At 73.8% G+C, this 220,665-nt stretch carries 253 protein-coding genes and 1 tRNA gene (2 of these 254 cut by a window edge); 133 read left to right on the plus strand and 121 right to left on the minus strand.

Going from position 1 to position 220,665, the window contains the following annotated elements; translation table 11 throughout:
• Positions 1–9, minus strand: partial view of a UTRA domain-containing protein gene (locus DMP17_RS22235; RefSeq protein WP_337830482.1) — the start only. Its footprint begins 768 nt before the window's first position; only the first 9 of its 777 coding nucleotides appear in the window; its start codon is at positions 7–9; the stop codon falls past the left edge of the window.
• 90 nt (positions 10–99) lie between these two features.
• Here DMP17_RS22235 and DMP17_RS22240 point away from each other — a divergent pair, with 90 nt between their 5' ends.
• Positions 100–1,545: a GuaB1 family IMP dehydrogenase-related protein gene (locus DMP17_RS22240; protein ID WP_337830483.1), complete on the plus strand. Its 1,446-nt coding sequence runs from the start codon at positions 100–102 to the stop codon at positions 1,543–1,545.
• A 43-nt stretch (positions 1,546–1,588) separates the two neighbouring features.
• Entirely contained in the window at positions 1,589–2,413 is an 825-nt protein-coding gene (locus DMP17_RS22245; protein ID WP_226355242.1) for a class II aldolase/adducin family protein, read from the plus strand.
• A 48-nt stretch (positions 2,414–2,461) separates the two neighbouring features.
• On the opposite strand, the gene DMP17_RS22250 is transcribed toward DMP17_RS22245, so the two are convergent.
• Both DMP17_RS22250 and DMP17_RS22255 read right to left on the minus strand, forming a co-directional pair.
• Positions 2,462–3,742, minus strand: coding sequence for a PhoH family protein (locus DMP17_RS22250; protein WP_062400360.1), 1,281 nt, complete (start codon positions 3,740–3,742; stop codon positions 2,462–2,464).
• Between the two features lie 454 nt (positions 3,743–4,196).
• Entirely contained in the window at positions 4,197–5,450 is a 1,254-nt protein-coding gene (locus tag DMP17_RS22255; protein WP_337830484.1) for a DUF885 domain-containing protein, read from the minus strand.
• Positions 5,451–5,760: 310 nt separating this feature from the next.
• Between DMP17_RS22255 and DMP17_RS22260 the strand changes: the two genes are divergently transcribed.
• On the plus strand, positions 5,761–6,150 hold the full coding sequence (locus DMP17_RS22260; protein WP_208818823.1) for a hypothetical protein: 390 nt from the start codon (positions 5,761–5,763) through the stop codon (positions 6,148–6,150).
• A 1,135-nt stretch (positions 6,151–7,285) separates the two neighbouring features.
• Complete coding sequence (locus DMP17_RS22265) at positions 7,286–7,717, plus strand: hypothetical protein (RefSeq protein WP_226355240.1); 432 nt, start codon at positions 7,286–7,288, stop codon at positions 7,715–7,717.
• 134 nt (positions 7,718–7,851) lie between these two features.
• Here the strand turns inward: DMP17_RS22265 and DMP17_RS22270 are convergent, their stop codons facing one another.
• Positions 7,852–8,622 (minus strand): isoprenyl transferase, encoded by a 771-nt coding sequence (locus tag DMP17_RS22270; RefSeq protein ID WP_208818822.1) that lies wholly within the window; start codon positions 8,620–8,622, stop codon positions 7,852–7,854.
• A gap of 116 nt (positions 8,623–8,738) precedes the next feature.
• Between DMP17_RS22270 and trhA the strand changes: the two genes are divergently transcribed.
• A complete protein-coding gene (gene trhA / locus DMP17_RS22275; RefSeq protein ID WP_337832711.1) occupies positions 8,739–9,365 on the plus strand; it encodes a PAQR family membrane homeostasis protein TrhA in 627 nt (208 codons plus the stop codon).
• 25 nt (positions 9,366–9,390) lie between these two features.
• On the opposite strand, the gene DMP17_RS22280 is transcribed toward trhA, so the two are convergent.
• Together DMP17_RS22280 and mca are read right to left on the minus strand one after the other, a co-directional pair.
• Positions 9,391–9,702, minus strand: a complete 312-nt coding sequence (locus tag DMP17_RS22280; protein WP_083658998.1) for a hypothetical protein — start codon at positions 9,700–9,702, stop codon at positions 9,391–9,393.
• Between the two features lie 92 nt (positions 9,703–9,794).
• Positions 9,795–10,745 (minus strand): mycothiol conjugate amidase Mca, encoded by a 951-nt coding sequence (gene mca, locus DMP17_RS22285; protein WP_373324079.1) that lies wholly within the window; start codon positions 10,743–10,745, stop codon positions 9,795–9,797.
• A 473-nt stretch (positions 10,746–11,218) separates the two neighbouring features.
• Here mca and greA point away from each other — a divergent pair, with 473 nt between their 5' ends.
• Positions 11,219–11,707 carry a transcription elongation factor GreA gene (gene greA, locus DMP17_RS22290; protein WP_174525543.1) on the plus strand — a complete coding sequence of 163 codons (489 nt, stop codon included), beginning with the start codon at positions 11,219–11,221 and terminating at the stop codon, positions 11,705–11,707.
• A gap of 114 nt (positions 11,708–11,821) precedes the next feature.
• On the opposite strand, the gene ilvA is transcribed toward greA, so the two are convergent.
• Positions 11,822–13,045 carry a threonine ammonia-lyase gene (gene ilvA, locus DMP17_RS22295; protein WP_337830485.1) on the minus strand — a complete coding sequence of 408 codons (1,224 nt, stop codon included), beginning with the start codon at positions 13,043–13,045 and terminating at the stop codon, positions 11,822–11,824.
• Positions 13,046–13,136: 91 nt separating this feature from the next.
• Here ilvA and DMP17_RS22300 point away from each other — a divergent pair, with 91 nt between their 5' ends.
• Positions 13,137–13,364, plus strand: a complete 228-nt coding sequence (locus DMP17_RS22300) for a hypothetical protein (protein WP_073577681.1) — start codon at positions 13,137–13,139, stop codon at positions 13,362–13,364.
• A gap of 15 nt (positions 13,365–13,379) precedes the next feature.
• Here DMP17_RS22300 and DMP17_RS22305 read toward each other — a convergent pair whose 3' ends face one another.
• The 3 genes from DMP17_RS22305 to DMP17_RS22315 are packed head-to-tail and all read right to left on the minus strand — an operon-like array spanning position 13,380 to position 16,415.
• Positions 13,380–14,525, minus strand: coding sequence for a cystathionine gamma-synthase (locus tag DMP17_RS22305; RefSeq protein WP_226355238.1), 1,146 nt, complete (start codon positions 14,523–14,525; stop codon positions 13,380–13,382).
• A gap of 38 nt (positions 14,526–14,563) precedes the next feature.
• Positions 14,564–15,934 carry a cystathionine beta-synthase gene (locus DMP17_RS22310; RefSeq protein WP_226355237.1) on the minus strand — a complete coding sequence of 457 codons (1,371 nt, stop codon included), beginning with the start codon at positions 15,932–15,934 and terminating at the stop codon, positions 14,564–14,566.
• Between the two features lie 19 nt (positions 15,935–15,953).
• Positions 15,954–16,415 carry a pyridoxamine 5'-phosphate oxidase family protein gene (locus DMP17_RS22315; protein ID WP_337830486.1) on the minus strand — a complete coding sequence of 154 codons (462 nt, stop codon included), beginning with the start codon at positions 16,413–16,415 and terminating at the stop codon, positions 15,954–15,956.
• Between the two features lie 112 nt (positions 16,416–16,527).
• Here DMP17_RS22315 and DMP17_RS22320 point away from each other — a divergent pair, with 112 nt between their 5' ends.
• Entirely contained in the window at positions 16,528–17,748 is a 1,221-nt protein-coding gene (locus DMP17_RS22320) for an acetyl-CoA C-acetyltransferase (protein ID WP_337830487.1), read from the plus strand.
• 63 nt (positions 17,749–17,811) lie between these two features.
• Here the strand turns inward: DMP17_RS22320 and DMP17_RS22325 are convergent, their stop codons facing one another.
• The 3 genes from DMP17_RS22325 to DMP17_RS22335 all read right to left on the minus strand — a co-directional run bounded on the left by DMP17_RS22325 (position 17,812) and on the right by DMP17_RS22335 (position 19,670).
• The gene (locus DMP17_RS22325) at positions 17,812–18,255 is read right to left on the minus strand and encodes a hypothetical protein (protein WP_226355234.1); all 444 of its coding nucleotides are present in this window, start codon (positions 18,253–18,255) and stop codon (positions 17,812–17,814) included.
• A gap of 146 nt (positions 18,256–18,401) precedes the next feature.
• On the minus strand, positions 18,402–19,223 hold the full coding sequence (locus DMP17_RS22330) for a Bax inhibitor-1/YccA family protein (protein WP_226355233.1): 822 nt from the start codon (positions 19,221–19,223) through the stop codon (positions 18,402–18,404).
• A gap of 156 nt (positions 19,224–19,379) precedes the next feature.
• Positions 19,380–19,670, minus strand: coding sequence for a hypothetical protein (locus DMP17_RS22335; protein WP_226355232.1), 291 nt, complete (start codon positions 19,668–19,670; stop codon positions 19,380–19,382).
• 190 nt (positions 19,671–19,860) lie between these two features.
• Here DMP17_RS22335 and DMP17_RS22340 point away from each other — a divergent pair, with 190 nt between their 5' ends.
• Positions 19,861–20,085, plus strand: a complete 225-nt coding sequence (locus DMP17_RS22340; protein ID WP_062400338.1) for a hypothetical protein — start codon at positions 19,861–19,863, stop codon at positions 20,083–20,085.
• 26 nt (positions 20,086–20,111) lie between these two features.
• On the opposite strand, the gene DMP17_RS22345 is transcribed toward DMP17_RS22340, so the two are convergent.
• The gene (locus DMP17_RS22345; protein ID WP_208818814.1) at positions 20,112–20,327 is read right to left on the minus strand and encodes a hypothetical protein; all 216 of its coding nucleotides are present in this window, start codon (positions 20,325–20,327) and stop codon (positions 20,112–20,114) included.
• A 254-nt stretch (positions 20,328–20,581) separates the two neighbouring features.
• Here DMP17_RS22345 and DMP17_RS22350 point away from each other — a divergent pair, with 254 nt between their 5' ends.
• Positions 20,582–20,827, plus strand: a complete 246-nt coding sequence (locus tag DMP17_RS22350; RefSeq protein ID WP_062400334.1) for a DUF397 domain-containing protein — start codon at positions 20,582–20,584, stop codon at positions 20,825–20,827.
• A 7-nt stretch (positions 20,828–20,834) separates the two neighbouring features.
• Here the strand turns inward: DMP17_RS22350 and DMP17_RS22355 are convergent, their stop codons facing one another.
• Positions 20,835–21,884 (minus strand): NAD(P)H-dependent flavin oxidoreductase, encoded by a 1,050-nt coding sequence (locus DMP17_RS22355; RefSeq protein ID WP_337830488.1) that lies wholly within the window; start codon positions 21,882–21,884, stop codon positions 20,835–20,837.
• A 102-nt stretch (positions 21,885–21,986) separates the two neighbouring features.
• Here DMP17_RS22355 and prcB point away from each other — a divergent pair, with 102 nt between their 5' ends.
• Positions 21,987–22,778 carry a proteasome subunit beta gene (gene prcB, locus DMP17_RS22360; protein ID WP_337830489.1) on the plus strand — a complete coding sequence of 264 codons (792 nt, stop codon included), beginning with the start codon at positions 21,987–21,989 and terminating at the stop codon, positions 22,776–22,778.
• A gap of 9 nt (positions 22,779–22,787) precedes the next feature.
• Here prcB and DMP17_RS22365 read toward each other — a convergent pair whose 3' ends face one another.
• The gene (locus DMP17_RS22365; protein ID WP_226355227.1) at positions 22,788–23,345 is read right to left on the minus strand and encodes a GrpB family protein; all 558 of its coding nucleotides are present in this window, start codon (positions 23,343–23,345) and stop codon (positions 22,788–22,790) included.
• 29 nt (positions 23,346–23,374) lie between these two features.
• Between DMP17_RS22365 and DMP17_RS22370 the strand changes: the two genes are divergently transcribed.
• Together DMP17_RS22370 and DMP17_RS22375 are read left to right on the plus strand one after the other, a co-directional pair.
• A complete protein-coding gene (locus DMP17_RS22370; protein ID WP_226355226.1) occupies positions 23,375–23,728 on the plus strand; it encodes a bleomycin resistance protein in 354 nt (117 codons plus the stop codon).
• Positions 23,729–23,785: 57 nt separating this feature from the next.
• Entirely contained in the window at positions 23,786–24,280 is a 495-nt protein-coding gene (locus tag DMP17_RS22375; RefSeq protein WP_337830490.1) for a hypothetical protein, read from the plus strand.
• A 67-nt stretch (positions 24,281–24,347) separates the two neighbouring features.
• On the opposite strand, the gene DMP17_RS22380 is transcribed toward DMP17_RS22375, so the two are convergent.
• Positions 24,348–24,965 (minus strand): GyrI-like domain-containing protein, encoded by a 618-nt coding sequence (locus DMP17_RS22380; protein WP_226355224.1) that lies wholly within the window; start codon positions 24,963–24,965, stop codon positions 24,348–24,350.
• A 45-nt stretch (positions 24,966–25,010) separates the two neighbouring features.
• On the opposite strand from DMP17_RS22380, the gene DMP17_RS22385 reads away from it, so the two are divergent.
• Positions 25,011–25,544, plus strand: a complete 534-nt coding sequence (locus DMP17_RS22385; protein ID WP_337830491.1) for a putative immunity protein — start codon at positions 25,011–25,013, stop codon at positions 25,542–25,544.
• 29 nt (positions 25,545–25,573) lie between these two features.
• Positions 25,574–25,858 (plus strand): putative quinol monooxygenase, encoded by a 285-nt coding sequence (locus DMP17_RS22390; protein ID WP_208818807.1) that lies wholly within the window; start codon positions 25,574–25,576, stop codon positions 25,856–25,858.
• 62 nt (positions 25,859–25,920) lie between these two features.
• Here the strand turns inward: DMP17_RS22390 and DMP17_RS22395 are convergent, their stop codons facing one another.
• The gene (locus DMP17_RS22395; protein WP_337830492.1) at positions 25,921–26,385 is read right to left on the minus strand and encodes a MarR family winged helix-turn-helix transcriptional regulator; all 465 of its coding nucleotides are present in this window, start codon (positions 26,383–26,385) and stop codon (positions 25,921–25,923) included.
• A gap of 82 nt (positions 26,386–26,467) precedes the next feature.
• On the opposite strand from DMP17_RS22395, the gene DMP17_RS22400 reads away from it, so the two are divergent.
• On the plus strand, positions 26,468–27,667 hold the full coding sequence (locus DMP17_RS22400) for an FAD-dependent monooxygenase (RefSeq protein WP_337830493.1): 1,200 nt from the start codon (positions 26,468–26,470) through the stop codon (positions 27,665–27,667).
• Positions 27,668–27,673: 6 nt separating this feature from the next.
• On the opposite strand, the gene DMP17_RS22405 is transcribed toward DMP17_RS22400, so the two are convergent.
• The 3 genes from DMP17_RS22405 to DMP17_RS22415 form a co-directional block, all read right to left on the minus strand.
• Entirely contained in the window at positions 27,674–28,258 is a 585-nt protein-coding gene (locus DMP17_RS22405; protein ID WP_337830494.1) for a cadmium resistance transporter, read from the minus strand.
• Positions 28,259–28,341: 83 nt separating this feature from the next.
• The gene (locus DMP17_RS22410) at positions 28,342–28,896 is read right to left on the minus strand and encodes a dihydrofolate reductase family protein (RefSeq protein WP_337830495.1); all 555 of its coding nucleotides are present in this window, start codon (positions 28,894–28,896) and stop codon (positions 28,342–28,344) included.
• A gap of 5 nt (positions 28,897–28,901) precedes the next feature.
• The gene (locus tag DMP17_RS22415) at positions 28,902–29,540 is read right to left on the minus strand and encodes a dihydrofolate reductase family protein (RefSeq protein ID WP_337830496.1); all 639 of its coding nucleotides are present in this window, start codon (positions 29,538–29,540) and stop codon (positions 28,902–28,904) included.
• A 179-nt stretch (positions 29,541–29,719) separates the two neighbouring features.
• Between DMP17_RS22415 and DMP17_RS22420 the strand changes: the two genes are divergently transcribed.
• Positions 29,720–30,487, plus strand: a complete 768-nt coding sequence (locus tag DMP17_RS22420; RefSeq protein ID WP_337830497.1) for a maleylpyruvate isomerase family mycothiol-dependent enzyme — start codon at positions 29,720–29,722, stop codon at positions 30,485–30,487.
• A 79-nt stretch (positions 30,488–30,566) separates the two neighbouring features.
• A complete protein-coding gene (locus DMP17_RS22425) occupies positions 30,567–31,322 on the plus strand; it encodes a class I SAM-dependent methyltransferase (protein WP_337830498.1) in 756 nt (251 codons plus the stop codon).
• A 238-nt stretch (positions 31,323–31,560) separates the two neighbouring features.
• Here DMP17_RS22425 and DMP17_RS22430 read toward each other — a convergent pair whose 3' ends face one another.
• Genes DMP17_RS22430 through DMP17_RS22440 form a run of 3 tightly spaced genes read right to left on the minus strand, consistent with a single transcriptional unit; the run spans position 31,561 to position 33,157 of the window.
• Complete coding sequence (locus DMP17_RS22430) at positions 31,561–32,361, minus strand: methylenetetrahydrofolate reductase (protein ID WP_226367236.1); 801 nt, start codon at positions 32,359–32,361, stop codon at positions 31,561–31,563.
• A gap of 59 nt (positions 32,362–32,420) precedes the next feature.
• Entirely contained in the window at positions 32,421–32,810 is a 390-nt protein-coding gene (locus DMP17_RS22435) for a pyridoxamine 5'-phosphate oxidase family protein (RefSeq protein WP_337830499.1), read from the minus strand.
• 47 nt (positions 32,811–32,857) lie between these two features.
• On the minus strand, positions 32,858–33,157 hold the full coding sequence (locus DMP17_RS22440; RefSeq protein ID WP_226355213.1) for a DUF1905 domain-containing protein: 300 nt from the start codon (positions 33,155–33,157) through the stop codon (positions 32,858–32,860).
• A 218-nt stretch (positions 33,158–33,375) separates the two neighbouring features.
• Between DMP17_RS22440 and DMP17_RS22445 the strand changes: the two genes are divergently transcribed.
• Complete coding sequence (locus DMP17_RS22445; protein ID WP_226367291.1) at positions 33,376–33,762, plus strand: DUF4345 domain-containing protein; 387 nt, start codon at positions 33,376–33,378, stop codon at positions 33,760–33,762.
• Positions 33,763–34,018: 256 nt separating this feature from the next.
• Positions 34,019–34,426 (plus strand): VOC family protein, encoded by a 408-nt coding sequence (locus tag DMP17_RS22450; RefSeq protein WP_226355211.1) that lies wholly within the window; start codon positions 34,019–34,021, stop codon positions 34,424–34,426.
• Positions 34,427–34,725: 299 nt separating this feature from the next.
• On the opposite strand, the gene DMP17_RS22455 is transcribed toward DMP17_RS22450, so the two are convergent.
• Positions 34,726–35,211, minus strand: a complete 486-nt coding sequence (locus DMP17_RS22455; protein WP_337830500.1) for a DUF3291 domain-containing protein — start codon at positions 35,209–35,211, stop codon at positions 34,726–34,728.
• Positions 35,212–35,726: 515 nt separating this feature from the next.
• Between DMP17_RS22455 and DMP17_RS22460 the strand changes: the two genes are divergently transcribed.
• From DMP17_RS22460 to DMP17_RS22485, 6 genes are all read left to right on the plus strand, one after another.
• The gene (locus DMP17_RS22460; protein WP_337830501.1) at positions 35,727–36,077 is read left to right on the plus strand and encodes an ArsR/SmtB family transcription factor; all 351 of its coding nucleotides are present in this window, start codon (positions 35,727–35,729) and stop codon (positions 36,075–36,077) included.
• Positions 36,074–36,556, plus strand: a complete 483-nt coding sequence (locus DMP17_RS22465) for an SRPBCC family protein (RefSeq protein ID WP_337830502.1) — start codon at positions 36,074–36,076, stop codon at positions 36,554–36,556. The genes DMP17_RS22460 and DMP17_RS22465 overlap by 4 nt, the downstream gene beginning before the upstream one ends.
• On the plus strand, positions 36,553–37,188 hold the full coding sequence (locus DMP17_RS22470; protein WP_337830503.1) for a maleylpyruvate isomerase family mycothiol-dependent enzyme: 636 nt from the start codon (positions 36,553–36,555) through the stop codon (positions 37,186–37,188). Before DMP17_RS22465 ends, DMP17_RS22470 begins: the two co-directional genes overlap by 4 nt.
• A 317-nt stretch (positions 37,189–37,505) precedes the next feature.
• Positions 37,506–37,910, plus strand: a complete 405-nt coding sequence (locus DMP17_RS22475) for an anti-sigma factor antagonist (RefSeq protein ID WP_337830504.1) — start codon at positions 37,506–37,508, stop codon at positions 37,908–37,910.
• 18 nt (positions 37,911–37,928) lie between these two features.
• Entirely contained in the window at positions 37,929–38,075 is a 147-nt protein-coding gene (locus DMP17_RS22480; protein ID WP_226353880.1) for a hypothetical protein, read from the plus strand.
• Positions 38,076–39,110: 1,035 nt separating this feature from the next.
• Positions 39,111–40,265 (plus strand): hypothetical protein, encoded by a 1,155-nt coding sequence (locus DMP17_RS22485; RefSeq protein ID WP_337830505.1) that lies wholly within the window; start codon positions 39,111–39,113, stop codon positions 40,263–40,265.
• An 81-nt stretch (positions 40,266–40,346) separates the two neighbouring features.
• Here the strand turns inward: DMP17_RS22485 and DMP17_RS22490 are convergent, their stop codons facing one another.
• Positions 40,347–40,766 (minus strand): GNAT family N-acetyltransferase, encoded by a 420-nt coding sequence (locus tag DMP17_RS22490; protein ID WP_337830506.1) that lies wholly within the window; start codon positions 40,764–40,766, stop codon positions 40,347–40,349.
• A gap of 95 nt (positions 40,767–40,861) precedes the next feature.
• Positions 40,862–41,647, minus strand: a complete 786-nt coding sequence (locus DMP17_RS22495; RefSeq protein WP_337830507.1) for a GntR family transcriptional regulator — start codon at positions 41,645–41,647, stop codon at positions 40,862–40,864.
• 107 nt (positions 41,648–41,754) lie between these two features.
• On the opposite strand from DMP17_RS22495, the gene DMP17_RS22500 reads away from it, so the two are divergent.
• The 7 genes from DMP17_RS22500 (at position 41,755) to DMP17_RS22530 (ending at position 48,126) form a co-directional block, all read left to right on the plus strand.
• Positions 41,755–42,177, plus strand: a complete 423-nt coding sequence (locus DMP17_RS22500) for a plasmid replication, integration and excision activator (protein ID WP_337830508.1) — start codon at positions 41,755–41,757, stop codon at positions 42,175–42,177.
• 108 nt (positions 42,178–42,285) lie between these two features.
• Positions 42,286–42,726, plus strand: coding sequence for a hypothetical protein (locus DMP17_RS22505; protein ID WP_337830509.1), 441 nt, complete (start codon positions 42,286–42,288; stop codon positions 42,724–42,726).
• Positions 42,723–43,064, plus strand: coding sequence for a WhiB family transcriptional regulator (locus DMP17_RS22510; RefSeq protein ID WP_337830510.1), 342 nt, complete (start codon positions 42,723–42,725; stop codon positions 43,062–43,064). The genes DMP17_RS22505 and DMP17_RS22510 overlap by 4 nt, the downstream gene beginning before the upstream one ends.
• 160 nt (positions 43,065–43,224) lie before the next feature.
• Positions 43,225–44,853: an FtsK/SpoIIIE domain-containing protein gene (locus tag DMP17_RS22515; RefSeq protein WP_337830511.1), complete on the plus strand. Its 1,629-nt coding sequence runs from the start codon at positions 43,225–43,227 to the stop codon at positions 44,851–44,853.
• Positions 44,850–46,526 carry a replication initiator gene (locus DMP17_RS22520; protein WP_337830512.1) on the plus strand — a complete coding sequence of 559 codons (1,677 nt, stop codon included), beginning with the start codon at positions 44,850–44,852 and terminating at the stop codon, positions 46,524–46,526. The genes DMP17_RS22515 and DMP17_RS22520 overlap by 4 nt, the downstream gene beginning before the upstream one ends.
• Positions 46,523–46,732 (plus strand): helix-turn-helix transcriptional regulator, encoded by a 210-nt coding sequence (locus DMP17_RS22525; RefSeq protein ID WP_337830513.1) that lies wholly within the window; start codon positions 46,523–46,525, stop codon positions 46,730–46,732. The genes DMP17_RS22520 and DMP17_RS22525 overlap by 4 nt, the downstream gene beginning before the upstream one ends.
• Positions 46,729–48,126 (plus strand): tyrosine-type recombinase/integrase, encoded by a 1,398-nt coding sequence (locus tag DMP17_RS22530; protein WP_337830514.1) that lies wholly within the window; start codon positions 46,729–46,731, stop codon positions 48,124–48,126. Before DMP17_RS22525 ends, DMP17_RS22530 begins: the two co-directional genes overlap by 4 nt.
• 99 nt (positions 48,127–48,225) lie before the next feature.
• Here DMP17_RS22530 and DMP17_RS22535 read toward each other — a convergent pair.
• A tRNA-Tyr gene (locus DMP17_RS22535) sits at positions 48,226–48,307 on the minus strand.
• A gap of 97 nt (positions 48,308–48,404) precedes the next feature.
• Between DMP17_RS22535 and DMP17_RS22540 the strand changes: the two genes are divergently transcribed.
• On the plus strand, positions 48,405–48,896 hold the full coding sequence (locus tag DMP17_RS22540; RefSeq protein ID WP_226353882.1) for a YajQ family cyclic di-GMP-binding protein: 492 nt from the start codon (positions 48,405–48,407) through the stop codon (positions 48,894–48,896).
• A 172-nt stretch (positions 48,897–49,068) separates the two neighbouring features.
• On the opposite strand, the gene DMP17_RS22545 is transcribed toward DMP17_RS22540, so the two are convergent.
• The gene (locus DMP17_RS22545) at positions 49,069–49,815 is read right to left on the minus strand and encodes a CPBP family intramembrane glutamic endopeptidase (RefSeq protein WP_337830515.1); all 747 of its coding nucleotides are present in this window, start codon (positions 49,813–49,815) and stop codon (positions 49,069–49,071) included.
• Between the two features lie 69 nt (positions 49,816–49,884).
• Here DMP17_RS22545 and DMP17_RS22550 point away from each other — a divergent pair, with 69 nt between their 5' ends.
• The gene (locus DMP17_RS22550) at positions 49,885–50,454 is read left to right on the plus strand and encodes a TetR/AcrR family transcriptional regulator (protein ID WP_337830516.1); all 570 of its coding nucleotides are present in this window, start codon (positions 49,885–49,887) and stop codon (positions 50,452–50,454) included.
• On the opposite strand, the gene DMP17_RS22555 is transcribed toward DMP17_RS22550, so the two are convergent.
• The 4 genes from DMP17_RS22555 to DMP17_RS22570 all read right to left on the minus strand — a co-directional run bounded on the left by DMP17_RS22555 (position 50,451) and on the right by DMP17_RS22570 (position 54,354).
• Positions 50,451–51,929, minus strand: a complete 1,479-nt coding sequence (locus DMP17_RS22555) for an amidase (RefSeq protein WP_337832712.1) — start codon at positions 51,927–51,929, stop codon at positions 50,451–50,453. The two genes, DMP17_RS22550 and DMP17_RS22555, sit on opposite strands and share 4 nt — an antisense overlap.
• 28 nt (positions 51,930–51,957) lie before the next feature.
• The gene (locus DMP17_RS22560) at positions 51,958–52,782 is read right to left on the minus strand and encodes a hypothetical protein (RefSeq protein ID WP_337830517.1); all 825 of its coding nucleotides are present in this window, start codon (positions 52,780–52,782) and stop codon (positions 51,958–51,960) included.
• Positions 52,783–52,892: 110 nt separating this feature from the next.
• Complete coding sequence (gene htpX / locus DMP17_RS22565) at positions 52,893–53,753, minus strand: zinc metalloprotease HtpX (protein ID WP_226353886.1); 861 nt, start codon at positions 53,751–53,753, stop codon at positions 52,893–52,895.
• A 97-nt stretch (positions 53,754–53,850) separates the two neighbouring features.
• Positions 53,851–54,354, minus strand: coding sequence for a PaaI family thioesterase (locus DMP17_RS22570; RefSeq protein ID WP_337830518.1), 504 nt, complete (start codon positions 54,352–54,354; stop codon positions 53,851–53,853).
• Positions 54,355–54,391: 37 nt separating this feature from the next.
• On the opposite strand from DMP17_RS22570, the gene DMP17_RS22575 reads away from it, so the two are divergent.
• From DMP17_RS22575 to DMP17_RS22585, 3 genes are all read left to right on the plus strand, one after another.
• The gene (locus tag DMP17_RS22575) at positions 54,392–55,165 is read left to right on the plus strand and encodes an enoyl-CoA hydratase (RefSeq protein WP_226367670.1); all 774 of its coding nucleotides are present in this window, start codon (positions 54,392–54,394) and stop codon (positions 55,163–55,165) included.
• A gap of 125 nt (positions 55,166–55,290) precedes the next feature.
• The gene (locus tag DMP17_RS22580; protein WP_226367671.1) at positions 55,291–57,222 is read left to right on the plus strand and encodes a 2-oxoacid:acceptor oxidoreductase subunit alpha; all 1,932 of its coding nucleotides are present in this window, start codon (positions 55,291–55,293) and stop codon (positions 57,220–57,222) included.
• Complete coding sequence (locus DMP17_RS22585; RefSeq protein WP_337830519.1) at positions 57,219–58,289, plus strand: 2-oxoacid:ferredoxin oxidoreductase subunit beta; 1,071 nt, start codon at positions 57,219–57,221, stop codon at positions 58,287–58,289. Before DMP17_RS22580 ends, DMP17_RS22585 begins: the two co-directional genes overlap by 4 nt.
• A 75-nt stretch (positions 58,290–58,364) precedes the next feature.
• Here DMP17_RS22585 and DMP17_RS22590 read toward each other — a convergent pair whose 3' ends face one another.
• The gene (locus tag DMP17_RS22590) at positions 58,365–59,717 is read right to left on the minus strand and encodes a sunset domain-containing protein (RefSeq protein ID WP_337830520.1); all 1,353 of its coding nucleotides are present in this window, start codon (positions 59,715–59,717) and stop codon (positions 58,365–58,367) included.
• A 143-nt stretch (positions 59,718–59,860) separates the two neighbouring features.
• On the opposite strand from DMP17_RS22590, the gene rarD reads away from it, so the two are divergent.
• The gene (gene rarD / locus DMP17_RS22595; protein ID WP_337830521.1) at positions 59,861–60,802 is read left to right on the plus strand and encodes an EamA family transporter RarD; all 942 of its coding nucleotides are present in this window, start codon (positions 59,861–59,863) and stop codon (positions 60,800–60,802) included.
• On the opposite strand, the gene DMP17_RS22600 is transcribed toward rarD, so the two are convergent.
• The 18 genes from DMP17_RS22600 to DMP17_RS22685 form a co-directional block, all read right to left on the minus strand.
• Positions 60,778–61,755: a polyprenyl synthetase family protein gene (locus DMP17_RS22600; RefSeq protein ID WP_062403804.1), complete on the minus strand. Its 978-nt coding sequence runs from the start codon at positions 61,753–61,755 to the stop codon at positions 60,778–60,780. The genes rarD and DMP17_RS22600 overlap by 25 nt on opposite strands.
• Before the next feature lie 48 nt (positions 61,756–61,803).
• Positions 61,804–63,417 (minus strand): NADH-quinone oxidoreductase subunit NuoN, encoded by a 1,614-nt coding sequence (nuoN, locus tag DMP17_RS22605; protein ID WP_226353893.1) that lies wholly within the window; start codon positions 63,415–63,417, stop codon positions 61,804–61,806.
• A complete protein-coding gene (locus tag DMP17_RS22610; RefSeq protein ID WP_226353894.1) occupies positions 63,414–65,069 on the minus strand; it encodes an NADH-quinone oxidoreductase subunit M in 1,656 nt (551 codons plus the stop codon). Before DMP17_RS22610 ends, nuoN begins: the two co-directional genes overlap by 4 nt.
• Positions 65,066–67,018, minus strand: coding sequence for an NADH-quinone oxidoreductase subunit L (gene nuoL / locus DMP17_RS22615; protein WP_443217967.1), 1,953 nt, complete (start codon positions 67,016–67,018; stop codon positions 65,066–65,068). The genes DMP17_RS22610 and nuoL overlap by 4 nt, the downstream gene beginning before the upstream one ends.
• Before the next feature lie 7 nt (positions 67,019–67,025).
• Positions 67,026–67,325 carry an NADH-quinone oxidoreductase subunit NuoK gene (gene nuoK / locus DMP17_RS22620; protein WP_060710483.1) on the minus strand — a complete coding sequence of 100 codons (300 nt, stop codon included), beginning with the start codon at positions 67,323–67,325 and terminating at the stop codon, positions 67,026–67,028.
• Positions 67,322–68,173 carry an NADH-quinone oxidoreductase subunit J gene (locus tag DMP17_RS22625; protein ID WP_226353896.1) on the minus strand — a complete coding sequence of 284 codons (852 nt, stop codon included), beginning with the start codon at positions 68,171–68,173 and terminating at the stop codon, positions 67,322–67,324. Before DMP17_RS22625 ends, nuoK begins: the two co-directional genes overlap by 4 nt.
• Positions 68,170–68,709 (minus strand): NADH-quinone oxidoreductase subunit NuoI, encoded by a 540-nt coding sequence (gene nuoI, locus DMP17_RS22630; RefSeq protein ID WP_020623091.1) that lies wholly within the window; start codon positions 68,707–68,709, stop codon positions 68,170–68,172. The genes DMP17_RS22625 and nuoI overlap by 4 nt, the downstream gene beginning before the upstream one ends.
• Positions 68,710–69,954, minus strand: a complete 1,245-nt coding sequence (nuoH, locus tag DMP17_RS22635; RefSeq protein WP_226353903.1) for an NADH-quinone oxidoreductase subunit NuoH — start codon at positions 69,952–69,954, stop codon at positions 68,710–68,712.
• Positions 69,955–69,989: 35 nt separating this feature from the next.
• The gene (locus DMP17_RS22640) at positions 69,990–72,431 is read right to left on the minus strand and encodes an NADH-quinone oxidoreductase subunit G (protein WP_337830523.1); all 2,442 of its coding nucleotides are present in this window, start codon (positions 72,429–72,431) and stop codon (positions 69,990–69,992) included.
• Entirely contained in the window at positions 72,428–73,777 is a 1,350-nt protein-coding gene (gene nuoF, locus DMP17_RS22645; RefSeq protein WP_226353905.1) for an NADH-quinone oxidoreductase subunit NuoF, read from the minus strand. Before nuoF ends, DMP17_RS22640 begins: the two co-directional genes overlap by 4 nt.
• 4 nt (positions 73,778–73,781) lie before the next feature.
• A complete protein-coding gene (gene nuoE, locus DMP17_RS22650) occupies positions 73,782–74,549 on the minus strand; it encodes an NADH-quinone oxidoreductase subunit NuoE (RefSeq protein WP_178375939.1) in 768 nt (255 codons plus the stop codon).
• Positions 74,546–75,901, minus strand: a complete 1,356-nt coding sequence (locus DMP17_RS22655) for an NADH-quinone oxidoreductase subunit D (RefSeq protein WP_226353906.1) — start codon at positions 75,899–75,901, stop codon at positions 74,546–74,548. The genes nuoE and DMP17_RS22655 overlap by 4 nt, the downstream gene beginning before the upstream one ends.
• The gene (locus tag DMP17_RS22660; RefSeq protein ID WP_374203807.1) at positions 75,898–76,632 is read right to left on the minus strand and encodes an NADH-quinone oxidoreductase subunit C; all 735 of its coding nucleotides are present in this window, start codon (positions 76,630–76,632) and stop codon (positions 75,898–75,900) included. Before DMP17_RS22660 ends, DMP17_RS22655 begins: the two co-directional genes overlap by 4 nt.
• Before the next feature lie 122 nt (positions 76,633–76,754).
• Positions 76,755–77,462: a NuoB/complex I 20 kDa subunit family protein gene (locus DMP17_RS22665; RefSeq protein WP_308016847.1), complete on the minus strand. Its 708-nt coding sequence runs from the start codon at positions 77,460–77,462 to the stop codon at positions 76,755–76,757.
• Positions 77,463–77,469: 7 nt separating this feature from the next.
• The gene (locus DMP17_RS22670) at positions 77,470–77,835 is read right to left on the minus strand and encodes an NADH-quinone oxidoreductase subunit A (protein ID WP_062397987.1); all 366 of its coding nucleotides are present in this window, start codon (positions 77,833–77,835) and stop codon (positions 77,470–77,472) included.
• A gap of 691 nt (positions 77,836–78,526) precedes the next feature.
• Complete coding sequence (locus DMP17_RS22675) at positions 78,527–79,219, minus strand: demethylmenaquinone methyltransferase (RefSeq protein ID WP_337830524.1); 693 nt, start codon at positions 79,217–79,219, stop codon at positions 78,527–78,529.
• A gap of 29 nt (positions 79,220–79,248) precedes the next feature.
• Positions 79,249–79,836, minus strand: a complete 588-nt coding sequence (locus DMP17_RS22680) for a hypothetical protein (RefSeq protein WP_226353907.1) — start codon at positions 79,834–79,836, stop codon at positions 79,249–79,251.
• A 67-nt stretch (positions 79,837–79,903) separates the two neighbouring features.
• The gene (locus DMP17_RS22685; protein WP_337830525.1) at positions 79,904–81,064 is read right to left on the minus strand and encodes a glycosyltransferase family 4 protein; all 1,161 of its coding nucleotides are present in this window, start codon (positions 81,062–81,064) and stop codon (positions 79,904–79,906) included.
• 167 nt (positions 81,065–81,231) lie between these two features.
• Here DMP17_RS22685 and DMP17_RS22690 point away from each other — a divergent pair, with 167 nt between their 5' ends.
• Positions 81,232–82,074: an inositol monophosphatase family protein gene (locus DMP17_RS22690; RefSeq protein ID WP_226353909.1), complete on the plus strand. Its 843-nt coding sequence runs from the start codon at positions 81,232–81,234 to the stop codon at positions 82,072–82,074.
• A 17-nt stretch (positions 82,075–82,091) separates the two neighbouring features.
• Here the strand turns inward: DMP17_RS22690 and DMP17_RS22695 are convergent, their stop codons facing one another.
• Positions 82,092–82,586 carry a DUF3592 domain-containing protein gene (locus DMP17_RS22695; RefSeq protein WP_208818959.1) on the minus strand — a complete coding sequence of 165 codons (495 nt, stop codon included), beginning with the start codon at positions 82,584–82,586 and terminating at the stop codon, positions 82,092–82,094.
• A 96-nt stretch (positions 82,587–82,682) separates the two neighbouring features.
• Between DMP17_RS22695 and DMP17_RS22700 the strand changes: the two genes are divergently transcribed.
• Positions 82,683–83,939, plus strand: a complete 1,257-nt coding sequence (locus tag DMP17_RS22700) for an isochorismate synthase (RefSeq protein WP_337830526.1) — start codon at positions 82,683–82,685, stop codon at positions 83,937–83,939.
• Between the two features lie 68 nt (positions 83,940–84,007).
• Here the strand turns inward: DMP17_RS22700 and menD are convergent, their stop codons facing one another.
• Together menD and DMP17_RS22710 are read right to left on the minus strand one after the other, a co-directional pair.
• A complete protein-coding gene (gene menD / locus DMP17_RS22705; RefSeq protein ID WP_337830527.1) occupies positions 84,008–85,696 on the minus strand; it encodes a 2-succinyl-5-enolpyruvyl-6-hydroxy-3-cyclohexene-1-carboxylic-acid synthase in 1,689 nt (562 codons plus the stop codon).
• A gap of 95 nt (positions 85,697–85,791) precedes the next feature.
• Positions 85,792–86,511: a PIG-L deacetylase family protein gene (locus DMP17_RS22710; RefSeq protein ID WP_226367681.1), complete on the minus strand. Its 720-nt coding sequence runs from the start codon at positions 86,509–86,511 to the stop codon at positions 85,792–85,794.
• Between the two features lie 243 nt (positions 86,512–86,754).
• Here DMP17_RS22710 and DMP17_RS22715 point away from each other — a divergent pair, with 243 nt between their 5' ends.
• The 3 genes from DMP17_RS22715 (at position 86,755) to DMP17_RS22725 (ending at position 90,534) form a co-directional block, all read left to right on the plus strand.
• Complete coding sequence (locus DMP17_RS22715) at positions 86,755–88,032, plus strand: MFS transporter (RefSeq protein WP_337832713.1); 1,278 nt, start codon at positions 86,755–86,757, stop codon at positions 88,030–88,032.
• Between the two features lie 100 nt (positions 88,033–88,132).
• A complete protein-coding gene (locus DMP17_RS22720; RefSeq protein WP_337830528.1) occupies positions 88,133–88,867 on the plus strand; it encodes a dienelactone hydrolase family protein in 735 nt (244 codons plus the stop codon).
• 20 nt (positions 88,868–88,887) lie between these two features.
• Positions 88,888–90,534, plus strand: coding sequence for an ABC-F family ATP-binding cassette domain-containing protein (locus tag DMP17_RS22725; protein ID WP_226353918.1), 1,647 nt, complete (start codon positions 88,888–88,890; stop codon positions 90,532–90,534).
• A 58-nt stretch (positions 90,535–90,592) separates the two neighbouring features.
• Here DMP17_RS22725 and DMP17_RS22730 read toward each other — a convergent pair whose 3' ends face one another.
• From DMP17_RS22730 to DMP17_RS22755, 6 genes are all read right to left on the minus strand, one after another.
• Positions 90,593–90,895, minus strand: a complete 303-nt coding sequence (locus DMP17_RS22730; RefSeq protein WP_226367684.1) for an adhesin — start codon at positions 90,893–90,895, stop codon at positions 90,593–90,595.
• Between the two features lie 127 nt (positions 90,896–91,022).
• Positions 91,023–91,847 carry an aldo/keto reductase gene (locus DMP17_RS22735; RefSeq protein WP_226353920.1) on the minus strand — a complete coding sequence of 275 codons (825 nt, stop codon included), beginning with the start codon at positions 91,845–91,847 and terminating at the stop codon, positions 91,023–91,025.
• Positions 91,848–91,876: 29 nt separating this feature from the next.
• Positions 91,877–93,085 (minus strand): Bcr/CflA family efflux MFS transporter, encoded by a 1,209-nt coding sequence (locus DMP17_RS22740; protein WP_337830529.1) that lies wholly within the window; start codon positions 93,083–93,085, stop codon positions 91,877–91,879.
• Between the two features lie 116 nt (positions 93,086–93,201).
• A complete protein-coding gene (locus DMP17_RS22745) occupies positions 93,202–93,786 on the minus strand; it encodes a TetR/AcrR family transcriptional regulator (protein ID WP_226367686.1) in 585 nt (194 codons plus the stop codon).
• A 7-nt stretch (positions 93,787–93,793) separates the two neighbouring features.
• Positions 93,794–94,639 carry a patatin-like phospholipase family protein gene (locus tag DMP17_RS22750; RefSeq protein ID WP_226353923.1) on the minus strand — a complete coding sequence of 282 codons (846 nt, stop codon included), beginning with the start codon at positions 94,637–94,639 and terminating at the stop codon, positions 93,794–93,796.
• A 43-nt stretch (positions 94,640–94,682) separates the two neighbouring features.
• Complete coding sequence (locus DMP17_RS22755; RefSeq protein ID WP_374203853.1) at positions 94,683–97,595, minus strand: FAD-binding and (Fe-S)-binding domain-containing protein; 2,913 nt, start codon at positions 97,593–97,595, stop codon at positions 94,683–94,685.
• A gap of 120 nt (positions 97,596–97,715) precedes the next feature.
• Between DMP17_RS22755 and DMP17_RS22760 the strand changes: the two genes are divergently transcribed.
• Together DMP17_RS22760 and DMP17_RS22765 are read left to right on the plus strand one after the other, a co-directional pair.
• Positions 97,716–98,609, plus strand: a complete 894-nt coding sequence (locus DMP17_RS22760; protein ID WP_226353925.1) for an aminoglycoside phosphotransferase family protein — start codon at positions 97,716–97,718, stop codon at positions 98,607–98,609.
• Positions 98,610–98,626: 17 nt separating this feature from the next.
• Entirely contained in the window at positions 98,627–99,529 is a 903-nt protein-coding gene (locus DMP17_RS22765) for a 1,4-dihydroxy-2-naphthoyl-CoA synthase (RefSeq protein ID WP_226353926.1), read from the plus strand.
• A gap of 4 nt (positions 99,530–99,533) precedes the next feature.
• Here DMP17_RS22765 and DMP17_RS22770 read toward each other — a convergent pair whose 3' ends face one another.
• A complete protein-coding gene (locus DMP17_RS22770; RefSeq protein ID WP_226353927.1) occupies positions 99,534–99,791 on the minus strand; it encodes a hypothetical protein in 258 nt (85 codons plus the stop codon).
• A gap of 175 nt (positions 99,792–99,966) precedes the next feature.
• Between DMP17_RS22770 and menE the strand changes: the two genes are divergently transcribed.
• The 3 genes from menE to DMP17_RS22785 all read left to right on the plus strand — a co-directional run bounded on the left by menE (position 99,967) and on the right by DMP17_RS22785 (position 104,118).
• A complete protein-coding gene (menE, locus tag DMP17_RS22775) occupies positions 99,967–101,190 on the plus strand; it encodes an o-succinylbenzoate--CoA ligase (RefSeq protein ID WP_337830530.1) in 1,224 nt (407 codons plus the stop codon).
• A gap of 226 nt (positions 101,191–101,416) precedes the next feature.
• Positions 101,417–103,111, plus strand: coding sequence for a hypothetical protein (locus tag DMP17_RS22780; RefSeq protein WP_337830531.1), 1,695 nt, complete (start codon positions 101,417–101,419; stop codon positions 103,109–103,111).
• A 134-nt stretch (positions 103,112–103,245) separates the two neighbouring features.
• Positions 103,246–104,118, plus strand: coding sequence for a 1,4-dihydroxy-2-naphthoate polyprenyltransferase (locus tag DMP17_RS22785; RefSeq protein WP_226353929.1), 873 nt, complete (start codon positions 103,246–103,248; stop codon positions 104,116–104,118).
• Positions 104,119–104,130: 12 nt separating this feature from the next.
• Here the strand turns inward: DMP17_RS22785 and DMP17_RS22790 are convergent, their stop codons facing one another.
• Entirely contained in the window at positions 104,131–104,592 is a 462-nt protein-coding gene (locus tag DMP17_RS22790) for a DUF4229 domain-containing protein (protein ID WP_337830532.1), read from the minus strand.
• A gap of 300 nt (positions 104,593–104,892) precedes the next feature.
• On the opposite strand from DMP17_RS22790, the gene DMP17_RS22795 reads away from it, so the two are divergent.
• Both DMP17_RS22795 and DMP17_RS22800 read left to right on the plus strand, forming a co-directional pair.
• Complete coding sequence (locus tag DMP17_RS22795; RefSeq protein WP_073576557.1) at positions 104,893–105,105, plus strand: BldC family transcriptional regulator; 213 nt, start codon at positions 104,893–104,895, stop codon at positions 105,103–105,105.
• An 85-nt stretch (positions 105,106–105,190) separates the two neighbouring features.
• A complete protein-coding gene (locus DMP17_RS22800) occupies positions 105,191–105,424 on the plus strand; it encodes a hypothetical protein (protein ID WP_062398018.1) in 234 nt (77 codons plus the stop codon).
• Positions 105,425–105,552: 128 nt separating this feature from the next.
• On the opposite strand, the gene DMP17_RS46435 is transcribed toward DMP17_RS22800, so the two are convergent.
• From DMP17_RS46435 to DMP17_RS22880, 16 genes are all read right to left on the minus strand, one after another.
• Positions 105,553–106,920, minus strand: coding sequence for a nucleotide-binding protein (locus DMP17_RS46435; protein WP_443217968.1), 1,368 nt, complete (start codon positions 106,918–106,920; stop codon positions 105,553–105,555).
• Positions 106,921–107,902: 982 nt separating this feature from the next.
• Complete coding sequence (gene ccsB, locus DMP17_RS22810) at positions 107,903–108,859, minus strand: c-type cytochrome biogenesis protein CcsB (protein WP_226353931.1); 957 nt, start codon at positions 108,857–108,859, stop codon at positions 107,903–107,905.
• A 6-nt stretch (positions 108,860–108,865) separates the two neighbouring features.
• On the minus strand, positions 108,866–110,512 hold the full coding sequence (gene resB / locus DMP17_RS22815) for a cytochrome c biogenesis protein ResB (protein WP_226353932.1): 1,647 nt from the start codon (positions 110,510–110,512) through the stop codon (positions 108,866–108,868).
• Positions 110,512–111,384 (minus strand): cytochrome c biogenesis CcdA family protein, encoded by an 873-nt coding sequence (locus tag DMP17_RS22820; protein ID WP_337830533.1) that lies wholly within the window; start codon positions 111,382–111,384, stop codon positions 110,512–110,514. Before DMP17_RS22820 ends, resB begins: the two co-directional genes overlap by 1 nt.
• 96 nt (positions 111,385–111,480) lie before the next feature.
• Positions 111,481–112,077: a TlpA family protein disulfide reductase gene (locus DMP17_RS22825; RefSeq protein WP_337830534.1), complete on the minus strand. Its 597-nt coding sequence runs from the start codon at positions 112,075–112,077 to the stop codon at positions 111,481–111,483.
• A complete protein-coding gene (locus DMP17_RS22830) occupies positions 112,074–112,733 on the minus strand; it encodes a histidine phosphatase family protein (protein ID WP_337830535.1) in 660 nt (219 codons plus the stop codon). Before DMP17_RS22830 ends, DMP17_RS22825 begins: the two co-directional genes overlap by 4 nt.
• A gap of 2 nt (positions 112,734–112,735) precedes the next feature.
• Positions 112,736–114,049 carry a glutamate-1-semialdehyde 2,1-aminomutase gene (hemL, locus tag DMP17_RS22835; RefSeq protein WP_226353935.1) on the minus strand — a complete coding sequence of 438 codons (1,314 nt, stop codon included), beginning with the start codon at positions 114,047–114,049 and terminating at the stop codon, positions 112,736–112,738.
• A 49-nt stretch (positions 114,050–114,098) separates the two neighbouring features.
• Complete coding sequence (locus DMP17_RS22840; RefSeq protein ID WP_226353936.1) at positions 114,099–114,866, minus strand: hypothetical protein; 768 nt, start codon at positions 114,864–114,866, stop codon at positions 114,099–114,101.
• Between the two features lie 340 nt (positions 114,867–115,206).
• Positions 115,207–116,187 (minus strand): porphobilinogen synthase, encoded by a 981-nt coding sequence (hemB, locus tag DMP17_RS22845; protein WP_226353937.1) that lies wholly within the window; start codon positions 116,185–116,187, stop codon positions 115,207–115,209.
• An 83-nt stretch (positions 116,188–116,270) separates the two neighbouring features.
• Complete coding sequence (locus DMP17_RS22850) at positions 116,271–117,812, minus strand: uroporphyrinogen-III synthase (protein ID WP_226353938.1); 1,542 nt, start codon at positions 117,810–117,812, stop codon at positions 116,271–116,273.
• A gap of 16 nt (positions 117,813–117,828) precedes the next feature.
• Positions 117,829–118,785 (minus strand): hydroxymethylbilane synthase, encoded by a 957-nt coding sequence (gene hemC / locus DMP17_RS22855; RefSeq protein WP_178375913.1) that lies wholly within the window; start codon positions 118,783–118,785, stop codon positions 117,829–117,831.
• Positions 118,782–120,218 carry a glutamyl-tRNA reductase gene (locus DMP17_RS22860; protein ID WP_337830536.1) on the minus strand — a complete coding sequence of 479 codons (1,437 nt, stop codon included), beginning with the start codon at positions 120,216–120,218 and terminating at the stop codon, positions 118,782–118,784. Before DMP17_RS22860 ends, hemC begins: the two co-directional genes overlap by 4 nt.
• Positions 120,219–120,222: 4 nt before the next feature.
• On the minus strand, positions 120,223–120,951 hold the full coding sequence (locus DMP17_RS22865; RefSeq protein WP_062403813.1) for a redox-sensing transcriptional repressor Rex: 729 nt from the start codon (positions 120,949–120,951) through the stop codon (positions 120,223–120,225).
• A 481-nt stretch (positions 120,952–121,432) separates the two neighbouring features.
• Positions 121,433–123,097 (minus strand): molybdopterin-dependent oxidoreductase, encoded by a 1,665-nt coding sequence (locus DMP17_RS22870; RefSeq protein ID WP_337830537.1) that lies wholly within the window; start codon positions 123,095–123,097, stop codon positions 121,433–121,435.
• A complete protein-coding gene (locus DMP17_RS22875; RefSeq protein ID WP_073576570.1) occupies positions 123,094–123,330 on the minus strand; it encodes a glutaredoxin family protein in 237 nt (78 codons plus the stop codon). Before DMP17_RS22875 ends, DMP17_RS22870 begins: the two co-directional genes overlap by 4 nt.
• Before the next feature lies 1 nt (position 123,331).
• On the minus strand, positions 123,332–124,936 hold the full coding sequence (locus DMP17_RS22880) for a class I adenylate-forming enzyme family protein (protein ID WP_337830538.1): 1,605 nt from the start codon (positions 124,934–124,936) through the stop codon (positions 123,332–123,334).
• 728 nt (positions 124,937–125,664) lie between these two features.
• Between DMP17_RS22880 and DMP17_RS22885 the strand changes: the two genes are divergently transcribed.
• From DMP17_RS22885 to DMP17_RS22895, 3 genes are all read left to right on the plus strand, one after another.
• Entirely contained in the window at positions 125,665–126,303 is a 639-nt protein-coding gene (locus DMP17_RS22885; protein ID WP_062398051.1) for a sigma-70 family RNA polymerase sigma factor, read from the plus strand.
• A 190-nt stretch (positions 126,304–126,493) separates the two neighbouring features.
• Positions 126,494–127,918, plus strand: coding sequence for a DUF5667 domain-containing protein (locus DMP17_RS22890; RefSeq protein ID WP_208818936.1), 1,425 nt, complete (start codon positions 126,494–126,496; stop codon positions 127,916–127,918).
• 251 nt (positions 127,919–128,169) lie between these two features.
• Positions 128,170–129,060, plus strand: coding sequence for an HAD family hydrolase (locus DMP17_RS22895; protein WP_062398055.1), 891 nt, complete (start codon positions 128,170–128,172; stop codon positions 129,058–129,060).
• A gap of 13 nt (positions 129,061–129,073) precedes the next feature.
• Here the strand turns inward: DMP17_RS22895 and DMP17_RS22900 are convergent, their stop codons facing one another.
• From DMP17_RS22900 to DMP17_RS22950, 11 genes are all read right to left on the minus strand, one after another.
• Positions 129,074–129,472: a DUF5313 family protein gene (locus tag DMP17_RS22900; protein WP_226367697.1), complete on the minus strand. Its 399-nt coding sequence runs from the start codon at positions 129,470–129,472 to the stop codon at positions 129,074–129,076.
• Positions 129,469–130,434 carry a lysophospholipid acyltransferase family protein gene (locus tag DMP17_RS22905; RefSeq protein WP_443217969.1) on the minus strand — a complete coding sequence of 322 codons (966 nt, stop codon included), beginning with the start codon at positions 130,432–130,434 and terminating at the stop codon, positions 129,469–129,471. The genes DMP17_RS22900 and DMP17_RS22905 overlap by 4 nt, the downstream gene beginning before the upstream one ends.
• Before the next feature lie 77 nt (positions 130,435–130,511).
• Complete coding sequence (locus DMP17_RS22910) at positions 130,512–131,558, minus strand: NAD-dependent epimerase/dehydratase family protein (protein ID WP_337830540.1); 1,047 nt, start codon at positions 131,556–131,558, stop codon at positions 130,512–130,514.
• 175 nt (positions 131,559–131,733) lie between these two features.
• Positions 131,734–131,835 (minus strand): 30S ribosomal protein bS22, encoded by a 102-nt coding sequence (locus DMP17_RS22915; RefSeq protein WP_010241351.1) that lies wholly within the window; start codon positions 131,833–131,835, stop codon positions 131,734–131,736.
• Positions 131,836–132,046: 211 nt separating this feature from the next.
• Positions 132,047–132,259, minus strand: a complete 213-nt coding sequence (locus DMP17_RS22920) for a helix-turn-helix domain-containing protein (protein ID WP_062398062.1) — start codon at positions 132,257–132,259, stop codon at positions 132,047–132,049.
• A 185-nt stretch (positions 132,260–132,444) separates the two neighbouring features.
• The gene (gene proC / locus DMP17_RS22925; protein ID WP_337830541.1) at positions 132,445–133,245 is read right to left on the minus strand and encodes a pyrroline-5-carboxylate reductase; all 801 of its coding nucleotides are present in this window, start codon (positions 133,243–133,245) and stop codon (positions 132,445–132,447) included.
• Between the two features lie 20 nt (positions 133,246–133,265).
• Positions 133,266–134,111, minus strand: coding sequence for a thioesterase family protein (locus DMP17_RS22930; protein ID WP_337830542.1), 846 nt, complete (start codon positions 134,109–134,111; stop codon positions 133,266–133,268).
• A 9-nt stretch (positions 134,112–134,120) separates the two neighbouring features.
• Entirely contained in the window at positions 134,121–134,945 is an 825-nt protein-coding gene (locus DMP17_RS22935; protein ID WP_443217970.1) for a sugar phosphate isomerase/epimerase family protein, read from the minus strand.
• A gap of 62 nt (positions 134,946–135,007) precedes the next feature.
• Positions 135,008–136,498 (minus strand): hypothetical protein, encoded by a 1,491-nt coding sequence (locus DMP17_RS22940; RefSeq protein ID WP_337830543.1) that lies wholly within the window; start codon positions 136,496–136,498, stop codon positions 135,008–135,010.
• Positions 136,498–137,505, minus strand: coding sequence for a Ppx/GppA phosphatase family protein (locus DMP17_RS22945; protein ID WP_226353948.1), 1,008 nt, complete (start codon positions 137,503–137,505; stop codon positions 136,498–136,500). The genes DMP17_RS22940 and DMP17_RS22945 overlap by 1 nt, the downstream gene beginning before the upstream one ends.
• 9 nt (positions 137,506–137,514) lie before the next feature.
• Positions 137,515–137,811 carry a helix-turn-helix domain-containing protein gene (locus DMP17_RS22950; protein ID WP_337830544.1) on the minus strand — a complete coding sequence of 99 codons (297 nt, stop codon included), beginning with the start codon at positions 137,809–137,811 and terminating at the stop codon, positions 137,515–137,517.
• Positions 137,812–137,936: 125 nt separating this feature from the next.
• Here DMP17_RS22950 and DMP17_RS22955 point away from each other — a divergent pair, with 125 nt between their 5' ends.
• From DMP17_RS22955 to DMP17_RS23295, 69 genes are all read left to right on the plus strand, one after another.
• Positions 137,937–138,173, plus strand: a complete 237-nt coding sequence (locus DMP17_RS22955; RefSeq protein ID WP_337830545.1) for a helix-turn-helix domain-containing protein — start codon at positions 137,937–137,939, stop codon at positions 138,171–138,173.
• Between the two features lie 64 nt (positions 138,174–138,237).
• The gene (locus DMP17_RS22960; protein ID WP_337830546.1) at positions 138,238–138,726 is read left to right on the plus strand and encodes a hypothetical protein; all 489 of its coding nucleotides are present in this window, start codon (positions 138,238–138,240) and stop codon (positions 138,724–138,726) included.
• Positions 138,723–139,421, plus strand: coding sequence for a hypothetical protein (locus DMP17_RS22965; RefSeq protein ID WP_337830547.1), 699 nt, complete (start codon positions 138,723–138,725; stop codon positions 139,419–139,421). Before DMP17_RS22960 ends, DMP17_RS22965 begins: the two co-directional genes overlap by 4 nt.
• 45 nt (positions 139,422–139,466) lie before the next feature.
• On the plus strand, positions 139,467–139,799 hold the full coding sequence (locus DMP17_RS22970; RefSeq protein WP_337830548.1) for a hypothetical protein: 333 nt from the start codon (positions 139,467–139,469) through the stop codon (positions 139,797–139,799).
• Entirely contained in the window at positions 139,796–140,197 is a 402-nt protein-coding gene (locus DMP17_RS22975) for a hypothetical protein (protein ID WP_337830549.1), read from the plus strand. The genes DMP17_RS22970 and DMP17_RS22975 overlap by 4 nt, the downstream gene beginning before the upstream one ends.
• Positions 140,194–140,484 (plus strand): hypothetical protein, encoded by a 291-nt coding sequence (locus DMP17_RS22980; protein ID WP_337830550.1) that lies wholly within the window; start codon positions 140,194–140,196, stop codon positions 140,482–140,484. Before DMP17_RS22975 ends, DMP17_RS22980 begins: the two co-directional genes overlap by 4 nt.
• Positions 140,485–140,564: 80 nt before the next feature.
• Positions 140,565–141,326, plus strand: coding sequence for a hypothetical protein (locus DMP17_RS22985; protein WP_337830551.1), 762 nt, complete (start codon positions 140,565–140,567; stop codon positions 141,324–141,326).
• A complete protein-coding gene (locus DMP17_RS22990; RefSeq protein WP_337830552.1) occupies positions 141,323–141,769 on the plus strand; it encodes a hypothetical protein in 447 nt (148 codons plus the stop codon). Before DMP17_RS22985 ends, DMP17_RS22990 begins: the two co-directional genes overlap by 4 nt.
• Positions 141,766–142,272, plus strand: coding sequence for a hypothetical protein (locus DMP17_RS22995; RefSeq protein WP_337830553.1), 507 nt, complete (start codon positions 141,766–141,768; stop codon positions 142,270–142,272). The genes DMP17_RS22990 and DMP17_RS22995 overlap by 4 nt, the downstream gene beginning before the upstream one ends.
• Positions 142,272–142,568: a response regulator transcription factor gene (locus DMP17_RS23000; protein ID WP_337830554.1), complete on the plus strand. Its 297-nt coding sequence runs from the start codon at positions 142,272–142,274 to the stop codon at positions 142,566–142,568. The genes DMP17_RS22995 and DMP17_RS23000 overlap by 1 nt, the downstream gene beginning before the upstream one ends.
• Positions 142,565–143,497: a helix-turn-helix domain-containing protein gene (locus DMP17_RS23005; protein WP_337830555.1), complete on the plus strand. Its 933-nt coding sequence runs from the start codon at positions 142,565–142,567 to the stop codon at positions 143,495–143,497. The genes DMP17_RS23000 and DMP17_RS23005 overlap by 4 nt, the downstream gene beginning before the upstream one ends.
• A gap of 2 nt (positions 143,498–143,499) precedes the next feature.
• Complete coding sequence (locus DMP17_RS23010) at positions 143,500–144,141, plus strand: hypothetical protein (RefSeq protein ID WP_337830556.1); 642 nt, start codon at positions 143,500–143,502, stop codon at positions 144,139–144,141.
• 87 nt (positions 144,142–144,228) lie between these two features.
• Positions 144,229–144,504, plus strand: a complete 276-nt coding sequence (locus DMP17_RS23015; RefSeq protein WP_337830557.1) for a hypothetical protein — start codon at positions 144,229–144,231, stop codon at positions 144,502–144,504.
• A gap of 20 nt (positions 144,505–144,524) precedes the next feature.
• The gene (locus tag DMP17_RS23020; protein ID WP_337830558.1) at positions 144,525–144,887 is read left to right on the plus strand and encodes a hypothetical protein; all 363 of its coding nucleotides are present in this window, start codon (positions 144,525–144,527) and stop codon (positions 144,885–144,887) included.
• Positions 144,884–145,096 carry a hypothetical protein gene (locus tag DMP17_RS23025; RefSeq protein ID WP_337830559.1) on the plus strand — a complete coding sequence of 71 codons (213 nt, stop codon included), beginning with the start codon at positions 144,884–144,886 and terminating at the stop codon, positions 145,094–145,096. Before DMP17_RS23020 ends, DMP17_RS23025 begins: the two co-directional genes overlap by 4 nt.
• Positions 145,093–146,547: a hypothetical protein gene (locus DMP17_RS23030; RefSeq protein WP_337830560.1), complete on the plus strand. Its 1,455-nt coding sequence runs from the start codon at positions 145,093–145,095 to the stop codon at positions 146,545–146,547. The genes DMP17_RS23025 and DMP17_RS23030 overlap by 4 nt, the downstream gene beginning before the upstream one ends.
• The gene (locus tag DMP17_RS23035) at positions 146,544–146,702 is read left to right on the plus strand and encodes a hypothetical protein (RefSeq protein WP_337830561.1); all 159 of its coding nucleotides are present in this window, start codon (positions 146,544–146,546) and stop codon (positions 146,700–146,702) included. The genes DMP17_RS23030 and DMP17_RS23035 overlap by 4 nt, the downstream gene beginning before the upstream one ends.
• Complete coding sequence (locus tag DMP17_RS23040; protein ID WP_337830562.1) at positions 146,695–147,009, plus strand: hypothetical protein; 315 nt, start codon at positions 146,695–146,697, stop codon at positions 147,007–147,009. The genes DMP17_RS23035 and DMP17_RS23040 overlap by 8 nt, the downstream gene beginning before the upstream one ends.
• Complete coding sequence (locus tag DMP17_RS23045; RefSeq protein ID WP_337830563.1) at positions 147,002–147,172, plus strand: hypothetical protein; 171 nt, start codon at positions 147,002–147,004, stop codon at positions 147,170–147,172. Before DMP17_RS23040 ends, DMP17_RS23045 begins: the two co-directional genes overlap by 8 nt.
• Positions 147,169–147,813: a hypothetical protein gene (locus tag DMP17_RS23050; protein ID WP_337830564.1), complete on the plus strand. Its 645-nt coding sequence runs from the start codon at positions 147,169–147,171 to the stop codon at positions 147,811–147,813. Before DMP17_RS23045 ends, DMP17_RS23050 begins: the two co-directional genes overlap by 4 nt.
• A complete protein-coding gene (locus DMP17_RS23055) occupies positions 147,810–148,154 on the plus strand; it encodes a hypothetical protein (RefSeq protein WP_337830565.1) in 345 nt (114 codons plus the stop codon). The genes DMP17_RS23050 and DMP17_RS23055 overlap by 4 nt, the downstream gene beginning before the upstream one ends.
• Before the next feature lie 13 nt (positions 148,155–148,167).
• Positions 148,168–148,470, plus strand: a complete 303-nt coding sequence (locus DMP17_RS23060) for a hypothetical protein (protein WP_337830566.1) — start codon at positions 148,168–148,170, stop codon at positions 148,468–148,470.
• A gap of 14 nt (positions 148,471–148,484) precedes the next feature.
• Positions 148,485–148,844, plus strand: coding sequence for a hypothetical protein (locus DMP17_RS23065; RefSeq protein WP_337830567.1), 360 nt, complete (start codon positions 148,485–148,487; stop codon positions 148,842–148,844).
• Positions 148,837–149,301, plus strand: coding sequence for a hypothetical protein (locus DMP17_RS23070; RefSeq protein WP_337830568.1), 465 nt, complete (start codon positions 148,837–148,839; stop codon positions 149,299–149,301). Before DMP17_RS23065 ends, DMP17_RS23070 begins: the two co-directional genes overlap by 8 nt.
• Positions 149,298–149,606: a hypothetical protein gene (locus DMP17_RS23075; protein WP_337830569.1), complete on the plus strand. Its 309-nt coding sequence runs from the start codon at positions 149,298–149,300 to the stop codon at positions 149,604–149,606. Before DMP17_RS23070 ends, DMP17_RS23075 begins: the two co-directional genes overlap by 4 nt.
• 130 nt (positions 149,607–149,736) lie before the next feature.
• Positions 149,737–150,033 carry a hypothetical protein gene (locus DMP17_RS23080; RefSeq protein ID WP_337830570.1) on the plus strand — a complete coding sequence of 99 codons (297 nt, stop codon included), beginning with the start codon at positions 149,737–149,739 and terminating at the stop codon, positions 150,031–150,033.
• The gene (locus DMP17_RS23085; RefSeq protein ID WP_337830571.1) at positions 150,030–150,422 is read left to right on the plus strand and encodes a hypothetical protein; all 393 of its coding nucleotides are present in this window, start codon (positions 150,030–150,032) and stop codon (positions 150,420–150,422) included. The genes DMP17_RS23080 and DMP17_RS23085 overlap by 4 nt, the downstream gene beginning before the upstream one ends.
• Positions 150,419–150,817, plus strand: coding sequence for a hypothetical protein (locus tag DMP17_RS23090; protein ID WP_337830572.1), 399 nt, complete (start codon positions 150,419–150,421; stop codon positions 150,815–150,817). Before DMP17_RS23085 ends, DMP17_RS23090 begins: the two co-directional genes overlap by 4 nt.
• Positions 150,814–151,185, plus strand: a complete 372-nt coding sequence (locus tag DMP17_RS23095; RefSeq protein WP_337830573.1) for a hypothetical protein — start codon at positions 150,814–150,816, stop codon at positions 151,183–151,185. The genes DMP17_RS23090 and DMP17_RS23095 overlap by 4 nt, the downstream gene beginning before the upstream one ends.
• A gap of 50 nt (positions 151,186–151,235) precedes the next feature.
• Positions 151,236–152,237 carry a DUF7341 domain-containing protein gene (locus tag DMP17_RS23100; protein WP_337830574.1) on the plus strand — a complete coding sequence of 334 codons (1,002 nt, stop codon included), beginning with the start codon at positions 151,236–151,238 and terminating at the stop codon, positions 152,235–152,237.
• A 150-nt stretch (positions 152,238–152,387) separates the two neighbouring features.
• A complete protein-coding gene (locus DMP17_RS23105; protein ID WP_337830575.1) occupies positions 152,388–152,840 on the plus strand; it encodes an HNH endonuclease in 453 nt (150 codons plus the stop codon).
• Positions 152,841–152,998: 158 nt separating this feature from the next.
• Positions 152,999–153,166 (plus strand): hypothetical protein, encoded by a 168-nt coding sequence (locus tag DMP17_RS23110; protein ID WP_337830576.1) that lies wholly within the window; start codon positions 152,999–153,001, stop codon positions 153,164–153,166.
• 257 nt (positions 153,167–153,423) lie between these two features.
• Complete coding sequence (locus tag DMP17_RS23115; protein WP_337830577.1) at positions 153,424–154,026, plus strand: hypothetical protein; 603 nt, start codon at positions 153,424–153,426, stop codon at positions 154,024–154,026.
• Positions 153,977–155,608: a hypothetical protein gene (locus DMP17_RS23120; RefSeq protein ID WP_337830578.1), complete on the plus strand. Its 1,632-nt coding sequence runs from the start codon at positions 153,977–153,979 to the stop codon at positions 155,606–155,608. The genes DMP17_RS23115 and DMP17_RS23120 overlap by 50 nt, the downstream gene beginning before the upstream one ends.
• 14 nt (positions 155,609–155,622) lie before the next feature.
• Entirely contained in the window at positions 155,623–156,987 is a 1,365-nt protein-coding gene (locus tag DMP17_RS23125) for a phage portal protein family protein (RefSeq protein ID WP_337830579.1), read from the plus strand.
• Entirely contained in the window at positions 156,978–157,511 is a 534-nt protein-coding gene (locus DMP17_RS23130; RefSeq protein WP_337830580.1) for a hypothetical protein, read from the plus strand. The genes DMP17_RS23125 and DMP17_RS23130 overlap by 10 nt, the downstream gene beginning before the upstream one ends.
• Positions 157,508–158,710 carry a head maturation protease, ClpP-related gene (locus tag DMP17_RS23135; protein ID WP_337830581.1) on the plus strand — a complete coding sequence of 401 codons (1,203 nt, stop codon included), beginning with the start codon at positions 157,508–157,510 and terminating at the stop codon, positions 158,708–158,710. The genes DMP17_RS23130 and DMP17_RS23135 overlap by 4 nt, the downstream gene beginning before the upstream one ends.
• Positions 158,711–158,713: 3 nt before the next feature.
• Positions 158,714–159,088: a capsid cement protein gene (locus DMP17_RS23140; protein WP_337830582.1), complete on the plus strand. Its 375-nt coding sequence runs from the start codon at positions 158,714–158,716 to the stop codon at positions 159,086–159,088.
• Between the two features lie 13 nt (positions 159,089–159,101).
• A complete protein-coding gene (locus DMP17_RS23145) occupies positions 159,102–160,010 on the plus strand; it encodes a major capsid protein (protein ID WP_337830583.1) in 909 nt (302 codons plus the stop codon).
• Entirely contained in the window at positions 160,003–160,398 is a 396-nt protein-coding gene (locus tag DMP17_RS23150; RefSeq protein ID WP_337830584.1) for a hypothetical protein, read from the plus strand. Before DMP17_RS23145 ends, DMP17_RS23150 begins: the two co-directional genes overlap by 8 nt.
• Positions 160,399–160,401: 3 nt before the next feature.
• Positions 160,402–160,818: a head-tail connector protein gene (locus DMP17_RS23155; protein WP_337830585.1), complete on the plus strand. Its 417-nt coding sequence runs from the start codon at positions 160,402–160,404 to the stop codon at positions 160,816–160,818.
• Complete coding sequence (locus tag DMP17_RS23160; RefSeq protein WP_337830586.1) at positions 160,815–161,321, plus strand: hypothetical protein; 507 nt, start codon at positions 160,815–160,817, stop codon at positions 161,319–161,321. Before DMP17_RS23155 ends, DMP17_RS23160 begins: the two co-directional genes overlap by 4 nt.
• A 12-nt stretch (positions 161,322–161,333) precedes the next feature.
• Positions 161,334–161,687: a hypothetical protein gene (locus DMP17_RS23165; RefSeq protein ID WP_337830587.1), complete on the plus strand. Its 354-nt coding sequence runs from the start codon at positions 161,334–161,336 to the stop codon at positions 161,685–161,687.
• Positions 161,684–162,199: a phage tail tube protein gene (locus tag DMP17_RS23170; RefSeq protein ID WP_337830588.1), complete on the plus strand. Its 516-nt coding sequence runs from the start codon at positions 161,684–161,686 to the stop codon at positions 162,197–162,199. The genes DMP17_RS23165 and DMP17_RS23170 overlap by 4 nt, the downstream gene beginning before the upstream one ends.
• Positions 162,196–162,723: a hypothetical protein gene (locus tag DMP17_RS23175; RefSeq protein ID WP_337830589.1), complete on the plus strand. Its 528-nt coding sequence runs from the start codon at positions 162,196–162,198 to the stop codon at positions 162,721–162,723. The genes DMP17_RS23170 and DMP17_RS23175 overlap by 4 nt, the downstream gene beginning before the upstream one ends.
• Positions 162,724–162,737: 14 nt before the next feature.
• Positions 162,738–163,088 (plus strand): hypothetical protein, encoded by a 351-nt coding sequence (locus tag DMP17_RS23180; protein WP_337830590.1) that lies wholly within the window; start codon positions 162,738–162,740, stop codon positions 163,086–163,088.
• Positions 163,085–163,435 (plus strand): hypothetical protein, encoded by a 351-nt coding sequence (locus DMP17_RS23185; protein WP_337830591.1) that lies wholly within the window; start codon positions 163,085–163,087, stop codon positions 163,433–163,435. Before DMP17_RS23180 ends, DMP17_RS23185 begins: the two co-directional genes overlap by 4 nt.
• Before the next feature lie 9 nt (positions 163,436–163,444).
• Positions 163,445–163,939 carry a hypothetical protein gene (locus tag DMP17_RS23190; protein ID WP_337830592.1) on the plus strand — a complete coding sequence of 165 codons (495 nt, stop codon included), beginning with the start codon at positions 163,445–163,447 and terminating at the stop codon, positions 163,937–163,939.
• 137 nt (positions 163,940–164,076) lie between these two features.
• A complete protein-coding gene (locus tag DMP17_RS23195; RefSeq protein ID WP_337830593.1) occupies positions 164,077–170,004 on the plus strand; it encodes a hypothetical protein in 5,928 nt (1,975 codons plus the stop codon).
• Complete coding sequence (locus DMP17_RS23200; protein ID WP_337830594.1) at positions 170,001–170,849, plus strand: hypothetical protein; 849 nt, start codon at positions 170,001–170,003, stop codon at positions 170,847–170,849. Before DMP17_RS23195 ends, DMP17_RS23200 begins: the two co-directional genes overlap by 4 nt.
• Positions 170,850–170,865: 16 nt before the next feature.
• Positions 170,866–171,423, plus strand: a complete 558-nt coding sequence (locus DMP17_RS23205; protein WP_337830595.1) for a hypothetical protein — start codon at positions 170,866–170,868, stop codon at positions 171,421–171,423.
• A 41-nt stretch (positions 171,424–171,464) separates the two neighbouring features.
• Positions 171,465–175,904: a hypothetical protein gene (locus DMP17_RS23210; protein WP_337830596.1), complete on the plus strand. Its 4,440-nt coding sequence runs from the start codon at positions 171,465–171,467 to the stop codon at positions 175,902–175,904.
• Positions 175,905–175,930: 26 nt separating this feature from the next.
• Positions 175,931–176,353 (plus strand): hypothetical protein, encoded by a 423-nt coding sequence (locus DMP17_RS23215; protein WP_337830597.1) that lies wholly within the window; start codon positions 175,931–175,933, stop codon positions 176,351–176,353.
• Positions 176,350–176,697, plus strand: a complete 348-nt coding sequence (locus tag DMP17_RS23220; protein ID WP_337830598.1) for a hypothetical protein — start codon at positions 176,350–176,352, stop codon at positions 176,695–176,697. The genes DMP17_RS23215 and DMP17_RS23220 overlap by 4 nt, the downstream gene beginning before the upstream one ends.
• Positions 176,697–177,002 carry a hypothetical protein gene (locus tag DMP17_RS23225; RefSeq protein ID WP_337830599.1) on the plus strand — a complete coding sequence of 102 codons (306 nt, stop codon included), beginning with the start codon at positions 176,697–176,699 and terminating at the stop codon, positions 177,000–177,002. Before DMP17_RS23220 ends, DMP17_RS23225 begins: the two co-directional genes overlap by 1 nt.
• Complete coding sequence (locus DMP17_RS23230; protein ID WP_337830600.1) at positions 176,983–177,522, plus strand: hypothetical protein; 540 nt, start codon at positions 176,983–176,985, stop codon at positions 177,520–177,522. The genes DMP17_RS23225 and DMP17_RS23230 overlap by 20 nt, the downstream gene beginning before the upstream one ends.
• 26 nt (positions 177,523–177,548) lie before the next feature.
• On the plus strand, positions 177,549–177,983 hold the full coding sequence (locus tag DMP17_RS23235) for a cell division protein ZapB (RefSeq protein WP_337830601.1): 435 nt from the start codon (positions 177,549–177,551) through the stop codon (positions 177,981–177,983).
• A complete protein-coding gene (locus tag DMP17_RS23240; RefSeq protein WP_337830602.1) occupies positions 177,980–178,852 on the plus strand; it encodes a hypothetical protein in 873 nt (290 codons plus the stop codon). Before DMP17_RS23235 ends, DMP17_RS23240 begins: the two co-directional genes overlap by 4 nt.
• Positions 178,849–179,295, plus strand: a complete 447-nt coding sequence (locus DMP17_RS23245) for a hypothetical protein (protein WP_337830603.1) — start codon at positions 178,849–178,851, stop codon at positions 179,293–179,295. The genes DMP17_RS23240 and DMP17_RS23245 overlap by 4 nt, the downstream gene beginning before the upstream one ends.
• 12 nt (positions 179,296–179,307) lie before the next feature.
• Positions 179,308–179,793, plus strand: a complete 486-nt coding sequence (locus tag DMP17_RS23250; RefSeq protein WP_337830604.1) for a hypothetical protein — start codon at positions 179,308–179,310, stop codon at positions 179,791–179,793.
• On the plus strand, positions 179,790–180,014 hold the full coding sequence (locus DMP17_RS23255) for a hypothetical protein (protein WP_337830605.1): 225 nt from the start codon (positions 179,790–179,792) through the stop codon (positions 180,012–180,014). The genes DMP17_RS23250 and DMP17_RS23255 overlap by 4 nt, the downstream gene beginning before the upstream one ends.
• Positions 180,015–180,016: 2 nt before the next feature.
• Complete coding sequence (locus DMP17_RS23260; RefSeq protein WP_337830606.1) at positions 180,017–180,661, plus strand: sortase domain-containing protein; 645 nt, start codon at positions 180,017–180,019, stop codon at positions 180,659–180,661.
• A complete protein-coding gene (locus DMP17_RS23265; protein ID WP_337830607.1) occupies positions 180,658–180,906 on the plus strand; it encodes a hypothetical protein in 249 nt (82 codons plus the stop codon). The genes DMP17_RS23260 and DMP17_RS23265 overlap by 4 nt, the downstream gene beginning before the upstream one ends.
• Positions 180,903–181,196 carry a hypothetical protein gene (locus DMP17_RS23270; RefSeq protein ID WP_337830608.1) on the plus strand — a complete coding sequence of 98 codons (294 nt, stop codon included), beginning with the start codon at positions 180,903–180,905 and terminating at the stop codon, positions 181,194–181,196. Before DMP17_RS23265 ends, DMP17_RS23270 begins: the two co-directional genes overlap by 4 nt.
• Complete coding sequence (locus DMP17_RS23275; RefSeq protein WP_337830609.1) at positions 181,193–181,468, plus strand: hypothetical protein; 276 nt, start codon at positions 181,193–181,195, stop codon at positions 181,466–181,468. The genes DMP17_RS23270 and DMP17_RS23275 overlap by 4 nt, the downstream gene beginning before the upstream one ends.
• Complete coding sequence (locus DMP17_RS23280; RefSeq protein WP_337830610.1) at positions 181,468–182,154, plus strand: peptidoglycan-binding protein; 687 nt, start codon at positions 181,468–181,470, stop codon at positions 182,152–182,154. Before DMP17_RS23275 ends, DMP17_RS23280 begins: the two co-directional genes overlap by 1 nt.
• Complete coding sequence (locus tag DMP17_RS23285; RefSeq protein WP_337830611.1) at positions 182,154–182,339, plus strand: hypothetical protein; 186 nt, start codon at positions 182,154–182,156, stop codon at positions 182,337–182,339. Before DMP17_RS23280 ends, DMP17_RS23285 begins: the two co-directional genes overlap by 1 nt.
• Before the next feature lie 16 nt (positions 182,340–182,355).
• Entirely contained in the window at positions 182,356–182,607 is a 252-nt protein-coding gene (locus DMP17_RS23290) for a holin (protein WP_337830612.1), read from the plus strand.
• Positions 182,608–182,785: 178 nt separating this feature from the next.
• Positions 182,786–183,025 carry a hypothetical protein gene (locus DMP17_RS23295; protein WP_337830613.1) on the plus strand — a complete coding sequence of 80 codons (240 nt, stop codon included), beginning with the start codon at positions 182,786–182,788 and terminating at the stop codon, positions 183,023–183,025.
• On the opposite strand, the gene DMP17_RS23300 is transcribed toward DMP17_RS23295, so the two are convergent.
• The 7 genes from DMP17_RS23300 to DMP17_RS23330 form a co-directional block, all read right to left on the minus strand.
• Entirely contained in the window at positions 182,985–183,368 is a 384-nt protein-coding gene (locus DMP17_RS23300; RefSeq protein ID WP_337830614.1) for a DUF732 domain-containing protein, read from the minus strand. The two genes, DMP17_RS23295 and DMP17_RS23300, sit on opposite strands and share 41 nt — an antisense overlap.
• A 121-nt stretch (positions 183,369–183,489) precedes the next feature.
• Complete coding sequence (locus DMP17_RS23305) at positions 183,490–185,616, minus strand: hypothetical protein (RefSeq protein WP_337830615.1); 2,127 nt, start codon at positions 185,614–185,616, stop codon at positions 183,490–183,492.
• A 187-nt stretch (positions 185,617–185,803) separates the two neighbouring features.
• Entirely contained in the window at positions 185,804–186,442 is a 639-nt protein-coding gene (locus DMP17_RS23310) for a DUF2637 domain-containing protein (RefSeq protein ID WP_337830616.1), read from the minus strand.
• Positions 186,439–186,633 carry a DUF4236 domain-containing protein gene (locus DMP17_RS23315; protein WP_443217899.1) on the minus strand — a complete coding sequence of 65 codons (195 nt, stop codon included), beginning with the start codon at positions 186,631–186,633 and terminating at the stop codon, positions 186,439–186,441. Before DMP17_RS23315 ends, DMP17_RS23310 begins: the two co-directional genes overlap by 4 nt.
• Positions 186,624–186,815, minus strand: coding sequence for a hypothetical protein (locus tag DMP17_RS23320; RefSeq protein ID WP_337830617.1), 192 nt, complete (start codon positions 186,813–186,815; stop codon positions 186,624–186,626). Before DMP17_RS23320 ends, DMP17_RS23315 begins: the two co-directional genes overlap by 10 nt.
• Positions 186,815–187,072 carry a hypothetical protein gene (locus tag DMP17_RS23325; protein WP_337830618.1) on the minus strand — a complete coding sequence of 86 codons (258 nt, stop codon included), beginning with the start codon at positions 187,070–187,072 and terminating at the stop codon, positions 186,815–186,817. The genes DMP17_RS23320 and DMP17_RS23325 overlap by 1 nt, the downstream gene beginning before the upstream one ends.
• Positions 187,073–187,145: 73 nt before the next feature.
• Entirely contained in the window at positions 187,146–187,361 is a 216-nt protein-coding gene (locus tag DMP17_RS23330; RefSeq protein ID WP_337830619.1) for a hypothetical protein, read from the minus strand.
• A 108-nt stretch (positions 187,362–187,469) separates the two neighbouring features.
• On the opposite strand from DMP17_RS23330, the gene DMP17_RS23335 reads away from it, so the two are divergent.
• Positions 187,470–187,670 carry a hypothetical protein gene (locus tag DMP17_RS23335; RefSeq protein WP_337830620.1) on the plus strand — a complete coding sequence of 67 codons (201 nt, stop codon included), beginning with the start codon at positions 187,470–187,472 and terminating at the stop codon, positions 187,668–187,670.
• A gap of 1 nt (position 187,671) precedes the next feature.
• Here the strand turns inward: DMP17_RS23335 and DMP17_RS23340 are convergent, their stop codons facing one another.
• From DMP17_RS23340 to ddaH, 7 genes are all read right to left on the minus strand, one after another.
• Positions 187,672–187,884: a hypothetical protein gene (locus DMP17_RS23340; RefSeq protein ID WP_337830621.1), complete on the minus strand. Its 213-nt coding sequence runs from the start codon at positions 187,882–187,884 to the stop codon at positions 187,672–187,674.
• A gap of 66 nt (positions 187,885–187,950) precedes the next feature.
• Entirely contained in the window at positions 187,951–188,835 is an 885-nt protein-coding gene (locus DMP17_RS23345) for a tyrosine-type recombinase/integrase (RefSeq protein ID WP_337830622.1), read from the minus strand.
• A gap of 263 nt (positions 188,836–189,098) precedes the next feature.
• On the minus strand, positions 189,099–189,788 hold the full coding sequence (locus DMP17_RS23350; protein WP_062398072.1) for a response regulator transcription factor: 690 nt from the start codon (positions 189,786–189,788) through the stop codon (positions 189,099–189,101).
• 1 nt (position 189,789) lies between these two features.
• Complete coding sequence (locus tag DMP17_RS23355; protein ID WP_226353949.1) at positions 189,790–191,052, minus strand: sensor histidine kinase; 1,263 nt, start codon at positions 191,050–191,052, stop codon at positions 189,790–189,792.
• 166 nt (positions 191,053–191,218) lie between these two features.
• Positions 191,219–191,953 carry a phosphoglyceromutase gene (locus DMP17_RS23360; protein WP_226367702.1) on the minus strand — a complete coding sequence of 245 codons (735 nt, stop codon included), beginning with the start codon at positions 191,951–191,953 and terminating at the stop codon, positions 191,219–191,221.
• Between the two features lie 17 nt (positions 191,954–191,970).
• Positions 191,971–193,191, minus strand: coding sequence for an ornithine--oxo-acid transaminase (gene rocD / locus DMP17_RS23365; RefSeq protein WP_443217900.1), 1,221 nt, complete (start codon positions 193,189–193,191; stop codon positions 191,971–191,973).
• Positions 193,188–193,988: a dimethylargininase gene (gene ddaH, locus DMP17_RS23370; protein WP_178375901.1), complete on the minus strand. Its 801-nt coding sequence runs from the start codon at positions 193,986–193,988 to the stop codon at positions 193,188–193,190. The genes rocD and ddaH overlap by 4 nt, the downstream gene beginning before the upstream one ends.
• Positions 193,989–194,110: 122 nt before the next feature.
• On the opposite strand from ddaH, the gene DMP17_RS23375 reads away from it, so the two are divergent.
• Both DMP17_RS23375 and DMP17_RS23380 read left to right on the plus strand, forming a co-directional pair.
• Positions 194,111–194,542: an Lrp/AsnC family transcriptional regulator gene (locus tag DMP17_RS23375; protein ID WP_226368258.1), complete on the plus strand. Its 432-nt coding sequence runs from the start codon at positions 194,111–194,113 to the stop codon at positions 194,540–194,542.
• A gap of 57 nt (positions 194,543–194,599) precedes the next feature.
• On the plus strand, positions 194,600–195,109 hold the full coding sequence (locus tag DMP17_RS23380) for a VOC family protein (protein ID WP_337830624.1): 510 nt from the start codon (positions 194,600–194,602) through the stop codon (positions 195,107–195,109).
• 8 nt (positions 195,110–195,117) lie between these two features.
• Here DMP17_RS23380 and DMP17_RS23385 read toward each other — a convergent pair whose 3' ends face one another.
• Both DMP17_RS23385 and gabP read right to left on the minus strand, forming a co-directional pair.
• Positions 195,118–195,882: a GntR family transcriptional regulator gene (locus tag DMP17_RS23385; protein WP_208818916.1), complete on the minus strand. Its 765-nt coding sequence runs from the start codon at positions 195,880–195,882 to the stop codon at positions 195,118–195,120.
• A gap of 46 nt (positions 195,883–195,928) precedes the next feature.
• Positions 195,929–197,332 carry a GABA permease gene (gene gabP, locus DMP17_RS23390; RefSeq protein WP_226353952.1) on the minus strand — a complete coding sequence of 468 codons (1,404 nt, stop codon included), beginning with the start codon at positions 197,330–197,332 and terminating at the stop codon, positions 195,929–195,931.
• A 122-nt stretch (positions 197,333–197,454) separates the two neighbouring features.
• Between gabP and DMP17_RS23395 the strand changes: the two genes are divergently transcribed.
• The gene (locus DMP17_RS23395) at positions 197,455–198,087 is read left to right on the plus strand and encodes a TenA family protein (protein ID WP_337830625.1); all 633 of its coding nucleotides are present in this window, start codon (positions 197,455–197,457) and stop codon (positions 198,085–198,087) included.
• On the opposite strand, the gene DMP17_RS23400 is transcribed toward DMP17_RS23395, so the two are convergent.
• Entirely contained in the window at positions 198,075–198,509 is a 435-nt protein-coding gene (locus tag DMP17_RS23400) for a thioesterase, FlK family (RefSeq protein WP_226353954.1), read from the minus strand. The genes DMP17_RS23395 and DMP17_RS23400 overlap by 13 nt on opposite strands.
• Before the next feature lie 83 nt (positions 198,510–198,592).
• On the opposite strand from DMP17_RS23400, the gene DMP17_RS23405 reads away from it, so the two are divergent.
• A complete protein-coding gene (locus tag DMP17_RS23405; protein ID WP_337830626.1) occupies positions 198,593–199,552 on the plus strand; it encodes an FAD-dependent oxidoreductase in 960 nt (319 codons plus the stop codon).
• Positions 199,553–199,557: 5 nt separating this feature from the next.
• Here the strand turns inward: DMP17_RS23405 and DMP17_RS23410 are convergent, their stop codons facing one another.
• Both DMP17_RS23410 and DMP17_RS23415 read right to left on the minus strand, forming a co-directional pair.
• A complete protein-coding gene (locus DMP17_RS23410; protein WP_226367706.1) occupies positions 199,558–200,331 on the minus strand; it encodes an SDR family NAD(P)-dependent oxidoreductase in 774 nt (257 codons plus the stop codon).
• Positions 200,332–200,355: 24 nt separating this feature from the next.
• A complete protein-coding gene (locus DMP17_RS23415; protein ID WP_337830627.1) occupies positions 200,356–200,799 on the minus strand; it encodes a VOC family protein in 444 nt (147 codons plus the stop codon).
• 113 nt (positions 200,800–200,912) lie between these two features.
• Here DMP17_RS23415 and DMP17_RS23420 point away from each other — a divergent pair, with 113 nt between their 5' ends.
• Positions 200,913–201,899, plus strand: a complete 987-nt coding sequence (locus DMP17_RS23420; RefSeq protein ID WP_337830628.1) for an AraC family transcriptional regulator — start codon at positions 200,913–200,915, stop codon at positions 201,897–201,899.
• Between the two features lie 10 nt (positions 201,900–201,909).
• Here the strand turns inward: DMP17_RS23420 and DMP17_RS23425 are convergent, their stop codons facing one another.
• The 6 genes from DMP17_RS23425 to DMP17_RS23450 all read right to left on the minus strand — a co-directional run bounded on the left by DMP17_RS23425 (position 201,910) and on the right by DMP17_RS23450 (position 209,797).
• Positions 201,910–202,401 carry a GNAT family N-acetyltransferase gene (locus DMP17_RS23425; RefSeq protein WP_226353958.1) on the minus strand — a complete coding sequence of 164 codons (492 nt, stop codon included), beginning with the start codon at positions 202,399–202,401 and terminating at the stop codon, positions 201,910–201,912.
• A 308-nt stretch (positions 202,402–202,709) separates the two neighbouring features.
• A complete protein-coding gene (locus DMP17_RS23430; RefSeq protein ID WP_337830629.1) occupies positions 202,710–204,353 on the minus strand; it encodes an AMP-binding protein in 1,644 nt (547 codons plus the stop codon).
• Between the two features lie 56 nt (positions 204,354–204,409).
• The gene (locus tag DMP17_RS23435; protein WP_226353960.1) at positions 204,410–204,889 is read right to left on the minus strand and encodes a YbjN domain-containing protein; all 480 of its coding nucleotides are present in this window, start codon (positions 204,887–204,889) and stop codon (positions 204,410–204,412) included.
• The gene (mshA, locus tag DMP17_RS23440; RefSeq protein ID WP_226353961.1) at positions 204,886–206,160 is read right to left on the minus strand and encodes a D-inositol-3-phosphate glycosyltransferase; all 1,275 of its coding nucleotides are present in this window, start codon (positions 206,158–206,160) and stop codon (positions 204,886–204,888) included. The genes DMP17_RS23435 and mshA overlap by 4 nt, the downstream gene beginning before the upstream one ends.
• Positions 206,157–208,967, minus strand: a complete 2,811-nt coding sequence (locus tag DMP17_RS23445) for a sacsin N-terminal ATP-binding-like domain-containing protein (protein ID WP_443217971.1) — start codon at positions 208,965–208,967, stop codon at positions 206,157–206,159. Before DMP17_RS23445 ends, mshA begins: the two co-directional genes overlap by 4 nt.
• Positions 208,964–209,797 carry a DUF3027 domain-containing protein gene (locus DMP17_RS23450; RefSeq protein WP_308253049.1) on the minus strand — a complete coding sequence of 278 codons (834 nt, stop codon included), beginning with the start codon at positions 209,795–209,797 and terminating at the stop codon, positions 208,964–208,966. The genes DMP17_RS23445 and DMP17_RS23450 overlap by 4 nt, the downstream gene beginning before the upstream one ends.
• A 39-nt stretch (positions 209,798–209,836) precedes the next feature.
• Between DMP17_RS23450 and DMP17_RS23455 the strand changes: the two genes are divergently transcribed.
• The 3 genes from DMP17_RS23455 (at position 209,837) to DMP17_RS23465 (ending at position 212,793) form a co-directional block, all read left to right on the plus strand.
• On the plus strand, positions 209,837–210,661 hold the full coding sequence (locus tag DMP17_RS23455; protein WP_226353963.1) for a glutaminyl-peptide cyclotransferase: 825 nt from the start codon (positions 209,837–209,839) through the stop codon (positions 210,659–210,661).
• Between the two features lie 76 nt (positions 210,662–210,737).
• A complete protein-coding gene (locus tag DMP17_RS23460; RefSeq protein ID WP_226353964.1) occupies positions 210,738–212,240 on the plus strand; it encodes an MFS transporter in 1,503 nt (500 codons plus the stop codon).
• A 43-nt stretch (positions 212,241–212,283) separates the two neighbouring features.
• Positions 212,284–212,793 (plus strand): DUF2771 family protein, encoded by a 510-nt coding sequence (locus tag DMP17_RS23465; protein ID WP_337830631.1) that lies wholly within the window; start codon positions 212,284–212,286, stop codon positions 212,791–212,793.
• A gap of 16 nt (positions 212,794–212,809) precedes the next feature.
• Here DMP17_RS23465 and DMP17_RS23470 read toward each other — a convergent pair whose 3' ends face one another.
• The 4 genes from DMP17_RS23470 to DMP17_RS23485 form a co-directional block, all read right to left on the minus strand.
• Positions 212,810–213,745 (minus strand): MsnO8 family LLM class oxidoreductase, encoded by a 936-nt coding sequence (locus DMP17_RS23470; protein ID WP_337830632.1) that lies wholly within the window; start codon positions 213,743–213,745, stop codon positions 212,810–212,812.
• A 152-nt stretch (positions 213,746–213,897) separates the two neighbouring features.
• The gene (locus tag DMP17_RS23475) at positions 213,898–214,284 is read right to left on the minus strand and encodes a cold-shock protein (RefSeq protein WP_062398128.1); all 387 of its coding nucleotides are present in this window, start codon (positions 214,282–214,284) and stop codon (positions 213,898–213,900) included.
• A gap of 105 nt (positions 214,285–214,389) precedes the next feature.
• A complete protein-coding gene (locus DMP17_RS23480) occupies positions 214,390–216,054 on the minus strand; it encodes an AMP-binding protein (RefSeq protein ID WP_337832717.1) in 1,665 nt (554 codons plus the stop codon).
• 79 nt (positions 216,055–216,133) lie between these two features.
• Positions 216,134–217,765, minus strand: a complete 1,632-nt coding sequence (locus tag DMP17_RS23485; RefSeq protein ID WP_226367714.1) for a phospholipase D-like domain-containing protein — start codon at positions 217,763–217,765, stop codon at positions 216,134–216,136.
• 48 nt (positions 217,766–217,813) lie between these two features.
• Between DMP17_RS23485 and DMP17_RS23490 the strand changes: the two genes are divergently transcribed.
• On the plus strand, positions 217,814–218,677 hold the full coding sequence (locus tag DMP17_RS23490) for a hypothetical protein (protein WP_337830633.1): 864 nt from the start codon (positions 217,814–217,816) through the stop codon (positions 218,675–218,677).
• Here the strand turns inward: DMP17_RS23490 and DMP17_RS23495 are convergent.
• A complete protein-coding gene (locus DMP17_RS23495) occupies positions 218,674–219,855 on the minus strand; it encodes a S8 family peptidase (protein WP_337832718.1) in 1,182 nt (393 codons plus the stop codon). The two genes, DMP17_RS23490 and DMP17_RS23495, sit on opposite strands and share 4 nt — an antisense overlap.
• A gap of 184 nt (positions 219,856–220,039) precedes the next feature.
• A protein-coding gene (locus DMP17_RS23500) for a sulfate/molybdate ABC transporter ATP-binding protein (RefSeq protein WP_337830634.1) crosses the window boundary here: on the minus strand, positions 220,040–220,665 show its 3' portion. Its footprint extends 466 nt past the window's final position; 626 of the gene's 1,092 nt are visible here — the last part of the coding sequence; its start codon lies off the right edge, out of view; its stop codon occupies positions 220,040–220,042.

Raw genomic sequence — 220,665 nt, forward strand, 5'->3', positions numbered from 1 at the left:
CACCGGCATGTACCCGACGGTAGGCACACGGGGTTGCCCGGCGGTTCCCCTCACATGACGGACGCGTGACAACGCCCCGGGGCGTAGCATCCCGACATCGTGCGCTTCCTCGACGACCGCCGGCCCGAGCACGACCTGACCTACGACGACGTCTTCCTCGTCCCGCGCCGTTCCACGGTGACGTCCCGGTTCGACGTGGACCTCACCGCCCCGGACCGCTCCGGGGCCACGGTGCCGGTCGTCGCGGCGAACATGACCGCCGTCGCCGGCCGCCGGATGGCCGAGACCCTCGCCCGCCGCGGCGCCCTGACGGTGCTGCCGCAGGACGTGGCGACCGACGCCGTCGCGGAGATCGTGACCTGGATCAAGTCCCGGCACCCGGTGTGGGACACCCCGCTGGTGCTGCGCACCTCCGACGCGGTGGCCGACGCGCTGAACCTGCTGCCCAAGCGGGCCCACGACGCCGTCGTGGTCGTCGACGACGGCGGCCGCCCGGTCGGGACCGTGTCCGAGGCGCACTGCGCGGGGGTGGACCGCTTCACCCGGCTCGCCGACGTCCTCGACCCCGACCCGCTGGCGCTGCCGCTGGGCACCGAGCCGCGGGAGGTGTTCGAGCAGCTCGACGCCGGTCGGAAGGCGGTGGCGCTCGGCCTCGACGGCGACGGCCGTCTCGCGGGCCTGCTCACCCCGCTCGGCGCGATCCGGGCCGGGATCTACTCCCCCGCCCTCGACGGCGCGGGCCGGCTGCGCACCGCGGCCGCGATCGGCATCAACGGCGACGTCGCGGTGAAGGCGAAGGCCCTGCTCGACGCCGGTGTGGACGTGCTCGTCGTCGACACCGCGCACGGCCACCAGGAGAAGATGTTCGAGGCGCTCGGCGCGGTCCGCCGTGTGGTCGACCAGGCCGGGGCCGCGGTCCCGGTCGCCGCCGGCAACGTGGTCACCGCCGAGGGCGTCGCCGATCTGGTCGACGCGGGCGCCGACATCGTCAAGGTCGGCGTCGGCCCCGGCGCCATGTGCACGACCCGGATGATGACCGGCGTCGGGCGCCCGCAGTTCTCCGCGGTCGCCGAGTGCGCCGCCGCGGCCCGCGAGCGCGGCGCCGTCGTCTGGGCCGACGGCGGGGTGCGCCACCCGCGCGACGTCGCACTCGCCCTCGCCGCGGGCGCGGCCTCGGTGATGATCGGCTCCTGGCTGGCGGGCACCTACGAGTCCCCCGGCGACCTGCTGCGCGACGAGCACGGCCGCGCGTACAAGGAGTCGTTCGGGATGGCCTCCAAGCGCGCGGTCAGCGCCCGCACCCGCGGGGACAACGCGTTCGACCGGGCCCGCAAGTCGCTGTTCGAGGAGGGCATCTCGTCCTCGCGCCAGCGGCTGGACCCGGACCGGCCGGGCGTGGAGGACGTGCTCGACGAGATCTGCTCGGGCGTCCGCTCCGCGTGCACCTACGCGGGCGCGCGCTCGGTCGACGAGCTGCACGAGCGCTCCGTCGTCGGGGTGCAGACCACCGCCGGGTTCACCGAGGGCACCCCGCACGGCCGCTGAGCCACCGCTTGACCCGGGGCGTGATCCGGCGCACGGTCGGGTCATGGCCGCCCCCACGCAGGACACCACCACCAGCAGCTCCGGTACCGCCGCCCTCGGCGGCGGTGGTACCGGCGGTCTGCCCACGCCGCCGACGTTCGCCACCTCCGCCGAGGAGCGGCTGCACCGCAAGCAGCAGCTCGCCGGCGCGTTCCGGATCTTCGGCCGGTTCGGCTTCGGCGAGGGCATCGCCGGGCACATCACCGTGCGCGACCCGGAGGACCCGGAGATGTTCTGGGTCAACCCGTTCGGCATGAGCTTCCGGCACATCCGGGTCTCGGACCTGATCATGGTCGACCACCACGGCACGGTCCGGCACGGGAACCGCCCGGTGAACCAGGCCGGGTTCGTCATCCACTCGGCCGTGCACGCCGAGCACCCGCACGTCGTCGCGGCCGCCCACGCCCACTCGGTGTACGGCAAGGCGTGGTCGTCGCTGGGCCGCCCGCTGGACCCCATCACCCAGGACGCCTGCGCCCTCTACGAGAACCACGGCGTCGTCCACGAGGGCGCGGGCGCGGTCGTGCTCGACCCGGAGGCGGGCCGGGCGCTGGCCCGCGGCCTGACCGACCGGAAGATGGTGTTCCACCAGAACCACGGGATCTTCTCCGTCGGTGAGACCGTCGCCGAGGCCGCCTGGTGGTTCATCTCGACCGAGCGCAACTGCCAGGCGCAGCTGCTCGCCGAGGCCGCGGGGACGCCGACGCTCGTCGACCACGCCAACGCGCGGTTCACCGCCGAGCAGACCGGTACCCCCTACGCCGGCTGGTTCTCCTACCAGCCGCTGTGGGACGAGGTCGTCCGTACCGACCCGGACCTGTTCGACTGAGCACACGGCCCCCGTCCGCGGCTGCGGACGGGGGCCGGGCCCGGCACCTCAGGAGTTGGGTCCCTCCAGCATCTCCGTGACCAGCGCGGCGATCGGCGAGCGCTCGCTGCGGGTCAGCGTGACGTGCGCGAACAGCGGGTGGCCCTTGAGCTTCTCGATGACGGCGTTGACGCCGTCGTGCCGTCCGACGCGCAGGTTGTCGCGCTGCGCGACGTCGTGGGTGAGCACGACGCGCGACGCCGTCCCGAGCCGGGACAGCACCGTGAGCAGCACGTTGCGCTCCAGCGACTGCGCCTCGTCGACGATCACGAAGGTGTCGTGCAACGACCGGCCGCGGATGTGGGTCAGCGGCAGGACCTCCAGCAGCCCGCGGGCGATGACCTCGTCGATGACGTCCTGGCTGACCATCGCGCCCAGGGTGTCGAAGACGGCCTGCGCCCAGGGCTGCATCTTCTCGACCTCGCTGCCGGGCAGGTAGCCGAGGTCCTGCCCGCCGACGGCGTAGAGCGGCCGGAAGACGACGATCTTGCGGTGCTGGCGTCGTTCCAGCACCGCCTCCAGACCGGCGCACAGCGCGAGCGCCGACTTGCCCGTCCCGGCGCGGCCGCCGAGGGAGACGATCCCGACCTCGTTGTCCAGCAGGAGGTCCAGCGCGATCCGCTGCTCGGCCGAACGGCCGTGCAGCCCGAACGCCTCCCGGTCCCCGCGCACCAGCTTGACCCGCTTGTCCGCGGTGACCCGCCCGAGCGCGTTCGACGCCCCGACCAGCCGCAACCCCGTGTTGCAGGGCAGGTCGCGGGCCTCGTCGTGGTCGATGACGCCGTCGCGGAACAACGCGTCGACGTCCTCGGGGGTCACCTCCAGGTCGGTCATCCCGGTCCAGCCGGAGAACAGCACGTCCTGGCCGTGGTACTCGTCGGCGTCCAGACCGACCGCGGCGGCCTTGACCCGCAACGGCATGTCCTTGGTGACCAGCGTGACGTCCGCCGGTGCGGCCGGGTCCGCCTTGAGGTTCAGCGCACAGGCCAGGATCCGCGAGTCGTTCGAGTCGGTGCGGAACCCGGCCGGCAGGACCGTGGGGTCGGAGTGGTTCAGCTCGACGTGCAACGTGCCGCCGGACTCGCCGATCGGCACGGGTGCGTCGAGACGGCCGTGCTTGACGCGCAGCTCGTCGAGCTGGCGCAGCGCGGTCCGGGCGAACCAGCCCAGTTCGGGGTGGTGACGCTTGGCCTCCAGCTCACTGATGACGACGAGCGGCAGGACGACCTGGTGCTCGTCGAAGCGCTGCAGCGACCAGGGGTCGGACAGCAGCACGGACGTGTCGAGCACGTAGCAGCGGGTGGTACCTGCCGGTGCGTCCCCGACGGACCCCTGGGGTGCGGAGGTCGGGTCGGTGAGGGCGGGACGACGATCGGTCACGGGTGCTCCCTCGCAGGCGCGGCACCGCGCCTGCTCTGCGTCGGGCCGGCCGGCCCCGGTGCGGGCCGCGACGACGCGGAGGGACCATGGCGGTCCTCCGGCCGGCACGCCCGCAAGGGCCGGGTGCCGGCCCTCTCGGGTGCGTGTGACACCACTCCAGGGCCTCCCGAACGGGCCGCATCGGGTACAGCCCGTCGTCATGGACGCTACTAGTGGTCACCCTCGTGCGGTCAATAGCAACTCTGCGTCGGATCCCTACGTTGACCCCTGATGGAACAGTCGTAACGTGCCGTTCATCGTGTGATCGGTACCGTCCGACGTCGGATCGGGTATCAGCGCCTCGTTCGGTGGCGAGCCGTTCGGCTCAGCCGAGGCGCGGCGGACGGAGTACTCCAACCGCGGCGGGGGGCGGTCCACCGCGTTCCGGACCGGGCGCGGCGCCACCGTCGGTGACCAGATCCGACGGCAGGACCGGGGTGTCGAGCAGCGTCGCCAGTGCGGCGGCGGGGCCCTCGGGGTCGGTGGCGAGCCGGGCGCGCACGAGCGGGCCGCCCTCGGCGTAGGTGACCGGGTAGGTGCGCCACTGGGGGTGGTCGAGGAAGTCGAGCATGCGCCGCGCCCGGTCGTCGTCGACCAGCAGCCAGCGTGAGAGGTGGGCGAGCACCGCGTCGGGGCCGGCGCCGTCGACGTGACGCATGAGGGCGGCGTCGAGCCGGACCCGGCCGAGCAGGTCCAGCTCCAGTTCGATCCGCTCGGCCGCCGGGCCGTCGAGGTGCACGCCCGCGCCCGCGAGGACGCGTTCGGCGACCGCGCCCCAGCCGGGGCCGGGCACCACGGCGACGGCGGCCTCCGCCGCTCCCTCCGCGACCAGCCCCTGCGGGCTGTGGACCAGCCGCAGTGCCAGCTCCGGGTACCGCGCCGATGCGACCTCGGCCCGGCAGTACTGCAGGTGGTGGCCGGGATAGGCCTCGTGGGCGAGCAGCGGCAGCAGCGACCCGGCCCGCACCCGGCCCGTCGTCGCGACCGAGATCCGGCTGCGCAGGCCCCCGCGGTAGCGGGTGAACGCCGTCCAGGGGCGGGCGCCGACGAGGTCGACGTCGGCGTGCTCGCCGTCCGGGAGCCCCAGCGTGTCGCGGGTGCGGCGACGCAGCTCGGCGACGACGGCGGTGACCGCACCGGCCAGCCGTTCCGCCGGGACGACGTCGGCGGCCCGGTGGTCCCGCATCCGGGCGGCCAGTGGGCCGCGCCCGGGCAGCACCGTCGCCAGCCTGCGGTGCGCCTCGTGCAGCTCGTCCGGCTCGCTGCGGCGCGGGAGCACCCCGAACAGGTCGCGGACCTGCTCGACGTAGCCGACGTCCTCGCCGGCGAGCAGCCGGGCCCGGCACCGCAGCGCGACCAGGAGCGCGTCCAGGTACCGGCGACGACCGTCCGGGAGCCCCGCCGCCGCGACCTCCGCACGCAGCCGCCCGGCCGTGACGACCAGCGCCGCCGGGTCCTGGACCGGCTCCGCGGCCACCCGCCGGGCGATCGACGGGTACGGCGGCGGCCCGTCCAGCACACCCGGCCGCAGCCGGTCCACCCGCGACGCGAGCTCCGCCGTCGCGTGCAGCAGGTCCATCCCCGGAGCGTAGGCGGGCCCGGAGCGGAACGACGGCGAGGGCCGCCGGTGACGCGTCCGTTCGGACGTACCCGACCACGCAGGGTACACGATCCGTGTCGGCGACAGCTCGGTCGCACGGAACCGGAACAACCTATTTGGGGAGTATCGGAACCGTCAGTGAAAGTGTACCTCGATAGGGTCACGAGATTTGTTTCGCAGGAATAACAGCGGTAGCTTTTCTCGCAGTCGGTACGGGCTCCCCCTCGTCAGCGTGCCGGCACGCGTGAGACCGGCTTCGGGCGGACTCGAGACTCAACAGGAGAAAACTGTGCTGAAGAAGGCTGGAATCGTGGTTGCGGCCTCCGCCGCGTCCCTGCTCGCCCTGTCCCCGCTCGCCTTCGCCGGCGACAAGGACGGCGACCACGGCCACAAGGGCGGCCACCACCACGGTGCCGAGAACGTCATCGACAAGGACGCCAAGGGCCTCATCGCCGGCCTGAACGGCAACAACGTCAACGTGCCGATCCAGGCCTGCAACAACAACGTCCCGGTCAACGTGCTGGGCGTGCAGGTCCCGGTCGAGGACGCCTCCGCCCTCAACGGCGTCACCGGCGCCCTGGGCATCCTGGGCAAGGCCCAGGCGAAGTCGGGCGACTCGACGACCGACCAGTCGGACAACTGCGGCCAGGAGGCCGGCGCCGGCGACTCGATCGGCTGATCTCCTCGCAGATCTGAGAATGCCCCGGAGCTTCTGCTCCGGGGCATTTTCGCGTTCCGCCCCGAGTCCACTCCCGGGTGGCCGGGATTCCGTCGGGTCACCGTTTTCCGACCCCCGGCGGACGTGCTCACCCCGTCGTGTCGAGACCTGCGGGCGCTACTCCGATTCCTCGGCTGCGCGACCACGCTCCGTGCACGAAGCCCGTCTCCCCTCGTGCCCGGCTGTCCTCGCCCCCCGGCCGCGCTACCACCCGGCGACACCCGCGCCCGGCGGCGCTCCTGCCGCCCGACCTCCTTCACGCCGGCGGCCGTGAGGCCGTCCGACGTCCCAGCACCCCCGCACGCGACTGCCGCTCAGCCGCCCAGCGGCCCTCGGTCGCGACAGATCGGGTCGCCCGCCGTCCCAGCGGCCCCGCGCCCGGCCACCTCCGGCGCCCCGGCTGCCCCGGCCGCCCGACGGCCCTCGCGGCCGACCGCCCCCGCGTCGACCGCTGCCGTCCCGGCCCGTCCGCGCTACCTCCGGCGCTCACGACCTCGTACGAGACGCCGGACGTCGGACGCCCCCATGATCGCCGGTTGTGGAGCGGAACGTCCGCGTCGCGGACGCCTGACTCCACAACCGGTGATCATGCGGCCGGACCAGGAGCCGAACCGGGTCGCCCACACCGGTTCGGCACCTGCGGCACCTCGGGTTCGCCCGCCGACCTGCGCCCCGCTCCGGCGCGGCCCACCTCTGAGGCCCACCTCCGAGGCCCACCCCGCTCGACCGTCCCGGCCGGCGCCGAACCCGTGAAGTCGATGCCCACCCGCGCGGCGGGCCGCACAGCCGGATCCCGGTACCGCCGACACCGGCCGCACGCCTCCCCCGAACGGCTCCCACCCCGCTGCCCCGACCGCCGCAGTGCCGACACGCCCGCACGCCACGCCGACCGCGCTGCGATGGCGGTGACGAATCCCCAGGTACACGAATGGTTCGCCGACTCCCTCGAAGAATTACGCAGGGTCAGATTGTCGAGCGCGAAAGCGTCCGTTAGATTGACACGCAGTCGATGCGGGCTCCCCGGTTCGAGCGTCGACAGGTACTGAGAGTTGCGCACCTTGGTCGGGCGCGCTCTCCGACTAACAGGAGACGGACTGTGCTGAAGAAGGCTGGAATCGTTGCCGCGGCCGGCGCCGCGTCGCTCGTCGCGCTGAGCCCGCTCGCGTTCGCGGGTGAGCACGGCGGCGACACCTACATCAAGGACAGCGGTAACACCAAGTCCCACGAGAGCTACTTCAGCGGCAACAAGGCCAAGGCCTCGACCGTCGAGGACTCCGAGGGCGTCGCGCAGAAGAACAGCGCCGGCCTGGTGAACCTGTCCAACAACAACATCAACGTCTCGCCGCAGGCCTGCGGGACCGCCCTCAACGGCAACAGCCTGGTCCAGGGTGCCCTGGGCGGTCTGTTCAGCGAGGCGTACAACAAGTCGGGCGTCAAGTCGGACAACAGCGTCGACTGCACCAACGCCGCCGACAACGGCGACAAGGTCGACATCGACGGTGGCAAGCACCACGGCGGTGGCAAGTAAGACCTCGCGTCACCGACGCGCGGAAGGCCCCGGGAGTCCGCTCCCGGGGTCTTTCCCGTTTCCGGGGATCGCGATCTCCGTTTCCGGGGCTTATATAACGAGCGAGTCGGCCGGAGGTTACGGTCGATCTGAATTCATCCGCCGAAACGTCGGTGCCGTGCGCCGAAGTCGCGCAGTGCCCGCAGGAAATCGACGCGGCGGAACTCGGGCCAGTAGGCCTCGCAGAACCAGAACTCCGAATGGGCCGACTGCCACAGCAGGAACCCCGACAGCCGTTGCTCGCCGCTGGTCCGGATGACGAGGTCCGGGTCGGGCTGTCCGGAGGTGTAGAGGTGCTCCGCGATGTGGTCGACGTCGAGCGACTCCGCGAGCTCCTCGATCGTCCGTCCCGCCTCCGCCTGGGTCAGCAGCATCTTGCGGACGGCGTCGGCGATCTCCTGGCGGCCGCCGTAGCCGACGGCGACGTTCAGCTGGATGCCCCCGCGGTCGCTGGTACGGGCGACCGCCGCGGTCAGCCGGTCGGCCAGGCTGCTCGGCAGCAGCTCCATCGCGCCGACCACCCGCAGCCGCCACGGGGTGTCCGGGCCGGAGAGGTCGTCGACGACCCCGGCGATGATCTCCAGGAGGTCCTTGAGCTCCTCCGGGGAGCGGGTGTCCAGGTTGTCGGTGGACAGCAGGAACACCGTGACGACCTCGACGCCCGCCTCGGAGCACCAGCCGAGCATCTCGGCGATCTTCGCCGCGCCGGCACGGTGCCCCTCCGCGGGGTCGGCCAGACCGGCCTCCCGCGCCCAGCGGCGGTTGCCGTCGAGGATGAGCGCCACGTGCCTGGGCTGCTCGGCCCCCGCGATCTGACGCAGGATCCTGCGCTCGTACACCGTGTAGAGCAGGTCTCGGAGGGCCACGTACAGGGAGCCTAGTCCCGGGTGTGGCGTTCGTCCGCCGGACGGGACCCCCGCCGTCGCGACCCGTAACGTCGGGGTGCGTGAGTATCGCCCCGTCCGCCCCGCTCAAGCCCCGTATGCGGGGCTGGCTGCACCTGTGGAGCCTCGTCGGTTCCGTGTTCGCGTGCGCCGCGCTCATCAGTGTCGCGGGGGCGCTCGTCGGGGCCTCCGCGGCCGCGGCCACGGCCGTCTACACGCTGACCACGTTCGGCCTGTTCGGGATCAGTGCGCTGTACCACCGGCAAACCTGGGTCGACCCGGCCCGGCGACGGCTGATGAAGCGCCTCGACCACTCGATGATCTTCCTGTTCATCGCGGGCACCTACACGCCGGTCTCGGTGCTGGCGCTCCCCGCGGCGACCGCCACCTGGGTGCTCGCCGTCGTCTGGGGCGGGGCGCTCGCCGGGGTCGCGCTCAAGCTCGCGTGGCCGACCGCGCCGGCCTGGGTCGGGGTGCCGATCTACGTCGCGCTCGGCTGGGTCGCGGTGTTCGTGCTGCCCGGGCTGCTGGCCGGCGGTGGCGTGGCCGCGCTCGTGCTGCTGCTCGCCGGCGGGGCCCTCTACACCGTCGGCGCGGTCATGTACGCGCTACGACGGCCCGACCCGTGGCCCGCGACGTTCGGCTACCACGAGTTCTTCCACGCCGCGACGGTGCTGGCCTGGGCCTGCCACCACGTCGCGATCTGGCTGGTGCTGCTGCGCTGACCCGCTGCGTCCGCGGGTCGGCGGCTCAGGAGCGGGCCGGTCCCGGCTCGCCGCGGTCGGTCGCGGTCCCGGATGCGGTGCCGGCCGGGTCGGATCCGCCCTCCGCGGTGTCCTCACCGTCGAAGGACTCCGGGAGCCGGGTGATCCGCTTGCTCATGTTGCGGATGAGGAAGACCGTCGCGAGCAGCAGGAGCAGCACGATCGCCAGCCCGGCGGGAGCCGCGTTGCCGAACTCGGGCAGCTGCCCGGGGGGCGGGGGCCGGTCCTGCATCGGGACGAGCAGGCCCGTCACGACCTGGTTCACCACAGCCGTCACGTTCTCGACCTGCACCGCCACGCGCCTCCGTACTCCGGTTCCCGGATCACCGGCACCACCCCGCAGCTGCGGGAGGGGCCGGTGACCAGGCTACCCGCGGAGCCCGCGCGCCCTCATCCGGCGCGACGGCGCTCCCCGCCGACCTCGACGGGGATGCCGGCGAACAGGTCGTCCTCCGGGACCTCGGTGTCGACCAGGGACTGGACCAGCTCGTAGTCCTCGGTGGGCCACACCCGGGCCTGCACCTCGAGCGGGGTGAAGAAGAACCTGCTGTCCGGGTCGATCTGGGTGGCGTGTGCGCGCAGCGCGTCGTCGCGCCGGCCGAACCAGTCCGAGCACGGGACCTTGGTGGTCACCCGGGTGCCGGGGTCGGGCCGGTCGCTCTTCCAGTTCTCCAGCCACTCCGCGTACGGCGACTCCTGGCCGGACTCGACGATCGCGTTGTGGAAGGCCTCCAGCCGGGCCTTGGAGAAGCCGTGGCCGTAGTAGAGCTTCATCGGCTGCCACGGGGCCCCGGCCTCGGGGAAGCGTGCCGGGTCGCCCGCGGCCTCCCAGGCCGCCATTGAGATGACGTGGGTGCGGATGTGGTCCGGGTGCGGGTACCCGCCGTTCTCGTCGTAGGTGACGATCACGTGCGGGCGGAACTCGCGGATGACCTTCACCAGCGCCGCGGTCTGCTCCTCGACGTCACCCAGGGCGAAGCAGCCCTCGGGCAGCGGGGGCTTCGGGTCGCCCTCGGGCAGGCCGGAGTCGACGAAGCCGAGCCAGACGTGCTGCACGCCGAGGATCTCGGCGGCGCGGGCCATCTCGGCGTTGCGGACCGCGGTCATGTTCTCCAGGACGTCCGGCCGGTCCATCGCGGGGTTCAGGATGCTGCCCCGCTCACCGCCGGTGCAGGTCACGACCATGACCTCGTGACCCTCGTCGACGTACCGGGCGGTGGTCGCCGCGCCCTTCGACGACTCGTCGTCGGGGTGGGCGTGCACCGTCATCAACCGGGGACGCTCGCCGGGCGCAGGCGGCTGGACCGGGCGCGGGGCGGACGGGGTGTACTGCGTAGCCATCGGGGCGGGTTCCTCCACGGTCACCGGACTCGGGTCCCGCACCGGTGGTCTGCCGGCGGCGGGCGGCGAGGTCGTGCTCAGGGACGATCCTGGCAGAGGGGACCGACAGGAACCGCGCCGAGCACGGGCTCCGGCATCGGCAACGCCGTCACCCGCACCATCTGTTCCCGCCGGGGCGCCTGTCTGCGACGGACGGTTGACGCCGACGCGACCGGGGCGGCGGCGTGGGCGTCGACAACCCCGTTACCTGCGAATATTCCTCGACAGGGAACTATCCGGCACGCGCGCCCGTTCACCGAAAGGCTGCGATGAGCGGCACGCTCCGTGGTAAGGTGAGCCCCACACGACCCGCAGGCGGGTCGTGTTTTTCCTTACTCGGGGCGTGCCGCTCGGAGCCGCCACCCCCGTGTGCCCGCCGGGCGCCAGGCGTCCCGGCGGTGACACGTCCTGTTTTCCTGGAGGAGTTGATGACGGTGACGGACACCCAGGCCACCTGGCTGACCCAGGACGCCTACGACCGGCTGAAGGCCGAGCTGGACGGGTTGATCGAGAACCGGCCCGTCATCGCCGCGGAGATCAACGCCCGCCGCGAGGAGGGCGACCTCAAGGAGAACGGCGGCTACCACGCGGCGCGCGAGGAGCAGGGCCAGCAGGAGGCCCGGATCCGTCAGCTGCAGGAGCTGCTGCGCACCGCCCAGGTCGGCACCGCGCCGTCCAGCTCCGACGAGGCCTCCCCCGGGACCGTCCTCGAGATCCGCTACGAGGACGACGACGAGACCGAGAAGGTCCTGCTCGGCTCCCGCGAGGAGGGCAGCCACGGCGACCTGCAGGTCATCTCCCCGAACTCCCCGCTCGGCGCGGCGCTGCTCGGCGCGAAGCCGGGTGACACCCGCGAGTACCAGCTGCCCGACGGCGGAACCATGAAGGTGACGCTGGTGTCGGTGGAGGCCTTCACCGGCTGACCCACGACCACCCGCGGGACGGGCCCGGCCGGTCGGCCGGGCCCGTTCGCGTGTCGGAGCCGGTCGGAGCCGGTCTCCGAACGGGTCAGGGCGGTCGCAGCGGGCCAGGGCGGGTCAGGGCGTGGCGACGGCGTGCCCGGCCTCGCGCAGGTCGGCGACGATCACGTCGCGGTGCTCGGGCCCCCGCGTCTCCACACTGAGCTCGACGTCGACCTCCCCCACCGCGAGCGCGCCGCTGATCCGCGAGTGCGCGACGTCGGTGACGTTGGCCCCGAGCCGACCGACCCGGGCAAGGAGCTCTGCGAGCGCGCCGGGGCGGTCGGGCATCCGCAGGTGCAGGGTGAGGTAGCGGGACGAGGCGACCAGCCCGTGCCGGATGACCTGCAGCAGCACGAGCGGGTCGACGTTGCCGCCGGACAGCACGCACACGACCGGTCCCGGCCAGCGGTCGGGCTGCTCCATCAGTGCGGCGACGGACGCGGCACCGGCCGGCTCGACGAGCATCTTCGCCCGTTCCAGGCAGTGCAGCAGCGCCGCGGACAACGCGTCCTCCGACACCGTGACCATCTCGTCGATCAGGCTGCTGACCTGCGCGAACGTCACGTCGCCCGGGCGTCCGACGGCGATCCCGTCGGCCATCGTGCGCATCCCGCCGACCGGCATCGGCTCACCCGCCGCCAGCGACGACGGCCAGGCCGCGGCACCCGCGGCCTGCACCCCGACGATCCGGATGTCCGGGCGGGCGGCGCGCAGGACCGCCGCGGTCCCGCCGAGCAGCCCACCGCCGCCCGCGGAGATCAGCACGGTGCCGGCGTCGGGGACCTGGTCGAGGATCTCGCAGCCGACGGTGCCCTGACCGGCGATGATGTCGGGGTGGTCGAAGGGGTGCACGAACACCGCACCCGACCGTTCGGCGGCCGCGGTGGCGGCCGTGACGGCCTCGTCGACGGTGCGGCCGGTGAGCACGACCTCGGCGCCGTAGCCGCGGGTCGCGTCGACCTTGGGCAGCGCCGCCCGCTCGGGCATGTACACGGTGGCGCGCACGCCCAGCAGCCGTGCGGCGAGCGCGACGCCCTGGGCGTGGTTGCCCGCCGACGCCGCGACGACGCCGCCTGCGCGCTCGTCGTCGGAGAGGCGGGCGATGCGGGTGTAGGCACCGCGGATCTTGAACGAGCCGGTGCGCTGCAGGTTCTCGCACTTCAGCCGGACCGGGGTACCGGTCAGGTCGGACAGGGCGCGGGCACCGGCGACGGGCGTGGTGCGCACGACGCCGGAGAGCAGTTCGCGGGCGGAGAGCACGTCGTCGGCGGTGACCGGGGGGATGACGGGGGCGGCCATCCCGGCAGTCTCGCACCGCCCCGGGTAACCTCGCCGATGTCTCACCGGGCGTGACGTCTCCTGCGCGCCCGGTGTCGGGAGGGACTCGCGAATGACGCGTCTGCGCACGACAGCACCGCTGCTGCTGGCCGCCGGACTGGCCGCGCTCGCGGTGGCGACCGTGCATGACGCGGGCTGCGCCGACCCGGGCCGCTACGAGGCCCGCGGCGACGGCACGTGGTCGCTGGTCGGCGGCTGCGTGGACCCGGGTGACCTGGTCATCCCGCCGCCGCCGGTGGTCCAGCCCCCCGCGCCGTCGCCGGAGCAGTCGCGCAGCTGAGCCCGCCCGGCGCCGCTACCGGACCGCGTCGAGCGCGGCCCGCAGGTCGTCGAGCAGGTCGTCGGCGTCCTCGATGCCGACCGACAGCCGGACCAGCGAGTCCGGCACCTCGAGCATCGACCCCGCGGTCGAGGCGTGGGTCATCTCGCCCGGGTGCTCGATCAGCGACTCGACCCCGCCGAGCGACTCGGCGAGGGTGAACAGCCGGGTGCCCGCGCAGATCTTCAGCGCCGCGTCGCGCCCGCCCGCGGCGAGGAACGACACCATCCCGCCGAACCGGCGCATCTGCTTGGCCGCGACCTCGTGGCCGGGGTGCCCGGGCAGGCCCGGGTAGAGCACCGAGGCCACCGCGGGGTGCGCGGAGAGCATCTCGGCGACGCGCTCGGCGTTGTCGCAGTGGCGCTCCATGCGCACCGCGAGGGTCTTCGCGCCGCGCAGGGTCAGCCACGCGTCGAACGGGCCGGGCACCGAGCCGGTGGAGTTCTGGACGAACGCGATCTGCTCGGACAGCGCGTCGTCGTCGGTGACCAGTGCACCGCCGACGACGTCGGAGTGGCCGCCGACGTACTTGGTCGTGGAGTGCACGACGACGTCGGCGCCCAGCGCCAGCGGCGTCTGCAGGTACGGCGAGGCGAAGGTGTTGTCGACGACGAGCCGCGCGCCCGCCTCGTGCGCCACCCCGGCCAGCGCCGCGATGTCGGCGATGCCGAGCAGCGGGTTGGTCGGGGTCTCGCACCACACGACCCTGGTCGTGGGCCGCAGCGCCGCGCGCAGGGCGTCGTGGTCGGCGAGGTCGACCGGGGTGTGCTCGACGCCGAACCCGGACAGCACCTTGTCGACCAGCCGGAACGTGCCGCCGTAGGCGTCGTGCGGGATGACCAGGTGGTCACCGGGCTTGAGCAGGATCCGCAGCAGCGTGTCCGTCGCCCCCATCCCCGAGCCGAACGCGTGCGCGTGCCGGCCGCCCTCCAGGGCGGCGAGCTGGTCCTGCAGCACGGTCCGGGTCGGGTTGGCGCTGCGGGAGTACTCGTACCCCCCGCGGGTACCGCCGACGCCGTCCTGGGCGTAGGTCGAGCTGGTGTGGATCGACGTCGTCACCGCGCCGGTCGTCGGGTCCGGGACCTGGCCGGCGTGGATCGCGCGCGTGGAGAAGCCCTGCATGGGCGCCGAGGCTACTCCCGGCGCCCATGCGGGCCGGATCAGGCGTTGCCGCCGAGGAAGGCGATCACGTCGGACCGGGTGACGACGCCCGCGGGCTTGCCGTCCTCCAGCACCAGCGCGGCGTCGGCCTTGGCGAAGGCCTCCATCGCGTCCTGCACCGACTCACCGGCGCCGAGGGTCGGCAGCGGCTCGGACATGTGGTCCTCGAGCCGGTCCGAGAGCTTGGCCCGCCCGGTGAACAGCGCGTCGAGCAGGTCGCGCTCGCTGACAGACCCGGCGACCTCGGCCGCCATGACCGGCGGCTCCGCCTTGACCACCGGCATCTGGGAGACACCGAACTCGCGCAGGTAGAGCGCGGCGTCGGCGACGGTCTCGTTGGGGTGGGCGTGCACCAGCGCGGGCAGCGCGCCGTCCTTGCGCCGCAGCACGTCGCCGATGGTCGCGCCCTGCGACGGCGGGAGGAAGCCGTAGCTGGCCATCCAGCGGTCGTTGAAGACCTTGCCGAGGTAGCCGCGGCCACCGTCGGGCAGCAGCACGACGACCACCGCGTCCGCGGGCAGCGTCGCGGCCACCCGCAGGGCGGCGACGGTCGCCATCCCGCAGGAACCGCCGACGAGCAGCGCCTCCTCGCGGGCGAGGCGGCGGGTCATCTCGAACGAGTCGGCGTCGGAGACGGCGACGATCTCGTCGCAGACGTCGCGGTCGTAGGTGGTCGGCCAGAAGTCCTCGCCGACGCCCTCGACCAGGTAGGGGCGCCCGGTGCCGCCGGAGTAGACCGAGCCCTCCGGGTCGGCGCCGATGATCCGCACGGCGCCGTCCGACTTCTCCTTGAGGTACCGCCCGATGCCCGAGATGGTGCCGCCGGTGCCGATCCCCGCCACGAAGTGGGTGATCCGGCCCTCGGTCTGCTCCCAGATCTCCGGGCCGGTCGAGTGGTAGTGCGACTCGGGGTTGGCCGGGTTCGCGTACTGGTTGGGCTTCCAGGCGCCCTCGATCTCGCGGACCAGCCGGTCGGAGGTCTGGTAGTAGGAGTCGGGGTGGTCGGGCTCGACCGCCGTCGGGCACACCACGACCTCGGCGCCGTAGGCCTTGAGGACGTTGCGCTTGTCCTCCCCGACCTTGTCCGGGCACACGAACACGCACTGGTAGCCCTTGCGCTGGGCGACCATCGCCAGCCCGACCCCGGTGTTGCCCGAGGTCGGCTCGACGATCGTGCCGCCCGGGCGCAGCTCACCGGAGGCCTCGGCGGCCTCGACCATCCGCAGGGCGATGCGGTCCTTCACCGATCCACCGGGGTTCAGGTACTCGACCTTGGCCAGGACCGGCGGGGCGATGCCCGCGGCCGTCGCTCCCAGCCGGACGAGGGGCGTGTTCCCGACCAGGTCGACGACGTGCTCGACGTAGCGCATGCACGCATCCTCGCACCGCTCACTCGCGCGAGACCTCGTGCATCCCGCCACCGGGGGTCCACCAGCGCACCACGAGACGGTTCCGCTCGTCGTTCAGCCCGGTCCAGACGACCTCGGTGAGATCGACGCGGAACGCGTCCCCGGTGACCGGCCCGGACAGCGGGCCCTGCAGCACCGCCCGGCCCGACACCTTCAGGTCGCCGTCCCCGAGGTCCCCGCCGGACTGGTCGGCCGGTGCGGCGTGCAGCGCGAACCGCGGGTCCCGCCGCAGGTCGGAGCCCTTGCGGGCGCCCGGCATCGACCCGAAGGAGAGCTCGGTGTCACCGCTGGCGTCGTCCAGGACCACCTCGATCCCGGAGACGCGCGGTGACCCGTCGGCGCGCAGCGTCGCGATCACGAGCGCGATCCCCCGCCGCAGGATCCGCTCGGACAGGTCGGCGAACGCGGGCTCGGCCCGCCGGAAGTCTCCCCACGACGTCATGGACCAGAGCATGCCGCGGACCCCTGACGGTTTCGTCACGCCGTCTCCCGATCATCGGTTACCGACGAGTAGGGTCGGTTCGAGAGGTACCTGCGATGGAGGAGGACGTCCCATGCCCGAAGCCGTGATCGTCGCCGCGGCCCGGTCCCCGATCGGCCGCGCCAACAAGGGCTCCCTGGCCGGGATGCGCCCGGACGACCTGACCGTACAGATGGTCCGCGCCGCCCTGGGCCAGGTCCCGCAGCTGGACCCGGCCGAGATCGACGACCTGATGCTCGGCTGCGGCCTGCCCGGTGGGGAGCAGGGCAACAACCTGGCCCGGATCGTCGCGATCCAGCTCGGCTACGACTCGCTGCCCGGCACCACCATCACCCGGTACTGCTCGTCGTCGCTGCAGACGACCCGGATGGCGCTGCACGCGATCAAGGCCGGTGAGGGCGACGTGTTCGTCTCCGCCGGTGTCGAGACCGTCTCCCGCTTCTCCCGCGGCACGTCGGACTCCTGGCCGGACACGCACAACCCGCTGTTCGCCGACGCCGAGGCCCGCACCGCCGGGACCGCGGAGAAGGGCGCCGAGAGCTGGACCGACCCGCGTGACCAGAGCCTCCTGCCGGACGCCTACATCTCCATGGGGCAGACCGCGGAGAACCTGGCGCGGTACAAGGACGTGTCCCGCGAGGACATGGACCGCTTCGCGGTGCAGTCGCAGAACCGCGCCGAGAAGGCCATCGCCGACGGCTTCTTCGCGCGCGAGATCACCCCGGTGACGCTGCCCGACGGCACGGTCGTCGACACCGACGACGGCCCCCGCCCCGGCACCACCTACGACAAGATCTCGCAGCTCAAGCCGGTCTTCCGCCCGGACGGCCGGATCACCGCCGGCAACGCGTGCCCGCTCAACGACGGCGCCGCCGCCCTGGTGATCATGTCCGACACGAAGGCCGAGCAGCTCGGCGTCACGCCGCTGGCCCGGGTCGTCTCGACCGGTGTCACGGGGCTGTCGCCGGAGATCATGGGCTACGGCCCGGTCGAGGCCTCCCAGCAGGCGCTGCACCGCGCCGGGCTCACGATCGACGACATCGACCTGGTCGAGATCAACGAGGCCTTCGCCGCGCAGGTGCTGCCCAGCGCCCGCGACCTGGGCATCGACGAGGCCAAGCTGAACGTGCACGGCGGCGCGATCGCGTTGGGCCACCCGTTCGGCATGTCCGGCGCCCGCATCACGACGACCCTGATGAACGGCCTGCGCAGCACCGGCGGCCGCTACGGGCTCGAGACGATGTGCGTCGGCGGCGGCCAGGGCATGGCGCTGGTGATCGAGAACCTCGCCTGACCCACGGCGTCCCACGAACGGGCCGGTCCGCCTCGTGCGGGCCGGCCCGTCGGCGTCACGGGGTCAGGCCGCGTGGCCGGGCGGGTCGATGCGCACGCCGGTGGCCTCGATCTCGGCCTCGGTCCGCAGCCGCGCGAGCTCACGCTCGGCGTCGAGCGCGCCCTGGGTCCCGCCCGCCTCGACGTGGGCGCGCAGCGGCGGGTCCTCGACGCCGACTGCCCGGCAGACGTCGAGCAGGACGTCGTCGTAGGCGGCCAGCAGCGCCAGGCGCCGGACGCGGGTGGCCGGTTGCGGCCCGCGGCGCAGCCGGTCGAGGCGGCGCAGGTCGGCGACGAGCCGTTCCAGAGGCGGCCCGATCGGGCGCGGCGGCGCCGGGCGGCGGTGCCGCGCGGCGACCCAGCGCACCAGACGGGGCAGGCGCACCAGCAGCCCCACCAGCACCGCGGGCCCGAACGCGATCCCCAGGAGGATGGCGATCCCGGTGACGACCGGGTCGTTCCCGGGCACGACACCGACGCTACGACTCCCGGCCCCGCCGGACCACCCCCGGACACGACGACGCCGCGGACACCGGAGGTGTCCGCGGCGCGCGCGACCGGAGGGGGCGATTCCGGCCGCACCCGGCCCTCACGGGCCGGGTCGTGGGTGACCGGTCAGTCCTGGCGCAGGTAGCTCAGCAGGCGCAGGATCTCGATGTAGAGCCAGACGATGGTGGTCATGAGCCCGAACGCGAGGTACCAAGAGTACTTCGCCGGGACACCGGCCTTGACCGCGTTGTCCGCGGCGTCGAAGTCGAGCAGCAGGCTGAACGCCGCCACACCGATCACGACGATGCTGAACAGGATGGCCAGCGGGCCGCCGTCGCGGAGGCCGAAGCCACCCTCCATGAAGAAGCTCGCGACCAGGTTGGCCAGCATGAGGACGACGACGCCGATCAGCGCGCCCATCATCCACTTGGTGAACCGCGGGGTGACCCGGACGGCACCGGTCTTGTAGACGACCAGCATCCCGAAGAACACACCGGCGGTGCCGATCACGGCCTGGACGCCGATGCCCCGGAGGTTCGGGTCCATCTGCATGAACCCGGTGATGCCGCCGAGGGCGACACCCATCGAGCCGGAGTAGAGCAGCGTCAGGACGGCGCTGGGCTTCTGCCTGAAGATGACGATCAGGGACACGACGAACCCGACGATGAACGCGGGCAGCGCCAGGATGTAGAGCCCCGACAGCACGGTCAGGGTGCCCGCGACCAGAGCCAGGGCAGCGCTGATGGCGGTCTTCTGGACGACGTCGTCGACCGTGATCGGCCGGCCCGTGTCCTGGGTGGCCTGGGTCGGGTCGACGTAGGACGACTGGGAGCCGGCCATGGCGGCGCCCCCGCCCATCATGCCGCCACCCGAGCGGTCGAACGTGGCGTAACCGCCCTGCTTCTGTGTGGGCAGGTTGCGGAACGCCGGGTTGCTCGTGGAGCGCACCTGGATCCTCCTCGACGGACGTGTGCGGGGCCCACCTCTGGCAGGCCCTCACACGTGTGCAACGCCGAGGGAGCGCCGGGGGTTCCCGCTGGTAAAAGAAAATTTACCGCGTCCGGGGCGTCCGGCGTCAGTCCCGTCTCCCACAACGGGCGATGATCACCGCCCCGGGTGTCTCACCTGCGGGAACGTCGACGTCGGCGGCAGCGGTTCGGCACGCACCGCCGGCATCTCGGGCGTGGTGTCGAAGCGACGGTCGTCGGCGGTGTCGGCACGCCCGTCGGACAGCGGCGCGTCACCGCGCATCTCGGCGCGGATCAACGCGGGCCAGCGTCCGACCGAGCCGAGCGCGGCCACCGCGGCACGGCGACCTGCGGGGCTGACCAGGGCGGCGACGACGAGCAGCGCGACGGCGACGACCACCACGCTGCCGGAACCCGGAGCGAACACGGGCGAACCTCCTCGCAGAAGCGGGCGCCCGGCCGGGGGCAGCCGGACCCACCCTCACGTCGTACAACGATCCCGTCGCGGGTCGGTCACGGGCCGTCACCTCGCAGCGGGCGCACCCGGGCGGACCACACTACTGTCGGCGCGTCCGGCGACGGCGCCTCCGTCGCCCCAGTGAAAGGACGGTCCGGACATGTGGGCCCTGCTCTCCCGGCACCTGCGCGTATGGCTGCTCCTGGCGGTCGGTGCACCGTTGCTGGCCTGGCTCCTGGGCAAGATCGGCGACGCCGTCGAGCGCCGCCGCGGCCCCAACACCCTCAGCAAGCTGACCCGCTCGGGTCGCCGCTACCTGGAGAGGCGCACCCGGGGACCGCTGCGCCGCCACGAGCAGACCGACCCGGAGCGGCTCGCCCGCTGACAGGTCCCGCTCCGGTACCGGACGACTCAGGCCGGCAGTACCCGGCGCAGGCCCCAGCCGCGCCGGCGGGCGGGGCGCCGCGACGTCTCCTCCGCGGGTGGCGTCGGGTCGAGCTGCACGCAGCGGCCGCACGGGGTCCCGGCGACGTCGATCAGCGGGGCCGGGGACACCAGGTGGCCGCACAGGGCCGCGTACCGGCCGGTCCGCATCGAGTGCGGTGCGCAGAGTTCCGAGTCGGTCACCTTGTGTGCACGACCGTCGAGAACGGACGTCACCGTGAGGACATCGGGCCCGCCGGCCCCGTTCGTCCGTCCGGCGGTCACGACGACATCCACCCGACGGCAGATCCGTGCGTCGACCGGCGCATTCACGGGCCCCCTCAGCGTGTCGGTCGTTCCATCGTCACGGATGACACGTGCGGATGCAAGATCGCTTGCACAGTCTTTCGACACTCTCCGCAGTCAAACGGACGCAGCGGACACATCCGGAGGTCCCCATGTCCCACCCGAACGGCACGCGCGCAGCAGATCTCGGCCCCGTGACGTGGCGCCGCCCGGCCGGCGGGACCGCCGACGGGCAGAACGTGGAGTTCGCCGTCCTGGACGACGGCCAGGTCGCGGTCCGCAACGCCCGCGACCCCGAGGGCCCGGTGCTCGTCTACACCCCGGCCGAGATCTCCGCGTTCGTCGACGGCGCCAAGAAGGGCGAGTTCGACGACATGGTCGACCCCTTCCGCGACTGAGCCGGGCTCAGGGCAGCAGCGGATCCGCCTCGCGCCACAGCCGGGCGACGACCTCGGACGCCGGGTCGGTCGTCGCACGTCCGGCGGCCTGCCCGGCCCAGTGGTTGACCCGGTCGACCGCGCCGGGCTCACCCGCGCGGTAGCGGGCCACCAGGCGTCGCTGGTGGGGGTAGGGCGCCGGGGCCGGGGCGCCCGGCACGGTCCAGGCGCGGACGTAGTCGGTGGCGATGCCGCGGGCCAGCCGGCCGGTGTAGGCGCGGGTGGTCGTCGTGCCGGTGGGGTCCAGGCCGTCGAGCCGGGCGGACCAGCCGTCGTCGATCCCGGCCTCGGGGCTGCGCAGCAGCGCCGTCCCCACCTGCACCGCGCTCGCGCCGAGGGTGAGCGCGGCGGCCAGGGCCCGGCCGTCGCCGATCGCGCCGGCGGCGACCACCGGGACACCGACGGCGTCGGCCACCCACGGGACGAGCGCCAGCAGCCCGACCGAGACGGCCTCGGCGTCGGCGGGGTCGGTGGTCCCGCGGTGCCCGCCGGCCTCCATGCCCTGCACGACGACGGCGTCGGCCCCCGCCCGCTCCGCCGCGAGGGCCTCGGCGCGGGTCGTGACCGTCGCGAACCAGGCGCAGCCCGCACCGTGCACCGCGGCGACCTGCTCGGCCGTGAACAGCCCCATGATCGTCGAGACGGCCGCGGGCCGGGCGGCCAGGACGGCGGCGAGCTGGTCGTCGAACGACGGTCCGGGGCCGCCGGGCGGTGCGGGTGTGCCGCCCAGGGTGTCGAGGTAGGCGGTCTGCAGGCCCACGTCGTCGTCGGCGGGCGGGTCGGGGATCCACAGGTTGAGCTGGAACGGCGCGGTCCCGGCGAGCGCGCGGAAGCGGGCGGCCCAGTCGGCGATCGCCTCCGGGGTGTCGTTCACGACGCCCGCGGCACCCATGCCGCCGGCCGCGGCCACCGCGGCCGCCAGCTCCGGTGGGCAGGCCCCGGCCATCGGGGCCTCCAGGACGGGCACCCGCAGCCCGTGGCGTGTGCAGAAGGACTCGGCCCGGCTCCGTGCGCTCACCGTTGCGAGTGTGCCATTCCACCGCGGGTGGACCGGGGCGCCGCGGACGGGAAGGATCGGCCCCGTCCCCGCCCCGCAGTGCGAAGGAGCCCGCTCCCCCTCATGACCGGACCCTCGTTCCTCGATCAGCTGCGTGCGCACGCCCCCGAGCTGCTGCCCTCGCACCTCCCGCGCGACCCCACCCAGCGGGTCCCCGCCGACCTGGACGTCCCGCACGGCACCACGATCATCGCCCTGACCTGGGCCGACGGCGTGCTGCTCGCCGGTGACCGGCGCGCCACCTCCGGCAACCTGATCGCACAGAAGGACCTGGTGAAGGTCGTCGGCATCGACGACACCTCCGCCGCCGGGTTCGCCGGGTCGGTCGGGCACGCGTTGCAGATGCTGAAAATGTTCGCGGCCGAGGTGGAGCAGTACGAGAAGGTCGAGGGCGCGCCGATCAGCCAGGACGGCAAGGTCCGCAGGCTGTCGAGCATCGTGCGGGAGAACCTGGGCGCGGCGATGCAGGGCTTCGTCGCGCTGCCGCTGTTCGTCGGCTACGACCCGACCGACCCCGACCCGGTCCGCATCGTCACCTACGACCCGACCGGCAGCATCAGGCGCGCCCGGTCCGGCTACGTCGGCATCGGGTCCGGCTCGCAGTTCGCCGAGGCGTCGCTGAAGAAGCGGCACGACCCGGGCGTCGACCGGGCCGGCGCGATCGCGCTCGCGGTCAACGCGCTGTGGGACGCCGCCGACGACGACACCGCCACCGCAGGCCCCGACCTCACCCGGGCGATCTTCCCGAACCTGATCACGGTGACCGCCGACGGCGTCGAGGAGATCGGTGTCGACGAGGTCCGGGCCGCGACCGAGCGGATGCTCGCCGAGCGGGCGGAGCGTCCCGGAGGCTGAGCCGGTGGGTCAGGGCCGGGGCGGGCCGCCGGCCCGGCCGATGATCTCCTCGACGACCGGTCCCTTGGCGTCGGCGTAGAGGTTCATGTCGGCCCACTCCCGTCCGGCGAGGCCGCGCTTGTGCGCCTCGTAGCGCGCCCGCTCCTCGTCGTGGGCGCGGAGCCGGTCCCGGAACACCAGGTAGCGGGTGATCTCCGGGCTGCCCTGCGCGTAGCAGTGCAGGTTCACCGGCAGGTCCCCGACGGCGCCGCGCAGGCAGCGGTGCCCGGGCTCGCAGACCCGCAGGTCGTAGCCGTCGGCGAGCAGGTCGGGCAGGTAGGCCGCCTCGTCGTCGGGATCGTCGAGGGCCACGACGACGTCGATCACCGGCTTCGCCGCGAGCCCCGGCACCGAGGTGGAGCCGATGTGCTCGATCCGGTGGGCCCGCTCCCCCAGCGCCGCCCGCAGCCGGGCCGCCGCCGCGTCGAAGGCCGCGGGCCAGGCCGGGTCGGGCTCGGCGAGCTCGACGACAACCGGACGCATCCCGTGCACGAGTGCCCGGTTCAGCTCGTCGTGGCGTCTGGTCACGGCGGCGAGCATGCGGGCAGACTGCCTCGGTGTCCACGCTGCGCTCGGTCGCCCCGGTCTTCGCCACCACCGATCTCGACCGGTGGCTGGACCACTACCGGGCGCTCGGGTTCACCGTCGAGCGCTACGACGACGGCTACGGCTTCGCCGTCCTCGGCGGCGTCGAGCTGCACGTCTCGGTGCTGCCCGACCACGACCCGGCCCGCACCGCGGGCTGCGCCTACCTGCACGTCGACGACGCCGACGCGCTCCACACCCGCTGGTCCGCCGTGGCCGGCGGCCGCGAGGTGGCGCCGGTCGACACCTCCTACGGGCTGCGCGAGGGCGCGCACCACGACCCGGACAACAACCTGCTGCGCTACGGCTCGCCGCGGCAGGACTGACCGGCTCGCCCCCGCCACGGCGCGCGGGCCGGCCGGCGACCCGGAATGATCCGGGCGGTGCGCCCCTGGTTCCCGCTCCTCGCCGGTTCGGTGTTCTACGCGTTCGCCCTGGTGTGGGCGGCCGGTGAGCTGCCCGAGGACGGGGTGCCGCTGCACTTCGATCCCACGGGCGTGCCGACCGCGTTCGGCAGCCGCGCCTGGTTCCTGACGCTCGGCACGCTGTTCGGGCTGCTCGTCGCCGGGATCGGTGCCGGGCTCTACCGCCTGGTCGCGACGGGCCCGCTGGCGCGGGTGTCGGTGCCGCACCGCGACTACTGGATGCGGCCGCAGCGGGTCGGACGGCTGCGCCACATGCTCGCCGAGGACATGGGCCGGACCTTCGGCGCGACGCTGTTCCTGCTCACCGTGGTCCCGGTGACGGCGGTGTACGCCACCCGCACCGATCCGCCGCGGCTGCCGGTCGGACCGGTCTGGGTGGTGCTGGCGCTGCTCGTCGCCGGGATCGTCGGGTACTGCGTCTACCTGGCGCGCTACCGGTACCGCCCGGCCTGAGCGCCCGTGATCACCGGTTGTGGAGCGCAGCGACCGCCTCGCGAACGCTCCGCTCCACAACCGGTGATCACGCGTCGGCGACGGGCTGGCGCAGGATGGTGCGCAGCTTCTCCGGGGCGGTCCGGCGCGGGTCGCCGAGGTAGATCTCGTGGTGGCGGCCGGTCATGCGCAGCCCGTGCTCCGGGATGAACTCGGTGTGGATGCGGTGCAGGAGCGGGGCCTCGTCGTCGTAGGGGCCGACGTGCAGGGCCTGCACGCAGCGGCCCTCCGACAGCGGCGCGAACCGGACGTCGTCGATCCGTTCCGGCGCCTTCTTCCGCCGGACGGTGGCGACGGCGTCGTCGACCATCGCCTCGGGCACCCAGTCCGGGATCATGATCATCATCGTCCACGACCAGCGGGTCTTGTCCCGGGACAGGGTGAAGGAGTCCATGTCCTCGGCCCACCAGAGCCCCTCCAGGGGCATCACGACGTGGTCGCGCCCGAGCTCGCGCCTGCTGGCGAACTTGCAGGTGTAGGCGACCGGGTACAGCGCCTCGACCGCCGCCGTGTAGACGGGCGTGTTCGGGTCGCCGTGGCCGTCGATCATGAGGAACCGCAGGTCGGGGACGTCGACCAGCTCGGGGGTGTCGCGGCGCGCGGCGTAGCAGGGCAGCTCGCGCTTGAGGTCCACCGTCGTCGGCACGGCCCCATCCTGGCGGAGGTGCGCGCGGTACGGGAAGGTGCTGCGGTGGCACGGATCGGACCGGGGGACGTCACCCTCACCATGGCCGACCTGCGGGTCGTGACCCGGTTCGCCGCGGAGTGCGCCGCCGAGGCCCTCCCCCTGTTCGACGGGCCCGACGACGGCCGCCCCCGCGCGGCGCTCGACGCGGCGTGGGCCTTCGCCGACGGCGCCGAGCGGTCGCGGCTGCAGCGGGTGACCGCCGTCGACGCGGCGCGGGCGGCGAAGGAGGCCCGCACCCCGGCCGGCAGGCACGCCGCTCTGGCCGCCGCCGACGCCGCCGCGTCCGCCTACCTGCACCCGCTGGCGAAGGCCACCCAGGTCGGCCACATCCTGCGGGCGGCCGCGCACGCCGCCCACGCCGTCGAACTGGCCGACGGCGACGCGCCCCGCAGCGGCGACGCGCAGCTCGACCGTGCCCGGCGGCGCGCGACACCGGAGCTGGTCGACGTCCTGGGCCGCTACCCGCGCGCGGCGGCCGGCAGCAGCCGCGTCGCCGCGCTGACCACCGCACTGGACGACGCGCTGCGCGACCGATGAGTCCGGGGCCGCGCGGCGGTCCCTCCTGCATGCTGATCGTCGCGGGCCACCTGCTCACCGACCCTGCCGACCGGGACGCCCTCGTCGCCGAGGGGACGCGGGCGGTCGCGCTCGCGCGCTCGGCCCCGGGCTGCCTGGACTTCGCCCTGACCGCGGACACCCTGGACCCGGCGCGGGTGAACGTCTTCGAGCGCTGGGCGTCGGAGGAGGAGCTGCTCGCGTTCCGCGGCTCCGGGCCGGACGGGGACACCGCGGCCCGGATCCTGGGCGCGGACGTGCGGCGCTACGCCATCTCCTCGGTCGGCGACGCCTGACGCTCACGCGCCGCGGGCGACCCCGGCGGGTGCGGCCTTCGCGATCGCCTCCGGCGTCCGGGTCAGGGCGCGCTCCCGTCGACGGTCGTCGCGAGCCGGCGCAGGAACCGCACGACGACGTCGGCCTCCGCGGGCGACAGGTCCCGGCAGACCTCGTCCATCCGGCGCACGAGCGGGATCCAGGCCTCGAGGTTGGCCCGGCGGGCGGCGTCGGTGGCGGTGATGGCCACCCGTCGCCGGTCGACGCGGTCGCGGACGCGCTCGGCGTGCCCGGCGCGTTCGAGCCGGTCGACCAGCGCCGTCGCGGAGGCCGACCGGATCCCCAGCCGGTTGCCCAGCTCGACCACCCCCATCGGCCCGAACTGGACGAGCAGGCCGACCGCGGTCATGTCGGTGACGTTCTGCCCGGTGGCCTGGGCCGTCCGGCCCGCCAGCTGCTGGGTCGCGGCGACCAGGTCGCGGACCGCGAGGGTCACCTCACCCAGCTCCGAGAGGTCGTCCGGACCCGTCTGCACACGATCGGCCATGCGGGTGAGTACACCACTCGACTTGCCGCCAGTCCATCTAGTCGCTAGTTTCTCTACTTATACGACGACGAGGGAGACCCCGATGAGCCCGCACGCCCTGATCTCCGGAGCCGGTATCGCCGGCCCGGCGCTGGCCCACCAGCTGCACGCCCGCGGCTGGCGCACGACCGTCGTCGAGCGGGCCACCGAGCTCCGCGAGGACGGCCAGAACGTCGACGTCCGCGGCACCGCCCGCGAGGTCGTCCGCCGGATGGGGCTGGAGGAGGAGATCCTCGCCGCCGGCACCCGCGAGGAGGGCACCCGCTTCGTCGACGACGCGGGCCGCCCGGTCGCCGAGTTCGCCGCGGGCCGCGACGACACCCGCGGTCTGACCGCGGAGGCCGAGATCCTGCGCGGCACGCTCGCGCGGCTGCTGCACGACCGCACCCGCACCGGCACGGAGTACCGCTTCGGCGACCGCATCGTCGACGTCCGCCAGGACACCGAGGGGGTCACCGCCACGCTGGAGCGCGGCGGCACGGTCGAGGCCGACGTCCTCGTCGTCGCCGACGGCACCCGGTCCCGCACCCGCGACCTGGTGTTCGACGACGTCGTCCTGGAGGAGCTCGGCCTCTACGCGGCCTACCTGACCATCCCCCGCACGGCCGACGACGACCGCTGGTGGACCGTCCTCAACACCACCGGCTCCCGCGGCGTGAGCCTGCGTCCCGACGACCGCGGCACCACCCGCGCCGCCCTGACCTTCCTCAGCGGGGTGCGCGGGCTGGAGGCGCTCGCCCCGGAGTCCCGGACGGCCGTCCTGCGCCGCACCTTCGCCGACGCGGGCTGGCAGACCTCGCGCGTGCTCGACGCACTCGACGCGCCGTACTACATGGACGCGATCGCCCGGGTGCACGCGCGGAGCTGGAGCGCCGGGCGGGTGGTCCTCCTCGGCGACGCCGCGTGGTCCACCGGGCCGTTCGGCACCGGCACCAGCCTGGCTCTGACCGGCGCCTACGTGCTGGCCGCGGAGCTCGCGGACGGCTCCGACCACCGGTCCGCCCTGGCCCGCTACGAGCAGGTCGTGCGGCCCTTCGCGATGAAGGCCCAGGGTGTCACGGCCACCCAGCTCCGCGCCGCCAACCCGAGCAGCCGACTGGGACTCGCGACCCAGCGGGCGGTGCTGCGGGTGGCCGCGTCGGCGCCGCTGCAGCCGCTGGTGGAGCGGCTGGCCGCACCGCCCGCCGACACGATCACGCTGCCCGCGCGGTACGGGTCGCCGGCGCCGGCCCGCGTGGCCTGACCGGGCTCAGAGCCCGAACGCCCCGCCCTCGACGAGGATCAGCACCCCGACCCCAACGAGGACGACGGGCAGCACCACGTGCCCCCACCGGGCCAGGGCCCGCGCGACCGGCGGCCGTGTCGCGAGGAACCGGCCGAGGGCGCACCACACCCCGACGAGCACGAGGAACACGACGACGTGGGTGACGATCCCGGCCGTCCCCGCGGTGGCGAACAGCGGGACGTAGACGCCGAGGTTGTCGCCGCCGTTCGCGAGGGTCACCAGTGCGACGGTCGCGACGCCGACCCGGCCGCCCCCGGGCCCGGACTCGTCGTCGGGGTCGTGGTGCTCGCGCCACGCCGCCCGGGCGGCGCGCAGGCCGAGCAGCAGCGGCACCAGACCGAGGTAGGGCAGGGCCTGCTCGGGGAGCAGCCCGGCGACCAGCGCACCCGCCACGGAGGCGGCGAGGATCCCGGCGAACCCGAGGTACTGCCCGGCGACGACGGCCGCCACGCCCCGGCGCCCGTCGGCGACCCGGGCGAAGAACAGTGCCAGGACGAGGAGGTCGTCGACGTTGGTGGCCGCGAACACGGCTGCCGCCTGGGCGATCACGGACGGCTCCCGAGTGGCGGCGACGAGGACGGTAGGAGTCTCCGGGACGCCCTGTCCGGTGCCGCGACCGGATCCGGCCCGGGTCAGCGGACGCGCTGGTAGCGCAGGTGCACGGTCCCGCCGTCGAACACGCGCTGCTCGACCAGTCGCAGCCGCAGGTCCGCACCGAGCGGCAGGTACCGCTTCCCGCCGCCGAGGACGACCGGCACCACCCGCGGGCGGAACTCGTCGATCAGGTCCAGCAGCGACGCGGCCAGCCCGGGCCCGCCCACGGCCAGCTCGCCGTCGGTCTCCTCCTTCAGCCGGACCACCTCCGCCCGGGCGTCGGCGCGGCGGACGAGACGGCACCCGGGCGCGACGGAGGTCAGCGAGTCGGAGAACACCACCCGCGGGATCGCGGTGTAGAGCTGCGCGAACTCCGCCTCCACGGGGTGGCCCTCGGCCCGCTCGGGGGCGGTCCAGAAGTCCTCCATGATGTCGTAGAGGTTGCGGCCGAACAGGAACACCGACGTCGCCCGGGTCTGGTCGTTGGACAGCCGGTGCACCTCCTCGTCGGGGTCGCCGAAGGCGATGCTGCCGGTGGGGTCCTCGACGAAGCCGTCGAGGGACATGCTCATGGAGTAGCTGAGGAATCCCACGGGTGTCAGACCTTCCGGTTCCAGAACTGGTGGATGCGCCCGCTCGGCGAGGCGACCGACTCGACGGTGAACCGGTCCTCGACGCCGGTCAGCCCCTCCCACGGCGACACCCCACGCCCCAGCACGATCGGCAGGATCACCACGTGCATGACGTCGACCAGGTCGGCGTCGAGGAACTGCCGGATCGTCGAGGGTCCCCCGCCGAGCCGGACGTCCAGGTCGCCCGCCGCCTCCTGCGCGACCGTCAGCACCTCCTGCGCCGACCCGTCGACGAAGTGGAAGCTCGTCCCGTTCGCGAACTCGATCGGCGGCCGCGGGTGGTGGGTCATGACTAACACCGGGGTGTGGAACGGGGGCTCGTCGTCCCACCAGCCCTGCCAGCCGTCGTCGGTCCAGGGGCCGGTCTGCGGACCGAACTTGCGCCGCCCCATGATCTCGGCGCCGATGCCCTGGGCCCACGTGCTGGTCAGGGCGCGGTCCAGGGTGACGGGGGCGTCCACCCCGCCGATCCCGTGGATGAACCGCCCGTCGAACCCGGCGAAGAGCCGCCCGGCGTCGCCGATCGGGGCGTCGAGGGTCACGTGGTCGCCGGCGGCGTAGCCGTCGAGGGAGATGAACAGGTTGTGCACCCGGGTGCGGGGCATGGGGCCTCCTCGGTGAACGCGCGGACCGCGTCGCGACGGTGGACCGCCGGGGGCGGCGGAACTCATCGGTCGACGCGGGTCCGGCTGCTGGCTAGCGTCGTCCGGGACCGGCTCGTCGTCGAGGGGTGGGGCGCGGTCCGGCACGGGCCGATGCCCGGACGACCGAGAGGGAGCGCATCGTGGACACCGTCGTGGCCGGACTGGCCGAGCAGCACCGCGTCCTCGACGAGCTGATCACCCCGTTGACGCCGGACCGGTGGGACCGGCCGGCCCCGGACTGTCCGGGATGGACGGTCGCCGACGTCGTCCTGCACCTGGCCCAGGCCGACGAGTGGGTGGTGGCCGGACCGACCGAGGGCAACGCGGCCGCGGCGGCCCGGATGGCGGGCGGCCCGCCGGCGCCGGGTGGGACGACCGACGACACGGTGGACCGCATGGTCGCCCACGAGCGCGGGGCCCCGCCGGAGCAGCTGCTGGCCCGCTGGCGCGCGTCGTCCGGCGCGCTCCGGGAGTTCTTCCTCGTCCGGGACCCGCGCGACCGGCTTCCGTGGATCTTCGGCGACCTGCCCGCCCGCACCCTCGCGACGACGCGGATCGTCGAGTGCTGGATCCACACCCGCGACGTCGCGAACGCCCTGGGCACGACCGCGCACGACGGCGACCAGCTCTGGCACGTCGCCCGTCTGGCCTGGCGGACGCTGCCCTTCGTGTCCTCGCAGGCCGGGCGTCCCGCGATCCCGCCCGAGTCGGTACGGCTCGAGCTCACCGCCCCCGACGGCGGCGACACCTGGACCTTCGGTCCCGAGGACGCCCCGACCGCGATCCGCGGGCCCGCACTCGACTTCTGCCTGGTCGCGGCGCGCCGGGTGGAGCCGTCCGCGACGGCGCTGGCCGGGCAGGGGCCGGACGCGGAGGCGGCGCTGTCGGTGGTGCGCACCTGGGGCTGAGGCGCCCCGTCGCCGCGTCCCTTCCGCGTCGACGACACGAGCGCGATGCCGGGCCCGACGGAACGGGAGGTGGTCGACGGTGAGCACGGATCCGTACGCCGTTCTCGGGACCGGCTACGCCCTGCAGCGCCGCACCGACCCGCACATCGACCGCCACATCCGGGAGGCGTTGCGCGGGTGCCGGCGTGTCGTCGACGTCGGTGCGGGCGCCGGTTCCTACGAGCAGCCCGGCACCGTGCTGGCGATCGACCCGTCCGCCACGATGCTCGCCCAGCGACCCGCCGGCGCCGCGCCCGCGGTGCTCGCGTCGGCCGAGGCCCTGCCCGTCCGGGACGACGCGGCCTACGCCGCGCTGGCGGTACTCACCACGCACCACTGGCGGGCCCCGGCGGCGGGCGTCGCCGAGCTCGTGCGCATCGCGCGGCGGCAGGTCGTGCTGACCTGGGACCCGGTCCTGTTCGCACGCACCTTCTGGCTGGTGGCGGACTACCTCCCCGAGATCGGTCACCGTGAACGGCACCTGGCCTGCCTGGACACGGTCACACGGCTTCTCCGGCGGCACGGCGCCACGATCGAGACCGTTCCCGTCCCGGTGCCCGCCGACTGCGTCGACGGCCTGCTCGCGGCGCACTGGAAACGTCCACACGCCTACCTCGACCCCGCCGTCCGAGCCGCGGCCTCGGGACTCGCCGGCCTCCCCCGCGACGTCGTCGGGCCCGCACTGGCCCGACTCTCCGACGACCTCGACACGGGACGGTGGCAGGAACGCCACGCGGACCTCGACGGGCTGGAGCACCTCGACGTGGGCTACCGGCTCATCGTCGCGACGCGGTGAGCGGGCGGCCCGGGGCCCGGCCGACGCTCCCGTGTCACGCGGCGCCCGGGCACGGCGGTTGCCGGCCCTGTCGGCCACCGCATTCCGCCGGGAGGTCGCCGGGTGGCGCACCCTCGTGGGAGACCCGACCGTCGGCACGACGCTCCGGACGCTCGCGGCGGTCGACACCGGCGGCCGGGGGGACACCGACCTGCTCGACCGGGGCCGGCATCGGCGGCCGGGGCCTCGGCCGACGCGGTCACGCGGAAGCCGGGCCGCTCCGGAGCTCGCGTTCGAGCGACGCCGACACCTCACGGAACCGGCTGACGGGGACGAGGTGCACTCCGGCGAACGCTCCCGTGTCACGCAGCGCCCGGATCTGCTCGCACGCCGCGTCGACCCCTGCGGACGGACCGTGCGCGACGCGGTCGACCAGCTCGTCCGGGATCTCGATGTCGGGGATGGACGCCCGCAGCCTCGTCGCCATCCCGGCACTCGCCAGGACCATGACGCCGGCGTAGACGGGCAGGTCGGTCGGGTTGTCCTCGCGCCACCGCAGGAACGCCTCGACCGAGTAGCCGACCTGGACGAACACGAAGTCGGCTCCCTGCTTCCAGGACGCCATCCGGCGACGATGACCGGCGGTCACCCCGAGGCGGAAGGGTGCGATCCCGGCGAACGGCTCCTGGTCGGTGGCCGCACGCGCTTCCTCGATCATGGCCCGCACGGTCAGCTCCCCGGTGCGGGCTCCGACCGACGGCTTGTCACCCTGCACGAACAGGAACTGGTCCACGCCGTAGGCGGCAGCGGTCAGGAGATCGCGGCGGAAGCCGAGCAGGTTGCGGTCGCGGGAGTTCACGCAGGCGATGCTGGTCCCGCCCATGGCCCGGACCTCGTTAGCCACCGCGATGCTCGACACCGTGGCGCGACCGATGTGGTTGTCGGGGATCAGGAACGCATCCGACACCGGGGTCAGGACGCCGATCTGGTGACGGGCGTGCGTCAGGTCGGGCCTGGTCGGCGGCTCGATCTCGCAGATGATGCGGAATCCGTCGGTCACGGTCCGACGATAGGGCCCGGGTCACCGGGAACCGGAGCGAGCGACGCCGCGACACACCGCTACCGGGCCGTCCCCCGGAACAGCCACCGGGTGGCGGCCACCTCGATGAGGGCACGGGGTCCTGAGCCGTCGTCGGCCTCGACGTCCCACCCGTACTTCCGGTCGAACAGGGCGACGACACCGGCCGGGAAGCCGCACGTCAGGACGGTGGCGACGCCCTCCGCCACCACGGGTGCCCGACCACCGTCGAGGGCCAGGGCGACCGCCGGCTGCGTGCGACAGTTCCTGACCTTCACCGACGTCGCGTTGCAGCCGACCCACCAGGTCGAACGATCGACGACGAACCACACGGGCGTGACATGAGGGGTTCCGTCGGGACGCACTGTCGTCAGCCATGCGATCTCGTCGCTCTGCAGTCGACGTCGGACCGTCGCGTCCGGCTCGTCCATCCCCGGAGTATCGCGAGTGCAGGAACCGACGGTGGCCACGACGGAGGTCACCGACGGCCCAGACGCTCGTCGAGGTGGACGGTGACGGTGTCCCCGGCCTGCTTGCCGATCGCCGTCCGCACCGCCGCGGTCACGGGCAGCTTGTGCGTCCCGTCGCCGAGCGCCATGAAGGAGCTCTGGAACGGGTGGCCGTCGATGGTGCCCCGGACCTTGACCAGGCCGCGGGTGGCGAAGAACTCCGCCGACCAGTCGGTGCGCAGGTAGACCCACCCGCCCGGTGCGTCGCTCTTCTCGAGCGTGGCGGTGAACGTGTGGTCGAGGGCGTGGGGGGCGACGGGATCGCTCATCGGGGTCTCCTTGTCGGGATGGCTGTCCGCGGGTCTGCCCGACCTGGACGATGAGGGAGACCGGCACGGGGCCGAGGAATCATCGGAGGCGGCTCCCACCCCGGAAGCCGGCACCTGCACCGTCGGACGACATCATCTCGACATCGGCGGGGTCATCGCTGTCCAGAGGGCCGGATCGATCTTGCGTGCGCGCCGTCAGCTGAGGAAGTGTGCAGCTCGTGAAGGCGTCTACCGCACGTGGGATCGTTCGAGGCCTGCTCGCGGGGTCCGGAAGCGTTGCGATCGGCACCGCTGGAGCCGTTGTCGCCAGGGGCACACGCGCGATCCCGGGCGGCGGTACCGCGACCGCGAGCACGGACAGCGTGTTGCGCTTCTACGCGACATGGTGGGGCGGTTCAGGGATCGCGATGCTCGCCGCGGCGCGGGAACCGAACCCGAGCACGGCCGTCGTCCGCGGCGTCGCCGCTGCGACGTTCGTAGGCGGGCTCGCCCGCCTTGCCGCTGCCCGACGGAGCGGACGACCCCATCCGCTGTTCCAGGCACTGACCGTGATCGAGCTTCTGACTCCGCCGGCGCTTCTCCTCGCACGACAGAAGTCCGAGTAGCCCACTCGCTCCGAGCGCCTGCGGCTGTGGACCCGCGGATCTTGGACCCGTGATCGCATCCGACCGGCGACATGGATGTCGAGACTCGGAGTGCACACCGGCTTCGGAACGCATTCGACACGAAGCTCGACAACACCTGGCTGACCGGCTGTGAGCCAGGGCGGATCGGATAGGGTGCGGCTACAGGCCACTGCGTCGAGGATCCAGGTTGTAACGGGCACCGCCCCGAGTTGCCGCCCCTTGCATGGAGCCGAACATGAAGGAAGCACCCTTCGGTCAATTCGGTCGAATCGCCGCAACCCTCCCCGTCGCAGACGTGGACCGGGCAGTTCGCTTCTACAGCGAGACCCTCGGCATGACCGTGACGTTCACCAACGGCGACCCCACCGGGTTCGTCATCGTGCGGCGCGACGAGGCTGAACTGCACCTGACGCTCGTCACGGGGCATCGGCCCGGTATTCACAACGTCGCGCACATGATGGTCGCGGACGCAGCCGGCTTCTACGAGCATCTGACGAGCAACGGAGTGCGGATCATCAAGCGGCTGCGTGACGCTGACTACGGACTGCGTGGATTCGTCTTCTGCGACCCGGACGGCAACCGCATCGACGTGGGACAACGCGTCGGGTCGCGTCGGCCCTGCTCGTCCGACGACCATGGATGACAGGGACACAGCGCCGTCGCAGCAAGGCCGGACAATCAGGCCTTCTCATTCCTCCGGGTCGGCAGTTCGTCGCGCAGGCCCTACGTGCTGGACCGTGATCGCGCCGCCGACCTGCGCTGATGCTCCTCGACGGGCGCGTCAAGCGGCAGCTGTTCCGTACCGGGTCACGTAGCAGCGGCGCGATCTCGTGATTCGGCCGTTCCTCTCCGATTCCCTCGTCCTGGCCGCATCGCTCCTCGGTGACAGGGACAAGAGTGGCGAACCATCGCGAAGCGACGCTGCAGGCGCCTTCGTGGCCGTCACCGCGGCGTGGATGATCGCGATCGAGGGGATGCAACCGGTGCACCGGAAGCAGTGAACTGGCGCCGTAGGGAGAACGCTCGTGCCGTAGGTCCGTACGTCCGAAGGTGACGGAGTCGATGTGTTGCGTCATCCGCGGTGGGTCGCTCTCCGGTGGTCACCCACCACAGGACCGTGGACGGCTGTCGGGTCGTGTCGAACCAGCGGTCCCGTTGACGCAGGAGGTCTCCATGCCGGCTGCGGTAGACGAACTGGTGCAGCGATCGGTAGTCGCGCCAGACCGAGAGGTTGAGGAAGGCCGGGCCGGTGCCGTCGCGGATCACGCAGAGACCGTGATCGTCGCCTGTCCGGAGGCGCCAGAGGAAACCGTCGCTGTGCTCGGCGAGGTGGTGGATCGGCGCGAGCGCGGTCAGGAATCCGCGCATCCTGGGGTCGTCGAGTGGCGCGCGCAGACTGGCGACGTTGGCCTGTGCGAGTTCAGGCATCCTCGCAGCGTACGACTCACGGAGGCGTGATCGGGTCAGGCGGATTCGCCCTCTGATCGGACGTCTCCCTACTGCTGGGGGCCTGCGTGGTCGGCCCGCGCGCCGCCGGAGGCCGGCCTGAATCGACACCGGCCGCCGTCGTGAGGAACGCGGGTCGAAGCACCGGGCGGTCGGCGAGACCGGCCGTGACTGAAACGTCGACACCTAGTCGAGACGGCCACCCGGTGGGCACCGGTTCCCGCCGGTCACAGCCGGACAGCCAGATCACGACCTCGACGGGCGAACACGCTGGTCAGAGGCGTAAAGTCGCGGTCGGAACGGGTGCCCCCGGTGGGAGTCGAACCCACACCGGTGACCCTTTTAAGGGGAGCTATCGTCCTGCCCGGCGCGGACCGCTGACCTGCGATGACCGCTCCGGCCACGCCTGTTCAAGCCGGACTTCGACACGTATTCGGCACGGCGCCCTCGCGGGGGCCTCTGGTGCGAACCTTTATGTGCGTCTACGCTTACGGTTCGTGGTGGCTTACGGAGATGCGGGACTGGGCCTGCTGGGGGACCCGAACCGTCGCGCGATCTTCGAGATGCTGGCGCGGCGTCCGTGCTCGGTGCAGGAGCTGGCCGATCGCCTCCCGATCAGCCGCCCTGCGGTGTCCCAGCACCTGAAGCTCCTTCGCGACGGCGGCCTGGTGGTGAGCAGCTCGGAGGGCACACGCCGGATCTACCGACTGAACCCGGAGGGTGTGACGGCACTGCGGTCGTGGTTGGACGGCGTGTGGAACGACGCCCTGACCGCGTTTCAGAAGCTCGCCGACGCCGACACCGCCATCCCCGTAGCCGAACCTGACCCTGAGCAGGAGAGATCATGACCAGCGCTGCCCCGATCCCGCCCATCACCGGCACTGTCACCGTGGGGGTCCCGCAGGCCCGTGCGTTCGAGCTCTTCACCGGCAAGGTCAATTCGTGGTGGCCGCACCAGTTCCACATCGGGGCCGCCGACATCGAGGAGGTGATCCTCGAACCACAGGTTGGCGGGCGCTGGTATGAGCGCGGTGTGGACGGCAGCCAGTGTGATTGGGGACGGGTCCTGGTGTGGGAGCCTCCGGATCGGGTGGTGTTCACCTGGCAGATCAACGGCATGTGGCAGTTCGACCCGGACCCCGAGCACGCCAGCGAGATCGAGGCCCGCTTCCGCGCCGACGGCCCGGACGCGACGATCGTCGACGTGGAGCACCGCCACTTCGAGCGCTTGGTCGGCGGGCAGAGCATCCACGAGGGCATCACCGGTGGCGGCGGATGGGCGTTCCTGACCGACGCCTTCGCGAAGATGGTGGCGGACCAGCGATGACGGCCGCCGTGGACACGATGGACCTGGCCCGCCAGGAGCGCACCGACCTGGCCGAATTCCTGGCCACGCTGACGCCGGACCAGTGGGATGCCCCGACCTTGTGTGAGTTGTGGCGGGTCCGGGACGTGATCGCGCACGTGTACAGCTACGAGGATCTCGGGTTCGGCCGGCTCGCCGCCCGGATGCTGCGCGTTGGCCTGAACGGTGACAGAGCCAGCGCCATCGGGGTCGCCGAGCACGCGCAGAAGTCGCCGGAGGAGCTGGTGGCCCTCGCGCGCGACCACATTCAGCCCAAGGGCTTGACCTCAATGATGGGCGGCCGGATCGCGCTGACCGACGGCATGATCCATCACCAGGACATCCGCCGACCGTTCGGCATGCCGCGCGAGATCCCCGCCGACCGGCTCATCGCCGCGCTGGACACGGCGAAGTCGGCGCCCACGATCAAGGCGTCCCCGCGCATCAAGGGACTCACCCTCACAGCCACCGACCTCGACTGGAGCATCGGCGACGGTCCGCGGGTTGAGGGGCCGGCCGAATCCCTGCTCATGGCGATCGCCGGCCGGAAGGGCATCACGCCGGAGCTCTCCGGACCTGGCGTGGCGACTCTCGTCGAGCGGATCGGTACCTGATACCAACGGATTTACAGAGAGCTGCCATACCGGCTCTGACCTGCGGCGCAAGCGCGGACTACCCGTCTGCGTCCGCGTATCGTCCGTGAGCCGTACCGCGGGGGTTGTGCCCGCTCCTCCCCCGGCCCCTCGTACAGGCCGATCTGCTCGTCGTGGGGTCGGGGGCAAGGGTGGCGCAGCCATCGCGGAGCGACGCCGTAGGCGCCCTTGCGGCCGGCCCCGCGGCGTGGACGATGAAGGCCGAGGGGCAACCACGTCAGCTTGGTCTGGTGGGGCCTGCTGCTCATGTCAAGGCGCGTCCGCTCTATTGTGTGACGGTGTTCGACGATGAGCTTGGGTCCGTGCTACACGTGGCGGTACGGGCTACGGGCGTTGAGTTGCTGGTGTCGGTCACCGGTGAGCTGGATGGTTCGACCGAGCATCAGCTGCGATCGGTACTCGACGAAGCGTGGAGCGGTCCTTCTCGGGGGCCTGTGATCGTCGATCTGACTGGGCTGTCGTTCTTCGGTTCCGGTGGCATCTCGGACATGCTGGTGGCAACGGAGCGAGCGGCGAGCCAGACCCGGTTTCTCGGTTATGTGGTGGGCAACAACCGGTCGGTTGTCCGGCCGCTGAGCGTGATCGGGCTCCTGGATCGCCTACCGGTTTATGCGACCGTCCAGCAGGCGAGAGCGGCTGCGGCCCCTGACGACCTCTCAGGCGTCGGAGTCTCGTCCCTGTGACGCAGGCGTCCATTGGGCGTGGCCGAGGTCGTTGACGGTCTGGCATCGGCCGCATCGCAGAAGCACGTCACGATGCTCCTCGCCGGGGCTGAAGCCGTCTACGAGGACGAACCCGCAACCCCCGCAGGCGAACGCCTGGCCGCTCCGGCCGCGCGGCAAAGATGATCTCAATACGCGGTCCGCATCTTCGTCTACGACTGTGCCGGCGTAGTAGCCCCCGGCGTGGCGGTGGTTGCGCACAAGTAAGTAGAGCACCGGCCTGGAGTCGGCGCGCGTCATAGATTCGGCTCGCCGGGTCATCGCGTAGGCATCGGAGACCGCTTGTGCTGGCTCCGGGTCTGGGACAGGCGCTACCCCGGGGGGCGGGGCCGGGTAGACGGTCCACGGCGCCGCGAACGGGCCGGAGGTGTAGCGAGCGAGCGACGGGGGCCGGCGTGGCCGGCCCCGCGCCGCCGGAGGCGGCGCCTTGATCCCAAAGAGCCGGATTCGGCAGCTTCACGGAGCGGAGACCGACCGTAGTGACCCCGTAACGCCGACGGCGTGGCGAGCGACCCTGTAGCTGACGGGGGATGCTCGACGCCCACTTGGGCGAACCTTGCCATCCGAGGCAACGCGGCCGAACCTTACGTAGTGTTCAGCCGTTGAGGGAGCAGGGACGGACAAGCTGGCCGTGGGGCAAGACTGCGAGAAGGTTGGGCCCAGCACCGATGGGATCATGTATCGGTCGTGCGGTGGCACGCCCTACCTGTCGCTCCACTATCACCGATCAGCGACAAGCACCCGGGACGCCAAGAGTCTCTGGGACATCGATCGTAGATCAGAGTGCAGCGTCTTCTGTCATTCGGAGCAGTGGGGCTGGACGTCATCTGACCATGCAAATTGGTCTATTGCGTCTCCCGATGAGCCCAACTACGGAAAAGACGGGGAGCGCCTTGCATACTTCCCCGCCTCGTCAAACGTATCGGACCCACGCCACGGGTACCCTTTCCTGCGGCGAGGAAGCAAGCCGCATAGATGCCCTCCTGACGAGCTTCTTGAACGCTGGGAGAAAGAGGGCCGAATCTCGTACGTCGAGCGTCGCAAGATACTTAAGGCAAGATTCTAATGACTCGGATTAGCCGCCTCAGAATGCGGATACCTGGAGAGTTTCGCGACGTCTGGCTCTACAAGGGACATCTGTACGCCTGGAGTCGAGATGGCGTGCTCTACGAGATCGAACTTGAGCGTGCCTACGACTACATCGAGAGATTGCACGGTCCGGCAACAGCAAATCTCGCGAACGCACTTTTGTTTCGCAATGACTGGAAGCACGGTCAGCAGTTTACCAACCTCATGAAAGCTCCAGAGATGGAGCGTCTTTTCCTTGCGCCATTTAAAGATTTGGACTCCCTCTCTGTAGAGTTGCCTTTCGGTCTACTCACTAAATCTGAGTCGGAAGCGTATGGCGGAACAGTACTCGATACAGCCATCTACGCTGACCACGTCTTCCTTGCCACTGCGGAAGGCCTTCTTCAGTCTTTCATTGACCCAAGGGACGCGGACTACTCAACGCGCCTCTATCAGCATAATGATGTTCGGGCCCAGAATGTGACCGTCCGCTACGGCTCAATCAACGTGTCGGCGGAAGAGAATGGCCTGCTCTTCGGATCTATGAATCCGAAGAGCTTCGAAGAACGCCAGTTCTACCCCACACACTTGCGTCCCGTTGCATCCTTCTCCCGGCACACCAGTTTCGCTGAGCGAGACCTCCTCAACTATTCATCCGCCCCCGCACCAGAGTTGCTCAGGGCCAATGTCACCGAGAGAGAGCTAAGCCCTCGAACGCAGGAAAAGTACCAGGTGACGGGCTATCGCGACGCGGCTGCGCTCGATTCTCTGACTCACACTGCGACCATCACACGGAAGAAAGTGTCAAGTCGTGGGCTGACCGAGAAGCAGGATGGCTCCGATCTCGACGGTGACTTCGAAGTCGTGGGGAACCACAATAATCAGCTGCTCGTCTCATGGAATGGGCGCCTTCGTGTCATCAGCATGACCGTCGAAACCTCGGTAGCAGGTGACACCCCTGACGAGATCCTGGCCAAGCCAGCGTCAGGCTATAAGAAGAACTTGTGGGAACAGGTCGACCCATCGGACATCCTGCAGACTCTTCCAATTCGCAGCGGCTTCGTAGTCGAGTACCCCAACTCTCTCCGCCTGATCACCAAAGACGGTTCATTCTCGCTGTCCGACGAGTCGTTTGCGGAAGTCAGAACGTTTGCCACCTCAAAGCAATTCAAGGACGTAGTCGCTGCAGTTGAAGAGTCTTGCCTGTCACTTACCGGCTACTACCTGACCGAAGATACGTTGTTCTAGCGAAGCATCAATCAAGACGGCCTGATAGCGATTTTGCGCACGTCTTAAGGATCACCCGCAGACCGGTGCCGGCGACGACAGCTAACAGGTACTCCTCGAAAACACAAATACTGCAGCCGATTCGGTCAGGTCATTGCCATGATGGTGGACGATGTCGCCCAGACGTTTGCCGCCGAGTCGTTCATAGAGCCGGATGGCCTTGCGGTCCTTCACCATGACGTCAAGCGCAGCGGAACGCCCTAGTTGGTGCGCGTGGTTGAGAGCTGCGACCATGAGCATCCGACCAGCCCCGACGGTGCGGTGCTCGGGGTCGACAAATAGTCGAACAATGATCGCCAACTTGCTCGCCTCCTCGCCGGTGTGCGCTATCCACACTCGGGCTGCGTCTTCGTCGGGATCCGCCGAAGACATCGTGACCTGCCCGACCGGTGCGTCATCGATGACAGCCGTCCAGCTCGCCAGAGCCCGCGGATGGTCGAGCCATCCGACCGGGTCATCCACACCCTCAACGGGGTAGCCGTCTCGCTGGTGAACCCGAACGAGCATAGCGGCCAGTGCAGGCAGGTCCTCGGCTCGCCGGGGTCGGACTGTGCAGCTCACTGGTCCTCCACTGGCATGTCGTAGTCGAGGGCGGAGTAGTCGGCACGCATGACGAAGCGGGTGACCTCGAACGGTTCTCTGTCGACGTCGATGCCGGTGTGCCACAGCTCGATCACCGGGACCCCATCGGGGATTGTCATCCGCTGGGCTTCGTCGCGAGTCGGCATCCGCGCTGAGATCTCCTCGCGCACATGAGCGATCACGTGTCCGAGTGCGGCGAACTGGCCATAGATGCCCTCCGGGCCCAGGTCGACGGAGTCTCCCAACGGGTTCCCCTCGACCAGACTCCACGCTGCGTAAGTGACGCCGATCTGCAACGGCTCGTCGTCGGCGAAGTACCAGTTCTCCCGCTGCACAACCGAGGCCCCAGGGTCGATCCTGAGCCGTTCGGCGACCTCGGCGGGCGCCTCGACCCGTGTGATCCGGGAATCGACGTGTGGCGTCCGGCCCTGCGCGACAGCCTCGGCACCAAACGGGCCGAGTTCGTTGGAGGAGCGCATCGCAGCGCTGTAGCGGCGCCGGCCGAACCGCATCCACCGCGGCTTACTGCGGACGAACACTCCCCGGCCGTGCTCGGCGCTGACCAGGCCCTCGCGGCGCAGTGCGGCGATCGCCTCGCGGGCGGTGTTGCGAGCGGCTCCGTGCTGCTCGGCCAGTGCGCGCTCTGAAGGGAGCTTGTCGCCGGGCTGGTACTCGCCCGAGGTGATCGCCTCGCGCAGCTCGTGCGCGATGGCTCGGTAATCGCTGTTGGCGCCTCGCGGCGCCCGTGCCGAAGACGTCATGTCTTCACGATAGCGAACTGGCATGAGCCAGTCACTTGACCCACTGGCTCAAGCCTGCTGTACTGGCTCAAGCCAGTAAGGCTGATCACACAACCAGGAGGCCAGTCATGGCGATCACCAACAAGTTCCCGGTCGCGATGGGCGATGTGTTCCCGCACGGCGCGTTCGTCGTCTCGGAGGTCGAGCCGGTGCGCGACTTCGACAAGTCCGCCCCGGGGCGCCCGGTGCAGCAGCTCGACAAGGAGTCCGGTCTCCCGGTCTGGTCGGTGTCGGTCCTCGACGCCGACCCCGCCGCCCGCCGGACGGACAAGACGGTGACGGTGAAGATCGCGGCGCCGCACCAGCCGGTCCCGCCCGAGGCCGCCGCGGGGCTGCCGTTCCGCCCGGTGGAGTTCGACGGGCTGACCGTGACCCCGTACGTGCAGGAGTCCGGGGGCCGGCCTCGGGTGGCCTACAGCTTCCGCGCCGCCGGGATGCGCGCTCCCGGGCATCAGCGCCCCGGTCCGGGCAAGAACCAGGACGCAGCCTGACCTGCGCATACGGGTGGAGGGGGGCCCGCAGCAACGGGCTCCCCCTCCGGATCTCCCTCACCCCACGCCCTAGCCAGGCATCTGAGTTCGGAAGGACACCGACCCTAGATGAACGCCCACCCCGCACCTGCGGCCCCCGCCCCGGACAACACCGCGACCGTCATCCCGGTGGCCCGTCTCGTCGAGGCCGGCCTCCATCGCACCGATCGTGCGATCCGCGACACCGCACGCCCCCCGGCCGGAGACCGGCTCGCCCACGCCGCCCGCGCCCGGCGCCTCGCCGAGCTCCACACCCGTCGCGCCCGCTGGTGGGCCATCCTGCAGCGCGACACCGCCACCAACCGGGTGCCGATCGTCTACGTCCGCGCCGTCGTCACCGCGGTGCTCGACAACGAGCGCCAGGCCCGCTACTGGAACGACACCGCCGACGACTGGCAGGCCCTCGCCGACCGCCGACCCACCTCCGACGTCGCCGGGGCCATGTCCAACTGGGCCGACCTCGGCCTCACCGACCCCACCGCACCCGGGCTCTCGGCGGTGGCCCGATGACCGCCCAGCCGACCGGCCGTCCGCTGCTCCGGCTGATCCCGATCACCGATCCCGCCGCCACGACGACCGGCAACCGGTGGCGCGACGAGGCCGCGTGCGCCGGGCTGGACACCGAGCTGTTCTTCCCCGTCGACGACCGCACCACCTCGATCGAGACACCACGCCGGGTGTGCCGGGGCTGCCCGGTCCGCGCCGCCTGCCTGGCCGACGTCCTGGCCACGGAGGACCCGGCACGGCGCTACGGCATCGCTGGCGGCACCACACCCGGTGAGCGCCGAGTTCTGCACCGCGCCGGACTGACCCTCTCCGTCTCGACCGTCGGCGGTGATGTCGCGTGAGCACCACGCCTACCCCGCGCCCACCTCGCTGCGAGGTGTGCCGAACCCCGCTCCACGAGCGGCCCGACCCGCGACGACGTCGCTGCGCCGATCACGTCGGCCAACTCGCCCTGGTCCCGCTGTCCGCCGTCCGCCCAGCCCGGCCCACGGGAGGCCGCAAATGATCACCGCCGCTGCCCCGTCGGCTGACATGCCGCTGTCGGCGAACCAGATCCTCACCGTCGGCGGCGCCCTGCTCGCGGTCGCCGTCTACCTGCTCTACAAGCTCGGCCACTACCTGGCCCGAGTTCTGGAAGCCCTCGCGACCGCCGCCGTCGTGTTCATCGCGCTCTACCTGGCCGTGAAGGGGCTCGTCCTCGCGATCGTGTGGGCGGCCCGGCACTGGCGCACCACCACGACCGTAACCGTCGTGTCCCTGTGGTGCTGGTGGTGGGGCTGGCTCTCCCTCCTGCTCACCCTCACCACCGTCGCGACTGCACTGGGGGTATGGCGGGTCGCGTCCCTGCCCTCGTTCGACCGATGGGCCGGGCGTCACCTCCGGTCGTGGTGGCAGCGCTGGCTGGTCTACGCCCCGCGAATGCCGCGCTGGCTGCGCTCCTGCGGCCTGACGGTCCCCGACCGCGGCGGGGCCACTGTCATCCAGGTCAACCCGCTCCGACGCACCGCCACCGCGCCCCGGGAACGCCCACGGCGCGACCAGCTCCCCCGCATCCTCTCGGTCCGCTCCGGGCCCTCGTGGGACGAGGTCAAGGTCCGCCTGGTCCCCGGACAGACCCCGGAGGACTTCGACCAGGCCGCCCGCGCCCTCGCCGTGGCCCGCGGGGTGAACCGCTGCCAGGTCCGCGAACTCGCACCCAACGTCGTGTCGATCGACTACCAGCGCCGCAACCTCCTCGACGCCACCGTCACCGCACCCGACCTCAACGCCATGGCCGGCCTCCCCGGGGACGCGATCGACCTTGACCGGGTGCTGTCCGGGGCGACCGAGTACGGCACCGCATGGCGGCAGTCGATCCGCGGTAGCCACACCCTCATCGGCGGCGCCACCGGCGCAGGGAAGGGCTCCCTGATGTGGGCGCCCCTGCTGTCGGTCGCCCCGGCCATCCGCGACGGTCTGGTGCGAGTCAACGGGATCGACCCGAAGGGCATGGAACTCGCCTACGGCCGCGACGTCTTCCACCGCTACGCCGTCACCAGCAAGGACACTCTGGCGCTCCTCGACGACCTGGTCGACCAGATGGAGACCCGCAAGCGCACCCACGCCGGAACCACACGCCTCGTCCCGATCACCCGCGACACCCCGCTGGAGATCGTCGAGTTCGACGAGATCGGCGCCCTGCTCCGCTACGTCGGCGACCGCAAAACCCGCGAGGCCATCACCGAACGCATCGCGCTGCTGACCACCCAGGGCCGCGCCCTCGGGTTCACCGTCCGCGGCTACGTCCAGGAACCCACCAAGGACACAGTCCCCGTGCGGGAGCTGTTCCCGCGCCGCATCTGCCTGCGCGTGGCCTCCAAGTCCCACGTCGGGATGGTGCTGGGCGATCAGGCGTACGACCGGGGTGCGTGGGCGAACCGCATCGGCGAGTCCGAGGCCGGCGTCGGGTATCTGTTCGGCGAGGGGGTCCGCGAACCCCTGCGCGTCCGGGCCGCCTGGGTTCCGGATGAGGCGATCAAGGCTCTGGAGCGGTTCGTCGCCGCGCCCTCGCCGGATCCGGCCCGGAGGCCTGCGCCGGTGTTGCCCTTCCGCCCCGGCACGCCCGCTCTGCCCGCCGGAGGTGCCGCATGAACGCCACCGAGACCGCACCTGAGACCGGCCCCGTCCCGATCGACCAGGACAAGCTCACCCGAGCACAGAAAGCCATGCTCGCGCTCTCGAACGAGGTCGCCACCCAGCTCGCCGAAGACCACGGCGTCTGCGTCCGCCCGCTGGCCATGCGCCGCATCGACCAGAGCAGCGGCCGGGTCGACGTCGTGCCCGTCCCGTGCGGGTCGACGCGGGAGGACCAGTGCCGCCCCTGCGCGGAGAAAGCCCGACGCCTGCGCATGGTCCAGTGCCGCGAGGGCTGGCACCTCGAGAACGAACCCATCGCCAAACCCGCCGACCCGACCGCCGCACAGAAAGAACTCATGACGGTCCGGGCGGACCTGCACGCCGCCTACACCGACGCCCGCGCCAAGAACGACGACGCCGAGTGCGAGGAGATCCGCGAGACCGTCGCCGAGGTGGACCAGGAACTACGCGCCCTCGGCATCCGCGGGCGCCTGGCCCCGCTCGACCCCGCACCGCAGACCGTGCGCCGGACGACCCGCCGTCGGCAGGACGCGCCGAACCTGCCCCGACGCCCGGTGGAGGACCGCACCGTGGGCCGGGTGTTCGGCGGCAAGTACCGACCGTCGACGTTCCTCACCCTGACCCTGGACACCTACGGGCGGGTGGACAAGCACGGCGCCGCCCTCGACCCGGAGTCCTACGACTACCGCCGCGCCGCCCGCGACGCGATCCACTTCCCCAAGCTGCTCGACCGGTTCTGGCAGAACACCCGCCGCTGCGTCGGCTGGGACGTCCAGTACTTCGGCACCGTGGAGCCACAGAAGCGCGGAGCACCGCACTTCCACGCCGCCATCCGCGGCACCATCCCCCGCTCCGAACTCCGGGCGATCACCGCCGCCACATACCACCAGGTCTGGTGGCCGCCCCACGACGAACTCGTCTACAGCGGGGACCGGCTGCCCCGCTGGGACAACCACCACAAGGCGTTCGTCGACCCCGACACCCGCGAGCCGCTGCCCACCTGGGACGAGGCCACCGACCCCGACGCCCTCGCGGCTCCGGCGCACACGGTGGTATTCGGGCCGCAGGTCCACGTCAAGGGCATCCTCGGCGGTTCGGAGGAAGCCGGACGCCACATCGGCTACCTGACCAAGTACCTCACCAAGTCCGTCGGGCAGGCCGCCGGCCTCGACGAGTCCGCCACCACCCGCCAGCGCGAGCACGCACGCCGCCTCGCCGCCGAACTGGCCATCACGCCGTGCTCGCCGCGCTGCCCCATCTGGCTGCTCTACGGCATCGAACCCAAGGGCGCCCGACCCGGCACAACGCCGGGGCATTGCAAGGGCAAAGCGCACAAGCCCGAACACCTCGGCATCGCCGGGCGCCGGGTCCTCGTCTCGCGGAAGTGGTCCAACAAGTCGCTCTCGGACCACCGGGCCGAGCGGACCGCGTTCGTTCGGCAACTCCTCGACCGCGCAGGGGTCCAGCCCGCCTACGCCGTCGACGACGGCCCCTTCACTTGGGAGACCACCAAACCCGGGGACTCGGACGTGCCACCCCGCACGGTCCTGCTACTGCACGCGATCAACCAACGCTCCCGATGGCGCGCGGACTACGACGCCGCCGTCCTGGCGACCAGCGACGCACCACCCGACGACCGTTCGGCAACCGAGGGAGCAGCGGCATGAAGGCCAAGGATCGGACGCCGGTCGCGGGCGTGGAGCAGTTGACGGTGGAGCAGCTGTGCGCGGAGTTGCAGGTGGCTCGCTCGACCTTCTACCAGTGGCGTCAGCTCGGGAGGGGTCCGCGCTGCGTCCGGCTCCCGAACGGTGCGATCCGGGTCCGCCGGGCTGATTTGGATGCCTGGCTCGCTGCTCTGGCGGACGCGGCATGAGCGACGAGGAGCCGACGACGTTCGACGTCCGGGTCTGGTCGGTGACGAAGCGGGTGCGCCGGGACGGGCCCCGGTACCGGGTGCGGTGGATCGTCGCGGGCAAGGAGTGGCACGACACGTTCCCGACCCGGGCTCTCGCCGACAGCTTCCGCTCCGAGCTGGTGAGCACCACCCGTCGTGGGGAGGCGTTCGTCATCGCCACGGGACGACCGGTGTCGTGGCGGCGCCCCGAGGAGCAGGTGACGAGCTGGTACGAGCACGCCCTGGCCTATGTGGACATGAAGTGGCCGCACGCGGCTGGCAAGAGCCGTCAGGGAATCGCCGAGTCCCTCGCGACGGTCACTCCGGCGCTGTTCGCCGACGCCCGGAGCCGACCCGCTGCCGCAACCGTTCGGCAACTCCTCTACGGCTGGTCGTTCAACGCCCGCACACGGGCCGCCGGTCCTCCTCCGGACGAGCTGGTCCGGGTCGAGCGCTGGGTCTCCGCGCACACCGTGCCCGTGACGGCCCTCGCGGACCCGACCGTGCTCCGGCCCGCCCTGGACGCCCTCGCACTGCGCATGGACGGCAAGCCCGCCGCTGCGTCGACGGTGAGCCGCAAGCGGGCGATCTTCTACAACGCCGTGGAGTACGCGGTGGAGCTCGGCCACCTGCCCGGCAACCCGATCACCTCGCTCCGCTGGCGCGCCCCGAAGATCACCGAGGCGGTGAACCCGCGGGTCGTGATCAACCACCGGCAGGCCCGCGCGCTCCTCGACGCTGTCCGTGGCCAGCGGTCCGGGCCGCCACTCGTCGCGTTCTTCGGTGTCATGTACTACGCCGCCCTGCGTCCGGGTGAGGCCGTCGAGCTGCACAAGGAGGCCCTGTCACTGCCCGAGCGCGGGTGGGGTGAGCTGTACCTGAACGCCTCCGCCCCGTCGGCCGGCCGGGCATGGAGCGAGTCCGGAACCCGCCGAGAGCCGCGCCAGCTCAAGCACCGGGGCACGGAGGAGGTCCGGGTGGTCCCGTCCCCTCCCGCGTTGACCGCCCTGCTGCGGCGGCACCTCGACGAGCACGGCACCACCACGGAAGGCCGGCTGTTCCGCGGTGCCCGGGGTGGCCCGCTCTCGGAGAGCCTGTACGGCCGCCTGTGGGCCCTCGCCCGTACCGAGGCACTGACCGCGGAGGAGGCCGCGTCGCCGCTCGCACGGCGCCCCTACGACCTCCGGCACGCAGCGGTGTCCACCTGGCTCAACGGCGGTGTCCCCGCCCCGCAGGTCGCGTCCTGGGCCGGACACAGCGTGGACGTCCTGCTGCGGGTCTACGCCAAGTGCATCGCCGGTCAGGACGACGCGGTCCGCCGTCGCGTGGAGGACGCGCTCCGCGACCAAGATCAGTCCGTGCATGGTCCGTGAACACCCATCACGAGCCGTCCGGAGCCGGACACACCCGGACAACGAAAAAGACCCCCGGTTCCAGCGTTTCCGCTGGTCGGGGGTCTCTTTCACCTGCTGTGGCTGGTCCAGGATTCGAACCTGGGAAGGCTACGCCGACGGATTTACAGTCCGCTCCCTTTGGCCGCTCGGGCAACCAGCCGGGGTGCACGTCGCTCTCGCTGAGTGCGTGAACGAGGATACGACACGACCGACGGCCCCCGACGAGGGGGCCCCGACCGACCCCGAGGGAGTGACCGATGGCCGACCCGTCGTTCGACGTCGTGAGCAAGGTGGAGCGCCAGGAGGTGGACAACGCCCTGAACCAGGCCGCCAAGGAGCTGTCGCAGCGCTTCGACTTCCGCGGCACCAACACGACGGTCGCGTGGGCCGGCGAGGAGGCCGTGGCCTTCGAGTCCGACACCGAGGAGCGGCTGCTCGCCGGGATCGAGGTGTTCAAGGAGAAGCTGATCAAGCGCTCGATCAGCCTGAAGGCCCTCGAGGTGGACGAGCCCCAGCTGTCGGGCAAGGCCTACAAGGCCGGCGGCAAGATCCTGCAGGGCATCGCGCAGGACAAGGCCAAGGAGATCAGCAAGGCCATCCGCGACGAGAAGCTCAAGGGCGTCCAGGCCCAGATCCAGGGCGACCAGCTGCGCGTCTCGGGCAAGAAGAAGGACGACCTGCAGGCCGTCATCGCGCTGCTCAAGTCCAAGGACTTCGGCATCGCGTTGCAGTTCACGAACTACCGGTAGCCGGGCCGGCCCCGGCACTGCCGGACACCTCCCGCCCGCCCCGCCACACGCCCACGATCGACGGACTGTCGCCGATCGTGGTGGTCGGGTCGCGGGCGGGCGGGCGGACGGGCCGGAGCGGGCCTGGTGCGGGATCCTCGGCGCCCGTTGTGTCAGCTGTCACCGGGGCCGTTCACAGCCCCGAGGCGAGGCCCAGGATCACCGTCCCGTGCGTGAGGGTCGCGGCCAGCACTCCGTGCCCGTGGCGCACCCACGCGCACACCAGTCCCTCCGCGGCGGTGAACACCAGGATCGGCCATCCGAGGTCGGTCACGGTCGTGGCGAGTACGACGTGCCCCACCGCGAAGAGCAGCCCCGACGCGACGACGGCGCGCACCGCGCCGAACGCCAGTGGCCCCGCGAGGTGTCCCTGCAGGAGCCCGCGGAAGAGGACCTCCTCCAGGAGGTTGCCCCCGAACGCGAGCACGGCCAGCGCCGGCAGCAGCCCGACCGCCACCGCGCCTCCGCGCTGCTCGACGGGGACCGTCCACAGCACGGCGGTCAGCGGCACCAGCAGAACCGCGGCGCCACCGAGCGCGGCGAGCAGCGACCGCGGCCCGAGCCGGCCCCACACGACCAGCCCGCGCAGGTCGCGGGGGCCGTAGGCGACGGCGAGCGACGCCGCGACCCCCACCGTCCCCATGCCGAGCAGCACCACCGGGTCCGGGGACAGCCGCAGCCACAGGAGGCCGTGGGGCGCCGGGCCGATCGACCACAGGCCGAGCGGTGTCATCGCGTCCCGCACCAGCACGAACCCGGTCACGAGCAGGACGATCCGCAGCAGCGGGGACGACCGTCCGATCAGGACGAAGGTCGCCCCGACCACGATCAGGCCGGGCAGCAGCCGCAGCAGGTAGTCCACGAGGAAGGTGCTGGTCACCGCTCCAGCGTTCGTGCTGCGATGGGCCGCGACAACTCGCGTTCGCGGGCGGCACACAGGGGGGGGGACGTGCGGAGAACACCAGGTCAGGAGCGGTCGCGGGCGACCGTGGAGTTCGTCCTGACCGCCGCTGCTCAGGTTTTCGCGCGGGAGGGGCTCGCCGCGACGACCAACCGCATCGCGGCGCGGGCCGGTGTCGCCGTCGGGTCGCTGTACCAGTACTTCCCGGACAAGCAGGCCCTGCTCGACGAGCTGGTCGCCCGGCACGTCCGGGAGGCCCGGTCCACTCTGGACACGGTCTGCGCCGAGCTGCGGGCGGACCCGCCGGAGCCGCGCACCGCGTTGCTGCGGATCGCCGACACCGCGGTGGCCCTGCACGCCGACCACCCGCGTCTGCACGCACTGTTCGCCGCGTTCGCGACCCGCACCCCGCACGGCGTCGCGGCCGTCGAGGCGCTGCGGGAGGACTGCGTCCGGGAGGTCGCGTTCCACCTGTCACGGCGGCCCGGCACGGCGGACCCGGACGGGCTCGCGCGCACCCTGGTGCACGCCGTCGACGGTCTGCTGCACCACGCCCCGGCCGCGGCCGGGGTGCAGCGGGAACGGGTGCGGGAGCTCGCGCGGCTCGTCGGCCCCTAGACCGCGGGCCGCAGGTGCGCCCACGGCCGCGCCCGCTCCAGCTGCGCCGCCAGGGCGAGCAGCAGCGGCTCGGACCCCGGCCGTCCGACGAACTGCACGCCCAGCGGCAGCCCGGACGCCGTCCGGTACAGCGGCACCGACGACGCGGGCCGCCCGGTCAGGTTCGCCAGCTGGGTGTAGGGCACCGGGGCGAAGTTGTCGTCGACCAGGCTCTCGACCAGGCCGAGCCGTCCGAACAGGCCGGACGCGCCGGCCCGCAGCAGCGCCTGCGCGCCGATCCGGGCCGGGGCGGGCAGCGCCAGCTCCCCGATCGGCCACGGCGGCCGGGCCAGGGTCGGGGTGAGGAGCAGGTCGTAGCGCTCGTGGAACGCGGCCAGCGCTCGGGTGTGGTCCTGGCGGCGGGCGAGCGCGGCGAGGTAGTCCGGCGCGGGGGTGGCGCGGCCGATCGCGGCCATGACCCGGGTCTCGATCTCGAAGGCGTCGTCGCCGCAGCCGGTCAGCGCCCGCGCCGAGGCCACCTGGGCCGAGATCGTGGAGAACCAGGTGGTGAGGAAGTCGGTGGCCAGCGCCCGGCCGTCGAGGGCGGGGGCGGACTCCTCCACGACGTGCCCGAGCGAGGTCAGCAGCTCGGCGGCGTCGGTGGCCGCGGCGACCGCCTCGGGGTCGACGTCGGTGCCCAGCGGCGACGCGGTGGCCAGCCCGATCCGCAGCGGCGCCGGGTCGTCCCGGACGGCGTCGGCGTAGGGGCGCTCCGGCGGGCGCACGACGTAGGGGCCCTCCGGTTCCGGCCCGGCCGTCACGTCGAGCAGGGCCGCCGAGTCCCGCACGGTCCGCGACAGCACGCCCTGCACCGCCGCGCCGTGGAAGCCCTCGGCGACGTCCGGACCGGACGGCGTCACGCCACGGCCGGGCTTGAGTCCGAACAGCCCGCAGGCGGCGGCCGGGATGCGGATGGAGCCGCCGCCGTCGCTCGCACCGGCCGCGGGGACGATCCCGGCGGCGACGGCCGCGGCGGACCCGCCGGAGCTGCCGCCGGGGGTGCGGCCGGGGTCCCACGGGTTGCGGGTCGGGCCGCCGAGCGCGGGCTCGGTGACGGCGCGGGCACCGAACTCGGGGGTGGCGGTCCGTCCGAACACGACGAGACCGGCCTCGGTCCAGCGCCGGACCACTGTCGACGTCTCGGGGCGCGGGTGGTCGGCGAGCGGACGGGAGCCGGACGCCGTCGGGACCCCGGCGATGTGCTGGGCGAGGTCCTTCACCAGGAACGGGACGCCCGCGAACGGCCCGGTCAGCGGGCCGCGTGCGCGGGAGCGGGCGGCGTCGTCGAGCCGCAGCCGGATGGCGTTGAGGCCCGGCTCGACGGCGTCGGCGCGGGCGACGGCGGCCTCCAGCAGGTCGGCCGCGCTCACCTCACCCGCGGCGACGAGTGCGGCCAGCCCGACGGCGTCGTGGCTGCGGTAGTCGTCCCAGGAGATCCCCACGGCGGGGATACAAGCAGATCGGTCAGGGGGTGGACACCGGGGCGGGCGCGGGCGCCGGCGACGCGTCGGACGTACCGGTGACCCCGGCGACGACACCGAGGGCCAGGACGACCGCGGCCGCCGCGCCCAGGACGGCGGGCAGCACCGGTCGGGTGCGGGCCGGGAAGTCGGGCAGCCGGAAGCCACCGGAGGTCCGGGTGCCGGCGCCCTCGGGCAGCGGCGCCGCGCGGAACGGCTCGGGGAGCCGCTGGACGGCCGGGGCCTGTGCCGGGGGGCCCGACGGGAACCTCGCGGGCGGGCGCTGCATCGCCGGGGGCCGGCCCGCCACGGGGTGCCGGGGCGCCGTCGGCCGGGACGGGTGTCGCGGGGCCGCCGCGGCGTACTGCCCGGGGACGTAGGCGCCCGGGGCCTGCCGGGGCGGGACGCCGACCGGCCGCTGCCGGCCGGGACCGGCCGCGTCGCGGGGACGCGGGACGACGGGCAGTGCGGTGGTGGGTGCGTCGTCGGAGGACCCGCCGCCGGGCGCCGTGTCCGGCGCGGCCGCACGGGGGGCACGGGGCTCCGGCGTCTCCGGCTCCGCGTCCGGGGTGGGCGCGGCCGCGGTGTCCGTGTCGGTGTCCGGGGCGGAGGAGGCCGAGACGTCGGCGGCGACCGGCGCGTCGGCGTCCGAGGACGACCGGGCCGACGGCAGCGCGACCTGCTCCCCCGGGCCGGTCCCGGTGACCACGTCGTCCCCCGGGCGAGCCGGTGACGGCACCTCGACCGGGCCGCCCTGGAGCGGCACCGACGGCGTCCCACCGGTGTCGGTGAGCGCGTGGCGGGGCTTCTGGGACGGGGTCTCGCTCATGGGTCCTCTTCCGCAGGGGGAGCTCTGCTCTGAGAGTTCCATCGCTCGCGGTACCCCGAACCGTTACGGAACAGCGACCTGGGGACACGCAACCACCCCGAACGGTCCCGTCAGCGGCGGGCCATCTGCTGGAGCCGCGCGATCCGGTCCTCGATCGGCGGGTGCGTGGAGAACCACTTCGCCATCTTCTCGCCGGGCCGGAACGGGTTGGCGATCATCAGGTGCGACTGCGCGGTGAGACGCGGGTCCGGGGGCAGCGGGGCGGCCGCGGTGCCGTACTTGAGCTTGTGCAGCGCCGAGGCCAGGCCCAGCGGGTCCCCGGTGAGCTCGGCGCCCGACGCGTCGGCCTGGTACTCACGGGACCGGCTGACGGCCATCTGCACGACGCCGGCCGCGATCGGCCCCAGCATCGCGACCAGGATGATCGCGATCGGGTTCGGGCGGTCCTCGTCGCCGCCGCCGAAGATCGAGGCGAACATCGCGAAGTTCGCGAGGAACGACACCGCCGAGGCGAGCGCACCGGCGATCGAGGAGATCAGGATGTCGCGGTTGTAGACGTGGCTGAGCTCGTGGCCGATGACGGCGCGCAGCTCGCGCTCGTCGAGCAGGTGCAGCAGACCGGTGGTCACGCAGACCGCGGCGTGCCGCGGGTTGCGGCCCGTGGCGAACGCGTTCGGCGCGTCGGTCGGGCTGATGTGCAGCGACGGCATGGGCTGGCGGGCCCGCTGGCTCAGCTCGCGGACGATCCGGAACAGCTGCGGGTACTCGGCCTCGGTGATCGGCTGGGCGTGCATCGACCGCAGCGCCGTCTTAGCCGAGTTGAAGTAGGCCCACCCGTTCACCGCGAACGCGATGACGAGCGCGATGACCAGTCCGCCGCGCCCGCCCAGGACCCCGCCGATCGCGAGGATCAGGGCGCTCATCGCGCCGAGGAGGACGGCCGTCTTCAGACCGTTCATGTGGCTGTGCACGCCGGGGTCACCTTTCCGTGCGGTCCTGCGGGGGTCACCCGGGTCAACGGACGAACCGGGCGGTGCGTTCCCGGGTGTGACCCGCCCCGACCGCGGCTCAGCGCGCGTGTCGCTCCCGGAAGCGGGTGCCCTCGGGGGCGTACCGGCGGAAGTGGTCGAGCGTGACGCCGAGGAAGAGTGCCGTCGCCGACACCGCGACGGTGCCGTCCGGGGCGTCGAGCCTGCCCGTACCGCGGACCCGCAGCTTGCGCCCGTCGACCGACTCGATCACCGCGTCGAGGTGCAGCGTCGTGCCGAGCGGCACCGGGGCCCGGTAGCGGGTGGTCAGCTCCGCGGTCACGTAGTAGCCGTCGAGGTGGTGCTGGAGCGCGCCGAACAGCTCGTCCATCGCCGTGGCCAGCACGCCGCCGTGCACCAGGCCGGGCGCGCCCTCGTGCGCGTCGGCGACGACGACCGTCCCGGTCACCCGGGCCCGCCCGTCGGAGTCGGGGCCCGGATCGGTGAAGCGCATCCGCAGCCCGCCGGGACCGTCACCGCAGGCGAAGCAGCCGGGGTGGTGGCGGGGCAGCTCGGCCCGCCCGGTCACCTGTGCACCCGTCACGTGCGGGAGGCTAACCCGGCGTGGAAGAGTCGGGCCCATGAGCGACGGCGATGTCACGACAGAGGTCCGCACCGAGGTCACCGACGGTGTCGCGGTGCTCACCGTGTCCAACCCGGCACGACGCAACGCGCTGAACCTGGACCTCTCGCAGAAGCTCGTCGCCGCCGTCGAGGCCGCGAACGCCGACGACTCGGTCGGCGCGATCGTCGTCACCGGGCAGGCACCCGCCTTCTGCGCGGGCGGTGACCTCGCGGAGCTGCAGGAGGCCGACCCGGCGACGCTCAAGCGCGTCTACTCCGGATTCCTCGCCATCGCCTCGTCCCCGCTGCCGACCCTGGCCGCGGTCAACGGCGCCGCCGTCGGCGCCGGGATCAACCTGGCCCTGGCCTGCGACGTCCGGCTGGCCGGCCCGACCGCGAGGTTCGACGTCCGCTTCATGCAGCTGGGCCTGCACCCCGGCGGCGGCTACACGTGGATGGCCCAGCGCGCCCTCGGCGCCCAGGGCACCGCGGCGATGACCCTGTTCGGCGACGTCCTCGACGCCCGCGAGGCCGAGCGCGTCGGCCTGGCCTGGCGCGCCTACGACAGCGACGAGGACCTGATGGCCGGCGCCCGCGAGCTCGCGGGCCGGGCGGCCGCCGCACCGCGGGACCTGATCGTCAACACCAAGGCGACGATGCGGATCACCTCCCGGCTCGCCGCGCACGCCGACGCCACCGACGTCGAGGTCCGCGCGCAGGCCGAGACGGTGCACTCCGAGGCGTTCGCGGAGCGCGTCGCGGCGCTGCAGAAGAAGATCAGCAAGAAGTGACTGTTGTCACGAACGTAATCCGGGTTATGTGACGTGATCCCGGGTCTCCGGACAGGGGGCCGAACCGGGAGTTAACCTCGATGTATCGAGGGACAATTCGACGCCGAACTGGGGACCATCAGCCCATGACGACCAGCGACACTCCCGTCGAGGCACGCGACTCCGAGGTCGTGCAGCGCGACCGGGTGGTCATCCGGTTCGCCGGCGACTCCGGTGACGGTATGCAGCTGACGGGTGACCGTTTCACCTCCGAGACCGCGAACTTCGGCAACGACCTGTCGACGTTGCCGAACTTCCCCGCTGAGATCCGGGCTCCTGCCGGGACGTTGCCGGGGGTGTCGTCGTTCCAGCTGCATTTCGCGAACTACGACATCCTGACCCCCGGTGACCGTCCGGACGTGCTGGTCGCGATGAACCCGGCCGCGCTCAAGGCGAACATCGCCGACCTGCCCCAGGGCGGGGTGTTGATCGTGAACACCGACGAGTTCACCAAGCGGAACCTGACCAAGGTCGGCTACGCGGCGAACCCCCTCGAGGACGGCTCCCTGGAGCCCTATGCGGTGCACGGGGTCGCGATGGCGACCCTGACCCGCGGTGCCCTGGAGGAGACGGGGCTGTCGAAGAAGGACGCCGAGCGGGCGAAGAACATGTTCGCCCTCGGGCTCCTGTCGTGGATGTACCACCGCCCCTCGGAGTCGACCGAGCGGTTCCTGCGGGAGAAGTTCGCGAAGAAGCCCGACATCGCCGAGGCCAACATCCTGGCCTTCCGCGCCGGGCACGCCTACGGCGAGACGACCGAGGCGTTCGCGGTCACCTACGAGGTCGCCCCCGCCCGCCTCGCCCCGGGGACCTACCGGCAGATCACCGGGAACGTCGCCCTGGCCTACGGATTGATCGCCGCGGGGCGGACGACGAGCCTCCCCGTGTTCCTGGGCACCTACCCGATCACCCCGGCCTCGGACATCCTCCACGAGCTGTCCAAGCACAAGGCCTTCGGCGTGACCACCTTCCAGGCCGAGGACGAGATCTCCGGAGTCGGCGCCGCCCTGGGCGCAGCCTTCGGCGGGGCACTCGGTGTCACCACCACAAGCGGGCCGGGGATCGCGCTCAAGGCCGAGACCGTCGGCCTGGCCGTCGCGCTGGAGCTGCCGCTGCTGGTCATCGACGTCCAGCGCGGTGGGCCCTCGACCGGTCTGCCGACCAAGACCGAGCAGGCCGACCTGCTCCAGGCCCTGCACGGGCGCAACGGGGAGGCGCCGCTGCCGGTGATCGCCCCCTGCACCCCGGGGGACTGCTTCCTCGCCGCGGTCGAGGCCGCCGCGATCGCGGTGAAGTACCGGACCCCGGTCATGCTGCTCTCGGACGGGGCGCTGGCCAACGGTTCCGAGCCGTGGAAGATCCCCGACGTCGAGACCCTGCCGACGGTGGATCCGGGGTTCGCGACCGAACCCAACGCCCCCGACGGGTCGGGCGAGTTCTGGCCCTACCTGCGTGACCCCGAGACCCTGGCGCGGCCGTGGGCGATCCCGGGCACCGCCGGGTTGGAGCACCGGGTCGGTGGGCTGGAGAAGGCCGACGGACGCGGCTCGATCTCCTACGATCCCGACAACCACGACCGCATGGTCCGCCTGCGCCAGGCCAAGATCGACGGCATCACCGTCCCCGACCTGGTCGTCGACGACCCCGACGGCGACGCGGACTTCCTCGTCATCGGCTGGGGCTCGACCTACGGCCCGATCAACGCCGCGGCGCGGCGCGTGCGCAAGCTGGGCCACTCGGTCGCCACGGTGCACCTGCGCAACCTCAACCCGATGCCGGCCAACCTCGGCGAGATCCTGGGCGGCTACCGCACGGTGCTCTGCCCCGAGATGAACCTCGGCCAGCTCGCCATGCTGCTGCGCGCCGAGCACCTGGTCGACGTCAAGAGCTACACCAAGGTCGCCGGGCTCCCCTTCGGCGCCGAGGAGCTCCAGGACGTGTTCCTGGACTACCTCACCGGCAAGCACCCGGAGTCGGCGTCCGACATCGCCAACGAGACCACTGGAGCGCAGGCATGACCGCCACCGACCTGGGCCTGCCGTCCATCGGCGGCCTCGACGGCGTCCCGACGACGGACGCGAAGCAGACCGCGAAGGACTACACCTCCGACCAGGAGGTCCGCTGGTGCCCCGGCTGCGGCGACTACGCCGTCCTCGCCGCCGTCCGCCAGTTCCTCCCCACCCTGGGCATCCGCCGCGAGAACACCGTCTTCGTCTCCGGCATCGGCTGCTCGAGCCGCTTCCCGTACTACCTCAACACCTACGGGATGCACTCCATCCACGGCCGCGCCCCCACCATCGCCACCGGCCTCGCCACCAGCCGCGAGGACCTGTCGGTCTGGGTCGTCACCGGTGACGGCGACGCCCTCTCGATCGGTGGCAACCACCTGATCCACGCGCTGCGCCGCAACGTCAACATCAAGATCCTGCTGTTCAACAACCGCATCTACGGGCTGACCAAGGGCCAGTACTCCCCCACCTCCGAGGTCGGGAAGGTCACCAAGTCCACCCCCATGGGATCACTGGACCACCCGTTCAACCCGATCTCCCTGGCCCTGGGCGCCGAGGCGAGCTTCGTCGGGCGGGCGCTGGACTCCGACCGCAAGAGCCTCACCGCCGTGCTCCAGGCTGCCGCCGAGCACCGCGGCTCGGCCCTGGTCGAGATCTTCCAGGACTGCCCCATCTTCAACGACGGCAGCTTCGACGTCCTGCGTAAGGGCGACACCGAGAACCGGCTGATCCCCATCGTCCACGGCGAGCCGATCACCTTCGGCACCCCGGGCGAGGACGGCCGCGGCTCCCACGCCGTCGTCCAGGACGGGTTCAAGCTCGCGGTCGTCGAGACCGCCTCGGTCGACCCGGGACAGATCGTGGTCCACGACCAGGCCGACCACGAGCTCGCCTTCGCCCTGTCCCGGCTCTCGGACCAGGACCTCACCCACACCGTCACCGGCGTCTTCCGCAACACCGACCGCCCCACCTACGACGACGCCGCCCGCGCCCAGGTCCAGGCCGCCAAGGACGCCAAGCCCGACGCGGACCTGCAGGCCCTGCTCAACGGCCGCGACACCTGGACCATCGTCTAGATCCGGCCCGCGACGGACGACGGCCCCGGTACTCCTCGGAGTACCGGAGCCGTCGTGTGTCCGGGGGTGGCGGCCTCAGCGGGCCCCGGGACGTTCGTGCCACGCGATGAACCCGGCCGCCCGTGCGGCGCCCTCCGCGGTGAAGTACAGGTCCGCGCGGGTGCGGACGTAGTACGGCGACTCCGGCGGGTGGAACCGCCGCGACCCGCTGTGCACCTTCACCCGGTGCGTCTCGGGCGGGTCGCCGCCGTCGGTGGGTGCGAGCACCGAGTCCGGGTACGGGCCGGGACGCACGCCCGGGGGCAGCGGCGCGGACGCCGCGGACGGGCCGATGATCCGGGAGTCGAGCGCCGCCAGCGCCGAGCCACCGGCGCCCTGTCGCGGCCGCGACGGGATCGGCAGCGGTGCGGGCGGACCGTCGTCGGCCGGCGCCGGGCCCGGCTCGGGCAGCGGGGCCGGTTCGACATCGTCGCGCAGGGCGTGGCGACCGGCCGGCTCGCCGTCCTCGGCCGGTCCGTCCTGCGGCGCGGGGTCGCTCTCGGGGCGCGGGAGGGGGACCGCGGGGGCCGTGGCGCCGTCCGCGGTCGCGGCGGCGCCGCCCGGCCCGCCCGGAGCCGGGACGGGGTCGGCCGCGCCCTCATCAGCCGGAGCGTCGTGGGCCGCGCCGACCTGGGCCACGCCGTCGTGGGCCGCGCTGTCGTGGACCGCGCTGTCGTGGACCGCGCTGTCGTGGACCGCACCGTCCGGGGCTGTGCCGTCGTGAGCCGCACCGTCCGGAGCTGTGCCGTCGTGGACCGCACCGTCCGGAGCTGTGCCGTCGTGGACCGCACCGTCCGGGGCCGCGCCGTCGTGGACCGCACCGTCCTGGGACAGGGCGACGGCACCGCCGGTCGTGGGCCTGTCGGCGCCGCCCGGACCGGTCCCGCCCGCGGTGACGCCGTCCCCGTCGGCTCCGTCTCCGTCGGCACCGCGACCCGACACCTCCGGACCGGACCCGTCCGGGGCCGTCGCCGTGGCTCCGGGCGCGACGTCCGCCGGCCGGGTCCCGGGCGCCGGGTCGGCCCCCGTCCCGCCGGCCGGCCCGTGCCCGCCCGGTGCATCGCCGGTCCCGGTGGGCCCGCCCGCGGTCGCCCCGGGGCCGGACCACTCCCCCGCACCGTCCGCCGGGGAGGGCGGCGCTGCGACGTCCGGCGACGGCGTGTGCGCCCCGGCCGCCGCGGCGGAGGGGTCGACCACCCCCGCGGTGTCGAACAGCCCCACGGTCCCGGGGTCGCGCCCCGGGCCCGGCCCGTCGGGCACCTCAGCCGTGTCGGGCGTCCCCGTGGCCTCCGGACCGCCCTCGACGGTCCCCCCGCGGCGACGGGACACCAGTACCCCCGCCGCCACCAGAACCACGAGCACCGCCAGCAGTACCCACATCCAGCCCATGCCGGACCTCCGTCCGCCCGGGACCGTCCCGGACCGCTGTCGCCGTGCTTGGTATCACGGATCGTGCCCGCCCCGCCGTCGTCTCGCGCGGGAGCACACCCGTACCGGATCATCGTGCCCTTGACCGACCACCCGAAGCGACCATGACCACCGCCCGTTCCCCCGAACGAACCACACCCGAACGGAGTGAGCGGAATCCCGCCGGGCTCACCGCGGGCGTCGGCGCGTACGTCCTGTGGGGCCTGTTCCCGGCGTTCTGGCCGCTGCTGGACCCCGCGGCGCCGCTGGAGGTGCTCGCCCACCGCGTGCTGTGGACCGCGGTGCTGATGTCGCTGGTGCTGACCGTGCTGCGCGGCTGGGGCGACGTGCGCGGGCTCGGTGTCCGCGGATGGCTCGCGACGGCCGCCGCCGCAGTGTTCATCGCGGTGAACTGGGGCCTGTTCATCTGGGGCGTGTCGGTGGGGCTGGTCGTCGAGTCCGCGCTCGGCTACTACATGACCCCGCTGGTCGGGGTGCTGTTCGGCGTCCTCGTCCTGCGGGAGCGGCTGCGGCCCGCGCAGTGGGTGGCGCTGGGGCTGGCGGCGACGGCCGTCGTCGTCATCGCCGTCGGGAACGGCACGGTGCCGTGGCTGTCGATGGCACTGGCCTGCTCGTTCGGGATCTACGGGCTGTTCAAGGCGACCGCGCCGCTGCCCGCCGCGGCCGGGCTGACCGCGGAGGGCCTCGTGCTCGTCGTGCCGGCCGCGGTGTTCCTGGTCGTCCTGCAGCTCTCCGGCGGCGGCACGTTCACCGGGCACGGCCCGTGGCACCTGCTGCTCATGCTGTCCGCGGGCCCGGCGACGGCGCTGCCGCTGCTGCTCTACGGCTCCGCGGCGCGACGGCTGCCGCTCACGACCCTCGGGGTGCTGCTCTACATCAACCCCACGCTGCAGTTCCTGTGGGGCGTGCTGGTGGTCGGGCAGACGATGTCCCCGGCCCGCTGGGCCGGGTTCGCCCTCGTCTGGCTGGCGCTGGTGGTGTTCACCGTCGACCTGCTGCGACGGCGACGCCCACCGGCGCCTCAGCCCACCCGCTCCACCGTGTAGTCGGTCAGCGTCCGCAGCGCCTCGATCGCCGGGCACGGCGGCAGCACTGCCAGCTCGGCGCGCGCCCGGTCGGCGTACCCGGCGACGGTCTCCCGGGCCTTGACCAGCGCGTCACCGGAGCGGAGCAGCTCCAGCGCCTCGGCCACCTCGTCGTCGTCGCTGATCGGGGCGGCCAGCAGCTGCCGCAGCCTGCGCGCGTCGGCGGAGTCGTCGCCGTCGCGCAGGGCGTAGAGCATCGGCAGGGTGTGCACGCCCTCGCGCAGGTCGGTGCCGGGCGTCTTGCCCGAGTCGTCCGACGGCGACGCGATGTCGATGATGTCGTCGGAGATCTGGAAGGCCGCCCCGATGACCTCGCCGAAGGTCCGCAGCGCCTCGACGTGCTCGGCCGGTGCGCCGGAGAACATGCCGCCGTAGCGGCCCGAGGTCGCGATGAGCGACCCGGTCTTCTCCGCGACCACCCGCAGGTAGTGCTGCACCGGGTCGTCGGACGCCTTGGGGCCGCGGGTCTCGCGCATCTGACCGGTCACGAGCAGTGCGAACGTCTCGGCGATGATCCGCACCGCGTCCGGGCCCAGGTCGGCGACCAGCCGCGACGCGTGCGCGAACAGGAAGTCCCCGGTCAGGATCGCGATCGAGTTGTCCCAGCGCGAGTTCGCGGACTCCGCGCCCCGCCGCATGGACGCCTCGTCCATCACGTCGTCGTGGTACAGCGTCGCCAGGTGGATCAGCTCCACCACGGCGGCCGCCGTGATCACCTCGTCGCGTTCGGGATGCGGTCCCACCTGCGCCGCGAGCAGCGTGAACAGCGGACGGAACCGCTTGCCCCCCGCGTCGATCAGGTGCAACGAGGTCTCGGTGACGAACTCGTAGTCGCTGTGCACCTCGCGGTGCAGCAGGTCCTCGACCCGCTTGAGCCCGTCAGCGGTGGCCTCGGCCAGGACCGGATCGGCCATCCGGATCCCGGCCACACTCTGTGTCTCCACCCCCACAGCCTACGAACGTCAGCCCGAGAACGCGCCGCTGGCGGCCCATTCGAGGACGGGTGTGGGAAGAATCCCGAGAACGAGGGTCGCCAGCGTGCCCAGAGTGATGGCCACGGTGGTGAACGCCCCGGGCACGACGACGGCCGGACCGTCCTCGGCGGGCTCCCGGAAGTACATGAGCACCACGATGCGCAGGTAGAAGAACGCGGCCACCGCGGACGCGACCAGCGCGATCACCACCAGCGGCACCATGCCGTCCGCCGACGCCGCCGAGAACACCGCGAACTTGGCGGTGAACCCGCTGGTCAGCGGGATGCCGGCGAGCGCGAGCAGCAGGAACGTCATGATCCCGGCGACGAGCGGCGACCGCTTCGCCAGGCCCGCCCAGGCCGCCAGGTCCGAGGCCTCGCCGTCGCCGGTGCGGACCAGCGAGATGATCCCGAAGACCGCGACCGTCGTGAAGCCGTAGGCCAGCAGGTAGAACAGCAGCCCGGACGTGCCCTGCGGGGTCAGCGCCATCGCGCCGAGCAGGATGAACCCGGCGTGGGCGATCGAGGAGTAGGCGATCATGCGCTTCACGTCGGTCTGGGTGAGCCCCAGCACCGCGCCGACGACCATCGAGACGACCGCGACGACCCACAGCACGCCGCGCCACTCCCAGACGGTGCTGCCGAAGCCGACGTAGAGCACCCGGGCGATCGCGCCGAACGCGGCGACCTTCGTGCAGGCCGCCATGAACGCCGTGACCGGCGTCGGGGCGCCCTGGTAGACGTCCGGGGTCCAGGTGTGGAACGGGGCGACCGAGCCCTTGAACAGCAGCCCCACCAGCAGCAACGCCAAGCCCGCGAACAGCAGCGTGTCCGACGCCAGGGTGCCCGCGGCGGCCTGGGAGATCGCCGAGAGCCGCACCGAGCCGGCGTAGCCGTAGAGCAGCGCGATGCCGTAGAGGAAGAACGCCGAGCCGAACGCGCCGAGCAGGAAGTACTTGACCGCGGACTCCTGCGACAGCAGCCGGCGGCGCCGCGCCAGCCCGCACATCAGGTACAGCGGCAGCGACAGGACCTCGAGCGCGATGAACATCGTCAGCAGGTCGTTCGCCGCGACGAACGCCATCATGCCGCCGAGCGCGAACAGCACGAACGGGAACGGCTCGGTCTGCATCGTCGGCGTCTCGTCGGGCGCCCCGTAGGAGCGGTCGACGTGCTCGCCGCCGGCCGGGGTGGCCGGGCCGCCGCCGGAGCGGACCGCGGCCCGCTCGGCGGCCGAGGCGACGAACACCCCGCCCGGCTCCACCGACCGGTCCGCGATCAGCAGCAGGCTGGGGATCGCGAGGACGATCAGCGTGCCCCACAGGAACAGCGAGGGCGCGTCCACCGACAGCGCGGTGCCGAAGGTCAGCACCGCCGCCGGGGACCCGAGCGCGTACCCGGCCAGCGCGACGAGCGCCGCGACCAGGGTCAGCCCGGTCAGCACGACCTGGACGGGCCAGCGCTGGTGCCGCGGGAGGAACGCCTCCAGCAGCACCGACACGCAGGCACCCGCGAACACGATCCACAGCGGCGCGGTGGCCGCCCAGTCGACCGCGGGCATCTCGATCGGAGCCACCTGGGCGGGGAGAACCAACGAGCTCATCGAGCGATCCCTCCAGCGACGACCGGGTCGGGCAGGCCGAGCTCGGTCATCGTCGCCGTCACCGACGGGTTGATCAGGTCGAGCACCGGGCCCGGGTAGAAGCCGAGCACCACGATCGCGACGATCAGCGGCACGAGCACGCCGATCTCACGACCCGTGAGGTCGGGGAAGCCGGAGCCCTTGCGCTGCGCGGCGACCGCCGGGTCGATCATCGACCCCGGGCCGCCCGCGCCACCGCGCTCCAGCGCCGCCATGACCGCGGTGCCGCGCACCGGGCCCTGCATCGTGCGCTGGTAGAACCACAGCACGTAGAGCGCGGCGAAGATGATGCCGATCGTCGCGATCACGGTGAACACCGGCCGGTTCGGGAACGAGCCGACCAGCACCAGGAACTCCGAGACGAACGAGTTCGTGCCGGGCAGCGCCAGCGAGCTCATCCCGGCCAGCAGCAGGCAGCCCGCCATCACCGGGGCGAGCTTCGCGACGCCGCCGTAGTCGGCGATCCGGCGCGAGCCGCCGCGGCTGATCAGCACGCCGACCATGACGAACAGCATGCCGGTCGAGAGACCGTGGTTGACCATGTAGAGCGTCGCGCCGGCGAAGGCCTGCGAGGAGAACGCGAACACCCCGAGCGCGATGAAGCCGAAGTGCGCCACCGAGGTGTAGGCGACGAACCGGCCCATGTCGGTCTGGGCGACCGCGAGCAGCGCGGCGTAGACGATCCCGGCGACGGCGAGCACCAGCACCAGCGGCGCCAGGGTCTGCGACGCCTGCGGGAACAGCGGCAGCAGGTACCGCAGGAAGCCGTAGGTGCCGACCTTGTCCAGCACGCCGACCAGCAGCACCGCGCCGACGATCGGGGCCTCGGCACCGGCGTCGGGCAGCCAGGTGTGGAACGGCACCAGCGGCGCCTTGATCGCGAACGCGACGAAGAAGCCGAGGAACAGCCAGATCTGGGTCGACTCCGGCACGCTCGACGCCATCGCCTGCAGGTCGGCCCAGGTGAACGTGCCCTGGCCCAGCTGCTGCTCGCTGACCACGAACAGCCCGATCAGCGACGCCAGCATGATGAGGCCGCCGAGCAGCGAGTACAGGAAGAACTTGACCGCCGCGTACTGCCGGCGCGGCCCGCCGAAGCGGCCGATCAGGAAGTACATCGGGACCAGCATGGCCTCGAAGAACACGTAGAACAGGAAGACGTCGGTGGCGGCGAAGACGCCGACCAGCGTCGCCTGGGTCGCCAGCAGCAGCGCGAAGTACCCGGCGGCCGAGCGGCCCTCGGGCAGCTTCTCCGCCCACGCGAACAGCATCAGGCCGGGTACCAGGAACGCGGTGAGCCCGATCAGCGCCAGCGCGATGCCGTCGACGCCGAACGCGATGTGCGTGCCGAACGCGGGGATCCAGGACATCGAGAACTCGAGCTGGAACCGGGCGCCGGCCTGCGCCGCGGGGATGGAGTAGAGCGCCCACGCGACGACGACGAGCACCAGCTCCAGCAGCGCCGTCGCCATCGCGACCGCCTTCGCGAGCCCGGTGTTGGCGCGCAGCGGGTACATGACCAGCGCGCCGACGACCGGCACCAGCAGCAGGACGATCAGGAACGGGTTGCCCCCGGAGCCGGGGACGATGGGAGCCGTGTCCAGGGGGGTCATGAGACGAACCTCACCGCCAGCATCGCGGCGACGACGATGACCGCCCCGCCGAGCATCGAGAGTGCGTAGGACCGGACGAAGCCGGTCTGGAGCCGGCGTAGGCGGCTGGAACCGCCGCCGAACGCCGACGCGGTGCCGTTGACGGCCCCGTCGATCCCGCGGTCGTCGAACCAGGCGAGCGCCCGCGTGAGGACGATGCCGGGCCGCTCGATGAACGCCTCGTTGAAGGCGTTCGCGCCGAGGTCGGCACGGGCCGCGGCGACGACCGGCGACACCCGCTGCGGGCGCTCCACCGGCACCGGGGAGCGGCCGACGAACAGGTAGCCCGCCAGCACGCCGAGCAGCGAGACCCCGACCACCAGCCACGGGATCACCGCGTGCGGCAGGGCGCCGCCCTCGAGCTCGAGGCGCTCCCCCACGACCGGGGCGAGCCACTCCGGGATCATCCCGTAGAGCACGCCGCCGCCGAAGACGGAGCCGACCGCCAGCACGATCATCGGGACGGTCATCGTCGCCGGGGACTCGTGCGGGTGGTAGTCGCGGCCGTCGGTGGACTGCACCGTGCGCCAGCGCTCCGCGCCGAAGAACGTCATGATCATCAGGCGGGTCATGTAGAAGGCGGTGAGACCGGCCGCGAGCGTCGCGAGCCCGCCGAACACCCAGCCCTGCCAGCCCTCCTGGGCGAACGCGGCCTCGATGATCGCGTCCTTGGAGAAGTAGCCGGACAGGAACGGGAAGCCGATCAGCGCGAGGTAGCCGAGGCCGAAGGTCACGAAGGTGACCGGCATCTTCCGCCACAGGCCGCCGAAGCGGCGCATGTCGACGTCGTCGTTCATGGCGTGCATGACCGAACCGGCGCCGAGGAAGAGCCCGGCCTTGAAGAAGCCGTGCGTCAGCAGGTGCAGGATGCCCAGCGCGTAGCCGGCCGGCCCGAGCCCGACGGCGAGGATCATGTAGCCGATCTGGCTGACCGTGGAGTAGGCCAGGACCTTCTTGATGTCGTCGTAGGCGCAGCCGATGATCGCGCCGATCATCAGCGTGATGACACCGATGATCGCGACGACCAGCCGTCCGGTCTCGGACAGGTTGTAGATCGGCGAGGCCCGGGCGATGAGGTAGACGCCCGCGGTGACCATCGTGGCCGCGTGGATCAGGGCCGAGACCGGGGTCGGGCCCTCCATCGCGTCCGGGAGCCAGGACTGCAGCGGGAACTGGCCGGACTTGCCGCAGGCACCGAGCAGGAGCAGCAGCGTGATCGCGAGGACCGTGCCGCCGCCGACCTCGCCGATGCGGGCGAAGACCTCGGTGTACTGCAGGGTCCCGAGCTCCAGCCAGAGCAGGAAGATCGCGATCGCCAGGCCGACGTCGCCGACCCGGTTCATCAGGAACGCCTTCTTCGCCGCCGTCGCCGCGGAGGGCCGGTCCTGGTAGAAGCCGATCAGCAGGTACGACGCCAGACCGACGCCCTCCCAGCCGAGGTAGAGCATCACGAAGTTGTTGCCGAGGACCAGCACCAGCATCGCGGCGACGAACAGGTTCAGCTGCGCGAAGAACCGCCGCCGGTTCGGGTCGTGGCTCATGTAGCCCACCGAGTAGAGGTGGATGAGCGCGCCGACCCCGGTGATCAGCAGGACGAACGTCAGCGACAGCGTGTCGATCCGGAGCCCGAAGTCGACCTCCAGCGCACCGGAGGACATCCAGGACCACAGCGACTGCTCGCGCAGCCGCTCGTCGGCGGGCAGGCCGAGGGTCTGCAGGAATATCGTCACACCGACGACGAACGCGCCGACGACGGTCGCGACGCCGAGCCAGTGGCCCCAGGCGTCGGCCCGCCGTCCGGCGAGGAAGAGCACGAGTGCACCGGCCGCGGGGAGCGCGATCAGCAACCAGGCCAGCGAGGCGGCGCCGGTCGCCTGCGGGGCGGCCTGTGCGAGAAGGACGGTCACCAGCGCGCTCCTAGTACTTCAAGAGGTTCGCGTCGTCCACCGACGACGACTGGCGGGTGCGGAAGATGGCCGTGATGATCGCGAGCCCGACGACGACCTCGCAGGCCGCGACGACCATCACGAACAGGGCCATCACCTGGCCGTCGAGGTTGCCGTTGATGCGCGAGAACGTGACCAGGGTCAGGTTCACCGCGTTCAGCATGAGCTCGATGCACATGAACACGACCACGGCGTTGCGCCGCACCAGGACGCCGACGGCGCCGATGGTGAACAGCAGCGCCGAAAGCAGCAGGTAGTACTCGGGCCTCATCGGTGCTCCCCGGTGTCGGCGGCCTCACCGGAGGCGGCGGTCCGGTCGGGTGCGGGGCGGCCGGTCAGCGCGTGCGCGTCCGGCGTCGTCGTGTCCGGCACGTCGACCGCGACCGACTCGATGATCTCCGACAGCGACTCCGGGGCGATCGAGCCGTCGGGCAGGATCGCCGGGACCGCGACCGAGTTCGCCGTCGCGTAGACGCCGGGGCCGGGCAGCGGGGAGATGCGGGCGTGCTCGCCGCGCAGCCGCTTCAGCACCGTCGCGCGCTGGCCGATCTTGGTGTGCTGGCTGCTCTGCGAGCCGGACAGCACCATCGCGCCGAGCGCGGCGACCATCAGCAGGGCCGCGGTCAGCTCGAACGCCAGCAGGTAGTCGGTGAAGATCAGCCGGCCGAGGCCGGGGACGTTGCCGTTCCACCCGAGCCCGCCCTGCGCCAGCCCCGCGGGGGTGACGCTGGTCAGGCCGCGGGCGAGCCCGCCGACCAGCAGCGCGGCCAGCGCGACGCCGAACACCAGCGCCGCGGCCCGCTGCCCGCGCAGCACCTCGATCACCGAGTCCTTGGAGTCCCGTCCGACCAGCATGAGGACGAACAGGAACAGCATCATCACGGCGCCGGTGTAGACGATGATCTGCACGAACCCGAGGAACGGGGCGGACTGCACGATGTACAGCACCGCGATCGAGAACATCGTCAGGACCAGCAGCAGCGCGGCGTGCACCGCGTGCCGGGCGAAGACCAGGCCGAGCGCGCCGGCCAGCGCCACCGGTCCGAGGATCCAGAACGCGACCGCCTCGCCGGTGCTCACCTCGCCCGCGGCCTGGGCGAGCACCGCGGTGGTGCTCATCGCGCCTGCTCCTTGGTCTGGTCCTGCGCGCTGACCTTCGCGAGCGTCGGGCCGGAGACGTAGTAGTCCTGCTCGTCCTCCCCGAGGCGCATCGGGTGCGGCGGCTGCTCCATGCCCGGCAGCAGCGGGGCCATCAGCTGCTCCTTGGTGTAGATGAGGTCCTGCCGGTTGTCGTCGGCCAGCTCGTAGAAGTTCGTCATCGTGAGCGAGCGCGTCGGGCAGGCCTCGATGCACAGGCCGCAGCCGATGCACCGCAGGTAGTTGATCTGGTAGATCGCGCCGTAGCGCTCACCGGGCGAGTACCGCGCCTCCTCGGTGTTGTCCCCGCCCTCGACGTAGATGGCGTCGGCCGGGCAGGCCCAGGCGCACAGCTCGCAGCCGACGCACTTCTCCAGCCCGTCCGGGTGCCGGTTGAGCTGGTGGCGCCCGTGGTAGCGCGGCGCGGCGGGCGGGAAGTCCTCGGGGTACTCCTCGGTGACGACCTTCTTGAACATCGTCGAGAAGGTGACGCCGAATCCCTTGAAGAAGTCGAACATCTAGCGCGCGTCCTTTCCGGCCGTGACGGCCTTCCGACGCTTCGGGGGTGAGTCGGGGACCACCAGGTCCAGCGGCGGGACGGGGTAGTCCGACGCCGGTTCGACCGGTGGCGCCTCGGTCTGCCGGTCGGGCAGCAGGAACGCCACCGCCAGGACGACGGCGAGCGCGAACCCGATCAGCGACAGCAGCAGCACGTAGTTGTCCGAGCCGGTGTTGACGAAGGCCCGGATGCCGAAGATCGCGACGATCCAGACCAGCATGACCGGGACCAGGACCTTCCAGCCCAGCTTCATGAACTGGTCGTAGCGGAACCGCGGCAGCGTCCCGCGCAGCCAGATGAACACGAACAGGAACAGCAGCACCTTGATGATGAAGGCGAGGAACTGCATCCAGCCGTACTCGTTGAGGAAGCTCAGCGGCCACGGCCACATGCCGCCGCCGAGGAACAGCGTCACCGCCATCGCCGAGACGGTGACCATGTTCACGTACTCGGCGAGGAAGAACAGCGCGAACTTCAGCGACGAGTACTCGGTGTGGAACCCGCCGACCAGCTCCGACTCGGCCTCGGGGAGGTCGAACGGGGCCCGGTTGGTCTCGCCGACCATCGCGATCACGAAGACCACGAAGCTCGGCAGCAGGAGCCAGAAGTACCAGCCCGACGCCTGCGCCCCGACGATCGTCGCGGTGGACAGCGAGCCGGAGTAGAGGACGACGCCGACGACGGCCAGACCCAGCGCGATCTCGTAGGAGATGACCTGGGCGGCCGAGCGCAGCGCGCCGAGCAGCGAGTACGGCGAGCCCGAGGCCCAGCCGCCGAGCACGATGCCGTAGACGCCGATCGAGGAGCAGGCCAGCACGACGAGCACGCCGACCGGGACGTCGACGAGCTGGAGCACCGTCTGCTCGCCGAAGATCGTGACCTCGCCGCCGAACGGGATGACGGAGAAGGCGACGAACGCCGGGATCGTCGAGATGACCGGGGCGATGAAGTAGACCTTCTTGTCGGCCATCGCCGGCATGATGTCTTCCTTGAACGCCAGCTTCAGACCGTCGGCGAGGCTCTGGAGCCAGCCGCCGGGGCCGGTCCGGTTCGGGCCCGGACGGTGCTGCATCCGGCCGACGACCTTGCGCTCCCAGTTGATCATGAACAGGGTCAGCACGACGCCGAGCGCGAACAGCCCGACGACCTTGATCAGGATCAGCCAGATCGGGTCGTCGGCGAGCAGCGCCTGGGTGTGCGTCAGCTGGTCCACCGGGGTGGGCGGGACCTGGGACAGGTTCACGACGCGCTTCCGTTCCCGGCCGGACCGACCGTCACGAGGTCACCGTGGCCCACCCCGAGCGTGGGGCGGACGTGCGAGCCGGGCGAGCAGGTCGGCAGCCAGACGACGCCGTCGGGCAGGTCGGTCAGCGCGACCGGCAGGGTGATCGCCCCGCGGTCGGTGCGGACCGTCGCCTCGGCGCCCTCGACCAGCGCGAGCCGCTCCGCGGTGGCCGCGTTGACCTTGACGTAGGGCCGCCGTGCCGTGCCGGCGAGCGCGGGCTCGTCGATCTGGAGGCTGCCGTCGTCGATCATCTGGCGCGAGGTGGCGAGGACCGCCTGGCCGTAGCCGGGACGCCGGGCCTGGCCCGCCGTGTGGTCCGGTGCGACGCCGCCGGCGCGGCGCGAGCCGAGCCGCTCCAGCTCCCCGGCCGCGGCGGCCGGGGTCTGGGTGAACAGGTCCGCGTCCATCTCGACGCCGAGGGTGTCGAGCACCCGGCAGTCCGGGAGCACGCCGGTCGCGTCGAGTGCGACGCCGAACTCGCGGCGGCGGCCCTCCCAGTTGACGTAGGCACCGGAGCGCTGGGCGTCCGGGGCGACCGGGAGGACGACGTCGGCGAGCTCGGTGACCGCCGAGGTGTGGATCTCCAGGCTGACCAGGAAGCCGACCTCGCGCAGCGCGGTGATCGCGGCCGTCGGGTCGGCCATGTCCTGCGGGTCGACCCCGCCGACCACGAGCGCGGCCAGCTCACCGGACGCGGCGGCGGCGAGGATCGCGTCGCCGTCGCGGCCCGGGGCGGACGGGACGGGGGCGCCCCAGACCTGCTCCAGCTCGGCGCGGGCGGCGGCGTCGGTGACGAGCCGGCCGCCGGGCAGCAGGGTGGGCAGCGCGCCCGCCTCGACCGCACCGCGGTCCCCGGCCCGGCGCGGCAGCCAGCCGATCGCCGCACCGGTGCGGGCGGCGAGCGCGGACACCGCCGAGTACAGGCCCGGCGACTCCGCGGCCCGGTCCCCGACCAGGATCACCGCGCCCGGCTGCTCCAGCGCGGCGACGACGTCGGCGCCCGGGTCGGCGACGACCGCGGCCTCCGCGCCGGGCACCGCGTGCAGCACGGTGGCGCCGGTCTTCTCGGCGCCGTAGCTGGTGAACGGGCCGACCTGGAAATGGCGCAGCCCGCGCTTGCGGTACGCCTTGCGCAGGCGCAGGAAGACGATGCCCGACTCCTCCTCGGGGTCGGTGCCGACGGTGAGCACCGCGGGGGCGTTCTCGACCGCCGTGAAGGTCACCGAGTCCTGAGGCGTTCCGCCGGCGACGTGTGCGGCGAGGAACTCCAGCTCCTCGCCCGAGTGCGGGCGGGCGCGGAAGTCGATGTCGTTGGTGCCGGCGACGACGCGGGCGAACTTGGCGTAGGCGTAGGCGTCCTCGACGGTCAGCCGTCCCCCGGGCAGGACGCCGATGCCGCCGGCCGCGCGGGCCGCGAGCAGCCCCTCCGCGGCGACGGCGAGCGCCTCGGTCCAGGAGGCCTCCTCCAGCGTGCCGTCCGCGCGCCGGACCAGCGGCCGGGTGATGCGGCCCTGGCTACCGGTGTAGCGGAAGGCGAACCGGCCCTTGTCGCAGAGCCACTCCTCGTTGACCTCCGGGTCGTTGCCCGCCAGCCGGCGCAGCACGGTCCCGCGACGGGAGTCGGTGCGCGAGGCGCAGCCGGAGCTGCAGTGCTCGCACACGCCCGGGGTCGAGCGCAGGTCGAACGGGCGCGACCGGAACCGGTACGCGGCGCTGGTCAGCGCCCCGACCGGGCAGATCTGGATCGTGTTGCCGGAGAAGTAGGACTGGAACGGCTGGTCCTCGGCGATGCCGATCTGCTGCTTCGCCCCGCGCTCGAGCAGGTCGATGAACGGGTCGCCGGCGATCTCCTCGGAGAACCGGGTGCAGCGCTGGCAGAGGACGCAGCGCTCGCGGTCGAGCAGCACCTGGCTGGAGATCGGCAGCGGCTTCGGGAAGGTCCGCTTGGTCTCGACGAAGCGGGAGTCCGACCGGCCGTGCGCCATCGCCTGGTTCTGCAGCGGGCACTCGCCGCCCTTGTCGCAGATCGGGCAGTCCAGCGGGTGGTTGATGAGCAGCAGCTCCATCACACCCTGCTGCGCCTTGTCGGCCCGCCCGGAGGTGTGCTGGGTCTTCACCACCATCCCGTCGGCGACGGTCATGGTGCAGCTGGCCTGCGGCTTCGGCATCGGCCGGCCGCCCATCTCCACCTCGACCAGGCACTGGCGGCAGGCGCCGGCCGGGTCGAGGAGCGGGTGGTCGCAGAACCGCGGGATCACGATGCCGAGGCGCTCGCAGGTGCGGATCAGCAGCTCGCCCTTGGGGGCGTCGACGACCTGGCCGTCGATGGTGAGGCGGACGTGGCCCTCGGGGACGGGTGTCTCCTCGGTGGCGTTCCGCTCCGGTGTGAGGGTCATGCGCTCGCTCCGGTCAGTGCGGCCAGCTGCTCCGGGCGGTCCACATCGGGCTGTTCCGCGATGAGGTCCAGGAACTCCTGGCGGAAGTACTTGATGGCGCTGGTGATGGGGCTCGTCGCGCCGTCGCCGAGGGCGCAGAAGGAGCGGCCGAGGATGTTGTCGCAGACGTCGATCAGGGTGTCGATGTCGGTCGAGGTGCCCTCGCCGCGCACCATCCGCTGCAGCACCTGGACCAGCCAGTACGTGCCCTCGCGGCACGGGGTGCACTTGCCGCAGCTCTCGTGCTTGTAGAACTCGGTCCACTTCATGACCGCCCACGGCACCGAGACGGTCTCGTTGAAGACCTGCACCGCGGTCGTCCCCAGCATGGAGCCGGCCTCGGCGGCGCCCTCGAAGTCCAGCGGGACGTCGAGGTGCTCGGCGGTGAACAGCGGCGTCGACGAGCCGCCCGGGGTCCAGAACTTCAGCGGGATCCCGTCCTTCATCCCGCCGGCGAGCTCCAGGAGCTCCCGCAGCGTGATGCCCAGCGGGGCCTCGTACTGGCCGGGACGCTCAACGTGCCCGGAGACCGAGTAGATCTTCGGGCCGGGCGACTTCTCGCGCCCCATCGAGCGGAACCAGGCCGCACCGCCGTTGACGATGGCGGGGACGCTGGCGATGGTCTCGACGTTGTTGACGACGGTCGGGCAGGCGTAGAGCCCGGCGGTCGCCGGGAACGGCGGCTTGAGCCGGGGCTGACCGCGACGGCCCTCGAGCGAGTCGAGCAGCGCCGTCTCCTCGCCGCAGATGTAGGCGCCCGCACCGGCGTGCACCACGATCTCCAGGTCGAAACCGGAGCCGAGGATGTCGCGGCCGAGGTAGCCCTTCGCCTTCGCCTCGCGGACGGCGGCGCGCAGCCTGCGGATGCAGTGCAGCGCCTCACCGCGGACGTAGATCGCGCAGAAGTTCGCGCGGATCGCGTAGCTGGTGACGATGCAGCCCTCGATGAGCGAGTGCGGGTCGGCCATCATCGTCGGGATGTCCTTGCAGGTACCCGGCTCGCCCTCGTCGGCGTTGATGACCAGGTACTTCGGCTTCGCGCCGGGGCCCGTGCCGCTGCCGTCGTCCTGCGGGATGAACCCCCACTTCATGCCGGTGGGGAACCCGGCACCGCCGCGGCCGCGCAGCCCGGAGTCCTTCACCAGCTGGATGAGCTGGTCGGGGTGGGCGGCGAACGCGGTGCGCAGGGAGGTGTAGCCCTCCAGCTGCTCGTAGGTGTCGATCGACCAGGACCGCGGCGACAGCCAGCGCTTGGTCAGGACGGGCGTGATCGGGTCCGGCTTGCGCACAGGCTCTGTGGTGCTCATGCGATCACTTCTTCTCCGGTAGCGCGGGCATCGCCGGCGGCTCGTCGGGCAGCGCCGGGGCGGTCCAGCCGTTCTCCTCGGCCATCCGGGCCCCGCGCACCGACTCGATCGCACCGGACGGGCCCTCGACGCGGGCCGTCGTGTCGACGGTCGCGGCGTCGTCGGTGAACCCGGCCAGCTCCAGCTCGACGGTCCGCAGGTCGGTCAGCGGCGCCCCGCGGGTCGGCTGCGGGCGCTCCCCGCGACGCAGGGCGTCGACGAGCTCCACCGCGGACTCGACGGTCTGGTTGTCGAAGTACTCGTAGTTGACCTGCAGCACCGGGGCGAGGTCGCAGGCCGCGAGGCACTCGGCGTGCTCGAGGGTGACCGAGCCGGTGCTGCCGGGCTCCCCCGCCGTCTCCTCGTGGCCCAGCGGACGGTCCTCGGTGCCCAGCTGCGTGCGCAGGCGGGCGTAGATGTCGTCGCCGCCCAACGCCGCGCACAGCGTGTTGGTGCACACGCTGACCAGGTGCTCACCGCACGGGGTGCGCTTGTACATCGTGTAGAACGTCGCGACCGCCGACACCTCGGCGGTGGTCAGCTCCAGCGCCTCCGCGCAGTAGCGGATGCCGTCGGGGCTGACGTACCCCTCGACCGACTGGACCAGGTGCAGCAGCGGCAGCAGCGCCGACCGGGACTCCGGGTAGAGGGAGATGATCTCCGTCGTGCGCTGCCGGGTCAGCTCGTCGAACACCGGCGAGACGGGGCTCTTCTCCTGCGGGGGGACCGTCATCGGTCGCAACCTCCCATCACGGGATCGATCGAGGCGACGGCCGCGATGACGTCGGCGACCTGGCCGCCCTCGCTCATCGCGGGCATCGTCTGCAGGTTCACGAAGCTGGGGTCCCGGACGTGGATGCGGACCGGGCGGGTGCCGCCGTCGGACACGGCGTGCACCGCGAGCTCCCCGCGCGGGGACTCGACGGCCGCGTAGGCCTGCCCCGGCGGGACGTGGAAGCCCTCGGTGACCAGCTTGAAGTGGTGGATCAGCGACTCCATCGACTGACCCATGATCTTGCGGACGTGCTCGAGGGTGTTGCCCATGCCGTCGCTGCCGACCGACAGCTGCGCCGGCCAGGCGACCTTCGGGTCGTCGACCATGACGCGGCCCGGGCCGAGCTCGTCGAGCTTGGTCACCGCCTGCTCCATGATCTTGAGCGACTCGTGGATCTCGGCGACGCGCATCCGGTAGCGGGCGAAGCAGTCGGCCTCGGTGGCCGTCGGGACCTCGAAGTCGTACTGGTCGTAGACCGAGTACGGCATGTGCTTGCGCAGGTCCCAGGCCAGCCCCGCCGAGCGCAGGATCGGGCCGGACGCGCCGAGGGCCAGGCAGCCGTCGACGGGCAGGTAGCCGACGCCCTCCAGGCGCTGCTTCCAGATCGGCTGCCCGGTGAGCAGCCGGTCGTAGTCCGGCAGCCGGGAGTTCATGACCTTGAGGAAGTCGCGGACCTTCTCCTGCCAGCCCTCGGGCATGTCCTGGGCGAGGCCGCCGGGCCGGATGAACGCGTGGTTCATCCGCAGGCCGGTGAGGAACTCCAGCAGGTGGAGCACCTCCTCGCGCTCGCGGAAGCCGGAGGTCATACCGGTCAGCGCGCCCAGCTCCATGCCGCCGGTCGCCAGCGCGACCAGGTGCGAGCCGATCCGGTTCAGCTCCCAGAGCAGCACCCGCAGGTGCTCGGCCCGCTGCGGGACCTCGACGCCCAGCAGCTTCTCGACGGCCATGCAGTAGGCGCCCTCGTTGAACAGCGGGGACAGGTAGTCCGCGCGGGTCACGAAGGTGACACCCTGGGTCCAGGTCCGGTACTCGCAGTTCTTCTCGATACCGGTGTGCAGGTAGCCGATGACCGCGCGGCCCTGGGTGACGGTCTCGCCCTCCAGCTCCAGGACCAGGCGCAGCACCCCGTGCGTCGACGGGTGCTGCGGGCCCATATTGATGACGATGCGGTCGTCGTGCTCGGCCTCGAGCAGGTCGTCCCAGTCGCCGCCGGTGACGGTGTAGACCGTGCCCTCGGTGGTCTCCCGGCCGGGCGCGGCGTACGGGTCGGTGGTGGCGTCGGCGGTGGTGGGGTCGGCGTCAGTCGTCACGAGTAGGCCCTCCGCTCATCGGGCGGGGGGATCTCCGCGCCCTTGTACTCCACGGGGATGCCGCCCAGCGGGTAGCTCTTGCGCTGGGGGTGGCCGTCCCAGTCGTCCGGCATGAGGATCCGGGTCAGCGCCGGGTGGCCGTCGAAGACGACGCCGTACATGTCCCAGGTCTCGCGCTCGTGCCAGTCGGCCGTCGGGTAGACGTCGACGACGCTCATGACGTGCGGGTTCTCGATGTCGAGCGCGACCTCCAGGCGCACCCGGCGCCGGTAGGTCATCGACAGCAGGTGGTAGACGACGTGCAGCGGCCGGTCGACCGGAGCGCCGTCCGGCGCCGAGTAGTCCACACCGGACACGCCGGAGCAGAACTCGAAGCGCAGGCCCGGGTCGTCGCGCAGGGTGCGGGCGACCTCGTGCAGCCGGGCGGGCTCGACGTAGAGGGTCATCTCGTCGCGGTCGATCGTGACCTGCTCGATCGCGGCGCGCGGGACGCCGCGCTCGTCGAGGGCCGCGCCGAGCTCGTCGGCGAACTCGTCGAACCAGCCGCCGAAGGGCCGCTCGGCCGGGGCCGGGGCCCAGCCCTGCAGGCGCAGGCCGCCGTAGCCGGAGGTGTCGCCGGAGCCGCGGACGCCGAACATGCCCGAGCGCGTACGGGTCTCGGTCATCTTCTGCGCGGGGCGGGCGCCGCCCAGCGCGTCGGAGGGGGTGGCCGCGTCCTCGGGAGCGGCCAGGTCGCCGGGGGCCTCGCCGCCCGCCGCCCGCTGCTCCTCGGCCGCGGCGCCGCTCTCCTGCGACGACGAGTGCGCGCCGCCGGTGGGCTCGGCCCCGTCCTTGGAGGTGCCGGTCGGCTCGGTCACTTCGCGTCACCTCCGCGGGCGGCGTCGGCCAGCGACGGCAGCTCCAGGGTCTCCCCCGGCGCGAGCGCGTTCGGGGCCGGCTTGGGCTGCGAGCCCGGCTCCAGGTAGTTCGGGACGTCCGGGGTGTGCGTGGTCTTCAGCGCCCCGAGCTGCTTGTGCTTCGGCGCGTACTTGACCGACGAGGGCACCATCGGCGTCCGGTACCCGGACTCGGCGAGCTCGGCGGCCCGCTTCGGGCCGAGCGGCTCGTCCATGATCTTGGCGTGGATCTTGAGGATCGCGTCGATCAGCATCTCCGGCCGCGGCGGGCAGCCGGGCAGGTACATGTCGACCGGGACGACGTGGTCCACGCCCTGGACGATCGCGTAGTTGTTGAACATGCCGCCGGAGCTGGCGCACACGCCCATGGCGAGCACCCAGCGCGGCTCGGGCATCTGGTCGTAGATCTGGCGCAGGACCGGCGCCATCTTGTTGCTCACGCGGCCCGCGACGATCATCAGGTCCGCCTGGCGCGGCGAGGCCCGGAAGACCTCCATGCCGAACCGGGCGAGGTCGTAGCGCGGGGCGCCGGTGGTCATCATCTCGATGGCGCAGCAGGCCAGGCCGAACGTGGCAGGCCAGAGCGACGACTTCCGGGTCCAGTTGACCAGTTTCTCGACGTTGGTCAGCAGGACGCCGCTGGGCAGGTTCTCCTCGAGTCCCATGACGGCCTCAGCTCCACTCGAGCCCGCCGCGACGCCATTCATAGGCGTACGCGAAGGCGATCGTGGCGATGTAGAGCGTGATGGCCACGAACCCGAAGACGCCGACCGCATCGGCGACGACGGCGTACGGGTACATGAACACCAGCTCGATGTCGAACAGGATGAACAGCATCGCCGTGAGGTAGTAGGCGACCGGCACGCGACCGCCGCCGACGACCGGCTGCGGCGAGGGCTCGATACCGCACTCGTAGGAGTCCAGCTTGGCCCGGTTGAACCGGCGCGGACCGATCAACGGCGCGGAGGCGACCGAGAACACCGCGAAGCCCGCCGCCAACACGAACAGCAGGACGAGCGGGAGATAGGGATCGAGCATTCCTACACCTTCGTTGTCGCGGCGCCACCGTCGTTGGTGGTGATCGACGAGCCGGTCGCGGCGACCCTATGTCCGGTCCCCTGTGACCAAGAACCCAGGCGAGCCTTACCTGTGACGGGGTACGGGTCACATGTGATCCGCATCCGCGCAGGTCGGCGCGCTCCGGGTCGCGCGTCTCCCACCACCCTTGTGAAAAAGTTCACGAACTGCGCGAGCAGTGTAGGACGACACCGCCGTGATCGCGTGGGCGGATCGGGCGATGGCGCGGGACTCCTTGCGGCGCAACGCCCTTCGACGCGGGGTCAGTGGGTGGTGACGGCCGGTGCGCGATCCGCGGGCCGGCGGGGCCGCACCGGGCCGACCGCTGCGCCGCTGATCGCCGCGCGCCTCGCCGCATGGCAGGGGGACGCCATCCCGGGCCCTCCCTGCTCTGAACTCGCTTACCCGGTAAGCGGATTCGCCCGACCGGGGCCCTGACCGCGCGGAGACCCTTCACCGTGTGAAGGGTTCTGCAGCGGAGTGGGCCCGCTGTGGGGGCGCGAGCCGGTGCACGGACAACCGCCCGGCCGCCACCGCGACCACCCGTGCACAGCGCGCCCGGCTCCGTCACGACGTCGGCCCCCTGTGCCGCAGGCCCCTCCGCAGGGCCCGTCCACGAGGAACGGGGCCGGGCAGGGCAGGGCGGCGGGGCTCAGGCCGGCTTGTACGCCCGGTGCAGCGCGACGGCGCCGAAGGTCAGGTTCCGCCAGGCGGGGTGCTCCCAGCCGGCGTCGGCGATCTTCCCGGCGAGTGCGGGCTGGTCGGGCCAGTCCCGGATCGACTCGGCCAGGTACAGGTAGGCCTCGGGGTTCGAGGAGACCGTCCGGGCGATCGCCGGGAGGGCGTGGCCGAGCACCGCGTTCTGGTAGAGCACGCGGAAGGGAGCCCAGGTCGGCGTCGAGAACTCGCAGACGACCAGGCGGCCGCCGGGGCGGGTCACGCGGGCCATCTCGCGCAGGCCGGCGACGGTGTCGTTCACGTTGCGCAGGCCGAAGGAGATGGTGACGGCGTCGAAGCTGCCGTCGGCGAAGGGCAGGTGCAGCGCGTCGGCGGCGGCCTTCGGGACGTCGCGGCGGGCGCCCGCACGCAGCATGCCGAGGGAGAAGTCCGCGGCGACGCACCAGGCGCCGTCCTTCGCCAGCTCGACGGTCGAGACCGCGGTGCCCGCGGCGAGGTCGAGGACCTTCTCGCCGGGGCGCAGGCCGAGGGCCCGGCGGGTCTGGATCCGCCAGTAGCGGTCCTGGCCGCCCGACAGCGCGGTGTTGGTCAGGTCGTAGCGCCGGGCGACGCCGTCGAACATGCGGGCGACGTCGGTCGGGTTCTTGTCGAGCTCGGCGCGGGACACGGGCACAGCCTACCGACCCGGCCGCCGCCTCACCGCTGCCCGAACTGCTGCCCGAACTGCTCGCGCAGCACCTCACGCAGGCCGCTCAGGTAGTCGGCGCGGACCCGGGCGGCGACGCCCGCCCACTCGGCCGACGGCGTGCTGACGCCGTTGCCGTCACCGGTGAAGGCGCCCATGCCGTGCAGGGCGATCCAGCGGTGGTCGTAGTCGTGCGGCGCCGCCCGGTCCCAGGCGACGGCGCGGATCGCGGCCCGGCGGACCCGGGCCGGGTCGGCGAAGGCCCAGCGGTTCACCGGCTCACCGAACCGGTCGCGCAGCACGGCCAGCGCCTGGGCGGCGGTGGTGTCGGTGCAGCGGCAGGCGTCGTAGCGGGCCCGCAGCTGGCCCGCGTAGAACCAGCGGGCGGCCTCGGGCATCGCGCCGTCGGCGACGAGGTTCTCCGACAGCGCGAACAGCACCGGCGGCATCTGCCGGTGCGGGGCGTCGAGGACCTCGGCGCGGGCGGCGGCACGGACCGCGGGCGCGGGGTCGAGCAGCCGGGACATCAGGCGGACGGTGGCGGAGGTGTCGACCGTGGCGAGCTCACCACGGGGCGCGACGACGACGGTGCGACTCATGGGTCCACCGTCGCCGCCGGGCCGCGGTCATGGATCCGCACGACTACGGAGCCCGCCCGGCCTCGGGTCAGGCCGCGACGCGCTCCGGGGCCGCGGCGCGGAGCACGTCGCCGTAGTGGGCGAGCAGCTCGTCGCCGACCGCGGTCCAGGTGCGGCGCAGCACCGACTGGCGGGCGGCCAGGCCGAACTCCCGGTTGCGCTGCGGCTCGCACAGCGCGGCGACCGCCCCGACCAGCTCGCGGTCGGCGGCATCGGTGGCCGGGTCGCCGGGCTCCCCGCCGTCGGGGCGGGGCGCCACGAGGTAGCCGGTGCGGTCGGGCAGCACGAGGTCGCGCGGGCCGCCCGCGTCGGGCGCGACCACCGGGACGCCCGAGGCGAGTGCCTCCTGCACGGCCTGGCAGAACGTCTCGGCCTGCCCGGTGTGGACGAACACGTCGAGGCTGGCGTAGATCTGCGCGAGCTCGTCGCCGCCGCGGTGCCCGAGGAACGCCGCCGAGGGCAGCCGCTCGCGCAGCCCGTCGGCGCTGGGGCCGTCGCCGACGACGACCAGCCGCGTCCCGGGCAGCTCCCCCAGCACGGCGAGCCGCTCGACCTGCTTCTCCGGGGCGAGGCGGCCGACGAAGCCGACGAGCCGCTCGCCGTTCGGGGCGAGCTGTCGTCGCAGTGCGTCGCTGCGCTTGGACGGGGTGAACCGGCGGGTGTCGACGCCGCGCGCCCACTGGTGCACCCGCGGGACGCCGCGCTCGCGCAAGGCCCCGGTCGCCCAGCTCGACGGCGCGAGGGTCCGGTCGGCCATGCCGTGCAGCCGGCAGGTCCAGCGCCACGCGGCCCGTGCGGTCAGCCCGAGCCCGTACGCGGAGGCGAACCCGGCGACGTCGGTCTGGTAGATCGCGACCGTCGGCACGCCGAGGCGCCGCGCCGCCGCCAGCCCCCGCGCCCCGACGACGAACGGCGCCGCCAGGTGCACCACGTCCGGCCGGAACCGGCGCAGTGCGGTCAGGATCCGCCTGCTGGGCACCCCGACCGGCATCGAGTTCACCACCGGCAGCTCGACGGCCGGGATCCGGACGACCGGGATCCCCTCGTGGGAGTCCGGCTCCCCGGTGCCCGGCGCGATCACCACGACGTCGTGACCCCCTGCCCGCAGGTGCTCGCACACCCGCAGCACCGAGTTGGTGACGCCGTTGACCACCGGCAGGAAGCATTCCGAGACGATTGCGACGCGCACGGCCGGAACGGTGACGGGGGCGGGACAGCGGGCCGGGTCCCTGGCGTGATCAACCACCCAACCCTGGGCGAACATCGGGTGGGCGGGTCACGAGTTGGCACGTCCGGCACAAGGTGGACACCCGCGCGTCGTCGCCGGGACATCACCCGCCCGGACACTCGGGTCGCATGACGGCCGTGCCCCACACCCCGCCACACGCGGCGCCGCCCCCGGTGCCGTCCCCCCGGCCGGTGGACCCGGCGCTGCTCTCCCGCGCGCTCGAGACCGCGGGCCGGCTGGCCAACGACGCCGCCGAGGTGATCACCGCGACGCTGGGTCGCGAGCACACCGGATCGCTCGACGCGTCGGCCAAGGCCAACCCGTTCGACTGGGTCACCGACACCGACCGCACCCTGGAGCGGCACACCCGCCGGGTGCTGGCCGCGGAGTTCCCCGGCTGCCCGGTCGTCGGCGAGGAGTTCGGCGCCGACGCCGGTGCCGACACCGCACCGCTGCGCTGGGTCGTCGACCCGGTCGACGGCACCGCGAACTATGTCGCGGGCCTGCCCTGGTGCGCCTACAGCCTGGCCCTGGTCGACGGCGACGGCCCGGCCGTGGGCGTCGTCGCCGACCCGGGCCGCGGGCAGATCTACGCCGCCGCCCGCGGGCGCGGCTTCCGGGCCAACGGCGTGCCGGTGCCGTCGCGGCGCACCGCCCGGGTCGCCGGGTCGCTGATCTGCGCCGAGGACCCCGACCCCGGGTTCGTCGAGCGCGCCCGCGCCGCGCACGTCGGCGTGCGGGTGCTCGGCTCGGCCGCGCTGGCGATCACCCAGGTCGCGCTGGGCAACGCCGTCGCCGCGGTGCTGACCCGCTACCACGAGTGGGACGTCGCCGGGGCGCTCTGCCTGGCCACCGAGGCCGGCGCGCTGGTGCTGGGCCGCGACGGCCGGTCGACGCCGCTGCCCGAGGGCGGGCTGCTCGTCGCCGCACCGCAGGTCGCCGCCGAGGTCGGGGCGCTCTGGCGGGGCTGAGCCCGGTGCGGGCGCCGTCAGACGGTGCCGGTGCGGGCCCGGCGGCGGCGCAGCCACACGTACAGCGGCCCGAGGAGCACCCAGCCGCCCGCGATCAGCCCGGCGACCGGGAGGATCCCGTCGACGGCGGTGCGGCCCGCGACGCGCACGTGCGTCGGGTCGGCCGTGTCGTACTCGACGTAGATGTTCTCGCCCGGGGTGAGCCCGACCGGGTAGGAGATGCCCGCGGCCGGGGTCTGCAGCCGGCCCTCGTCGTCGACGAAGCTGACCAGGGTGCGCCAGTAGTCCGAGCCGTCGAGGACGGTCGCGGCGGTGGTGCCGCGGTTGCCGTCGATCGCCGCGTCCTCCAGGAACGCACCCCCCAGCGCCACCAGCGCGACCAGCGTCCACGCCAGCGCGACGGCCAGGACGATCTCGGGCAAGTGGTACCGCGTCCGGCCGATGAGCCGGGCCGCGACGGCCGAGGTCTCGGTCAGCACATCGCCGGTGGGACGGCCGCTCGGACTGGTCACGGGACCCGATTCTAGGAGCGCTCCGGCACCCGGGTGTGTCCGGTGCCTCCCACCCTGGCGCCCGCCCCCGCGGAGGAAGTTGCCTACTCTCGAAGGGTGACCGTCGCACCGGCCAGCACCGCGTTGCGCGTCCGGACACGCCCGCTGCGACTCGACGGGCGGCTGCTGGACGTGCTGCCCGCCGACGCCGGGGCGCTGTCCTGGGTGCGCGACGGCGAGGGCGTGGTCGCCTGGGGCGAGGTCGCGCGGTTCACCGCGTCGGGACCCGAGCGCTTCGCCGAGGCCGAACGCTGGTGGCGCCGCGTGGTCGACCGGCTCGACGCCGGCGCCGGCTACGACGACGTCCGCCTCCCCGGCACCGGCGCCCTCGCGTTCGCCTCGTTCACCTTCGCCGACGGCTGCCCGGGCTCGGTGCTCGTCGTGCCGCGGGTGATCGTCGGGCGGCGCGGGCACCGCGCCTGGATCACCGAGATCAGCCCCGCCGACGCCCCGGAGACCCCGGGCAGGCTGCCGGTCCCGTCGCCGGTGCGCCCCAGCGGACGGCTGCGCTACGCCGACGGCCAGGTCTCCGCGCACCGGTACCGGGCCGCCGTCGCCGCGGCGGTCGGGCGGATGCGCGACGGGGAGCTGGAGAAGGTGGTGCTCGCGCACGACCTGCTCGCCGTCGCCGACCGCCCGCTGGACCCCCGGTTCCTGCTCCGCGGCCTCGCCCGGCGCTACCCGACGTGCTGGAGCTACGCCGTCGACGGCCTGGTCGGCGCCACCCCCGAGCTGCTGCTGCGGCTGCGCGGGCGGACCGTGGAGTCGCGGGTGCTGGCGGGCACGATGTGGCCCGGCTCCGGACCGGACGCCGACACCGCGGGCGCGCTGATCGGCTCGTCGAAGGACCGCCGCGAGCACGCCTACGCCGTGGACTCCCTCGCCGCGTCGCTGCGCCCGCTGGTGGCCGAGCTGCACGTGCCGGACGCACCGTCGGTGCTGACCCTGCCGAACGTGTCGCACCTGTCCAGCGACGTGCACGCCCGTCTCGACCCGGCCCGGCCCGCGTCGCTGCTGACGCTGATCGGCGCGGTGCACCCGACGGCCGCCGTCGGCGGCACCCCGACCCCGGACGCGACGGCACTGATCTCCGAGATCGAGGGTCTCGACCGCGGCCGCTACGCGGGCCCGGTCGGCTGGGTCGACGCCGAGGGCGCGGGCGAGATGGGCATCGCGCTGCGCTGCGCCGAGCTGCAGGGACGCACGGCGCGGCTGTTCGCCGGGTGCGGGATCGTCGCCGACTCCGAGCCCGACGGCGAGGTGCGCGAGGCCGCCGCCAAGATGCGCGCGGTCCGCGAGTCCCTGGAGGGCTGAGCCCGGCACGGTCCGGTGTCCCGTCCGGCCGGACCCGGCGGCGGGCCCGGGACGCGGGCGGGACCGGCTCAGTCCAGCGCCGCGGCGACCACCCGGCGGAGCTCGGCGTGCGCGTCGCGCAGCCCGGCGCGGTGCGCCGCGACCCGGACCAGCCGCCGTCCCGAGCCGGGGCGGGCCGCGAGCTCGCCCGCGTCGCCGCCCCAGTCGGCCGCCCGCCAGCCCGCCGCCCGGGCCAGGGCGACGAGGTCGACGCCGGTCGGCGTGCCGAAGACGCGCTCGAAGGCGTGGGCGTGCGCCGGGCCGCCCTGTTCGAGCAGGTGGAAGATGCCGCCGCCGTCGTCGTCGAGGACGGTGACGGTCAGGTCCGGGGACGGCTCCCCCGGGCCGACGACCAGCCCGGTGGTGTCGTGCAGCAGCGTGAGGTCGCCGAGCAGCAGCGCCGTCGGGCCCGGGTGGGCGAGCGCGGCGCCGAGGGCGGTCGACACCGTCCCGTCGATGCCCGCGACCCCGCGGTTCGACCGCACGGTGAGCCCGGGGCGGGGCACGGCGGCCAGCGCGACGTCGCGCACCGGGTTCGACGAGCCGAGGACGAGCTGCCCGCCGTCGGGCTGGGCGGCGACGAGGTCGCGGGCCAGCCGCAGGCCGGGTGCGCCGGCGGCGGTGCCGTCGTCGAGCGCGGTGTCGAGGGACTTGGCCGCGGCCCGGTCCGCGTCGCGCCAGGACCGCACCCAGTCCTCGGGCGGGGACAGCGCGGGCAGCGCACCGACGGCCCGGACCGTGCCGGCGACGTCGGTCCACGGGGCGCCGTCCGGACCGGGGTCGGCGAACACCGCCACCGACGGGTCGGCGAGCAGCGCGGCGACGCCCCGGTGCAGGGTGGGCCTGCCGAGCACGACGACCTGGGTGGGACGCAGCTCCGGCCGGTCGAGCAGCCACGGCCCGGTGCGCAGCGCGTGCGCCCACCAGCACGACGACGGCTCCGCGACCACCGGGGCCCCGCCGAGCAGGCCGGGGTCCGCGGCGGGCCCGCCCGCCCCGGCGACGACGAGCGTGCGCGCCCCCGGGTCGAGCTCCAGCGGGGGCAGCGTGCGGACCGGGCGGGTCACCGCGGTCCACGGCGCACCGCCGGGCCGCCCGGCGGGCAGGTCCGCGCCCGGCAGACCGGCGTCGTGGTGCCCGGTGTCCGGCCCGGCCGGGTCGTCGTCGGGCACGAGCGGGTCGGTGTAGGGCAGGTCCAGGTGCACCGGACCGGGCGCGCCCGCACCGGCACCGGTGGCCGCGGCGAGCATCCGCGCGACGACCGCCCGCCAGCGCCGCGCCTCCGGCTCGGTGGTGCCCACGGGCACCGGCAGCGCGCCCGCCCAGCGCACCGCGCCGCCGTACAGACCGGTCTGGTCGACGGTCTGGCTGGCGCCGGTGCCGACCAGCTCCGGCGGCCGGTCCGCGGTCAGGACCAGCAGCGGGACCCCCGAGTGCGACGCCTCCAGCACCGCGGGGTGCAGGTTCGCCGCGGCCGTCCCGGACGTGACGACGACCGGGACCGGGCGGCCCGACGCCAGCGACAGCCCGAGCGCGAGGAAGCCCGCGGCGCGTTCGTCGATGCGCACGTGCAGCCGGACCGTGCCCCGCTCGTCGGCCCGGGCCAGCGCGAACGCGGGTGGCGCGTTGCGGGAGCCGGGGCACAGGACCGCGTCGGTGACACCGGCCCGCGCCAGCTCGTCGACGAGGACGCGCGCCTGCGCGGTCGAGCCGTTCACCCCATCACCCCTCACCACGACGGTACCGGCGTACTGCCCGCGATCCCCACCGAGGCCGGTCGGCTGAGGCGCGGATCATCGGTGTTCCGGCCGGTTCAGGGCCGCAGGTACTCGAACGGGGTGGCCGCGGTGGCCCCGGGCAGCTGCTCCGCCGTCCGCTCGGCGGCCGCGCGCAGGAACGTGCCGGGGTCGGTCATCGGGCCGCCGCCCAGCCCGTCGAGGTAGGCGCGGTGCGCGGACAGCGACGCGACGGCGGCGTCGAGGTGCTCGGAGATGTCGACGGCGTGCCGCGCGGCGGGCGAGGAGGCCGCGGCGAGGCCGGTGACCCCGTCCCAGCGCTCCCCCGCCTCGGGGAACAGCCAGCGGTTCGCCGCGTCCCGGACGGCGTCGACCGTCGCCCGTCCGACCGCGACGTGGTCGGCCTGGTTGAGCGTCTCGCCGGCGTCCCAGAACTCGCGGAAGTTGCCGGTCACCACCAGCTGCGGGCGGTGCCTGCGGATCGCGGCGGCGATGTCGCGGCGCAGCGCCACCGAGTACTCGACGAGCCCGTCGGGGTGGTCGAGGAACTCGCACGTGGTGACGCCGACGGCGGCGCAGGCCGCACGCTGCTCGGCCTCGCGCACGCGTCCGCACTCGGCGGGGTCCATCGTGTCGATGCCCGCCTCGCCACGGGTCACCAGCAGGTAGACGACCTCGCGGCCCTGCGCGGTCCACCGGGCGACGGCGCCGGAGCCGCCGTACTCCATGTCGTCGGGATGGGCGACGACGACCAGCGCCCGGTCGAAGTCCTCCGGCAGGGGCAGCAGGTCGGCCATGTGGCCCAGTCTGCCGCGCAGTCGCGACCGGGTGTGGCCGGGGCACGTCACGGTCGGGGTACCGATGTGGCCGGAACCGGTGAAAACGGCGCACGACGGCCCTACCGTGACGCCACCGCAGAAGTCCGTCGACGGGGAGGGACCGTGTCCGACACGCACGCCGGCGCCACCGCGCCGGGATCACCGACGCCACCGGCGTCCGACCAACCGCACACGCCGATCGCGAAGGTCGTCGCGGGGAGCATGCTGGGTACGACCGTCGAGTGGTACGACTACTTCCTCTACGGCGTCGCCGCCGCCCTGGTGTTCCCGGCGGTGTTCTTCCCCGAGTCCGACGGCGCGACCGGGACCCTGCTGTCGCTCGGCACGTTCGCCGTCGGCTTCGTCGCGCGCCCGGTGGGCGGCCTGGTCTTCGGCCACTACGGCGACAAGATCGGCCGCAAGAAGCTGCTGGTCCTGTCGCTCATGATGATGGGCACCTCGACGTTCGCGATCGGCCTGCTCCCGGCCTACGCCACGATCGGGATCGCCGCGCCGCTGCTGCTCGTCGTGCTGCGGCTGGTCCAGGGCTTCGCGCTGGGCGGTGAGTGGGGCGGCGCGGTCCTCATCGTGTCCGAGCACGGCAGGCCCGAGCACCGTGGATTCTGGGCGAGCTGGCCGCAGGCGGGTGCCCCGGCCGGGCAGCTGCTGGCCAACGGCCTGCTCGCGATCATGGCGCTGGTCCAGTCCGAGGAGGCGTTCCTGGCCTGGGGCTGGCGGATCCCGTTCCTGCTGTCCGCGGTGCTGGTGCTCATCGGCCTCTACGTCCGACTCGCCGTCGAGGAGTCGCCGGTCTTCCGGGAGGCGCAGGCCAGGGCGGCCGCGCGGGCCGCGGCCGGCGAGAAGGACACCATGCCGATCCTGGACGTCCTGCGGCTCTACCCGCGCGAGGTCCTGACCGCGATGGGCGCCCGGTTCGCCGAGAACGTCTCGTACTACATCTTCACGATCGTCATCTCGACGTACGTGAAGGAGCAGTTCGGGCTGCCGTCGTCGTTCGTGCTGGGCGCGGTGCTGATCGGTGCCGCGGTGCACCTGGTGACCACCCCGATGTGGGGTGCGGTCTCCGACCGGGTCGGCCGCAAGCCGGTGTACCTGTTCGGCGCCGCCGGCGTCGGCATCTGGGCGTTCGTGTTCTTCTTCCTGGTGGACACGCAGAGCTTCGCCCTCACCGCCGTCGCGGTGACGGTCGGGCTGGTGCTGCACGGCGCGATGTACGGCCCGCAGGCGGCGTTCCTGTCCGAGCTGTTCGGTACCAAGGTGCGCTACTCGGGCATCTCGATCGGCTACCAGCTGGCGTCGGTGTTCGCGGGCGGCCTGGCCCCGCTGATCGCGGCGTCGCTGCTGGTCGCGACGGGTACCGGCTACTCGATCGCGGTGTACATCGCGATCGCGTCGATGGTCACGATCATCGCCGTGGCGAGCTACTCGGAGACCCGCACCCGGCGTCTCGACGACGACGACGCGCTGACCAGGACCTGATCCGGCACGTACCACCCGAACCGCGCCGCGGTCCGGCGGAACGGCTCCCGGGGGCGTAGAACGGGTGCGACCCGTCGATCACCCCCGGGAGGCCGGACCCGTGCCGCGCACCGACTTCACGATCAGCACCCCCGACGGCGACGCCGCCGCCACCCTGCACACCCCGGACGGCGACGGCCCGTGGCCGGGCGTGCTCCTCTACCCCGACGCCGGCGGTGTCCGGCCGGCCATTCACGACATGGCCGCGCACCTGGCGTCGCTCGGGTACGCGGTGCTGCTGCCCGACGTCTACCACCGGCACGGCGACTGGGCCCCGTTCGACTTCGCCACCGTGTTCTCCGACAAGCCCGAGCGGGCCCGGCTGATGGGCATGGTGGGCTCGCTGACTCCCGAGTTCGTCGCCGTCGACGCCGAGGCGTGGGTGACCGCGCTGCTGGAGCGGCCCGAGGTCGGCGGCAGGGCGGTCGGCACCACCGGCTACTGCATGGGCGGGGTGATGAGCCTGCGCACCGCCGCGACGCAGCCCGAGCGGGTCGCGGCCGCGGCGTCGTTCCACGGGGGCAACCTCGCCACCGACGACCCGGCCAGCGTGCACCGGCTCGCCGACCGCATCCGGGCCGAGGTCTACGTGGCCGGCGCGACCGACGACGACTCCTTCCCCGACGAGCAGAAGCGGCGCCTCGGCGACGCGCTGTCCGCGGCCGCGGTGTCGGCGACCCTGGAGACCTACCCGGCGGCGCACGGCTTCGCGGTGCCGGACGCGCCCACCCACGACGACGACGCCGAGCAGCGGCACTGGGACGCCCTGCACCGGCTCTTCGGGGCGAACCTGTAGGGGTAGCGTCTGCGCTCGACATGAGCGCGACCCTTCACGTGACGGGCCTGGCCGCGGGCCACGGCGACCGACCCCTGTTCTCCGGGCTGGACCTCGTCGTCGCGCCCGGCGACGTCATCGGGCTGGTCGGTGCCAACGGCGCCGGCAAGTCCACCCTGCTGACGGTGCTGGCCGGCTCGCGGCCCCCGGACGACGGGTCGCTGACCCTCGCCCCGCCCGACGCGACCGTCGGGCACCTGCCGCAGGAGCCCGACCGGCGTCCCGGGGAGACGGTCGCCGGGTTCCTGGCGCGCCGGACCGGCGTCGCCGACGCGCAGGCGACGATGGACGCCGAGGCGGAGGGGCTGGCGTCGGGCACCCCCGGCGCCGACGACCGCTACGCCGCCGCGCTGGACCGCTGGCTGGCCCTCGGCGGCGCCGACCTCGACGAGCGCTCCGGTGAGGTGCTGCGCGAGGTCGGGCTGGCGGTCGGCCCGGACGCCCCGATGACCGGGCTGTCCGGCGGGCAGGCGGCGCGGGCGAACCTCGCGGCGCTGTTGCTGTCGCGCTACGACCTGCTGCTGCTCGACGAGCCCACCAACGACCTCGACCTCGACGGCCTGGAACGGCTGGAGCGGTTCGTGGGCGGCCTGGCCCGGCAGGGCACGCCGACGGTGCTGGTCAGCCACGACCGGGAGTTCCTGGCGCGCACGGTGAACCGGATCGTCGAGCTGGACCTGGTCCAGCAGCGGATCGACGTCTACGACGGCGGCTACGAGTCCTACCTCGCCGAGCGCGAGGTGGCCCGCCGGCACGCCCGCGAGGACTACGAGGAGTACGCCGGGAAGCTCGGGACCCTCCAGCAGCGCGCGGTCATGCAGCGCAACTGGATGGCCCAGGGCGTGCGCAACGCCCGGCGCAAGACGAAGGACCCGGACAAGAACGTCCGCGCGCAGCGCCAGGAGTCCAGCGAGAAGCAGGCCGCGAAGGCCCGGCAGACCGAGCGGGCGATCGAGCGGCTGGAGGTCGTGGAGGAGCCCCGCAAGGAGTGGGAGCTGCGGATGGAGATCGCCTCCGCACCCCGGTCCGGGTCGGTCGTCGCGCGGGCCGACGCCGCCGCCGTGCGGCGCGGGGACTTCGCGTTCGGCCCGGCCACGGTGCAGGTGGGCTGGGCGGACCGGGTCGTCGTCACCGGCGCGAACGGGGCGGGCAAGTCGACGTTGCTCGGGCTGCTGCTCGGCCGGATCGCCCCGGACTCGGGCTCGGCGGGGCTCGGCTCGGGGGTGCTGGTCGGCGAGATCGACCAGGCCCGCGGCGCCTTCCTCGGGGACGCGACGCTGCTGCGCGCGTTCGGCGAGCAGGTGCCGGACTGGCCCGAGTCCGAGGTGCGGACGCTGCTCGCGAAGTTCTCCCTGGGCGCGGACCAGGTGCTGCGGACGGCGTCGTCGCTCTCGCCGGGCGAGCGGACCCGCGCCGCGCTGGCGCTGCTGCAGGCGCGCGGGGTGAACCTGCTGGTGCTCGACGAGCCGACCAACCACCTCGACCTGCCCGCCATCGAACAGCTGGAGCAGGCGGTCGAGGACTTCGACGGGACCGTCCTGCTGGTGACCCACGACCGGCGGATGCTCGACACGGTGCGCGCCACCCGCCGCTGGGACGTCCGCGACGGGACCGTCACCGAGCTCTGAGACGGCCGTGGCCCCACCGGGTTCCCGGCGGGGCCACGACGTCGGTGTCGGGGGTGGGTCAGGCGGTCTCGGGCTGCTCGACGATCGCGAAGCGCAGCTCCTGCTCGCCCTGCTCGGTCGCCACGGGCTGGACGTCGAGGACCTTGTCGTCCAGGAGCTCCGCCGCGGCCGGCTCGAGGAAGACGGTGATGCCCTCCCCGCGCAGCACGGTGTCCTGCGTGTCGCCCTCCTGCGCGAGGGCCAGTTCGAGGCCCTGCGCCGGGTCGGGCGCGGAGATGCGCAGGCCGCCGTCGTCGGGCAGCTCCGCGTCGGTGCTCAGGGTCCTGATCGCCTCGGCGGCGTTCTCGGTGATCGCCAACATCGTCCCCACCGTACGGACGCGGGCGCACACGTCCACCGCGCCGGCCCGTCCGCGTCCCCGGTCGGGTGACCCGTGGCGCCGTGCCCTCCGCAGATGCCGGACGGTGACACCCGTCACCCCCACCGGATCAGCCGAAGTCGTCGGGGTCCGGGCCGATGCGCTCGCCGGTGTGGAGCTTCTCGACGGCGGCGATGTCGTCCTCGCTCAGCGCGAAGTCGAAGATCTCGGAGTTCTCCTTGATCCGCTCCGGGTTGTTCGACTTCGGGAAGACGATGTTCCCGAGCTGGATGTGCCAGCGGAGCACGACCTGCGCGGCGGACTTGCCGACCCGCTCGGCGATCTCCTTCAGCTCGGGCGCGTCGAGCAGGCCCTTGCCCTGACCGATCGGGCTCCACGCCTCCAGCGCGATGTCGTGCTGCTGGAGGTACTCGCGCAGCTCGCGCTGCACCAGGTGCGGGTGAAACTCGATCTGGTTGATCGCGGGGACCGTGGAGGTCTCCTCCGCCAGCCGGTCGAGGTGGCCGGGCTGGAAGTTCGAGACGCCGATCGACAGCGCTTTGCCCGCCTTCTGCGCGTCCTCGAGGCCCTGCCAGGTCTCGACGTAGCGGTTCTCCTTCGGGCGCGGCCAGTGGATGAGGTACAGGTCCACGTGGTCGAGGCCGAGCTTGGTGAGGCTCTCGTCGAGCCTGCTCACCGCCGCCTCCCGGCCGTGCCCGTCGTTGTTCAGCTTGGTGGTGATCCACAGCTCGTCGCGCGGGATGCCGGAGTCGGCGATGGCCTTGCCGACGCCCTCCTCGTTGCCGTACATCTGCGCGGTGTCGATGTGGCGGTAGCCGACATCGAGGGCCGCCCTGACCTTCTCCGCGGTGTCACCGGGCTCGATCTGGAAGACGCCGAAGCCGAGCTGGGGGATCTCGCGGCCGTCGTTCAGCTTGATCGTGGGAACAGTCATGGCCCTCGGCTACCCGGGCCGTTGCGCGCTCATGCGACCCCGTGGGATCGGTCTCCGGCAGGAATACGTGCCCGGGGCAGTGCGAGCGTGAGCAGGACGGCGACGACGGCGATGCCGAGCAGCAGACCGGTCCAGACGACGGGCCCTGCGGCGGCCGCGGCACCCGCGGCGGCGGTGCCCACCGCCCCCAGCACGAACTGGCACGCCCCGAGCACCGCGCTCGCCGACCCGAGGCCCTCCGAGCGGGCGTTCATGGCCGCACCCATCAGGACCGGCTCGGTGATCCCGAGCCCGGCCAGGGCGACGGCGAAGGACACGGCGAGCACCCCGATCGGCAGCCCGGCGACGGCGGCGAGGGCGGCGCCGACCGCCCCGGCGACGATCAGCGCCGCGCCGAGCACCGCGTTCGTCCGTCCGGGGAGCCGGTCGGCCAGCACGTGTGCGGCGCCGGCCCCGACGGCGACGGCGACCGCGGTCGCCCCGAACAGCAGCCCGAACTCCGAGGCGCCCAGGCCGTAGGCGCCGCGGTACACGTACGACGCACCTCCGATGTAGGCGAACAGGAAGCCGAAGACGGTGCAGATCGCGGCGGCCGGTACGACGAACGCACGGTCGCGCAGCAGCGAGCCGTACCCGCGCAGCGTCGCCCCCGGCCGGAACGGCGTGCGCGCGCCGACCGGCAGGGACTCGGGCAGGAACCGGGCCGCCGCGGCGAGGGTGAGCGCGCCGAGCACGGCCAGCGCCACGAAGACCGCGCGCCAGCCCGCGGCGTCGTCGAGGGCACCGCCCGCCGCGGGCGCGATGATCGGCGCGACGGCGACCACCACCATCAGCGCGGCGTAGAGCCGGGTCGCGGCGTCGCCCTCGGCGCGGTCGCGCACCGAGCTGTTGGCGACGACGACGGTGACCGCGCCGCCCGCGGCCTGCAGCAGCCGGGCGGCCACGAGGACCGCCATGGACGGGGCGAGCGCGGCGACGACCGAGCCCGCGGTGAACAGCGCGAGCCCGGCCAGCAGCGGTGTGCGGCGGCCGACGGCGTCGGTCAGCGGGCCGGCGAACAGCTGCCCGAGGCCGAGCACCAGCAGGTAGCCGGTCAGCGTCAGCTGGGTGACCCACACCGGGGCACGGAACTCGGCCGCGATGTCGGGCAGCGACGCGAGGTACATGTCGATCGCGAACGGGCCCAGCCCGACGACGACGGCGAGGGTGAGCGTGAAGGAGCGCGGAGGCGCGGTCATGGAGCACCAGGTCCTGGTCGGAGCGCCCGCTCGGCGGGAGACGATCCCAGGGTAGGGAGAATTGATGCACCTGCACCACTTTTTGCGGTGTGGTGTGCTCCGCGACACGACCGCGGCTACTCCCCGTCGAGGGCGGCGGCCAGCTCGTCGGCGACGAACCCGGCCAGGCCGGTGCGGCCCTGCACGGCGGCGGCGAGCAGCGCGCCGTCCATGAGCAGCAGGTAGCGGCGGGCGGAGCGCTCCGGGCGCCCGCAGGCCCGCAGCGTCGCCGCCACGTCGTGCTCGGTGCCCGCCCACTGCTCGGCGAGCTCGCGGGCCAGCCGGGGGCTCTCCCGGGCCGCGTCGGCGAGCGAGCCGACGACGCCGCGCAGGGTGTCGTCGTCGAGCGGGGCCCCGAGGCCGCTGCGGACCAGCCGGTCGACGAGCTCGGCGGTGCCGGGGGCGGCGCCCGCCGGCACCGTGGCGGCCTCCCGCGCGGCGTCGCGCCGGGCCCGGTCGAGATCGGCCAGGACCGCCGAGAGCAGGTCCTCGCGGGTGGAGAAGTAGTAGCGGATCGCCCCGCCGGGGACCCCGGCCCGGGCGGCGACGTTGCGGTGGGTCACCGCGCTCATCCGCTCCCCGACCAGGATCTCGGTGGCCGCGGTGAGGATCGCGCGCTGGCGCTCGTCGCTGCGTTCCTGCCGGGTCCGGCGCGGGGGCACCGCGGGCTCAGCCCCAGACCCGCGCGACCTCGGCGGCGACGTCCGCCGCCTGCGCCCGGCCGGCCCGCGCCGAGCCCGGACGGCGGGCCGGGTCGAGCGGGTTGCGGCCGAACGCGCGGCGCGAACGCCGGTCCGGCTCGACGACCGCGACCCGGGCGAGCGCGCCGAGCGCCTCGGCCTGGACCCGGGGCGGCGCGGCCCCGCCGAGCCCGCCGGACAGCGGCGCCACCACGACAACGCGGCCGTAGCCCGCGGCGAGGTCGGCGTTGGCCATGGAGCGGACCCCGCCGTCGATCCACCGGGTGCCCGCGGCCGTGACCGGCGGCCAGACGCCGGGCACCGCGCAGCTGGCGGCGACCGCGGTGGCGAGCTCGACGCCGTCGTCGCGGCCGAAGACCCGGAACGCGCCGGTGTGCGCGTCGACGGCGGTGACCCGCAGGTCCCGGTCGGCGGGCCAGTCCGCGCCGTCGAGCCGCGACCGGATCACCGCGATCCGCTCGGCCTCGTCGACCGTGTCGGTGTCGAGGGCGAGACGGCCGATCCGGGCCCGGACCCGGGTCGCGTCGCGCGGTCCGGAGAGCGCGGCGACGCCGTAGCGGACCGCCAGCCGCAGCCCGAGGGTCGCGGCGATCTCCCCGGACGGCGGGGCGAGCTGGGTCGCGGCGAGCGCGGCCGGGTCACGCCCGACGGCCAGGTTGGTGCCCACCACCGACCCCGCCGAGGTCCCGACGACGAGGTCGACGTCGCGCAGGTCGACGCCGTCGGCGAGGAGCCCGGCCAGCAGCCCGTACATCCAGGCGATGCCGGTCAGCCCGCCGCCGCCCAGCACCAGCGCCCGTCGGTCGTCGGCCATGGGGTCCTCCCTCGTCGGTCTCCCGCACGATCGCGGGAGGCGATCACCCCCGCAGGGCGCGGGCCGCGATCTGGGCCAGGTGCACCGGCTCCCGCTCGCCGGCCTGACGGACCTGGGTCCGGCAGGAGTAGCCGTCGGCGAGCAGGTCCACGGACTCGTCGGCGGCGCGCAGCGCGGGCAGCAGGGCCCGCTCGGCGCACGCCATCGACACGTCGTAGTGGCCGTCCTCGAACCCGAAGTTGCCGGCCAGGCCGCAGCAGCCGGAGTCGAGCACGGTGGCGTCGACGCCGAGCGCCGCCAGCACCGCGCGGTCGGGCTCCGAGCCCAGCTCGGCGTGCTGGTGGCAGTGGATCTGCACCAGCGCGGCACCGTTCCCGGTCCCCGCGACGGCCGACAGCTCGTCGGCGTGCCGGGCCAGCAGCTCGGCGAAGGTCGACACCTGCCGCGCCAGCAGCGGCACCCGCGGGTCGTCGGGCAGCAGCTCCGCGGCGTCGCTGCGCAGCGCGGCGGTGCAGGACGGCTCCAGCCCGACGACCGGGATGCCGGCGTCGAGCGCCGGGCCGATCGCGCGCAGGCTGCGCGCCAGCACCCGGCGGGCCGCGGTGACCTGGCCGGTGGAGGTCCAGGTCAGGCCGCAGCACACGTTCTTCGGGGGCAGCTCGACCCGGTACCCGAGCCCGGTGAGGACCGCGACGGCGTCGGCCGCGATCTCCGGGTCGAAGTGGTCGGTGAAGGTGTCGGTCCACAGCAGCAGCGGGCCGCGGCTGCCGGGCGCGACGCCGAGGTCCGGCACCGTCGACATCGGCAGCCCGCGGGCGGCCTGCGCCGTGTAGGTCTCCCGGGCGATCGGCGGGATGGCGCGACGGGCGTCGATACCGCCCGCCTTCTTCGCGACCTTCGCCAGGAACGGCACCTGCGCGAGCCGGTTCAGCCCGTCGACGGCCGCGGCCGGCAGCACCCCGACCGCGCGCAGCCAGCGCGGGAGCGCCCCCATCGAGTAGTGCGCGCGCGGGCGCAGCTTCCGGTGGTAGCGGTTCGCGAGGAACTCGGTCTTGTACGAGGCCATGTCGACCCCGACCGGGCAGTCGGACTTGCAGCCCTTGCAGGACAGGCACAGGTCGAGGGACTCGGCGACCTCGTCGGACTGCCAGCCGTCCTTGATGATCTCGCCGTTCGCCATCTCGAACAGCAGGCGGGCGCGGCCGCGGGTGGAGTGCTTCTCCTCCTTGGTCACGTTCCAGCTGGGGCACATGACCCCGGAGCCGGTGTCGACGGCGCACTTGCCGACGCCCAGGCAGCGGCGGGTGGCGCGGTGGAAGGAGCCGCGGTCGTGGCCGAAGGCCAGCTTCGGCTCGTCGGGCATGGTCGGCATGCCGAGCTGGACGCGCAGGTTCTCGTCCATCGTCGCCGGGCGCACGACGCGGCCGGGGTTCATCCGGTCGTCCGGGTCCCAGATCCCCTTGAAGTCCTCGAACGCGGCGATGATCTGCGGCGGGTACATCCGCGGGAGCAGCTCGGCGCGGGCCTGGCCGTCGCCGTGCTCACCGGACAGCGACCCGCCGTGCGCGACGACGAGGTCCGCGGCCGCGGTCATGAAGTCCCGGAAGTTCTGCACGCCCGGCTTGGTGAGCAGGTCGAAGTCGATCCGCACGTGCAGACAGCCGTCGCCGAAGTGGCCGTAGTAGATGCCCTTGCGGCCGTGGGCCTCCAGGACCTTGTCGAACTCGCGCAGGTAGGCGCCGAAGCGCTCCGGCGGGACGGCGGCGTCCTCCCAGCCGGGCCAGGCCTCGCCGCCCTCGGGCGAGCGGGTCAGCAGGCCCGCGCCCTCCTCGCGGATCTTCCACAGCGCGGCCATCCGGGCCGGCTCGCCGACGACGACCGCACCGGTCGTCCAGGCCTTCATCGCGTCGGCGACGGCCTGCGCGGCTGCCTCCGCCTCGGCGCGGGTGGCCCCGCCGGTCTCGACGTAGAGCCAGCCCTTGCCCTCGGGGAGCATCCGGCTCGTCGTCTCGTTCGGGCGCAGGGCGCGCAGCGAGGCGATCAGCCCGGCGTCCATGCCCTCGATCGTCAGCGGCGAGTGCTCGCGGACGATCATCACGTTGTCCGCGGCGTGGTAGGCGTCGGGGAAGCCGAGCACGGCCAGCGCCCGCGCGGGCGGGGACTCGACGAGGTCGACGGTCGCGGACAGGATCGTCGCGCAGGTGCCCTCGGTGCCGACCAGCGCCTTGGCCAGGTTCACGTTGCCCGGGACGAGCTGGTCGAGGTTGTAGCCCGACACCCGCCGGGTCAGCTCGGGCACGTGCTTCTCGACGTCGTCGGCGACCCGCGCGCCCAGCGCACGCAGCGCGTCCGGGATCGTGCCGGTCTCGGTGCCGTCGCCGCCCAGCACGAGCCGCTCGCCGCGGTAGGTGAGGACCTCCAGCGATGCGACGTTGTCGACGGTCTTGCCCCAGGCCACCGAGTGCGAGCCGCAGGCGTTGTTGCCGATCATCCCGCCGATCGAGCAGCGGTTGTGCGTCGACGGGTCCGGGCCGAACGTCAGGCCGTGCGGCTTGCCGGCGTCGCGCACGGCGTCGCAGACGGCACCCGGCTGCACGGTCGCGGTCCGGGCGTCGGGGTCCACGGACAGGATCGCGTCCATGTGCGTGCGGAAGTCCATCGCGACCGCGGTGTTGACGGCCTGGCCCGCGATGGAGGTGCGCGACCCGACCGGCAGCACCGGCACGTCGTGGGTGCGGCACACGGCGACGGCGGCCTCGACGTCGGCGGCGTCGCGCGGGCAGATCACGCCGATCGGGACGCCCCGGTAGTTCGAGGCGTCCGCCGACCACATCGCGCGGCTGCCCGCGTCGAACCGGACCTCACCGCCGATGGCGGCACGCAGGTCGTTCTCCAGGGCGCGGTACGCGGTGCTGCTCGTGGAGCTGCTCGCGGTGGTGGGACGCGCGCTCTCGATGGTCACGGGGCTCCTCTCGGCCGTCCGGGGCACCCGAGACGCTACCCCGCGCCCCCCGGGGCCCCGCCCGTGCCGGGACGGCGGTTGCGGTGATCCGGATCGCCGCACCAGGCTGCCCCGGTGCACCGCGACGAGCTCGCCGACACCGTCGTCCGGGTCTGGGGCGACCGGGGAGCGGCCTGGCTCGCCGGACTCGGCCCGCTGCTGGCCGGGCTGGCCACCGAGCTGGACCTGGAGCCCGGCCCGGCGCTGCCGCAGACCTACCACGCGGTGCGGGCGGTGACCTGCGCCGACGGGACCCCGGCCGTGCTCAAGGCGGGGGTCCCCGACGGGCACCTCGACGCCGAGATCGCCGCGCTGCGCGCCTGGGACGGGGACGGTGCCGTCCGGCTGCTGTGGGCCGACCCGGCCCGCGGGGCGCTGCTGCTCGAACGCGCGTGTCCCGGGACCGAGCTCGCCACCCGGCCCGACGACGACGCCGTCGACGTCGTGGGCGGGCTGCTGGCCCGGCTGCACGCGGCCCCCTTACCGCCCGGGGTCGACCACGTCGCGGCCGAGCGGGCCGCGTTCGACGCGCACCTGGCCCGCCCCGCCGCGGTGCTGCCCCGGCCGCTGGTGGAACGGGCGGCGGCACTGTGGACGCAGCTGTGCGGCTCCGCGGAGCGCGAGGTGCTGCTGCACGGCGACCTGCACCAGCACAACGTCCTCGCCGCGACCCGGGAGCCGTGGCTGGCGATCGACCCGCACGGACGGACCGGCGACCCCGGCTACGACTGCGGCCAGCTGCTGTACAACCCGCTCGACGCCGACCCGGCCGAGCTGGCCCGCCGCGCGCCGGACCGGCTGGAACGGCTCGCCGACGCCGTCGGGATCGGGTGGGACCGCGCCGTCGCGTGGGGGTTCGCGGTGTGCGTGCTGTCCGAGGTGTGGGACGCCGACGGCGACACCGGGTGGGACGGCCCGGGCCCCGCACTGGCCGTGGCCCGACGGCTGGCGCCGCTCGTCGCGGAGTGAGTCCTTAGGGTTCGGCCATGACCGTCTCCGAGACCTTCGACCCGGACGCCTGGACGCCGGTCGACGGGTTCGACTTCCGCGACATCACCTACCACCGCGCCCGCGCCACCGGCGCCGTGCGGATCGCGTTCGACCGTCCCGAGGTCCTCAACGCGTTCCGGCCGGGCACCGTCGACGAGCTCTACCGCGCCCTGGAGCACGCCCGGACCAGCGCCGACGTGGGCGCGGTGCTGCTGACCGGGAACGGCCCCTCCCCGAAGGACGGCAAGCGCGCCTTCTGCTCCGGCGGCGACCAGCGCATCCGTGGCCGCACCGGCTACCAGTACGCCTCCGGGGACACCGCGGAGACCGTCGAGCAGGGCCGGGCCGGGCGGCTGCACATCCTGGAGTGCCAGCGGCTGATCCGGTTCATGCCGAAGGTCGTCATCGCCGTGGTGAACGGCTGGGCCGCCGGTGGCGGGCACTCGCTGCACGCCGTCGCCGACCTCACGATCGCCTCCCGCGAGCACGCCCGCTTCAAGCAGACCGACGCCGACGTCGGCTCGTTCGACGGCGGCTACGGCTCGGCGTACCTGGCCCGCCAGGTGGGGCAGAAGTTCGCCCGGGAGATCTTCTTCCTCGGCCGCACCTACAGCGCCGAGCAGATGCACCACATGGGCGCGGTCAACGCCGTGGTCGACCACGCGGACCTGGAGACCGAGGCCCTGCAGTGGGCGTCGGAGATCAACGGCAAGTCACCGCAGGCCCAGCGGATGCTGAAGTACGCCTTCAACCTCGCCGACGACGGTCTGGTCGGCCAGCAGCTCTTCGCCGGTGAGGCGACCCGGCTGGCCTACATGACCGACGAGGCGGTGGAGGGCCGGGACTCGTTCCTGGAGAAGCGGGACCCGGACTGGTCGCCGTTCCCCTGGCACTACTAGGTCGTCACTCCGCGGCGGGGCGCGGCCGGGGCACGGGGACCGGCCGCGCCGCGACGACGGCCCGCGGGCCGCTCTGCTGCGGGACGGCGACCGCCGGGCGCTGCGGCGCCGCGGCCGGGGGTACCGGGCCGGACGGCACGTCGAAGGCCAGGGCCGCGAGCTCGCCGGCGACCGCACGGTGCCCGGAGCCGGCGGGCCGGCGGCAGCGCAGCGAGCGCGGGCTGCCGGTCGGGGACGCGTCGGCGGTGGCGGTGTACGGCATGGTGAGCTCCTTCGAACCCGTGACCGGCGGGCGGGTGCGCCGCCGCTCTCACCCCCTGAGTCGGGTGGGAGGCCCCCCGCGTTGCACCTCCCCTACACCGTTCCCCGAATCTGATGAAAGACGCCGTTCGGACGCCGCTCCCGGTGCGTGCGTCACGACAGACAGGGTTGACAGCATGACTGTGCGTGCACTTCCGGTGGACGGCTCCGCGGAGTCGGTGACCCGGCTGGCGGCCGCGCTGCGGGCCGCCGTCGACGGCACGGGTCCCGCGGTGCTGCCCGTGCGGGCCGAGCCGGGCCCGGGCCCGGGTGCCGCGGGGCCGGACACCGCCGGGTCGGATGCGCTGCCCGGGCCGGTGGCGCGGGCCGCCGCGGCCGGGGAGCTGCCCGACGGGCTCGCCGCCGTCGTCGCCACCTCGGGGTCGACCGGGGAGCCCAAGTACGTCGCGCTCACCGCGGACGCGCTGCGGGCCTCGGCCGCGGCGACGCACGCCCGCCTCGGCGGCCCGGGGTCGTGGCTGCTCACGCTGCCCGCCGAGCACGTCGCCGGGGTCCAGGTGGTGCTGCGCGCCCTGCTCGCGGACACCGCCTGCGTGGTCCAGGACGTCCGCGGCGGCTTCCGGCCCGACGGCCTGGCCCGCGCCACCGGGCGGATGGCGCACGGCACCCGTCGCTACACCAGCCTCGTCCCGACCCAGCTGGCGCGGATCCTCGACCACGGCGGTGCCCCGCTGTACGCCCTGGCCGGGTACGACGCCGTGCTCGTCGGCGGGGCCGCGCTGGACCCGCGGCTGCGCGGGCGCGCGCTCGCCGAGGGGATCCGGGTGGTCACCACCTACGGGATGAGCGAGACCTGCGGCGGCTGCGTCTACGACGGCGTCCCGCTCGACGGCGTCGAGGTCACCCTCGACCCGGCCGACGGACGGGTGGTGCTCGGCGGACCGGTCGTCGCCGGCGGGTACCTGGGGGCGCCGGAGGCGACCGCGGAGGCCTTCGTGTCCGACGGGGGCGTCCGCCGGTTCCGGACCGGGGACCTCGGCGCGCTCGCGCCGGACGGGACGCTGACCGTCCTGGGCCGGGTCGACGACGTCGTCAACACCGGGGGCGAGAAGGTCGCGCCGGCCGCGGTGGAGCGGGCGCTCCTGGCGGTCGACGGCGTCCGCGCGGCGTGCGTCGTCGGCCTCCCCGACGACGAGTGGGGCCAGATCGTGGCCGCGCTCGTGGTGCCCTCCGAGGCCGCACCGGACGATCACGCTCTGTGTGCCGCGGTCCGCGCGGCGTGCGGCCGGGCCGCCGTGCCGCGGCTGCTGCTGCGGGCCGACACCGTGCCCGAGCGCGGGATCGGCAAGCCCGACCGCACCGCCGTCGCGGAGATCCTGGCGGGGGCGCGCCGCACCTGACCGCTCACCCAGCGGAGTTGTCGGTCACGGTGGGCAGTCGGATCACGGCGTTGCGTCACGGTCTCCACCACCCGATCCGTGTACACACCTTGGAGTTGGTTCACGCAGCGTGCGTTGCGCGCACCCCTCAGATCGAGTGTGCTTCGACCACTGGCGACACAGAGCCCTCACCCATCACAGGGCTCCCCGTCGTCACACGAGTCACAGCGATCAGCGGGGGTTGTCCATGCGCAGCATCACGCGGGCCGGGCTGCGGGCCATCGGTCTGCTCGCCGCGACCGGCGCGCTCTGTGCCGCCGCCACGGTCCCGGCGATGGCCGACGAGCCGGGCACGACGTGGCAGCCGGAGCTGAGCGAGGGCACCGGCAACGGTGTCGTCGTCTCGCCCGACGGGGCCCGGTTCGACCGGTCGACGGCCTTCGGGGCCCCGGCGGACGAGGGGGACACGGAGTCCTCCGCCGACCCGGCCGAGGTGGTCCCGACCGGGCTGCTGACCCTCGCGCCGCGCACCCTGGACGCCCCGACCCGGGAGGTCGACTCCCGGCTCGTCGCGGACACCCCGCCCGGCTCGACGGCGTCGGTCGACGTCCGCGGGAAGCGGACGGGCGGCGGCTGGACCGAGTGGATCCCCGCCCAGGACTCCCGCATCGAGCTGCCGGAGGCCGTCACCGAGGTGCAGGGACGCCTGGTCCTCACCGCCACCGGCGCGGCCGACCCGACCGTCCGGGAGCTCACCCTCACCGCGACGCCCGGCTCCGGCGCCGAGAGCGAGCCGGTCACCGAGGCCGCGCCGCGCAGCTACTCGGTGTTCGCCACCCGCGAGGGGCTCGTCGGCGGCACCACCGCGAACGGCCACAAGATCGTCAACCGGGACCGCTTCGTCGCGCTGCCCTCGCGCCGGGCGCTCTCGGCCAACGGCAAGACCGACTACTCGGTCAAGGTCTGCGCCCCCAACGGGCGCTGCGCGATCGCCCCGGTCTGGGACATCGGCCCGTGGAACACCAAGGACGACTACTGGAACCCGTCGAACCAGCGGGAGATGTGGAAGGACCTGCCCCAGGGCGTGCCGCAGGCCGCGGCCGCGCGCAACGGGCACAACGGCGGCAAGGACCAGTTCGGGCGCCGGGTCGCCAACCCGGCGGGCATCGACCTGGGCGACGGCATCTTCTGGGACGTCCTCGGCCTGAAGGACAACTCGCAGGTCCAGGTCGACTACCTGTGGACCGGGTCGCAGCGGCTGTCCGCGATCCGCACCGAGGGCACCCCGGACATCCAGATCCTCGCCCGGCCCGAGGCCGGCGCGGAGTCGGTCGGGATCGCCGTCGACGCCACCGAGGTGCCGGTGCAGTGCACCTCCGGCGCGTTCGTCCGGATCGGCGACGGCCAGTACCTCCCGGCGACGGCATTCACCGGGCTGCCGGGCGACGTCCCGGCCTGCGACGCGGCGGCCCCGTCCGCACCCTCGCCCGCGGCCCCCGCGGCCCCCGCGGCCCCCGCCGCCCCCGCCGCCCCCACCGCGCCCGACGCCTCCGCTGCTCCGTCGGCGCCCGGCACTCCCGCGGCTCCCGGCACCTCCGCGGCTCCCGCGGGGCCCGACGCCTCCGCCGCGGTGGGCGGTTCGCCGGCTCCGGTCCCAGCTGCCCCCGCCGCACCGTCCGCGGCCACCCCGTCCGCGTCTGCACCGTCCTCATCGACGCCGTCCGCACCGCCCGCGCCGTCCGCACCGCCCGCGCCGTCCGCACCCTCCGCGGCGACGGGGCCGGGAGCCGGGGCACCGGCCGCCGGCGGGTCCACGGCGGGCACCCCCTCACCCGGGTCCTCCACCGCGCCCACGCCCGCGACCGGCGTCCCCACCGGCGACAACCAGGCCGCCCGCGTGACCCCCGGCTCGGCCCAGCGGGCACCCTCCGGCACCTCCTGACCGTCCTGCCCGGCAGCCACACCCCTGCGCCGGTCCGCACACCCGTCGCAGCGGGTGTGGCGACCGGCGCAGGGGTGTGGTCGTGCCGTGGGACGGCCCCGTCGGACGGCGGCGCGGCGGGATAGGTTCCCGGGGTGGCCACCACGGCAGAGTGGGTCGAGGGCGCGCGGCCGCGCACCCTCCCCACCGCGATCTCCCCCGTCCTCGTCGGCACCGGCGCCGCGCTCGGCGCGGGCGCCCTCGCCCCCGGCTCCGCGCTGCTCGCCCTCCTGGTGGCGGTCGCGCTGGTGATCGGGGTGAACTTCGCCAACGACTACTCCGACGGCATCCGCGGCACCGACGACGACCGTGTCGGCCCCCAGCGTCTGGTCGGCTCCCGGGCCGCCGAACCGGCCACGGTGAAGTCCGCGGCGTTCGCCTGCTTCGGGGTCGCCGCCGTCGCCGGGCTGGTGCTCACGGCGGTCTCCGGCCAGTGGTGGCTGCTGCTCGTCGGGGCGCTGTGCATCGTCGGCGCCTGGTACTACACCGGCGGCTCGCGGCCCTACGGCTACGCCGGGCTCGGCGAGGTCGCGGTGTTCGTGTTCTTCGGCCCGGTCGCAGTGCTGGGCACCATGCTGACCCAGGCCGGGCACGTCGACGCCGCCGCCGTCGGGGCCGCGGTCGGTGTCGGGCTGCTGACGTGCGCGGTCCTGGTCGCGAACAACCTGCGGGACATCCCGGGCGACCGGGTCGTCGGCAAGCGGACCCTCGCGGTGCGGCTCGGGGACCACGGCACCCGGATGCTCTACCTCGCGCTGGTGCTGGTGCCGTTCGTCGTCGCGGTCGGTGCCGCGTTCGACCGGCCGGGCCTGCTGGTGGCGCTGTTCGCGCTGCCCGCCGCCGTGCGGCCGGTGCGGATCGTCCTCGGCGGGGCAGAGGGCCCCGCGCTCATCCCGGTCCTCAAGGACACCGGCCTGCTCCTGCTGGCCTGGGGCCTCGCCGTGGCCGTCGGGCTCGCCGTCGGCTGAGGTCGCTCCCGCTCAGCGGGCCGGGCCGTCCCCCGCCGGGGAGGCCGTGTCGGACCCGGTGGACCCCTCGGCGCCGTCCGCAGCGGCGGCGGCCGACGGGGACGCGCCCGCGGACGGAGCGGCCGACGGGGACGCGGGCGCGACGGGCGTGTCCGGGGACGGCGGCGGGCCGACGTCGCCGCGCAGCTGGGCCCGCAGCGACGCCCGCTCGGACGACCGGCGGGCCGTCGACGCGGCGATCGCCCGGTCCAGCCGCTCCCGCAGCCCGCGGAACAGCACCATCGACAGCGGCAGTGCGACGACGAGCGCCACGAGCAGCGCGACGAGCCACGGCACGCCGATCAGCGCGAGGACGACCGTCACCACGGCGAGCAGACCGAGCCGCGCGAGCGTGTAGAGCGCCACCGTGGTGGCCAGCCCGGGCTCACCGGCGCGCTCCCGCGCCGCGGCCTGCGGCGAGGTCGGAGACGTCATGGCCTCCAGGGTACGGGCCGGACCTGCCGGACCGCGGCTGCCCGGTTCCACCCGGCCCCGTCCCGGACGTCCGGATCGCGGCCACCCGCCCGGGCGGCGGTCCCTCCCCGGGCGTCCCCGACTGTCCGGTTCGAGTTGTTCACCGGCTTTGCCCTTTAAGAACCCTTTACTCACACAACACCGTTCGAGTACCCGGGGTCTGAGGTGTCACGATGGCCCGGAAACCGAGAGCGGTACCCGGCCGGATGCCTCCGGCGAGCACCGTGACACATACTCCACGTGCACTTCGGGAGGATCCCCATGGCAGCTCCGACTCAGGCACCCGAGCGTCTCCTCACCCCGGGCGAGGTGGCCACGCTCTTCCGCGTCGACCCCAAGACCGTGACCCGCTGGGCCTCGGCCGGGCGGATCGGCTCGATCCGCACGCCGGGCGGCCACCGCCGGTTCCGCGAGTCCGAGGTCCGCGGCCTGCTGGCCGACCTGACCAGCGAGGCGAACACCGGTCTCCGCTGATCCGGAGCGCACACATGGGGTGAGGGTCTCGACTTCACCCGTACGTCAGGCCACCTTCGCTACGCTGGACAGCGGAGGTGGCCTGATGTTGTTCTTCCTGATCCTTCTTGTCGGCGCGGCCGTGGTCGCGGTGCTGCTCGTGCGGACCCTGCGGTCCGAACAGGTGGTCTCCGACCGCATCCCACGCGCGGAGTTCCCCTGGTCGTCGGGCCAGCGGGCCGAGAAGCCGCGCGCGACCGGCCCCGACGACGATCCCGACTTCCTGCGCGAGCTCGACGAGAAGGTCCGTAACCAGGAGGACCCGCCCGAGCGTCCCTGAGCGGGTCGCGCCGGCCGGCACCTCCCCAAGACGCCTTTACCGAAGGGCGGTCCACCCCACCGGGCGGACCGCCCTTCGGTGTCTCCGGTCACATCCGGGGCGGCGACGGGGACCGTCGCGGCCCGGGATCAGACCGGGAAGCCGTCGGCGACGGCCGCCGCCAGCTCCAGCAACGCCGTCCGGGTCGTCTCCTCCAGGCGCTCCAGGTCGATCTCCGCGCCCTCCTCCAGGTGCGGGTCGAACGGCACCTTGACCACGGCCCGGCACCGCCCCGAGAAGTGCTCGGCGACGCGGTCGAGGTCCACCCCGCCACCGGCCCGCCGGTAGACGGTGTTGATGACGACGACGGCGTTGCGGACCAGCGCCCCGTAGCCGTGGGCGTCGAGCCAGTCCAGGGTCGCCGAGGCGCTGCGGGCGCCGTCGATCGAGCCCGACGACACGACGACGATCTGGTCGGCCATCCCCAGCACGCCGTACATCGCGGAGTGCATCAGGCCGGTACCGCAGTCGGTCAGGACCAGGTTGTAGAAGTGCTCCAGCAGGTCGACCGCGCGCCGGTAGTCGTCCTCGCTGAACGCCTCCGACACCGCCGGGTCCTGCTCGCTGGCGAGCACCTCGAGCCGGGACACGCCCTGCGAGGTGTAGGCGCGGACGTCGCTGTAGCGGCGGACCCGGTCGGCGTCGCGCAACAGGTGGCGGACGGTCGCGGTGGTCTCCAGCGGGATCTTCTGGCTCAGCGTGCCGCGGTCGGGGTTGGCGTCGACGGCCACGACCCGGTCGCCCCGGTGCGACGCGAACGTCGCCCCGAGGGTCGCGGTGACCGTCGTCTTCCCGACCCCGCCCTTGAGGCTCAGCATCGCGATCTTGTGCGAGCTGATCAGCGGCCGGTTCGCGCGGGCCACGAGGTCGCGCCGGTGCAGCTCCGCGGGGCTCTCCCCCGGGTTCACCAGGCCGCCGGTGAGCACGTAGACCCAGCGACGCCACCCGCTCGTCGGCGGACGGCCCGCGCTGCCGTGCCCCGTGCGCGATGGCGCGAGGTCCAGCCCGCCGTGCGGCTCGTCGCCGCGGCGGTGCTGCGCGGCCCGGGCCTCGATCGCCTCGGGGGCCGTCCAGCGGGGCCGCTTCACCCCCGTCTGCGGCCGGCCGCGCGGCGGGGTGAGGGTGCGCTGGGGCCCGGTCTCCGCGGACTCGTCGTCCCAGGCCGCGCGCCAGGGACGGTCCCCCTGGCGGGGGCGCCGGTCGTCGCGGGAACGGTCGTCGCGGGAACGGTCCGTCCGGGGGGTCCCGGTCCGGGCGGGGGCCGCCGGGGCCGCCCCGGTGGACTCCCGTGTCCCCTCGGTGGGCGGCGCGGCGTCGGCACGGGCGCTGCCGTCCGCCCGCGCGGTCGCCGGGTGCCGTGCGGCCTCGGCGGGCCATGCCGGACCCGTGTACCCGGAGCCCTCGCCCGGCGACGGTTCCGGGGCCGGATCGGCGTAGGGCGGGTACCCGTCCCGCACCGCGCGGCCGCCGTGCCCCGCGTGCGCCGGACTCGTGGGCGCCGGAGCGGCGGGGCCGGAGTGCGGCGGATCGGCGGACACGGGCGCGTCGTCGTACCCGGCGGTCGCGGTGCGGCCCGGGGAGTCGTCCCCGGAGGCCGGGGCACGGTCCGGGAGGTCCGGGCCCGCGGCGCCGCCCTCCGGCGGGTGCCCGGTGGTCGCGGCGTCACCGACCGGGGAGTGCCCGGGGGCCGTGGCGTCGCCGTCCGGGAAGTGCCCGGGGGCCGCGTCGCCGTCCGGGGAGTACCCGGGGGTCGTGTCGTGGTCGCCGGTGTCGTCCGCCGTGCGGCCCGCGGACCGGTCGGCGCGCCAGATGAGGTCCGCGTCGGGGTCGTCGTCGGGCACCGCGGAGGCGGGCACGGCCCACCACGGCTCGGGGTCGGTACCCGCGGCGCGGTAGAGACCGGTGTCGTCGGGGCCGTGGTCCTGCACGGCCGGGTCCGGGGCGGCGTCGTCGCGCCGGTGCCGGGGGTCGCCCGCGGAGGCCGGGGCGGGCTCGTCGTCGGGGTCGGCGACGGTCGCGGAGCCGGAGGAGGCCGGGCGCGGGGTCTCGCGCAGGGCGGACAGGTCCATCCCGTGCGGCGGGGTGGACGGGTCGATCTCGTCGACCAGGTCGTCGTCGATCTCGGGCAGCTCGCTGCCCCACGCCGAGCCCGCCGGCGGGGTCTGCGTCCCGATGGCCGCGCGGCCCGGGGCGGGCGCCGACGCGGCGCGTTCGGCGGCCGACGGGGTCCGCGGCGGCGTGGTACCGGCGTCGGGGACCTGCTCCGCAGCGTCGTCACCGCCGGTCCGCCTGCGCCGTCCGAAGGACCGGCCGGGGGACTCCGTCGTGGCCCAGCGCTCCCGCACGTAGCGGCCCACCGACCCGTCGGGCTGCTCGCCGGAACCGTTCTCACTCACGGGAAACGACGGTAGCCGCGCGGAACCCGGTGGTCGAGGCGCCTCACACCCCCGCGTACGAGTGCAGTCCGGCCACCACCATGTTGATGAAGAACAGGTTGAACACGATCGTGGCGAAGCCGGCCGTGTTGATCCAGGCCGCGGCACCGGAGTTCTTCCACCCCGCGGTGGCCCGGGCGTGCAGGTAGGCGGCGTAGAGCACCCACGCGACGAAGGCCACGGTCTCCTTCGGGTCCCAGCCCCAGAACCGGCCCCAGGCCGCCTCGGCCCACACCGCGCCGGTGATGATGCCGAAGGTGTAGAGCGGGAACGCGAGCACCGTCACGCGGTACGCCAGCCGGTCGAGGGACTCCGCCGACGGCAGCTTCGCGGCCCACGACGCCGGCTTCCCGTTCCGCTTGACCAGGAACAGCAGGCTCGCCACACCGGGCACGAGCAGCAGGCCGGAGGCCAGCGTGATCGTCGTGACGTGGATGATGATCCAGTACGACTGCAGGGCCGGGACGACCGGCGCGGCGTCGAGGTAGAGCACGGTGCCGGTGACGAACATGAGCAGCACGACCGGCGTCAGCACGAACACCCCGGCCGGACGCAGACCCGGGTGCCGGCGCACGAGCACCAGCCACGCCCCGACCGCCATCAGGCACAGCGCCGAGGTGAACTCGTACATGTTGCCCAGCGGCCACCGGTAGGCGGCGAAGCCGCGCAGCACGATCGACCCGAGGTGGGTCAGGGCCGCCAGCACCATCAGCGAGATGCCGATCCGGCCGTAGCGGTCGGCACGGGAGCGGCGGCCGTCGTCGGACGGGGGCTCCTCGGGCGCCGCGACCGCCGTGGACCCGGCCCCCACCGGGGCGGGCTCCTCCGCGCGGGCCGCGGCCCGCGCGACGCGCCGGGCCGCGTACTCCAGCGACGCGAACACCAGCGCCAGCAGCAGCACGACGAGCGTCGCCTGGAACAGGCGGTCGCTCCACATCGCGGTGATCGGGTCGACGAGCATCTCGGGTTAACCGTCCTTCTTGTCCGTCGGGTCGAGCAGCTCGGTCGCGAGCCGGTCGAACTCCTCGCCGTAGCCTGCCCGGTCGGTCCGGGCCAGACCACCGAGGGCGATGTGACCGCCCCCGCCGTCGCGCGGGGACACCCGCACCCAGAACCGGCGGCGCGTGACCGACAGCGACAGCGCGAGGCCGCCGACCATCAGCACCGCCGCGGCCAGCACCCAGGACTGGCCGGGGTCGTGGCCCACCTGCAGGTTCACCCACGGGGTGACGCCGTCGAACCGGACGACCGTGCCGTCCGGCAGCCGTGTGGTGTCGCCGATCCCGAGCCGCGCCGTCCTGACGGAGCGCAGCTCGCCGTCGTCGATCTTGCTCTGGTCGACGCTGAAGATCGACTGGCCGCGGCCGTCGTCGATGCCGAGGTCGCCGAGGAGCACGTCGACGTCGGCGGTCGGCGAGCGCAGGTCCGGGTGCACCGACACCAGCTTGCCCTCGGGGTCGACCGCGCCGGTCGGTGCGAAGGTCCCGGTGACGGCGAGCTGCGTGGTGCGCCGCTGCTCCGGGTCGGTGATGCCGGGGCGCTCGAACTTCGTCGCCCCCTCCGACAGCTGGGTGCCGGACTGGTCGACCGGGCGCCACTGCACCTCACCGGTGCGGCTCTGCCCGTCCGGCCAGGTCACCGTGAACTCCGGCGCGTAGCCGTAGCCGGTCAGGTAGACGCGGTCGCCGTCGGTGCGCAGCGGGTGGTTGACCGCGATCTCGTCGGGGCGCCAGGTGCTGACGCCGTCGCGGACGTCCTGCCCGGTCTGGAACCCGACCGAGGCGCCGAAGGTCGACGGCTGGCCGTTCGGCAGCCAGGTGCCGTCGAACCGGTCGACCTTCACGCAGAAGTCGTTGAGGTCGGTGCCGTCGACGCGCAGCCCGGCGCGGAAGCTGTCGTAGCCGAGGATGGAGCTGTTGCAGAACTCGCTGCCGTCGGCGCGGACGATGACGTCGCCCTCGTAGCCGTACATCTTGCCGCCGGCCAGGCCGAGCAGGATGCCGATCAGGCTGAGGTGGAAGACGAGGTTGCCGGTCTCGCGCAGGAACCCCTTCTCCGCCGAGATCGTGCGGGAGCCGTCGTCCTCGGTGCGCTCCACGGTGCGCCAGCCGCGCAGCAGCCGCCGCGCCCTGGCCAGCCCGTCGTCGACGCCCGCGGTCGTGTCGCCCTCGGCGTGGTGCGGCAGCCGTGCCAGGTTGCGCGGCGTCATGACCGGGGGCTGACGGACCGAGCGCAGGTACTCGCCGGTGCGCGGGAACACGCAGCCGACCAGCGAGATCATCAGCAGCAGGTAGATGGCGGCGAACCACGGGCTCGCGAACACCTCGAACCCGCCGACCGCGTCGATCACCGGCGCGATGGCGGGGTTGTCGCGGTAGAAGTCCTCGACGAGGAACGCGTTCAGCGACCGCTGCGGCAGCAGGGCCCCGGGCATCGCGGCCAGCGCGAGGAGGAACAGCAGGACCAGCGCGGTGCGCATGCTGGTCAGCCCGCGCCAGGTGTTGCGCAGGAACGCCAGCACGCGGGCGAGCGGCCCGGGCCGCGGCGACGACGGGGGCACGCCGTCCGGTGTCGACACGGACGGCTGCGGCGGGGCGTCGGGCGGGGAGCTCATCAGATCGGCGGGGTGAATCCGGCGATCGACACCTGCAGCTTGACCAGCCACTGGGACCACAGACCGGAGACCAGCAGCGCCCCGACGAGGACCAGCAGCACTCCCCCGGCGATCTGCACCGCCCGGGTGTGGCGGCGCAGCCAGCCCAGCGCGCGCACCGCACGGGTCGCGCCCAGCGCGATCAGCACGAACGGGATCCCGAGCCCGGCGCAGTAGGCCAGGATCAGCACGATCCCGCGCACCGAGCCGCCCCCGGTACCGGCGGCGACGGCGACGACCCCGGCCAGCGTCGGCCCGATGCAGGGCACCCAGCCCAGGCCGAAGACCGCGCCCAGCAGCGGGGCGCCCGCGAGACCGACCCGCGGCGTCCAGTGCGAGCGGTACTCGCGCTGCAGCGCGGGGATGGCACCGGCGAACGCCAGCCCCATCACGATCATCACGACGCCGCCGATGCGCTGCAGCAGCGCCTCGTTGTCGATGAGGACGTCGGACAGCCACACGACGCCGACCATGATCGCGCCGAACACGACGGTGAACCCGCCGACGAACAGCAGCGCGGCCCCGGCGACCCGCCAGCGGCCGTCGTCCCGGACCGGTGCGGCGGTCACGGCGGCGGCACCCGCGACGCCGTTCTGGACGCCGTCCTCGGGCGCGGTCGCGGTCGGGCCCCGGCGGGCGGCGGCGCGCTCGGTGGCCTCGGCCGGGGTGACCGGCGGGGACTGCGCGCCGACGAGCCCCGCGAGGTAGGCGAGGTAGCCGGGGACCAGCGGGACGACGCACGGCGACGCGAAGCTCACCAGCCCGGCGGCGACCGAGACCAGCACTGCGAGCAGCAGCGGCCCCGAGATCGCCAGCGTCGTCGTCGCGTCCATCGCATCCCAGGGTAGAAGCCCTGCTCGGGGTGCCGCGCGGCGGGTTCTACAGCGTGTAGTTCACCGGGCGGGGCGCGACCGCGCGGTCACCCGGGGTCAGCGGGACGAACCGGACCTCGGCTCGGCGGCGAGCCGGGTGATGAGCGGCAGCAGGTCCGAGCTCCCGACCGGGACCAGGAACACCGCGGCCACCCGGGCGTCGCGGTCGAGCACGATCGTCGAGGGCACGACGTTGCGCGGGTAGCCGTCGAGCCGGGCCAGGGTGCGGCCGGGCGCGTCGTAGATCGAGTCGTAGGTGATGCCGCGGTCGGTCACGAAGTCCAGGGCGGCCTGCCGGTCGTCGCGGACGTCGATCCCGAGGACGACGGCCTTGCCCCGGGCCGCCTCGGCCACGGCCTGCAGCTCGGGGGCCTCGGTCCGGCACGGGCCGCACCAGGAGCCCCAGATGTTGATGACCCGCACCGTGTCGGGGAAGTCGCCGATGCCGACCTGGGTGCCCTCGCGCAGCAGGCTCTCGCCGCGCAGGTCGGTGATCGGCTGACGGCTCTCCGGCGGGTCGTAGGTGATGCGCACCTGGCCGCCCGGGGCGACGAACTGGAAGTCCTGGCCGGGTCCCCCGCCCGCGGCGTCGCGGCCGACGCCGCACCCGGCGACGAGCAGCAGCCCGAGCAGGGCGGGCAGCAGGCGTCTCATGCCCCGGTCACCATCGCGCCGCTCGGGCCGGCCGGCTCGGCGTAGCTCAGCCCGGTCATCCGGGTACCGGTGAACTCGATGCTGGTCAGCGAGGCGAGCGCGCACTGGCGGCGGCGCGGGTCGTGCCAGAGCCGCTGGCCCATCAGGTAGCGGCGCAGCGTCCAGATCGGCAGCTGGTGGGACACGCACACGATCTCGCGGCCGGGTGCGAGCGCCCGCGCGGCGTGCACGGCGCCGAGCATCCGGTGCGCGATCGCGAGGTACTGCTCGCCCCAGGACGGGGTGAACGGGTCGCGCAGCAGCCGCCACACCTGCGGGCGCTTGAGCGCGCCGTCGCCGACGCCGAACCGCTTGCCCTCGAAGAGGTTGCCGGACTCGATCAGGCCCTCGTCGGTGTGGATGTCGACGCCGTGGGCGTCCGCGATCGGGCGTGCGGTCTCCTGGGCGCGCTGCAGCGGCGACGCGACGACGGCGGCGACGTCGTTGCCGTCGAGGTACGCGGCGACGGTCTTGGCCTGGGCCCGGCCGTGGTCGGACAGGTGGTAGCCGGGGATGCGGCCGTAGAGGACGCCCTCGGGGTTGTGCACCTCGCCGTGGCGCAGCACGTGCACCACGGTCACCGGTCCCGAGGCGGGCGGGCTGGTCCGGTCACCCATGCTCAGGCCCCGTCCGGGCGGGTGGCGGAGGCCGCGGCCCGCGCGGCTGCGGCCAGGCCGGTCTCGATCCGCTCGAACGCCTCGTCGTCCAGCGCGGTGGAGACGAACCAGCCCTCGAAGGCGCTCGGGGGCAGGTAGACGCCGTGGTCGAGCATCGCGTGGAAGAACGCCGGGTAGCGCCAGGTCTCGGCGGCCTTGGCCCCGGCGTAGCCGGTGACCGGGGTGTCGGTGAAGAACGGCGAGAACATCGTGCCCGCGTACTGCAGGGTGTGCGCGACGCCCTCCCGCTCCAGCGCCGCGGTGACCAGCGCACCGATCCGGTCGGCGTTGGCCTGCAGGGTGACGTAGGCGGCGTCGTCGGCGTGGCGCAGCGTGGTGAGCCCGGCGGCGACGGCGACGGGGTTCCCGGCCAGCGTGCCCGCCTGGTAGACCGGCCCGGCCGGGGCCAGGTACGACATGTGCTGCGCCGACCCGCCGAACGCGGCCGCGGGCAGCCCGCCGGACATGACCTTGCCGAAGGTGTAGAGGTCGCCCGCGACGCCGTCGCAGCCGAACCAGCCCTGCCGCGACGCGCGGAACCCGGTCATCACCTCGTCGATCACCAGCAGCGCGCCGTGCGCGTGGCACAGGTCGCGCAGCCCGGCGTTGAAGCCCTCGACGGGCGGGACCACGCCCATGTTGCCCGCGGCGGCCTCGGTGATCACGCAGGCGATGTCGGCGCCGCGCTGCTCGAAGACCTGGCGGACGGCGTCGAGGTCGTTGTAGGGCAGGACCACAGTGTCGGCGGCCTGGGCGCCGGTGACGCCCGGGCTCGTCGGCAGGCCGAGGGTGGCGATCCCGGAGCCGGCGTCGGCGAGCAGCGCGTCGACGTGGCCGTGGTAGCAGCCGGAGAACTTCACGATCACCGTGCGACCGGTGATGCCCCGGGCGAGCCGGATGGCGCTCATCGTCGCCTCGGTGCCCGAGTTGACCAGCCGGACCTGCTCGACCGGGGTCCGGTCGACGATCTCGGCGGCGAGGTCGATCTCGCCCGGGGTCGGCGTGCCGAACGACAGCCCCTGCGACGCCGCGGACCGCACCGCCTCGACGACGGCCGGGTGCGCGTGCCCCAGGATCATCGGCCCCCAGGAGGAGACGAGGTCGACGTAGGTGGCGCCGTCGGCGTCGGTGAGGCGGCAGCCCTCACCCGAGACCATGAACCGCGGGGTGCCGCCGACCGAGTTGAACGCCCGTACCGGGGAGTTCACCCCGCCGGGGATCAGCTCGGTCGCCCGCTCGAAGAGGCGGGCGGACTCCTTCGGTTCCGGGTTGCTCACGGCGGTCCCTGCGCTTCCGGTGCTCACGTCCCCAGTCTCGCAGCCGGTGTCAGGACCGGCTCGCGGCCCCGAGCTTGCGGGTGGCGTACCACTCCTTCGCCGGGCGTCCGAACAGCAGCGCGACCCCGGCGACGGACAGCGCCACGACGAGCACCGCGAACAGCGGGATCGTCGGCGCCATGAGCAGCAGGAGCGGGATCCCGTAGACGCCGGCCAGCACGGCCAGCGCGATCCGGGCGCCACCGGCCCCGAGGAACGCGACGACGGCCAGCGCGATCCACACCAGCGCCAGGACGAGGAAGACCCCGCCCATCACCCGCACGAACTGGGTGAGCTGGTCCATCGTCAGACCGGTCTGGGCCAGCGCGGCGTCGATGTCGGCACGCGGGAGCCCGGTGTCGTTGAGGACCGCGTCGTTGATCGTCGCGAACATCGCGCCGATGCCCATGACCACGAACGGCAGTGCCGCCGCGATCAGCGCGACCAGCGCGGTGACCACCTGACGCGGACGGGCCGGACGTCCCTGCGGCCCGCTGCCGAGCCCCGCCGGGGGCGGCCCCCAGCCCGGCGCGGTGTTCCACTGCGGGCCCTGCCCGGCCTGCTGACCGGGCCCCGGCTGCGGCGCGGCGCCCGGCTGCGCGGTGGTGCCCGGCTGCGGCGCGGGCGCGGCGGGTGTCTGCTGCGACGGCGCCGGCGGCGTGGCGCCGCCGTGCCAGCCGTGGGGGTACGGGTTCTGCGGGTACTGCGGGTAGCGCCCCGTCGACGGCCCGGGCCGGTAGTACTGCGGGGCGTCGTGCTGTCCGGGGTTGCTGCTCACGACCTCCACGGTAGCCGTGCCGGTGTCCGGTTTGCCACGTTCGGCGGTACCCGGCGCCGCGATTCACCCCTCACCGAGCGACCGACCGGCACCACACGGCCGGGTCCGGCCGGGCCCCGCGATGCCGTTCCCCTCCGGGACGCGGCGTCGGACCCCGGTCTCGTCGAGGCCCCACAGGGAGTGCGGCGAATTCGCTTACCCGGTAAGCGAATTCACGAGCAGGGGGCCCCGGGGGGTCGCCACCCGGCGCCGCTCTTCTCCGCGGAAACCCGTCACCGCGTGAACGGTCTCCGTGAACACCGTCCCGGATGGGCGTGCCGCCGACCCCGGGTGGGCGGGGTCAGCCCCGGTCGAGCCAGGTCGCGGCCTCGGTGGCCCAGTAGGTCAGGATCACGTCCGCACCCGCGCGGCGGATCGAGGTCAGCGTCTCCATGATGGTCCGCTCGCGCTCGAGCCAGCCCCGGGCGACGGCGGCCTCGACCATCGCGTACTCCCCGGAGATCTGGTACGCCGCGACGGGCACGTCGGCGACGTCGGCCACCCGGGCCAGGATGTCCAGGTAGGCCAGGGCGGGCTTGACCATCACCATGTCGGCACCCTCGTCGAGGTCGAGTGCCAGCTCGCGCAGCGCCTCGCGGGCGTTGCCGCCGTCCTGCTGGTAGGTCTTGCGGTCGCCCTTCAGCTGCGAGTTCACCGCCTCGCGGAAGGGCCCGTAGAACGCCGAGGCGTACTTGGCGGTGTAGGCGAGGATGCCGGTGTCGGTGAACCCGGCCTCGTCGAGCGCGGCGCGGATGACGCCGACCTGGCCGTCCATCATCCCGCTGGGGCCGACGAGGTGGGCGCCCGCGCGGGCCTGCTCCACGCCCATCCGGGCGTAGATCTCCAGCGTCGCGTCGTTGTCGACGCCGCCGTCGGCGTCCAGCACGCCGCAGTGCCCGTGGTCGGTGAACTCGTCGAGGCACAGGTCGGACATGACGACCAGGTCGTCGCCGACCTCGGAGCGCACGTCGCGCAGGCCGACGTTGAGGATCCCGTCCGGGTCGACGGCGCCGGAGCCGGTCGCGTCGTGGTGCTCGGGGACCCCGAACAGCATCACGCCGCCGACGCCCGCGGCCGCCGCCTCCGCGGCCGCCTTGCGCAGCGAGTCGCGGGTGTGCTGGACGACCCCCGGCATCGAGCCGATCGGGACCGGCTCCGTCGCGCCCTCACGGACGAACATCGGCAGCACCAGCTGCCGCGGACGGACCTCGGTCTCGGAGACCAGCCGCCGCATCGCGGGGGTGGTCCGCAACCGTCGGGGACGCTGCGCCGGGAAACCCATGCGGACCAGGCTACGACCGCCCCGGACACACGTCGGCCCCGCACCACCTCGGGAGGCGGTACGGGGCCCGACGGGAGCAGGGCTCAGCGGCGGCGCGCCTTCACCTTCTTCGGCGGCGGCAGGTTGCCCTCGGCGCGCAGCTTCGCGGTGTGGCTGGCCAGCGCGTCGACCAGGGTCGGGACGCGGGCCTCCTCCGGCTGCACGTCGACCCGCAGGCCGAACTCGCGCGCGGTCTCCGCGGTGGCCGGGCCGATGCAGGCGACCAGGGTCCGGGCGTGCGGCTTGCCGGCGATGCCGACCAGGTTCCGCACCGTCGACGACGAGGTGAAACACACCGCATCGAAGCCGCCGGTCTTGATCGCCTCACGGATCGGCGCGGGCGGCGGGGCGGCCCGGACGGTCCGGTAGGCCGTCACGTCGTCGACCTCCCAGCCGCGCTCCTGCAGCCCGGCCGACAGCGTCTCGGTGGCGATGTCGGCGCGCGGGAGCAGCACCCGGTCGACCGGGTCGAGCACGTCGTCGTGCGGCGGGAAGATGTCCAGCAGGCCCTCGGACGTCGAGGACTGGGCCTCGTCGATGTCCGGGACGAGCTCGGGCTCGATGCCGAACTCGCGGACCTTCTCCGCGGTCGAGCGGCCGACGCAGGCGATCTTCACACCGGAGAAGGCGCGGGCGTCGAGGCCGAACTCGTGGAACTTCTCCCAGACGGCCTTGACCGCGTTGGTCGAGGTGAACACGACCCACTGGTAGCGGCCGTCGACGAGGCCCTTGACCGAGCGCTCCATCTGCGCGGGCGACCGGGGCGGCTCGACGGCGATCGTCGGCACCTCCTCCGGGATGGCGCCGTGCATCCGCAGCCGCTCGCTCATCACGCCGGCCTGGTCCTTGGTGCGCGGCACCAGGACCCGCCAGCCGTAGAGCGCGCGCGACTCCCACCAGGACAGCTCGCCGCGACGACCGGCGGCCTCGCCGACGGTCAGGACGAGGGCGCCCTCGAGGTCACCGCCGTCGGCGGCGATCCGCCCGACCGACGACGAGATGGTCCGCTGGGTGGAGGTGGTGCCGCCCGCGGTGATCGCGACCGGCGTCTCGTCCGGGACGCCCTGGGCGGTCAGACCGGCGGCGACGTCGCCGAGCAGCGCGCTCGTCGCGTGCAGCACGACCGGGCCCGGGCTCGCGGCCAGCGCGGCCCAGTCGACGCCCGCGCGGACGTCGGCCTCGACGTGCGCCGACCCGAGCGCGACACCGGCGTAGGCCGGGACCGCGGTCGAGGACGGGACGCCGGGGACGACGTCGAACGGCGTGCCCGAGGCGGACACGGCCATCGCCTCGGCGACGACGGCGTCGTTGGTCAGCGGGTCACCGGAGACCAGCCGGGCCACCGAGCGGCCCTGGCCCGCCTCGGTGAGCAGGTCGCTCGCGATGTCGGCGGGCTGGCCGACGGCCGGGCGCACCTCGGCGCCGTCCGCGGCCAGGGCGAGGATGCCCTCGGGCACGTCCGGGTCGGTGATGACCAGCGGCGAGCCGGCGAGCACGTCCCGGGCGCGCACGGTGAGCAGCGCCGGGTCCCCCGGTCCGCTGCCCACGAAGGCGATCCGCCCCGAGGTGTTGGCAGGTCCTGTCATTGAAGAAACTCCCGAATCAGCGGTTGGCGGGACCACCGGGACCTGCGGGGGGCAGGTCCTCGGCTCCCAGGTCGAGAAGCTCGAGGGCGACCGCGGCCCCGATCTTCTCTGCGTCGTCCATGTCTCCGGTGGCGGAGGCGCGCACCACGTCGCCCCCCGCGATGTCCCCGATCCCCAGCGCACCGCGCAGCGACAGGCGGTCGACCGCCCGGCCGTCGTCGTCGAGGTCGGAGACGACCTCGGCGAGCGCCCCGACGGGGGTCGTGCACTCGGCCTCCAGGCCCGCCAGCACCGCACGCTCGGCGGTGACGGCGAAGCGCACGCCGCTGTCGTCCAGCACCGCGGCCAGCACCGACACCAGGTCGGTGTCGGCGGTGCGGCACTCGATCGCCAGCGCACCCTGGGCGGGGGCGGGCAGCATCTGCAGCGGGTCGATCAGCTCGTCCGCCTCGTCGATGCGGCCCAGCCTGCGCAGCCCGGCGGCGGCCACGACCACCGCGTCCAGCTCACCCGACCGCACCTTCCCGATCCGGGTGTCCACGTTGCCGCGGATCGGCAGCACCTCCAGGCCCTGGCCGAGCGCGTGCAGCTGCACGGTCCGGCGCGGGGACCCCGTCCCGACGCGGGCACCACGGCCCAGCTCGCCGAGCACACGACCGCCGGTGACCAGCGCGTCGCGGACGTCCTCGCGCTCCGGGATCGCCGCGATCGTGAGCCCCTCGGGCTGCGCGCTCGGCAGGTCCTTGTACGAGTGCACCGCGACGTCGATCTCGCCGGCGTAGAGCGCGTCGCGCAGCTGCGAGACGAACACCCCCACCCCGATCTGCGGGATCGGCGCCGACGAGCGGTCACCGCTGGTGGAGATGGTGACCAGCTCGCACGGGTGGCCCGCGGCGACGAGCCGGTCGGCCACGGTGGTGGACTGCGCGACCGCCAGCTTCGACGGCCGGGTGCCGATCTTCAGGACGCTCACGAGATCTGCTCCGGGGGACGGGACCCGATCGACGGGGTGGCGTCGAACGGCGCGGTGGGGTCGCCGAAGCGCAGGGCGGCGGTGACGTCGCCGCCGTCGACGCTGGCGTCGGCGCCCCGGACCGGGGCGGCGACCGCGGCGGCGGCCTGCGGGTCGAGCTCGAACAGGGTGCGCAGCGCCGCGGCGTAGCTGTCCCCGTCCGGGCCCTCGGCCAGGCGCTTCACCTGGACCGTGGGCGTGTGCAGCAGCTTGTCGACGACGCGGCGGACGGTCCGCGAGAGCTCCTCGCGGACGTGGCCGTCCAGGTCGGGCAGCCGGGAGTCCAGGCGCAGCAGCTCGGCGTCGACGACCTCCGAGGCGCGCCGGCGCAGCGCGGTGACCGTCGGCGTGACCTCGGCCGAGCGCTGCCCGGCCAGGTACTGCTGGGCCTCGGCGTCGACCATCGTCTGGGCCGCGGCGACGGAGCCGCCGTCGGCGGTGTCGAGCAGCCGACGCTGCAGGGTGATGAGGTCGACCATGCGCACGCCGGACAGCTCGCCGACGGCCGGGTCGACGTCACGCGGCAGGCCCAGGTCGCACACGACCAAAGGTGAGGTGCGGCCGGTCAGCGCCTCGGCGACCGGGGCCACGTCGACGACGTGCCCGATCGCGCCGGTGCAGGCCAGCATCAGGTCGGCGTCGCGCAGCTCGTCGGCCAGGGACTCCATCGGCGCGTAGCGCGCGGTGGTGCCCTGCTCGGCGTGCTCGAGGACCTTCTCCACGAGCCGCTCGCCGCGCTCGGCCGAGCGGTTCAGCACGACGATCTCGCCCGCCCCGGCACGACGCAGGTGCGCGGCGGCCAGCGCGCCCATCGCCCCGGCGCCGACGATCACGGCGCGGGTCCCGCCCAGGCCGACGCCGCCGAGCTCACGGTCGGCGTCGCGCAGGGCCTCGGACACCACCGAGGCGCCCGCCTCGTCGATGCCGGTCCCGGCGTGCACCCGCTTGCCGACGCGCAGTGCCTGCTGCACCAGCTCGTGCAGGACCTTGCCGACGGCGCCCGCGGCGTCCGCGGCCGCGTAGGCGCCGCGCAGCTGGCCGAGGATCTGCGACTCGCCGACCACCATCGAGTCCAGGCCCGCCGCCAGCGCGAACAGGTGCTGGACCGCGGAGCCCGCGTAGTGCACGAACAGGTGCTCGGACAGCTCGCCGATGGGGAACCCGGCGTGGGTGCCGAGGACGTCGGTGACGTCGCCGAGGCCGCCGTGGAACGCGTCCACGACCGCGCAGATCTCGATCCGGTTGCACGTGGAGAGGACGACCGCCTCCTCGACGTGCGTGCGGTCGAGCATCTCCTCGAGCAGCTTGGGCACGTCACCCGGAGCGACCGCGAGGCGCTCCAGCACCTCGACCGGCGCGCTGCGGTGCGACAGGCCGACCACGAGGACGCTCATGGCTCTACGACACCACCGATTCGTTCGTCTTGTCCGTCACCGCGGCGGCACCGGTGTGCCGTCGCGCCACGTGGAACGCGAGGACCTGCAGCTCGACCGACAGGTCGACCTTGCGGACCTCGACGTCGTCCGGGACCGTCAGCAGCACCGGAGCGAAGTTGAGGATGGACTGCACACCGGCCGCCACGAGCAGGTCGCAGACCTTCTGGGCCGCCGGGCCCGGCGTCGCGATCATCCCGATGGTGACGCCGCCACCGGCGCACACCTCGGGGATCTCGCGCACGTGCCGCACCCGGATGCCGTTGATCTCGCTGCCGACGAGGTCGTCGTCGACGTCGAACAGGGTGCTGACCGGGAAGCCGCGGCCGGCGAAGCCGGTGTAGCCGGCCAGGGCGTGGCCCAGGTTGCCGACGCCGACCAGCGCGACCGACTGCCGGTGGTCCATGCCCAGCTCGCCCTGCAGCCGTCCCTGCAGCGAGGTGACGTCGTAGCCGACGCCGCGCACGCCGTAGGACCCCAGGTAGGACAGGTCCTTGCGGAGCTTGGCCGAGTTGACCCCGGAGGCACCGGCGAGCTCCTCGGACGACACCGTCTCGACGCCGGCCTCGCGCAGCTCGCCGAGCACCCGCAGGTACACCGCGAGCCGGGACACGGTGGCCTCCGGCACCGGGCGCGCGGGGCGCTCGCCGTTGCCGTCGGGCGCGGCGGCACCGGACTCGGGCGGCAGGGTCACGGGCCGTCCTCCTCGGGCGTCGGTCGCGGGCGGCCGGGGTCCCGGTGCCCGCTCCTGCTCGCGGGGGCTTGTCCGCGAGCGGTCGGTCATCGAAACTGGGCGTGCTCCGGTCGGGGGTGTGCAGGTGCCGGTCGTCGGCGCGCTCGTGGCACGCCCGCGAACCGGCCGGACGGGCCGGTCGGGCTGCGGACGGACGAGGCCCGGCGTCCTCGGCGCCGCGGGGGCACCGTGCCACCGGGTCCGGCGACGGGAACCCACGGTAGCCGCTTGTGAAGGCACGCACAAAGTTGCGATCTTGGTCCTCTCCGTGCTCGACCGGGGCCCCTGACCTGGAGCTACCGGTGATCGACGGGCAGGAACCGCTCGTCGTGCGACGAGCGCCACGTCGTCCTCCACGACACCACCGTCACGCATACCTCGCGACCGCCCGTGACACACCTCTCCGCCCGGGACGGCGCGACGAGGCTCAGGTCACGGTCACTCAGGTCACGGTGACGGTGCGGGTCGGCCAGCCGGTCGCCGCGCCCGGCAGCGGGGAGCGGCGCTCGGAGGTCTGGACGACGCCGTCGCCGTCGGTGGCGCGGCACACCAGGGTGTACCCGCCCGGCGGCAGGTCCAGCTCGGCGCGCCACTGACGCCAGGTGGCCCCGCCGGACGGCACCGGCGCGAGCTCCGCGGTGACCCAGGACCCGGCCGCACCCCCGTCCTGCACCCCGACCTCGACCCGGCGGATCCCCCGGGGCACCGCCCAGGCGGAGCCGGTGACCACGACCCGGCCGGCGGGCACGCTCGCGTACGAGGCGGGCGACTCGATCCGCGCGGCGGTCTCCATCGGCCCGGGCGGCGCCCACCCGCGGTCGCGCCAGTAGTCGGTGCGGGCGGCGAACGTCGTGAACTCGATGTCGGTGACCCACTTGGTGGCCGAGACGTAGCCGTAGAGCCCGGGGACGACGATCCGCACCGGGAAGCCGTGCTCGGGCGGCAGCGCGACCGGGCCGTCCGGTCCGGCCATCGCGACCGCGAGCAGCGCGCCGCGGGCGGGGTCGAGCAGCAGCGACGACGGGCTGCCCGCCGTCCAGCCGTCGGTGGAGGTGGACAGTGCCTGGTCCGCCGCCGGGTCGGGCGCGGCGGCCGCGAGCAGCGGCGCGAGCTCCACCCCGGTGAACCGGGTGGTGGACACGAGGTCGCCGCCGACGTCGTTGGAGACGCACGCCATCGTCACCCAGCGTTCGACGAGCGGACGGGCCAGCAGGTCGTCGAGGGTGAGGGTGAGCTCGCGCCCGACCCGCCCGTGCACCCGCAGGCTCCACGACGCCGGGTCGACCGACGGGACCCGCAGCGCGGTGTCGATCCGGTAGAAGTCGTCGACGGCGGTGGTGAACGCGGCCGCGCCCGGCACCTGGGCCCCGGCGGGCAGTGCCGGGGCGGGCGCGATGCGGCCCTGCGCGGCGAGCGCCCGGATCCGGGCGGTCAGCGCGTCGCGTTCGGGCCCGATCCGGCCCGAGGGCAGCAGGGGCGCGGCGACCGCGGCCCCGGTGCCCAGCACGACCCCGCCCGCCCCCGCCAGCGCGGTGGTGCGCAGGAACCGCCGCCGGGTCAGCGACGACCGGACGGGCCGCCCGTCGGGCAGCGTCCCGGCCGCGGTCGGGACGGGGATCCGGGCCGCCAGCGCGTGCAGCTTCCGGAAGACCGTCACCGCGACGACGGCCGCGGCACCCGCCGGGACCATGTCGAGCTGACCGGCTCCCGACGCCGTCGCCGCGGCGACGACACCCAGCAGCCCGAGCGCCGCGAGCCCCCACGCCCCCGGCCACGGCGAGCGGCGCGACAGCGCCCCGAGCCCGGCCGCGGCCAGGGCCAGGACCACGAGCACCCCGGCGACGACGGTGTAGCGGCTGCCGATCCCGGCCCCGACGGTCGCCGCGCCGGCCAGCGCGGGCGGGGTGAGTGCCACGACCTGCTCGGCGACGGCGTTCACCGGCCCCGCGGCCGGGGCGACCAGCAGCGCGAGCGCCTGCCCCGCGCCGACGCCCAGGGCGGCCGCGGCGAGCCCGGCCAGGGCGGTACGGGCGGCCGGTGCGGTGCGGACCGGCGCGGGGTCCGCGTCCGGGGCCCCGCCGGCCGGACCGTCGGGGGCCGGGCTCACGGCCGGGCCAGGTCCGCGCGCAGGCGCTCCTCGTCGACCCGGAACGAGTCGTGCTCACGGCCGTCGAGCAGCACCACCGGCACCTGGTCGCCGTACTCGGCGCGCAGCTCGTCGTCGGAGTCGACGTCGACGGTGTCCCAGCCGGTGCCCGTCTCGGCGCACACCCGGGCCAGCACCTCGGCGGCGTCGTCGCACAGGTGGCAGCCCACCCGGGTCAGCAGTCGTACCCGCATCTCACATCCTCGCCAGTGTCCTTCGGGCGATCTTGCCCGTCGGGGTGCGGGGCAGCTCGTCGGCGAAGGCGACGACCGCGGGCCGCTTGAACCGGGCGAGCCGGGCCGCGCAGTGAGCGGCGACCGTCTCCTCGGTGAGCTCGGCGCCCGCGACCGGCACGACCACCGCCTTGACCGCGGCGCCGGTCCGGTCGTCGGGCACCCCGACGACGGCGACCTCGGCCACCGCGTCCAGCTCGGCGACGACCTGCTCCACCTCGCGCGGGTAGACGTTGAAGCCGTTGACGATGACCAGGTCCGAGGACCGGTCGACGAGGTGCAGGTCGCCGTCGGTGTCGAGGTAGCCGACGTCGGCGGTGACGAACCAGCCGTCCTCGCCGGGGCCGCCGGAGCCGTCGGGCCAGTAGCCGGAGAACAGGTTCGGCCCGCGCACCGCGATCAGCCCGGTGTCGTCGGACGGGTCGGAGCCGTCGTCGTAGTCCAGGTCGTCCAGCGGGTCCTCGCCGCGCGGCTCGGGCTCCGGCGCGGGCCTGCGCTCCATCGGCTGCCCGTCGGCGTCGACCAGGCGCAGCTCGACGCCGGGCAACACCTGCCCGACCGAGCCGGGCTTGGCCGGTCGGCCCAGGTCGTTGCTGGTGACGACGGGCCCGCCCTCGGTGAGGCCGTAGCCCTCGTGCAGGTCCAGCCCGCTCGCCGCGCGGAAGTCCGCGAGCCAGCCCGCGGGCAGCGGCGCCCCGCCGGAGGTGCACAGCCGCACCCCGGCCATCGCGGCGCGCAGCCGCTCGGGCCCGAGGTCGAGCAGCATCCGGAACATCGACGGCACCCCGGCGACGACGCTGACCCGCTCCTCGACGACCGTCTCGGCCAGCCGGTCCGGGGAGAACCGGCCGGGCAGCACGACGGTCGCGCCGGTCCAGCAGACCTGCAGCAGCCCGGCGGCGAGGCCGTAGACGTGGAACAGGGGCAGCGCCAGCAGGACCCGGTCGACCCCGTTGACCGGCGCCGGGCGGAGCGCACCCGCCTGCTCGCGGTTGGCCAGCAGCGCGCGGTGCGACAGCTGCACCCCGCGCGGGCGCCCGGTGGTGCCGGAGGTGAACACGACCAGCGCGATCCGCTCGGGGTCGGCGGGGGCCCGGTCGACCGGGGCGTCCGGGACCGGGGCGGCCAGGTCCGGGGGGCCCAGCAGCGTCGCGCCGACACCCTCGGCGCAGCCGGCCGCGACGGCGTCGTCGGGCCGGGCGACGACCGCGACCGGCCGGGCCTGGTCGAGCACGACCTCCAGCTCGCGGGTCACCGAGCCCGCGCCGAACGGTACGACGACCGCGTCGGCCCGCAGCGCGCCGAACAGCGCCACGCAGTAGTCGGCGCCGTCGGGCAGGCCGATCGCGACCCGGTCGCCGTGGCGGACGCCCGCCGCACGCAGCCGGGCGGCCTCGGCGGAGACCGCGGCGTCGAACGCCGACCAGGTCAGGGTGAGCGGTGCGGCGCCGGACAGGTCACGGACGGCGTCGTGCCCCGGACGCTCGGAGGCGTTGCGCGCCACCAGGTCGGAGAGGTGGGTGGGCCGGTCGGGACGGTGGCCCGGCACGGGGTCGGAACTCGGCACGGCGGTCTCCATCCTCGGACCCCGCCGGGGCGGGGTCGGCTCGTCGGCACGCGTCGCCGCCAGTGTTCCAAACCCGGCCGCGGCCGTCGTGTTCCGAGGGACCGCTCACCGCTGTGCACGCCACGTGTCGATTCGGACACGCTTCGCGCACAGTTCGTCCACCGCGCGTATCGGGCCGCTCGCCGGAACGGCACGCGACGAGAGGCGGCGAGTGCGTTGCGCCACTCGACAGACGTCTATGCTCCGCCGCTACATGAAGTTCAACGCGTGAACCGCCGGTTCGTCGCGCGACTCACCCGAGGGAGTGGCATGCAGCTCGACGCCAGCGCGCCACGGCGCACACCGCGCCGCGCCGCGCGGGACGCGCCGGCGGTCCCCGCCGGCCGGGTCGCCCGCCGAGCCGTACCCCGTCCGACCCCCCGGGATCCATGACCCGGCCGATGCGACCGCACCGCCTGCTCCGACAGCAGCGCTCCGAGACCATCCCCGAGACCGTCCGTCCGACCCGGGCCCCCGAACCCGGCCAGGACAGACCCGACACCGTCCGCCCCCAGCCGGACGGGGAGGTGTCCGTGACTTCAGCGACCTCTGCACCGTCCCAGCCGACGGGGCCGATCGCGTCCGCTCCCCTGGTCGACGCTCCCCCCACGTACCCCGCAGGCCCCGCCCTACACCGCCCGGACGGCCGGACCACCCGGTCGGGTCCGCCCGGCCGTACCGAGCAGGACATGCCGATGCCACGACAGGCACCGCAGATCTCGCAGGAGCTGCAGCGCCCGGAGGCCGACCCGGCCGACGAGGCCGCCCGCGCCGTCGAGGACGCGAACAGCTCCTGGGCCCTGGTCGAGGCCTGCCAGGCCGGCGACGCGGCCGCGTTCGGCGAGCTCTACGAGCGCTACCACGACGTCGTCTACCGGTACGTGCTGTTCCGGATGGGCGACCGGTCCTTCGCCGAGGACGTGACGCAGGAGACGTTCGTCCGCGCCCTGCGGCGGATCTCCTCGGTCAGCTACCAGGGCCGCGACATCGGGGCCTGGTTCGTCACCATCGCCCGGAACCTGATCTTCGACTACGTCAAGTCCAGCCGGTTCCGGCTGGAGCAGACGACCTCGGAGATCGTCGAGCTGTCGCCCAGCACCGGTGGTCCCGAGCAGCAGGTGCTCGACATGGCCACCAACGACGAGCTGCTGGCCTCGATCGCCAAGCTCAACTCCGACCAGCGCGAATGCATCCAGTACCGGTTCCTCAAGGGCCTGTCGGTCGCCGAGACCGCCGAGCTGATGGACCGCAACGAGGGTGCGGTCAAGGCGCTGCAGCACCGCGCGGTGCGTCGTCTCGCGCAGCTCCTCCCGGACGGTCTGCGGTGAGCGGGTCTGCCGCCGGATCAGCCGGAACGCGAGAGGGTGTGTCGATCACTGCGCCGAACGCACTACTCGATGCGGTGAACGGTTGGAAGGCCGTAACCTCGTCCGCAGTCGGTCGTTGTACAGACCGGCGTGCACTGACGGCGCCACACGCGCCGACGAGCAGCGCGAGACTGCAGTGAGGACGGACGGCATGCCCAGGGCATGGGACGACGGGTACCCCGGCGACGACGGTTTCGACCGTGCGCCGGCGGGTGCCCCTGCATCGGAGGAGCTGGCGCACGAGATCGCGCTGGCCGCCGCGCTGGACCGTTCGCGGCGTGATCTCTCGCCCGATCCGCACGCCTCGGCCCGGATGCGGGCCCGGCTGTTCGAGGTGCTCGCCCAGGAGGGCGTCGGACAGCAGTCCGGCGGCTCCCCGTTCGGCGACCGGTTCGACCGCGTCGACCAGGCCGACCTCACCGCGCCGATCGGCCCGCCGATCGCCGACGACCTCGACTGGGACGCGGTGTCCAACCGCCGCGCCGCCGGCGAGCACGCCCCGGCCGCGGACGACCCGACCGGTCGCAGCAGCCGTCCGCGCCGCGGCCGCCACGTGCTGCCGTCGGACCACCCGGACCACCCGGAGCAGGTGGGCGCCCCGGCCGGACCGGCCCGCGACGCCGAGGCCGGCCCCGGCCGCGACGACTCCGCCCGCCCGGCGCAGTCCGGCGCCCGGATGCTGGACCGCCGCCGCCCGAGCGTGCGCAAGCGCTTCGGCGTCGTCGTCGGCGGGTTCGCCGCGCTCGCGGTGATCGCCGGCGTGACCTCGACCGCCAGCCGCGACGCCCTGCCCGGCGACGCGATGTACGGCATGAAGCGCGCCAGCGAGAGCGTCGGCGGGGTGTTCACCGTCGGCCAGCAGGCCGAGGCCGCCCGCCAGCTCGACCTGGCCCGCTCCCGGGTCGACGAGCTGGAGAGCCTGGTCGCACGGTCCACGCCGCCGTCGCCGGACGCGGTCGCGTCCGCGATGGGCGACTTCGACCGGGCCACCAGCACCGGCAGCAGGCTGATGCTGACCGGCGCGGGCACCGACGGCGCGGACACCTCGCGCCTGGCCGAGCTGCGGACCTGGGCGGCCGCCCAGTCCGGGCGCATCACCCGTCTGCAGTCCGACCTGCCCGCCGAGAGCCGCGGGGAGACCTCGGAGGCGATCCGCCTGCTGGACCGGGTGCTGTCCCGGGCCGAGGCACTGCGGGCCGGCACCGGCTGCGCCGCGGACAGCGGCGGCACCGTCGACGACCTCGGCCCGGTCCCCGGCGAGTGCCGCACCGCGGGCGGGCCGTCCTCGGCGCAGGCCGTCGAGCAGTCCGCGCCGGTGACGCCGTCGGAGACCGCGACCGGCACGCCGTCGCCGTCGCCGACCTCCGGTCCGGCGACCTCGACCTCGCAGGCCCCGACCACCTCGGGGTCCTCGCAGCAGGGCGGCGGGCTGCCGCTGCTGAACGGGGGTGGCTCGACCACCTCCGACAGCGGGTCGGGCAGCTCGTCGGAGTCCTCGTCGGAGCAGGACCGCCTGCTGCCGCCGATCACCATCCCGCCGCTGCTGCCGGGCCTCGGCCCGGTCACCCTCGGCTGATCCGCTCCGGACACCACGGGTACGGGCCCGGTCCCCGGTACGTCGACATGTGTCACGTACCGGAGGCCGGGCCCGCTCCCGCGTTCCGGCAGTAGGCTGGGGCCGCGCCCCGATCCCCTCGGGACGCGAGACGCCGTCGCACCAGGAAGGCCGCCGTGGTGAGTGATCCCGGGTCCGTCCCCCCTCTCGACCAGAGCGGGACCCGCGAGTCTCACCCGCCCACCCACACCGGGCTCTCCGAGGAGCCGGGGGTGCTGGAGCGGGCGACCGCACTCGACTCCGCGCAGCGGGCCGGTCAGGCCTCCGCCGCCGCGGCCGTCGCCGCCGAGGCCGACGACCACCCCGACGGCCCGGAGGGCGGGGACGGCGCGCCGCCGGACCTCACCGCCGCCGCGTTCTTCGACTGCGACAACACGATGATGGTCGGCGCGTCGATCTTCCACTTCGCCCGCGGCCTGGCCGCGCGCAAGTTCTTCACCACCTCCGACATGGCCGGCTTCGCCTGGCAGCAGATCAAGTTCCGGGTCGGCGGCCGGGAGGACAAGGGCGGCATCGCGGGACACCGCGACACCGCGCTGTCGTTCGTCGCGGGCCGTCCGGTCGACGAGGTCGTCGCGCTCGGCGAGGAGATCTACGACGAGCTGATGTCGGACCGGATCTGGGCGGGGACCCGGGCGCTGGCCCAGATGCACCTCGACGCCGGCCAGCGGGTCTGGCTGGTCACCGCGACGCCGATCGAGCTGGCCCGCATCATCGCGCGGCGGCTCGGGCTGACCGGGGCGCTGGGCACCGTCGCGGAGTCCGTCGACGGGCTCTACACCGGACGGCTGGTCGGCGAGATCCTGCACGGCCCGGCGAAGGCGCACGCGGTCCGCGCGCTGGCCGCGTCGGAGGGGCTGGACCTGCGCCGCTGCACCGCGTACTCGGACTCGGTGAACGACGTCCCGATGCTCTCGGCGGTCGGCACCGCGGTCGCGGTGAACCCGGACTCCGAGCTGCGCGACGTCGCGAAGGCCCGCAACTGGCAGATCCGCGACTTCCGGACCGGCCGCAAGGCCGCCCGGATCGGGGTGCCCTCGGTGCTCGGTGCGGGCGCCGTCGCCGGTGCGGTGGCGGCCGGGATGGCCTACCGCAAGCGCTGACCCGCCCGGCCGCTCAGGGCGGCGGGGCCCCGCGGTAGCGCTCGGCGTAGCGGCGGGCGGCCTCGGCCCGCTCGTCGGCGGTGGCCTCCCGCCGCGTCGCGCGGGCGGTGCCGGCGGGGTAGCCGGCCTTCATCACGCGGTGCTCGACGGACTCCTCCATCACGAACAGCGCGTACTGCAGCGACACCAGCCAGCCCAGCAGCAGGGCGGTGAGCCGCAGCCACAGCGGGCCCGGGACGACGAGCACCAGCGGCACCGACAGCAGCGTCAGCACCGCCGCCGTGCGCGCGAAGTGCCGCAGGTGCCAGGTCCGGCAGGTCGTGTCATGCAGCACCCACCCGCGGTACCGAGCGGGCAGCCGTCCACCGGCGGCGTACCAGAGCCACCGCAGCGGGTCCGGCCGCCGGATCATCCCAGGAACACGTTGCGCCGCTGGGACAGCAGCCGGTACAGCGTGTGCTGGATGGTCTCCCGGACCTGGTCGGTCAGGTTGAACACGAGCATCGGGTCGTCGACGTCGGCCGGGGTGTGGTCGTCGGTGCGGATCGGCTCGCCGAACTCGATGTACCACTTCGACGGCAGCGGGATCAGCCCCGCCGGGCCGAGCAGCGGGAAGGTCGGCGTGACCGGGAAGTACGGCGCCCCGAACAGCCGGGCCAGCGGCGCCAGGTCGCCGATCTTGGGGTAGATCTCCTCGGCGCCGACGATCGAGCACGGGATGATCGGGACCCCGGTGCGCAGCGCGGCGGAGACGAACCCGCCGCGGCCGAACCGCTGCAGCTTGTAGCGGTCCCGGAACGGCTTGCCGATCCCCTTGAACCCCTCGGGGAACACGCCGACGAGCTCGCCGGAGGTCATGAGCCGCTCGGCGTCGGGGTTGCAGGCCAGCGTCGCGCCGGCCTTGCGGGCCAGCGAGCCGGAGACCGGCATGGTGAACATGAGGTCGGCGCCGAGCAGCCGCAGGTGCCGGTGCGACGGGTGGTCGTCGTGCACCGCGACGGTCGTCATCACCGCGTCGAGCGGCAGCGTCCCGGAGTGGTTGGCGACGATCAGCGCGCCACCGGTCTCAGGGATGTGGTGGGTGCCGATGGTCTCGACGCGGAACCAGCGCTTGTAGAGCGGGCGCAGGGCGGGCAGCACCATCGCGTCGGTGAGCTCGCGGTCGAAGCCGAACTCGTCGATCGGGTAGTCGCCCGCGAGCCGGCGGCGCAGGAACTCCAGGACCTGCTCCAGCGCGGCCTCCCAGGCCGGGCCCTCGTCGTCCTCGGGCTCGGGTGCGGAGGCGACCGGCGCGGGCCGCGACGGCTCCTCGGCCCGCGCGGGCCGGGCAGGCCCCCGGTTGCCCCGGATCGGGATCACCCGCGCCTCGGCCATGCCGTCGCCCTTCGTCGTACCACCGCGGCCGCCCGGCCGTCCCTGCTCGCGTGCCCGCATGCCGCCGTCCCGACCCGTCACCGCAGCGACCGGGCCAGACCGAGCACGCCCCGTTCGAGCGAGGCGATCCGCTCCGGGCCGAGCACCGGCGCCAGCGCCTTGCCGCGCACGAAGTCGTCGAACGCCTGGGTGGTCGTCCACCGCGGCACGAAGCCGAAGTCGTCGATCAGCCGGGTGAGGTCCACGACCCTGCCGAAGTTGAGGAAGCGCATCTGCTCCGGGGAGAAGTCGACGACGCGCGCGCCGCGCAGCACCCGGCTGACCGGGCCGACCGCGCCGCTCGGCACCGGGACGGCGATCTTGCCCGCGCGCCGGATGGCCTGGGACAGCATCAGCACCCCGTGCGCGGCGACGTTGAACACGCCCGGCAGCTCGTGGGTGGCGGCACGCTCGAGCACGGCGAGGCCGTCCTCCTCGTGCAGCAGCTGGATCCGGGCGTCGTAGCCCAGCACGGTGGGGACGACCGGCAGCGCGAAGTAGCGCGACAGCACGGTGTCCATCCGCGGGCCGATGAAGTTGGCGAACCGCAGGACCGTGGTGGTGACGTCCGGGCGACGACGGCTGAACCCGCGCAGGTAGCCCTCGATCTCCGCGGCGTCCTTGGCGTACCCGCCCGAGGGCAGGTCCTTGGCCCCGATGGCCTCGTCGAACACGGCGGGGTCGCGGGAGCTGGAGCCGTAGACCGCGGTCGTCGACTTGAGCACGACCCGGCGCACGCTGGTCGCCTTCTGGCACGCGGCGAGGAGCTGCATCGTGCCGATGACGTTCATCTCCTTCATCGTCGCCCGGCCGCCCGACGAGGCGGGGCTGGCCGAGAGCGACGCGTGCACGACGGTGTCGACGTTCGCCGAGGAGATGACCTTCGCGATGAGCGGGTTGCGGATGTCGGCGCGCACGAACTCGGCGCGGCCCATCCGCTTCAGCAGGTCCCGGGGCGGGGGGACGGTGTCCACGCCCAGCACCCGGTCGATGGCCGAGTCGGCCGCCAGCCGGGCCGCGAGGTGCCCGCCGAGGAAGCCGCTGACCCCGGTGACCAGCACGACGTTCGGGGTCGGCCGGTCCATGGGCGCTCCGTTCACCGGGGGCTGACGCGAGATCGTGCCGATCGTAGTCCCGCCCCGTCACACCGGGCAGGTACGCGGACACGTGAGGTGCGCGACGCGTCCGTCCGGGGGACGGAGCGCCACAACGACACCGGCCGCGCACCCGCGGGGAGCGGGGGCGCGGCCGGTGCGCGAGTCACTTGCCGAGCTTGCGGCGCTGCACCCGGGTCTTGCGCAGCAGCTTGCGGTGCTTCTTCTTCGACATCCGCTTGCGGCGCTTCTTGATGACCGAGCCCATGTGGGTGCTCCTCCTGTGTCGACGCAGATCGTCAGCGACCGCTCCACCGGGTGACCTCGGAGTGGGCCGCCCGCACGATCCGTGCACGTGGACACGAGGCGCGGGCCGGGCGACGCCCGCCGGAGCGGGGCGACGACGCGATGCGACCGGTGGGGGTCGGCAGCCGGTTCACCAGTCTACCCGGGCGTACCGGCCTTCACCCCACCGGGGATCAGCCCGCGTCGAAGTAGGCGTTGCGCAGGTAGTCCTCGACCGCGCGCTGCGGCACGCGGAACGAGCGACCGACCCGCGCGGCGGGCAGCTCGCCGGAGTGGACGAGCCGGTACACGGTCATCTTCGAGACGCGCATCATCGACGCGACCTCGGCCACCGTCAGGAACTGGACCTGGGACGGCCGCAGGGGCTCGGGACGTTCCGCCGCCATGGGGCACCGCCTTCCTCCCCCGAGACGGGTTCCCCGGTTCGCCCGGTGGTGGGGGATGCAGGTGCAGTCTACCGGGGCGGATGTGACGATCGGTCCGCCAGAGGGGGCCCGATCGTGCTACAGCACGGCGCGTCCGTGTGACTTTGCGTCATACGATGAGCTGAACGAGGTACCGGCGGCCCGGGTCAGCCGCGACCGAGCGCCACCGAGCGGTCGTGCGCCGCGGTGACCGCGTCGGCCAGGGCCGCACGCAGCCCGTGCCGCTCCAGCTCGCGCAGGGCGGCCGCCGTCGTCCCGGCCGGCGAGGTGACGTTCTCCCGCAGCACCGCGGGGTGCTCACCGGTCTCGCGCAGCATCCGCGCGGCACCGAGCGCGGTCTGCACGGTCAGCTCGGTCGCGTCCGGGCGGGTCAGGCCCAGCCCGACGCCCGCCTCGATCATCGCCTCGGCGACCAGGAAGAAGTACGCGGGCCCGGAGCCGGACAGCGCGGTCGCGGCGTCCTGCTTCGCCTCGTCCAGGCACAGCACCGCGCCGACGGTGGACAGCAGCGCCTCGGTCTCGTCGAGGTGCGCGGGGGTCGCGTGCGCGCCCGGGGAGATCGCGCACATCGCCGCGCCGAGCAGCATCGGGGTGTTCGGCATGACCCGCACGACCGGCGTGCCGTCGGGCAGGGCGCCCTCGAACAGCGAGGTCGGCAGGCCCGCGCACAGCGACACGACGAGCGCGCCCGGCTCCAGCGCCCCGGCGACCTCGCCGAGCAGCGTGACGACGTCCTGCGGCTTGACGGCGACGACGACCGTCCCGGCCCCGCGCACCGCCTCGTCGACCGGGGCCGCGGTGACCCCCAGCGACGCGGTCAGCTCCTGCGCCCGCGCCGGGTACCGCTCGGCGACCACCAGGTCACCGGCGTCCCGCCCGGCCGCCAGCAGCCCGCCGAGCAGCGCCTCGCCGATCCGTCCCCCGCCCAGTACCGCGATCCTCGTCATGGGGGCAGCGTAGGAACCCCTCAGCGGGCCAGCGGGGCCAGGGCGAGCTGGCGGGCCTGGCAGACGGTGCGGCCGCGCGCGTCGACGACGGTGACGTCCTCGTCGAACTGCGCGCTCGACACCCCGACGCCGGCGGGCGGGCTCGACACCGCACGCGAGCGGGACCCGACCCGCAGCCAGCCCGGGGCGGGGCGGGCCCGCAGCAGCGCGGTGAGCTGCACCGTCGGCGCCCAGCCGAACGTCCCGCCGAGGTTGAACACGGTCGGGGGCAGGATGTCGCCGGCCATCAGCGCGAACAGCACGTCCGGCTCCTCGCCGCGCGGACGGACCCAGCCGGTCATCTCCGGCGGCCCGGTCTCGCCGCGCAGGAACGGCAGCGCGCCGCGCGGGTAGCGCAGCTCGCAGGCGGCGGCGAGGCCGCGCGCGCCGCCCTCGGCCGAGGCCGGGTCGAGCGCGTCCGGGTCCGGTTCGACGGCGAGCGCGGAGCCGTCGTCCAGGCGCGGGGCCTCGGTCGGCAGCACGCCGGCGGTGACGGTGGAGTGCAGCATGAGCCTGCCCTCCTGGTGCAGCCGCACGGCGACCGTGGACACCGTCCGCCCGATCTTGAGCGGGTCGGTCGTGATCTCGACCGGGCCCAGGTCGGGCGCGCGCAGGAAGTCCACGGCGACGGCCAGCGGGTCGGGCGCGGGTGCGTCGTCGGCCGCGAGGCGGGCCAGCCCGGACTTGGCCATGAGCACCATCAGCAGGCCGCCGAAGGCCTTGTCCCCGATCGCCCAGGTCTCGTCGAGCCGGGCGCGGAACCGGCCGTCCCCGAGGTGCTCGATCACGTGCGAGTCGGCGAACGGCCGGACCGTCGTACTGCTCATACGGGCATGTTACCCACGGGTAGGAGCGACGGCGGACATCGTCGGTGTGAGGTGCAGCCGGGCGAACAGCAGCGACTCGGCGAGCAGCGCGGTGCGCTCCTGCCGAGTCCGGCAGCGCCGGGTCGACACCTCCAGGACGACGGTGCCGCCGTCCGCGGCGAACCGGGAGTCGGCCAGGCGCTGGCACACCTCGGCGCACGGCTGCGCCCCGCGGCCGGGGACCAGGTGCTCGTCGCGCGGGGCGCCTGAGCCGTCGGTGAGGTGCAGGTGGGTGAGCCGGTCCCCCATCCGCTCGGCGAGGTCGAGCGCGTCGACGCCGGCCGCGGCGGTGTGCGACAGGTCCAGGGTGTACGCGCCGAACCCGGTGCCGGTCGGGTCGTGGCCCAGCGCGTAGGGCACCGTGCTGATCCCGCCGCGGGTCACCGGGAACATGTTCTCCACCGGCAGCGTGACGTCGTGGACCTCGTGGGCGCGGGCGACCTCGTCGGCGAAGACGTCGGCGTAGCGGCGCTGCCAGCGGAACGGCGGGTGCACCACCACGGTGCGCGCGCCCAGCCGGGCGGCGACCTCGACGGTGCGCCGCAGCCGGTGCACCGGGTCGGCCCCCCAGACCCGCTGGGTGACGGCCAGGCAGGGCGCGTGGACCGCGAGGATCGGCACCCCGTGGCGGTGCGCGAGGCGCTCGACCGCGCGCGGGTCCTGGCTGACCGGGTCGGTCCAGATCATGAGCTCGACGCCGTCGTAGCCCAGCTCACCGGCGATCTCGAACCCGGCGGCAACGCCCTCCGGGTAGACCGAGGCCGTGGACAGCGCGACGGGTGCCGACCCGGGCAGGTCGGCGGTGGACAGGCGCGACGGTGTCACGAATCGTGGAGTCGTCACACCGTCGCTCATCGTTACCGGTCCAACAACACCAGGATCGCCGGGGACACGGTCAGCAGCAGTCCGACGAGCACCGCGAACAGCGTGGTCTTCAGGTCGTCGTTGCGCAGCAGGGCCCGCACGCCGAGCACGAGCCCGACGGTCAGCACGACCGCGAGCGACAGCGCCACGATCGGCAGCGAGGTCCACAGGTAGCGGAACAGCACCCAGATCGCCGCGCCGGCGACGGCGCCGCCGATCCACTGGGCGATGACGACCGCCCAGGCCTGGCCGGTCCCGGCCGCACCGGTCGACGCGTCGTCGTCGAGGCCCGCGGGCGGCTGCTCACCGCTGTCGGTGACGGCGCCGCGGCGCCCGAAGCGGCGACGCGGGGGCTCGTCCTCCTCGACGGCGCCGGCGGCGAGCTCGCCGTGGTCCTCGTAGTCGTCGTAGTCGTCTTCCTGCGGGCGCTCGGGGGCGAGCACGCCGGTGCGGCCGCCGTCGGCGGAGCCGGGTCCGTCGTCGTACCCGGCGGGGCCGTGGCGGTCGTCGTAGCGGGGGTCGGCGTCGTAGCCCCGGTCGTCGTAGCGGGGGTCGGCGTCGTAGCCCCGGTCGTCACGGCCCCGGTCGTCGTAGCCCTGCCGGTCGTCGTAGTCGTCGGCGTACGGGTCGTAGGCGCCGGTCGGCGGGCCCGCGTCGGCCGGATGCGGACGGGGGCCGTCATGCTCGTCGTCCAGCGGCGGGGCGCCGAACTGGGTGGGCGGGCCGCCGTCGTCGTCGGCCGTGGGGGCCGGGCGGCGGGCGCCGAGCCGGCTGGTGGGGATCTCGTCGGGGACGTCGTCGGCCGCGCCGGAAGGGGGGCCGTACGGACCGGACGGGCGCGGGGCGTCGCCGCGGGGACCCCAGGCCTGGGTGGCGGGGCCGTCGTCGTGGCCGTAGGGGCGGCCGTTCGGCGGGCCCTGCGGCTCGGGCGGGAGCGGACGGGCCTGCGGGGCCGGGCCGGGACCCGCGGACCACTGGCCGGGGGGCGGGCCCTGCGGCCTGCGGGGCGGGGCACCGTTCGGGGCGCCGCCGAAGGCCGTGGCCCCGTGGGGCGCAGCACCGTTCGGGCTGCCGCCGTTCGGGCTGCTGCCGTTCGGGGCGCTGCCGTTCGGGGCGCCGCCGTGGGGAGCACCGCCGTTCGGGGCGTTGCCGTTCGGTACGAACGGCTCCGGTGCGCGCCCGGCCGGCCCCTCGGAGGGGTCGGGGCGGCGCGCGGGCGGGAACGACGGGTGCTCGGTGGGGGGCGGACCGTCGCCACCGCGCGGGGCGAACCCCTCGGGCGGGCGGACACGGTCGGCGGCCGCGGGGCGGCGCGGCGGGGCCGCCACGTCGGTCCGCGCGGGTGCCGCGGGCGACGGGGCGACGGGCCCCTCGTCGTCCTCCGCGGCGCGACGACGGCGGCGTCGTCCGGGCTGCTGGCCGCCGTTGGCGGCCAGGAGCTCCGCGACCGTCCGCTGGCGAGGCTCTCCGCTGTCCACACTCATCACGACCACCGTGCCCTGTGTGTTGTCAAGGGTCCAAGCCCGCCCGGGGATGTCTGCGCCGAGCGGTCGTCCCCGTTCGTCCCATCGAGCATGTCGAAGCGCCGGAGGATCACTCCCTCGCGCAACGCCCACGGACAGATCTCGAGTTCGGTCACGCCGAGGGCGTCCATCGCGGCCTGCGCGACGACCGCCCCGGCGACGAGCTGGTGCGCCCGGCTGGCGCTCACGCCGTCGAGCTCGGCGAGGTCGGGACCCGACATCCGGGTGATGAACGCCGACAGCTGGCGCAGGCCCTGCGCGGTCAGCGTGCGGCGGGCGCCCGGCCCGGCGCTGGACGGCGCGGCACCGGCGAGCCGGGCCAGCGTCCGGAAGGTCTTGGAGGTGCCGACGGCCCGGTCCGGGCGCCCCGCGGCACGCAGCCGTCCGGCGACGGGGGCGATCTCGTCGCGGACGCGCTCGGTCAGCGCGGCGACCTCCGCCCGCGACGGCGGGTCGGAGGTGAACGCGTCGCGGGTCAGCCGGCCCGCGCCCAGCGGCACCGACGCGGCGACGTCGGGGGTCTCGTCGCGCCCGACGGCCAGCTCCAGCGAGCCGCCGCCGATGTCGAGCACGAGCAGCCGCCCGGCCGACCAGCCGCACCAGCGGCGGACGGCGAGGAAGGTCCAGCGGGCCTCGTCCTCGCCGGGCAGGACCTCCAGCGCCACCCCGGTCTCGCGCTGCACCCGGGCGAGGACCTCGGCGGAGTTCGTCGCGTCGCGCAGCGCGGACGTGGCGAACGCCAGGAGGTCGTCGCAGCCGGCGGCCCGGGCGGTATCCCGGGCCCGGTGCACGCTCTCCAGCAGCGCCTTCACGCCGTCGCGGCCCAGCGCGCCCTTGCGGTCGAGGTGCTCGGCCAGGCGCAGCTGGTCCTTCTCCGACGACATGGGCTTCGGGTGGGCACCCCGGTGGGCGTCCACCACCAGCAGGTGAACGGTGTTGGACCCCACGTCGAGAACTGCCAGGCGCACCCGATCAGGTTACCGAGCCGTTATCGACTGCTGCGCAACCCTCCGACCAGACGGTGTGGCCAGCACGAGTGCGACCGGAGACGTGCCGAGCGCGGTCGCGATGGACTCGACGTCGTTCGTCGTCATGGGGATCACGCCGGCCAGCCGCTTCGTCAGCCAGGACGGTTCGCGCCCGATGTCGAGGGCGAGTCGGCGGCGGGACATCCCGAGCCGTGCGATCTCTGCGCGGATCTCGGCGGCCAGCTCTTGACCGAACGAGCCGTCGGGGTCGTTCACGTTGGGTGCGGTCGCTGCAGCAGTGGTCATGCGCTCACAGTAAAAGTTGAGCTGTGAGCGCGTCAACGTGGCGTGATCGAGCACAGAGCGTAGTGGTCGATGGCGACAGCCCATCCGCTTGACGAACGTGGCTCTCAGAGCACTATAGTGGCCCCATGTCCACCGACCGCGCACTCGTAGCAGCAAGAGTGCGGACGGAGATCACTGCGGCCGGAACCTCCGGTCTGCAGCTTTCCGAGCGCCTGGGCGTGCCCTACCACGTCATGTCGCGGCGCCTCCGAGGCGTCGTGCCGTTCGAGGCGGACCAGCTCATGGCGATCGCCCGCGAGCTCGGCGTCTCGCCCGCCGTGTTCGTCGATCCCGACTCCGCGAAGACCCAGCAGCCCGCCTGACCCACAACAAGAAGGACCGGCAGCCCGTGCAGGGGCGGCCGGTCCATACCCACCGGAGAGACTGATGATCGAATCCGAAGGGCGCACCCCGAGTGTAGCGCCCGACCAGCCGAAACCCGAGCTTCCGCTGTGGGTGGAGTGGCTGGTGAAGCTGTGGTCGTTCCTGATCCGCGCTCGCCGCGGGCTGCTGCTGATCGGCGGCATGTCCTACGAGGTGGCGCTGCGCCGTGTGGGCCCGGCTCCGGTGGCGGACCCGTACCCGGGCATGGGCCGGGACGCGGCCCGCCGCTACGAGGCCTCGGTCGACCAGGTCCTGTCGCTGCCCGCCACGCACGGCCTGCAGCTGCTGCACGGCGACGACCTGGACGACGTCGTGGAGCACCTCGTCGCGTTCGGCGCGGCGAACGCTCTGGTCACCGCGGAGGCCGGCGGCTGGGCGGTCACGTCGCACCGCGTGGACGAGCTGGCGGAGACGGTCGCCCCGGCCCGGGTCGAGGCCGCGCACCGCTGGCTCGACGAGCGGCGCATCGAGATCGTCCGGAGGGCCCGATGATCACTGTCGACACACCTGTCCTGGTCCGGCTGCTCGTCGACGTCCGCGAGGCCGCGAGCAAGGACCGCTCGCTGCCGTTCCTCGCCGGCGTCGCCCTGATCGTGGCCGAGCGCGACGATCGGCACGTCCTGGTCGCCACAGCGACCGACCGGTTCATGGCCCTGCAGGGATCGGTCCCCGTCGTCGCCGACGGACAGCTCGGCCAGCGCCTGTTCCTGTCCCACCAGCAGCTGGCCCAGCTCCTCGCGGCCCTGCGCCCCCACACCGCGCGCAGCCTGAACTCCGTCGCGCAGACCACGATCACCGTGGAGGACGGCCAGGTCACGTTCTCGCAGGCCTCACTCGGCGACCTGGCGTCGGTGTCCGTGCAGTTCGCGCACAACGCAGCTGACGGCTTCCCCGACATCGGCAAGGTGATGGCCCAGTGCCTGATCAAGGACGTCGCCGCCGAGCCGGTCTTCGTCGCCGCGTCCAAGCTCGTCGTGTTCGCGCGGATCGCGGCGCGGCGCGGGGTGTCCCTGAGCTTCCGCAGCACCGGCACCAAGCAGGCCGTGGTCCTGGGCATCGGGAACCTGGTCGGCATCCTCATGCCGCGCGAGCCCGGCACCGACGAGACCGTGCTGCCCGACGACATGACGATCTACCCGACCGTGTCGGTGCTCGAGGCCGAGCAGCCCGTCGGAGCGGCGTCGTGAACCGCGTGTGGTGGAAGACCGAGCAGCGCGAGGACGGAGCCGACCGTGGCTGAGCAGACGACTGCCCCGCTGCCGGAGTCGCTGGCCAAGTACCGGATGGCGGCCAACTTCGCCCCCGGCCAGTGGTGGCACGGGACGTTCGAGAAGGAGGACGGCACCCCGATCACGATCTGGTGCGAGGTCCGCCTCGTCATGCACAAGGAGCAGATCGGCACGGGCCGGAAGTTCGTGCACGTGATGGGCGTGGCGACCGACGGCCTCGGCGGCGAACTCGTCGCCGCCCGGGGCGACGAGTTTCTGTCGCTGACCGCGAAGCAGGCGAAGAAGTGTGGCCTGGCCGTCGTGTCGACCGTCGAGGCCGAGGGTGGTGCCCGGTGAGCGCCCCGCGGACCCCGGACCAGGTCGAGGGCGCGTGGGACGAGGTCGGCGCGGACATCGAGCGCCGGCAGCGCGCGCTGGCGCAGCACACCTACCGTGAGTCGCTGCCGGCTGAGGAGGTCGCCGAGCACGCGGTGGCGATGCTGGCCGAGGCTGCCCACCTGGCGCGGCTGGCCGAGGTGTACGTCGTCCCGTGGGCGCTGGCTGCGGTCCGGGCGGGGGTGCCGCTGGCGGATGTAGCGGTCGCTGCGTCGCGGGATGTCACCGAGCTGCGGAAGGTGCTGCTGGACGAGGTCGCGCTGCAGGTGCTGGTGCACCAGCGGCCCGGATCTCGCTACGGGATGGACCCGGTGGTGGCCGAGCAGGTCCGCGCGCTGATCAGCGGGGCGTCGTCGTGACGGCCCCGGTGAACGCCGCCGTGGTCGGCCAGGCCGCCGAGCTGGCCGTCCGCGCGGCGGACGGGCTGATGACGTGGGAGGCGCAGGCGCCGCGCGGGGACCTGACCCGCGAGGACCTGGTCCGGATCGCGGCGCAGCTTCGCTCGGCGGCCGACCTGCTCGCCCCGACGGTCCGGCCGGCGGACCGCTGCTACGAGCTGACCGACGCGGGCCGTGCTGCCGCCGAGGAGCTCGACCAGACGGGCGGCCGCGGTCTGCTGGTCCTGGTGGACGGGGGTGCCGGGTGACCCGCACGACGACGTCGCGAGGACCGCGCCCGCACGGGCTGTCGCGGTACATCGCGGAGAAATGCAAGTGCGACGTCTGCGTGAGCGCTCGCCGCACGTACGAGCGTGGCCGCCGCCGGCGCCTCGCCTACGGCACCGTCACCTTGGTCGACGCCGACCCAGTACGCGACCACGTCAACGCACTGCGCGCTGCTGGGATGGGCCCGGAGCGGATCTCGGAGCTGTCCGGGGTGCCGGTCGACACCATCAGGACCCTCATCTACGGGAAGCCGTCGCAGGCGCTGGTCCCTTCGCAGCGGGTTCGCCCGGCCACGGCGGACCGGCTGCTCGCGGTGCGGCCGGATCCGGCGCTGCTGGCCGGCGGCGCGGTCATCGACGGCACCGGCACGGCCCGACGTCTCCAGGCTCTGGTCGCGATGGGACACACCGTCCCGTCGATCGCCGCCCGCCTCGGGATGCTGCGCGCACAGGTCACGGCGCTGCTCCGGGCATCCAAGGTGACGGCGTCCATGGCCCGTCGGGTCTCGGACGTCTACGACGCCTTGTCGATGTCCGCGCCGGTCACCGACACCCTGTCCCGCAAGCAGATGGCAGGCCGGGCCCGGGCCACCGCGGCCCGGCACGGATGGGTACCGCCACTGGCCTGGGACGACGACACGATCGACGACCCGGCCGCGGTGCCGGACCTCGGCGTCGCGCCGCAGTCCGCGGTGGACCTGGGCGAGGACGAGCACCTGCGGCTGTCCGGTGTCCCGGACGAGCAGATCGCCGCACGGATGGGTGTGACCCGCGACGCCCTGGTGCTGGCGCGTCGTCGAGCTCGGCGGCGGGAGGCGTCATGACGTCGGACCCGACGGCGTGGATCGCCGCGAATCTGTTCGGCTGGCAGGCGACCGCTGCGCTGGCGTGCAACGGCCTGTCCGCGGGGATGGACGCGGCCCGCGCGTTCTGCGCTGGTGACCGCTCGTTCGGTGCACCGCACCCGGACGGCGGGACTCACCGGGCGGCGCTGCGGGCCAGCTCGGTGGAGTACACCCGCCGCCACCCTGACGGCCGGACCGAGGCGACCCGGCACCGGCTGCGCGCGATCGCCCGGCACGTGGACCGCGGCCTGACCGACGCCGACCGGGGCCGGTTCGCCGAGCTGCTCGAGGAGTACACCGGGGTCCTGCACGACACCCGGGGGCACTCCAGTCGCCCGGGCACGGTCATCTCCGCGGACCTGCGCGCGCTCACCGCGGCGGTGCTGGACCGCGCCGCGGCCCGTCAGGCGGCGCTGTCGTGACCGCCGACCTGGACCGGGTCGCGTTCGCCGGCCCCCGCGCGGGCATGTCCGACACCCAGACGCGTGGCGTCGGCCGGGTCCTGACCCGCTGGTACGACGAGGGCGCGACCGAGCTGCACCACCAGGGCGACCTGACCGGTGTGCAGCTGGTCGACCACGCCGCCCGCCACTACCTGGACCTGTTCGTCGTCGCCCACCCCGCCGCCGGCCAGACCCGGCCGGTCGAGCGGGCCGGGGTGAACGACGAGATCGCGATCCCGCTCCCCGCCGATGGCCGCGACGAGCACCTCGCTGCGCTGTGTGGGCGGGTGCTCGTCGCGGTCGGCGGCCCGGCGTTCTGGGAGCGCGCCCCGGTGTGGCGTCTCGCCGCCCGCGCTCATGACCTCGGCCGTGTGGTGGCCGTGGTCGACCTGTGGGGGCGGGAGCTGCACGACGTGTCGTGGCCCGCCCCGGACACCACCAGCAAGGCCGCCTCGCGGGCGGCCGGAACGACGGAGACCTGATGCCCACGAGGGCGACGAACGCGAAGAAGGGCGACCCGCTGTCGCACCGGGAGGAGCAGGTGCTGCGCCTGCTCGCGGCCGGGCTGACGAACGCCGAGGTGGGCCGCCAGCTGTACCTGACCGAGAACACCGTGAAGACCTACCTGCGGCGCGTCCTGATCAAGCTGGGCGCCCTCAACCGCACCCAGGCCGTCGTCGTCGGTGTCGCGATGGGGCACATCCCGCTCCCGGCGGGGTCGGTCCCGGTCGTCGAGGCGCTGGTGCGCCCGGTCGAGATCCCGGCGGTGGGCGCGTGAGCATCGCGGTGATGACCCTGGTGTGGGCGTCGGACGTCCCGGCGCCGCAGCGGATGACGCTGCTCGCGCTGGCCGACGCCGCGAACGACGACGGCGTGTGCTGGCCCTCGATCCGGCTGCTCGCGTCGAAGACCCAGGCGGGCGAGTCGACGGTGCGCCGGCACCTGCAGTCGCTGGAGGCGGACGGGCTGCTGTCGTCGCAGCAGCGGTTCAACGCCTCGGCCGTCTACCGGATCGACGTGGCCGCGCTGAAGGGGCGCCCGGCCCGGGAGATCCGGACCCGTTCGGAGTCCCCGATCCCGGCCTCAGCACCGGCTGCCGCGCCGTCGCCTACCCCCTCCCAATCTGGCACCCCCTCTCAGATTGACACCCCTCCCGATCTGAGCGGACCCCCTCCCAATCTGAGCACGACCCCCCTCCAATCTGAGCACCTAACCGTCATTGACCCGTCAGTTGAACCGTCATCGCCGCCTGACGGCGGCGACGCGCGCGAGCACGCCCGAGCCGGCGCCGAGGGCCCCGCCGCGGTCACCTCGCTCGGCCGCCGCCAGCGGCGCCGCGACGCCGGGCACCGCCGCATGGCCGAGACCGCCCGCTCCGGCGCCGCCGTCGCGATCGTCGAGACCTGGGCCGCCACCTGCACCCGCCGCCCCGGCCCCCGGGTCACGACCCGGCTCGGCGTCGAGGTCGACGTGCTCCTCAAGCGCGGCTGGCCCGACGACCTGCTGCTCGACGCCCTCGCCGCCTGGGCCAGCAAGGGCCTCGGCGAGACCGCGTTCCAGTCCGTCGCGAACGAGGTCGCGAACCGCCAGACCGCCCCGACCCGCACCGAGCGGGCCGCCGCCGCCGCCGACGCCGCCTGGGACGAGTACGAGCGCCGCCACGGCGACGGACCGCCGGTCCTGCGGATCACCCAGGCAGGGAGCTGACCATGGACATCCCGATCGAGCACAACCCGGTCACCGCCGCCGACTTCCGCGCGGTGTTCCGGATGCTCGCCGCCATCGACGGCCACGACCGCAGCCCGGTCGACGCCGAGACGTGGATGGCCGCGGCTGCAACCGGCCGCTGGTCCCGCGCGCAGGTCGCAGCCGCGACCCTCGCGCTCGCGGCGTCGTTCACCGGGTTCCGGGTGCAGCCCGGGCACCTGGCCGAGCAGATCACGGCGAACCGGATGCGGATCCGCGCGCTGTGGGAGTGTCCGCCCCCGCCGCGGGAGCTGCGCGACGACCCGGCCGCCGAGCTCCGCTGGCGCCGCCGCGCGGCCCGCGACTTCACCGACCGCGCCCTGCTGGCCCTCGCCGGCGGCGGGGACCCGGCGGAGGTGCCGCTGCTCGCCGCCCCGGCCACGGAGCCGGAGCGGCTGCTCCTCGCCGACGCCCCCGCCGCGGTCCGCGCCCAGATCGAGTCCGGGATGGCCGCGGTCGGGTCGCTCCCGGAGCCCCGCCCGACCCCGCGCCGGGCACCGCGGGCGGCGATGGACCCGGCCCGTCGGGCGGAGGCCCGCGCCGAGCTAGACGCCCGCCGCCCCGCCGACACCACGACTGACCTGCGAGAGGACGCGACCGCATGAGCGTCGAACAGGGTGGACGCCACCACCAGCCGGTGCATACTGGACCGGCGGCCGAGTATGCACCGCCGACCGGAGGGGGTGGCCGCGATGCGCAGCCACCGCGACCTGTCCATGGTGCAGCACGAGCGCATCGCGGAGTCCCTGCTGGTGGACTGCGACCCGCCGGGCCGGCTCGGCCGGTTCCGGGGCTGTGGAGCCCGGGCCGGGGAGCGCTGCACCAGCCTCGCCACCGGAGCACCGCTGGAGGGCCTGGGGGCGCACGTCGACCGGCTGCGTCGGGCCCGCGAGGCACCGCGATCCTCCCCGCCGTCACCCCGACCGTCGACCGAGGACAGCCCCGCGGTGTCGCCCAGTACGGGCTGACCCGCCGGGAGGCCGCGGTCGTGTTCGCGACCGCGGCCCAGCTGATCGAGCGTTGCGGGCATCACCGCGGCGAGTGGTGGCCCGACTACCCGCAGCCGTGCCCGGACGGTGGCCCGCTGGGTGTGCTCGGCGCGATCGCGGTGGCCCGCGGCGCGGTCGACGCCGCGCCGGCGCGGCTCGCGGTGACCCCGGCGATGCGCACCACGCTGACCGAGTGCCTCCCGGACCGGCACGTCGTGGCCGGCGTCGCCGGGTACAGCGGCGGGCACGGCCTGGCCGAGCTGGTGGTGGCCGAGACCCTGCTGGGTCGGTGGTGGCTGCGGCGGCGCACGGTCGCGCTGCTGCGTGCTGCGGCTGTCCGGGCGCGGGAGGGGCAGCGATGAGCGCCGTCGAGGTGTCCCGACGGTTGACCGCCGCGCTGCTGGTGGTTGCCGCCGCGTCGGTGCTGCCTGCGTGCGGGCCCGGGAAGTGCGTCCGGACCGTCGTCGAGGCCGCTCGGCTCGCCGACGCCGAGCAGGTGCAGGCCGGTGTGATCACAGTCGACGAGGCCAAGGCGCGCGAGGCCGACCGGGTCAGGACGTGCGGGCGATGAGCGACGACGCGGAGTGGGTCGTGGACGCGGCAGCCGACGAGCTGGACCGTCTGCGGGCGGAGCTGGACCGCCACCGGGTGGCCGGGGACGGCGTCGCCGAGTCGACGAACGCGCTGCTGGCGAAGCTGCCGTACTTCGTCGGGAACAAGGTCGCGCAGGCCGAGCGAGAAGCGTGCGTCGAGGCGGACAACGCGTGGCGGTCGGTCCGTGGTGACGCACCCGCGGCCGCTGCTGCAGATTCTGGAGCTGCTGGGAGCAACTTGGAGGACGCCCCGGCCGCTGGGCGGGATCTGACGGCGCTCGACGTCGCCGATGCGTGGGCGTTGAAGCCGCCCGGTCTGCCTATGGACGGCGACCTGGTCGCCGACTACCTGAACCGGATCACCCGCCCGGCTGCCGCTCCCACGGACGAGCCGACCACAGCGGCCGGATGGGGGCGGCACGACGGCCTGGTCGCCTACTTGAAGCGGTCGAGCTGGACCATCGACCGGGCCGACGACCCGATTCCGCCTGCGGGCGCTGAGGGAGTCGTGGGCGCGTGGTTCGAGCGAAAGCTGCACTCGATCGCTCACGCCATGATCCGCGACGGCTTCATGCGCTCCGGCGCGGCTGCCGCTCCCACGGACGGTCAGGCCCGCCGGACCGACGTCGGCCGCTGCGGCGCCCGGCCCCCGAGCCCTCTGTACGGGTGCACGACGCTGACGACCGTCTGCGAGCTGGACGCCGGGCATCCCGGGTGGCACCGCGATGGGTCGAGCGAGTGGGGTCCGGCCGCTCCCACGGACGGGCAGGCCCCGGCCGACATGCCCGACGAGTTCGGGCCGTACCTGCGCGCTGCGATGCAGCGCCCGGAGTTCCGACGGGCACTCGACGACGTCCAGGTCCGCGACGAGCTGAGAAGCGCAGCCTGGGAGGCGTTTCAGCACCCGACGGGGTTCGACGACGGCGCACCGGAGAACGTCCAGGAGGCGGTCGAGGTGGCCGCCGATGCCGTCATCGATCTGCTCGCCGAGCGCACCGCCGCGGCCGCGGCCGACGACACCGCCGCACCGACCGGAGTAGCCGCCCTGTTTCGCCGCTGCGAGGAGATCGACCGGACGACGTGGCGCGCTGACGGCGACCCGGCAGGCGGCGGACAGATCAGCACCGCCGAGGTCTGGCAGCTGCTCGCCGCACCGGCCGACGACACCGCCGCACCGGACGGCCTGGTGACGCTCCCGATCGACGAGCTCGTCTGGGTGAAGGAGTGGAAGACGCGCCCGACGGCGTCGTGGCGGTGCCTGCTCGCCAAGTCGACGCAGGACGAGGGCTACGTCTCGGGGGCGTGCCGGTTCGACCACCAGCACGACACCCGCGAGGACGCCTACGCCGACGCGCTGGACCACCTGCAGCGCTGGCACCACCTCGCCGGTCAGCCCGTCCGGAACAGCCAGGACGGGGCGGGGTCGTGATGGCCGTCGTGATCGTCGCGCTGCTGGTCACCCTGGTGAACCTGGGCCTGCTCGGCGTCGCGTTGAAGCTCTACACCGAGGTGTTCAAGGAGCTGGCCCAGCGTGGTCGCGCCGCTGCCCGCCCGGTCCGGGACGGGGAGACCGGCGATGCCTGACGGACGTGACCGCGCCCATCGCATCGTGACCGCCCTGAACCGGCCGCAGTGGTGGTACGAGGACGGCCACGTTTTGACCGTTCAGGGCCCGGTGAGCGACTACGTCATCGAACCTGCCCGCTGGGACCTCGGCCTGGACCGGGTCCAGATGGTCGACGTTCACCTCGCAGACCTGGTCAGGAGCGGTCGCTCTCCGGCGCCGAATTGCTACGGCGACAGCGACTACGACGTGCTCCTCGAAGCGCGACGCGCGTTCGCCGCCGTGTCCGCCCCCACCACCGACACCGAGGAGCGCGCCGGTGAGTGACTCGATCCGTGACCTGCTGGCCCGGTCGTCGTTCGGCTGCCCCAACGACACCGACGGCTGTCGCGCGCTGATCCATGAGCACGACCACGACGGCTACGACGGCGACGGGGACCCGATCAACCCGCGCTGCCCCACCGACACCGCCCAGGAGGGCACACCATGACGCTGAGCACGAACGTCGCCATCGGGAAGCCGCACAACGTCCGCGAGGTCTTCGAGTTCTGCCGCGGGCTGCTCGGCACACCGGACGGCACGCCGGTCCGTGAGGGCGCCGGCTACCTGGACGAGCGAACGAAGCGGATCGGGAACCCGATCGGGATCGGCCTGCCCGCGCTGCTCGACATCACCTACGGCCCCGACGGCCCACTGACGCACCGCTGCGACCGCTTCTGCTCCACCGAGCTGGGCGGCGAGTTCGACACCACGCAGGAGCAGATCGACGACCACACCCGGTACGTCGCCGAGAGTCCCACCCAGAACGGCTGGGCGGCGATGATCGTCGACTTCGACACCGCCTACGGCTGGCGCGGTGAGGGCGGTGAGACCTGCTCGGACCTGCACGCCCGCCTCGTGACCGCGCTCGGGCAGTGGCTCGACGCCCGCGGTCTGCCGTGGAAGTGGCAGAACGAGTACACCGGCGAGTGGTTCGACCGCTACGACGGCCTGGCCGAGTTCGGGAACGCGCACCGCGCGACCGGCGCCGACGCGTGGTTCCGCAACCAGGTTGTCCCCGCGATCCAGGCGCACGCCGCGGTGTCGTCCGCTGTCCCCGGGGAGCCGACCGAGGGCGGGGCCGACCGATGAGCCTCCGCGACTCGATCACCGCCACCGTCGTCGCCGAGCTGGCGACCGCCTGCGAGAAGTTCGCGCCGATGAACAGCGCCCACGAGGGCTGGGCCGTGATCCTGGAGGAGGTCGACGAGCTCGGCGAGGAGTTCGAGCAGATCAACGGCCTGACCCGGGGCATGTTCCAGTCCGTCCGGAAAAACGACCCCGGCGCCGCCCGCGCCGAGGCTGAGCTGATCGCGCTGGTCGCGGAGCGCGCCGCGGTCGAGGCCGTGCAGGTCGCCGCGATGGCGAAGCGGTTCCTCACCGACGTCCCGGCGTCCGACCAGCCGACCGAGGGCGGGGCCCGCGATGCCTGAGCTCGGGACACCGGTGAGCGCCGCTGAGACGAAGGCACGGCTGACCAGCCCGGGCGAGTACGGCGTCCACGGCAGCGTCGACCACCCCAACCGGGCCGCGGTCCTGCTGCCTGGCCGGTTCCGGAACCGGCGCCGGTGCCCGTGCGGCTGTGGGAACAACGCGTCGCACGCCGGGATGGCGAACGGGGTGTGCCTCACGTCTGGGTGCGAGCTGTCCATGCGCAGGTGGGTCAAGGACGCACGCGCCGAGATCCGCCGCTGGAACGAGGGCCCGTCCGGTGTCGTCCCGGCGCCCGGCCAGGACGGGGGCTCGTGATGGCCGAGCACCTCGTGTGGGCACTGATCGGCGCCGCCGTGGCGCTGCTGGTCGCTGCGGTCCCGGCCGTCGTGCTGTGGCGCCGTCGAGCACGGGCGGCGTCGGCCGAGCTCGCCGGCGCGTGGGCTGCCGCCGACCGCCGGAACGACGCGCTGACCGCATTCCAGGCCGACGTGGAGCGTGCCCGCCGCGCTGGTGGCCCGTGGCCGGAACCGACATCGGAGGCCCGCCGCCTGGTCGACCAGGAGGAATCGGACCGGCGCAACGCCGCTCTGTGCGAGGCGATGACCCAGCGGCTGCGGGCTGGCGCGCAGGTGATGCTGTCGGCGCTGCTCAACCCGCGCGCCGGCCAGGACGGGGGCGACCGTGGCTGACCGACCGCCCCTGCGCGTCCCGGAGGCGACCGCGCAGCACGCCGTCGGCACTCGGCGGACGACGTCACGCTCGGCCCCGTCTCTGACCGACGCGTTCTGCGACACGTGCGGCGTGATCGCTGGTCCGCTCTGGGCCGATGAGGCGTCGGCGTGGGTGTGGGGCCACCTCGCGGCCGGGCTCCCGTCGTCGCTGCCTGCGGTGCTGTCGTCGGTGGAGGACGTCGCCCGGGTGTGCGAGGCCGCCGGGCTGACGAGGTGGGCGGCGCAGCCCTCCGACGCCGTCACGCCGATCTGGCGCGGTGGTGACCACGACGGCGTCGTCATGTTCCAGGTCCACCGGGTGCTGGTGTACCACGCCGTACTCCGCGCAGTTCCGGTCATCGTGCCGATGACGGGCTGGCCAGCGGCCGTGCTCTACGCCGCGATCCAGGCCGCCCGGGGCGGTGAGCCCGGGTGACCGGCATGGGCCGGCTCCGGTCGCTGCGCCGCCGGGTGGAGCGCGCGGTGGCGTCGGCGGAGGAGCTGGGCCGACTGCGGGATGAGCTGGCCGAGGTCCGGGCGGAGCTCGCGGCGGTGCGGGCGGCGTACGCGCGCGACGCGGCCCTGTTCGTGGCGCACCGGGCGGCGTGGGAGAGGGAGCGGGCGCGGCTGGTGGCTGGTCTGCCTGGCGTCCCCGTGGTGGCTGACACCCGGGCGGCGGAGCAGGCGCTGCTGGAGCTGCGGGACAACTTGATCAATCTGGACGAGAGGCGAGCACGATGATGATGCAGCAGGAAGCCCCGGAGCGCCCGGCTCGCCGCTCGGTGTGGGAGCGGTACCCGTCGGTGGAGGCGATGATCGACGACCTGCTGTGCAGGCGGTGCGGTAGCTCGCGTGAGGCGCGGGTGTGCCGGTGCGCGGGCCCGATCGCGCCGATCTCGCGGCAGGCGCCGCGCCGGTCGCCGGGTCGGCGGTCGTGATGCGCCGGCTGACGTTCCACATGCTCGGTCAGGTCGAGCTGTCGGCGACGGTGTCCCGGGTCCGGGCGGCGGAGATCGTGGAGCAGTGGGAGCTGGTGCAGCGCAGCGACTCGGTGCAGATGGACGAGGCCGTGGTCACGATCAACGGCAGCCCGGAGTTCCACATCGCCCTGGGTGCCTGCGTCGCGATCACGGTCGCGACCGTCGATGGCCGCGAGGTGGCCGCGTGAACGACGTCCCCGACGGCCTGTACCTGCTCATCGGGTCCGGCCCCGAGCCCGAGCCTGGCCCCGGGGCTGACAAGCGGCGGCGGGAGCTGAGGGAGCTGCGGGGGCGGACGGTGCGGTTCGAACGCAACGTCCCGGTCGCGGTGTGGCTCATCGGCGGGTGGGCGCCGCTGTCCCGCGGGCAGGTGGCGCTGGTACGCGCCTATGCCGACTGCGGCGCCCTGGCTCCCACGTGGGAGCCAGTCCCTCGCGTCCGGAAGGCGACCGACGAGCTGCGCGAGCTCCGCGCGATGGAAGCCTCGATCCGGCGGGTGTGCCGGGATCGGCGCATGCGAGACGACCGCGGTGACGTGGTGCTGGTCGCGGACATCGAGGCGGTGTTGCCGCTGTGACCGCGACGCGGACCCGCTATCGCCGTCAGCGGGTGACCCGCGCTGACGGCTCGGTGGCGGTGCAGTCGAAGCCGCCGCGGGCCGACGTGCTCTACCACCCGCGCACGGGCTGGACGACGGTCCTGGTCCGCCGCACCCACGACATCGAGCTGGCGCGGGCGATGGCGGAGCGCCGGTGGCAGGACGTCGCCGACGACCGCCCGCTCGCGCAGGCCTGCCGGGTGGGGTGGTGGCGCACGACCGGCCGCGCCCGGCTCGTCGACGCCGCCGAGGACGCGTCCGGCCGCGGCGTGATGTTCACCCGCAACGACCGGGACCCGGCGGCCGGCCCTGGCGTCGAGTTCCGCCCTGAGACGGCCGAGGAGACCCGGCTACGTGAGGAGGCAGCACGGTGAACCTGGAGGACCGCAACCGCGTCCACAAGCTGCGTGAGGCGGCGTCCCGGCTCGATCCGGGCTACGACGCCCCGACGGAGGCGTACGACGTCGAGGTGACCCCGCCGGCCCGGGACGGATCCGGTGCGCTGCTGATGCCGGTCCGGCTGGTCCTGCCCGCCGTGCTGCGCCGCCCGGTGGCCACGCTGCTGCATCGGGCGGCGGACCGGATCGAGTTCGCCGGCTGGTCCCTCGGCCAGCACGTCAGCGGGGCCCTGGACATCGCGGGGGCCATCGTCGGCGAGGACCTGAGCCATCACCGCGTTGGCGAGCCCCTCGGCCAGCCCCTCGTCGACGAGATCCACCGCTACCGGAGGCCCACGAAGTGACGTCCGCTCTGCTCCCCCGCCCGCTCCCCGGCCCGCTGGAGGCTCCCCGCATGTCCGCCCCCCACACCGACACCGAGCAGACGGTGGACCCCGCCACGGCGGCGCTGGAGCTGCAGGTCGCGATCGACCAGCTGACGAAGCCGACCCTGCAGCACCTGAACCGGGACGAGCCCGCCCCCGGCTCGGACGCGTGGCAGCAGCTCGCCGACGACCGCGACCTGGAGCAGGCCAGCTGGAACCGGCTGTCGGAGGCCTACCGGCTGCGGGACACCTCCATCGCGCACGCCGCGTTGGACACCATCGGCCTGATCGAGCGTCGCCGTCACGCCCGCACCGTTCCGTCGGTCGCGGTCCCCGCGCTGCTGCACCAGCTGCAGGACGAGATCCCGAACGGCTCGGACTCGGCGCACTCCGCGGGCGGATCGGGTGCGTCCCGGTCCCCGCTGGCCCTGGCCGCCCTGGACCTGGTCACCGAGGTCGCCACCGTCACCCGCTACCGGCCGGGCCCCGGGGTGACGCTGATCGAGCACGTGGGCGCGTGGTGCGCGGCGGTGTGCGCCGACGAGACGCAGCTCCCGCGCGCGGTCGAGGTGGCCGCCGGCTGGCCGGACCGGGCCCGCGCGGTCCTCGACCCGGAGAACCACTGGACCATCCCGGGCGCGTGCCCGGACTGCGGCAACACGACCGCCTACGTCGCCCATGACGGCGACACCGTCCGCCGCCCCACCCTGACCCTGGACACGTCGGCGACGCCGCAGCGGGCCCGCTGCCTGCGCTGCCCGGCACGCTGGGTCGGCGAGTCCCAGCTGCAGCAGCTCAACCGCGTCCTGGCCGAGGCGCGAGCGGCGAAGCGCCCTGCCCGCGACCACACTGCGCTCGGCTACCGAGTGGACCCGGCCACGCTGTACCTGGTCGAACGCGCCGAAGGCGACGACCGCCCGCCGGCGTGCCCGATGTGCAAGGCCGAGGTGGTCGTCGAGCTGCGCGACGTCAGAGGCTGGTCGTGCCCGAACGCGTGCAAGCCCACCCCGACCACACCATCCGACGGGTGAGCGCCCTCTTGCGCCCACCCCAGGTCACAGCGCTACAGTGACGCCACTCAGTACACGTGTGCCCAGGCCCAGCCGACTACAGATCGGCTGGGCCTGGCCCGTTTCCGGACCCTGCTGTGACCGCGCCACCGTGAGGACGAGGTGGTCGCCGTGTCCAGCCTGGAGCGCCGCACCCCCCTCAGCCGCAAGACCCCGATGCCCCGGGGCAACGCAGAGCTGAAGCGCACCGAGCTGCCCCGCGTCGCGACCCGCTCCCGCCGGGGCCGGCCCACCGACATCCCGCCGTCCATCCGCCGCCAGGTCCTGGCCCGCGACGGCAAGGCCTGCGCCCGCTGCGGCGTCTCGATCATCGGGATCCCGTACTCGCTGCACCACCGCAAGCCCCGCTCCCAGGGCGGCGAGCACAGCACGATCAACCTGGTGACCCTGTGCGGCATGGGCGGCGACACCCGCCGCTGCCACGGCCACGTCGAGAGCCAGCGCGAGCAGGCCCGCGAGGACGGCTGGCTGGTGCCCCGTGCCGTCGACCCCGCCGCGCGCATGGTGCGCACCTGGGCTCACGGCTGGGCCTGGCCCGGCGACGAGTGGCTGGCCGCGTACTGATGCCCCGCCCGGGCAGCTCCACCGCTCGCGGGTACGGCGCCGAGCACCAGGCGGCAGCGCGAGCGCTCAAGGACGAGCTGCGCCGGGATGGCGAGGGAACCTGCTGCCGATGCGGTCGCACGCTGTACGCGTGGCAGCTCGACGTTGACCGTCACGACATGCGCGGCATCGACGCCGACCATCACGGCCAGGCGCGCGTGCTCGGCGGCGCGCTGCCCGACGCGCTGGCCTGTCGCCGCTGCAACCGAAGCGCCGGCGCGGTGCTGGGCAACCAGCTGCGCGGCGCGTCGGGTCGGCATGCACGGCCCCGCCTCAGGCAGTGGTGATCCACACCGAGGATCACAACGCGTCCGCGAATCGGACATTGCGGACGCGCACAACGTGATCATCGAGCAAGGCTCTGACCTGCGGAAACGCGACGCAAGATCGGCGATCATGCTCCTGACCTGGGAAAATACAGAGAAGCCGGCGTCGACCCCGCTATGAAACTTTTTTCTCCCCCCGGGACACCCCGAACCGGGCCGGTGACCGGTCACACGTGAGGTCACATGGCCTCTGACCTGCAACTACGAGGCACGTGACCATGGCCGAGACCTCCGCCGAGAAGACACGGCGCTACCGGGCCCACAAGCGCGGCGACCACTCGCTGTGCGACCCCAAGCGCCGCTGCGAGGCCGTCGAGGCGGTCGAGCAAGCCGAAGCGGCAGACCTGCCCGACCCCGTCGCGCCCGGCGCCCGCGGCCCACGCGCCCGAGCGCTGTGGGACGACATGCACGCCGGGCTCGGCCCGGCCCACCGCATCCTGCTCGACGAGGCATGCCGCCTGGTCGACCGCCTCGACCGCATCGACGCCGTGCTCAACGACCGCGACTGGTTCCGGCTGCGGGTCTCCGAGCACGACGACGTCGCCCGGGTCACCGTCGACTCCGCCCTGGCCGAGGCCCGCCAGACCGTCACCACGCTCAAGGGCGTCGTCACCGAGCTGCGCAACGCCGCGCCGAAGGCCGTCACCGGCGGCCCCGCCGCCACGACCGTCCCGGAGCCGGCGACCTCGCCGCCGGCAGACCCCGAGCTCGACGAGACCGACGACGAACGGCCACCGCGCCGCCGCAGGAGCCAACGCCAGGGGGTGGTCCATGACATCGCCGCCTTCGCCGCTAGCCGGACCGCTTCGACCGCGGGTTGAGCACCTACCCGCCGACTACGACCCCGATCTGCGGACCTTCGGCCCGCAGATCAGCGACCTCGCCGAGATGGCCGGGCTGCCGCCGGACCCGTGGCAGGCCGACGCCCACGACCTGATGGGCGCCTTCCGCCCGGACGGCAACTGGTGCGCCCGCAACTACGCCGAGTGGGTGCCCCGCCAGAACGGCAAGTCCGGCGGCATCGGCGTGCCGCGCGCCCTGGCCGGGCTGCTGCTGTTCCCCGAGCGGCTGCTGCTGTGGTCCGCGCACGAGTACAAGACCTCGACCGAGGCGTTCGAGCTGGTCAAAGAGGCCCTGCTCATGCTCGGCGACGAGGTCAAGACCGACCTGATCGTCATCCCGCCGCTCGACATCCCCGGCGCCCCCCTCAAGCAGGACCTCTACGTCAAGGTCTCCACGACCAACGGCAAGGAGGGCTTCCGGACCTGGACCGAGGACCGCTCCCGGGAGTGGCGCAAGCGACTGCGGTTCGTGGCCCGCTCCAAGAGCAGCGGCCGCGGGTTCGCCGGCGACCTGAACGTCATCGACGAGGCGTTCGCCTACACCCGCGCCCAGCAGTCCGCGCTGGCCCCGACCGGGCTGGCCAAGCCGTTCTCCCAGACCGTGTACCTGTCCACGCCGCCGCTCAACGGCGCCGAGGGCGAGGTCATGTACCGGCTACGGGAACGCGCGATCGTCGAGCGCGACCCCCGCCTCGGCTACCGCGACTGGGGCCTGGCCATGACCCTGGACGAGCTGGGGAAACTCCCCCGCGCCGAGCGCCGCGACTTCGTACGCGACCCGGCGAACTGGGCGTCGGTGATGCCTGCCCGCGGCTACGGCCGCGTCACCGACGAAGCGATCCGCGACCTGATCAACCAGTTCGTCGACGACACCGACGCCGCCCGCGAGCTGCTGTGCATGTGGCCCGAGCAGATCAGCGTGCAGGCCCGCTGGCAGGTCATCTCCGAGCAGGACTGGGCCGACCGCGGCCACGGCCACCCCGACGACTGGGACGACAGCGCCGAGGTCGCCTTCGCAGTCGCGATGCCCCCCGAGCAGGACCGGGCCGCGATCGTCGTGGCCTCCCGCAGCCTGCGCACCGGCGAGATCCAGATCCAGGAGGTCGGCTACCGCGACGGCGCCGCCTGGGTCGAGGACCGCATCGTTGAGCTCACCGAGCGGCACCCGCTGTCGATCGTCGCGATCGCCAAGCAGGGCCCCGCCGGGTACCTAGTGCGCCAGCTCGACCAGGCCGGCATCGAGGTCGTCACCCCGAACGAGGTCGAGAACGGTCAGGCCGCCCAGCGGTTCGTCGAGCTCGTCGCCAAGCAGCCCGTGGTGCGCCACTGCAACCAGGAATCCCTCGACATCGCGGTCAAGGCCGCACTGCCCCAGCAGCGCGGCGACGTCTGGCGCCTCATGCGACGCACCGGCACCGACATCAGCCCGATGGAGGCCGCCGCTCTCGCGGTCTGGGCGCTGGAGGACGGGGGTGGCCCCGTGTCGCAGCCGCTGCCCGTTCCCGCAGGTAGCGCAACTGGGATGAGCGGCGTCGGTGATCTTTCGGATGTCGGGTTCTGATCGGAGGTGAACGCATGAACGCAGTACCCACGGCCGAGCTCGGCTCGGGACAGGTCAACTCGGCCGCCTGGTGGGGTGGCATCGAGGAGAAGACCCCCGAGCTCCAGTGGCCCAACAACGTCCGCATCTACGACCAGATGCGACGCACCGACACTCAGGTGCAGTCGGTGATGCGCGCGGTGACCATGCCCGTGCGTCGCACCAGCTGGCGGATCGCCCCGAACGGTGCCCGCGACGAGGTCGTGGCCCAGGTCGCCGAGGACCTCGGGCTGCCGATTGACGGTGCTGACCCGGCGCCGCTGCCCCGGTCGCGGGATCGGTTCTCCTGGACCGAGCACCTGCGGATGGCGCTGCTGCAGCTGGTGTTCGGGCACATGCCCTTCGAGCAGGTCTGCCGGATCGACGAGCGCGGCCGGGTGCGGCTGCGCAAGCTCGCCCCGCGGATGCCCGCCACCATCTCCGAGTTCGACGTCGCTCGCGACGGCGGTCTGCGATCGCTGGTCCAGGACCCGCCGGCGTCGGTGTCTCCGACCGACCTGCTGCGCTACGCCTCTCCTGCCCGCGCAGTGCGGATCCCGGTCGAGCGGCTGGTCATGTACAGCAACGACCGCGAGGGCGGCAACTGGCAGGGCCAGTCCATGCTCCGGCCCGCCTACAAGTTCTGGCTGCTCAAGGACCGGATGCTGCGGGTACAGGCCATGTCGGTCGACCGCAACGGCATGGGCATGCCGCTCTACACCGGCGCCCCGCGCGAGGACCTGAAGAAGGGCCTGGAGATGGCCACCAACTGGCGCTCCGGTGAGGCAGCAGGTGCCGCCGTACCCAACGGCGCCGACCTCAAGCTGCGCGGCGTCGAGGGCGATCTGCCCGATGCGGACAAGGTCATCCGCTACTACGACGAGCAGATCGCCCGCGGTGCGCTGCTGCACTTCCTCAACCTCGGCACCCAGACCGGCAGCTGGGCCCTCGGCAGTACGTTCGCAGAGTTCTTCACGATGTCGCTGCAGACGGTTGCCGATGACGTCAAGGCAGTGGTCAACCAGCACGTCATCGAGGACCTGGTCGACTGGAACTGGTCGATCGACGAGCGAGCGCCCCTGCTGATCTGCGACGAGATCGGGTCGCGGAACCCGGCCACGGCCGAGGCGATCAAGGCGCTCATCGACTGCGGCGCGATCCTGCCCGACCGCGAGCTCGAGGAAGCCGTCCGCCAGCGCCACGGCCTGCCCCCCAAGGGCAACTACAGCAAGCCCGCGGGCCCGGCACCGGCACCGGAGCCGGGCCAGCGGCCCCAGCGCCGCGCCGTGGCGTCCCTGCTGCGCGACGTCATCGCCGAGCTGGAGGACCCCGAGCCCGAGCCGGAGCGGCCATGCGACTGATCGACCTGGCCGGACAGTCGTTCGGCAAGCTCACCGTGTTGCGCAGGGCCGCCAGCCGCGGCGGGAACACCTACTGGACGTGCCGCTGCGAGTGCGGCGTCGAGAAGGCCGTGAAGGGCAGCCACCTCACCTCCGGCGCCACGAGGACCTGCGGATGCTCGGCCAGCGCCGCTGCCCGGCGCCGGGTCGCCGCGCACGGAGTGCCTGACAACACCCGGCATGGACACGGCAGCGGCCGCGCCGGAACGCGCACCCGCACCTACGTGGTGTGGATGAACATGATCCAGCGCACCACCAACCCCCGGAACCCGGCGTGGGAGCACTACGGCGGACGCGGGATCACCGTCTGCGAGCGCTGGCGCGACTACGCGCTGTTCCTGGCCGACATGGGTGAACGTCCCGACGGTCTGACCCTCGACCGCATCGACAACGACGACGACTACGAGCCCGGGAACTGCCGCTGGGCCACCTGGAGTCAACAGCGCCGCAACCAGCGCAGACGCAACCGGAAGGTGCACTCGTGACCAGACCGAGCAGGGGCTGGTACCAGCTCGACCGCCCCACCAACGACAGCGGTGACCGCCGCGCGGTCGTGCGGATCTACGACGCGATCGGCGGCTGGTTCGGCGCCGATCCCCAGATGTTCGCCGACGAGCTCGACCAGCTCGACGTCACCGAGATCGAGCTGCGGGTCAACTCGCCCGGCGGCGACGTCTTCGACGGCCTGGCGATCATGAACACCCTGCGCGCTCACCCCGCCCGGGTCGTCGCCCACATCGACGGCCTGGCCGCCTCCGCGGCCAGCTTCATCGTCGTCGGCGGCGCCGACGAGGTCGTCATGGGGCTGGGGTCAGAGCTGATGCTGCACAACCCGCGCGCGATCACCATCGGCCCGTCGAACCTGCACCGCGACACCGCGGACCGCCTCGACAAGATCGCCGACAGCCTCATCGCGGTCTACCAGAACAAGGCCGGCGGCGACCTCGAAGCGTGGCGGGCCGTTCTCGCCGCCGAGACCTGGTACTCGGGCCAGGAAGCCGTCGACGCCGGTCTCGCCGACCGGCTCGACCCCGACTCGGCCGCCCCCGAACCGGTGTCCAACCGACTCGGGATCCGGTTCTCCGCCTACGCCGGTCGCCAGCAGGCACCGGACCCGGTGATGCCGGGCCGTCAGAACCCCGCCGCCCGCGCGGGACACCCCACCCAGGAGAGGAGCCGCGCCGTGGCATTCAGCGACGAGCAGCTCAGCACCATGCGTGAGCGGCTGGGAATCGCCGCCGACGCCGACGAGGCCACCATCGTCGCCGCCCTGAACGAGGCGCTCGACGAGCAGGCCGACCCCGCCCCCACACCGGCCCCGACGCCGCCCGCGGGGCCCCCGCCCGGCGTCGTGCAGGTCTCCCAGGACGTGTTCGACCAGATGCGTGCCGACGCCACCGCCGGCCGCGAGGCCGCGAACCGTCAGGCCCGCGAGGACCGCGAGCGCGTCGTCGACGCCGCCGTGGCCGACGGCCGGATCCCCCCGGCCCGACGCGAGCACTGGATCGGCGCCATCGCCGCCGACGCCGGCATGGGCGAGGTCCTCGCCGGGCTGCAGGCCGGGCTGGTCCCGGTCGACCAGCCCCGCGGCCACGCCCAGGAGGCCAACAACGACGACCCCGCACAGACCGACGACTACTGGTTCCCCGGCGTGACCAGCGCCGCGGCGAGCCGGGAGGGCTGACCGATGGCCAACGAGCTGCACCCGTTCAAGGAGCCCGGCGCCGACGTCACGGGCACCACCTCGGCGGCTGTCACCGGCAAGCGGTGCCTGGCCATCACCGGGAACATCCAGGCCGACGGCACCCTGACCGTCGCGCACGCGACCGCCGGTGGCCGGATCTGCGGCGTCGCCAAGTACGACGCGGCCTCCGGCAAGCGCGTGGGCATCGCCCGCGGCCCGAAGGTCGTCCCGATCGCCGCCGGCGGCGCCATCGCGGCGTTCGCCGAGGTCGAGGTCGGGGCCAACGGCCAGGTCATCACGAAGGCGTCCGGTGTGGCCATCGGCTACGTCGAGACCGCCGCCGCCAGCGGGTCCGACGCCCGCGTGAACCTCTACTGAGCGAGGAGCCACCATGCCCCCCAGCCCCGCCCCGGTGTCCTACCCGCTCGGGCCGCCCTCCTACCAGGGCAACACCCTCACCGTCGACACCGCGCTGCAGCAGCCCACCCGGGTCACCCGACGCATCGCCGACCTGACCCTGCAGCGGTTCATCGTCTCGGAGATCTTCGCCAACGACGGCGGCGTCTCCGGCGGCGCCGTGGTCTACGACCAGGCCCTGCTCAACGAGCTCTACCTCGCCCGCGACGTCGAGCGCGTCAACCCCGGCGACGAGTTCCCCGTCGTCACCTCCGAGCGCCAGGCGCCGCGCGTGGCCGAGGTGGAGAAGTGGGGTGGCAAGTTCTTCATCACCGACGAGGCCCGTGACCGCAACGACGTCGCCGCCTTCAACAACCAGGTCACCCAGCTGGCGAACACCATCGTCCGCAAGCTCAACACCCGCGCGATCGAGACCCTCGAGGCAGCGATCGCCGAGCTCGGCGGCGCCGGGGTCATCACCGGCGGCAACTGGGCCTCGGTCATCACCGCAGGAGCCTCCCAGTCCAACGCCACCGCCTGGCCCGGCGCGGACTTCGCGAAGGCCCAGCTGGCCGCCGACCGCGAGGAGCTCGGCGTCGAGTACAACCTCTGGCTGGTCAACCCGGTGGAGAAGGCCAACTTCTACATCACCTACGGCTCCGACGCGGCCGAGGTCCTGGCCGCCAACGGCGTGTCGATGTTCCCGTCCAACCGCGTCCCCCAGGGCACCGCCTACGCGGTCGCCCGCGGGCAGGTCGGCGGGATCCGGATCGAGAAGCCGCTGAGCACCGAGACCTGGCGCGAGGAGAAGACCCAGCGCAACTGGGTGCAGTCCTCGGTGCGGCCGGTCATGTACGTCACCAACCCGTACTCGATCAAGAAGGTGGTGGGCCTCGGTGGGTAAGCACATCGTCTCCGGCTCCCTGGTGGACTACTACGTCACCGACAGCGCCGGAGTCCGCGAGCGCCGGATGGCCTTCCGCGGCGACGAGATCGAGCTCGACTCCGCCGAGGCCAGGCGCCTGAACGGCCTCGGCGTGCTGTCCAAGGAGTCGATCGCGGTACCGGGCCCTGTGCACTACCCGGCCCTGCCCGGCGACGGCACGCCCTCGACCGAGCCGGTCGTCACGACCGACCCGGCGGATCCGGCCGTCGACCGTCCCGCGAACACCGACAGCGTCGCGGTCTGGCGGGAGTACGCCGTCAAGCGCGGCGTGACCCCGGAGGAGGCGGCCAAGCTCGACCGTAAGGTCATCATCGAGCGGTTCCCGGCCACCCCGCCCGCGGAGTAGCGCGTGCCGGGGCCGCTCGACGTGCTGCCCCTGGAGAAGGCCAAGCAGCACCTGAACCGCACCGTCAACCGGCAGCCCGGCGAGGAGGACGAGCTGATCGACATGATCGGCGCCGCCGTCGATCGGGTCGAACGTCACCTGGGCCGCTTCCCGGTCGTGGGCAAGGTGATCGAGCAGCTCGCCTGCAAGGTCGTCCTCGCCGAGTACTGGGAGACCCAGCGCCCCGACACCGGCCGCACCGGCTACCCGGGGGCATCCGGCCCGGACAGCGACGACGGGCCCACCTCGCAGAAGTCGATCCGGGTCAAGCTCACCGAGCTGCTGGGCCCCCCGGCCGCGGACACCGGTGGCAGCCCCCAGGGCCTGTTCCCGCCGCCCCGGGCATGGCCGGACCCCGTCGACCAGGTGGCCCGGTGGTGACCGGGCACGCCGCCGTCGAGGCCGCCGTACGGCTGCACGCCGTCGCGGTGGACCTGTTCGCCGGGGAGCCGGTCAACGTCGGGTTCGGGCCCCGCCCGGGCCCGGTCGAGGCCCTCGACACCGTCGCGATCGCCTACAGCGAACCCGACATCCCGATGATCACCGGCACCGTGGACTACCAGGGCATCCAGGCCCAGCGCGACCAGATCGAGGTCAGCTGCCTGGTGTCCTCGCTGACCGGTGACGAGGACGACGGGCCCGCACGGCTGGCCCGCTGCTTCGAGCTCATGACCCGGCTCGCCCAGCAGGTCCTCGCCGTCCAGAACCCCGCTCCGACCAGCGGCCTCGTGCAGGTCGTCCCGACGGCGGCGGGCGCCCACCGCATCACCTGGTCCGGCATCAGCCGCTACCAGACCCAGTGGATCCGCGACTCCAAGCTCACCGGTGCGCAGGTCCTGTTCCCCCTCGCGGTCGCCGCCCACGGCTCCGCCATCACCGGATAGAAGGAGGCCCCCGTGGCCGACAAGGACCCGAACGAGGAGATCTGGGCGAAGCACCCGGTCGCCGACCAGCCCAAGCGGATGCTGCGCAAGAAGTTCGAGCTGCTCAGCGGTGCCGACAACCGGTGGGAGGAGGTCGACGCCCCGGACGTCGACGTGCCCACCGGCATCGTCCGCCACCCCGACCTCCCGGCCGAGCAGCAGCAGGACCCGGCACCGGCCGAGCAGGCGGCGGGGGCGCCGCCGCAGCTGGACCCGGCGCAGGACCAGACCGCGGGCGACCAGACCGGCGCCGACCAGACGCCGTCGGCGGCCCAGCAGCAGGCCCCGGCCGGCGGTAAGGACCAGAAGAAGGAGACGGGCCGATGAGCCAGCCGACCCCCGCCAACCAGCCCGCGCTCGCGCTCGCCGCGCCGGCGTACTTCACCTCGCGCGGCATCGCGAAGTTCTGCTGGTGCGACGTCCTGACGAACATGTACACGCCGACCGCGGCGCAGCTCAACGCCGCGACCGACCTGTCCCCCGCCGTCGGCGGGTCCGACGGGTGGGACCAGGAGTCCGAGACCCTGACCGCGACCCCGCTCAACGACCGCAAGGACAAGCAGGTCGCGGGCCCCATCTCCTACTCCGACAGCTCCCTGGAGCTGTACGCGTCGCTGGCCGACGAGGCCGCGCTGACGCTGATGCCGCAGGACGACTACGGCTACATCACCCGCTACCCCAAGGGGTTCGGCACCGGTAAGCCGCTGGACATCTTCAAGGTCCGCGTCGCGGTCGCGACGCGGCTCATGGAGATCCAGGGCTCCGACGTCGACCGGCTGCGGTTCCAGTACTCGATCGAGGACTCCGTCATCGGGCTGACCGTCCCCGCCGCGGCGTGAGCGACGGTCTCTGGGAGCGGCTGCAGGCCCGGGCGCTCCCGACCGAGACCGTGCGGTTCCCCGCCGACCGGGCCGCCGCCGACGCCGCGAACGCCCGGCTCGTCGACGCCGCCGCCGCGGTGCAGGACTCCCTGCGCCGCGGCGGCCCGACCGAGGACCAGGCCGCCGAACGGGACGCCGCGCAGGCCGCCGTCGACGACCTGGCCGTGCAGGAGTGGACCGTGCGGGCGCTGCCGCCGCACGAGTGGGAGCTGCTGGTCGCCGAGCATCCCGCCCAGCCCGGCGCCGCCCACGGTGAGGACTTCGACCCGGGCGCGTTCTACCCGGCGATGCTCGCCGAGACCGTCACCGCCGGCGGTGGGGAGACCCTCACCGCCGCCCAGTGGGCCCAGCTGTTCGCCAGCGGCGCCGGGCTCACCCTCGGCGAGAAGAACACGCTGATCAACACGGCGTTGTCGCTGAACCTGTCCGCGCCGGTGGTGTCGGAGCATGTGGGAAAAGGCTCGGGGCGGACTCCGCCCTGAGCCTGGAGATGTCGGTGTGCGAGCTGTACCGGATCCGGCACAGCGAGTTCCTGCGCTGGCCGACCTCCGACCGCCACAAGGCGGTCATGTATCAGCTCCGCAAGGGCGAGTGCTGCCCCGACTGCGGCACCCACCCCGACCTGACCGACCCCCGCCGCGGTGGTCACCCCGACGCCGTGGTGATGGCGCCGGTGCACTGCCGGGTCTGCGAGATCCGCGAGCGCGGCATGCAGCGCTGGGAGCGGGACAAGAAGAACTACCCGGCCGGCACCACGCTGCGCGTCCAGCCGGCGCCCCCGCCCGGTGAGGCCACCGACGCGGAGCACCACCACGATCACGACGTACCGAGGAGCACCAGCCCATGACCGCCGCCACCGACGCGGGCATCTTCCGCTTCACCATGCAGATCGCCGGCAAGGAGCAGTACCTCGAGCTGGACCCCGACATCACCAAGTTCACCGGTGAGGAGGTCCTGCTGGTCGAGACCCACGGCAAGTGCCGGCTGCGCGACTGGTTCGAACGCGTCGCCAACACCGAGCGCTCCACCGGAACGGACCTGCTGCTGATCGGGTTCCTCGCGTCCAACCGGGCCCAGATCGCTGAGCACGGCACGAGCAACCTGGACTGGGCGGAGTTCGCCCGGGTCGCAGCGCCCCTGACCTTGCGCAAGGCCGACGCGTCCGCCAACGCGGACGCTCCTGCGCAGAACTAGCAGTCCCGGGTGTCGTCGATCCGGGTGCGGATGGCCGGCACCAGCGCGTGGAAGGACCTGCATCGCCGCCTCAAGGCCGCGTCGAACGGCCGGGAGCTGCGCCGCGAGCTCAAACGCGAGATCGAGCTGGAGTCCCGGTTCGCGATCGCTGATGTCCGGGCGTCGGTCCTCGCGGTCGAGGTCGACTCCTCCGCCGGTGGTGGCGGCTCGACCGGGCTACGGGCTCGGATCGCCGCGGCGGTGTCGGCGAAGGCCCTCGCGTCCGGGGTCCGGATCTTCGTGTCCGGGGTCAAGGTCGACCGGCGCTACGGGCGGACCCTGGCCCGGCTGATGAACAACACCGGCGGGCGGGCGTGGATCCACCCGCTGTTCGGCAACCAGGAACACCAGCACTGGCAACGCGGCCGGGACTACTTCGCGACCTCGATCCGCCCGCACGCCGCCGAGTTCCGCCGTGGCTGTGAACGGGCCATGGCCAAGGTCGCCGCCATGATCCGCGGCTGACCAGCACGACCTGAACGGGGCGCACGGCTGTCGTGCGCCCGTCCCACGCCCCCGGCCGTACACCGGGGGAAGCGCCGACCCCTGGTGCCGCATCCCGGGGGTCGGCGCGCCTCGATGCGGAGACGGCGAGCACGCCCGTGTCCGAAGCCCTCCAGTTCGACATCCTCGCCGCCGACCGCGCCTCCCAGGTGTTCGCCAAGGTCGCGGACTCCGTCGGCGACGTCACCGACGAGATGCGCAAGCTCGACCGCCAGAAGGCCGAGCCGAAGATCGACGTCGACACCAAGCGCGCCGAGGAGAAGATCGCCCGGTTCGCGAAGAACCTGCGCCGCCGCGTCGAGGCCGCGGTCAAGGCGCTGCCCGACGTCGAGATCAACGCCGACTCCTCCGACGCCGACCGCGAGATCGCCCAGGTCCGCCGCGAGCTGGCCGAGCTGGGCAACAAGGAGATCGGCGTCGACATCGACGCCGCCGCGGCCGAGGCGAAGCTGCGTGAGCTCACCGCCCGCCTGCGGCGGATGAACGCCGAGTCCGTCGACGTCAACGTCAAGGCCAGCACCCTCGCCGCGGTCCAGGCGCTGTCGAAGGTGAAGCTCGACGCGATCAAGCTCGACGTCGACACCGACCCCGCCGGACGGCAGGTCGGGGCGTTCGTCACCGACATGCGCCGCCGGATCGAGGCGGCGGTCAAGACGCTGCCCGAGCTGGAGATCGACGCCGACTCCAGCGACGCCGACCGCGAGCTCGCCCGGATCCGCGCCGAGCTGATCTCCCTGTCCGACGCCGAGATCGGCGTCGACATCGACGCCGCCGAGGCCGACGCCCGCCTGCGCGAGCTCAAGGTGGCGCTGGAGCAGCTGGGCGCGTCCAGCGCGGACGTGCGCGTGCACGCCGACACCGCCGCCGCGATCGCGGCGCTGCGGATCGTCGACGAGCAGGTCGACGCCCTCGACGGGCGCACCGCCCGGGTCAAGGTCGACATCGACCGGTCCCTGTCCGACACCCTGATCCAGGTCGCCGCCCTCGGCCGCGCTCTCGGTGTGCTCGCGCTGCCGGCCGGGATCGTGGCCGCGACGCCGCAGATCGCCGCGCTGGGCGCCGCCGCGGTCACCGCCGCCGGCGCGGTCGGGCTCATCCCCGGCGTGGCCGCCGCGGCGGCCGGCGGGATCGGGACCCTGGCGATCGGGTTCCGCAACTTCGGTGACGCCGTCACCGAGGAGGACCCCGCCAAGGCCGCCGAGGCGATCGGGAAGCTCGCCCCGCAGGCCCAGGAAGCGGCGCGGGCGATCCGCGGACTCGGCGACTCGTGGGGGGAGCTGCAGCTCGCCACCCAGAACCGGCTGTTCACCGGTCTCGGGCAGGTCATCTCCGACGTCGGGCAGCGCTACATCCCGATCCTCGGGGACGCCACCGAGCGGATGGCCGAGCACTTCAACGGCGGCGCGCACGAGCTGGCCGCGTTCCTGCAGCAGGCCCGGACCGTCGAGCTGGTCAAGTCGCTGTTCTCCGACGTCGAGAACACCGTCGAGCAGCTCACCGGCACCTTCGCCCCGCTGACCAGCGCGGTGCTGGACCTGTCCGCGGGTGGCACCGAGGTCCTGCACGAGCTGTCCCGCGGAGCCGGTGAAGCGGCGATCGGGTTCGCCGCGATGGTGCGCGAGGCCCGGGAGTCGGGCCGGTTGCAGGACTGGGTCCGCAGCGGCGTCACCGCGCTCGGGCAGCTCGTCTCGATCACCGGGAACGTGGCGTCGTCGCTCAACTCGATCTTCGAGGCCGGGGAACGGGCGTTCGGCGGGAGCTTCCTGACCAGCCTGGACCGCGGCGCCGCCGCGATGGCCGACTGGCTGTCCTCCGCTGACGGGCTCTCGACGGTCACCGCGGTGTTCCGCGGGATCGACGACGTCGTCGTCGCGCTGTGGCCCGGGCTGCGGGACCTCGGTGGGGCGCTGCTGAGCGTCATCGGGATGCTCGCCCAGTCCGGGGTGTTCACCGGGTTCGCGACCGCGCTGGCCTCGATCATGACCGCGGCGGCGCCGCTGCTGCAGATCCTCGGGGCGCTGGCCAGCACCGTGCTCCCGCCGCTGCTGTCGATCGCGTCCGCGCTCGCCCCGGTCCTGGTGCCGCTGGCCGCGGGGCTGCTCGCGATCCGCGCTGCCGCCGCTGGGGCGGGGAAGCTGCGCGAGTTCACCAGCTCCCTGACCGGTGCCCGCGCCCAGACCGTCGCCGCGCTGTCACCCGCCGCGCAGATGGCCGCCCAGCTCCGCGGACAGGCCACCGCCGCGGGGCAGGCCGGTGCGGCGCACACCGCGCTCGCCGGGCAGACCTCCCGCCTCGCCGCCGCCGCCGGAGCCGCCGCCGCGGCCGGGGCGTCGATGGCCGACAGCTACCGCTCCACCTCCGGCGCGGTGCAGAGCTTCGCCGACCGGGCCGCCGCATCAGCGCAGCGGGCCGGTGACGCACTCGGTGAGCGTCTCGCCGCCCGGGTGTCCCGCGGGGTCGAGGCCGTCGTCGCGATCCCCGGCGCGGTCGCCGACGCCTCCCGCCGCGCCGCGTCGGCCGCCGCCGATCTGGGCCGGTCCCTGTCGGCCGGTCTGCAGACCGGGGTGATCTACGCCCGCGAGACCCTGCGGGACCTGCCCAACATCGCCGACCAGGCCATGGAACGGCTCCGGACCTCGCTCTACGACGGAGCCGTCGGCGCCCGCGAGGCCCTGGGGAACCTCGCCCACGATGCCCGCCGGGCCTACGCGATCGCCGCGGACGGCGCCGCCAACATGGGCAGCCGCATCCGTGACGGGGCCCGCACCGCGACAGCTGCGCTGCGCGACGTCTCGACCCGCGCGGTCGAGACCGGCCGGTCGCTGCGCACGGGCCTGGAGACCGGGGTGATCTACGCCCGGGAGTCGCTGCGCCAGCTCCCCGCCGACGCGATGAACGCCGGGCGGGCGTTGCGCACCGGGCTGGAGACCGGGGTGATCTACGCCCGCGAGTCCCTGCGCCAGCTCCCGGCCGACGCCGCGAACGCGGGCCGCCAGCTGGCCTCCGGGCTGCGTACCGGGGTCGCGTCTGCCGGTGACGCGGTCCGCTCCTTCGGGCAGACCGTCGCCGCCGGGGCCCGCACAGCCGGAGAGGGCATGGCCTCAGGGCTGCGCTCGATCCCCGGGCACGTGCAGACCGCGTTCTCCAACGCCGGGCAGCACGTCTCGGGGTTCATCCAGGGCCTCGGCCGGCTCGGAGGTGCCGTCGCCGGCGCCGGATCCGCGATCGGGTCCGGGCTGTCGCGGGGCCTGCTCGGCGCGAAGGTCGAGATCGACGGGATCCAGACCCGCATGGGCGGGCTCGTCGGGTTCCTCGGCGGCCCCTGGGGGGTCGCCCTCACCGTCGCCGGAGGCGCGCTGTCGCTGCTCGCGTCGAAGCAGCAGGAGGCCGCGCAGAAGGCCGCTGAGCACCAGGCGGCGCTGCAGTCGGTCACCTCGACCCTGGACCAGCAGACCGGCGCGGCGACCCAGGCCACCAGCGCCGAGGTCGCCAAGCAGCTCGCCGCCGACGGCAGCCTCGACAAGCTCAACGCGCTCGGGGTGTCCACGGCGGACTACACGAAGGCGATGACCGGCAACAGCCAGGCTATCGACACCGTCACCGGGCAGCTGCACGCCCAGACCGCAGCCAGCATCGGTGCCTCGAACCAGTACAAGGAACTCGCCCCGATCCTCGACCGGGCCGGGATCAGCCTGGACACCGTCGCCCTGGCGGCCGAGGGGAACGTCGACGCCCAGAACAAGATCAAGGACGCGGTCACCAACGCTGGGGCCGCGACCACCAATCAGATGGGCCGGTTCCAGGGGCTCGCCCGCGGCATGATCGACGCGGGCGGTGCCTCCGCCGAGCTGCAGGGCCGCCTCAACGAGACAGCGGGCGCCATCGAGCGCCAGCGCACCGCCCTGCAGGCCGCCGCCGTCGCTGCGGGCGACTTCTCCGCCGAGCTGCAGACCGTCACCCCCGGGTTCCAGGCGCTTTCCCAGGGCGCGGCGATCACCCCGGTCCTGCAGGGCCACTTCGACAGCCTCGCCGACGCCGCGCGGAAGAACGCTCAATCGGTCGCGGAGAACGCTCTCCAGTTCGGCAACGTCGAGACCGCCGGTGCGGCCGCCGCCCAGGCGATGCAGAAGTCCCGCGACGACTTCATCGCCGCCGCCACCGGGGCCGGGATGACCGGGGACGCCGCGGCGAAGCTGGCCGATCAGCTCGGGCTGATCCCCAGCAAGGCCCGGGTCGACTTCGAGACCAACGCCATGACCACTCGGCAGCAGATCGGCTCGATCAACACCGAGATCCAGAAGCTGCCCCCGGGCAAGTCGGTCACCGTCGACGCGATGACCGGGGCCGCCGAGCAGGCGCTGAGCGCAATCGGGGTCAAGGTCGAGCGGATGCCCGACGGCACCGTGAAGGTCACCGCCGAGACCGCAGAGGCCCAGACCCGCCTCGACCTGTTCACCCGCGGCGCGAACGAGAAGCGCGCCGAGGTGCAGATCGACGGCCAGACCGTGAAGGCCGAGACCGCCCTGGGCAGGGTGCTGCAGCAGATCGGTGACGGCGCCGCGGTGGTCAACATCGACGGCAACTCCTACCCCGCCCAGGACGTCCTGGCCTACCTGCTCGGCACCGTCGGCGGCGCCAAGGGCGAGATCCAGATCGGCGCGAACAAGGTCCCCGCCGACCAGGTCCTCACCGCCTACCTGGCCGCGGTCAACTCGGGGTCGGCCATGGTCGACATCCACGGCAACAAGATCCCGGCCGACCAGGTCCTCAGCGCCCTGGTCGCGCAGGTCATGGGGACCGGCGCCCAGATCAACCTCGGTGCGAACGCGGCCGGGGCGAACTCCACCATCCAGGCGACGGTCGGGGTCGGGAACAACGCCAGCGCGACGATGACGTTCCAGGCCAACAACAACCCGGCGACCGGGACGATCAGCACCACCGCGGCGATCGGTAACCAGACCATCGCGTCGATGACGCTGGACGCCAACAACAACCCGGCCACCGGGAAGATCAGCTACGCGGTGAGATACGCCGACGGCTCGACCGGCGTCATCACCGTCAACGCCAACGATCGTGCCGCCCTGGCCGCGATCGCGAACCTGCAGCGCCCGACCAGCTCGACCCACACGATCCGGGTCATCCAGACCGGGCAGGGGCAGGTCTACCAGGGCAAGGGCGGCTTCATGCGTGAAGCCGACGGCGGGATCCTCAAGCCGATGGCCAAGGGCGGCGTCCTCGGTTACGCCGGGGGCGGCACCGCGACCCGCCGGACCCGGCCGATGCGCAGCGGCTACGCGCAGAAGGTGCCGCCGAACACGTGGCGCCTGATGGGCGACAACATGCGCGTCACCGAGTCCTACATCCCGTGGGACAACTCGCGCCGCTCCAACGGGATCCTGCGCGACACCGCCACCCAGTTCGGCTACGACCTGGTCCCCCGCGCCGGGACCAAGGCCATGGCCGACGGCGGGATGCTCACCGCGGCCCGCCACATCCTGGGCCGGATGAAGTCCGGGCAGCAGCTGTACGAGGACTGGAGCTGGCGAGGCGCACCGGCCGAGGTCGGCCGCTACAACGACGCGCTGCACAACGCCCGCAAGCGCGCCGGGTACAGCTACGCGCAGGGGCGGGCGTTCCTGGAGGACTACATCCGCCGCGGCGCGGTCAGCTCCCCGGGCGCGGTGTCGCGGCCGCAGTCGGGTGCGGTGGCCGCGAACGTCCAGCAGGCCCGCGCAGCGAACGCGTCGGTGCAGGCCGCCAACGCGTCCGCGCAGACCGCGGCCGCGTCAGGGCTGGCGGAGCTGCGGGCCCTGATCGGGCGAGCGGACACCCAGATCAACGTGCTGCAGGCGCTGCGCGGCGACGTCGACGCCGGTGGGCAGGGCTGGCCTCAGATGCTGGTCGAGCTGCGCAAGCTCCGCGCCCAAGTCGGGGGCAGTGGCGGCGGGTCGGTCGCGGAGCAGGCGATGGCCTCGCGCACGGTCGGCGCGTTCGGGCTGTTCGGAGGGGGGACGGTGCGCACGTGATCAGTCAGGACCGGCTGTTTGCCGACGGGCTCGACCTGCTCCCGACCAGCGGATGGTGTCACGCCGAGGACCTGTCCTCGGCGATGGCGGGCCCGGCGCTGCTCGGCGACGGTGTCGTGGTCGCCCGCTCGCACGGCACGAAGCGGCCCTCGGCCCGCTACTACGGCTCCAACGAGTTCGAGATCCCGATCTGGGTGTACGGGATCGACCCGGTCACCGGGCTGCTGCCCTCCGACGGAGGGCACCGGCAGCTGCACCTGAACATCGACCGGATCAAACGGGTCTTCGCCCGGCCCGGTCTGCGTCTGCTGCACTCCTGGGCAGGTCAGGGCGCCCGAGTCGCGGTGCTCGACCCGGCCGCGGACACCGTCACCGTGGTCCGGCAGCGCAGCTCGCCACCCACCGCCCGCCTGGTCATCCCGGTCCGCACCGCCGGGGACCCGTTCTGGGCCGACGAGGACCCCGTCACCCAGGAGTTCAGCGGCCCGACCGGCACGATCGTCGACCTCACCGCGTTCGCCGGGGCGACCGCACCGATCGCCGACCTGCAGATCGTGCTGCCCGGCCCGGTGTCGAACCCGCTGCTGGTCCACGGCCGCCGCACCCAGCAGTGGAACGGGGTCATCCCCGCCGGGCGGCAGCTGCTCGTCGCGACCGCCAGCTGGACGGTGTCGGCCGGAACCGGGGCTGCGTGGTCACCGGACTTCCGCCAGCTCACCTGGTCCGGCGGCGGGCTGCTGGAGCTCGACCCCCGCCTCGACCCGTTCGCGCTGGAGTTCCACCACACCGGCGGCGGGTCCGCGGGCGGGTTCATCACCGCCCGACGCAAGTACTTCAACCCCTGAGCAGGAGGAACACCGCATGGTTGCTGGACGCGACGTCGCACGCGGTATCGAGCCGGTCGTGCGCCGCATCATCACCCCGAAGGACGCTGCGCTGGAGCGGGCCCGCGCGGAAGGCCTGCAGGTCCTGGAGGGCCGGTACCGCGTCGAGAAGTACCGCGGCGACTCCACCGACCCCGCCGACCTGGTCGAGGTCGTCGAGCTCGCCCCGAACCTGTTCCTCACCGCCGGTCTGACCGCGCTGTGGAAGCTCGCCGCCGGTCAGAGCGCGACAGCGTTCGGCGCCAACACCCGCCTCGCGGTCGGAGACGGCACCACCGCTCCCGCCGCGGCGCAGACCGACCTGGCCGGGACGAACAAGTACCGCCAGCAGCTCGACGCCGCACCCACCGTCGCGGGCAACCAGCTGCAGATGGCGGCGACCTTCGGCACCGGTGTCGCGAACTTCCCGTGGCGGGAGGTCGGCGTCGTCAACGCCGCCTCGGGCGGAGACATGGTCTCGCGCGCCCTGGCCGACCTCGGCACCAAGACCACCTCGGCGACCTGGATCCTGAACTGGGCGCTGGCGATCAACTGACCCGCTGACCACCCGCCGTCCACCAGGGGGTCCCCGCGCCGATGGCGACCAAGAAGTTCTACCTCAGCAACACCGCCGCCGCGGTCACCCCCGCGATCCCCTCCGGCTACTGGGAAGACACCACCCAGAACACCGCGCTGGCGATGACCGACGCCCCGGCGGGCACCAACGCCGCAGTGTCGCGCGCGGAGACCTCGACCAGCTCGGCGTTCGACGTGCTGCTGCGCCGGTGGGTGTCCCCGCCCATCCAGCGCGCCGGAACACTCGAGCCCGACGGCGCCGGCTACGTCGTCAACCTGATCACCGCGACCCAGGCCAGCGCGTCCGCCGCGGACTTCCGCAGCTCGTTCCGGATCTACGTGCTCGGCTCCGACGGCACGGTGCGCGGCGAGTTCATCGCCACCTCCGGCGGGTCGGCATGGCCGACGACCCTGACCGGGAAGCTGGAGACCACCCCCGGCTACCTCGCCGAGCCGGTCGCCGTGCAGCCCGGTGACCGGGTCGTGCTCGAGTTCGGCTACCAGGCCCGCAACAGCAGCTCCACCAGCTACACCGGCACGATCCGGGTCGGCGGCACCGCGACCACCGACCTGGCATCGGGGGACACCGGCACCAACGCCACCAGCCGGCCACCGTCGATCACCTTCACCGGCGCGAACAGCTCCGACCTGTGGGAACCGGCGACCACCGTCGAGAACAAGAGCGGCGGCGACACCGCCGGGGGCGGCGAGGCCGGGTCGGTCACCGCGCAGCCCACCGGCGGAGACGCCGGCGCCGGGGCCGAGTCGGGCACCGTCGGTGCCCGTCCGGGCGGCACCGACACCGGCGTCGGCACCGAGAGCGGCGCCACCACCGCGACCCTGTCCGGCGGGGACACCGCCACCGGCAGCGAGAGCGGCTACGTCGGTGTGCCCATGTCCGGCGGCGACACCGCGACCGGCAGCGAGAGCGGCTACGTCGGGTCCGGCTACACCGGCGGCGACAGCGGCGCCGGCACCGAGACCGGCTCCGTGGGCGCCACCGCCGCCGGCGGCGACACCGGCTCCGGCGGGGAGTCCGGGACCGTCGCGGCGACCCATACCCGCCGCACCGACACCGCCACCGGCACCGAGACCGGGTACCTGCGCATCCCCGGCGGCGGTGACACCGCCGCCGGCGGTGAGCAGCTGGGCGGGCTGACCGCACGCCCGGGCGGCGGTGACACCGCGGGCGGCTCCGAGGGCGGCTACGTCGAGACCCTCTTCGGGGACCTCGACGTCATGCTGTTCGCGGTCCACCCCACCACCGGGGCGCTGGAGCCGCTGCCCGACCTGCAGGACTTCGAGATGACCCCGGAACGCAACGGGTACGGGTCGCTCACCTTGAAGTACCCGAAGGACCCCGCCGTCGGTCGCAACGCCGACCGGATCGGTGCCGCCACCGCCGCCGGGCGGGACCTGCAGATCGAGATCTGGACCATCGGCTCGGCGAGCGGGGCCTACCGCGCCTACCTGTTCGACGTCTCCAGCGACGACGTGCGCGACACCGGCGCGGACGACGTCTACACCCTGGCCGGGACGTTCCTCGAGATCCGCATGTTCGAGGCCCGCGTCTACCCCCAGCCCAAGGTCGGGCTGGACTCGCTGGGCGACAACGTCACCGTCAAGAAGTCCACCGTCACCGCCGCCCAGTGGACCCGGCTCACCGGGCCGCTGGCCTACGTCCCCTCCACCGACGCCGACCCCACCGTATCGGTGCCCCAGAAGGTCCTCGACGCGGTCAAGGCCGGCAGCGTCGACGTGCCCGTGCTCGCCGACCCGAAGCGGGAACTGGTCCTGGCCGCGGCCACCCCCGGCGCGGTCATGCACCTGCTGCTCGCCCAGGCCCGCACCCGCGGCGCGCTGACCGACATCGTCACCAGCTTCACCGCCGACCGCGACAGCGCCGGGAAGCTGTGGGGCGGGCGGGTCTCGGCGAAGATCTCCCCCGGGGCGAAGTACGGCGACGTGCTGAACCTCATGGTCGGCCAGGGGCAGGCCGAGTGGTCTGTGTCGTGGAACGGCACCGCTGCGTGCCTGAACCTGTGGTCGGCCGGCGGCCGCGGGGTGGACCGCACGCTGGGCAACCGCCCGGTCCTGCTGCGCGCCGGACGCAACCTCACCGAGGCGCCCCGCAAGTACTCGGTGCGCAACAGCCCGACCGCGATGGGCGCCGCCGGCGCCGAAGGGGTCTACGCCGAGACCAACGACCTCAACGCCCAGGCCCGCCGCGGCCGGCGTATCGAGGGCTGGACCAGCTCGCAGAACCTCACCACCGGCGACGCGGTCCTGGCCTACGCCCAGCGGCGCCTGTCCACCGACAGCGTCCCCGAACTCGAGGTGTCCCACGGCCTGGCGATGCTGCCCGGCGAGCCGCGCCCGATCGTCGCGTTCGACCTCGGCGACTGGGTGTACTCCACCTCGGGCACGGAGAACGAGCGCTACCGGGTCGTGGAGTGGTCCCTGGCGGTGAACGCCGACGGGCAGATGAGCGCGCGGGTCACTCTGCACGACAAGTTCGTCAACGAGCTGGCCCGCCAGAAGCTGCTGCTCGACGCGATCACCTCCGGGGAGGTCGTCACCGGCACCTCCCAGCCCGGCCAGGACAGCGGCGTCCCCGCCACCCCGACCGGGCTGGTCGTGGCCAGCCGCGCGTTCACCGAGGGCAGCGACGCCTACGCCGCGGTGACCGCCTCCTGCAACCCGGTGGAGATCAACCGCGACGGGACCGCCGCGACCGACCTGGACTCCTACGAGTGGCAGTGGGCGCGCGAGTCCGACCCCGACGTGTGGCTCGACGGGGCGGTCACGACCGGCCCGACCGGGTCGTTCACCACCACGATCGCGCTGCCCATCCGGGTGCGGGTCCGGGCCCGCGACCGATCCGGGAACCGCTCGGACTGGTCGCCGTACGTCCTGCACCTCACCGACGACGCCCTCACCCCGCCCCCGGTCGCGTCGACGCTGACCGGGCAACCGTGGCTGGGCAACTCGATCCGCTGGACCTGGGACGGCAAGACCGCCGCCGGCGCCGACATGGCCGCGGTGTTCCCGCGGTTCTCCCACGTCGAGCTGCGCATGGGGACCTCGGCCAACGTGGCCGACTCCAGCTACGTCGTCGAGCTCTACGCCGGTCAGAGCTGGACGGTGAACAACCTTCCCGACGGCGTCACCCAGTACGCGTGGCTGGTCGCGGTCGAACGGTCCGGGCTGCGTGCGCAGCCCTCCGGGCGGGCCCAGGCCACCCCGCGCAAGCTCGTCGCGCTGGACTTCGGCCCCGACTCGGTCGAGCGTGCCGCGATCAAGGCCGCCGCGATCGGGACCCTGCAGCTCGACAACGGCGCGGTCAACTCGCTCAAGGTCACCGAGCTGTCGGTCGCACTGCTGACCGGCGGTGTGCTGTCCGCCGACGTCATCATGGCGGGCTCGTTCATGTCCGGCACCACCGGCCGCCGGACCCGCATGGGCCCCGAGGGCTTCCAGATGTGGGACGCGTCGGACCAGCTGGTCACCGCGTTCCTCACCGCGGATGCGTCGTCGCTGCTCACCGGGCAGATCCAGACCGCCCTGGCCGGGTCCCGGATCGTCTTCAACTGGGGCCGCTCCAACCCCGCCGAGGCTCGCTTCTACCCGACCAGCACGAACCAGTACGCGCTGCTGCGGCCGCTGACCTCGGTGTCGACGACGTTCCCGAACCAGGCCGGTATCGGGGTGAAGGCCTACAGCCCGCGCAGCGACAAGCAGTCCGGGGAGCTCTCGGCGTTCCCCGGCTACTCCCGCATGGCGTTCGGCGCCGAGCAGGACGGCGGCACGATCAGCTCGACCGTCATCACCGAACGCCACCAGGTCGGCATGGGCGGACCGCGCGTCACCATCACCTCCTCGCCGCTGTCGAGCAACGAGGTCGGCGACACCGGCATCGTGCGGATCGGCGCGACCGACCTCAACAACGCGTTCATCCAGAACGCACTGCTGTCGATCTTCGGGTCCGGTGGGAACCGGACCGGGAACGTGAAGGTCGGCTGCGTGGACCGCTACTCCTACTGGCAGTACGACACCGGCATCCTGTCCGCGGTCAACGACACCACGTTCATCGACGTGCAGGGCAACCGGTTCGTCCCCCAGTCCGAGCGGAAGTCGAAGAAGGACCTGGTGGCCAACCCGTTCGACCCGATCCCGGCGATCTGCGAGGCCGACTGGTACTCCTACCGCAAGGTCGGCCAGCTCGTCCCCGGCAAGGACAACCCCCTGCAGCTGGGCCTGGTCGTCGACGAGGTCCCCGAGGTCCTGCGCGTCTACAACGAAGACCACGACTCCTGGGGCATCGACCTCTACGGCGCCACCGCCGTGCTCTGGGGCGGCGCCCGCGCCCACGAAGCCCGCATCGCCGAACTCGAGCACCAGGTGCAGCGCCTCCAGGCCCGCCTCGACGGCCCCCACCTGCACCTCGCCGCCGCCGCGTGACCCCTGAACCGGAAGGACACCCCGCCATGCCCGCCACCTACATCCACTCCTTCGCGCCCCGCGGAGTCAGTGGCAGCCCCGCGCCCGCCTGGCACCACACCAGCGCCGACACCGACACCGCGCTCACCACCTGGGCCGAGACCAACATCCCCGCCGACGGCGATCCCGGCTGCGGGGACTTCACCGTCGACCGGTCCGGCCCGGCCCCGCGCCTGACGTGGCGGCACTTCGAGTCCACCTACGACCCATCCACCGGTGACTACGTGCGCACCCCCACCGGCACCGGCGATGCCGTCGACCTCGTCGACGGGCAGCTCTACATCGGGTGGAAGAACCAGCACTCCCAGCCCTGGCGGGTCGCCTCCGCGGCCACCGTCACCGGCGGCTACTGGGAGTCCGACCAGCACGGACGCCCGTTCGACCTCGACGACCTGCTGGCCGGATCGTGAGCACCCCGCCCGAGGCCGCCGACACGGTCACCGACGAGCAGCCCCGCCCGCTGATGCTCGACACCCAGGACGTCATCGACGAGCTGCTCAAGATGCCCGCGGCGCGCCCGTTCTGGGAACTCGCCCAGGAACGAGCCACGACCCGGGCCCTCGGCCAGCACGCCCAGCAGCAGGCCCAGCACGCCGTCACCCAGCAACAGGAGATCGACCGGCTGCGCAACGAGCTCGCCCGCCGCGACCGCGACGACCGCACCGCCGAGGCGCCGGCCGAGACCGCCGCGACCGAGCCGGGTCCCGCCACCGAGCCGGAGCCCACCGGCGGTGTCACGCACCGGGAGCTGTGATGGGCGACCAGCCACGCACCTACCGGCCCCTGGACACCGACGGGCGCCCCGATCACGACCGGGTCCAGGTCGAGCTGTTCCAGCACCGCCCCGGACAGACCGACGCCCTGGTCGGCTGGTCGGGCGGACGCCGTCTGCTCGTCAACGCCATGCCGTGCGTGGTGCTGCCCAACGGCGACCCGGTCGGGCTCGGCGACTACGCGCTGCGCTTCCCCTCCGGCCGGCTGCGGCTGGAGCCCGCCGACGGTCTCGCCACCCGCTACAGCCCCGTCGAGGAGGTGACCGATGGCAGCTCGCCACCATAGGCCCGACCCGGAACCCGACCCGCAGCCCGAGCCGGTCCGGACCGACCGGCATGCGGGCGAGGTGACCGCGTTCCGGCCGGGCGCCGAGCTCGACCCCGTCCTGGCCGAACAGCTCAAGCTGCTGCGGGCCCGCGTCGACCGCTACCTGGTGTGGCTGCAGTACGCACTGGCCAGCACCAACCTGATCGCCGCGATCGCGCTGCTGGCCAACGCCCCAGGCCTGTCCCCGGCGATGCTGTTCCTCCAGGTCGTCGCCCCGCTCCCCGTCTGGTCGGTCCTCCCCGCGCTCGCCGCGGTTCTGCTGCTGCTCGGCGCGGTCGGGTTCCCCGTGCAGCCCTACGCCCACGCGGTCGGGATGTTCGTGTGGGCGGCCATCACCGTCGGCACCGTGATGGGCCTGGCGACCGCGACCACGACCAGCCCGTCGGCGTCGCTGCTGCTGACCGGGCTGCTCACCGGGACCACGGCGTGGCACGCGGGGGCTCTGCTGTTCCGCCGGCGGCTGGCCCGCCTGCGCTGAACCTGAACGAAGGGGGTTCGCCTCGGGTGTCGTCCACACAGCCCCAGCCACCCGGCATTCCCGACCTGGAACAGCTCCGCCTGCTGCACCCGGCCGTCGCGATCACGTTCCTGATCTTCCTGGCATTGGTGGTCGTGCTCTGGTACTTCGGCGCGACCATCCGCGACCGGCTCACCCCCAAGCGCCCCAGCCCCCCGGCCGGTGAACCGCCGGCCGAGCGCGCCGGGGTCGCGCAGGCCATCGCCACCTCCGCCCCACCCGTGGCGACTGCGTCGTTCGACCGGGCCGCCCAGGTCGAGGACCTCTACCGGGGCAACCTGCTTGCCCAGATCGAGAAGCTGGAGGCACGGGTGGCCGCCGTCGAACGCAAGAACGAGGAGCTCGACCGCAAGAACGACGAGCTGCACCGCGAGAACGTGCAGCTGCGCGCCGACCTCGACCGGGCCCGGTGGCAGCGATGACCACGCCCGAGCAGCCCACCCGCCGCGACGTCGAGACCGCCCGCGGACAGGCCCGCCGCGACGCCGAAACCACCGACCAGCGGGCTGAGCTCAACACCGCCGAGGTGCGCAAGCTCGTCGACGGCCCCGCCCGCCGCGCCGGGCTCGCCGCGATCGGGTTCTCGGTGCTGGTGTCGGTCGTGTTCGGGCTGCTGTTCCTCAGCCTCGCCGGGAAGGTCGGCGTCGCCGAGGCCGCCCGGCAGCAGGACCAGCGGGAGACCGACGCCGCACTGGAGTCCCTCCAGCGCGACAGCTCCACCCTGCAGTCCCGCGGCCAGCCCGCCGTCCCGGTCCCCGCATCCGGGGACCCCCGCGAGATCGAGGTCGCCGCGCTGGTCGCGAAGGCGCTGCTGCGCCTACCGCCGGTGCCGACCGCCGAGCAGGTCGCCGCCGTCGTGGGCCCGGCCGCGGAGGCGCGCGTCACCGGCCCACCCGCCCAGGACGTCGGCGACCAGGTCGCCGCCTACCTCGCCGCGAACGCTGAAGTCCTGCGCGGGCTGCGCGGCGAACGCGGCCGCGACGCCCCTGCCCCGTCACCGGAGCAGATCCGCACCGCTGTCGCCGCCGAGCTCGCCGCGAATCCCCCGCCCCCGGGGCGCGATGGCCGCAACGGGGAGAAGGGCGACCAGGGCAACGCCGGCCCCCCAGGTGTGAGCTTCGACGGCCAGGAGTTCGTCCGCGACGACACCGGCGCGTGCGTGTCCCGGGTCCGCGACTCCACCGGCGCCGTCACGACCCGCCCAGCCGGGGACGCCGCCTGCCCGAACCGCCCGACCGAGCCGAGCACCACGCCGCCGACGACCGAGGAAGGGGGCGTGATGATCCCGTGACCGACGACCTCCGAGCACAGCTCGACGCCGAGCTGGCCGAGCTGCACCGCCGCGAGAACATCATGCGCGAGGCCCGCCGAGCGCTCACCCGCGGCGAGTCCATCGCCGCACAGCGCGAGACGTTCCGCCAGACCGTGCTCGTCCTCGCGCTGCGAGACCTGTGCCCGTTCGCCCGCCCGCTGGGCGAACGCGGCCGAGAGTTCGACCCGAAGAACTGGCCGATCCCGGCCGCGCCCCGGGTGCGGATCCCCGCCCAACGCGCGGCGCCGATGGCCGAGACCCGCCGCCAGCCGGTCCCGCTCACCGCCGCTCTGTTGCGCCGGGCCGAGCCCTACCTCGACGCCGGCTTCGGCTACCGGCGCCTCGCCACAGAGCTGCGGATCGACGGCAACCTCGCCCGCCGGGTCGTCGAGCACTACCGCCAGCACGGAATCCCAACCTGATCGGAGCCCACGATGACTCGCCTGTTCCCGACCGCTCTCGCCGCCGCCGCGGCCATCGCCCTCATCCCGACCGGGGCAGCGCTGGCCGCGGCCCAGCCCACCCCGAACGTCGCCGTCGACCTGTGCCTCGACGTCGACGCCGCGATCGACGCCGGCGACACCCGCCTGGTCGACCTCGACACCGACCTGCGCGCCCGCATCACCGCCGCGCTCGACGCCACCGACGACCTCACCGACACCACCGCGCTCGCCGCGGTCCGCGTCGAGCTCGGCTGCACCGACCAGCCGGGGCCCACCACCCCGGCCCCGACCCCGGAGCCCACCGCCGAGCCGACCGGCGAGCCGGAGCCGACCACCCCCGCGCCGGAGCCCACGACCACCACCCCGGACACCACCGACAGCCCCACCGACACGGGCAGCGACGTCGACACGGGCAGCTACTCCCAGCTCGACGACGTCCCCACCGGGGCGGCCGAGACCGGCGGGGGCCCGGCATGAGGTCCGTGCGGGAGGAGACCAGCATCGCGATGCTCAGCGTGGTCGCGGACCTGTCCGACGAGCTGGCGAAGAGCCTGGACCAGCAGGCTGCTGTGTGGCAGATCCGCGGCGAGTACGACCGCGGCTACGTCGCGGCCCTCGAGGGAACCGCGGACGTGCTGCGCGGCCGGTCCCGGCGCGCGGCCGAGCGGGTCGGCGAGCTCAAGGCTCGGACGGAGTAGCCGTGGCCGAGCTCGTCACCGACGCCGCCCGAGCGCTGCTCACGCTCGCCCTACTGGCGATCCTCGCAGCTTGCGGCGCCACCACCGACGGCGCGAACGGCCGGAATATTATTCCTGCATCCGTCGCCCCGGCGGTCACGGAGCCGACGTCGCTCCGGATCCCGGCTCTCGGCGTCGACACCGACCTGGTCCACACCGGGTGGGAACCCGACGACCCCGCCACCCCGCAGGTGGAGCGGGTCCCGCAGGTCCCCCCGGACACCGACCCCGGCCAGGCGTCGTGGGCGGACTGGTCCCCGGAGCCGGGGGCGGTCGGCCCGGCGGTGCTCTACGGCCACGTCAACGGCTCCGTGAACGGGCAGCGCGGGGTGCCCGGGGTGTTCGCCCGCATCGACCAGATGCAGCCCGGACAGGAGATCCTCGTCGCCCGTGAGGACGGCACCACCGCGGTGTTCGCCGTGACCCGGGTGAAGACCTGGGCCAAGGCCGACTTCGACCGCGACGGAGACGCCCGCCGAGAGGTCTACGGCGACACCCTCGGGCCGGAGCTGCGCCTGATCACCTGCGGCGGGGAATTCGACCACTCCGCGCACAGCTACCTCGACCAGGTCGTGGTGTTCGCGACCCTCGCCGGGGACACCCGATGACGGCGCCAGCCGCTGCGCCGCCGCGGGAGTGCGCACCGTCGGTCCCCGTCGGCCAGCGCCCGCACCGCATCAGCGACGGCGCCGGCCGGGCGACCCTGCTCGCCGAGCAGTGCCGCCGCGAGGTCGCCCACCGGCTCCGGGTCGACGTCGTCGACGTCGCGCTGCTGCCCGACGCGCCGCTGCCGAAGATGCGCGGCTGGGTCCTCATCCGTGCCCAGTGGCTCCCACCGTGGCGGCAGGCGTGACCAGCGGCTGGTGCGAGTGCGGGCACCCCGTCGACTGGCACGACCACCTGCGACCCGGCACCGACTGCGGGACCTGCGGCGCCGCGGCGTGCGCGGAGTTCCGCCCGGCCGGGCACCAGCCCGCCCTGCGCCCCGGCCTCGGCCGGGCCCTGGCCGTCACCGCCGGGATCCCCCTGCTGGTGTTCGGGCTGATCGCGGCGACGCTGCCCGGCGCGGCGTGGGCCGGGTACGCCGCCCTGACCGTCCTCGTCCTGGCCGCCGCCATCGCCGTCGCGGCCCGGACCCGATGAGCGACGACGACCCGCCGCTGCTGATCTACCAGCAGACCGCTGACCACCTGCTGCTCAACCCCCGGCCCGGACCGCGACACGCGCTCCGGGCCGACCCATATCCGAGGAGGCCCACCGTGCCCGACAACCCGGCGACGTTCACCACCGACGACGGCGACACCTACGAGCGCGTCGACCCCGACGAGTTCGACGACTGCGACGACGTCGACTCCACCACCATCACCGACCCGGGCGCCCCGACCGAGGCGCCCACCGAGGGTGGCGAGCACTGATGGCCGTCGTCTCGCAGAACGGCTGGTCGGCCAACGACCGGTCGGTCATCGGGTCCTACACCATCCCCGGCACGACCCGCCGGATCGCGCTCCGCAAGGGCGACGTGTCGGTGGTGCTGCTCGACCTGTTCGCCTGGATCGACGCCAACATCAGGCCGATCGACACCGGCGAGCTCGACGACTGGGGCTTCGCCGTCCGCCCCATCCGCGGCCAGACCGCGACGCTGTCCAACCACGCGTCGGGCACCGCGGGCGACATCGACGCGCTGCTCCACCCCCTCGGTAAGCGCGGCACGTGGGGCACGGCGAAGGCCCGCATCGACGAGCGCCTCAAGCTCTACGAGGGCGTCATCCGGTGGGGCGAGAACTACACCGGTCGCCCCGACGGGATGCACTTCGAGGTCATCGGCAGCGCCGCTGCGGTCGCCCGGATCGCGGCGAAGCTGCGCCGCCTGGTCGGCGGTGCCGCACCCGCGCAGGCCCCGCCCGGACAGCGGTTCCCCACGATCCGCCGCGGCTCGAAGGGCACCGCGGTGTCCGCGGTCCAGAAGCGGCTCGGCATCACCGTCGACGGCGACTTCGGCCCGGCCACCGAGCGGGCCGTGGCCGCGTTCCAGAAGTCCCGCGGCCTGATCGCCGACGCGATCGTCGGCCCCGCCACCTACCGGGCCCTCGGGCTGTCCTGATGCCCGGCCCGCCCTATCCGGCCTGGCCCGCGATCCGGGCCTTCGGGTGGCGCCGCTGGGCCGCGGTGCTCGGCGTCGGGCTGCTGTGCGCCCTGCTCGTCATCGGCGCCGCGATCGACTCCGTCACCCGTATCGACCACGACCACGACGCCGTCCTGCGCCAGCACGACGGCGAGAAGTACTGACCCGAGAGGACCCACCATGTACACCACCCGGTTCTGGCGCGACGCCGCCGAGCGCTCCGGCAAGAGCTTCGCCCAGGCACTGCTGCTGCTCTGGGCCGCCGACGGCGGCTTCAACGTCCTGTCGATCGACGTCCCCGCAGCGTTCGGCGTCGCCGCCGGCGCCGCTGTCCTCTCCCTGCTCACCTCGGTCGTGTCGGCCCCGGTCGCCGACACCGGCACCGCGTCGGTGGTGTCGGCCGACCCGCCGCCGCCCTACGTCGAGCACTGACCGCGGGCCAGCTGGTCCCCCGCGCCGCCACGCGACACCAGCCGCCCACACCACGAAGCGCCCCGCACCGCCCCACTTCCCCCGGGGCGGTGCGGGGCGCCTTCGTCGTCCCCGGCCGTGGCATCCTGACCGTCCGCGCTTCCCCCGCGGTCCGATCCGCTCAACCCGGGGGAGAGCCGTGCCCGACACCGACAAGCAGACCGTCGCCGACGGGGCCGCCGCGCTCCGGCACGCCGCGATCCAGGACCGCTACGCCGGGGCCGGCCCGCCCGACACCGCGTTCGGTCTGGCCTCGGTCCTCGACGTGCTGCACGTGCACTGGCACGACCTCGACGGGGAGTTGCGCGCGGAGGTGTTCGCTGTGTGCAGGGCGCTGACTACCGAGGGCACATGTGGGTCACGGCGGCCTGCGCGATGACGCGCGCTTGTGTGTAGTCCAGCGCTGCGCGCTCCGCCTTCAGCACCACCGACATGTCGTAGACCGATCCCGGCGCCGAACAGGCGATGGCCCCAAGCGTCACCAGTTGCTGGTCGGTCCAGGGCGGTCCAACCGCGTTCCGCGCTTCGGCAACGAACGGACTGTCGGCGAGCGGGGACTTCTCTTCGCTCTGACAGCCGGCCGCACCCACCAGAACAGCTACGGCGATGACCACCCGGAGGATCGACATGCCAGTCACAACGTCTGGTCGCGACACGGTGTTACGGCGCCTCCCCCATCGTGATGATCGGTAGGTGAGCAGGGCGGCCGGGTAGGTGATCACCTACCCGGCCGCCTACCGGCCTGACCTGCGGGAACGCTGCCGGGTAGGTGATCGGGTGCGTCATGGCGCCGTGCGCGAATCAGCAGGTCACACCTGTTCGGGGCCCCGCGGGCAGGCTCGCCTACCCGGCCGCCGCCTCGCCGTCGTCGCGGGCTGCGGCGACGTCTGCGGCGCGCACGCCGCTGGTGTTGCGGCCCTCGATCTTCACCCCGGGCGTCGGGACGCCGGCCTCGCGCAGCTGCTGGCCGAGCGCGTCGACGGTCAGCGTGGACCAGGTCGTCGAGCGCAGCAGTGCGAGCCGGGCCCGCAGGTCGCCCAGGTGTATCCGGTCCACCCCGGCGTCGGTCAGGACCTTGTGCGCGTCGTCGAGCAGGCTGGGGGCGTCGGCCTCGGCGGGCAGGTCCGCCGCAGCACCGGTGAGTCGGCCCGCCGCCAGCCGTAGCTGCCGGGCCCGGTCGGCGACCTTGTCCGAGGTGACGGCGTCGAGCCCGAAGACGGTGCGCACGATCTGCGCGTCGGCGCCCTCCCCTCGGAAGTACGCGATCCCCTTGTCCTCGAACGCGAACTGCGTCGCCTTGAGCCCCTCCTTGTGGGACGAGTCGCCGAGCACCTGGTCGTTCGACTTCCACCCGTTGACCTTGAAACAGACCCGCGCGGACGCGTTGTCCTTGATCGCGGTCGGGATGGCGTTCGCGTCGGGCTTCTGCGTCGCCCACACCACGATGATCCCCAGCGCGGGGCCGCGTTTGACCAGGTCACGGCAGATCCCGATGAACTCGTCGCGGACCGCCTTGTCCGGGAACTCCTCGAACCACACCTGGCACTCGTCGATGCACACGACGATCGGCCCGTACTTGCCCGGATCGGCGGTGGCGAGCGCGTCGGTGACCTTCCCCTTGTCGGGGTTCTGCTCCAGCGTCAGGTCCCTGACCAGCGCCGATCGGCGGCGCATCTCGTCGCGGACCCACTTCATCCGGCCCAGCTGGTAGGCGATGTCCTCGGGCTCGTCGCCGACGGAGTACACGTGCGCGAACTTCGCCAGCGGCGACAGGTCCCCGGTGCCCTTGAGGTCGAACACCAGTACCCGCGCCCGGGTGTCGAGGCCTGCGACCAGCCCGAACTGGCGCACGAAGAACGTCTTGCCCATGCGCGGTACCGCGCCGACGATCCACGCGGTGTAGGCGATGGTGGTCTCCACCCACTGGTTGCGCTGGTTGGTGAACATCGGCACCGGCCGGAACAGGTTCACCTGCCCGGCCTTGAGCAGCGACCACGGGGCCTGCCGGGCGGTGTTCATCGGCTGGTCGGACACGAACACCGACAGGTGCCCCGGGTGGCGTGGGCCGATCGACGGCCACACGCAGCCCAGCTCGCGGCGCAGCGCCGCGGCGAACTGCTCCCGCCGTTCCATCACCCACGACGCGGCGACACCGGGCGGGAGCTCGAGATCGATCTGGTAGCCCGGCCCGTGCCGGGCGACGTCCATCAGCAGCCGGATGCTGTCGGGCTCCTTCATCTGAGAGGAGCCGAGGTCGCACAGCGCCCGGGTGACGACGTCGGCCCGGAGCGGGAGGACCACCCCGGGCGACACCCGGGTGTCGGCTACCAGGTGCCGGTCCCGGTTCCGGCCGTGCCAGCCCAGCACCAGCACCAGCACCGCTCCCGCAGCGACCAGCGGCCACGCGGGTGGGCGCGGGATCGTCGCCAGCACGCCCGGCCCCCACCACGCGATCGCCCCGGCGACCGCAGCGCCGACCGTCAGCTCTCCCAGCCCGCGCCCGGGGATCAGCTTCACCACCCACGCACCCGCCAGGACCCCGACCGCGATGCACAGCGCCTGCGGCGCGACCAGCGCCAGGACGGGGCCGGCGACGAGCAGCACCACCGTCCCCGCGACCACCCACCGGGCGTGGAGGTTGGTGCGGCGGGCGGTGTGCGCCCGCTGGTACTCCGCGGTCTGGATGTTGCGGGCGTGGTGGTGACGCAGGTCGGCGGTGTCCTGGTCGTACAGGTAGCGGGCGACCGCCCCGGTCACCCGGGCGAGCCCCCGCGGGCTGTAGGCGACCAGCATCACCAGCACCCGCGGGAGCGCCACCAACGCCCGCCCGCCACGCCACACCCACCGGTGGGCGAGGACCTGGGCGGTCGCCCGCAGCGTCTCCCGGTCGGTCGCCCACGGCGGGAGGATCGGCTCCCGGTCGCCCGCCCGCCCACCACCCGGTCCGGGGCCCTGCTCGGTGCTCGTCATCGACGTCGCCTCCCGCGCCGCCCACCGCGACGCTTCCTCTTCACCGGGGTCAGGACGAGCGTGAGGCGACCCTTCCGGTCGCGCTGCAGGATCCCGCCCACGATCTGCCTGCTGGTCTTCGACCGAGCGGCCACGATCACCGCGGCCAACGCCAGACACAGCCACACCACCTCCGAGCTCACCCCGCTCACGCCGCCACCCGCTCCCGGTAGGCCTCGATCAGCAGGCGGGCCTCGTGCTCGGACAGCCCAAGCTCGCGCGCGATCCGCCGGCGCCCAGCGCCCGCCTCGATCAGCTCGGTCACCCGCTCCGCGGGAACCACCTCCGCGGCACCCACCGCCGGCGCGACCGGCGGGCCGACGGGCTCGGTTCGGATATCCAACTCGGCAGCAGGGCCAGGCGTCTCCGCCAGCACCTCGGTGTCACCGTCGCTGGCGCTCAGCCCGGGTCGCTCGGCGCGGCCGGCGAGCACGGCGAGGTGCACCATCGCGAACAGCACGGCCGGGGCCACCGCACCCACTCCGACCGCGACGCCCCAGTGCGGCACCGTCCCGGCTGCGGCCAGGCCGTGCCCGAGCGCGTTCCCTCCGACCGACAACGCCAGCAGCGCCAGCGCGAGCCACCGGCCGAACCGGCGAGCCGGACCGGTGCGTGCCATCCACGCCAGCGTCCCCGCCGCCGCGCCGGCGTCGACGACCACCGGGATCAGCCACGCCGTCCAGGTCGGGAACCGGCACAGCATGGCGAGCTGCTGCAGCGTGGTGAACGACAGCACGACCGCGGCGCCCGCCACGATCGTGATCAGCCCGTAGAGCGTGGCCTTCACCGCCGGTCCCGCTTCCCGCCCCAGGTGACGCCGCCCGGCCCCGGGGTGTCGAGACTGTGGGTGCCGCGGGTCGCGTTCCACGACCACGGCCCGATGCGCACACCCCAGCTGGAGAACCCGCGGTGGGTGAAGTTCAGCCGCAGCGGCCCGATCCTGATCGTCTTGCGCGCCCGGTAACGCATCAGCACCACCGCCGGTTGCGGTAGTTCGCCTGGCCGCGCACGGCGGCCCGGCGGGACTCCTCGGTGAACATCGACCGCTGAGCCGGGTTCGCCTTGAGCGCCCGGTCCTGCAGCTTCCGCCACTCCTTGTCGGAGATCGTCGCCGCGGCGGACGCGTCCCCGTCGTCGGGCTTCGCAGTGAACCAGCCCATCAGTTCAGCCGTCCCTTGGCCTCGCGCAAGTTGCGCACCCGCGCGCTCTGGTCCTCGGTGTCGAGCCCGTTGATCCGGCGCTTCGACAGGTCGGCCGCGGCGTCGCGCAGCTCTCGGCTCATCTGCCGGCCGCTCTTGCCGATGTGGCCGTAGTCGGTCGGGTCGTCGTCGCGGGCTGGTGTGCCACCCCACTTCGCGAAGAGGCCCATCACCGACCACCCGCCGGCGCGGTGCCGGAGCCCCGGCACTCGGGGCACGTCCGCCGAGTCGGCTGCCCGGTCTGGCGGTCGTGGGTCGCCCAGCCGCCGTCCCCGTCGCAGACCTCACACATCACCACCACCCCCGGACGCGACCGTCGCTCTCGATCTCGTCGGCATCCCGCTCGTGCAGGGACGCGGCCCGGGCGGAGTGGGCGGACATCTTCTTCATGCCCAGATCCGAGTAGGTGTCGGACATGTTCTTGCAGCTCTTGGCCGAGGACCGGTGCCAGACCACCTCCTCGGCGGCCTTCTCTTGCTCGGTCTTGTCCTTGCTGAACCAGCCCATCGATTCATCTCCTCCAGGTCTGCAACACGAAGTTGCCACCCAATGTTGCACAGCGGCGGAGCGCGGTGCAACATCAGGTGGCAACCTGACCTGTCAAGATTCCGAGCTGTGGAGAACGGGGACGAGATGAGCCGCGTGCGCACTGCCGCCGGTCGGTACACCGACGCGAAGGCGACGACCGAGCAGGCCCGTCAGGAGCTGCACGCCGCGATCCTCGCCGCCCTGGCCGCGGGCTTGCCGATCGGGAAGGTCGCTGCCGAGTCCGGCTACGACCGGGAGCACGTGCGCCGGATCCGCGACGGCGCGTAGCTCACTCGTCCGGTATCCGGTCGCCCGCCGCCCGGATCCCCTCGCCCAGGTGGCGCCGCAGCCGGGCGGCCGTCTGGGTCGGCAGGAGGACCGCCTTGCCGCCGCTGACGTGTAGGAGCAGATGGCCGGTCGCGGCGTCGACCTCTGTCACGATCGCGCAGTCCCGCGACATCAGGTCCACGCACCGCAACACCCACCGGTGTCGATCAGGCATAGGTCCACTGTCGGATCAGGCTGTGTCGCACAGCCATTCGAATCGTGTAGCACGATCCGGTGATCGTTACGCGGCGGGCGGCATCCGGTCCGGCCGAAGGCGCCGGGTCGTCAGCATCTCGATGAACTCGACCGCGTCGATCGGCTCGGTCGCGGTGTAGCCCAGGGTCGTGTCCACTGACCGGTGCCCCATGAGGCGAGCCTGCCGGAACACGTCGCCGTCCTCGCGGTGGTAGTCGGACCCGAACCGGTGCCGGATCTGGTGCGCCGTCTCGTCGATGCCCAGGCCCCGCAGGTGCCGGTTGATCAGCTGCGACACCCGATCCGGCGTGTGCGCCCGGCCGTCGCTCGTCCGCCGGAACATCGGTCCCCGCCGCTTGACCAGGGACGGGCGCAGCAGCCTCATCACCGCGGTCCCGATGGGCACAGGACGCACCTTCCCGCCCTTGCCCTCGAACCTCAGCATCGCCTGCCCACTGGGCAGGGGCGTGACGTCGGTGACCTGGAGCCACGCGATCTCGCAGCAGCGCAGTCCGGAGCAGCCGGCCAGCGCGAGCCACGTCAGCATCTCCGGATCGCCCTGGGCCCCCAGCAGCGCGAGCTCGTAGTTCGAGTCGAGCATCGGGCGCGGCAGGCGGATGGGCACCCGGGGCCGGTCGAGGATGGCGGCCGGGTCGTCGATCCGGATCCTGGGCCGGGACCGCGACGACATCCACCGGTAGAGCCCGCGGACGGCGGCGATGTAGGACGCGCGGGTCTCGGGTGCGCCGCGCAGCCGGACCGCCCACTCGTAGAGGTCGTCCTCGGTGGCGCTGCACAGGAGGGCCGGCGCGATGGCGTCGGCGACGACGCGGAGCTGGATGCGTCGGAGGCGCTGGGTGCCGGGCCGCCAGCGGTCGGAGTGTGCTCGGACGTAGTGCTCGATCAGCTCACCGTTGCGTAAGGGAGTCATGCCGTGACTCTGCGCCAGGTGTGCGATGGGGCGGTAGCCGTCTGCGTTGCCTGGATCACGCTGCGAGCGCATGATGCTCCGTCTGTCCGGAATCCGATCGGGTGCCCGGAGCGCAGCTGTGCCCGTCGGGCGGGCTGGGCGGCCACGGTCGATCAACCGGTTGCACCGGGACGGGTAGCGCGATGACCTGCGCGTCGTCCCGGTGCGTTGTCGGCGTTCGTGTTCGACACCGAGCCGTTATCGACCCTCGGGCAACCCCTGGCTCACACGTCGAACTTGTAGCCGAGCCCGCGCACCGTGACCAGGTGCTTGGGTGTCGAGGGGTCGCCCTCGACCTTGGACCGCAGCCGCTTGACGTGCACGTCGAGGGTCTTGGTGTCGCCGACGTAGTCCGCGCCCCACACCCGGTCGATCAGCTGGGCGCGGGTGAGTACCCGTCCGACGTTGCGCAGCAGGTACTCCAGCAGGTCGAACTCCTTGAGCGGGAGCGCGACCTCGTCGCCGTTGACCGACACGACGTGCCGCTCGACGTCCATCCGCACCGGGCCGGCCTCCAGCACACCGGTGCCGCCCTCGGTCTCGCCGCCGGTCTCGCCCCCGCGGCGCAGCACCGCGCGGACGCGGGCGATGAGCTCGCGCGCCGAGTAGGGCTTGGTGACGTAGTCGTCGGCGCCGAGCTCCAGCCCGACGACCTTGTCGATCTCGCTGTCGCGGGCGGTCACCATGATCACCGGCACGGCGGAGCGGGAGCGCAGCGCCTTGCAGACGTCGGTACCGCTCATGCCGGGCAGCATCAGGTCCAGCAGCACGATGTCGGCGCCGTTGCGGTCGAACTCGCTCAGCGCGTCGTTGCCGTTGGCCGCGACGGCGGTGGTGAACCCCTCCTTGCGCAGCATGAACGCGAGCGGGTCGGCGAAGGACTCCTCGTCCTCGACGATCAGCACCCTGGTCATCTCATCCTCCGGTTCCGGCGGTCTGGGGGGAGCTGCCGGCGGCAGCCTCACCGTGGGGGGCGCCGCCGATGCCCATCCGGGCGGGCAGGCGCATGGTGAAGGTCGATCCGGTGCCGGGGCGGCTCCACAGCCGCACCTCGCCACCGTGGTTGGCGCAGACGTGCTTGACGATCGCCAGGCCGAGACCGGTGCCGCCGGTGGCCCGCGAGCGGGCCGGGTCGACCCGGAAGAAGCGCTCGAAGACCCGCTGCTGGTGCTCGGGGGCGATGCCGATGCCGCGGTCGGTCACGGCGATCTCGATCGAACCGTCGACCGAGCGCCGGCTCACCGACACCGACGAGTCCGCCGCGGAGTAGGCGATCGCGTTCTCCAGCAGGTTCGTCAGCGCGGTGACGAGCAGTGTGCGGTCGCCGTCGACGACCAGCCCCGAGGTCTCGTCGGCGGTGATCTCGACGGCGTGCGACTCGGCGGAGGTGCGGCTGCGGGCCAGCGCCTCGGAGACGACCTCGTCGACGTCGACGGCGGCCAGCGCGGGCAGCCGTTCGGCGCCGGTCAGCCGGGACAGCGCGATCAGCTCCGAGACCAGGTTCCCCATCCGGGTCGCCTCGCGCAGCAGCTTGTCGCCGAACCGGCGGACCTCGCGGACGGCGTCGGGGTCGGGCTCGCCGCCGTCGGCGGGCTCCAGGCCGTCGAGGCTGTCGAGCAGGGCCTCGGCCAGCAGCGCGACCGCGCCGACCGGGGTCTTGAGCTCGTGCGAGACGTTGGCGACGAAGTCGCGCCGGGTCGCCTCCAGCCGGGCCACCTCGGAGGTGTCGACGGCCTCGACCAGCGCGAAGCCGTCCCCGAGGGAGCGGACCCTGGCCTGCACCGCGACCGGGCCGCGGGGCGTGCGGTCCAGCGGCGAGAGGTCGACGGTGTAGTCGCCGGAGGCGAGCAGCCGGTCCCCGCCCTGCACCCGCCGGCAGGCGGCGAGCGCGCGCGGGTCGAGCCGCTCGCCGGTGACGGCGCCGAGCGCGGCGGCCCGCGGGTTGTGCAGGAGCACCTCGCCCCCGGCCCCGACCACGGCGAGCCCGGAGCTCGACTGGCGGAACGTGCGGTGCAGCAGCTCGCCGAGGGTGGGTCCGTCGGCGGCCACGGGGTCCGCCGGGGGGCGGCCGGTGCCGGGGCTGGGTCGGCCGTGCGACGGCCGTCGCGCCAGTGCCGCCCCGGCGAGGAGACCGAGGAGCAGGGCGAGGGCCGGGATCAGCCACGCGAGCGTGGTCACGGGTGCATGGTAGGCAGCCGGGGGTACCCCCTGACCAGCGCCGGACACCGGATGGTGACGCCCGCGACCCCTTCGCGCGACACTGTTCGGTCCCCGTTCACCGTGGGTTCAGCGAACCCCGTCCGTGCCCCCCGGCGCTCCCGGCGCCGGAGGGCACGGCGACGGGTCACCGACCCTGGTTCGCCACTCCGGCGATGGCCTCCTGGGCCGCGGCCGGGTCGAGGTAGCGCCCGCCCGGGTTCGTCGGCTTCAGGTCGTCGTCGAGGTCGTAGACCAGCGGGATGCCGGTGGGGATGTTGAGGCCGGCGATGTCGGCGTCGGAGATGCCGTCGAGGTACTTCACCAGCGCGCGCAGCGAGTTGCCGTGCGCGGCGAGCAGCACGACCTTCCCCTCGCGCAGGTCCGGCACCACGGCCTCGGTCCAGTAGGGCAGGAACCGGTCGACGACGTCGGCCAGGCACTCGGTCAGCGGGGCGTCGACGCCGGCGTAGCGCGGGTCGGCGTCCTGGGAGAACTCCGAGCCCTTCTCGATCGCGGGCGGCGGGGTGTCGTAGGAGCGGCGCCAGAGCATGAACTGCTCCTCGCCGTACTGCTCCAGGGTCTGCTTCTTGTCCTTGCCCTGCAGCGCGCCGTAGTGGCGCTCGTTGAGACGCCAGTCGCGCTTGACCGGGATCCAGTGCCGGTCGGCGGCGTCGAGGGCGATGTTCGCGGTGGAGATGGCCCGGCGCAGCAGCGAGGTGTGCACGACGTCGGGGGCGACGCCCGCCTCGGCCAGCAGCTCGCCGCCCCGGCGGGCCTCCGCCTCGCCCTGGGAGGAGAGCGGCACGTCCACCCAGCCGGTGAACAGGTTCTTCGCGTTCCAGTCGCTCTGACCGTGACGCAGCAGTACGAGGGTCGGCATGGCGGACAGCCTGCCACCTACCCCCGGGAAAGGTCCCCGAGCGCGGCCCCGAACGTGTCCACCAGCACGTCCACCTCGTCGTGGGTGACCACCAGCGGCGGGGACAGCCGCACGGTCACGCCGTGGGTCTCCTTGGCCAGCACCCCGCGCCGGGCGAGTGCGACGCACACGTCGCGGCCGGTGCCGATGCGCGGGTCGACGTCGACGCCGGACCACAGCCCCACCCCGCGCACGGCGGTGAGCCCGGGCAGCGCGCGCAACCGCGCGTCCAGGTGCGCGCCGAGCTCGCGGGCCCGCGCCTGGTACTCCCCCGTCGCCAGCAGCGCGCACACCGCGGACCCGACGGCGGCGGCGAGCGGGTTGCCGCCGAAGGTGGAGCCGTGCTCGCCGGGGCGCAGCACGCCGAGCACGTCGCGCCGCCCGACGACGGCGCTGACCGGCACGATCCCGCCGCCGAGCGCCTTGCCGAGGGTGTAGAGGTCGGCGCGCACCCCGGACAGGTCGGCGCACAGCGTGGCCCCGGCCCGGCCGAGCCCGGACTGGATCTCGTCGCAGACCAGCAGCACGCCCCGCCGCTCGGTGAGCTCGCGGACCGCGCGCAGGTAGCCGGGCGGCGGCACGAGCACCCCGGCCTCGCCCTGCACCGGTTCGAGCAGCACCGCGACGGTGTCGTCGGTGAGCGCGGCGGCCAGCGCGTCGGCGTCGCCGTAGGGGACGCGGTCGAAGCCGGGGGTGAACGGGCCGAAGTCGTCGCGGGCGACCGGGTCGTCGGAGAAGGAGACCACCGTCGTCGTGCGGCCGTGGAAGTTCCCCCCGGCGACGACGATCCGCGCCGCCCCCGGCCGCACGCCCTTCACCCGGTACCCCCAGGCGCGGGCGACCTTCACCGCGGACTCGACGGCCTCCGCGCCGGTGTTCATCGGCAGGACGGCCTCGGTGCCGGTCAGCGCGGCGAGGTCGCGCTGGAAGGACGGCAGCCGGTCGTTGTGGAACGCCCGCGCGGTCAGGGTGAGCGTGTCGAGCTGGGCGTGCGCGGCCGCGGTGAGCGCGGGGTGGCGGTGCCCGAAGTTGAGCGCGGAGTAGCCCGCGAGCGCGTCGAGGTAGCGGACGCCGTCGACGTCGGTGACCCAGGCGCCGTCGCCGTGGGACAGCACCACCGGCAACGGCGCGTAGTTCCGGACGCCGAATTCCTCGGCGAGGGCGATCTGCGGGTCGGTGCCCGGGACCACGGCGGTCACGACCGCAGCTCCAGCGTGGCGCACTTGATGCCGCCGCCGCCCCGGCGCAGCTCCGAGGTGTCGACGCCGACGGTGCCGAACCCGCGCTCGGCCAGGTCGGCCGCGAACTTCTCGGCCTGCGGCGCGTGGACGACCGTGCGCCCGTCGGAGAAGCAGTTCAGGCCCAGCACCGCCGCGTCGTCGTCGGAGACGACCACCGCGTCCGGGAAGCGGAACCGCAGCACCTCCTGGGAGGCGTCGTCGAACGCGCCGGGCAGGTAGGCGACCGCGCCCGGCCCGCCGGCCGGGTCGAGCACCGCGAACGCGGTGTCGAGGTGGTAGTAGCGCGGGTCGACCAGCTGCAGGGACACGACCTCGCGGCCGAACACCTCCGCGGCCTCGGCGTGCGCACGCGGGTCGGTGCGGAACCCGGTGCCGGCGTAGACGGTGTCGCCGACGAGCAGCAGGTCGCCCTCGCCCTCGTTGACGTGGCGGGCCTCGTGCACGGCGAACCCGGCGGCCCGGAACCACGCGCCGTACGCGGGCCCCTCGGCGGCGCGCTCGGTGTGCCGGAACCGGGCGGTGAGGGCGGTCCCGTCGATCACGGTGCCGCCGTTGGCGGCGTAGACCATGTCCGGGTACCCGGGCAGCGGGTCGACGAGCCGGACGTCGAACCCGAGGTCGCGGTAGACCGCGTGCAGGGTCTCCCACTGCGCCAGCGCGAGCCGGGTGTCGGTCGCCTGCTCCGGACGCATCCACGGGTTGATCCGGTAGCTCACCGTGAAGTGCTCGGGGCGGCACATCAGCACAGAGGTCATGGGCACAGCATGGCGCGCCCACCCCGTGCGTTTCCCGGCTTCGAGCGCACGATCCGCGCGTGCCATCCCGGTTCGGCACCGGTTCCGCGCGCCCCGGTCTAGCATCCGGCGTCGTGGACGGGATCGACGCGATCGACCGCAGACTGCTGGACCTCCTCCGGGTCGACGGACGAGCCGGCTGGGCCGAGCTGGGCGAGCGGGTGGGCCTGTCGGCGTCGGCGGTGCGGCGCCGGGTGGACCGGCTGACCGCCCGCGGCGTGGTGCGGGGCTTCACCGTGCAGGTGGACCCCGACGTCGAGCAGGGTCCGGGCGTGGAGGCCTACGTCGAGCTGTTCTGCCGCGGCACGGTCGCCCCGGCCGAGCTGCAGCGGATGCTGTCGGCGGTGCCGGAGGTCGTCACGGCGGGGACGGTCACCGGGGAGGCCGACGCGCTGGTCCTGCTGCGCTCGCGCGACGTGCGGTCCCTGGAGGACGCTCTGGAGCGGCTGCGGCTCGCGGCCAACGTCGACCACACCCGCTCGGCCGTCGTCCTGACCTGGCTGGTGACTCGTTGAACTCTCACGGGTCACCGCGTACCGTAGTCGGTTGAGAGTTCAACCAAAGGAGCAGCCGTGCCCGTCCAGCGCCTCAACCACGCCGTCCTCTACGTCCGCGACGTCCCGCGCAGCGTCGGCTTCTACCGCGACACCCTCGGCTTCCGCCCGGTCGTCGAGCTCCCGGGCGGGCGCGGCGCGTTCCTGCAGGCCGAGGGCTCGACCAACGACCACGACCTCGCCCTGTTCGGGATCGGCGCGCAGGCCGGGGCCTCGCAGGCGGGCCGCGGCACCGTCGGGCTCTACCACCTGGCGTGGGAGGTCGACACCCTCGGCGAGCTCGCCCGGATCGGCGAGCGGCTGCAGGCGGCCGGGGCCCTGGTCGGCGCCTCGGACCACGGCACGACCAAGGCGCTCTACGCGAAGGACCCCGACGGTCTGGAGTTCGAGGTGTGCTGGCTGGTCCCGGCGGCCCTGATCGACGGCGACGACCACGACATGCGCATCGCGCCGCTCGACATCGCGGCCGAGATCGCCCGCTACGGCGCGGACACCCGCGGCGGGATCGGCGTCTCGGTCCCGGCCTGAGCCGCGCCTCAGCCCGGCTCGTTGAGGTCCACCCGGTAACCCGAGCGGGACGAGAACTGGGCGGTGACCGAGAACCGGTCGCCGCGGACCAGGGTGTGCCGCCACTCCACGGGGCGCCCGGCGGACAGGCCGAGCCGCTCGATCGACAGGGCGGCGACGCCCTCGTCGATGCCGAGCAGCTCCCGCTCGCCGCGCCCGGGCAGCACGGCTCGGATGTTCTCCATGCCGCCGTCGACACGGATCCCGCAGCGGCGCCGGTACTCGGGGTAGATGCCGGTGTGGGTGAAGTCGACGTCGAGCAGCGGCGCCGCCAGCTCCTCGGGCAGCCACACCCGGTCGACGGCGAGCGGCTCGGCGTCGGCGAGACGCAGCCGCTCCAGGTGCACCAGCGGCGTGGACTCCTCCAGCCCCATCCGGGCCGCGACCACGCCGTCGGCGCGGACCTCGAAGGTCCGCACCACGCTGCGCTGGGTGCGCCCGGCGGACTCGACCGCCACGTAGAGCGAGTACGGCTCGTCGAGCGGCTGCTCGATCTCCGAGCGCACGGTCGGGCGGGCGACCCGCCCCCGCCCGGCGACGACGGCGCCGTCCTCCCGCAGCCGGCGCAGCGCCTCGCGCACGGTGTGCCTGCTGACCCCGTAGTCGGCGGCCAGCGCGAACTCGCCGGGCAGGGCCTCGTCGAACTCGCCGTCGGAGAGCCGGCGGCGCAGGTCCGCCAGCAGCTGCTGCCACAGCGGCATCGCCCCGTTGCGGACCAGTGCTCGCGCCGTCATCGCCCCACCCCCTCGCGCGTGATCACCGTAGGCGAGCGCCGTGGGGTCACCGCACGGCGGCCCGCGCGCGACGCCGGGTGAGCAGCACGCCGACACCCACGACACCGGCCGCGATGAGCGCGGTCATGCCCAGCTCGAAGCGCGAGCCCTCGCGGGTGGCCATGTAGACGAGCACCACCGGGATCACGACGATCACCGCCCAGGTGAGCACCGGGTAGCCCCACATCCGCACCGGCATCGCGACGCCGTCGCGCTCCAGCACCCGGCGCATCCGCAGCTGGGACACCGCGATGACCAGGTAGACCAGCAGCGCGATCGCGCCGGAGGTCGCGAGCAGCGCGGCGAAGACCTCCTCCGGGAAGGCGTAGTTCGCGATCACCGCGACGAACCCGACCAGCGTCGACCCGAGCACCGCGAACCGCGGCACGCCCTGGGAGGTGGTCCGGTTGACCAGGTCCGGGGCCTGCCCGCGGCGGCCGAGCGAGAACAGCATCCGCGACGCCGTGTACAGCGCCGAGTTCAGGCAGCTGGCGACGGCGACGAGCACCACGACGTCGACGATCAGCTTGGCCGACGGGACGCCCAGCGCCTCCAGGGCCGCCTGGTAGGAGCCGACCTCGGGCAGCCGCGGGTCGTTCCACGGCACGATCGCGACGACGAGCAGGATCGAGGCCAGGTAGAACACCGCGATCCGCCAGATCACCGAGCGGGTGGCCCGGCCGATCCCGCGGGCCGGGTCGCCGGACTCCGCGGCCGCGATCGTGACGATCTCGGTGCCCATGAAGCTGAACATCGTCACCAGCACCGCGGCGACCACCGCGCCCGGCCCGTTCGGCAGGAACCCGCCCTCGGACACCAGCCGGGACAGCCCCGACACCGACGAGTCGTCGCCGACGAAGCCGGGCAGCAGGCCCAGCACCGCCAGCACCCCGACGACGATGAACGCGATGATCGCGACCACCTTGAGCAGGGCGAACCAGAACTCGAACTCGCCGTAGTTGGCGACGGAGAACAGGTTGGTCACCGTCAGCAGCACGGTGACGGCCAGCGCCCAGCCCCACTGCGGCACCCCGGGCAGCCACGAGTTGAGGATGACCGCGGCCGCGGTGGCCTCCACCGGGATCACGAGGACCCAGAACCACCAGTACAGCCAGCCGACGGTGAACCCGGCCCACGGCCCGATCGCCCGGTCGGCGTAGGTGGAGAACGAGCCGGAGTCCGGCTGCGCGGCCGCCATCTCGCCGAGCATCCGCATGACCAGCACGACCAGCGTCCCGGCGAAGAGGTAGGCCAGCAGCACCGCGGGGCCCGCGGTGGCGATCGCGCTGCCGGAGCCGATGAACAGCCCGGCGCCGATCACCCCGGCGATGCTGATCATCGTGACGTGCCGGTCGCGCAGCCCCGCCTTCAGCTCGCCACCGGCCTCCGGCCGGTTCGCGGTCTCCGTCATGGCGCCTCCCCCTCCTCGGTGCCACAGCCGGCGGTGGCCGGTGCGTTGCGCAATGGTCACCCGGGCGTCGCCCGTTGTCACACCCCGGGCCGCGTCCGGGGGAGGCGCCTAGCCTGGGCGGCATGGGATTCAGCGCGCAGCTGCGCGAGTCGACGGCCGCGACCTGGGACGCGGCGGTCGGGCACCGGTTCGTCGACGAGCTGTGGTCCGGCGCTCTGGACCGCGGCGTGCTGCGGCACTACCTGGAGCAGGACCTGCAGTTCGTCGACTCGTTCCTCGCGCTGCTCGGCGCCGCCGTCGCGACGGCCGACCGGCCCGGCCCGCGGGTCCGGCTGGCCCGTCAGCTCGGGCTGGTCGCGGGCCCGGAGAACGACTACTTCGAGCGCTCGCTCGGTGAGCTGGACGGGAACGCCGAGCCGGAGCGGACCGCGCCGACCGTCGGGTTCGTCGACCTGATGGACGAGGCCCGCGACGCCGGGTACGCCGAGACCCTCGCCATGCTGGTCGTCGCCGAGTGGCTGTACCTGGACTGGGCGACCCGGCCGGGCGCCACCACCCCCGACGACCGGATCTCCCGCGAGTGGATCGAGCTGCACCGCGGCGTCGAGTTCGAGGAGTGGGTCGCGTTCCTGCGCGACGAGCTCGACCGCGCCGCCGACCGGCTCGACCCCGTCCACCGGGAGCGGGTCGCGGCGCTGTTCGTCCGCGCGGTGGACCTGGAGCTGGCGTTCTTCGACGCCGCCTACCCCGGCTGAAAGCCGACGACGGCCTTCACGACCTGGGCCCGGGCGACGACGACGCCGTCGCAGACGGCCGTCACCGAGGTGAACGCGGACCGGCCGGTGCGCCGGTCGAGCGTTCCGCGGAACGCGACCTCCCGGCCCCGCGGGGCCTGCGCGGGCAGCGTGACCGCGGTGGACACCGACACCGCGTGCTCGGCCTCGGTGAGGTGCGGCAGGACGGCGAGCAGCGCGGCCACCTCCAGCCCGACGGCCAGCGCACCGGCGTGCGCGCCGCCCGCGCCGCCGTCGGCGAGCTCGTCGACGGTGAACGCGACCCCGGCGGCCGGGTCGGCGTCGTCGAGCAGCCGGGCGCCCAGCGCGGCCTGCAGCGGGACGGCGAGGACGAGCGCGGCCCGGCGGGCCAGTGCCGGGCCGGTCAGCAGCGGTGCGGTCACCGGGCCGAGTGTGCGCCCCGGGGGTGGCCGGGCGCCGACGTCCGGATGACGATCCGGGGCCTGTGGCTGCGAGGATCGCCGGCATGGGAGGCAACCGACGGGCGGTGGTGGTCGGCGCCGGGATCGCGGGCCTGAGCTGCGCGGTCCGGCTGCGGGAACGGGGCTGGTCGGTGCGGGTGCTGGCCGACGCGCCGGTGGAGGCGTCGACGTCGCACCTGGCCGCGGCCGTGTGGTTCCCGACCCGCGCCGGGCCGCGGGAGAAGGTCCTCGACTGGGGCCGGCGCACCTTCACCGAGCTGGCCCGCCAGGCCGCCGACGGCGTCCCCGGCGTCGTGATGCGGGAGTCGCTGACCCTCTACCGGGCCGAGCCGGAGCCGCAGTGGTGGGCCGGCGCCGTCGGCGAGGTCCGCCCGGCCCGGCCCGGCGAGCTGCCGCCCGGCTACGCCCACGGCCTGCGCTTCACGGTGCCGCTGGTCGAGATGCCGGTGCACCTGCCCTGGCTGGCCGCCGAGGCCGGGCGCCGCGGGATCGTCCTGGAACGCCGCCGCGTCACCTCGCTCGACGAGGCCGGGCGGGACGCCGACCTCGTCGTGCACTGCTCCGGGATGGGCGCGCGCACCCTGGTCGGTGACACCACGGTGACCCCGGTGCGGGGGCAGATCGTGCGCGTCACCAACCCCGGTCTGACGATGTCGGTCCGCGACGAGGCGCACCCCGACGGACGCGCGTACGTGCACCCCCGCGCGCACGACTGCGTCCTCGGCGGCACCCTCGACGACGGCGTCTGGGACGCGACGCCGGACCCGGCCGCGGGCGAGGCGATCCTGCGGCGCTGCCGCGACATCGTCCCCGCCCTGCGCGACGCGGAGGTCCTGGAGCACCTCGCGGGCCTGCGCCCGGCCCGCCCGGAGGTGCGGCTGGAGGCCGAGCCCGCCACCGCGACCCGGCCGCGGGTGATCCACGACTACGGGCACGGCGGCTCCGGCATCACCCTGTCCTGGGGCTGCGCCGACGACGTCGCGGACCTCGCCGACGCCCCCTGACCCGGTCAGGACATCCGCGGCTGCCCGTTCGACGCGGACAGCCCGCCGTCGACGGGCAGGTTGACCCCGGTGACGAACCGCGCGTCGGGCCCGGCGAGGAAGGCGATCACGTCGGCGACCTCGGCGGGGTCGCCGCCGCGGCCCATTGGGATGCGGTCGGCGAAGCGGGCCATCAGGTCCTCGTCGCCGGTCATGCCCTCGGTCATCTCCGTGTGGGTCAGCGACGGGCTGACCGCGTTGACCCGGATCCCCTCGCCGCCGTGGTCGAGCGCCATCGCCCGGGTGAGGTTGACGACGGCGCCCTTCGCCGAGTTGTAGGCGACGTTCGCCCAGTCCCCGCCCAGCCCGGACACCGAGGTCACGTTCACGATCGAGCCCCGGGTCGCGCGCAGGTGCGGCACCGCGGCGCGGGACGCGAAGAAGACCCCGTCGACGTCGACGGCGTGCACGAACCGCCACTGCTCGGTCGAGGTCTGCTCCGCGGTGCCCGGCCGGGCCACCGCCGCGTTGTTGACCAGCGTGTCCAGCCGCCCGAAGCCGGACGCGACCTCGTCGACGAGGTGGGTGATCGCCTCCTCGTCGGACGAGTCGGCGACCAGCACGTGCATCCGGTCGGCGACCGCCGGGTCGGCGCCGGCCACCACGTCGTCGAGCTTCTCCTTCGTCCGCCCGGTCAGCACGACCGTGGCCCCGTCCGCCGCGAACCGCCGCGCGGTGGCGGCGCCGATGCCCGAGCCCGCTCCGGTGACGATCGCGACCGTGCCGTCCTTCGTTCCCATGATCGGCGGATACCCGCGGTGGGCTCACACGATGCAGAAGTCGTTGCCCTCCGGGTCGGCCATCCACAGGTGGTCCACATGTGGAGAACCCGGGGACAGGTGCTCCTCGACGACCCGGGCGCCGAGCGCACACAGCCGCCGGGCCTCCGCCGCCAGGCGCTCGCCGCGCAGCTCGGCGGGCAGGTGTCGGCCGCCGGAGACCTGCAGGTCCAGGTGCAGCCGGTTCTTCACCGTGCGCGGCTCGTCGACCCGCAGGAACGAGATCCGCGGGCCCGCGCCGTCCGGGTCGCTGATCGCGGCGACGTCGCCCCACTCGTCGGCGGGCACCTCGTGGTGGACCATCCACGCCTCCCAGGTCTCGAACCCGGTCGGCGGAGGGGCGGCGGCGTAGCCGAGCGCGGCGCTCCAGAACTCCGCGAGCAGGCGTGCGTCGGCACAGTCGACGGTGATCGTCCAGGGGGTCGCCATGGGTGGAGGCTACGGCCGGGCCCCGACCCTTCCGCGGTGACGCGGGTCGCGCCGACGCCCGGTGGCGGGGTAGCTTTCCGCATCCGATCACCCGGTGCACCGGTGGAGGGCGAGTGAACGGACAACCGCCCGGCAACGGAGTGCGACGCCTGAGCCTCCGCATGGGGTCGGCGGCCGACGTCGAACGGTTCGCCGCGGAGTTCTACGCGGGCGCGGTCGTCCGGCCGATGGGCGACGGCCGCGACTTCGAGGTGGGGAACGAGACCGTCGCCGCGCCGGGGTTCTCGCTGAGCGACCTGTGGGTCACCGCCGAGATCGACGCGACGGTCGACCCGGTCGAGAACGACTTCATGATCGACCTGGTCCAGGGCGGACGCATGCGCCTGGACACCGAGGCGTACGGCACCGTGCTGCTGCAGCCCGGCGACGTCGGCGTGCTCCCGCCCGAGGGCCGCTTCCGGGACCTCGCCGAGGACATCGACCTCGACGTCGTCGCCCTCGACACGGCGGCCCTGACCCGCTGGGCCGGGCAGGTGCACGGCGTCGCGGTCGACCGGGTGCGGCTGTCCGGGATCACCCCGCTGAGCGGGGCGCACGCGCAGCGCTGGGCCGCGACCGTGGTGCACGTGCGCGACCGGGTGCTCGGCAACCCGATGCTGCTCGACGGGTCCGTCGCCGTCGACGAGGCGTTCGGGCTGCTGGCGTCGCGGTTCCTGGAGACGTTCCCGAACACCGTGCTCGACGAGGTCACCCGGCGCGGCCGGACCCGCACCCCGGCCCTGCCCGCCCGGCTGGTCCGCCGCGTCACCGAGCACCTGCGCGCCCACGCGCACCGCCCCGTCGACCCCGCGGAGCTGGCCCGGCTGACCGGGGGCCCGGCCCGCGCCGCGGTCGCCGGGCTGCGCCGGGCCGGGACCGACCCGGGCGCCGTGCTGTGGCGGGCCCGGCTCGACGGCGTGCGCGCCGACCTCCGCGCCTCCGGCGACGCGACGTCGGTCGGCCGCATCGCGGGCCGGTGGGGCTTCCTGCGCCCGGGCGGGTTCCGCGTGGCCTACACACGCGCCTTCGGCGAGACCCCCGAGCAGACCGCGGGCCGCTGACACGCGCCCGTCACGCCGAGAACGACGTGCGGGCCTTGGTCAGGTGGACCAGCTCGTAGGTGCCGGCACCCGTCCGGTGCGTCTCGACGTAGCCGGCCCGCCGGTACAGGCGGAGGTTGCCCGCGCTGTGCTCACCGGTGAACAGCGCGACCGTCGTCACGGCGTCGCCGAGCCGGCCCTCCGCGAACGCGAGCAGCCCGGACCCGAGGCCTGCGCCCTGCCGGTCCGGTGCGACGACCAGGCGGTTCACCCGGGCGACGTCGCCGCGCACCTCGACCCGCACGGCGGCGACGAGCCGCCCCCGGTCGTCGCGGACGCCCCAGGCCGTCACCGAGGCGCGGCCGAGCTCCTCGCGGACCGCGGGCAGCTCCTCGGTCAACGGCGGGAGGGACAGGTCGTCGTGCGCCCGGGCCTCGGTGACGTAGGCGGCCCGCTGCAGCGTGAGGACCTCGCCCGCGTCGGACGGGCCGAGTCGCACGGGGGTGGGGGCGTCGGCGGTCATGGGTACAGGACAGCACGCCGGCGCCGCCGCCCCGCGGATCACCGCGCCCGCCCCGCCGGGTTCGGACGCCGGTGTGCATCGAGCCGGCGCCTGATCGACGTCGGGCCGACCGAGCACGCCGTCGCGACCGCGTCGATCAGTACCTGAGTGCTGTCCGGCCGGGCCGCGAGAGCGCTCAGGTACTGATCGACGTCCCGGATCCGTGCCGGCAGCCCGGGTGCGGGGCCGGGGAAGGGTGTGCCGACGACGGAACGGCGCCGCCCCCGCATCGCTGCAGGTCACGGCGCCGTCCCGGCCGGTCATGCGGGTCAGGCCTTCTCGTTCTCCCGGGCCCGCAGGTCCTTGCGCAGGATCTTGCCCGAGGCCGACTTCGGGATCTGGTCGATGAACTCGACCACGCGCACCTTCTTGTGCGGCGCGACCTTCTCGGCGACGAAGCTCATGACGTCGTCCTCGGTCAGGTCCTCACCCGAGGCCTGCTTCACCACGAACGCCTTCGGGACCTCCTCGCCGTCGGCGTCCTTGACCCCGATGACCGCGGTGTCGGCGATCTTGTCGTGGGTCAGCAGCAGCGCCTCCAGCTCGGCGGGCGGCACCTGGTAGCCCTTGTACTTGATGAGCTCCTTGACCCGGTCGACGATCGAGTAGACGCCCTCGTCGTCGACGACGGCGATGTCACCGGTGTGCAGGAAGCCGTCGGCGTCCTTGGTGGCGTCGGTCGCCTCGGTGTTGTTGAGGTACCCGACCATCACGTTCGGGCCCTTCACCCACAGCTCGCCGCGCTCGCCGACGCCGACCTCCTTGCCGGACTCCGGGTCGACCAGCTTGCACTCGATGTTCGGCAGCGCGAAGCCCGACGAGTTCAGGTCGAGGTCGCCGCGGTCGTCGGGCATGCAGTGGCTGACCGGGGACAGCTCGGTCATGCCGTAGCCCTGCAGCACGGTGCAGTCCAGCCGCTTGGCGACGGCGCGGCCGAGCTCGCCGTCCAGCGGGGCGGCACCGGAGAAGATCGTCTTCACGCAGGACAGGTCGAACTTGTCGATGATCGGGTGCTTGGCCAGCGCGACGGCGACCGGCGGAGCGATGTAGAGCCGGTCGACCTGCAGGTCCTGGGTGATGGTCAGGAACTGCTCGAGGTCGAACTTCGGCATGGTGACGACGGTGGCGCGCGCGTGCAGCCCCTGGTTCATCATCACGGTCATGCCGTAGATGTGGAAGAACGGCAGGAACGCCATGATCTTGGTCTCGCTGGTCACGTCGCCCATGACCTGGATCTGGAGCAGGTTCGCCACCAGGTTGCGGTGGGTCAGCACCACGCCCTTGGCCAGGCCGGTGGTGCCGGAGGAGTAGGGCAGCACCGCGGTGTCGTCCGCGGAGGTGGTGAGCTCCGGTGCCGGCGCGCCCGAGGAGACGAGGTCGCGCAGCGAGTCGTGGCCCTCGGTGGCGTCGATGGTGAGGACGACGTCCTCCGACAGCCCGGCCTCCTTCGCCCCGGCCACGGCGCGGTCGAGGAACGGCGAGACGGTGATGACCATCTTCGCGCCGGAGTCCTTGAGCTGGTGAGCCAGCTCGCCACCGGTGTACATCGAGTTCGCGCTGGTCACGATGCCGTTGGCGCGCAGGATGCCGTGGAACAGCGCCGCCCACTGCGGCAGGTTCGGCGCGAACAGCGCGACGACGTCGCCGGTGCCGATGCCGCGGGCGGCGAGCCCGCCGGCGATCTTCTCGACCAGGCCGTGGAACTCGGTGTAGGTCAGCTGGTCACCGGTGGTGCCGTCGAGGATCGCCGGCGCGTCCGCCCGGTCGCCGAACCCGTCGGCGAACAGGAACTCGGTGAGCGAGACGTCGGGGATCTCGACGTCCGGGTACGGGCTGCGCAACGACAAGGTTCGCTCCTTCGCGAGGTCCTGCGGGCCGGACGTAACGGACGTCCGGTCGGGGGTCCGCGCCATGCTAGGCGCACCCTCCGTGTGCCGTCCGCGTAGCGCGGTGAAAAGTTACCCGTGGGTCACTGGAAGAGGTGCTCGAACGCGGCCAGGTTCGCGGTCGACTCGCCGTTCTCGCTGCGCCAGGCGTACTCGCGGCGGATGGAGGAGGCGAAGCCCAGCTCCAGGAAGGTGTTGAAGTCGCCGTCGGCGGCCTCCAGCACCGAGCCGAGGACACGGTCGAGCTCGTCCGCGGTGACGGCGTGGCGCGCCAGCCGCCCGACGAGGTGGATGTCCCCGACCCGGTCCAGGCAGTAGTGCACGCCGTACAGCTTGGCGTTGCGCAGCAGCATGAACCGGTAGACGCCCTCGTGGTTCTCGTCGGGCCTGCGGCACACGAACGCCTGCACCGCGAGGGTCTGCTCGCGCAGGATCAGCCAGGTCTGGGTCTGGAGCCGGGCCTCGCCGGGGAGGGTGACCAGCCACTGCCCGGGCCCGCGGTGGACGTGCTCGGCGCCGGAGTCGGCCAGCGCGGCCCCGATCCGCTGCTCCAGGTCGCTCATACGTCCCTCCGTCGCCGCGCCGCGAACTCGGTGCGGGCCTCGTCGTAGGCGCCCAGCAGGGCGTCGGTCGTGCGGTCCCAGGAGAAGCGGTGCGCGTGCGTCGCCGCGGTCCGCCCCATCTGCTCGCGACGGCCCGGGTCGAGCGCGAGCTCGCCCAGCGCGTCGGCCCAGTCGGAGATGTCGTGCCCGGTGACGAGCAGCCCGGACCGGCCCTCGGCGACGGCGACCGGCAGCCCGCCCACCCGGGTCGCCACCACCGGCGTCCCGCAGGCCTGGGCCTCCAGCGCGACCAGCCCGAAGGACTCGTTGTGACTCGGGACGGCGACGACGTCGGCCGCCCGGTAGACGGTCACCAGCTCGTCGCCGGCCCGCGGCGGCAGGAACCGGACGAGGTCGGTGATCCCCAGCTCGGCGGCCAGCTCGTGCAGCGACGTCGGCTCGGCCAGCCCGGACCCGGACGGACCGCCCGCGACGAGCACGACGAGGCGCTCCCGCAGCCCCGGTGCGCGCGCGGCCAGCTCGGCGGCGGCGCGCAGCAGCACGTCGGGGGCCTTGAGCCGCTGGATGCGCCCGACGAACGCCAGCACCACCGCCTCGGGGGGCAGGCCCAGCTCGGCGCGGGCCGCGGCGCGGTCCCCGGGCCGGAAGCGGTCGGTGTCAACCCCGGGCGGGATGGTGACGGTGCGGTGCGGGTCGGCGTCGTAGAGGTCCAGCAGCTGCTTGGACTCGATCTCGGTGTTCGCCACCAGCCGGTCGGCCTCGGCGACGACCTGGTCCTCGCCGATCACCCGCACCCGCGGCTCGGGGGTGTCCCCGGCGGCGAGCGCGGCGTTCTTGACCTTGGCCAGGGTGTGCGCGGAGTGCACCAGCGGCACCCCCCAGCGGTCCCGGGCCAGCCAGCCGACCTGACCGGACAGCCAGTAGTGGGAGTGCACGACGTCGTACCAGCCCGGGTCGTGGCGGGCCTCGGCCCGCAGCACCCCGGCGGTGAAGGCGCACAGCTGGCTCGGCAGGTCGTCCTTGCCGAGGCCCTCGAAGGGGCCCGCGGCGACGAACCGGACCGTCGCGCCCGGCTCCAGCTCGACCGTCGGTGGCTGCTCCGACGACGTGGCGCGGGTGAAGATCTCCGCCTCGACGCCGCGGCGGGCCATCCGGATCGCCGTCTGCGCGACGTAGACGTTCATCCCACCGGCGTCGCCGGTGCCGGGCTGCTCGGTCGGGGAGGTGTGCACCGACAGCACCGCGACCCGTCGGGGCAGTCGCTCACTCACCGGAGCATCCTGACACGGCGCCGGACCGCCAGCGCAGCCACCAGCGCCCGCAGCGGGTCCGCGGCGTGCCAGTCGTCGCCGCGGCCGGGCCAGGCCGGGACGGTCACCGTCCCGCCGTCGTCGAGGTCGACGACCAGCTCGTCGTGCCGGTGCAGCCGCCCCGGGGGCGCGGTCTCCCCCAGCGCGGCCAGTGCCAGGACGACCTCGGGGTCGGCGGTCCACGGGCCGGGGGTGCCGGTGCCGCGGGCGGTCCCGGCGACCCGGTCCGAGGCCAGCGGCACGTCGAGCAGCTCCGCGAGGGCGGCGGGGTCGGGCCCGCCGGGGACGGCGGGCAGCGCGTCCAGCGCGGGCAGCACCCACGGCGCGTCGAGGACGACGGCGCGGTCGGTCGGCGCGACCGACCCGGTCACCGTGCGGACCCGGTCCGGCGGGTCGACGTCGTCGAGGTCCACCCGGCCGTCGGCGACGGCCGCGGCGAGCGCGGAGTAGGCGGCCGCGGCCACCTCCCCGGTCACCGTGCGGGCCGGGTCGGCGAGCCGGTCGAGCAGCTCGGTGACCTCGTCCGGCCCGTCGACGACGACCCGGTCCCGGACGCCGACGGCGGCGAGCACCGCGTCGTCGACGCCGGGCAGGGCCCCGACCTCGTCGTAGAGCCCGGTCAGCCCGGTCGCCGAGCGCAGCCGCCACGTGCCGGCCAGCCGGCCGTCGAGGCGGACGTGGCGCGACAGCCACCAGGCGGTGTAGCCGGTGAGCGCTGCGGCCCGGGTGTCGCGGTCGCCGGCGAGCAGGGCCAGCGCCGCGGGCCAGCGGTCGTCGGCGACGAGGTCGAGGTCGCGGACGGCGGGCGGCGGGTCGCCGTCGCCGGGGTAGTGCTCGGCGTCGTGCAGCACGTCGGGGTCGAACGCGACGACCGTGAACCGGTCCAGCACGCCCGCGGCGACCAGGGCGTCGCGGGGCACGTCGGCCCACTCCGGCCCCAGCACGCCCACCGGGGCGTCCGGGTCGAGCAGGTCCCGGACGGCGGCGTCGGGCAGGACGAGCTCGTCGGCACGGGCGGGGCGGCCGTCGTCGTCGGTGAGGGCGAGGGCCCCGAACCGCGGGTCCGGCGCGGCGGCGGGGGTGTCGAGCAGGGCGAGGACGGCGCGGGCCGCCGCGGTGGTGTCCAGGCCCGCCTCGGCGTCGTCGACGGACCGCTCGACGGCGGCGTGCAGCGCGGGCGCGTCGAGCAGGGTGTCGCGGTCGGCGTCGGCGGCGCCGAGGCGGCGCAGCAGCGGGTGGACGGCGTCGGGGTGGGCGATCCGCAGCTCGGGGAGCGCCGCCGCCCCGGCCGGGTCGCCCCCGACGGGGAGCAGCACCGAGGCGGGTCCGGGCACCAGGCGGCCGTCGACGAGCGGGACGGGCAGCGCGCCCAGCTCGGCGGCCAGCCCCGGGACGGTGTCGGCGGCCGGGGCGAGCGCCGCGTACAGCTCCCGCCATCGGCCCGGATCCACCTCGACGCCGGTGAGCCGCTCCGCCAGCGCGGCGGGGCCGACCCGGTCCACGCCGAGCCCGGCGGGCGGGACGACCCCGGACGCGACGAGCCGGGCGAACGCCGGACCGGTCGCGGCGAGCAGCTCGGGCAGCCCGTCGGCGGGCACGTCGAGCCACTCGGCCCGCTCCGGTGCGAGCACGTCCGCGTCGCCCGTGGCGGCGGGGAGCCACGGGGTGCGGGTCAGCGCCGCGGTGACCGCCTCGCGCAGCCGGCCGTCGAGCGGCGAGCGCGGGAAGCCCGGCTCCGGCACCAGGGCGGTGCGGTCGGCGGGGCCGACACGCCGGACGAGGTCGGCGTAGGCGGCCGCCGCGGCGTCGACCAGCACGTCGACGCCCGGGTCGTCGGCACGGATCCGACGGCGGTCCGGGTCGAGCGGGAACGGTGCGACCAGCCGGGCGGGCAGCGACAGCTGCTCGGCGCTGCGGGTGGGGGCGTGCAGGACCTCGCCGTCGTCCGGGCCGTACGGGGCGGGCCGGTCGCCGTGCAGCGGCAGCGCCCAGCGGACGCCCGCGTCCCCGGTGACCAGCAGGTACCCGGCGTCGCCGACACGCACCCGGCCGTCGCCGAGGTCGGTGCGGGCGACGGTCACCGGGCCCGCCGTGACCGACTCCAGCCCCGGCAGGGCCAGCAGCAGGTCCCCGGCGGTGCGGGCGAGCTCGTCGAGCAGGTCGTGCGGGTCGGTGCCGGGCGCCGGGCGCAGCCGGACCTCGGTGGCGAACCCGGGCGGCGGCGGTTCCTCCTCCGGCGCGGGCCAGGCCAGCCGCAGCACCGGCACCCGGGCGTCGCGGGCCAGCTCGGCGGCCGCGGCACCGCCCAGCCCGGCCACCTCCACCGCGGTCCGGGCCGCGGAGAACGCGACGCCGCCGGCGGCGGTCACCAGGCGGGGCGCGGTGCAGACGGCGAGGACCGCGGCGAACCCGACGCCGAACCGGCCGGTCGCGCCGGCCGCGTCCCGCTTGGCCGAGGCGCGCAGCGCGGCGAGCGCGGCGACCCCGGCGGCGTCGAGCGGGGCACCGGTGTTGGCGACGCGCAGCTCACCGTCCACCACGACGGCCCGGACCCGGCCGGGAAGGTCCGCGGCGAGCGCGGCGTCGGCGGCGTTCTGGAGCAGTTCGGCGACCCAGGTGTCGGCGTACCCGCCGCGGCGCAGGTCGTCCTCGGCGTTGACGTCCTCCCGGAACCGGGTCGGCGACGACGACCAGGCCGCCAGGACCCCGTCCCGCAGCGCCGCCGTGCCGAACGGGTCGGTGCCGCCCGCGACGCCGGTCGGGCTCAGGACCCGACCGGCTCGAGGTCGACGCCGTCGTCGTAGACCAGGGCCGAGACGTGGACCGGGGAGCCGGACGGCTCGGCGACCGAGGAGTGCGCGCCGCAGCCGAAGCCGACGGCGACGACCTGGGCGTCGGCCGGGGAGGAGCCGTTCGCGCAGACCCCGAACACGCCCTGCAGCGACCCGGCGAGCGGCACCAGGAACCCGCAGGTCCCGCAGGACGCGGGCGCGGACCGGGCGAGGTCGGCGGCCGGGCCGCGCTCCCCGTCCTGCCAGCGCTCGGCGGCGGCGATGCGGCCCTCGAACGACAGCACCCGCTCGCGGCCCAGGCCGACCTCGCGGGCCAGCGCGTCGACGGCCGGGTCCCCGGAGTCGACGTATCCCGGCACCAGGCGGGGGTCGTCGGCCGGGGTGGGCAGCAGGTCGCCGGGCTTGAGGTCACCGGGGCGCACGCGCTGGTCCCACGGCACCCAGTCGGGCGCGACGAGTGCGGTCGAGCCGGGCAGCAGCACCGACTCCGAGACCGTCACCGGACCGTCACCGGCCGCGGCGGCGACGGTGACCGCCCAGCGCCAGCCGCGGTAGCCGGGCAGGTGCGCGGCGAAGGAGTGGGTGACCGAGCCGTCGTCCTCGACGGTCGTGCCCAGGTGCGCGCCGACGGCGGCCACGGCCGCCTCGCCACCCAGCTCGTCGGCCGCCTCCTCGACGGCCGCGGCCCGCGCCTCGTCCACCGCGTCGAACAGGTGCGACGGCGCGGGTGTCACCCGGGGCTGCGGCGTCTCCGCCCGCTCGTCACCGGAGTCGCCGACCTCGACACCCACCTCACCAGTGCTCACCTCACCAGTGTGCCACCCGTGCCCGGGCATCCTGGGCGGGTGCCCGCCCGAGCGCTGCTCCGCCGCCCCTCCGTGACGGGGCTGCTCCCCCTCCTGCTGGCCCTGGCGGCCTGCGGGGCCGCCGCACCGGCGCCGGGTCTGCCCGACCCGGGCCCCGTTCCGGTGGTCCGTCCGCAGGTCCTCGCCGAGATCCCGCACGACCCGCAGGCGTTCACCCAGGGCCTGGAGCTGCGCGACGGGACCCTCTACGAGGGGACCGGCCGGGTGGGGCGCTCGCAGCTGCGCGCGCTGGACCCGGCGACGGGCGCGGTGCGGGCGGCGAGCCCGCTGCCACCGGCGTACTTCGGGGAGGGCATCACCGTCGTCGGGGACCGGATCTGGCAGCTGACCTGGCAGGACGGGGTGGCGGTCGAGTGGGACCGGGCGACGCTGCGGCCACTGCGCGAGGTGCCCGTCGACGGCGAGGGCTGGGGGCTGTGCCTGCTCTCCGGCGGCTCCGGCGACCGCGTGGTGCGCTCGGACGGCACCGACCGGCTGTTCTTCCACGACCCGGCCGACCTGGCGCGGACCGGCTCGGTGGCCGTCACCCTGGACGGCGCCCCGGTGACCCGGCTCAACGAGCTGGAGTGCGTCGGGGACCGGGTGTGGGCCAACGTCTGGCAGACCGACGACCTGGTGCGGATCGACCCGTCGACCGGGGTGGTCGACGCCGTCGTCGACGCGACCGGGCTGCTGCCGGCCGGGCAACGGGCCGGGGCCGACGTGCTCAACGGCATCGCCCACGTCGACGGCGACGAGTACCTGCTCACCGGAAAGCTGTGGCCGACGACGTTCCGGGTGCGGCTCCCGGTGCCCCCGGCCTGACCGGCGCTGCGCCGGGCGGGTGACACCACCCGGCGGGATCGCCGGAACCGTCGGTGCCCGCCTGCACAATGACCGCGTGGCACCGAACCCGTTCCGCAGCCGCCGCCGGGCGGCCGGGTCGAGACGTGGCCCGGACCCGCGCACCGCCCCGATCGCCTCGGACCCGGCGCTGCGCCGTGCGCGCTCCGCCGGTGCCGCCACCGACGAGCTGCCCCGCCCCGGCCCGGCCGCGGTCCCCCGCAAGCTGACGGTCACCCGGGTCGCCGTGCACCGCACCCGCGAGCTGGGCGGGCGCGCGGTCGCGCTGTTCCGGCGCGCCGCGACCGCCGACGGCGCCGACCGGTCCGGGCTGACGGCGCTCACCTACGCCACGATGCTGACCTACGCGCTCGACGCGGCGGTGGCCGTCGCGCTGGCGAACACGCTGTTCTTCGCGGCGGCGACGGCGGAGTCCACAGCGAACGTGGCGCTCTACCTGGCGATCACCGTCGCGCCGTTCGCGCTGGTGGCGCCGGTGATCGGCCCCGCGCTGGACCGGTTGCAGCGGGGCAGGCGGATCGCGATGGCGGTGTCCTGCGCCGGCCGTGCGGTGCTCGCCGTGGTGCTGGTGTTCCACCTCGACGACTGGCTGCTCTACCCGGCCGCGCTGGGGATCATGGTGCTGTCCAAGTCGTTCCTTGTGCTCAAGGCGGCCGTGACCCCGCGGGTGCTGCCGTCGACGATCACCCTGGCGACGACGAACTCCCGGCTCACCACGTTCGGGATGGCCGCGGGCGGGATCGCCGGGGCCGTCGCGGGCGGTGCGGCGCTGGCCGTCGGCGGGGCCGGGCCGCTGTGGTGGACGGCGGTGCTCGGCGTCGCCGGTGCCGTGCTCTGCCTGCGGATCCCCCGCTGGGTCGAGTCCACCGCGGGCGAGGTGACCGCGGCGGTGCCCGCCACCCGGCCGGGCAAGCGCCGGTCCCGCGCCCCCGCGACGCGGGCGGTGCTCGTCGCGCTGTGGGGCACGAGCACGGTGCGGGTGCTGACCGGGTTCCTCACGCTGTTCGTCGCGTTCGTGGTGAAGGCCGGGGCCGAGCAGTCCCCCGACGGCGATCCCGCGGGTCAGCTCGTGGTGATCGGGATGGTCGGCGCGGCCGCCGGCGTCGGGCTGTTCGCCGGGAACGCGGTGGGGGCGCGCAGCCGCTTCTCCCGGGTCGAGCCGGTGGTGCTCGCGGCGGCCGCGGCGGCGGTGCTGGCCGCGGCGGCGGTGGCGCTGCTGCCGGGCGTCCCGACGGCGGTGGTCGCGGCCCTGGTCGCGTCGACGGCGAGCGCGCTGGCGAAGGTCTGCCTCGACGCGGTGGTGCAGCGCGACCTGCCCGAGGACGCGCGGGCGTCGGCGTTCGGGCGGTCGGAGACGGTCCTGCAGCTGGCCTGGGTGCTGGGCGGCGCGATCGGGGTGCTCGCCCCGCACGACACGTTCCGCACCGGGTTCGTGATCGTGACCGGGGTGGTGGCGGTGTTCGCGCTGCAGGCCGCGCTGGTGCGCCGCGGCACCTCGCTCGTGCCCGGTCTGGGGCCGCGCCCGGCCGTCGCCCGCTGAGGGCCCACCCGCGCGCCGGGCCCGGATCCGTACGCTGGTCGGCGTGATCACCCGCCCCCGACCGCGCCCCCGCCCGTCCGCCGGTGCGCTGGCCGGGACCCTGGCCGCGGCCGCCCTCGTCCTCGCCGGGTGCGGCGGCGAGGCCCCGACGGTGACGTTCGACGTCGGCGGCACCTCGCTGACCGCCGCGCCCACCCAGTTCTGCGACACCAGCCTGCAGAACTGCCAGGACGCCCCGAACGCCCGGGTGACCGCGCAGGTCCCTCCCGGGACGGAGGTCCGCATCACGGTGCCCGAGGAGGTCTCCTCCGCGCCCTGGCAGGTCGCCTACGCGTTCACCCGCGGCACCGACCCGACCCCGGTCCAACAGCGCAGCGCGATCGCCGCGCCGGGCACCCGCACCGACTTCACGCTGTCCCTGCCCGAGCCGGGCGACCGGCTCGTGACCGCGCAGGTGCAGGTGTTCGGGGCGCCGCCGTCGATCGACCCGGAGAGCACCGACATCCAGTTCCCGGTCCGGGCGACCTGGGTACTGGTCGGCGAGCAGGGCTGAGCGGGCGACCCGGGGCTCAGCGGCCCGCGCCGAGCAGCCGGGCCAGCGCGGCGTCGGAGTCGGCCTGCGCGTCGCGGTCGTGGGTCGAGGAGAACACCAGCAGCTCGTCGGCGCGGGTGCGGGCCACGAGGTCGTCGAGCCGCTCGGCGACGGTGTCCTCGTCGCCGACGATCGCGTTCGCCAGCGCCCGGTCCACGGTCTCGCGCTGGCGCCGGGTCGTCGCGCGGTGCGGGTCCGGCGGCTCCAGCGGCGGGAACTCCCCGGTGGTGCGGGCCGCGGCGTGCGCCCACGCCTCGGACAGCGCCAGCTGCGGGTCCCCGACGAGCACGTCGGCGGACACCACCAGGTGCGCCGCGTCCCCGGCCCGCTCGCGGTAGTACGCCAGTGCCGCCGGGTCGTCGAGCACCGGACCGCCGACGACGGCCGGCAGCCCCAGGTCCCCGGCCAGCCGCAGGCCCGCGCCGGTGGCGAGCAGAAACAGCGGGACGGCGTGCTCCAGCCGCGGCCGGGCCGTCACCGGGCCGCTGCCGTCGAGGAAGGAGCGGAGCTCGTCGAGGGCGGCGCGGAACTCCGCGTCGCCGGCCCCGCCCGCGCGCAGGGCGCGGCGGACCGGCTCGGTGAACCCGGGCGAGCGGCCGATGCCCAGGTCGATCCGCCCGGGGTGCAGTGCCTCCAGCAGCGCGACCTGCTCCGCGACGACGAGCGGCTGGTGGTTGGGCAGCATGATCCCGCCCGAGCCGACCCGGATCCGCGAGGTCGCCGCGCCCACCGCGGCCATCAGGACCGGTGGGCTGCCCGACGCGATCCCGGGCACGGCGTGGTGCTCGGCCACCCAGAACCGGTGGTAGCCGAGCTGCTCGGCGCGGACGGCCCGCGCCACCGTGCCGCGGACCGCGGCGGCGTCGGGCTCCCCGGCCCGCGTCCGCGAGCGGTCCAACATCGACAGGCGCACAGTCGCCCCAACACCGTCCGTACCCGCCGCCATTCCGCCGCCTGCGCGGCACCCCGCCACGTTCCGCGGCACCCCACGCACGGGTCGCCGCGCACCGCGCCGGGTCGCCACGCAGCTGCCGGGGCGCGGCGCGACGGGGCGGGGCGGGGCGGTCAGCCGTCCAGGTCGCGGGCGACGGCCCGCACGACCTCGGCGGCCAGCTTGCAGGTCTTGCGGTCCGGGTAGCGCCCGTGCCGCAGCGCCGGCTGGATCTTGTTCTCCAGCAGGCCCATCATGTCCTCGATCAGACCGTGCAGCTCCTCGGCGGGACGGCGCGCGTTCTCCACCGCGGACGCCTGCTTCTCGACGATGCGCACGGAGAGCGCCTGCGGCCCGCGGCGGCCCTCGGCCATCCCGAACTCGACCCGCTGGCCGGACTTGAGCGCCTCCACGCCGGACGGCAGCGCCGCCTTGCGCACGTAGACGTCCTCACCGCCGTCCTGGGAGAGGAAGCCGAAGCCCTTCTCCGCGTCGTACCACTTCACCCTGCCGGTGGGCACCGTCGTCCTCGATTCCTGCTTGCTGTGTTGCTGCGTGCACGACAAACGCGCCCGGGCTCGCCGGACGCGCCGTCACCGATGGTACGCCTGGGGACCCGTCCGGGGTCAGGCGTTTCGGACGTTCGCCGCACTCTCCAGGTCGAGCAGCCCGACCGACTTCTCCCGCATCTCGACCTTGCGGACCTTGCCGGTGACCGTCATCGGGAACTCGTCGACGACGAGCACGTAGCGCGGGATCTTGTAGTGCGCCAGCTTCCCGGTGGCGAACTCGCGCAGCGTGTCGGCGGTCATGGGCGCGGAGCCCTCGCGCAGCACCACCCAGGCGCAGAGCTCCTCGCCGTAGCGCTCGTCGGGGACACCGATGACCTGGGCGTCGACGACGTCGGGGTGGGTGTAGAGGAACTCCTCGATCTCGCGCGGGTACACGTTCTCGCCGCCGCGGATGACCATGTCCTTGATCCGGCCGGTGATGTTGACGTAGCCCTCGTCGTCCATCACGGCGAGGTCGCCGGTGTGCATCCAGCGGGCGCGGTCGATGACCTCGGCGGTCTTCTCCGGCTGCTCCCAGTAGCCCAGCATCACCGAGTAGCCGCGGGTGCACAGCTCGCCCGGCTCGCCGCGCGGCAGCGTGCGGCCCGTCTCCGGGTCGACGACCTTGACCTCCAGGTGCGGGTGCACCCGCCCGACCGTGGAGACCCGGCGCTCGACGGAGTCGTCGGCCCGGGTCTGGGTGGACACCGGGCTGGTCTCGGTCATGCCGTAGGCGATGGTCACCTCGGTCATGCCCATCCGGTCGACGACCTGCTTCATCACCTCGACCGGGCACGGCGAGCCGGCCATGATCCCGGTGCGCAGGCTGGACAGGTCGTAGTCGCCGAAGGCGGGGTCGTTGAGCTCGGCGATGAACATCGTCGGCACCCCGTAGAGCGAGGTGCAGCGCTCCTGCTGCACGGCGTGCAGGGTCGCCTTCGGGTCGAAGCCCTGCGCCGGGATGACCATCGTCGCGCCGCTGGTGGAGCAGGCGAGGTTGCCCATGACCATGCCGAAGCAGTGGTAGAAGGGCACCGGGATGCAGACCCGGTCGGCCTCGGTGTAGCCGCAGGTCCGGCCGACGTAGTAGCCGTTGTTGAGGATGTTGTGGTGCGACAGCGTCGCGCCCTTCGGGAACCCGGTCGTCCCGGACGTGTACTGGATGTTGATCGGGTCGTCGGCCGTCAGCGACGCCTGCACCTGCGCCAGCTCGTCGCGGCGGGAGGCGTCGCCCGCGGCCAGCGCGTCCCACTCGGGGGAGCCGGTGATCACGACGCGCTGCAGGTCGGGGCAGTTCCCCCGGACCTCGGCGATCATCTTCTCGTAGTCGGAGGTCTTGAACGACGACGCCGACACCAGCGTCGAGATCCCGGCCTGCTTGAGCACGAACTCCAGCTCGTGGGTTCGGTACGACGGGTTGATGTTGACCAGGACGACGCCGATCTTGGCCGTCGCGAACTGGGTCAGCGTCCACTCCGCGGTGTTCGGCGACCAGATCCCGACCCGGTCCCCCACGGCGAGACCGGCGGCGAGCAGCCCGGTGGCCAGGTCGTCGACGGCGGTCCGCAGCTCGCGGTAGGTCCAGCGGCGCCCGGTCTGCACCTCGACGAGCGCGTCGTTGTCCGGCACCCGGGCGGCGGTGCGGTCGAAGTCGTCGCCGATGGTGTCGCCGAGCAACGGCGTGTCCGAGGTCCCGGACGCGTAGGACGGGACGGCGGGGGCTGCGGCGGCTGAGGTCACGACGTCGTACTCCTCGGGCGGTTCGGTGCGGGTCGTCACATCCTCGCCCCCGGACAACGCGGTTGCCAACACCCGTCGGTCAGGACGAGGACAGGCGTCGCCGCCCCGACTCGGCGACCTTCGCCGCCCCGCGCCGCGCCCCGTGGGCCGCGCGGCGCAGCGGCCGCGGCGACGGCTCCGGCCACGGACCGACCGGCACCAGCACCCGTTCGGCCGGGGCGAACCCGGCGGGGTAGCCGGGCACCCGCCAGGTCCCGGCCGGCGCGTCCGGCGGCAGCCACTCCGGGCGCCACATGCCCAGCGCGAGGTCCAGGTCGGCCAGCCGGGGCGCGAGCTCGTCGGTCAGCTCGGTGCGCAGGTGCTCGGCCCACAGCCGTACCCGCAGGTCACGCACCTGGTCGCCGGTGGTGACGAACGCCGTCGACAGCTCGGTGTCGGTGCCGCGCATCGAGCGGGAGAAGAAGTTGGCCGACCCGATGGAGGCGAAGACGTCGTCGACCAGCGCCAGCTTGGTGTGGACGGTGAGGTCCTCGATCCGGTGCATGATCACGTTGCCGCGGTCGCCCGGGTCGAGCTGGTCGATCACGCCGCGCTGGACGTCGCCGGTGACGCGGCGGCGGAACTTGTTCACCCCGGCGTCGACCGGGTCCTTGCGACCCGAGCAGACGAGCACGACCTTCACCCCGCGGGCGGCGGCGTCGCGCAGCAGCCCGTAGAGCCGGAACGCCCGTCGCCCGCCCGGGACCTCGAAGAAGTACTGGTCCTCCAGGTAGACGTAGCGGCGGGCGCCGCGGATCGCCGCGGACAGGGTGTGGAAGACCTCCTGCGCGCCGTGCCGCGGGAGCACCGTCCAGTGCCGCCGGTAGAGCATCCCGAAGTGGTCGATCTTCCACGGCCGCAGCGAGCGGAGGACCTGCACCGCGGTGCCCGGGGCGGGGCGCGGCGGGGCGGGCGGCGACGGCGGCAGGTCGGCGGCGAACGGCTCGGGGTTCATCGGTTCCCAGTCGGTGGGGCCGACCATGAACCGGCGCGGCGGCAGCGTCGCGGCCTCGGTCCAGCGACCGCGGTAGACCTCCCAGACCCGGGCGGCGCCGGGCCCGCGCAGCGCGGCGGCGCCGTCGTGCCAGCCCCAGCGCTCCTCGCCGATGGACAGCCGGTCGTGCGGCTCGGCGTCGAACCGGTTGGCGGACAGGTCCAGCCCGCCGACGTACGCCGTCAGCTCGCCCCCGACGTGGGTGAGCACCACCTTCTGGTGGTGGCAGCCGATCCCGGAGCCGGACCAGTCGAGCAGCACCCGTCCGGCCAGCTGGGGGCGGCGGCGCAGCTCCAGCGCGGCGAACGCGTTCGCCCGGAACGGCCCGATCGCCACCCCCGGGACGGAGCCGGAGAACAGCGCGGCGGTGAGCAGCACGCGCACGTCCACGCCGGCGTCGACGAGGCGGGCGAAGCGGTCGGCGAGCGCCTCGTAGCCGTCCTCGTCGGGCGCCAGGCCGTGCAGGTCCATGTCCGGTTCGAGGTTCAGCCCGGTGACCAGCACCGTGTCGCCGGGCCCCGCCCGGTCGAACAGCTCCCGCAGCCGGGCGAAGTAGTCGACGCCGTCGACGATCGGCTCCCACTCGGTGTCCTCGACGAACGTGGGGCACTCGGGGGTGGCGGGGGCGAGGTAGCGACGGGTGAGGGACGCGAGGTCGGCGGGGGGCTGGCCGGGCATGCGCCGGACGCTATCCGGATCACCGGGGGTCGCGCCTATCCTGCGGGCATGGCTCGCCCCGGCACGGTCGACCGGATCTCCGCCGCGATCGCACTGGCGGGTGCGGTGGTGGTCGGCGGATGGTTCGTGGTGACGGGGGTGCAGATCGAGCTGGTGGGACCGCCGGGCCGCGGTCCGCTGGACCGTGCGTTCCCGTTCCTGCTGGCCGCGGCCGCGGTCGCGGTGTTCGGGCTGATGGCGTGGCGGTCGTGGCGGGCGGCGGACCGCGCGGACGCGGCCGCGCCCCCGGTCCCGGCGCCGGTGGTGCTGCCGACGCCGCTGCCCGGGGCGCCGACGACCCCGGCGCCACCGGTCGCGGTGCGGGTCGTCCCGGACCTGTCGGCCGAGGGCCGGGACCGGCTGGCGCACACGATCGCGGTCCTCGTGGACGCGGGGGTGCTGCCGTCCGGCATCGCCGAGCCCGACGCGCTGGCCGGCGGGGTCGCCGACCACGGCGAGCCGGTCACGGCCGGGGCCGTGCTGGGCGCGCTGGGAGAGGCCGACCCGGACGGCTGGGACGCGTTGCTGGCCCCCCTCTCGACCTGGGCCGAGCAGGACCCCGCCGAGCACACCGCCGCGCTCGACCGGCTCGCCGGTCCGGACCACAGGGTCTCAGTCGCCGGGGCGTCGGTCGAGGTGGACGGCGCCGTCGTCGCGGTCGTGACCCCCGGTCACCCGAAGGCCCTCGACCCCGGCCCGCTCGTCGCCGCCGCCCGTGCCCTGCACGATCGCGGCGCACCCCGGATCGCCTGGCTGTGGACCGACCAGGTGGTGTGGCTCGCGACGCCGTCGGTCCCGCCCGCCGAGCTGAACGACCTGCTCGACCAGCCCGTGTACGAGCTGTGGGAGTGGGCCGACGAGGCCCGGGCCTAGAGTCCGCCGGTCTGCAGCAGCCGGTTCGGGGTACCGCCGGTGCCGCCGCCGTCGATCTTCCCCGGCACCGCGTTGTCGACGATCCACTTCTTGACGGTGGTGGCCGGCGCGTCGCCGCGGGCCTGCTTGTACAGCGCCGCCACCCCGGCCGCGAACGGCGCGGCCATCGAGGTCCCGCTGTAGGAGGCGGTGCCGCCACCGGGGACCGGCGCGACGATCCGGGTGCCCGGCGCGTAGAGCGAGACGCAGCGGCCGGTCGAGGAGTTCGACGAGCGCTTGTCGTCGATCGTCGAGTTCGCGACGACCAGCACGTCCCCGATCGCGCGGGGCAGCGCGGTGCAGTCGTCGCCGCCGGTGTTGCCGGCCGAGGAGGCCGCGAACACCCCGGAGTCGATCATGCGCTGGACGGCCTGCTGGAGGATCGGCGAGCCGCCGTAGCTCCACGACATCACCGCGACCGCGGGGCCGCGCTTGTTCTTCGACACCCAGTCCAGACCGGAGATCAGCGACGACAGCGTCCCGGTGCCGTTGCAGTCGAGCACCTTCACCGCGCGCACGGTCGCGCCCGGGGCCACGCCGTAGTCCTTCGACGCGGCGATCCCGGCGACGACGGTGCCGTGCCCGTCGCAGTCGGTGTCGGTCCGGTCGATCGTGTTGAGCTCGAGCTTCGCCCGGCCGCCGAACTCCGGGTGACTTGCGTCGACGCCGGTGTCGAGGACGAACACGTCCACCCCGGCGCCGGTCGCGGTGTGCCGGTACTGCCCGTCCAGCGGCAGGTTCGGCTGGTCGATGCGGTCGAGCCCCCAGTTGCCCGGCGCCTGCTCGGCACCCGCGGGCGGGCCGACCGGCGCGTCCTGGTGGACGGCCTGCGGGTCGAGCGGGGAGATCGCGCGGTCCTCCTCCACCCCGACGACGCCGGGCCGGTCGCGCAGCTCGGCCGCCTGGGCCGGGGTGAGGTCCGCGGCGAAGCCGTGCACCACGCTGTCGAAGGTGACCTTCGGCTCGACGCCGACGGACTCCGCGGCGGCCCGCGTCTGCCCGTCGGTCGCCGTCTGCACCAGGTACCCGGCGGGTGCCGACGGCGCCGTCTCGGCGGCGGACGCCGTCGGTGCGAGAGGAACACCGAGCGCGACCGCCAGGACACCGGCAGTGACCAGACGGGCGGCGCGGGGACGCATGGGGCTCACAGACAGCGACGCTATGCGTCTGTGACGCCTGGTGCGAGAGACACGATGGTGGCCCGGGTGACACCTGGGACCACCCGGGTGACGGAGCGTTTCGGTACCGGCGGTGCCGGGGACGCCTGCCGACCGGGGCCCGGCAGGGCTCCGAGCTGCACGATCAGCGGATCGGCCGCGGCCCTCAGGCGTGCCGGCCGTGCACGGCGACCTCGGTCGCCTTCACCGCGAACCACACCTCGTGACCGGGTTCGACACCCAGTTCGGCGACGGCGGCCGGGGTGACGTCGGCGGCCAGCCCGGACACCCAGTCCGGCCCCCCGGCGACGGGCGCGGCCCGCAGCCGCACGGTGTCCCCGCGCGGCTCCAGCGCGGCGATCCGGACCGGGAAGACGTTGCGCGGGCTGCCCTCGGGCCTGCTCGCGTGCACCGCGACCGCGGACGGCGGGAACACCGCGACGGCGGGCTCCCCCTCGGCCACCTCGACGACCCGGCCCCGGATCTCGGTCCCGTCTGCGGTGCGCACCCCGGAGCCCTCGGCGACGCCCGGCACCAGGTCCAGGCCGGCAATGCGGGCGGAGAACGCGCTCCGCGGACGGGCCAGGACGTCCCGGGCGGGGCCGGACTCGACGATCCGGCCCCGGTCCAGCACGACGACGCGGTCGGCGAGCACGAGGGCGTCGAGCGCGTCGTGGGTGATCAGCAGGGCGGTCTGCTTGCCGTCGGCGATGACCCGGCGCAGCAGGCTGCGCATGGCGGGGGTGGCGTCGACGTCGAGGGCGGCGAGCGGCTCGTCGAGCAGCAGCAGCC

The sequence above is a fragment of the Pseudonocardia sp. TMWB2A genome, from assembly GCF_017312135.1.

Coding starts and splice junctions, on each gene's coding strand:
- DMP17_RS22245 (WP_226355242.1), top strand. CDS start 1,589: ATGGCCGCCCCCACGCAGGACACCACCACCAGCAGCTCCGGTACCGCC.
- DMP17_RS22255 (WP_337830484.1), bottom strand. CDS start 5,450: ATGGACCTGCTGCACGCGACGGCGGAGCTCGCGTCGCGGGTGGACCGG.
- trhA (WP_337832711.1), top strand. CDS start 8,739: ATGCGGGGCTGGCTGCACCTGTGGAGCCTCGTCGGTTCCGTGTTCGCG.
- mca (WP_373324079.1), bottom strand. CDS start 10,745: ATGGCTACGCAGTACACCCCGTCCGCCCCGCGCCCGGTCCAGCCGCCT.
- ilvA (WP_337830485.1), bottom strand. CDS start 13,045: ATGGCCGCCCCCGTCATCCCCCCGGTCACCGCCGACGACGTGCTCTCC.
- DMP17_RS22300 (WP_073577681.1), top strand. CDS start 13,137: ATGACGCGTCTGCGCACGACAGCACCGCTGCTGCTGGCCGCCGGACTG.
- DMP17_RS22305 (WP_226355238.1), bottom strand. CDS start 14,525: ATGCAGGGCTTCTCCACGCGCGCGATCCACGCCGGCCAGGTCCCGGAC.
- DMP17_RS22310 (WP_226355237.1), bottom strand. CDS start 15,934: ATGCGCTACGTCGAGCACGTCGTCGACCTGGTCGGGAACACGCCCCTC.
- DMP17_RS22315 (WP_337830486.1), bottom strand. CDS start 16,415: ATGACGTCGTGGGGAGACTTCCGGCGGGCCGAGCCCGCGTTCGCCGAC.
- DMP17_RS22320 (WP_337830487.1), top strand. CDS start 16,528: ATGCCCGAAGCCGTGATCGTCGCCGCGGCCCGGTCCCCGATCGGCCGC.
- DMP17_RS22340 (WP_062400338.1), top strand. CDS start 19,861: ATGTGGGCCCTGCTCTCCCGGCACCTGCGCGTATGGCTGCTCCTGGCG.
- DMP17_RS22350 (WP_062400334.1), top strand. CDS start 20,582: ATGTCCCACCCGAACGGCACGCGCGCAGCAGATCTCGGCCCCGTGACG.
- prcB (WP_337830489.1), top strand. CDS start 21,987: ATGACCGGACCCTCGTTCCTCGATCAGCTGCGTGCGCACGCCCCCGAG.
- DMP17_RS22390 (WP_208818807.1), top strand. CDS start 25,574: ATGCTGATCGTCGCGGGCCACCTGCTCACCGACCCTGCCGACCGGGAC.
- DMP17_RS22395 (WP_337830492.1), bottom strand. CDS start 26,385: ATGGCCGATCGTGTGCAGACGGGTCCGGACGACCTCTCGGAGCTGGGT.
- DMP17_RS22400 (WP_337830493.1), top strand. CDS start 26,468: ATGAGCCCGCACGCCCTGATCTCCGGAGCCGGTATCGCCGGCCCGGCG.
- DMP17_RS22415 (WP_337830496.1), bottom strand. CDS start 29,540: ATGCCCCGCACCCGGGTGCACAACCTGTTCATCTCCCTCGACGGCTAC.
- DMP17_RS22435 (WP_337830499.1), bottom strand. CDS start 32,810: ATGGACGAGCCGGACGCGACGGTCCGACGTCGACTGCAGAGCGACGAG.
- DMP17_RS22440 (WP_226355213.1), bottom strand. CDS start 33,157: ATGAGCGATCCCGTCGCCCCCCACGCCCTCGACCACACGTTCACCGCC.
- DMP17_RS22450 (WP_226355211.1), top strand. CDS start 34,019: ATGAAGGAAGCACCCTTCGGTCAATTCGGTCGAATCGCCGCAACCCTC.
- DMP17_RS22455 (WP_337830500.1), bottom strand. CDS start 35,211: ATGCCTGAACTCGCACAGGCCAACGTCGCCAGTCTGCGCGCGCCACTC.
- DMP17_RS22465 (WP_337830502.1), top strand. CDS start 36,074: ATGACCAGCGCTGCCCCGATCCCGCCCATCACCGGCACTGTCACCGTG.
- DMP17_RS22470 (WP_337830503.1), top strand. CDS start 36,553: ATGACGGCCGCCGTGGACACGATGGACCTGGCCCGCCAGGAGCGCACC.
- DMP17_RS22495 (WP_337830507.1), bottom strand. CDS start 41,647: ATGACGTCTTCGGCACGGGCGCCGCGAGGCGCCAACAGCGATTACCGA.
- DMP17_RS22500 (WP_337830508.1), top strand. CDS start 41,755: ATGGCGATCACCAACAAGTTCCCGGTCGCGATGGGCGATGTGTTCCCG.
- DMP17_RS22505 (WP_337830509.1), top strand. CDS start 42,286: ATGAACGCCCACCCCGCACCTGCGGCCCCCGCCCCGGACAACACCGCG.
- DMP17_RS22510 (WP_337830510.1), top strand. CDS start 42,723: ATGACCGCCCAGCCGACCGGCCGTCCGCTGCTCCGGCTGATCCCGATC.
- DMP17_RS22515 (WP_337830511.1), top strand. CDS start 43,225: ATGATCACCGCCGCTGCCCCGTCGGCTGACATGCCGCTGTCGGCGAAC.
- DMP17_RS22520 (WP_337830512.1), top strand. CDS start 44,850: ATGAACGCCACCGAGACCGCACCTGAGACCGGCCCCGTCCCGATCGAC.
- DMP17_RS22525 (WP_337830513.1), top strand. CDS start 46,523: ATGAAGGCCAAGGATCGGACGCCGGTCGCGGGCGTGGAGCAGTTGACG.
- DMP17_RS22530 (WP_337830514.1), top strand. CDS start 46,729: ATGAGCGACGAGGAGCCGACGACGTTCGACGTCCGGGTCTGGTCGGTG.
- DMP17_RS22540 (WP_226353882.1), top strand. CDS start 48,405: ATGGCCGACCCGTCGTTCGACGTCGTGAGCAAGGTGGAGCGCCAGGAG.
- DMP17_RS22560 (WP_337830517.1), bottom strand. CDS start 52,782: ATGAGCGAGACCCCGTCCCAGAAGCCCCGCCACGCGCTCACCGACACC.
- DMP17_RS22575 (WP_226367670.1), top strand. CDS start 54,392: ATGAGCGACGGCGATGTCACGACAGAGGTCCGCACCGAGGTCACCGAC.
- DMP17_RS22580 (WP_226367671.1), top strand. CDS start 55,291: ATGACGACCAGCGACACTCCCGTCGAGGCACGCGACTCCGAGGTCGTG.
- DMP17_RS22585 (WP_337830519.1), top strand. CDS start 57,219: ATGACCGCCACCGACCTGGGCCTGCCGTCCATCGGCGGCCTCGACGGC.
- DMP17_RS22590 (WP_337830520.1), bottom strand. CDS start 59,717: ATGGGCTGGATGTGGGTACTGCTGGCGGTGCTCGTGGTTCTGGTGGCG.
- rarD (WP_337830521.1), top strand. CDS start 59,861: ATGACCACCGCCCGTTCCCCCGAACGAACCACACCCGAACGGAGTGAG.
- DMP17_RS22600 (WP_062403804.1), bottom strand. CDS start 61,755: ATGGCCGATCCGGTCCTGGCCGAGGCCACCGCTGACGGGCTCAAGCGG.
- nuoN (WP_226353893.1), bottom strand. CDS start 63,417: ATGAGCTCGTTGGTTCTCCCCGCCCAGGTGGCTCCGATCGAGATGCCC.
- DMP17_RS22610 (WP_226353894.1), bottom strand. CDS start 65,069: ATGACCCCCCTGGACACGGCTCCCATCGTCCCCGGCTCCGGGGGCAAC.
- nuoK (WP_060710483.1), bottom strand. CDS start 67,325: ATGAGGCCCGAGTACTACCTGCTGCTTTCGGCGCTGCTGTTCACCATC.
- DMP17_RS22625 (WP_226353896.1), bottom strand. CDS start 68,173: ATGAGCACCACCGCGGTGCTCGCCCAGGCCGCGGGCGAGGTGAGCACC.
- nuoI (WP_020623091.1), bottom strand. CDS start 68,709: ATGTTCGACTTCTTCAAGGGATTCGGCGTCACCTTCTCGACGATGTTC.
- DMP17_RS22640 (WP_337830523.1), bottom strand. CDS start 72,431: ATGACCCTCACACCGGAGCGGAACGCCACCGAGGAGACACCCGTCCCC.
- nuoF (WP_226353905.1), bottom strand. CDS start 73,777: ATGAGCACCACAGAGCCTGTGCGCAAGCCGGACCCGATCACGCCCGTC.
- nuoE (WP_178375939.1), bottom strand. CDS start 74,549: ATGACGGTCCCCCCGCAGGAGAAGAGCCCCGTCTCGCCGGTGTTCGAC.
- DMP17_RS22665 (WP_308016847.1), bottom strand. CDS start 77,462: ATGGGACTCGAGGAGAACCTGCCCAGCGGCGTCCTGCTGACCAACGTC.
- DMP17_RS22670 (WP_062397987.1), bottom strand. CDS start 77,835: ATGCTCGATCCCTATCTCCCGCTCGTCCTGCTGTTCGTGTTGGCGGCG.
- DMP17_RS22680 (WP_226353907.1), bottom strand. CDS start 79,836: ATGAGTCGCACCGTCGTCGTCGCGCCCCGTGGTGAGCTCGCCACGGTC.
- DMP17_RS22690 (WP_226353909.1), top strand. CDS start 81,232: ATGACGGCCGTGCCCCACACCCCGCCACACGCGGCGCCGCCCCCGGTG.
- DMP17_RS22710 (WP_226367681.1), bottom strand. CDS start 86,511: ATGGCCGACCTGCTGCCCCTGCCGGAGGACTTCGACCGGGCGCTGGTC.
- DMP17_RS22715 (WP_337832713.1), top strand. CDS start 86,755: ATGCTGGGTACGACCGTCGAGTGGTACGACTACTTCCTCTACGGCGTC.
- DMP17_RS22725 (WP_226353918.1), top strand. CDS start 88,888: ATGAGCGCGACCCTTCACGTGACGGGCCTGGCCGCGGGCCACGGCGAC.
- DMP17_RS22730 (WP_226367684.1), bottom strand. CDS start 90,895: ATGTTGGCGATCACCGAGAACGCCGCCGAGGCGATCAGGACCCTGAGC.
- DMP17_RS22735 (WP_226353920.1), bottom strand. CDS start 91,847: ATGACTGTTCCCACGATCAAGCTGAACGACGGCCGCGAGATCCCCCAG.
- DMP17_RS22740 (WP_337830529.1), bottom strand. CDS start 93,085: ATGACCGCGCCTCCGCGCTCCTTCACGCTCACCCTCGCCGTCGTCGTC.
- DMP17_RS22750 (WP_226353923.1), bottom strand. CDS start 94,639: ATGGCCGACGACCGACGGGCGCTGGTGCTGGGCGGCGGCGGGCTGACC.
- DMP17_RS22765 (WP_226353926.1), top strand. CDS start 98,627: ATGACCGTCTCCGAGACCTTCGACCCGGACGCCTGGACGCCGGTCGAC.
- DMP17_RS22770 (WP_226353927.1), bottom strand. CDS start 99,791: ATGCCGTACACCGCCACCGCCGACGCGTCCCCGACCGGCAGCCCGCGC.
- menE (WP_337830530.1), top strand. CDS start 99,967: ATGACTGTGCGTGCACTTCCGGTGGACGGCTCCGCGGAGTCGGTGACC.
- DMP17_RS22780 (WP_337830531.1), top strand. CDS start 101,417: ATGCGCAGCATCACGCGGGCCGGGCTGCGGGCCATCGGTCTGCTCGCC.
- DMP17_RS22790 (WP_337830532.1), bottom strand. CDS start 104,592: ATGACGTCTCCGACCTCGCCGCAGGCCGCGGCGCGGGAGCGCGCCGGT.
- DMP17_RS22795 (WP_073576557.1), top strand. CDS start 104,893: ATGGCAGCTCCGACTCAGGCACCCGAGCGTCTCCTCACCCCGGGCGAG.
- DMP17_RS22800 (WP_062398018.1), top strand. CDS start 105,191: ATGTTGTTCTTCCTGATCCTTCTTGTCGGCGCGGCCGTGGTCGCGGTG.
- ccsB (WP_226353931.1), bottom strand. CDS start 108,859: ATGCTCGTCGACCCGATCACCGCGATGTGGAGCGACCGCCTGTTCCAG.
- resB (WP_226353932.1), bottom strand. CDS start 110,512: ATGAGCTCCCCGCCCGACGCCCCGCCGCAGCCGTCCGTGTCGACACCG.
- DMP17_RS22820 (WP_337830533.1), bottom strand. CDS start 111,384: ATGGACGCGACGACGACGCTGGCGATCTCGGGGCCGCTGCTGCTCGCA.
- DMP17_RS22825 (WP_337830534.1), bottom strand. CDS start 112,077: ATGAGACGCCTGCTGCCCGCCCTGCTCGGGCTGCTGCTCGTCGCCGGG.
- DMP17_RS22830 (WP_337830535.1), bottom strand. CDS start 112,733: ATGGGTGACCGGACCAGCCCGCCCGCCTCGGGACCGGTGACCGTGGTG.
- hemB (WP_226353937.1), bottom strand. CDS start 116,187: ATGGGTTTCCCGGCGCAGCGTCCCCGACGGTTGCGGACCACCCCCGCG.
- DMP17_RS22850 (WP_226353938.1), bottom strand. CDS start 117,812: ATGACAGGACCTGCCAACACCTCGGGGCGGATCGCCTTCGTGGGCAGC.
- DMP17_RS22860 (WP_337830536.1), bottom strand. CDS start 120,218: ATGAGCGTCCTCGTGGTCGGCCTGTCGCACCGCAGCGCGCCGGTCGAG.
- DMP17_RS22875 (WP_073576570.1), bottom strand. CDS start 123,330: ATGCGGGTACGACTGCTGACCCGGGTGGGCTGCCACCTGTGCGACGAC.
- DMP17_RS22885 (WP_062398051.1), top strand. CDS start 125,665: ATGCCGATGCCACGACAGGCACCGCAGATCTCGCAGGAGCTGCAGCGC.
- DMP17_RS22890 (WP_208818936.1), top strand. CDS start 126,494: ATGCCCAGGGCATGGGACGACGGGTACCCCGGCGACGACGGTTTCGAC.
- DMP17_RS22900 (WP_226367697.1), bottom strand. CDS start 129,472: ATGATCCGGCGGCCGGACCCGCTGCGGTGGCTCTGGTACGCCGCCGGT.
- DMP17_RS22905 (WP_443217969.1), bottom strand. CDS start 130,434: ATGGCCGAGGCGCGGGTGATCCCGATCCGGGGCAACCGGGGGCCTGCC.
- DMP17_RS22910 (WP_337830540.1), bottom strand. CDS start 131,558: ATGGACCGGCCGACCCCGAACGTCGTGCTGGTCACCGGGGTCAGCGGC.
- DMP17_RS22915 (WP_010241351.1), bottom strand. CDS start 131,835: ATGGGCTCGGTCATCAAGAAGCGCCGCAAGCGGATGTCGAAGAAGAAG.
- DMP17_RS22920 (WP_062398062.1), bottom strand. CDS start 132,259: ATGGCGGCGGAACGTCCCGAGCCCCTGCGGCCGTCCCAGGTCCAGTTC.
- proC (WP_337830541.1), bottom strand. CDS start 133,245: ATGACGAGGATCGCGGTACTGGGCGGGGGACGGATCGGCGAGGCGCTG.
- DMP17_RS22930 (WP_337830542.1), bottom strand. CDS start 134,111: ATGAGCAGTACGACGGTCCGGCCGTTCGCCGACTCGCACGTGATCGAG.
- DMP17_RS22940 (WP_337830543.1), bottom strand. CDS start 136,498: ATGAGTGTGGACAGCGGAGAGCCTCGCCAGCGGACGGTCGCGGAGCTC.
- DMP17_RS22950 (WP_337830544.1), bottom strand. CDS start 137,811: ATGACCACTGCTGCAGCGACCGCACCCAACGTGAACGACCCCGACGGC.
- DMP17_RS22955 (WP_337830545.1), top strand. CDS start 137,937: ATGTCCACCGACCGCGCACTCGTAGCAGCAAGAGTGCGGACGGAGATC.
- DMP17_RS22960 (WP_337830546.1), top strand. CDS start 138,238: ATGATCGAATCCGAAGGGCGCACCCCGAGTGTAGCGCCCGACCAGCCG.
- DMP17_RS22965 (WP_337830547.1), top strand. CDS start 138,723: ATGATCACTGTCGACACACCTGTCCTGGTCCGGCTGCTCGTCGACGTC.
- DMP17_RS22990 (WP_337830552.1), top strand. CDS start 141,323: ATGACGTCGGACCCGACGGCGTGGATCGCCGCGAATCTGTTCGGCTGG.
- DMP17_RS23000 (WP_337830554.1), top strand. CDS start 142,272: ATGCCCACGAGGGCGACGAACGCGAAGAAGGGCGACCCGCTGTCGCAC.
- DMP17_RS23010 (WP_337830556.1), top strand. CDS start 143,500: ATGGACATCCCGATCGAGCACAACCCGGTCACCGCCGCCGACTTCCGC.
- DMP17_RS23015 (WP_337830557.1), top strand. CDS start 144,229: ATGCGCAGCCACCGCGACCTGTCCATGGTGCAGCACGAGCGCATCGCG.
- DMP17_RS23025 (WP_337830559.1), top strand. CDS start 144,884: ATGAGCGCCGTCGAGGTGTCCCGACGGTTGACCGCCGCGCTGCTGGTG.
- DMP17_RS23030 (WP_337830560.1), top strand. CDS start 145,093: ATGAGCGACGACGCGGAGTGGGTCGTGGACGCGGCAGCCGACGAGCTG.
- DMP17_RS23040 (WP_337830562.1), top strand. CDS start 146,695: ATGCCTGACGGACGTGACCGCGCCCATCGCATCGTGACCGCCCTGAAC.
- DMP17_RS23050 (WP_337830564.1), top strand. CDS start 147,169: ATGACGCTGAGCACGAACGTCGCCATCGGGAAGCCGCACAACGTCCGC.
- DMP17_RS23055 (WP_337830565.1), top strand. CDS start 147,810: ATGAGCCTCCGCGACTCGATCACCGCCACCGTCGTCGCCGAGCTGGCG.
- DMP17_RS23100 (WP_337830574.1), top strand. CDS start 151,236: ATGTCCGCCCCCCACACCGACACCGAGCAGACGGTGGACCCCGCCACG.
- DMP17_RS23110 (WP_337830576.1), top strand. CDS start 152,999: ATGCGCGGCATCGACGCCGACCATCACGGCCAGGCGCGCGTGCTCGGC.
- DMP17_RS23115 (WP_337830577.1), top strand. CDS start 153,424: ATGGCCGAGACCTCCGCCGAGAAGACACGGCGCTACCGGGCCCACAAG.
- DMP17_RS23120 (WP_337830578.1), top strand. CDS start 153,977: ATGACATCGCCGCCTTCGCCGCTAGCCGGACCGCTTCGACCGCGGGTT.
- DMP17_RS23125 (WP_337830579.1), top strand. CDS start 155,623: ATGAACGCAGTACCCACGGCCGAGCTCGGCTCGGGACAGGTCAACTCG.
- DMP17_RS23130 (WP_337830580.1), top strand. CDS start 156,978: ATGCGACTGATCGACCTGGCCGGACAGTCGTTCGGCAAGCTCACCGTG.
- DMP17_RS23140 (WP_337830582.1), top strand. CDS start 158,714: ATGGCCAACGAGCTGCACCCGTTCAAGGAGCCCGGCGCCGACGTCACG.
- DMP17_RS23145 (WP_337830583.1), top strand. CDS start 159,102: ATGCCCCCCAGCCCCGCCCCGGTGTCCTACCCGCTCGGGCCGCCCTCC.
- DMP17_RS23170 (WP_337830588.1), top strand. CDS start 161,684: ATGAGCCAGCCGACCCCCGCCAACCAGCCCGCGCTCGCGCTCGCCGCG.
- DMP17_RS23185 (WP_337830591.1), top strand. CDS start 163,085: ATGACCGCCGCCACCGACGCGGGCATCTTCCGCTTCACCATGCAGATC.
- DMP17_RS23205 (WP_337830595.1), top strand. CDS start 170,866: ATGGTTGCTGGACGCGACGTCGCACGCGGTATCGAGCCGGTCGTGCGC.
- DMP17_RS23210 (WP_337830596.1), top strand. CDS start 171,465: ATGGCGACCAAGAAGTTCTACCTCAGCAACACCGCCGCCGCGGTCACC.
- DMP17_RS23215 (WP_337830597.1), top strand. CDS start 175,931: ATGCCCGCCACCTACATCCACTCCTTCGCGCCCCGCGGAGTCAGTGGC.
- DMP17_RS23225 (WP_337830599.1), top strand. CDS start 176,697: ATGGGCGACCAGCCACGCACCTACCGGCCCCTGGACACCGACGGGCGC.
- DMP17_RS23230 (WP_337830600.1), top strand. CDS start 176,983: ATGGCAGCTCGCCACCATAGGCCCGACCCGGAACCCGACCCGCAGCCC.
- DMP17_RS23240 (WP_337830602.1), top strand. CDS start 177,980: ATGACCACGCCCGAGCAGCCCACCCGCCGCGACGTCGAGACCGCCCGC.
- DMP17_RS23250 (WP_337830604.1), top strand. CDS start 179,308: ATGACTCGCCTGTTCCCGACCGCTCTCGCCGCCGCCGCGGCCATCGCC.
- DMP17_RS23255 (WP_337830605.1), top strand. CDS start 179,790: ATGAGGTCCGTGCGGGAGGAGACCAGCATCGCGATGCTCAGCGTGGTC.
- DMP17_RS23265 (WP_337830607.1), top strand. CDS start 180,658: ATGACGGCGCCAGCCGCTGCGCCGCCGCGGGAGTGCGCACCGTCGGTC.
- DMP17_RS23275 (WP_337830609.1), top strand. CDS start 181,193: ATGAGCGACGACGACCCGCCGCTGCTGATCTACCAGCAGACCGCTGAC.
- DMP17_RS23280 (WP_337830610.1), top strand. CDS start 181,468: ATGGCCGTCGTCTCGCAGAACGGCTGGTCGGCCAACGACCGGTCGGTC.
- DMP17_RS23285 (WP_337830611.1), top strand. CDS start 182,154: ATGCCCGGCCCGCCCTATCCGGCCTGGCCCGCGATCCGGGCCTTCGGG.
- DMP17_RS23290 (WP_337830612.1), top strand. CDS start 182,356: ATGTACACCACCCGGTTCTGGCGCGACGCCGCCGAGCGCTCCGGCAAG.
- DMP17_RS23305 (WP_337830615.1), bottom strand. CDS start 185,616: ATGACGAGCACCGAGCAGGGCCCCGGACCGGGTGGTGGGCGGGCGGGC.
- DMP17_RS23320 (WP_337830617.1), bottom strand. CDS start 186,815: ATGGGCTGGTTCACTGCGAAGCCCGACGACGGGGACGCGTCCGCCGCG.
- DMP17_RS23330 (WP_337830619.1), bottom strand. CDS start 187,361: ATGGGCTGGTTCAGCAAGGACAAGACCGAGCAAGAGAAGGCCGCCGAG.
- DMP17_RS23340 (WP_337830621.1), bottom strand. CDS start 187,884: ATGCCTGATCGACACCGGTGGGTGTTGCGGTGCGTGGACCTGATGTCG.
- DMP17_RS23345 (WP_337830622.1), bottom strand. CDS start 188,835: ATGACTCCCTTACGCAACGGTGAGCTGATCGAGCACTACGTCCGAGCA.
- DMP17_RS23350 (WP_062398072.1), bottom strand. CDS start 189,788: ATGACCAGGGTGCTGATCGTCGAGGACGAGGAGTCCTTCGCCGACCCG.
- DMP17_RS23360 (WP_226367702.1), bottom strand. CDS start 191,953: ATGCCGACCCTCGTACTGCTGCGTCACGGTCAGAGCGACTGGAACGCG.
- ddaH (WP_178375901.1), bottom strand. CDS start 193,988: ATGACCTCTGTGCTGATGTGCCGCCCCGAGCACTTCACGGTGAGCTAC.
- DMP17_RS23385 (WP_208818916.1), bottom strand. CDS start 195,882: ATGACGGCGCGAGCACTGGTCCGCAACGGGGCGATGCCGCTGTGGCAG.
- gabP (WP_226353952.1), bottom strand. CDS start 197,332: ATGACGGAGACCGCGAACCGGCCGGAGGCCGGTGGCGAGCTGAAGGCG.
- DMP17_RS23395 (WP_337830625.1), top strand. CDS start 197,455: ATGGGATTCAGCGCGCAGCTGCGCGAGTCGACGGCCGCGACCTGGGAC.
- DMP17_RS23405 (WP_337830626.1), top strand. CDS start 198,593: ATGGGAGGCAACCGACGGGCGGTGGTGGTCGGCGCCGGGATCGCGGGC.
- DMP17_RS23410 (WP_226367706.1), bottom strand. CDS start 200,331: ATGGGAACGAAGGACGGCACGGTCGCGATCGTCACCGGAGCGGGCTCG.
- DMP17_RS23415 (WP_337830627.1), bottom strand. CDS start 200,799: ATGGCGACCCCCTGGACGATCACCGTCGACTGTGCCGACGCACGCCTG.
- DMP17_RS23425 (WP_226353958.1), bottom strand. CDS start 202,401: ATGACCGCCGACGCCCCCACCCCCGTGCGACTCGGCCCGTCCGACGCG.
- DMP17_RS23430 (WP_337830629.1), bottom strand. CDS start 204,353: ATGGCGCGGACCCCCGACCGGACGTCCGTTACGTCCGGCCCGCAGGAC.
- DMP17_RS23435 (WP_226353960.1), bottom strand. CDS start 204,889: ATGAGCGACCTGGAGCAGCGGATCGGGGCCGCGCTGGCCGACTCCGGC.
- DMP17_RS23485 (WP_226367714.1), bottom strand. CDS start 217,765: ATGCCCGGCCAGCCCCCCGCCGACCTCGCGTCCCTCACCCGTCGCTAC.
- DMP17_RS23490 (WP_337830633.1), top strand. CDS start 217,814: ATGGCTCGCCCCGGCACGGTCGACCGGATCTCCGCCGCGATCGCACTG.
- DMP17_RS23495 (WP_337832718.1), bottom strand. CDS start 219,855: ATGCGTCCCCGCGCCGCCCGTCTGGTCACTGCCGGTGTCCTGGCGGTC.